This is a genomic window from Mycobacterium sp. HM-7, assembly GCF_053852335.1.
In genome coordinates, this window is record NZ_CM132657.1 from 2,206,118 (window position 1) to 2,432,714 (window position 226,597).

General features: G+C 66.9%; 216 protein-coding genes and 1 pseudogene (2 of these 217 cut by a window edge). 138 read left to right on the forward strand and 79 right to left on the reverse strand.

Annotated elements, in window-relative coordinates; all coding sequences use genetic code 11:
* Positions 1 to 793: the 3' portion of an SDR family NAD(P)-dependent oxidoreductase gene (locus ACWW1C_RS10600; RefSeq protein ID WP_455983387.1), read on the forward strand. It extends 8 nt beyond the left edge of the window; only the last 793 of its 801 coding nucleotides appear in the window; the start codon falls outside the window, past its left edge; the stop codon is at positions 791 to 793.
* A 69-nt stretch (positions 794 to 862) separates the two neighbouring features.
* On the opposite strand, the gene ACWW1C_RS10605 is transcribed toward ACWW1C_RS10600, so the two are convergent.
* The 3 genes from ACWW1C_RS10605 to ACWW1C_RS10615 all read right to left on the reverse strand — a co-directional run bounded on the left by ACWW1C_RS10605 (position 863) and on the right by ACWW1C_RS10615 (position 3,735).
* The gene (locus ACWW1C_RS10605; RefSeq protein WP_455983388.1) at positions 863 to 1,645 is read right to left on the reverse strand and encodes an SDR family NAD(P)-dependent oxidoreductase; all 783 of its coding nucleotides are present in this window, start codon (positions 1,643 to 1,645) and stop codon (positions 863 to 865) included.
* A gap of 83 nt (positions 1,646 to 1,728) precedes the next feature.
* Positions 1,729 to 3,153, reverse strand: a complete 1,425-nt coding sequence (locus ACWW1C_RS10610; protein WP_455983389.1) for an amino acid permease — start codon at positions 3,151 to 3,153, stop codon at positions 1,729 to 1,731.
* 69 nt (positions 3,154 to 3,222) lie between these two features.
* On the reverse strand, positions 3,223 to 3,735 hold the full coding sequence (locus ACWW1C_RS10615; protein ID WP_455983390.1) for an anthrone oxygenase family protein: 513 nt from the start codon (positions 3,733 to 3,735) through the stop codon (positions 3,223 to 3,225).
* 80 nt (positions 3,736 to 3,815) lie between these two features.
* Here ACWW1C_RS10615 and ACWW1C_RS10620 point away from each other — a divergent pair, with 80 nt between their 5' ends.
* Positions 3,816 to 4,745, forward strand: a complete 930-nt coding sequence (locus tag ACWW1C_RS10620) for a cupin domain-containing protein (protein WP_455983391.1) — start codon at positions 3,816 to 3,818, stop codon at positions 4,743 to 4,745.
* Here the strand turns inward: ACWW1C_RS10620 and ACWW1C_RS10625 are convergent.
* The 6 genes from ACWW1C_RS10625 to ACWW1C_RS10650 all read right to left on the reverse strand — a co-directional run bounded on the left by ACWW1C_RS10625 (position 4,742) and on the right by ACWW1C_RS10650 (position 11,183).
* Positions 4,742 to 5,596 (reverse strand): SDR family oxidoreductase, encoded by an 855-nt coding sequence (locus ACWW1C_RS10625; RefSeq protein WP_455984228.1) that lies wholly within the window; start codon positions 5,594 to 5,596, stop codon positions 4,742 to 4,744. The genes ACWW1C_RS10620 and ACWW1C_RS10625 overlap by 4 nt on opposite strands.
* Positions 5,597 to 5,629: 33 nt before the next feature.
* Complete coding sequence (locus tag ACWW1C_RS10630; protein ID WP_455983392.1) at positions 5,630 to 6,547, reverse strand: alpha/beta hydrolase; 918 nt, start codon at positions 6,545 to 6,547, stop codon at positions 5,630 to 5,632.
* 31 nt (positions 6,548 to 6,578) lie between these two features.
* Complete coding sequence (locus tag ACWW1C_RS10635) at positions 6,579 to 7,379, reverse strand: IclR family transcriptional regulator (protein WP_043393948.1); 801 nt, start codon at positions 7,377 to 7,379, stop codon at positions 6,579 to 6,581.
* A 252-nt stretch (positions 7,380 to 7,631) separates the two neighbouring features.
* Positions 7,632 to 9,095: an FAD-dependent oxidoreductase gene (locus ACWW1C_RS10640; protein WP_455983393.1), complete on the reverse strand. Its 1,464-nt coding sequence runs from the start codon at positions 9,093 to 9,095 to the stop codon at positions 7,632 to 7,634.
* The gene (gene bphC / locus ACWW1C_RS10645; RefSeq protein WP_455983394.1) at positions 9,092 to 10,000 is read right to left on the reverse strand and encodes a biphenyl-2,3-diol 1,2-dioxygenase; all 909 of its coding nucleotides are present in this window, start codon (positions 9,998 to 10,000) and stop codon (positions 9,092 to 9,094) included. Before bphC ends, ACWW1C_RS10640 begins: the two co-directional genes overlap by 4 nt.
* Position 10,001: 1 nt before the next feature.
* Positions 10,002 to 11,183 (reverse strand): acyl-CoA dehydrogenase family protein, encoded by a 1,182-nt coding sequence (locus tag ACWW1C_RS10650; protein WP_455983395.1) that lies wholly within the window; start codon positions 11,181 to 11,183, stop codon positions 10,002 to 10,004.
* A 769-nt stretch (positions 11,184 to 11,952) separates the two neighbouring features.
* Here ACWW1C_RS10650 and ACWW1C_RS10655 point away from each other — a divergent pair.
* Positions 11,953 to 13,560 carry a flavin-containing monooxygenase gene (locus ACWW1C_RS10655; protein WP_455983396.1) on the forward strand — a complete coding sequence of 536 codons (1,608 nt, stop codon included), beginning with the start codon at positions 11,953 to 11,955 and terminating at the stop codon, positions 13,558 to 13,560.
* Entirely contained in the window at positions 13,560 to 14,360 is an 801-nt protein-coding gene (locus ACWW1C_RS10660; RefSeq protein WP_455983397.1) for a mycofactocin-coupled SDR family oxidoreductase, read from the forward strand. Before ACWW1C_RS10655 ends, ACWW1C_RS10660 begins: the two co-directional genes overlap by 1 nt.
* Before the next feature lie 146 nt (positions 14,361 to 14,506).
* Here the strand turns inward: ACWW1C_RS10660 and ACWW1C_RS10665 are convergent, their stop codons facing one another.
* The gene (locus tag ACWW1C_RS10665; RefSeq protein WP_455983398.1) at positions 14,507 to 15,124 is read right to left on the reverse strand and encodes an MspA family porin; all 618 of its coding nucleotides are present in this window, start codon (positions 15,122 to 15,124) and stop codon (positions 14,507 to 14,509) included.
* A 569-nt stretch (positions 15,125 to 15,693) separates the two neighbouring features.
* Between ACWW1C_RS10665 and ACWW1C_RS10670 the strand changes: the two genes are divergently transcribed.
* Positions 15,694 to 16,197, forward strand: a complete 504-nt coding sequence (locus tag ACWW1C_RS10670) for a hypothetical protein (protein ID WP_455983399.1) — start codon at positions 15,694 to 15,696, stop codon at positions 16,195 to 16,197.
* Positions 16,198 to 16,243: 46 nt separating this feature from the next.
* On the opposite strand, the gene ACWW1C_RS10675 is transcribed toward ACWW1C_RS10670, so the two are convergent.
* From ACWW1C_RS10675 to ACWW1C_RS10695, 5 genes are all read right to left on the reverse strand, one after another.
* On the reverse strand, positions 16,244 to 17,353 hold the full coding sequence (locus ACWW1C_RS10675; RefSeq protein ID WP_455983400.1) for a sensor histidine kinase: 1,110 nt from the start codon (positions 17,351 to 17,353) through the stop codon (positions 16,244 to 16,246).
* Entirely contained in the window at positions 17,343 to 18,005 is a 663-nt protein-coding gene (locus ACWW1C_RS10680; RefSeq protein WP_455983401.1) for a response regulator, read from the reverse strand. Before ACWW1C_RS10680 ends, ACWW1C_RS10675 begins: the two co-directional genes overlap by 11 nt.
* A 134-nt stretch (positions 18,006 to 18,139) precedes the next feature.
* A complete protein-coding gene (locus tag ACWW1C_RS10685; RefSeq protein WP_455983402.1) occupies positions 18,140 to 19,903 on the reverse strand; it encodes an ABC transporter ATP-binding protein in 1,764 nt (587 codons plus the stop codon).
* A gap of 205 nt (positions 19,904 to 20,108) precedes the next feature.
* A complete protein-coding gene (locus tag ACWW1C_RS10690; protein ID WP_455983403.1) occupies positions 20,109 to 21,545 on the reverse strand; it encodes a WS/DGAT/MGAT family O-acyltransferase in 1,437 nt (478 codons plus the stop codon).
* Between the two features lie 270 nt (positions 21,546 to 21,815).
* Entirely contained in the window at positions 21,816 to 22,655 is an 840-nt protein-coding gene (locus tag ACWW1C_RS10695) for an alpha/beta fold hydrolase (protein ID WP_455983404.1), read from the reverse strand.
* A gap of 113 nt (positions 22,656 to 22,768) precedes the next feature.
* On the opposite strand from ACWW1C_RS10695, the gene ACWW1C_RS10700 reads away from it, so the two are divergent.
* The 3 genes from ACWW1C_RS10700 to ACWW1C_RS10710 are packed head-to-tail and all read left to right on the forward strand — an operon-like array spanning position 22,769 to position 26,374.
* Positions 22,769 to 23,971 (forward strand): CoA transferase, encoded by a 1,203-nt coding sequence (locus ACWW1C_RS10700; protein WP_455983405.1) that lies wholly within the window; start codon positions 22,769 to 22,771, stop codon positions 23,969 to 23,971.
* Positions 23,968 to 24,768, forward strand: coding sequence for an acyl-CoA thioesterase (locus ACWW1C_RS10705; RefSeq protein WP_455983406.1), 801 nt, complete (start codon positions 23,968 to 23,970; stop codon positions 24,766 to 24,768). Before ACWW1C_RS10700 ends, ACWW1C_RS10705 begins: the two co-directional genes overlap by 4 nt.
* A gap of 43 nt (positions 24,769 to 24,811) precedes the next feature.
* On the forward strand, positions 24,812 to 26,374 hold the full coding sequence (locus tag ACWW1C_RS10710; protein WP_455983407.1) for an acetolactate synthase large subunit: 1,563 nt from the start codon (positions 24,812 to 24,814) through the stop codon (positions 26,372 to 26,374).
* 1 nt (position 26,375) lies between these two features.
* On the opposite strand, the gene ACWW1C_RS10715 is transcribed toward ACWW1C_RS10710, so the two are convergent.
* The 3 genes from ACWW1C_RS10715 to ACWW1C_RS10725 form a co-directional block, all read right to left on the reverse strand.
* A complete protein-coding gene (locus ACWW1C_RS10715; RefSeq protein ID WP_455983408.1) occupies positions 26,376 to 27,143 on the reverse strand; it encodes a maleylpyruvate isomerase N-terminal domain-containing protein in 768 nt (255 codons plus the stop codon).
* Positions 27,144 to 27,247: 104 nt separating this feature from the next.
* On the reverse strand, positions 27,248 to 27,415 hold the full coding sequence (locus ACWW1C_RS10720; RefSeq protein ID WP_165605545.1) for a hypothetical protein: 168 nt from the start codon (positions 27,413 to 27,415) through the stop codon (positions 27,248 to 27,250).
* A gap of 162 nt (positions 27,416 to 27,577) precedes the next feature.
* The gene (locus ACWW1C_RS10725) at positions 27,578 to 28,534 is read right to left on the reverse strand and encodes an oxidoreductase (protein WP_455983409.1); all 957 of its coding nucleotides are present in this window, start codon (positions 28,532 to 28,534) and stop codon (positions 27,578 to 27,580) included.
* Between the two features lie 58 nt (positions 28,535 to 28,592).
* Between ACWW1C_RS10725 and ACWW1C_RS10730 the strand changes: the two genes are divergently transcribed.
* From ACWW1C_RS10730 to dprA, 4 genes are all read left to right on the forward strand, one after another.
* Positions 28,593 to 29,006 (forward strand): MerR family transcriptional regulator, encoded by a 414-nt coding sequence (locus ACWW1C_RS10730; protein WP_455983410.1) that lies wholly within the window; start codon positions 28,593 to 28,595, stop codon positions 29,004 to 29,006.
* Between the two features lie 140 nt (positions 29,007 to 29,146).
* A complete protein-coding gene (locus ACWW1C_RS10735) occupies positions 29,147 to 29,503 on the forward strand; it encodes a YraN family protein (RefSeq protein ID WP_455984229.1) in 357 nt (118 codons plus the stop codon).
* Positions 29,503 to 31,011, forward strand: coding sequence for a YifB family Mg chelatase-like AAA ATPase (locus ACWW1C_RS10740; RefSeq protein ID WP_455983411.1), 1,509 nt, complete (start codon positions 29,503 to 29,505; stop codon positions 31,009 to 31,011). The genes ACWW1C_RS10735 and ACWW1C_RS10740 overlap by 1 nt, the downstream gene beginning before the upstream one ends.
* On the forward strand, positions 31,008 to 32,144 hold the full coding sequence (dprA, locus tag ACWW1C_RS10745) for a DNA-processing protein DprA (RefSeq protein WP_455983412.1): 1,137 nt from the start codon (positions 31,008 to 31,010) through the stop codon (positions 32,142 to 32,144). Before ACWW1C_RS10740 ends, dprA begins: the two co-directional genes overlap by 4 nt.
* Positions 32,145 to 32,165: 21 nt before the next feature.
* Here the strand turns inward: dprA and ACWW1C_RS10750 are convergent, their stop codons facing one another.
* Complete coding sequence (locus ACWW1C_RS10750) at positions 32,166 to 32,747, reverse strand: TetR/AcrR family transcriptional regulator (protein ID WP_455983413.1); 582 nt, start codon at positions 32,745 to 32,747, stop codon at positions 32,166 to 32,168.
* Positions 32,748 to 32,844: 97 nt separating this feature from the next.
* On the opposite strand from ACWW1C_RS10750, the gene ACWW1C_RS10755 reads away from it, so the two are divergent.
* The 6 genes from ACWW1C_RS10755 to ACWW1C_RS10780 all read left to right on the forward strand — a co-directional run bounded on the left by ACWW1C_RS10755 (position 32,845) and on the right by ACWW1C_RS10780 (position 37,806).
* Positions 32,845 to 34,353, forward strand: coding sequence for a flavin-containing monooxygenase (locus ACWW1C_RS10755; protein WP_455984230.1), 1,509 nt, complete (start codon positions 32,845 to 32,847; stop codon positions 34,351 to 34,353).
* A complete protein-coding gene (locus ACWW1C_RS10760) occupies positions 34,344 to 34,775 on the forward strand; it encodes a tautomerase family protein (protein WP_455983414.1) in 432 nt (143 codons plus the stop codon). Before ACWW1C_RS10755 ends, ACWW1C_RS10760 begins: the two co-directional genes overlap by 10 nt.
* A gap of 89 nt (positions 34,776 to 34,864) precedes the next feature.
* Positions 34,865 to 35,884, forward strand: a complete 1,020-nt coding sequence (locus tag ACWW1C_RS10765) for a zinc-dependent alcohol dehydrogenase (RefSeq protein ID WP_455983415.1) — start codon at positions 34,865 to 34,867, stop codon at positions 35,882 to 35,884.
* Positions 35,885 to 35,913: 29 nt separating this feature from the next.
* Positions 35,914 to 36,417, forward strand: coding sequence for a DUF4383 domain-containing protein (locus tag ACWW1C_RS10770; protein WP_455983416.1), 504 nt, complete (start codon positions 35,914 to 35,916; stop codon positions 36,415 to 36,417).
* Positions 36,418 to 36,419: 2 nt separating this feature from the next.
* Positions 36,420 to 36,884 carry a hypothetical protein gene (locus tag ACWW1C_RS10775; RefSeq protein WP_455983417.1) on the forward strand — a complete coding sequence of 155 codons (465 nt, stop codon included), beginning with the start codon at positions 36,420 to 36,422 and terminating at the stop codon, positions 36,882 to 36,884.
* 79 nt (positions 36,885 to 36,963) lie between these two features.
* On the forward strand, positions 36,964 to 37,806 hold the full coding sequence (locus tag ACWW1C_RS10780; RefSeq protein WP_455984231.1) for a PhzF family phenazine biosynthesis protein: 843 nt from the start codon (positions 36,964 to 36,966) through the stop codon (positions 37,804 to 37,806).
* A 44-nt stretch (positions 37,807 to 37,850) separates the two neighbouring features.
* Here ACWW1C_RS10780 and ACWW1C_RS10785 read toward each other — a convergent pair whose 3' ends face one another.
* The 8 genes from ACWW1C_RS10785 to ACWW1C_RS10820 form a co-directional block, all read right to left on the reverse strand.
* On the reverse strand, positions 37,851 to 38,936 hold the full coding sequence (locus ACWW1C_RS10785) for an S-(hydroxymethyl)mycothiol dehydrogenase (RefSeq protein ID WP_455983418.1): 1,086 nt from the start codon (positions 38,934 to 38,936) through the stop codon (positions 37,851 to 37,853).
* A gap of 1 nt (position 38,937) precedes the next feature.
* Entirely contained in the window at positions 38,938 to 39,135 is a 198-nt protein-coding gene (locus ACWW1C_RS10790; protein WP_455983419.1) for a ferredoxin, read from the reverse strand.
* Positions 39,136 to 39,242: 107 nt separating this feature from the next.
* Positions 39,243 to 40,433: a cytochrome P450 gene (locus tag ACWW1C_RS10795; protein ID WP_455983420.1), complete on the reverse strand. Its 1,191-nt coding sequence runs from the start codon at positions 40,431 to 40,433 to the stop codon at positions 39,243 to 39,245.
* A 49-nt stretch (positions 40,434 to 40,482) separates the two neighbouring features.
* Positions 40,483 to 42,048, reverse strand: a complete 1,566-nt coding sequence (gene mhpA / locus ACWW1C_RS10800) for a bifunctional 3-(3-hydroxy-phenyl)propionate/3-hydroxycinnamic acid hydroxylase MhpA (protein WP_455983421.1) — start codon at positions 42,046 to 42,048, stop codon at positions 40,483 to 40,485.
* A 1-nt stretch (position 42,049) separates the two neighbouring features.
* Complete coding sequence (locus ACWW1C_RS10805) at positions 42,050 to 43,933, reverse strand: acyl-CoA synthetase (protein ID WP_455983422.1); 1,884 nt, start codon at positions 43,931 to 43,933, stop codon at positions 42,050 to 42,052.
* A complete protein-coding gene (locus tag ACWW1C_RS10810; protein WP_455983423.1) occupies positions 43,930 to 44,868 on the reverse strand; it encodes a fumarylacetoacetate hydrolase family protein in 939 nt (312 codons plus the stop codon). The genes ACWW1C_RS10805 and ACWW1C_RS10810 overlap by 4 nt, the downstream gene beginning before the upstream one ends.
* On the reverse strand, positions 44,865 to 45,998 hold the full coding sequence (locus ACWW1C_RS10815; RefSeq protein ID WP_455983424.1) for a VOC family protein: 1,134 nt from the start codon (positions 45,996 to 45,998) through the stop codon (positions 44,865 to 44,867). The genes ACWW1C_RS10810 and ACWW1C_RS10815 overlap by 4 nt, the downstream gene beginning before the upstream one ends.
* Positions 45,995 to 47,752 (reverse strand): FAD-dependent monooxygenase, encoded by a 1,758-nt coding sequence (locus ACWW1C_RS10820; protein WP_455983425.1) that lies wholly within the window; start codon positions 47,750 to 47,752, stop codon positions 45,995 to 45,997. The genes ACWW1C_RS10815 and ACWW1C_RS10820 overlap by 4 nt, the downstream gene beginning before the upstream one ends.
* A gap of 171 nt (positions 47,753 to 47,923) precedes the next feature.
* Between ACWW1C_RS10820 and ACWW1C_RS10825 the strand changes: the two genes are divergently transcribed.
* The 5 genes from ACWW1C_RS10825 to ACWW1C_RS10845 all read left to right on the forward strand — a co-directional run bounded on the left by ACWW1C_RS10825 (position 47,924) and on the right by ACWW1C_RS10845 (position 52,683).
* Positions 47,924 to 48,529 (forward strand): TetR/AcrR family transcriptional regulator, encoded by a 606-nt coding sequence (locus tag ACWW1C_RS10825; RefSeq protein ID WP_455983426.1) that lies wholly within the window; start codon positions 47,924 to 47,926, stop codon positions 48,527 to 48,529.
* Positions 48,530 to 49,600, forward strand: coding sequence for a hypothetical protein (locus ACWW1C_RS10830; RefSeq protein ID WP_455983427.1), 1,071 nt, complete (start codon positions 48,530 to 48,532; stop codon positions 49,598 to 49,600).
* A 37-nt stretch (positions 49,601 to 49,637) separates the two neighbouring features.
* Positions 49,638 to 50,483: a siderophore-interacting protein gene (locus tag ACWW1C_RS10835; protein WP_455983428.1), complete on the forward strand. Its 846-nt coding sequence runs from the start codon at positions 49,638 to 49,640 to the stop codon at positions 50,481 to 50,483.
* 71 nt (positions 50,484 to 50,554) lie between these two features.
* Entirely contained in the window at positions 50,555 to 51,718 is a 1,164-nt protein-coding gene (locus ACWW1C_RS10840; protein WP_455983429.1) for a lactate 2-monooxygenase, read from the forward strand.
* A gap of 68 nt (positions 51,719 to 51,786) precedes the next feature.
* A complete protein-coding gene (locus tag ACWW1C_RS10845) occupies positions 51,787 to 52,683 on the forward strand; it encodes a tyrosine recombinase XerC (RefSeq protein ID WP_455983430.1) in 897 nt (298 codons plus the stop codon).
* Positions 52,684 to 52,751: 68 nt separating this feature from the next.
* On the opposite strand, the gene ACWW1C_RS10850 is transcribed toward ACWW1C_RS10845, so the two are convergent.
* Positions 52,752 to 53,234 (reverse strand): M23 family metallopeptidase, encoded by a 483-nt coding sequence (locus ACWW1C_RS10850; RefSeq protein ID WP_455983431.1) that lies wholly within the window; start codon positions 53,232 to 53,234, stop codon positions 52,752 to 52,754.
* Between the two features lie 288 nt (positions 53,235 to 53,522).
* Between ACWW1C_RS10850 and rpsB the strand changes: the two genes are divergently transcribed.
* The 3 genes from rpsB to fmdA all read left to right on the forward strand — a co-directional run bounded on the left by rpsB (position 53,523) and on the right by fmdA (position 56,938).
* Entirely contained in the window at positions 53,523 to 54,341 is an 819-nt protein-coding gene (rpsB, locus tag ACWW1C_RS10855; RefSeq protein ID WP_455983432.1) for a 30S ribosomal protein S2, read from the forward strand.
* 1 nt (position 54,342) lies between these two features.
* The gene (gene tsf / locus ACWW1C_RS10860; protein ID WP_455983433.1) at positions 54,343 to 55,158 is read left to right on the forward strand and encodes a translation elongation factor Ts; all 816 of its coding nucleotides are present in this window, start codon (positions 54,343 to 54,345) and stop codon (positions 55,156 to 55,158) included.
* A 526-nt stretch (positions 55,159 to 55,684) separates the two neighbouring features.
* Complete coding sequence (gene fmdA, locus ACWW1C_RS10865; protein WP_455983434.1) at positions 55,685 to 56,938, forward strand: formamidase; 1,254 nt, start codon at positions 55,685 to 55,687, stop codon at positions 56,936 to 56,938.
* Positions 56,939 to 57,001: 63 nt separating this feature from the next.
* Here fmdA and ACWW1C_RS10870 read toward each other — a convergent pair whose 3' ends face one another.
* Positions 57,002 to 57,460 carry a MarR family winged helix-turn-helix transcriptional regulator gene (locus tag ACWW1C_RS10870; RefSeq protein ID WP_455983435.1) on the reverse strand — a complete coding sequence of 153 codons (459 nt, stop codon included), beginning with the start codon at positions 57,458 to 57,460 and terminating at the stop codon, positions 57,002 to 57,004.
* Positions 57,461 to 57,618: 158 nt separating this feature from the next.
* On the opposite strand from ACWW1C_RS10870, the gene ACWW1C_RS10875 reads away from it, so the two are divergent.
* On the forward strand, positions 57,619 to 58,713 hold the full coding sequence (locus ACWW1C_RS10875; RefSeq protein WP_455983436.1) for a substrate-binding domain-containing protein: 1,095 nt from the start codon (positions 57,619 to 57,621) through the stop codon (positions 58,711 to 58,713).
* A gap of 47 nt (positions 58,714 to 58,760) precedes the next feature.
* Here ACWW1C_RS10875 and ACWW1C_RS10880 read toward each other — a convergent pair whose 3' ends face one another.
* Entirely contained in the window at positions 58,761 to 60,494 is a 1,734-nt protein-coding gene (locus ACWW1C_RS10880) for a purine-cytosine permease family protein (protein ID WP_455983437.1), read from the reverse strand.
* Positions 60,495 to 60,788: 294 nt separating this feature from the next.
* On the opposite strand from ACWW1C_RS10880, the gene ACWW1C_RS10885 reads away from it, so the two are divergent.
* From ACWW1C_RS10885 to ACWW1C_RS10900, 4 genes are all read left to right on the forward strand, one after another.
* Positions 60,789 to 62,195, forward strand: coding sequence for an amidase (locus ACWW1C_RS10885; protein WP_455983438.1), 1,407 nt, complete (start codon positions 60,789 to 60,791; stop codon positions 62,193 to 62,195).
* Positions 62,196 to 62,399: 204 nt separating this feature from the next.
* Entirely contained in the window at positions 62,400 to 62,972 is a 573-nt protein-coding gene (locus ACWW1C_RS10890) for a hypothetical protein (protein WP_455983439.1), read from the forward strand.
* Positions 62,972 to 64,135 carry a glutathionylspermidine synthase family protein gene (locus ACWW1C_RS10895; RefSeq protein WP_455983440.1) on the forward strand — a complete coding sequence of 388 codons (1,164 nt, stop codon included), beginning with the start codon at positions 62,972 to 62,974 and terminating at the stop codon, positions 64,133 to 64,135. The genes ACWW1C_RS10890 and ACWW1C_RS10895 overlap by 1 nt, the downstream gene beginning before the upstream one ends.
* A 19-nt stretch (positions 64,136 to 64,154) precedes the next feature.
* Positions 64,155 to 64,604 (forward strand): DUF350 domain-containing protein, encoded by a 450-nt coding sequence (locus tag ACWW1C_RS10900; protein WP_455983441.1) that lies wholly within the window; start codon positions 64,155 to 64,157, stop codon positions 64,602 to 64,604.
* Between the two features lie 6 nt (positions 64,605 to 64,610).
* On the opposite strand, the gene ACWW1C_RS10905 is transcribed toward ACWW1C_RS10900, so the two are convergent.
* Positions 64,611 to 65,036, reverse strand: coding sequence for a MarR family winged helix-turn-helix transcriptional regulator (locus ACWW1C_RS10905; protein ID WP_455983442.1), 426 nt, complete (start codon positions 65,034 to 65,036; stop codon positions 64,611 to 64,613).
* Positions 65,037 to 65,081: 45 nt separating this feature from the next.
* On the opposite strand from ACWW1C_RS10905, the gene ACWW1C_RS10910 reads away from it, so the two are divergent.
* The 4 genes from ACWW1C_RS10910 to ACWW1C_RS10925 all read left to right on the forward strand — a co-directional run bounded on the left by ACWW1C_RS10910 (position 65,082) and on the right by ACWW1C_RS10925 (position 68,130).
* Positions 65,082 to 65,771 (forward strand): class I SAM-dependent methyltransferase, encoded by a 690-nt coding sequence (locus ACWW1C_RS10910; protein ID WP_455983443.1) that lies wholly within the window; start codon positions 65,082 to 65,084, stop codon positions 65,769 to 65,771.
* Positions 65,772 to 65,884: 113 nt separating this feature from the next.
* On the forward strand, positions 65,885 to 66,640 hold the full coding sequence (pyrH, locus tag ACWW1C_RS10915) for a UMP kinase (RefSeq protein WP_455983444.1): 756 nt from the start codon (positions 65,885 to 65,887) through the stop codon (positions 66,638 to 66,640).
* Positions 66,641 to 66,679: 39 nt separating this feature from the next.
* Positions 66,680 to 67,237 (forward strand): ribosome recycling factor, encoded by a 558-nt coding sequence (frr, locus tag ACWW1C_RS10920; RefSeq protein ID WP_455983445.1) that lies wholly within the window; start codon positions 66,680 to 66,682, stop codon positions 67,235 to 67,237.
* A 20-nt stretch (positions 67,238 to 67,257) separates the two neighbouring features.
* The gene (locus tag ACWW1C_RS10925) at positions 67,258 to 68,130 is read left to right on the forward strand and encodes a phosphatidate cytidylyltransferase (protein WP_455983446.1); all 873 of its coding nucleotides are present in this window, start codon (positions 67,258 to 67,260) and stop codon (positions 68,128 to 68,130) included.
* On the opposite strand, the gene ACWW1C_RS10930 is transcribed toward ACWW1C_RS10925, so the two are convergent.
* Entirely contained in the window at positions 68,021 to 68,986 is a 966-nt protein-coding gene (locus ACWW1C_RS10930; RefSeq protein WP_455983447.1) for a DMT family transporter, read from the reverse strand. The two genes, ACWW1C_RS10925 and ACWW1C_RS10930, sit on opposite strands and share 110 nt — an antisense overlap.
* 94 nt (positions 68,987 to 69,080) lie before the next feature.
* Here ACWW1C_RS10930 and rlmN point away from each other — a divergent pair, with 94 nt between their 5' ends.
* A complete protein-coding gene (rlmN, locus tag ACWW1C_RS10935; RefSeq protein ID WP_455983448.1) occupies positions 69,081 to 70,205 on the forward strand; it encodes a 23S rRNA (adenine(2503)-C(2))-methyltransferase RlmN in 1,125 nt (374 codons plus the stop codon).
* Between the two features lie 4 nt (positions 70,206 to 70,209).
* On the opposite strand, the gene ACWW1C_RS10940 is transcribed toward rlmN, so the two are convergent.
* Positions 70,210 to 70,749, reverse strand: a complete 540-nt coding sequence (locus ACWW1C_RS10940; protein WP_455983449.1) for a TetR/AcrR family transcriptional regulator — start codon at positions 70,747 to 70,749, stop codon at positions 70,210 to 70,212.
* 25 nt (positions 70,750 to 70,774) lie between these two features.
* Positions 70,775 to 72,115, reverse strand: a complete 1,341-nt coding sequence (locus ACWW1C_RS10945; protein WP_455983450.1) for a wax ester/triacylglycerol synthase domain-containing protein — start codon at positions 72,113 to 72,115, stop codon at positions 70,775 to 70,777.
* A gap of 148 nt (positions 72,116 to 72,263) precedes the next feature.
* On the opposite strand from ACWW1C_RS10945, the gene ACWW1C_RS10950 reads away from it, so the two are divergent.
* From ACWW1C_RS10950 to ACWW1C_RS10965, 4 genes are read left to right on the forward strand one after another with little or no spacing between them, the layout of a single operon-like run.
* Positions 72,264 to 72,641, forward strand: coding sequence for an ArsR/SmtB family transcription factor (locus tag ACWW1C_RS10950; RefSeq protein ID WP_455983451.1), 378 nt, complete (start codon positions 72,264 to 72,266; stop codon positions 72,639 to 72,641).
* Positions 72,638 to 74,275 (forward strand): SulP family inorganic anion transporter, encoded by a 1,638-nt coding sequence (locus tag ACWW1C_RS10955; RefSeq protein WP_455983452.1) that lies wholly within the window; start codon positions 72,638 to 72,640, stop codon positions 74,273 to 74,275. Before ACWW1C_RS10950 ends, ACWW1C_RS10955 begins: the two co-directional genes overlap by 4 nt.
* 37 nt (positions 74,276 to 74,312) lie before the next feature.
* On the forward strand, positions 74,313 to 74,741 hold the full coding sequence (locus tag ACWW1C_RS10960; protein WP_455983453.1) for an FHA domain-containing protein: 429 nt from the start codon (positions 74,313 to 74,315) through the stop codon (positions 74,739 to 74,741).
* Positions 74,742 to 74,795: 54 nt separating this feature from the next.
* Complete coding sequence (locus ACWW1C_RS10965) at positions 74,796 to 75,539, forward strand: YoaK family protein (protein ID WP_455983454.1); 744 nt, start codon at positions 74,796 to 74,798, stop codon at positions 75,537 to 75,539.
* A 64-nt stretch (positions 75,540 to 75,603) separates the two neighbouring features.
* Here the strand turns inward: ACWW1C_RS10965 and ACWW1C_RS10970 are convergent, their stop codons facing one another.
* Positions 75,604 to 75,858, reverse strand: coding sequence for a DUF2631 domain-containing protein (locus ACWW1C_RS10970; protein ID WP_455983455.1), 255 nt, complete (start codon positions 75,856 to 75,858; stop codon positions 75,604 to 75,606).
* 142 nt (positions 75,859 to 76,000) lie between these two features.
* On the opposite strand from ACWW1C_RS10970, the gene ACWW1C_RS10975 reads away from it, so the two are divergent.
* The 6 genes from ACWW1C_RS10975 to ACWW1C_RS11000 all read left to right on the forward strand — a co-directional run bounded on the left by ACWW1C_RS10975 (position 76,001) and on the right by ACWW1C_RS11000 (position 81,912).
* The gene (locus ACWW1C_RS10975) at positions 76,001 to 76,498 is read left to right on the forward strand and encodes a histidine kinase (RefSeq protein ID WP_455983456.1); all 498 of its coding nucleotides are present in this window, start codon (positions 76,001 to 76,003) and stop codon (positions 76,496 to 76,498) included.
* A gap of 40 nt (positions 76,499 to 76,538) precedes the next feature.
* Entirely contained in the window at positions 76,539 to 77,342 is an 804-nt protein-coding gene (locus ACWW1C_RS10980) for a DUF4097 family beta strand repeat-containing protein (RefSeq protein WP_455983457.1), read from the forward strand.
* A gap of 62 nt (positions 77,343 to 77,404) precedes the next feature.
* Positions 77,405 to 78,577 carry a 1-deoxy-D-xylulose-5-phosphate reductoisomerase gene (gene dxr, locus ACWW1C_RS10985; RefSeq protein ID WP_455984232.1) on the forward strand — a complete coding sequence of 391 codons (1,173 nt, stop codon included), beginning with the start codon at positions 77,405 to 77,407 and terminating at the stop codon, positions 78,575 to 78,577.
* Entirely contained in the window at positions 78,574 to 79,809 is a 1,236-nt protein-coding gene (locus tag ACWW1C_RS10990; RefSeq protein ID WP_455983458.1) for a M50 family metallopeptidase, read from the forward strand. The genes dxr and ACWW1C_RS10990 overlap by 4 nt, the downstream gene beginning before the upstream one ends.
* A gap of 9 nt (positions 79,810 to 79,818) precedes the next feature.
* A complete protein-coding gene (gene ispG / locus ACWW1C_RS10995) occupies positions 79,819 to 80,985 on the forward strand; it encodes a flavodoxin-dependent (E)-4-hydroxy-3-methylbut-2-enyl-diphosphate synthase (RefSeq protein ID WP_455983459.1) in 1,167 nt (388 codons plus the stop codon).
* 72 nt (positions 80,986 to 81,057) lie between these two features.
* On the forward strand, positions 81,058 to 81,912 hold the full coding sequence (locus ACWW1C_RS11000) for a GNAT family N-acetyltransferase (RefSeq protein ID WP_455983460.1): 855 nt from the start codon (positions 81,058 to 81,060) through the stop codon (positions 81,910 to 81,912).
* Here the strand turns inward: ACWW1C_RS11000 and ACWW1C_RS11005 are convergent.
* Both ACWW1C_RS11005 and ACWW1C_RS11010 read right to left on the reverse strand, forming a co-directional pair.
* Positions 81,888 to 82,874 (reverse strand): DMT family transporter, encoded by a 987-nt coding sequence (locus ACWW1C_RS11005; protein WP_455983461.1) that lies wholly within the window; start codon positions 82,872 to 82,874, stop codon positions 81,888 to 81,890. The two genes, ACWW1C_RS11000 and ACWW1C_RS11005, sit on opposite strands and share 25 nt — an antisense overlap.
* A 62-nt stretch (positions 82,875 to 82,936) precedes the next feature.
* Positions 82,937 to 84,349 (reverse strand): aminotransferase-like domain-containing protein, encoded by a 1,413-nt coding sequence (locus ACWW1C_RS11010; RefSeq protein WP_455983462.1) that lies wholly within the window; start codon positions 84,347 to 84,349, stop codon positions 82,937 to 82,939.
* Between the two features lie 170 nt (positions 84,350 to 84,519).
* Between ACWW1C_RS11010 and ACWW1C_RS11015 the strand changes: the two genes are divergently transcribed.
* From ACWW1C_RS11015 to ACWW1C_RS11030, 4 genes are all read left to right on the forward strand, one after another.
* On the forward strand, positions 84,520 to 86,334 hold the full coding sequence (locus ACWW1C_RS11015; RefSeq protein WP_455983463.1) for a penicillin-binding transpeptidase domain-containing protein: 1,815 nt from the start codon (positions 84,520 to 84,522) through the stop codon (positions 86,332 to 86,334).
* A 13-nt stretch (positions 86,335 to 86,347) separates the two neighbouring features.
* Positions 86,348 to 86,929 (forward strand): DUF1707 SHOCT-like domain-containing protein, encoded by a 582-nt coding sequence (locus tag ACWW1C_RS11020; RefSeq protein WP_455983464.1) that lies wholly within the window; start codon positions 86,348 to 86,350, stop codon positions 86,927 to 86,929.
* An 86-nt stretch (positions 86,930 to 87,015) separates the two neighbouring features.
* Positions 87,016 to 87,873 carry a type I methionyl aminopeptidase gene (gene map, locus ACWW1C_RS11025; RefSeq protein WP_455983465.1) on the forward strand — a complete coding sequence of 286 codons (858 nt, stop codon included), beginning with the start codon at positions 87,016 to 87,018 and terminating at the stop codon, positions 87,871 to 87,873.
* A gap of 1 nt (position 87,874) precedes the next feature.
* Positions 87,875 to 89,365: a cobyric acid synthase gene (locus ACWW1C_RS11030; RefSeq protein WP_455983466.1), complete on the forward strand. Its 1,491-nt coding sequence runs from the start codon at positions 87,875 to 87,877 to the stop codon at positions 89,363 to 89,365.
* Here ACWW1C_RS11030 and ACWW1C_RS11035 read toward each other — a convergent pair whose 3' ends face one another.
* From ACWW1C_RS11035 to ACWW1C_RS11050, 4 genes are all read right to left on the reverse strand, one after another.
* Positions 89,366 to 90,946 carry an amino acid permease gene (locus ACWW1C_RS11035; RefSeq protein ID WP_455983467.1) on the reverse strand — a complete coding sequence of 527 codons (1,581 nt, stop codon included), beginning with the start codon at positions 90,944 to 90,946 and terminating at the stop codon, positions 89,366 to 89,368.
* 103 nt (positions 90,947 to 91,049) lie between these two features.
* On the reverse strand, positions 91,050 to 91,979 hold the full coding sequence (locus ACWW1C_RS11040) for a TAXI family TRAP transporter solute-binding subunit (protein ID WP_455983468.1): 930 nt from the start codon (positions 91,977 to 91,979) through the stop codon (positions 91,050 to 91,052).
* The gene (locus ACWW1C_RS11045) at positions 91,976 to 93,349 is read right to left on the reverse strand and encodes a sensor histidine kinase (RefSeq protein WP_455983469.1); all 1,374 of its coding nucleotides are present in this window, start codon (positions 93,347 to 93,349) and stop codon (positions 91,976 to 91,978) included. Before ACWW1C_RS11045 ends, ACWW1C_RS11040 begins: the two co-directional genes overlap by 4 nt.
* Position 93,350: 1 nt before the next feature.
* Positions 93,351 to 94,010, reverse strand: coding sequence for a response regulator transcription factor (locus tag ACWW1C_RS11050; protein WP_455983470.1), 660 nt, complete (start codon positions 94,008 to 94,010; stop codon positions 93,351 to 93,353).
* Positions 94,011 to 94,164: 154 nt separating this feature from the next.
* Here ACWW1C_RS11050 and ACWW1C_RS11055 point away from each other — a divergent pair, with 154 nt between their 5' ends.
* From ACWW1C_RS11055 to nicT, 4 genes are all read left to right on the forward strand, one after another.
* On the forward strand, positions 94,165 to 94,539 hold the full coding sequence (locus ACWW1C_RS11055; RefSeq protein ID WP_455983471.1) for a hypothetical protein: 375 nt from the start codon (positions 94,165 to 94,167) through the stop codon (positions 94,537 to 94,539).
* A gap of 43 nt (positions 94,540 to 94,582) precedes the next feature.
* A complete protein-coding gene (locus ACWW1C_RS11060) occupies positions 94,583 to 95,119 on the forward strand; it encodes an alpha/beta hydrolase (protein ID WP_455983472.1) in 537 nt (178 codons plus the stop codon).
* Positions 95,120 to 95,186: 67 nt separating this feature from the next.
* Positions 95,187 to 98,423, forward strand: a complete 3,237-nt coding sequence (locus ACWW1C_RS11065; RefSeq protein WP_455983473.1) for a DEAD/DEAH box helicase — start codon at positions 95,187 to 95,189, stop codon at positions 98,421 to 98,423.
* Between the two features lie 15 nt (positions 98,424 to 98,438).
* On the forward strand, positions 98,439 to 99,533 hold the full coding sequence (gene nicT / locus ACWW1C_RS11070) for a Nickel transporter NicT (protein WP_455983474.1): 1,095 nt from the start codon (positions 98,439 to 98,441) through the stop codon (positions 99,531 to 99,533).
* Here nicT and mtr read toward each other — a convergent pair.
* A complete protein-coding gene (gene mtr, locus ACWW1C_RS11075; protein ID WP_455983475.1) occupies positions 99,530 to 100,903 on the reverse strand; it encodes a mycothione reductase in 1,374 nt (457 codons plus the stop codon). The two genes, nicT and mtr, sit on opposite strands and share 4 nt — an antisense overlap.
* A 4-nt stretch (positions 100,904 to 100,907) precedes the next feature.
* Positions 100,908 to 101,942 carry an alpha/beta hydrolase gene (locus ACWW1C_RS11080; RefSeq protein ID WP_455983476.1) on the reverse strand — a complete coding sequence of 345 codons (1,035 nt, stop codon included), beginning with the start codon at positions 101,940 to 101,942 and terminating at the stop codon, positions 100,908 to 100,910.
* Between the two features lie 143 nt (positions 101,943 to 102,085).
* On the opposite strand from ACWW1C_RS11080, the gene mqo reads away from it, so the two are divergent.
* From mqo to ACWW1C_RS11135, 11 genes are all read left to right on the forward strand, one after another.
* Complete coding sequence (gene mqo / locus ACWW1C_RS11085) at positions 102,086 to 103,582, forward strand: malate dehydrogenase (quinone) (RefSeq protein WP_455983477.1); 1,497 nt, start codon at positions 102,086 to 102,088, stop codon at positions 103,580 to 103,582.
* A 16-nt stretch (positions 103,583 to 103,598) separates the two neighbouring features.
* The gene (locus tag ACWW1C_RS11090; protein ID WP_455983478.1) at positions 103,599 to 104,066 is read left to right on the forward strand and encodes a GNAT family N-acetyltransferase; all 468 of its coding nucleotides are present in this window, start codon (positions 103,599 to 103,601) and stop codon (positions 104,064 to 104,066) included.
* Complete coding sequence (locus ACWW1C_RS11095; RefSeq protein ID WP_455983479.1) at positions 104,066 to 105,919, forward strand: magnesium chelatase subunit D family protein; 1,854 nt, start codon at positions 104,066 to 104,068, stop codon at positions 105,917 to 105,919. Before ACWW1C_RS11090 ends, ACWW1C_RS11095 begins: the two co-directional genes overlap by 1 nt.
* 21 nt (positions 105,920 to 105,940) lie before the next feature.
* A complete protein-coding gene (gene cobO, locus ACWW1C_RS11100; protein ID WP_455983480.1) occupies positions 105,941 to 106,555 on the forward strand; it encodes a cob(I)yrinic acid a,c-diamide adenosyltransferase in 615 nt (204 codons plus the stop codon).
* A gap of 25 nt (positions 106,556 to 106,580) precedes the next feature.
* Complete coding sequence (locus ACWW1C_RS11105) at positions 106,581 to 107,975, forward strand: cobyrinate a,c-diamide synthase (protein ID WP_455983481.1); 1,395 nt, start codon at positions 106,581 to 106,583, stop codon at positions 107,973 to 107,975.
* 22 nt (positions 107,976 to 107,997) lie between these two features.
* Positions 107,998 to 109,227: a uroporphyrinogen-III C-methyltransferase gene (gene cobA / locus ACWW1C_RS11110; protein WP_455983482.1), complete on the forward strand. Its 1,230-nt coding sequence runs from the start codon at positions 107,998 to 108,000 to the stop codon at positions 109,225 to 109,227.
* 55 nt (positions 109,228 to 109,282) lie between these two features.
* A complete protein-coding gene (locus ACWW1C_RS11115) occupies positions 109,283 to 110,818 on the forward strand; it encodes an MFS transporter (RefSeq protein ID WP_455984233.1) in 1,536 nt (511 codons plus the stop codon).
* Between the two features lie 33 nt (positions 110,819 to 110,851).
* Positions 110,852 to 112,267 (forward strand): alpha/beta hydrolase, encoded by a 1,416-nt coding sequence (locus tag ACWW1C_RS11120; protein ID WP_455983483.1) that lies wholly within the window; start codon positions 110,852 to 110,854, stop codon positions 112,265 to 112,267.
* Between the two features lie 58 nt (positions 112,268 to 112,325).
* Positions 112,326 to 112,742: a hypothetical protein gene (locus ACWW1C_RS11125; protein WP_455983484.1), complete on the forward strand. Its 417-nt coding sequence runs from the start codon at positions 112,326 to 112,328 to the stop codon at positions 112,740 to 112,742.
* Positions 112,743 to 112,822: 80 nt separating this feature from the next.
* Positions 112,823 to 113,479, forward strand: coding sequence for a VOC family protein (locus ACWW1C_RS11130; RefSeq protein ID WP_455984234.1), 657 nt, complete (start codon positions 112,823 to 112,825; stop codon positions 113,477 to 113,479).
* 11 nt (positions 113,480 to 113,490) lie between these two features.
* Positions 113,491 to 115,236: a proline--tRNA ligase gene (locus ACWW1C_RS11135; protein WP_455983485.1), complete on the forward strand. Its 1,746-nt coding sequence runs from the start codon at positions 113,491 to 113,493 to the stop codon at positions 115,234 to 115,236.
* 64 nt (positions 115,237 to 115,300) lie between these two features.
* Here ACWW1C_RS11135 and ACWW1C_RS11140 read toward each other — a convergent pair whose 3' ends face one another.
* Positions 115,301 to 115,768: a ferritin-like domain-containing protein gene (locus tag ACWW1C_RS11140; protein WP_455983486.1), complete on the reverse strand. Its 468-nt coding sequence runs from the start codon at positions 115,766 to 115,768 to the stop codon at positions 115,301 to 115,303.
* The gene (locus tag ACWW1C_RS11145; RefSeq protein ID WP_455983487.1) at positions 115,765 to 116,298 is read right to left on the reverse strand and encodes a hypothetical protein; all 534 of its coding nucleotides are present in this window, start codon (positions 116,296 to 116,298) and stop codon (positions 115,765 to 115,767) included. The genes ACWW1C_RS11140 and ACWW1C_RS11145 overlap by 4 nt, the downstream gene beginning before the upstream one ends.
* Positions 116,299 to 116,479: 181 nt before the next feature.
* Between ACWW1C_RS11145 and rimP the strand changes: the two genes are divergently transcribed.
* The 7 genes from rimP (at position 116,480) to ACWW1C_RS11180 (ending at position 124,321) form a co-directional block, all read left to right on the forward strand.
* Positions 116,480 to 117,034, forward strand: coding sequence for a ribosome maturation factor RimP (gene rimP / locus ACWW1C_RS11150; protein WP_455983488.1), 555 nt, complete (start codon positions 116,480 to 116,482; stop codon positions 117,032 to 117,034).
* A complete protein-coding gene (gene nusA, locus ACWW1C_RS11155) occupies positions 117,031 to 118,095 on the forward strand; it encodes a transcription termination factor NusA (RefSeq protein WP_455983489.1) in 1,065 nt (354 codons plus the stop codon). Before rimP ends, nusA begins: the two co-directional genes overlap by 4 nt.
* Entirely contained in the window at positions 118,073 to 118,468 is a 396-nt protein-coding gene (locus tag ACWW1C_RS11160) for a YlxR family protein (RefSeq protein WP_455983490.1), read from the forward strand. Before nusA ends, ACWW1C_RS11160 begins: the two co-directional genes overlap by 23 nt.
* A gap of 133 nt (positions 118,469 to 118,601) precedes the next feature.
* Entirely contained in the window at positions 118,602 to 121,469 is a 2,868-nt protein-coding gene (gene infB, locus ACWW1C_RS11165; protein WP_455983491.1) for a translation initiation factor IF-2, read from the forward strand.
* The gene (gene rbfA, locus ACWW1C_RS11170; RefSeq protein ID WP_455983492.1) at positions 121,470 to 121,946 is read left to right on the forward strand and encodes a 30S ribosome-binding factor RbfA; all 477 of its coding nucleotides are present in this window, start codon (positions 121,470 to 121,472) and stop codon (positions 121,944 to 121,946) included. It begins immediately after the preceding gene.
* Positions 121,915 to 122,922: a DHH family phosphoesterase gene (locus ACWW1C_RS11175; protein ID WP_455983493.1), complete on the forward strand. Its 1,008-nt coding sequence runs from the start codon at positions 121,915 to 121,917 to the stop codon at positions 122,920 to 122,922. The genes rbfA and ACWW1C_RS11175 overlap by 32 nt, the downstream gene beginning before the upstream one ends.
* Before the next feature lie 97 nt (positions 122,923 to 123,019).
* Positions 123,020 to 124,321: an MATE family efflux transporter gene (locus ACWW1C_RS11180; RefSeq protein WP_455983494.1), complete on the forward strand. Its 1,302-nt coding sequence runs from the start codon at positions 123,020 to 123,022 to the stop codon at positions 124,319 to 124,321.
* A gap of 134 nt (positions 124,322 to 124,455) precedes the next feature.
* On the opposite strand, the gene ACWW1C_RS11185 is transcribed toward ACWW1C_RS11180, so the two are convergent.
* Positions 124,456 to 125,205, reverse strand: a complete 750-nt coding sequence (locus ACWW1C_RS11185; RefSeq protein ID WP_455983495.1) for an enoyl-CoA hydratase — start codon at positions 125,203 to 125,205, stop codon at positions 124,456 to 124,458.
* Positions 125,206 to 125,276: 71 nt separating this feature from the next.
* Between ACWW1C_RS11185 and ACWW1C_RS11190 the strand changes: the two genes are divergently transcribed.
* Complete coding sequence (locus ACWW1C_RS11190) at positions 125,277 to 125,543, forward strand: DUF2277 domain-containing protein (protein ID WP_455983496.1); 267 nt, start codon at positions 125,277 to 125,279, stop codon at positions 125,541 to 125,543.
* On the forward strand, positions 125,540 to 126,088 hold the full coding sequence (locus ACWW1C_RS11195) for a DUF1802 family protein (RefSeq protein ID WP_455983497.1): 549 nt from the start codon (positions 125,540 to 125,542) through the stop codon (positions 126,086 to 126,088). The genes ACWW1C_RS11190 and ACWW1C_RS11195 overlap by 4 nt, the downstream gene beginning before the upstream one ends.
* Here the strand turns inward: ACWW1C_RS11195 and ACWW1C_RS11200 are convergent.
* A complete protein-coding gene (locus ACWW1C_RS11200) occupies positions 126,077 to 127,723 on the reverse strand; it encodes a CocE/NonD family hydrolase (protein WP_455983498.1) in 1,647 nt (548 codons plus the stop codon). The genes ACWW1C_RS11195 and ACWW1C_RS11200 overlap by 12 nt on opposite strands.
* A gap of 284 nt (positions 127,724 to 128,007) precedes the next feature.
* Here ACWW1C_RS11200 and ACWW1C_RS11205 point away from each other — a divergent pair, with 284 nt between their 5' ends.
* The 3 genes from ACWW1C_RS11205 to ACWW1C_RS11215 are packed head-to-tail and all read left to right on the forward strand — an operon-like array spanning position 128,008 to position 129,529.
* A complete protein-coding gene (locus tag ACWW1C_RS11205; protein ID WP_455983499.1) occupies positions 128,008 to 128,835 on the forward strand; it encodes a hypothetical protein in 828 nt (275 codons plus the stop codon).
* Positions 128,836 to 128,885: 50 nt separating this feature from the next.
* Complete coding sequence (locus tag ACWW1C_RS11210; protein ID WP_455983500.1) at positions 128,886 to 129,131, forward strand: type II toxin-antitoxin system VapB family antitoxin; 246 nt, start codon at positions 128,886 to 128,888, stop codon at positions 129,129 to 129,131.
* Complete coding sequence (locus tag ACWW1C_RS11215; RefSeq protein ID WP_455983501.1) at positions 129,128 to 129,529, forward strand: type II toxin-antitoxin system VapC family toxin; 402 nt, start codon at positions 129,128 to 129,130, stop codon at positions 129,527 to 129,529. Before ACWW1C_RS11210 ends, ACWW1C_RS11215 begins: the two co-directional genes overlap by 4 nt.
* A gap of 29 nt (positions 129,530 to 129,558) precedes the next feature.
* On the opposite strand, the gene ACWW1C_RS11220 is transcribed toward ACWW1C_RS11215, so the two are convergent.
* Positions 129,559 to 130,143, reverse strand: a complete 585-nt coding sequence (locus ACWW1C_RS11220) for a DUF3558 domain-containing protein (protein ID WP_455984235.1) — start codon at positions 130,141 to 130,143, stop codon at positions 129,559 to 129,561.
* Between the two features lie 111 nt (positions 130,144 to 130,254).
* Between ACWW1C_RS11220 and ACWW1C_RS11225 the strand changes: the two genes are divergently transcribed.
* The 13 genes from ACWW1C_RS11225 to ACWW1C_RS11285 all read left to right on the forward strand — a co-directional run bounded on the left by ACWW1C_RS11225 (position 130,255) and on the right by ACWW1C_RS11285 (position 143,363).
* Positions 130,255 to 131,247: a metallophosphoesterase family protein gene (locus ACWW1C_RS11225; protein WP_455983502.1), complete on the forward strand. Its 993-nt coding sequence runs from the start codon at positions 130,255 to 130,257 to the stop codon at positions 131,245 to 131,247.
* Entirely contained in the window at positions 131,247 to 131,912 is a 666-nt protein-coding gene (gene pptT / locus ACWW1C_RS11230) for a 4'-phosphopantetheinyl transferase PptT (RefSeq protein ID WP_455983503.1), read from the forward strand. Before ACWW1C_RS11225 ends, pptT begins: the two co-directional genes overlap by 1 nt.
* Before the next feature lie 59 nt (positions 131,913 to 131,971).
* Positions 131,972 to 132,811, forward strand: a complete 840-nt coding sequence (gene truB, locus ACWW1C_RS11235; RefSeq protein WP_455984236.1) for a tRNA pseudouridine(55) synthase TruB — start codon at positions 131,972 to 131,974, stop codon at positions 132,809 to 132,811.
* 168 nt (positions 132,812 to 132,979) lie between these two features.
* Positions 132,980 to 133,576 carry a TetR/AcrR family transcriptional regulator gene (locus ACWW1C_RS11240; RefSeq protein ID WP_455984237.1) on the forward strand — a complete coding sequence of 199 codons (597 nt, stop codon included), beginning with the start codon at positions 132,980 to 132,982 and terminating at the stop codon, positions 133,574 to 133,576.
* Between the two features lie 122 nt (positions 133,577 to 133,698).
* On the forward strand, positions 133,699 to 134,904 hold the full coding sequence (locus ACWW1C_RS11245; RefSeq protein ID WP_455983504.1) for a lipid-transfer protein: 1,206 nt from the start codon (positions 133,699 to 133,701) through the stop codon (positions 134,902 to 134,904).
* A gap of 50 nt (positions 134,905 to 134,954) precedes the next feature.
* On the forward strand, positions 134,955 to 135,395 hold the full coding sequence (locus tag ACWW1C_RS11250; protein WP_455983505.1) for a type II toxin-antitoxin system Rv0910 family toxin: 441 nt from the start codon (positions 134,955 to 134,957) through the stop codon (positions 135,393 to 135,395).
* A gap of 1 nt (position 135,396) precedes the next feature.
* Positions 135,397 to 136,272 carry a MaoC/PaaZ C-terminal domain-containing protein gene (locus ACWW1C_RS11255; RefSeq protein ID WP_455983506.1) on the forward strand — a complete coding sequence of 292 codons (876 nt, stop codon included), beginning with the start codon at positions 135,397 to 135,399 and terminating at the stop codon, positions 136,270 to 136,272.
* Positions 136,273 to 136,294: 22 nt separating this feature from the next.
* Positions 136,295 to 137,161, forward strand: coding sequence for an SDR family oxidoreductase (locus ACWW1C_RS11260; RefSeq protein ID WP_455983507.1), 867 nt, complete (start codon positions 136,295 to 136,297; stop codon positions 137,159 to 137,161).
* Positions 137,158 to 138,420 carry an acyl-CoA dehydrogenase family protein gene (locus tag ACWW1C_RS11265; protein ID WP_455983508.1) on the forward strand — a complete coding sequence of 421 codons (1,263 nt, stop codon included), beginning with the start codon at positions 137,158 to 137,160 and terminating at the stop codon, positions 138,418 to 138,420. Before ACWW1C_RS11260 ends, ACWW1C_RS11265 begins: the two co-directional genes overlap by 4 nt.
* Positions 138,417 to 139,376, forward strand: coding sequence for an alpha/beta hydrolase fold domain-containing protein (locus ACWW1C_RS11270; protein ID WP_455983509.1), 960 nt, complete (start codon positions 138,417 to 138,419; stop codon positions 139,374 to 139,376). The genes ACWW1C_RS11265 and ACWW1C_RS11270 overlap by 4 nt, the downstream gene beginning before the upstream one ends.
* Before the next feature lie 8 nt (positions 139,377 to 139,384).
* Positions 139,385 to 140,998 (forward strand): acyl-CoA synthetase, encoded by a 1,614-nt coding sequence (locus ACWW1C_RS11275; protein ID WP_455983510.1) that lies wholly within the window; start codon positions 139,385 to 139,387, stop codon positions 140,996 to 140,998.
* The gene (locus tag ACWW1C_RS11280; protein WP_455983511.1) at positions 140,995 to 141,843 is read left to right on the forward strand and encodes an SDR family oxidoreductase; all 849 of its coding nucleotides are present in this window, start codon (positions 140,995 to 140,997) and stop codon (positions 141,841 to 141,843) included. Before ACWW1C_RS11275 ends, ACWW1C_RS11280 begins: the two co-directional genes overlap by 4 nt.
* 17 nt (positions 141,844 to 141,860) lie before the next feature.
* A complete protein-coding gene (locus ACWW1C_RS11285) occupies positions 141,861 to 143,363 on the forward strand; it encodes an aldehyde dehydrogenase family protein (RefSeq protein WP_455983512.1) in 1,503 nt (500 codons plus the stop codon).
* A 76-nt stretch (positions 143,364 to 143,439) separates the two neighbouring features.
* Here the strand turns inward: ACWW1C_RS11285 and mntR are convergent, their stop codons facing one another.
* A complete protein-coding gene (mntR, locus tag ACWW1C_RS11290) occupies positions 143,440 to 144,150 on the reverse strand; it encodes a manganese-binding transcriptional regulator MntR (RefSeq protein ID WP_455983513.1) in 711 nt (236 codons plus the stop codon).
* A gap of 80 nt (positions 144,151 to 144,230) precedes the next feature.
* On the opposite strand from mntR, the gene ACWW1C_RS11295 reads away from it, so the two are divergent.
* The 5 genes from ACWW1C_RS11295 to ACWW1C_RS11315 all read left to right on the forward strand — a co-directional run bounded on the left by ACWW1C_RS11295 (position 144,231) and on the right by ACWW1C_RS11315 (position 150,823).
* Positions 144,231 to 145,205 (forward strand): bifunctional riboflavin kinase/FAD synthetase, encoded by a 975-nt coding sequence (locus ACWW1C_RS11295; protein ID WP_455983514.1) that lies wholly within the window; start codon positions 144,231 to 144,233, stop codon positions 145,203 to 145,205.
* A 90-nt stretch (positions 145,206 to 145,295) separates the two neighbouring features.
* Positions 145,296 to 145,565: a 30S ribosomal protein S15 gene (gene rpsO, locus ACWW1C_RS11300; protein ID WP_039319178.1), complete on the forward strand. Its 270-nt coding sequence runs from the start codon at positions 145,296 to 145,298 to the stop codon at positions 145,563 to 145,565.
* A gap of 331 nt (positions 145,566 to 145,896) precedes the next feature.
* Complete coding sequence (locus ACWW1C_RS11305) at positions 145,897 to 148,179, forward strand: polyribonucleotide nucleotidyltransferase (RefSeq protein WP_455983515.1); 2,283 nt, start codon at positions 145,897 to 145,899, stop codon at positions 148,177 to 148,179.
* Positions 148,157 to 149,506: a M16 family metallopeptidase gene (locus ACWW1C_RS11310; protein WP_455983516.1), complete on the forward strand. Its 1,350-nt coding sequence runs from the start codon at positions 148,157 to 148,159 to the stop codon at positions 149,504 to 149,506. The genes ACWW1C_RS11305 and ACWW1C_RS11310 overlap by 23 nt, the downstream gene beginning before the upstream one ends.
* Before the next feature lie 120 nt (positions 149,507 to 149,626).
* Complete coding sequence (locus ACWW1C_RS11315; protein ID WP_455984156.1) at positions 149,627 to 150,823, forward strand: integrase core domain-containing protein; 1,197 nt, start codon at positions 149,627 to 149,629, stop codon at positions 150,821 to 150,823.
* An 87-nt stretch (positions 150,824 to 150,910) separates the two neighbouring features.
* Here ACWW1C_RS11315 and ACWW1C_RS11320 read toward each other — a convergent pair whose 3' ends face one another.
* Positions 150,911 to 151,468 (reverse strand): DUF4334 domain-containing protein, encoded by a 558-nt coding sequence (locus ACWW1C_RS11320; RefSeq protein ID WP_455983517.1) that lies wholly within the window; start codon positions 151,466 to 151,468, stop codon positions 150,911 to 150,913.
* Between the two features lie 113 nt (positions 151,469 to 151,581).
* The gene (gene ald, locus ACWW1C_RS11325) at positions 151,582 to 152,688 is read right to left on the reverse strand and encodes an alanine dehydrogenase (protein ID WP_455983518.1); all 1,107 of its coding nucleotides are present in this window, start codon (positions 152,686 to 152,688) and stop codon (positions 151,582 to 151,584) included.
* Positions 152,689 to 152,777: 89 nt separating this feature from the next.
* On the opposite strand from ald, the gene ACWW1C_RS11330 reads away from it, so the two are divergent.
* A complete protein-coding gene (locus tag ACWW1C_RS11330; protein ID WP_455983519.1) occupies positions 152,778 to 153,302 on the forward strand; it encodes an Lrp/AsnC family transcriptional regulator in 525 nt (174 codons plus the stop codon).
* A gap of 14 nt (positions 153,303 to 153,316) precedes the next feature.
* Here ACWW1C_RS11330 and ACWW1C_RS11335 read toward each other — a convergent pair whose 3' ends face one another.
* Positions 153,317 to 153,877 (reverse strand): TetR family transcriptional regulator, encoded by a 561-nt coding sequence (locus ACWW1C_RS11335; protein WP_455983520.1) that lies wholly within the window; start codon positions 153,875 to 153,877, stop codon positions 153,317 to 153,319.
* A gap of 110 nt (positions 153,878 to 153,987) precedes the next feature.
* On the opposite strand from ACWW1C_RS11335, the gene ACWW1C_RS11340 reads away from it, so the two are divergent.
* Positions 153,988 to 154,914, forward strand: a complete 927-nt coding sequence (locus ACWW1C_RS11340) for an SDR family oxidoreductase (protein WP_455983521.1) — start codon at positions 153,988 to 153,990, stop codon at positions 154,912 to 154,914.
* On the opposite strand, the gene ACWW1C_RS11345 is transcribed toward ACWW1C_RS11340, so the two are convergent.
* Positions 154,911 to 155,813 (reverse strand): NAD-dependent epimerase/dehydratase family protein, encoded by a 903-nt coding sequence (locus ACWW1C_RS11345; RefSeq protein ID WP_455983522.1) that lies wholly within the window; start codon positions 155,811 to 155,813, stop codon positions 154,911 to 154,913. The two genes, ACWW1C_RS11340 and ACWW1C_RS11345, sit on opposite strands and share 4 nt — an antisense overlap.
* Before the next feature lie 35 nt (positions 155,814 to 155,848).
* Between ACWW1C_RS11345 and dapB the strand changes: the two genes are divergently transcribed.
* Genes dapB through ACWW1C_RS11360 form a run of 3 tightly spaced genes read left to right on the forward strand, consistent with a single transcriptional unit; the run spans position 155,849 to position 157,514 of the window.
* Complete coding sequence (gene dapB / locus ACWW1C_RS11350) at positions 155,849 to 156,583, forward strand: 4-hydroxy-tetrahydrodipicolinate reductase (RefSeq protein WP_455983523.1); 735 nt, start codon at positions 155,849 to 155,851, stop codon at positions 156,581 to 156,583.
* A gap of 11 nt (positions 156,584 to 156,594) precedes the next feature.
* The gene (locus tag ACWW1C_RS11355; RefSeq protein ID WP_455983524.1) at positions 156,595 to 157,068 is read left to right on the forward strand and encodes a hypothetical protein; all 474 of its coding nucleotides are present in this window, start codon (positions 156,595 to 156,597) and stop codon (positions 157,066 to 157,068) included.
* Positions 157,065 to 157,514 (forward strand): flavodoxin family protein, encoded by a 450-nt coding sequence (locus ACWW1C_RS11360; protein ID WP_455983525.1) that lies wholly within the window; start codon positions 157,065 to 157,067, stop codon positions 157,512 to 157,514. Before ACWW1C_RS11355 ends, ACWW1C_RS11360 begins: the two co-directional genes overlap by 4 nt.
* 12 nt (positions 157,515 to 157,526) lie before the next feature.
* On the opposite strand, the gene ACWW1C_RS11365 is transcribed toward ACWW1C_RS11360, so the two are convergent.
* Positions 157,527 to 158,318, reverse strand: coding sequence for a helix-turn-helix transcriptional regulator (locus tag ACWW1C_RS11365; RefSeq protein ID WP_455983526.1), 792 nt, complete (start codon positions 158,316 to 158,318; stop codon positions 157,527 to 157,529).
* 126 nt (positions 158,319 to 158,444) lie between these two features.
* On the opposite strand from ACWW1C_RS11365, the gene ACWW1C_RS11370 reads away from it, so the two are divergent.
* Genes ACWW1C_RS11370 through ACWW1C_RS11385 form a run of 4 tightly spaced genes read left to right on the forward strand, consistent with a single transcriptional unit; the run spans position 158,445 to position 162,686 of the window.
* The gene (locus ACWW1C_RS11370; RefSeq protein ID WP_455983527.1) at positions 158,445 to 159,212 is read left to right on the forward strand and encodes an SDR family NAD(P)-dependent oxidoreductase; all 768 of its coding nucleotides are present in this window, start codon (positions 158,445 to 158,447) and stop codon (positions 159,210 to 159,212) included.
* Positions 159,213 to 159,222: 10 nt separating this feature from the next.
* A complete protein-coding gene (locus ACWW1C_RS11375; protein ID WP_455983528.1) occupies positions 159,223 to 160,473 on the forward strand; it encodes a D-arabinono-1,4-lactone oxidase in 1,251 nt (416 codons plus the stop codon).
* Between the two features lie 34 nt (positions 160,474 to 160,507).
* The gene (locus ACWW1C_RS11380; RefSeq protein ID WP_455983529.1) at positions 160,508 to 162,169 is read left to right on the forward strand and encodes an amino acid permease; all 1,662 of its coding nucleotides are present in this window, start codon (positions 160,508 to 160,510) and stop codon (positions 162,167 to 162,169) included.
* Between the two features lie 37 nt (positions 162,170 to 162,206).
* Positions 162,207 to 162,686, forward strand: a complete 480-nt coding sequence (locus tag ACWW1C_RS11385) for a hypothetical protein (RefSeq protein ID WP_455983530.1) — start codon at positions 162,207 to 162,209, stop codon at positions 162,684 to 162,686.
* Here ACWW1C_RS11385 and ACWW1C_RS11390 read toward each other — a convergent pair.
* Together ACWW1C_RS11390 and ACWW1C_RS11395 are read right to left on the reverse strand one after the other, a co-directional pair.
* On the reverse strand, positions 162,680 to 163,597 hold the full coding sequence (locus ACWW1C_RS11390) for an HpcH/HpaI aldolase/citrate lyase family protein (RefSeq protein ID WP_455983531.1): 918 nt from the start codon (positions 163,595 to 163,597) through the stop codon (positions 162,680 to 162,682). The genes ACWW1C_RS11385 and ACWW1C_RS11390 overlap by 7 nt on opposite strands.
* 44 nt (positions 163,598 to 163,641) lie before the next feature.
* Positions 163,642 to 164,382 (reverse strand): dienelactone hydrolase family protein, encoded by a 741-nt coding sequence (locus tag ACWW1C_RS11395; RefSeq protein WP_455983532.1) that lies wholly within the window; start codon positions 164,380 to 164,382, stop codon positions 163,642 to 163,644.
* A 73-nt stretch (positions 164,383 to 164,455) separates the two neighbouring features.
* Between ACWW1C_RS11395 and ACWW1C_RS11400 the strand changes: the two genes are divergently transcribed.
* Positions 164,456 to 165,256 (forward strand): thymidylate synthase, encoded by an 801-nt coding sequence (locus ACWW1C_RS11400; protein WP_455983533.1) that lies wholly within the window; start codon positions 164,456 to 164,458, stop codon positions 165,254 to 165,256.
* A gap of 4 nt (positions 165,257 to 165,260) precedes the next feature.
* A complete protein-coding gene (locus ACWW1C_RS11405) occupies positions 165,261 to 165,725 on the forward strand; it encodes a dihydrofolate reductase (RefSeq protein WP_455983534.1) in 465 nt (154 codons plus the stop codon).
* Here ACWW1C_RS11405 and ACWW1C_RS11410 read toward each other — a convergent pair.
* Genes ACWW1C_RS11410 through ACWW1C_RS11420 form a run of 3 tightly spaced genes read right to left on the reverse strand, consistent with a single transcriptional unit; the run spans position 165,716 to position 171,145 of the window.
* On the reverse strand, positions 165,716 to 166,945 hold the full coding sequence (locus ACWW1C_RS11410; protein WP_455983535.1) for a DUF4303 domain-containing protein: 1,230 nt from the start codon (positions 166,943 to 166,945) through the stop codon (positions 165,716 to 165,718). The two genes, ACWW1C_RS11405 and ACWW1C_RS11410, sit on opposite strands and share 10 nt — an antisense overlap.
* A gap of 3 nt (positions 166,946 to 166,948) precedes the next feature.
* Positions 166,949 to 169,099 carry a DNA gyrase subunit A gene (locus ACWW1C_RS11415; protein WP_455983536.1) on the reverse strand — a complete coding sequence of 717 codons (2,151 nt, stop codon included), beginning with the start codon at positions 169,097 to 169,099 and terminating at the stop codon, positions 166,949 to 166,951.
* A gap of 12 nt (positions 169,100 to 169,111) precedes the next feature.
* The gene (locus ACWW1C_RS11420) at positions 169,112 to 171,145 is read right to left on the reverse strand and encodes a toprim domain-containing protein (RefSeq protein WP_455983537.1); all 2,034 of its coding nucleotides are present in this window, start codon (positions 171,143 to 171,145) and stop codon (positions 169,112 to 169,114) included.
* 140 nt (positions 171,146 to 171,285) lie between these two features.
* Between ACWW1C_RS11420 and ACWW1C_RS11425 the strand changes: the two genes are divergently transcribed.
* Entirely contained in the window at positions 171,286 to 172,482 is a 1,197-nt protein-coding gene (locus ACWW1C_RS11425) for a winged helix-turn-helix domain-containing protein (protein WP_455983538.1), read from the forward strand.
* Positions 172,483 to 172,558: 76 nt separating this feature from the next.
* Here the strand turns inward: ACWW1C_RS11425 and ACWW1C_RS11430 are convergent, their stop codons facing one another.
* Both ACWW1C_RS11430 and ACWW1C_RS11435 read right to left on the reverse strand, forming a co-directional pair.
* On the reverse strand, positions 172,559 to 172,813 hold the full coding sequence (locus tag ACWW1C_RS11430) for a hypothetical protein (RefSeq protein ID WP_455983539.1): 255 nt from the start codon (positions 172,811 to 172,813) through the stop codon (positions 172,559 to 172,561).
* A gap of 296 nt (positions 172,814 to 173,109) precedes the next feature.
* On the reverse strand, positions 173,110 to 174,501 hold the full coding sequence (locus tag ACWW1C_RS11435; RefSeq protein ID WP_455983540.1) for a Fis family transcriptional regulator: 1,392 nt from the start codon (positions 174,499 to 174,501) through the stop codon (positions 173,110 to 173,112).
* 171 nt (positions 174,502 to 174,672) lie between these two features.
* On the opposite strand from ACWW1C_RS11435, the gene ACWW1C_RS11440 reads away from it, so the two are divergent.
* The 7 genes from ACWW1C_RS11440 (at position 174,673) to ACWW1C_RS11470 (ending at position 185,598) form a co-directional block, all read left to right on the forward strand.
* Positions 174,673 to 176,541, forward strand: a complete 1,869-nt coding sequence (locus ACWW1C_RS11440; RefSeq protein WP_455983541.1) for a hypothetical protein — start codon at positions 174,673 to 174,675, stop codon at positions 176,539 to 176,541.
* Positions 176,542 to 176,555: 14 nt separating this feature from the next.
* Positions 176,556 to 178,181: a class I SAM-dependent DNA methyltransferase gene (locus ACWW1C_RS11445; protein ID WP_455983542.1), complete on the forward strand. Its 1,626-nt coding sequence runs from the start codon at positions 176,556 to 176,558 to the stop codon at positions 178,179 to 178,181.
* Complete coding sequence (locus tag ACWW1C_RS11450) at positions 178,174 to 179,406, forward strand: restriction endonuclease subunit S (protein ID WP_455983543.1); 1,233 nt, start codon at positions 178,174 to 178,176, stop codon at positions 179,404 to 179,406. The genes ACWW1C_RS11445 and ACWW1C_RS11450 overlap by 8 nt, the downstream gene beginning before the upstream one ends.
* Positions 179,406 to 180,458: a 5'-nucleotidase gene (locus tag ACWW1C_RS11455; RefSeq protein WP_455983544.1), complete on the forward strand. Its 1,053-nt coding sequence runs from the start codon at positions 179,406 to 179,408 to the stop codon at positions 180,456 to 180,458. Before ACWW1C_RS11450 ends, ACWW1C_RS11455 begins: the two co-directional genes overlap by 1 nt.
* A 75-nt stretch (positions 180,459 to 180,533) precedes the next feature.
* Positions 180,534 to 181,628 carry a PDDEXK nuclease domain-containing protein gene (locus ACWW1C_RS11460; protein ID WP_455983545.1) on the forward strand — a complete coding sequence of 365 codons (1,095 nt, stop codon included), beginning with the start codon at positions 180,534 to 180,536 and terminating at the stop codon, positions 181,626 to 181,628.
* A complete protein-coding gene (locus ACWW1C_RS11465; protein ID WP_455983546.1) occupies positions 181,625 to 184,822 on the forward strand; it encodes a type I restriction endonuclease subunit R in 3,198 nt (1,065 codons plus the stop codon). The genes ACWW1C_RS11460 and ACWW1C_RS11465 overlap by 4 nt, the downstream gene beginning before the upstream one ends.
* Complete coding sequence (locus ACWW1C_RS11470; RefSeq protein ID WP_455983547.1) at positions 184,819 to 185,598, forward strand: hypothetical protein; 780 nt, start codon at positions 184,819 to 184,821, stop codon at positions 185,596 to 185,598. Before ACWW1C_RS11465 ends, ACWW1C_RS11470 begins: the two co-directional genes overlap by 4 nt.
* Before the next feature lie 265 nt (positions 185,599 to 185,863).
* Here the strand turns inward: ACWW1C_RS11470 and ACWW1C_RS11475 are convergent, their stop codons facing one another.
* From ACWW1C_RS11475 to ACWW1C_RS11490, 4 genes are all read right to left on the reverse strand, one after another.
* The gene (locus tag ACWW1C_RS11475; RefSeq protein WP_455983548.1) at positions 185,864 to 186,256 is read right to left on the reverse strand and encodes a histone-like nucleoid-structuring protein Lsr2; all 393 of its coding nucleotides are present in this window, start codon (positions 186,254 to 186,256) and stop codon (positions 185,864 to 185,866) included.
* Between the two features lie 204 nt (positions 186,257 to 186,460).
* Positions 186,461 to 186,859, reverse strand: coding sequence for a VOC family protein (locus ACWW1C_RS11480; RefSeq protein ID WP_455983549.1), 399 nt, complete (start codon positions 186,857 to 186,859; stop codon positions 186,461 to 186,463).
* A 34-nt stretch (positions 186,860 to 186,893) separates the two neighbouring features.
* Positions 186,894 to 188,282, reverse strand: coding sequence for an APC family permease (locus ACWW1C_RS11485; protein ID WP_455983550.1), 1,389 nt, complete (start codon positions 188,280 to 188,282; stop codon positions 186,894 to 186,896).
* 29 nt (positions 188,283 to 188,311) lie between these two features.
* On the reverse strand, positions 188,312 to 189,229 hold the full coding sequence (locus tag ACWW1C_RS11490; RefSeq protein WP_455983551.1) for a proline iminopeptidase-family hydrolase: 918 nt from the start codon (positions 189,227 to 189,229) through the stop codon (positions 188,312 to 188,314).
* A gap of 100 nt (positions 189,230 to 189,329) precedes the next feature.
* Here ACWW1C_RS11490 and ACWW1C_RS11495 point away from each other — a divergent pair, with 100 nt between their 5' ends.
* From ACWW1C_RS11495 to ACWW1C_RS11505, 3 genes are all read left to right on the forward strand, one after another.
* Positions 189,330 to 190,097: a FadR/GntR family transcriptional regulator gene (locus ACWW1C_RS11495; protein ID WP_455983552.1), complete on the forward strand. Its 768-nt coding sequence runs from the start codon at positions 189,330 to 189,332 to the stop codon at positions 190,095 to 190,097.
* 78 nt (positions 190,098 to 190,175) lie between these two features.
* On the forward strand, positions 190,176 to 191,078 hold the full coding sequence (gene dapA, locus ACWW1C_RS11500) for a 4-hydroxy-tetrahydrodipicolinate synthase (protein ID WP_455983553.1): 903 nt from the start codon (positions 190,176 to 190,178) through the stop codon (positions 191,076 to 191,078).
* Positions 191,075 to 192,754, forward strand: coding sequence for a ribonuclease J (locus tag ACWW1C_RS11505; RefSeq protein ID WP_455983554.1), 1,680 nt, complete (start codon positions 191,075 to 191,077; stop codon positions 192,752 to 192,754). The genes dapA and ACWW1C_RS11505 overlap by 4 nt, the downstream gene beginning before the upstream one ends.
* Before the next feature lies 1 nt (position 192,755).
* Here ACWW1C_RS11505 and ACWW1C_RS11510 read toward each other — a convergent pair whose 3' ends face one another.
* Both ACWW1C_RS11510 and ACWW1C_RS11515 read right to left on the reverse strand, forming a co-directional pair.
* The gene (locus tag ACWW1C_RS11510) at positions 192,756 to 193,574 is read right to left on the reverse strand and encodes a mycofactocin-coupled SDR family oxidoreductase (protein WP_455983555.1); all 819 of its coding nucleotides are present in this window, start codon (positions 193,572 to 193,574) and stop codon (positions 192,756 to 192,758) included.
* Positions 193,567 to 193,884, reverse strand: a complete 318-nt coding sequence (locus ACWW1C_RS11515; protein WP_455983556.1) for a putative quinol monooxygenase — start codon at positions 193,882 to 193,884, stop codon at positions 193,567 to 193,569. Before ACWW1C_RS11515 ends, ACWW1C_RS11510 begins: the two co-directional genes overlap by 8 nt.
* A 181-nt stretch (positions 193,885 to 194,065) precedes the next feature.
* On the opposite strand from ACWW1C_RS11515, the gene ACWW1C_RS11520 reads away from it, so the two are divergent.
* Together ACWW1C_RS11520 and ACWW1C_RS11525 are read left to right on the forward strand one after the other, a co-directional pair.
* Positions 194,066 to 196,717, forward strand: coding sequence for a DNA translocase FtsK 4TM domain-containing protein (locus tag ACWW1C_RS11520; protein ID WP_455983557.1), 2,652 nt, complete (start codon positions 194,066 to 194,068; stop codon positions 196,715 to 196,717).
* Positions 196,718 to 196,826: 109 nt separating this feature from the next.
* Positions 196,827 to 197,333 carry a DUF4282 domain-containing protein gene (locus tag ACWW1C_RS11525; RefSeq protein ID WP_455983558.1) on the forward strand — a complete coding sequence of 169 codons (507 nt, stop codon included), beginning with the start codon at positions 196,827 to 196,829 and terminating at the stop codon, positions 197,331 to 197,333.
* Here ACWW1C_RS11525 and ACWW1C_RS11530 read toward each other — a convergent pair whose 3' ends face one another.
* The gene (locus ACWW1C_RS11530) at positions 197,334 to 197,855 is read right to left on the reverse strand and encodes an amino-acid N-acetyltransferase (protein WP_455983559.1); all 522 of its coding nucleotides are present in this window, start codon (positions 197,853 to 197,855) and stop codon (positions 197,334 to 197,336) included.
* A gap of 55 nt (positions 197,856 to 197,910) precedes the next feature.
* Between ACWW1C_RS11530 and pgsA the strand changes: the two genes are divergently transcribed.
* The 4 genes from pgsA to pspM all read left to right on the forward strand — a co-directional run bounded on the left by pgsA (position 197,911) and on the right by pspM (position 200,805).
* On the forward strand, positions 197,911 to 198,498 hold the full coding sequence (gene pgsA / locus ACWW1C_RS11535; protein WP_455983560.1) for a CDP-diacylglycerol--glycerol-3-phosphate 3-phosphatidyltransferase: 588 nt from the start codon (positions 197,911 to 197,913) through the stop codon (positions 198,496 to 198,498).
* A gap of 115 nt (positions 198,499 to 198,613) precedes the next feature.
* Complete coding sequence (gene clgR, locus ACWW1C_RS11540) at positions 198,614 to 198,967, forward strand: transcriptional regulator ClgR (protein ID WP_455983561.1); 354 nt, start codon at positions 198,614 to 198,616, stop codon at positions 198,965 to 198,967.
* A gap of 179 nt (positions 198,968 to 199,146) precedes the next feature.
* Positions 199,147 to 199,956 (forward strand): phage shock protein PspA, encoded by an 810-nt coding sequence (pspA, locus tag ACWW1C_RS11545; protein ID WP_455983562.1) that lies wholly within the window; start codon positions 199,147 to 199,149, stop codon positions 199,954 to 199,956.
* Between the two features lie 24 nt (positions 199,957 to 199,980).
* Positions 199,981 to 200,805 (forward strand): phage shock envelope stress response protein PspM, encoded by an 825-nt coding sequence (gene pspM, locus ACWW1C_RS11550; protein ID WP_455983563.1) that lies wholly within the window; start codon positions 199,981 to 199,983, stop codon positions 200,803 to 200,805.
* Positions 200,806 to 200,812: 7 nt separating this feature from the next.
* Here the strand turns inward: pspM and ACWW1C_RS11555 are convergent, their stop codons facing one another.
* Entirely contained in the window at positions 200,813 to 201,256 is a 444-nt protein-coding gene (locus tag ACWW1C_RS11555) for a DUF5313 domain-containing protein (protein ID WP_455983564.1), read from the reverse strand.
* Positions 201,257 to 201,277: 21 nt separating this feature from the next.
* Positions 201,278 to 201,715 (reverse strand): limonene-1,2-epoxide hydrolase family protein, encoded by a 438-nt coding sequence (locus ACWW1C_RS11560; RefSeq protein WP_455983565.1) that lies wholly within the window; start codon positions 201,713 to 201,715, stop codon positions 201,278 to 201,280.
* A gap of 61 nt (positions 201,716 to 201,776) precedes the next feature.
* Between ACWW1C_RS11560 and ACWW1C_RS11565 the strand changes: the two genes are divergently transcribed.
* The 5 genes from ACWW1C_RS11565 to recX all read left to right on the forward strand — a co-directional run bounded on the left by ACWW1C_RS11565 (position 201,777) and on the right by recX (position 205,782).
* Positions 201,777 to 202,952 carry a glycosyltransferase gene (locus tag ACWW1C_RS11565; protein ID WP_455983566.1) on the forward strand — a complete coding sequence of 392 codons (1,176 nt, stop codon included), beginning with the start codon at positions 201,777 to 201,779 and terminating at the stop codon, positions 202,950 to 202,952.
* A gap of 9 nt (positions 202,953 to 202,961) precedes the next feature.
* Complete coding sequence (locus ACWW1C_RS11570; RefSeq protein WP_455983567.1) at positions 202,962 to 203,156, forward strand: DUF3046 domain-containing protein; 195 nt, start codon at positions 202,962 to 202,964, stop codon at positions 203,154 to 203,156.
* Between the two features lie 93 nt (positions 203,157 to 203,249).
* Positions 203,250 to 204,077: an SDR family oxidoreductase gene (locus ACWW1C_RS11575; protein ID WP_455983568.1), complete on the forward strand. Its 828-nt coding sequence runs from the start codon at positions 203,250 to 203,252 to the stop codon at positions 204,075 to 204,077.
* A 150-nt stretch (positions 204,078 to 204,227) separates the two neighbouring features.
* Positions 204,228 to 205,280 carry a recombinase RecA gene (gene recA / locus ACWW1C_RS11580; protein ID WP_455983569.1) on the forward strand — a complete coding sequence of 351 codons (1,053 nt, stop codon included), beginning with the start codon at positions 204,228 to 204,230 and terminating at the stop codon, positions 205,278 to 205,280.
* Positions 205,249 to 205,782 carry a recombination regulator RecX gene (gene recX / locus ACWW1C_RS11585; RefSeq protein ID WP_455983570.1) on the forward strand — a complete coding sequence of 178 codons (534 nt, stop codon included), beginning with the start codon at positions 205,249 to 205,251 and terminating at the stop codon, positions 205,780 to 205,782. The genes recA and recX overlap by 32 nt, the downstream gene beginning before the upstream one ends.
* Positions 205,783 to 205,794: 12 nt before the next feature.
* On the opposite strand, the gene ACWW1C_RS11590 is transcribed toward recX, so the two are convergent.
* Together ACWW1C_RS11590 and ACWW1C_RS11595 are read right to left on the reverse strand one after the other, a co-directional pair.
* The gene (locus ACWW1C_RS11590) at positions 205,795 to 206,631 is read right to left on the reverse strand and encodes a hypothetical protein (RefSeq protein ID WP_455983571.1); all 837 of its coding nucleotides are present in this window, start codon (positions 206,629 to 206,631) and stop codon (positions 205,795 to 205,797) included.
* 190 nt (positions 206,632 to 206,821) lie between these two features.
* On the reverse strand, positions 206,822 to 207,577 hold the full coding sequence (locus tag ACWW1C_RS11595) for a 3-oxoacyl-ACP reductase family protein (protein ID WP_455983572.1): 756 nt from the start codon (positions 207,575 to 207,577) through the stop codon (positions 206,822 to 206,824).
* Between the two features lie 118 nt (positions 207,578 to 207,695).
* Here ACWW1C_RS11595 and ACWW1C_RS11600 point away from each other — a divergent pair, with 118 nt between their 5' ends.
* Positions 207,696 to 208,316: a TetR/AcrR family transcriptional regulator gene (locus ACWW1C_RS11600; RefSeq protein ID WP_455983573.1), complete on the forward strand. Its 621-nt coding sequence runs from the start codon at positions 207,696 to 207,698 to the stop codon at positions 208,314 to 208,316.
* On the opposite strand, the gene ACWW1C_RS11605 is transcribed toward ACWW1C_RS11600, so the two are convergent.
* From ACWW1C_RS11605 to ACWW1C_RS11620, 4 genes and pseudogenes are all read right to left on the reverse strand, one after another.
* Positions 208,283 to 209,164, reverse strand: coding sequence for an amino acid ABC transporter permease (locus ACWW1C_RS11605; protein ID WP_455983574.1), 882 nt, complete (start codon positions 209,162 to 209,164; stop codon positions 208,283 to 208,285). The genes ACWW1C_RS11600 and ACWW1C_RS11605 overlap by 34 nt on opposite strands.
* 31 nt (positions 209,165 to 209,195) lie before the next feature.
* Positions 209,196 to 209,870: an amino acid ABC transporter permease gene (locus tag ACWW1C_RS11610; RefSeq protein ID WP_455984238.1), complete on the reverse strand. Its 675-nt coding sequence runs from the start codon at positions 209,868 to 209,870 to the stop codon at positions 209,196 to 209,198.
* Between the two features lie 33 nt (positions 209,871 to 209,903).
* A pseudogene (locus ACWW1C_RS11615) lies at positions 209,904 to 210,704 on the reverse strand (glutamate ABC transporter substrate-binding protein); the annotation flags it as partial.
* 2 nt (positions 210,705 to 210,706) lie between these two features.
* A complete protein-coding gene (locus ACWW1C_RS11620; protein WP_455984239.1) occupies positions 210,707 to 211,435 on the reverse strand; it encodes an amino acid ABC transporter ATP-binding protein in 729 nt (242 codons plus the stop codon).
* Between the two features lie 163 nt (positions 211,436 to 211,598).
* Here ACWW1C_RS11620 and miaB point away from each other — a divergent pair, with 163 nt between their 5' ends.
* Positions 211,599 to 213,164, forward strand: coding sequence for a tRNA (N6-isopentenyl adenosine(37)-C2)-methylthiotransferase MiaB (gene miaB, locus ACWW1C_RS11625; protein ID WP_455984240.1), 1,566 nt, complete (start codon positions 211,599 to 211,601; stop codon positions 213,162 to 213,164).
* Entirely contained in the window at positions 213,152 to 213,760 is a 609-nt protein-coding gene (locus tag ACWW1C_RS11630) for an Rv2732c family membrane protein (RefSeq protein WP_455983575.1), read from the forward strand. Before miaB ends, ACWW1C_RS11630 begins: the two co-directional genes overlap by 13 nt.
* 111 nt (positions 213,761 to 213,871) lie before the next feature.
* On the opposite strand, the gene ACWW1C_RS11635 is transcribed toward ACWW1C_RS11630, so the two are convergent.
* Positions 213,872 to 215,200: a DUF349 domain-containing protein gene (locus tag ACWW1C_RS11635; RefSeq protein ID WP_455983576.1), complete on the reverse strand. Its 1,329-nt coding sequence runs from the start codon at positions 215,198 to 215,200 to the stop codon at positions 213,872 to 213,874.
* A 141-nt stretch (positions 215,201 to 215,341) separates the two neighbouring features.
* Between ACWW1C_RS11635 and ACWW1C_RS11640 the strand changes: the two genes are divergently transcribed.
* Genes ACWW1C_RS11640 through hflX form a run of 4 tightly spaced genes read left to right on the forward strand, consistent with a single transcriptional unit; the run spans position 215,342 to position 219,283 of the window.
* A complete protein-coding gene (locus ACWW1C_RS11640) occupies positions 215,342 to 216,037 on the forward strand; it encodes a hypothetical protein (RefSeq protein ID WP_455983577.1) in 696 nt (231 codons plus the stop codon).
* Entirely contained in the window at positions 216,034 to 216,948 is a 915-nt protein-coding gene (miaA, locus tag ACWW1C_RS11645) for a tRNA (adenosine(37)-N6)-dimethylallyltransferase MiaA (protein ID WP_455983578.1), read from the forward strand. The genes ACWW1C_RS11640 and miaA overlap by 4 nt, the downstream gene beginning before the upstream one ends.
* Before the next feature lie 4 nt (positions 216,949 to 216,952).
* On the forward strand, positions 216,953 to 217,843 hold the full coding sequence (dapF, locus tag ACWW1C_RS11650) for a diaminopimelate epimerase (protein ID WP_455983579.1): 891 nt from the start codon (positions 216,953 to 216,955) through the stop codon (positions 217,841 to 217,843).
* 27 nt (positions 217,844 to 217,870) lie between these two features.
* Complete coding sequence (hflX, locus tag ACWW1C_RS11655) at positions 217,871 to 219,283, forward strand: GTPase HflX (protein ID WP_455983580.1); 1,413 nt, start codon at positions 217,871 to 217,873, stop codon at positions 219,281 to 219,283.
* Position 219,284: 1 nt separating this feature from the next.
* On the opposite strand, the gene ACWW1C_RS11660 is transcribed toward hflX, so the two are convergent.
* Positions 219,285 to 220,865: a PE-PPE domain-containing protein gene (locus ACWW1C_RS11660; RefSeq protein ID WP_455983581.1), complete on the reverse strand. Its 1,581-nt coding sequence runs from the start codon at positions 220,863 to 220,865 to the stop codon at positions 219,285 to 219,287.
* Positions 220,866 to 221,276: 411 nt separating this feature from the next.
* Between ACWW1C_RS11660 and ACWW1C_RS11665 the strand changes: the two genes are divergently transcribed.
* From ACWW1C_RS11665 to ACWW1C_RS11675, 3 genes are all read left to right on the forward strand, one after another.
* On the forward strand, positions 221,277 to 222,620 hold the full coding sequence (locus ACWW1C_RS11665; RefSeq protein ID WP_455983582.1) for a DEAD/DEAH box helicase: 1,344 nt from the start codon (positions 221,277 to 221,279) through the stop codon (positions 222,618 to 222,620).
* A 97-nt stretch (positions 222,621 to 222,717) separates the two neighbouring features.
* Positions 222,718 to 223,875: an acyl-CoA dehydrogenase family protein gene (locus tag ACWW1C_RS11670; RefSeq protein WP_455983583.1), complete on the forward strand. Its 1,158-nt coding sequence runs from the start codon at positions 222,718 to 222,720 to the stop codon at positions 223,873 to 223,875.
* A gap of 174 nt (positions 223,876 to 224,049) precedes the next feature.
* On the forward strand, positions 224,050 to 226,254 hold the full coding sequence (locus ACWW1C_RS11675; RefSeq protein ID WP_455983584.1) for a sunset domain-containing protein: 2,205 nt from the start codon (positions 224,050 to 224,052) through the stop codon (positions 226,252 to 226,254).
* Between the two features lie 64 nt (positions 226,255 to 226,318).
* On the opposite strand, the gene lexA is transcribed toward ACWW1C_RS11675, so the two are convergent.
* On the reverse strand, positions 226,319 to 226,597 hold the 3' end of the coding sequence (gene lexA, locus ACWW1C_RS11680) for a transcriptional repressor LexA (protein WP_455983585.1). 411 nt of this gene lie beyond the right edge of the window; only the last 279 of its 690 coding nucleotides appear in the window; the start codon falls outside the window, past its right edge; the stop codon is at positions 226,319 to 226,321.

Genomic DNA, 226,597 nt, shown 5'->3' on the forward strand with positions numbered 1-226,597 from the left:
AGACAAACGGGTCGCGGTCGTCACCGGCGCCAGCAGGGGCGCCGGAAAGGGCATTGCCGCGGCGTTGGTGGCCGACGGGTGGACGGTGTACCTGACCGGACGTACCGTCACCGATCCCGGCGACGGCGGCATCGCCGTCCCGCTGGATCACCGCGACGACGATGCGGTGGCGGCGTTGTTCGCGCGGGTGGCCGACGAGGCCGGGCGTCTCGACCTGCTGGTGAACAACGCCGCGGTGGTACACGACAACCTCGTCGACCCGAAGCCGTTCTGGGAGAAGCCGATCGGTCTAGGTGACGTGCTCGACGTCGGCCTGCGGTCGGCCTACGTGGCGTCCTGGCATGCCGCACCGCTGCTGGTGGCCCAGGACCGCGGCCTGATCGCGTTCACCTCGTCGCCGGGAGCGGTGTGCTACATGCACGGCCCCGCCTACGGCGCGCAGAAGGCCGGCGTGGACAAGATGGCCGCCGACATGGCGGTCGACTTCCATGGCACTGGCGTGTCGACGTTGTCGATCTGGATGGGCATTCTGCTCACCGACAAGTTCAAGCAGGCGTTCGACGCCGAGACGCTGGCCAAGGCGGCGGGCAATTTCGAGACGCCGGAGTTCATCGGGCATGTCATCAATGCGCTGTACCGGGACCCGGATCTGGAGGGCATCAGTGGGCAGACCGTGATCGCCGCGGAAGAAGCCCAGCGTTACGGCATCACCGATGTCGGCGGCCGCACGCCGCCGTCGCATCGGGCGATGCTTGGTGATCCGCGGGTGCCCAGCGAGGTGGTCGTCCGCTGAGCGGACAAGTCGGACTCCGTCCGCTGAGCGGACAGCTCGGACTCTGGTCAGCTGGACACCCGCGGAGGTCTAGCAGTGCGCGCCGCCGTCGATCCGGATCTCGGTGCCGGTGAGGAACGCGCCGTCATCGGACGCTGCCATCGCGACCACCGCGGCGACGGCGCTGGGGTCACCCAGGTTGGCGTCGTTGCCGGTGTTGAGCATGGGCACCTGCTTGGTCCACAAGCCATAGTCGACGCCTTCGGGCATCTTGGCGAAGGTGCCGTTGGCCAGCGGGGTGGACACACCACCTGGCTGGATGTTCACGGCGCGCAGACCCTGCTTGGCGTATTCGAGGGCAAGGGAGTGTGTGAAGCTCAGGATGCCGCCCTTGCTGGCGGAGTAGGCCGCCATGTACGGGTGGGCGTAGCTCGCCGAGGTGGACGTGAAGTTGATGACCACACCGCGCCCCGAGGCGAGCAGTGCCGGCAGGGCCTGACGGGTCATCAGGAAGGTACCGGTCAGGTTGACCGCGATGATGCGGTTCCAGTCGGCCAGCGTGGTTTCGTGGGTGTGCGCGCAGGTCTCGATCGCCGCCACGTTGACCAGCACGTCCAGACCGCCCATGTCCGCGATGGCGGCGTCGACACCCTTGCTGACGTCATCCTCGGACGAGATGTCGAGCACCGTGGTGGTGAGACGCGCTGCGGTGCCTGCCTTTTCGGCGGCCTCCCGGGTCCGGGCCAGGCCATCGGCGGAGATGTCGCACGCGACGACGGTGCCGCCCTCGTCGAGCAGGCGGGCCACGGTGGCCTGGCCGATGCCCGATCCGGCGCCGGTCACGATCACCCGGCGGTCGCTGAATCTATCCATGCTGCAAGTCCTTTCGTTGCCGAAGGATTCTTGCCGCACCGCTGTCCGTGTGGGTGGTGGTGGTCCGGTCACCGGGACGTCGGTCAGGTGTCGACCGACACCCGATGTTCGTCGTGGATCGACGGGGCCGCGGGCTCGGTCCCAGCTGCGTCGCGTCGCCGGACCACCTCGAAGGCGCCGAGGATGACGAGCAAGGTGACACCGCTCATCAGGAACTGCGATCGGGTGCCGGGCAGGAACGCCATGGCGAGAATCACGGTCGCCATGAGCGCGATGGTGGCGTAACTCAGCCACGGGAACAGCCACATCTTCAGTTTCAACGCGCCCGGCGCGCCTCGCTCGATCCGGCGACGCAGGACGACCTGCGATATCGCGATGATCAGGTAGACGAACAGCGCGACGGCACCGTAGGAGTTGATCAGGAAGTTGAAGACCACGTCGCCCCAGACGTAGGTCGCGGCGACCGACGCGTACCCGACGGCGGTGCCCAGCAGAATCGCGCGGCGCGGGACGCCGCTGCCGGACAGCTTGGTGAAGAACCGTGGGGCGTCGCCAGAGGTGGTGAGCGCGAACAGCATTCGTGAAGTCGTGTAGAGCGCCGAGTTGAGGCAGGACAGCACCGCGGTCAGCACGATGAAATTCATGATCGTCGCCACGCCCGGAATGCCGAGCACCGTCAGCACCGACGCGTAGGGGCTGATGCCCACGCTCTCGGTGTTCCATGGCTGGATGGCCACCACCACGAGGATCGATCCGACGTAGAACCCGATGATGCGGAAGACGATCGACTTCATTGCCCGCGTCACCGCGCGCTCGGGCTCGTCGGATTCGGCGGCGGCGATGGTGACGATCTCGGCGCCTGTGTAGAACGCCACGCAGGGCACCACGGCCGCCAATACCGCGCCCCAGCCGAGCGGCGCGAAGCCCCCGTGATCGATCAGGTTGGACAGGCCCGGTGTGGAGTGCGGCCACAGTCCGGTGAGCCACAGCGCGCCCATGCCCAGGAACACCACGATGGCAATGACTTTCACCGACGAGAACCAGTACTCGAACTCGCCGAACGAGCGCGCCGAGACCAGGTTGCTCGCGGTGAGGGCCAGCATCAGGCCGAGGCTCAACGCCCACAGCGGTACCGAGGGCAGCCAGAGATGCAGGATGCGGCCGCCCGCAACGGCTTCGACGGCAACCACGATGACGAAGAAGTACCAGTACATCCAGCCCGTGACGAAACCACCACGGCGTCCGAGCGCCTGCCGGGCGTAGACGTAGAAGGAGCCGACCACGGGTTGTGCCACAGCCATCTCGGCGAGCATCCGCATGATCAGCAGGGTGATGATGCCGGCGATCAGGAACGACACGATGGCCGCGGGTCCCGCACTACCGATCACGACGCCGCTGCCGACGAACAGCCCGGCGCCGATCACCCCGCCGAGTGCGATCAGGTTCAGATGCCTGCGCCGGAGGCCTTTCGCCAGCTGCGCATCGCCGGCCTTGATGTCGGAACTCACCACTGACGCCACGATGCCGCAGGTCTGTGCGCCGGCCCATGGTTGTGGTCATCGTGCGTTAATCGCGCCTCAACCGCGGGCCGCGAGTACTCCGGTCCATCCGAGCACGCCGGTGGCCGCGGTGTTGGCCAGAGCCCGGATCACATTCCAGCGCACCCAGGTCGACTCGAATTGCGCTCGGAGCGCCGCGAGGTCGGCGGGCGTGGTCGAGGCCGCCGCGGTGGCGAGCTTGTTGTTCAGCGGCACGTTGACGGCCGACGTGATGACCAGGCTGGCGATGTTGAGCGCCAGGCCGATTCCGATCCAGATCAGGACAGGGCGGGCGTCGGGCTTGAGGTAGCACGCCGCAGCCAGCGCGGAGAAGACGACCGACCCGAGGAAGGTCAGCATGAACGATGGGTTGACGATCACCACGTTGATCTTGTTCATGACGTCGATGTAGGTGCGGTCGTCGAACGCACCGAGCGCGGGCATCACCGACACCGCGTACGAGTAGTACAGGCCGGCCAGGAGTCCGGACGTCACCACAGCGACGATGAGCACCGTCACGCCGATGGGCTGGGGGAGCTTGCTGAAGGTCATGGGCTGACCGTATTGACTCCAGGTTGGACGATCCATCGCCAAAAGACTCACTTCCATACGCGAGCGTCTACGCTCTCCATGTGGATGCCCTGGCGGGGTTGCTGGAGGGGCCGCGCGCCCGCGGCGCGTTTCTGATGCGGTCGCTGCTCGACGCGCCGTGGTCACTGCGGGTCGAAGATCGTGCACCGCTCACCATCGTCGTGGTGGCCCGCGGCTCGGCGACCGTCCTCCCGGATGGTGCCGCCGGCCGGCAACTCGAGGCGGGCGACATCGCGATCTTCCGTGGACCCGACGGTTACACCGTCGCCGATGACGCCGCCACCGCGCCCCAGGTCGTCGTGCACCCCGGGCAGGTCACCACGACCGTGGACGGTGAACCACTGTGTGAGGCACTGAGTCTCGGAGTCCGAAGCTGGGGCACCCGTCCGGACGCCGAGACCCTGCTGATCACGGGCGCCTATGAGGAAGTCGGCGCCGTGTGCCGTCGGCTCCTGTCGGCGCTACCGCCGCTGGTGGTGGTTCGGCGCGGCGAGATCAACGGCATGCTGGTGGACCTGCTGCTCGACGAGATGTCGCGCGACGAGCCGGCGCAGGGCGCCGTGCTCGACCGGATGCTGGACCTGCTCACCATCGCGGCGTTGCGTAGCTGGTTCTCCCATGAAGACGCGCCGGCCTGGTATCGCGCGTATCGAGATCCGCAGGTGGGCACGGCTCTTCGGCTCATCGAGAACAATCCGGCACATCCCTGGACCGTGGGCTCGCTGGCTGCCGAGGTCGGGCTGTCCCGGGCGGCACTCGCGCGGCGATTCACCCAACTCGTCGGCGAGCCGCCGATGGCACTGCTGACCGAGATTCGTCTGGCGCTGGCCGTCGACCTGCTGCGTGGATCGGATGCCACCATCGAGGCGGTTGCGGGCCGCGTCGGCTACAGCACCGCCTTTGCCCTGAGTACCGCGATCAAACGCCGTTACGGGATGAGCCCCAAGGCGATTCGCGCCGAGCAGTCCTAGCGGGTCTTGGCGAACCTGCGGTGCCGCAACACATACCGCGGAATGCCGCGCAGGGGAACGCCCTTCGGCCAACCGTCCGGCCGGAAGTACGCATCGGTGCCGCCGTCGACGAAAATGACGCTGCCGCAAAGGAAGTCGGCAGAGTCCGACAACATGAAGGTGATCCAGTTGGCGAGGTGCACGGGGTCGCCGAAGCCGCCGGTCGGGATCGGAAAAGCACGCACGGCCTTGCCTTCGCGCGGTGAGTCGAGCTGAGCCTGCAGCAGCGGGGTCATGATTGCGCCGGGCGCCAGCACGTTGAGTCGGATGCCGCGGCCGGCCCAGTCAGGTGTGACGGCCGTCTGCCGGACCCAGCGGGCCACGGCGATCTTCGACGCCGCGTACATGAGCGCCGAGGCGCCGCCGCCGAAGAACCGCACGGCCCGGGCCGCGCGGTCGGCGTCACCCTCCAACAGCGCCCGGATGGCACGCCGCGGGACCGCGGGCACCGTCGTGCTGGAGTTGCTGCCCAGCGCAACGACTTTCGCGTTGCCGGCCGCCGCGAGCGCAGGACGCCAGGCCGTCAGCAGGTCGACCGTGCCGAGGTAGTTGATCCGGGCGATCAGGCGGGCGCGGTCCTTGCCGGCGCCGGGGCCGATGCCGGCGGCCAGCACGGCACCGTCGAGCTTGCCCTCGGACAGTTCCAGCACCCGGGTGGCGGCGGTCCGCCGTCCATTGGCGGTGGAGAGATCGGCGATGACCTCGGCGTCCTTGAGGTCGACCCCGATCACCGTATGGCCCTGAGCACGTAACTGCTCCGCCGCTTGGTATCCCATGCCGGATGCCGAACCGGTCACAGCGTAGGTCCCGATGATGAACTCCTTGATTGGTGGGGGAATCGCCGTTCAGCCGGCGAGCAGCTTGGTCACCGCGTCGGCCACGTCACGACGGGCGCGATGTGCGATGTCGAGCACGGGCATGGTCAGGAAACCGTGGATGGCACCGTAATACAGTTCGGTGAGCGGAACGCCCGCCTCGCGTAATGCTTCGGCGTAGGCGAGTGCCTCGTCCCTCATCGGATCGTAGCCCGTGACCACGAGCACGGCCGGCGCAACGCCTTCGACGGACGCGGACAGCGGTGCCGCGTAAGGGTTTTCGCGATCGACAGTGTTGGGCACGTACTGGTCCCAGTACCACTGCATGGCGGCGGTGGTGTTGTAGTAGCCGGTGCGGAATTCGTGGTACGAGCCGTACGTGAAGTCTGCGGTCAGTACCGGGTAGAGCAGCACCTGCGCGGCCAGCGGCGCGCCGCCGCGGTCGCGGGTCATCAGCGCGGTGACCGCGGAGAGGTTGCCGCCGGCGCTGTCGCCACCGACCACGAGCTTCGCCGGGTCGCCGCCGAGTTCGGCGGCGTTGGCGGCGGCCCACTGGGTGACGGTGTAGACGTCTTCGGCGGCGGCAGGCCACGGATGTTCGGGCGCGAGCCGGTAGTCGACGGAAACCACCACGGCGGGAATGGAATTCGCGAAGCTGCGGCACAGCCCGTCGTGCGAATCCAGGTCGCAGAAGACGAATCCGCCGCCATGTGCGAACACGAAAACGGGGAGTCCGTCCTCCGTGGTGTTCCCGCTGGGCCGGTAGATCCGGACTCCGATGCCGTCGACCTCGGTGTTGGTGACGGAGTCGACCGCTTCGGGTTCAGCGGGCGCGACGTACCGCGCGCGGATCGCCGCACGCGCTTGTGCGCCGGTCATGTTCGGCAGATCGGGAAAGCCGCCGCCCAGTGCCTCGAGGAGACCGGCGATCTGCGGATCGAGGCTCATGCGCGATCCGCTCGCGCTACTCGCTGGTGACTCACGCGTACTGCAGCGCCGGACCCATGCGCAGCGGACGCATCGGCTGCAGCGTCGGCGCCACGCGGGAATCCTCGGCGTTGCGCCAGATGCCCATGGCGGTCATGCGCACCGGGGCGGTCAGCTGTTCGAAGGCCATGCGGTTCATTGGACCACACACCGAGACGGCGGCGACGGCCTCACCCTGGCGGCCGATCGGCGCTGCGACGCAACCGAATCCGGGCACCGACTCTTCGCGCTCGAAGGCGACGCCGTGCGCGCGGACCTTGGCCAGTTCGGTGGCGAGCTGGGCTCGGTTGGCTATCGAGTACTTGGTCTTGCGACTCATGAGGTCGACCTCGGCGTCCTGGTTGTAGGCCAGGATGGCCTTGCCGACGGCGGTACAGTGCGCCGGCTGGCGGCCACCCACCCGGGACGGCAACACGGTCATCATGCCGTTGCCGACCTTTTCCAGGTAGACGACGTCACCGCCGTCGAGCACCGCGAGGTGGACGACGAGTCCGGTGGCGCGGTGCAGTTCGTGCAGCAACGGGCCGGCGGCACGGTGCAGGCGGTCCTGGTGCACGGCCAGGGAGCCGAGTTCCACCAGGCGCATCCCGAGTTCGTAGTCGCGGCCGTTGCGGCGCAGCCAGCGCAGCTGCACCAGACGCTCCAGCATCCGGTGTGCGGAGGAGCGGGGCAGGCCGGTGCGGCGCACGATCTGCGCCAGGGTCAGCCGGCCGGGGCCGTCGAACGCGTCGAGGACCAGCGATACCCGGTCGATGACCGCGCTGGGGGTGGTGGATTCGACTGCTGCTGTCATGTCGGCCTCCAGGCTCCGTTGCTCTGTGTCATATTACTATTAGTAATATGACTGTTTGTATCACACGGCGGTGGGGCTTGTCACACATTTCGCAGGAACGCGGCAGAATATATGCACGACGAGGCGCCCCGAGCCGGGTCGGCAGGGGCGCCTCGTGTATCAATTCTGCAGCTCATGACCCAATTTTGGGACACTGCTCTGTGGTTACCGGGAGGGCGACGCGCGTGGTGACGACACGCCGGACCTGAGGTTTCAGCTCCGCGCCGCGGACCTCCCGGCCCGGCGCCCGTAGAAGCTGCCGTCGCCCAGGGACACGCCGCTGGCATAACCCCAGGCAGACAGACCCGCCGCGCTGCGCCCGGCGGCGAACAGGCCGGGAATCGGCTCGCCGCTGACGTGCAGTACGCGGCCGTCCAACGTGGTCAACAATCCGCCCAGGGTGAACCCGCCGGTGCTGTTACGCAGGTCGATCGCACCGACGGGCGACCCGATCGGGCGCAGCCACTGCGGCTTCTTGTGCAGCAGCGGGTCCTCGCCGTTCTCAGCGTGTTCGTTGTAGTAGGCGACGGTGTTCTGCAGGACGCCCGTGGGCAGGCCGATCTCGGCTTCGAGTTCGGCCACCGTTTCGCACACCCAGGTGGCCGGGCGGCGCAGGAACGGCGTCGCCGACGTCGCGGCCATCGCCTCTTCCATCGCATCGCCGTCGATGATCAGGTAGGCGATGTTGTCCTGGTAGTACAGCGTCTGCTGCCCGATGCGCCCCGGATAGGTGTCCTCGGCGATGTACCGCTGGCCGAACCCGTTGACCAGGATGCCGCGGACCAACTGCTGCGGGTCGCAGAAGAAGGCCACCTCGGTGGCATCCATGTGCGCCAGGTCCGCACCGAGGACCTGTGCCATCCGGATCGCCCGGCCGTCGTGCTGCTCGATGCTCGCAGCCGGACGCCCCGCGATGCGCGGTGCGTACTGCGCGACCATGGCATCGCTGTAGGCGAAGCTGCCCGAGGCCAGGACCACGCCGCGGCGGGCTCTGATCGCCACGGTCTCGCGGTACCGGCGCGCGGTGATCCCGGCCACCCGACCATCGGCCTCGACGATCAACGACTGCACCTCGGTGTCGTAGACCGACCGGACGCCCTGTGCGGTCGCGGTGTCCACCAGAGGCTTCATCAGCATGTAGCCGCCACTGCGCTCACCGGCCACCTTGTCGGCCATCTGCGGTACGTGCCCGCGCGGCGCCGGCGGGGCAATTGTGTTGTACGGGAAGGAATTCTCGCCGCCGGTGTACATCAGGCCTTCGTCGGCCGGCGGCTCCCAGCCCGGCTCGCCCCAGAACACCGGCTTGAACGGCACGCCGCAGTTCACCAGCCAGTCGTAGTGGGCGACACTGCCGGCGCAGTAGTCGTCGATCCGTTCAGCGTCGGCGCCCGGGCCCATCGCCACCTTCAGGAAGGCGGCCATGTTCGCCACCGAATCCTCGAAACCGCAAGCCTTTTGGAGTTCTGTGCCACCGCCGAGGTAGATGAACCCACCGGCCATGGCGGCGGCGCCGCCCCACCCTCCGGTGCGTTCGACCACCAGGACGTCGGCGCCTTCCGCTGAGGCCTCCACCGCGGCGGCCGCACCGGCGATGCCGTAGCCGACGATGACGACGTCGGCCTCGTCGTCCCATGCGGTGATCGACGACGCGGGAACGGGGTTCAGGTCAGCACTCATGGCAGCATCGCCCGCGGCGGAACGCCCATCCATTCATGGCCCCAGTAGCTGTCGGCCGTGATTTCCTCTGCGGTGTAATACCGCTCGTCGACCTTCATGCCCTCGGTGCCGAACTCGATGTCCCAATCGCCTGGTGACCGCACGTAGAACGAGACCATCTTGTCGTTGGTGTGCCGGCCGAGCGTCGAGGACAGCTGGAAGCCGTCCCGGTTCACCCGGTCGAGCGCCTGCCCGACGGCGTCCAGGGTGTCGACCTCGACCATGAGGTGGATCAGCTTCGGATCCCGCAGCGTCGCGGCCGGGCAGATCGCCAGGCTGTGGTGCCGCTCGTTGATACCCAGGAACTGCACGCGCAACGGGCCGAACTCCGGGGGAGCCGGCACCCGGAAGGCACCCCGGGGCAGGAAGCCGAGCACCTCGGTGTAGAACGTGAACAACCCCTTGGCATCCTGTGCGGGCAGCACCACGTGGCCGAGGCCGAGGCCCTCGGTGACGAAGCGGGCGCCGAACGGCGTGACGACGGGGCTGTGGTCGAGCACCGCGCCGTGGAATACCTCGATGTCATTGCCGGCCGGGTCGGCGAAGGCGATGACCTCGTCGACGCGGCGCGCGTCAGCCTCATCCAGGGACAACTGCTTCCACGGCACGCCTGCCCCGTCCAGGGTGGTCTGCACCCGGCGCAGCGCGGCGCCGTCGCGGACCTCCCAGCCCACGGTGACGATGCGATCGGCGTCGCCCGGTACCACGATGATGCGCGCGGTGCGCTCGTCCATCCGCAGGTACAGCGCGTCGGGATCGGGACCGCTGCCGGTCGCGAAACCCAGTACGTCGAAAGCGAATTGGCGCCAGCGTTCGATGTCGGCGGTCTGGACTTTCACGTAGCCCAGGCTCTTGAGGTCAGTCACGTCAGATCATGCCTCGCAGCGGACCCTGGGGATCCACGCCGAGGCTGCTCAGTGCCGACGCGTGGAAGGTGGTGCCGGGGACGTGGATGGCGTGGGCCTGGCCGACGTGTGCGTCGCGCCAGTAGCGCTGCAGCGGCTTGTCCATGCGGGTGGCGTTGCCGCCGCAGCGGGCGAAGATCTCGTCGACGGCGGACACTGCGCGCCACACCGACCGGATCTGGGTGCGCCGGCCGGCGGCGCGGTCCTCGAAGGACACTTCTTTACCGGCCTCGACCATGTCGTAGATGCGGTCGACGTTGGCCAGCAGTTCCTGGCGGGCGGCGTTGATGTCGGCGGCGGCCTCACCGATGGCGTACATGACGTACGGATCGTCCTTGATGGCCACGCCGCTGGAGTTGACGCGTTCGCGCTGGTAGTCGAGTGCGGCGCCCAAGGCACCCTCGGCGATGCCGATGACGGCGGACGAGATGCCCAGCGGGAACATGGTCGACCACGGCATCAGGTACAGCGGCGAGGTCATGCCGGCCTCGATCTGGGCCCGGCCGTCCATCACCTTGGTGGCGTCCATGGTGCGGTAGGTGGGCACGAAGGCGTCCTTGACGATGACGTCCTTGGAACCGGTGCCGCGCAGACCCACCACGTTCCAGGAGTCCTGGACGATCTCGTAGTCGCTGCGGGGCAGGATCATGTGCAGCATCTGCGGCGGCATGAGGGGCTTGCCCTCGGCGTCACCGAGCATGGCGCCCAGGAAGATCCACTCACAGTGGTCGGTGCCGGAGCTGAACTGCCAGCGGCCGTTGAAGATGTAGCCGCCGTCGACAGGCCGGGCCACGCCCTGCGGTGCGTACGGCGAGGCCACCCAGGTGTCGGTGTCGGATCCCCAGATTTCGGCGGCGACCTTCGGGTCGGCGTAGGCAAGCTGATACGGGTGCACGCCGACGACGCCGTTGATCCAGCCGGCGGCCGGATCCAGGGCAGCGGTCGCCATCACGGTCTCGGCGAATTCGCGCGGATGCACCTCCAGGCCGTCGTATTCCTTGGGCTGCAGCAGTTTGATGTTGCCGGCGGCCTTCATCAGTTTGACGGTCTCGTCGGGCAGTTGGCCCAACTTCTCTGCTTCCCAGGCTTGTTCGCGAAGCTGGTCGGCGATGTCACCGAGTTTGTCGATAACCCGCTGGGTCATGGTCGTTTTCCTAACTCCTGTGATGGGCTAATTAATGGTTTACCGCACCCGTCATGCACCGGGAGGCGGTTCCCGGTCAGCGGGCGAATTTCCGTTACCTGGAGCGAAACCGGGTGGTTGTCCACAGAGTTTCGGGGTGGCGGCCTGCCTTCGCCCCGCCGGTCCGATGGTCGGACCGGTGTGGACAGGCCATCCGGTGATCGGGACATCCGGGCGCCGGCTCATCCATCGACCGCCGGGCCTTCTGGCGGTCGACAGTGGACCGATGGCCCTAGAGCGCCCAGCGCGCACCGGCGCATCGTGGACCACGGTGGTTCACGATGACTGGTCGCGGGTGGCGAGCTCGGTGTCGCCTCAGCACCAAGGCAAGCCGAAGTGAAAGGCGGTGCGGTGATGGACATTCGACGCAGGACGGCCATTGTGGTGTCCGTGATCGTCGCGAGTGGTTCGGTGGCGGGCACAGCATCGAGCGTCGCGGCAGGCACGGGTCCGACTCAGTCGTCGGGCGCTGTCCAAGCGGCCATTGCGGCGGTGTCGTGGGCTGCGGAGCCACCCGGCTGCTGGGGCCCCAATGGGGTAGACCCAGACTGCCTCGGGCCAGGTCCATATGGGCACGGACAGTGGGGACCGCCTCCGGGACCGGGAACGCAGGGACCGGGGCCCGCGGTTGATCCTGGACACGCGGACCCGGGCTGAGGGGGTTCCGCGGTTCGCCCGTTCACCGGGACGCCTCGTACTCGGAGCTCCCGAGGGGAGCTAACTTCGCACTATGAGCAGCGCAGAACAGGTTGACATCGTAGTTGTAGGTGCCGGCTTCGCCGGGCTTTACGCACTGCACAAGCTGCGGTCGGAAGGCCACTCGGTCGTGGTGTTCGAGGCGGCCTCGGACGTCGGCGGCACCTGGTTCTACAACCGGTATCCGGGGGCCCGCTGCGACGTGGAGAGCATCGACTACTGCTACTCGTTCGACAAGGACCTCCAGCAGGAGTGGACCTGGACCGAGAAGTACGCCACGCAGGCCGAAATCCTCACGTACATCAACCATGTCGCCGACCGCTTCGACCTGCGCCGCGACATCCGGCTGAACACCCGTGTCAGCTCGGCGACCCTCGACGAGGAGACGCTGCGCTGGACGGTCACCACCGATGCCGGCGACGTCGTCGACGCGCAGTTCTGCGTCATGGCCACCGGTGCGCTGTCCGATCCGCTGCTGCCGAACATTCCGGGCGTCGAGACCTTCGCCGGCGAGACCTACCACACCGCGAACTGGCCGCACGAGGGCGTCGATTTCACCGGCAAACGGGTCGGCCTCATCGGGACCGGATCGTCAGGCATCCAGACCACCCCGATCGTTGCCGCGCAGGCCGCCGAACTCGTTGTCTTCCAACGTACTCCGAACTTCTCCGTGCCCGCGGGCAACGAACCGCTGACGGCCGAGCGGGAAGCCGAGGTCAAGGCCAACTACGACGAGCGGCGCGAACTGTCGTGGCGCAGTGGTGGTGGCTCGCCCCACCTGGCCCACCCCAAGCTGACCATGGAGCTGTCCGACGAGGAGCGTCGCGCCGAATTCGAAAAGCGTTGGCAGCTGGGCGGTGTGCTGTTCAGCAAGACCTTCCTCGACCAGATGGTCGACCCGGTGGCCAACGCCGAGGCCAAGAAGTTCTACGACGAGAAGGTACGCGCGGTCATCGACGATCCCGCGGTCGCGGACCTGCTGATCCCGAACGATCACCCGATCGGTGCCAAGCGAATCTGCACCGATACCAACTATTTCCAGACGTTCAACCAGCCGCACGTGAAGCTGGTCAGTGTGAAGCAGACCCCGATCGAGAAGATCGACGCGACGGGCATCACCACCACCGATGCCCGCTTCGACCTGGACGCCATCATCTTCGCCACCGGATTCGACGCGCTCACCGGCGCATTGGGTCGCATCGACATCACCGGCCGCGGTGGCCAGAAGCTCAAGGAGAACTGGGCCGATGGACCGCGCAGCTACCTGGGTCTGGGTGTCGACGGCTTCCCGAACATGTTCCTGGTCAATGGACCCGGCGCGCCGGCAGTGCTGGCCAACATGGTGTTGCACGCCGAAGCCCACGTGAACTGGATCGCCGACGCCATCGAGTACGTCGGCAAGCACGGCTACTCGGCCATCGAGGCCACCACCGAATCGGTAGACGACTGGAACGCCGAACTGGTCCGACGTGCCGACCAGACGCTGTTCCCGAAGGCGAACTCCTGGTACATGGGCGCGAATGTGCCGGGCAAACCGCGGGTCTTCATGTTGTTCATCGGCGGCTTCGCCGCCTACAACGACATCTGCGCCGAGGTTGCGGCCGCCGGGTACAAGGGATTTGAACTGACAAAGGCCGGCTGATGTCAGGGCTGCTGAACAAGGTCGCCCTCGTGACCGGAGCCGCGCGCGGCACCGGCCGAGCTCACTGCGAGCGGCTCGCCGACGAGGGCGCCGACATCATCGCACTCGACGTCGCCAGTGCCGCAGCCGATTTGGCTGACGTCGCCGACGCGGTCAAACAGCGCGGCCAGCGCTGCTACACCGGCGTCGCCGACGTGTCGTCGTTCGACGAGATGCAGGCCGCCGTCGACGAGGGGGTCTGGGAGTTCGGCCGGCTGGACGTGGTGGTTGCCAACGCCGGTATTCATTCGGCGTCGGCGCCCACCTGGGAGGTGACCGGCGAGGACTGGCAGCGCGTCATCGGGGTCAACCTCACCGGCGTGTGGCACACGGTCAAGGCCGGCGTTCCGCATTTCGGGCCGGCCGGCGGATCCGTGGTCATCATCAGTTCCACCAACGGACTTCGCGGCACCGCGAACACGTCGGCGTACACCGCGACCAAGCACGCCGTGGTCGGACTGGCGCGCACCTTGGCCAATGAGTTGGGGCCCAAGCGGATTCGGGTCAACACCGTGCATCCTGGCGCGGTGGGCACTCCGATGGTGCTGAACCCGGAGACCTTCAGACGCATCCGGCCCGATCTGGAGGACCCGACCGCCGAGGATGTTGCCGAAGTCCTTGCGGCTCGTAATCTCTTACCGGTGCCGTGGGTGGAGCCCGAGGACATCAGCAACGCGGTGGTGTTCCTGGCGTCCGACGAGGCCCGCTACATCACCGGCACCCAGTTGGTCGTCGACGCGGGGCTGACCCAGAAGGCGTAGGCGGGGTCGGCGGGGTTGCCGGGCGCCGGCGGTGGGCGGTTGGTCGCCAGTGGCGTGTCTTCTCCCTCGCCCTCGACACCGAATTAGCCTGGTTGGCAATATGTTTGAGTCTGACCGAGTAGACGCGGTTCAGGCAACCGGTTGTCCTAGCTCATGTTCCAGGAATCGCCGTAGGTGGTGACGCTGTCACCGGACTTGCTGATGAGACGCGCGAACGGGCGCAGAAGAACCCCGCCGGCGGCACCGGTCACCGTGCCGTGCGCGTTTGACACCGCCACCACTCCCGTCTGTCCGCTGACCGAAACAGCGAAGGTCGCAACCTCCTGGATGCCCGGTCCATTACCCAGATCGGCGCTGACGGACACCCCGGGAAACAGGTTCGGCGTGATGATCTGAGGGCGGTTGATAAGCGCCTTGTCGAACAAGATGTTTGGCGTGGTGTAGCTGAATTTGATACCCACGCCCAACGACCACGGGAAGCCTATCTGATAACCCAGTTCCACCTTGCCGGCGAAATCATCGGATCCGGGTCCGTCGACGACGTACTTTGCCCGGCCTGAGTGGAACCACTCACGTGTGAGTCTGTTGTGGTCCAACGGCGCAACCCCGTTGAGGAAGGTATCCCACTGCTGGATGGTCAAGGTGCGGTCTTTGCCATCAACCAGTGCAAGCTGATTGTCCAATGCCGCGTGCGAAGTTGAGGTGCCGACAAACAACAGCGCCGCCGTAGGGACAGCGACCGCCAGCGTGCGGTGCAGAATCATCATGTGCTCCCTCGACAAACTAGGCAACGGCTGATCACGGGCCGTGCCAGCATGTCGCGTGCGGCGCGCCTGGTGGAATCCCCCACGTGGCCACAACCGGCATCCACCCGGCGGGTACCAGACGTGCGGCCGGCAACCGGCCACCTGGATGGCGATGGCAGTCGGTCGGGGGATGGCGCGCGGCTGACGTGGGCGGCAGACTCGTGCAGTGGCGAGAGCGTCGAAGAACAACCAGCCCACGCGAGGTGATGAATTCGGCTGCGTACCAGACGATTCGCAGCAAGGTCTCAGCCCTGTGGAGATTCTGACGACCGTGCTGACAGTGCTGGCAATCGCGCTTGTTTTTGCGGCGGGCGTTGCAGCCGCAGCAGAATGGCTGCGCCCAGAACCATTGTTCCCCAGGCGCGCGGGGATACCGTACTGCGTCGGGTTGGCCGTCGGCCTAGCTGGGTGACGCGCGCCCCGCGCCAGCAGAGAGCGCCGGAGAGCGTTGCGCGGGAGAGGGTTTCGGCGAATCCGCGGTTCGCCACAATCTTCGTGCCGTTGCGAATATGGCTACCATTCACGGTGTGAAGCTGGATACGAACACGATATATGGCTGGGTCGTAGGGACCGTCCTCGCGAGTGTGGTTCTCGCAGCAATCCCACCGGGCCAGAGTCCGTCGTATGTGGGCAGCTGGGTGCTGATCTCGGTTGTCGCCGCGGCGGTTACCCGAAGCTACGGACAACACGTTTCGACCCATCACGTCGATTCACCGGCGACTTTCTGGCAGGACCTGAGGCGGTCCATGCTTACGGGAATCCCGATGGTGGTGGCGTGCATACCGACCCTGCTCGTCCTTGCCGCGGCGGCGGCCGCGCACTGGAGTGATGACACTTTCACCTCGGACGGCACACTGGTGTCGGTCGGCTACACGACGGGCGCCCTCGCGGTGAATGCCGCGGTGCTCTTTGTCCTCGGTGCGATCGCGGCCTATAAGAGCGGTTACCGCAAGTGGCGGCTCTGCGGTATCGGTTTGGCGAACACCACGATCGGCCTCGCTGTGGCGAGTCTGAACTTGCTGATCAAATAGCTTGAGCGAATGGGGTTACCGCCACTTTCACGCTCGTCAAGGCGGCTCAGGTTTGCAGGGGCAGGCGCATCGAGAGTCGGTAGCCGCCGTCGCTGAGGGCCCCGGATTGTAAAGAGCCGCCGAGAAGTTCGGCGCGTTCACGAAGCCCGAGTAGGCCGTTTCGGTCGCTGGGCAGTAGTTCGGCCGTGTGGGTCGGTTTGGAATTGGTGAGAGTGACGCGGACGTGGTGTTTGTCGATGATCAGTTCCAGCGACGCTCTCGCCCCGGGTGCGTGCTTGGCGACGTTCGTGAGACCTTCCTGGACCGCGCGGTAGATGGCACGCTGAACGGCCGCAGACGGTTTGACGGCGCCGTCGTAGTTGGTGGTGATGGTGGTGTCTATCCCTGAGTTGGCGACCAGGACCTGTACGTCGTCGATGCCCGGCTGTGGGGTGAGTGTCACTGCCTCACTCCCTGACGCCCGCAGCACGCCGACCATGTCGCGCAGTTCGTCGAGCGTTTGCACGCTCAGGGTTCTGATGGTTCGGGCAGTCGCTGCGGTGGCGTCGTCGGGCGCGGTTACCTGTAGTGCGCCCGCCTGTACTGCGATCAAGCTGACCTGATGCGACACGACATCGTGCATTTCGCGAGAGAGGTTTGCCCGTTCGCGCGCCAGCGCCTTGTCGATCAACAACTCTTGTTCGTGTTGCCTGGCACGGTCGATTTCGGCAAGTCTGGCTGATAGTTCCGCGCGAGCACGGGTCAGCAGGCCGAGTAGTAGCGGTGCGCCGGTGAACAGGATCGCGTAGACGATGTCGAGCAGTCGGCTGGCGTTGAAGTGCGGCGTGTCCCAAAAGCTGGTGAAGCATACGAATGTCGTTGCCGCGCAAAGCGCCAACCGGTAGCGAGCAGGTCGCAGCTCAGCGACTGTGTACAACGCGACGAGGGTGGCAATCACCGTTGAACCGACGACAAGCGCGGGGATCGTGGCGGCGAAGCTGAGGTAGGGGAAACGGCGCCGCACGAACAGTCCGGCGACGGCGATGACCACGAAGACCAGGTTGCGCGGGGACGGTGTGTCGTCGAGGCTGTTGAGAATGGCGTCGGCGGCGGCGAGTCCGATCAGCAGGGCGTCGCCGACCAATCGCCGGCCGACTTGCCGCCGGCTAGCGGTCATGCTGACTGCCGTCGTCCAGAACGCCGGCTCGTTGGGCGATGATGGCCGCCTCCACACGGCTCTTGACCGAGAGCTTCGACAGGATCGAGCTCACCTGGTCTTTGACGGTGCCGACACTGGTGTACAGCGTGGCCGCGATCTCACCGTTCGAATTCCCTTGCGCAAGCAGCCGTAGTACCTCTGTCTCGCGGTCGGTCAGTGCCCGCAGCTTGCTCTCGGCGTCACGGTCGACGCGGTCGTCGAGGTAGCCCGAGATCACCTTGGGACTGACACCTCCCGACAGCACCAACCCGCCGGCGGCGAGAGAGCGGACCATATGCGGAAGTTGTTCAGGATCAGTGTCTTTCAGCAGAAACCCGGATGCGCCTGCGCGCAATGCCGCCGCGACGTATTCGTCGGCGTCGAATGTCGTGAGCATCGCCACGACCGGCGGTGTGGGTAGTTGCTGCAGTTCGGCCAGCACAGTGAGGCCGTCCTTGCCCGGCATTCGGATGTCGAGCAGCACCACGTCAGGGCGCTGCTCGCGGATGACGTCCACAGCCTGTATGCCGTCGCACGTTTTGACCACATCGATGTCGGCTGCCGCTGACAGGATCAGCTCGAATCCTGATCGGATCAGTGCTTCGTCGTCGACGATGACAATGCTCGGCACGGCATCCTCCTCACTACTGCGGTCAGCTGCGGCCACGTCCGGCATATGACGGTAGCTCCGATTGCCCGGCCGGCCGAACCGACCTGCAGCATTGTGGCCGGTTGGACATACAGCTCAGCCGGGTGGATGGGTTGTCACCCGCCGACCGGGCAAGCCGTCGGATCGGCAACGTTCATGGCGTTGACGAGGCTGCGATACATCTCGTCGCCGGCAATCAGGTCTCGGTGCGTGCCGTGCGCGCGGATTCGGCCGCGTTCCATGACCATGATGTTGTCAGCGTCGATGACTGTGGAGAGTCGGTGGGCGACGGTGATGACGGCCTGTTTGCGTGCGCGCTGACGGATGCAGGCGGCTATTGCAGTCTCGGTCAAGCCGTCCAGGTGTGCCGTCGCCTCGTCGAGTAACAGAACATCTGACGGCTGCAACAGGGCTCGTGCCAGTGCGATGCGCTGTCGCTGGCCGGTCGAGACCGCTGACGAGTTGAGATCGGTGCCGAGACCGTGTTCGAGTTCGGCTATCTCCTCGGCCAATCGGACCTCCCGCAGCACGGCATGCAGTTCGGCCTCCGAAGCGTCGGGAAATGCGTAGAGCAGATTGTCGCGGATCGTTCCCGGAACGATGGGGGTGTCCTGCTCGACGAATGCCATTCGTGCCCGGAGGTCGGCGTGGGTGTACGCCTGGTAGGGACGGCCGTTGAGGAGCAGTTCGCCGTGCTCCGGCTCGAGGAACCGCATGATCAGCGCGAGCATTGTCGTCTTTCCCGCGCCGGAAGGTCCGACGATCGCGGTGTGCCCGCACCGCGCGACGATCAGGTTGACGTCGCGGACCGTCGGGGATGTGCTTGGGTAGCCGGCAGTCACCGAACGAAACTCCAGGACCGGTGCGTCACCGGTGGGTGTCTCGGACTCGAACGAGACTGCGGCCGTATCGGATTCGGTGGTGATGGTCTCGGCTTGACGGATACGCCCTGCTGCTGCGATGCCTGCCTGGAGCGTCGTGACGTTGTGGGACAACTCGGTGATGGGATCGATGAGCCCGAATGCGTAGAGCAGGAAGGCAATCAGGCTGGACAGCGCCATCGCGTTCTCGCTGACCCGCCATGCGCCCACCGCCAAGACGACCACGATCGCGAGGTTGGCCCCGGCCGTGGCGATCGTCCAGGCCAGGGACTCGCGGCGAGCGGCACGGATCGCGTGGTGGGTGGAGGCGTCGGCCTCGACGATTATTTGGTCCGCCTGGCGTTCTTCGGCCCGGCAGGCTTTCACGGTGCGGATGGCGCGCACGGTGCCCTCGAGAAGGCCGCCCACTTTTCCGAGGTGATGCTGCGCTTGTTGCTGGTCAGTGGCGATGCCGGGCATCAGGGCGGCGAAGAGCGCGGCTACGACGGCGACTGTGACCAGTGTGGTGGCAAGTAGCGGGATATCGAGCACTGCCATCAGCACGAACGTGCCCGTCAGCATCACGGTGCCGTTGATCAAACCGTTGATGCTCGCCGACGCCTCGTGCAGCAACACTGTGTCAGAGGTGACGCGGCTGACCAGCTCGCCGGGCCGATGGCTGCTGATGGCGGGTACGGTCGCTCGTAAGAACCTGTGTACCAAGCTCTTACGGGCGTCGAGCACTATCCGCTCACCGACGGTCGCGAGCAGAATCGATTCCACGTAGGCGATGACGGCGCTGAACATCAACAGGCCGACGAGGGCCACGACCGGGAGGATGAGAGGAGCTTTTGTGCCCAGCGAATCCAACACGACCTTGGTGATCATGGGGCTCGCCAAACCGGCGGCGGAGGCCATGAGGCCCAGTACGAGGCCGATTGCAAGCCTGGTGCGGTGCGGGGCGGCGAACGACCACAGTACGTGTAGGCGCTCGAAGCGAGGGGTGGCGAGGAAATGCATGTTGATCCAAATGAGATGGGCTGCAGACGGATAACTCCGGCAGAGGTCTTGCGCCCGTGACGGTCACCATCGTGCTCTCGACTATGAAGCTGCGGTGTACGCGTGCCGAGTTCGGGGGCACTCGGTGACCGAGTCTGCCGCGTCGGGGTCGCGGCCGCCATCCGCCACCCGGCCAGACTTTTGCAGCCAATCGGGGGGGGGGGGGCTAGCTGCGTCCCTTCGGGGCCTGCTTGCGGGCGGGTGCGGGCTCGCGCTCGACGAGGCCGGCCGCAATCTCAAGTTCGAGGAGTGCCGGTTCGATGGCGTCGGCCATGGCGTCGATGTCGTTCGCCATCTCGGGTGTAGTGACGAAGCCGAAGTCGATCCGGTCGCGGTAGCTGAAGCAGGTGACGTTGAGTCCGACGTCCATCAGCAAGGGGCCCATCGGCATCATCTGCTCGAGGACCGCGCCGTCCATGTAGAGCGGCACGGGCGGCCCGGGCACGTTGGACACGACGAGGTTCATCGGCTTCAGGGTGCCGCCGAGCTTGCTCGCGGTGTATGCCCGGGCAGCCAGGGCGACCAGACCGGGCGGCGTGGTGTCGGTCAACCCCATGATCTGGTGCGCCGTCAGGGCTTTGGCCATTTCCTTGGCGCTCTGGGAGCTGGCGTAGATGGCTTTGATCCGCTCGGCGGGGTCGACGACGTCGGACGCCAGCGAGACCGCCATGGCACTGACCTGGTTGCCCACCTGGTTGCTGGAGCTCTCGGTGCGGGTCGACACCGGAACCTGCGCGATGAGCGACTTCTCGGGCAGCTCGCCGCGGTCTTCCAGGTAGGTCCGCATGGCACTCGAGACCAGTGCCAGCACGACATCGTTGACCTTCACCCCGAATGCTTCCTTGACCGCTTTGACGCGTTCCAGGGAGACACCGGAATTGCTCACTCGGCGGTGCGGTGAGATCGGGCCGTTGAACCGCGTCGGCGGCGCGTCGAAGATGCCGGGCGGTTTGTTGGCGACGCCGAGCGCCGCGATCTGCTGTCGCACGGTCTGTTCCAGGAAGCGCGCGATCCGGTAGGGCGTCTTGATGCCGATGTTGATCAGTCCGCCCAAGGCCTGCAATTCCATCCCGGGTGCCTTGACACCGACCAGTGACCGGGTCGGTTCGGCGGCCGGCGGCCGCGGAGTGGGCGTGAGGTCCAGCAGAATCTCGCCGAGGCCCGCTCCCGAAACGCCGTCGATGATGGCGTGGTGCATCTTCATCAGCACCGCGACGCGGCCGCCTTCGACGCCTTCGATGAACCAGAGTTCCCACAGTGGTCTGGACCGGTCGAGTTTGTAGGACATCAAACGTCCCACCAGCTGGTCGAGTTCGCGGCGGCCGCCCGGGGCCGGTACTGCGATGTGGCGCACGTGGAAGTCGATATCGAGTTCCTCGTCCTCGACGAACCACGGTCGGTCGAGGCCGAGTGGCGCGCCGGTGACTCGCCAGCGCAATTGCGGCATCTCGGGCAGGCGGGCGGCGACAAGCGCTTTCATCGACTCGAAGCTGAAATCCGGTGCGTCCGTGGGGTCGTAGATCGAAGATGCCGCGACGTGCATATGCCAACTGTTGGTTTCCGCGAACCAGAAGGTTGCGTCAGCACCGGACAAGCGATTCATGGGCCTGATCCTAGGGCGCTCGCGGAGGAGTCGGCTCGAAATCGGCCGATTGGTACGAACTTCGGCGTGTGAGGGTTGGCTCCGTGCGTCGTGCATCGGCGATCACGTTGGTGCACAACGTCACCCGGCGTCTCGGCAGGTGGCCAAATGTTCCAGGACGGTCAATTGGTAAGCCGGACAATATATTCGGCAGATTCGCATGACCGACGACAGCGGCCGCGTACCGCACACCATCTATCGGCGTGCGGACGCGGCCGCTCGGGGAGAAGATCAGCGCTGCAGGAAGCCCAGCACGGTGCTCTCGAAAGCCTCCTTGGCCTCGATCATGGCCCAGTGCCCGCAGTTCGGGAACACGTGGAGCTCGGCGTTGGAGATGGTGCGCATGGGGATCAGCGCCATGTCGAGCGGGCTCACGCGGTCGTCGCGACCCCAGGTCAGCAGCGTCGGCGCCTTCACCTTGTGCATCTGCGCCCACGGCTGTGGCGGCGCGTCGGCCGACCGCATGAACTTCATCATCATCTTGAAGGCGGCCTTGCCGTACATCCGGCGAGCCGACTCCAGCGTCTCGGGATCGGAGGCCAGCTTCATGCGTTCTTCGATCAGCTCTTCGGTGACGATCTTCTCGTCGTAGACCATCGAGTTGAGCCAGTCGATCAGGCGCTGCCGGGTCGGATCCTCGGTGAACTCCTGCAGCAGCCGGATGCCCTCCGACGGGCCGGGGCTGAAGATGTTCGTACCGATGCCGCCGATGGTGACCAGCTTGCCGATGCGGTCGGGATTGTTGATCGCGAAGTTGATGCCGACGCCGCCGCCCATCGAGTTGCCGACGATGTCCACCTTCTCGATCCCGAGCGCGTCGAGGAAGGGCACGACGGCGGACTGGGCGTCGATCATCGGGTGGCCGCCGAAGTCGTCGCTGACGCCGAAGCCGGGGAACTCCAGGATCAGGCAGCGGAAGTGCGCCGCGAAGGTCGGCAGGATGCCGCGGAAGTTGCGCCACCCTGTGACGCCCGGGCCCGAACCGTGGAGAAACAGCACTACAGGGCCGCTACCCTCGTCGTAATAGCGCAGGGTGCCGCGCTCGGTCTGGACTTCCTTCAGCTCAGTCATACGTTCCAAATTACGGTGTGATTGTCACGCGGTGACCACCGCCTCCCGTCCGGCGGAACACGACGTGCCCGGGGGCGCCCGATTGTGCCGCGTACGGCCTTTATGGTGTCCAGATGACCGTCCCGGAGTCTGCGCGTCCGCTGGCGGGTGTGCGCATCGTCGAAATCTCCAGTTTCGTCGCAGTGCCCCTGGCGGGGATGACACTGACGCAGCTCGGGGCCGAGGTCATCAGGGTCGATCCGGTCGGCGGCGCCGCCGACTACCACCGCTGGCCGGTCACCGATGACGGCGAGAGCATTTACTGGGCCGGCCTCAACAAGGGCAAGCGGTCGGTCGCGGTCGACCTGAGGTCACCGGAGGGGCAGGATCTGGTCACCCGGCTGATCGTCGACGCCGGTGTCTTCATCACCAATGTTGCGGGCCGGCCATGGCACTCATACGAGAGCCTCTCCGCACTGCGGCCCGACCTGATCCACGCAGAAGTGTCCGGCCGGGCCGACGGCGGCACGGCCGTCGATTACACGGTCAACGCCGGGCTGGGCTTTCCACTGGTCACCGGTCCCTCCGAGCTGCAGACCCCGGTGAACCACGTGCTGGCGGCCTGGGACGTGTCTTGCGGCCTCTACCTGGCGCTGGCGGTGTCGGCGGCGCTGCGGCACCGCGACATCAGCGGCCAGGGGCAGCGGGTCAGCATTCCGTTGGAGAACGTCGCCCTGGCGACCGCAGGCAATCTGAGCTTCCTGACCGAGGTGATGGTCAACGGCGTGGGCCGCGAGCGCATCGGCAACTCGATCTTCGGGCAGTACGGCCAGCAGTTCGTCAGCTCCGACGGGGCCGCGTTCATGATCGTCGCGCTGACCGGTCGGCACTTCCGGGACCTCGTCGAGGTGACAGGTACGGCGAAAGCTGTTGCCGCGCTGTCAGAGTCACTCGGTGCGGACTTCGCCGACGAAGGACAGCGCTACCTCCACCGCGACGCGCTCACCGGCTTGTTCACCGTCTGGTTCTGCGCGCACACCGGCGAGCAGATCGCCGCGGCGCTGGGTGCGACGTCGATCCTGTGGGAGCGCTACCGCGACTTCAGCGAGGTGGCCGCGAGCCCCAAGGTGACCGACAACCCTCTGTTCACCGAACTCGACCAGCCCCGCATCGGTCGCTATCTGGCACCGGGACTGCCGCTGCGGATCGACGGTGAATACCCGCCCGCGCAGCCGGCGCCGGCGCTCGGCGACGACACCACCGCGGTGTTGACCGAACTGCTCGGACTCACCGAGGCCCACGTCGCCCGGCTGACAGAAGCGGGGACCGTGGCATGACCGTGCTGCCCGATCTGTTGAGGGTGTCGCCTGGAGACGGGGCCGACGCCTGGGTCGGCGAGGCCGGGGGACCGGACGGCAAGCGCGCCTTCGGTGGCCTGCTCATGGCGCAGAGCCTGTCCGCGGCGTGCCGGACCGTGACTGCGGCGATGCGCCCGACCGCCATGCACCTGCAATACCTGCGCGGCGGAGAGGCCGGCCAAGCCACCGACTACGCGGTGACGCGGGTGTACGACGGACGGACCGCGGCGGCGCGGCGGGTCGAAGCCTGCCAGGCCGGGCGGCTGCTGACTGTCGCGACGGTGTCCTTCTCGGTGGACCTGGCGGGTCCCGAGCACGATGAATCATGTTCGCTGCCAGAGGATCCCGAGCTGTTGCCGGTGACCGGCCCGCCGGGACCGGCACCCGCTGTGCCGCTCGACGAGATCGACATCCGGATCGTCGACGACCGGTCTTCGGGCGAATTCGTCCGACGGATGTGGTGGCGCGCCACGGTGCCCATGCCGGCAGAACAGTTGCCGCACATGATGATTGCCTGCTACGTGACGGATCTTTACGGTATCGACCCGGCACTCCAGGTGCACGGACATTCCATGCAGGCGCGCACCCACCGCAGTGGGACCACCGATTTCTCGATCTGGTTCCACCACCCGATCCGGGCAGATCGGTGGAACCTGCTGGAATCGCGTTCCCCGGCCGCGGGCCGGGGACGTGGCGTGATCACCGGCAGTCTGGTCGATGCGGCCGGGACCCGCGTCGCGACGCTGGTGCAGGAAGGCTTGATCGCGGACCGGTAGTACCGTCGTCGGCAGGCCGCTGAGGGCACCTCGAAGGAGAACGATGAACGGCGCACAGGCACTGATCCGCACACTGGTCGACGCCGGTGTCGACGTCTGCTTCGGTAATCCCGGCACCAGCGAGATGCATTTCGTCGCAGCACTCGATGCGGTGCCCGAGATGCGCGGCGTGCTCTGCCTTTTCGAGGGTGTGGTCACCGGGGCCGCCGATGGCTATGCCCGCATGGCCGAGAAGCCCGCGGCGACCCTGTTGCACCTGGGACCCGGCCTGGGCAACGGTATCGCCAATCTGCACAACGCCCGTCGGGCCTACTCGCCGATGGTCAACGTCGTCGGCGATCACGCGCTCAACCACAAGAAGTACGACGCACCACTGGAATCCGACATCGACGCGATGGCGGGCACCGTGTCCGGATGGGTACGCCGATGCGAGAAATTGGCCGACATCGCCGGCGACGCAGTGGCCGCGATCGAAGCCGCGCAGCAAGGACAGGTAGCCACCCTGATCCTGCCGGCCGACGTCTCGTGGACCGAAGGCGCCGAACCGGCGGCGGGGGAGCCGGTTGCGGGTGCGGCGCCGTTCGACTATCGCGCCGGTGTCGACCCGGATGAACACGAACTGCTCGACGCCGGTGTCGAGGCCTTCGGAGCCGGCACCGTGATGCTGCTGGGCAGCGCGGCATGCCGCGACCGCGGCCTTCGCGCGGCGAGTCGGATCGCCCAGGCCACCGGGACAAAGGTGTTGATCGAGACGTTCCCGGCCAGGCTCGAACGCGGCGCCGGCCGGCCCAACTTCGAACGACTGGCGTATCTCGCCGAAGCCGCCCAGTTTCAGCTGACCGGCGCCGAGCACCTGGTGCTGGCCGGTGCCCGGTCCCCGGTGTCGTTCTTCGCCTACCCCGGCAAGGCGAGTGACCTGGTGCCCGGTGGCTGTCAGGTGCACACCGTGAGTGGAGACGTCGTCGCGCGTCTGGAAGAACTCGCCGATGCGGTCGCAGCGGATACCGCGCCGCTGCTGACCGAGCTGAAAACTCCGGAGCTGCCGGCAGATTCGGCGCTGACGACGCAGAACTGGGTCGACGTGGTGGCTGCGACGCTGCCGACCGACGCGATCGTGGTGGACGAGTCCAACACCAGCGGATTCCTCCTGCCCCAGGCCACGATGAGCGCGCCGCGGCACGACCTGCTCACCCTGACCGGCGGGGCCATCGGCTTCGGATTGCCGAATGCGGTCGGCGCCGCGGTGGCCCGTCCGGATCGTCCGGTGCTGTGTCTGCAGGCCGATGGCAGTGCCATGTACACGATTTCGGCGTTGTGGACCATGGCGCACGAGCAGCTCGACGTGGTGACGGTGCTCCTCAACAATGCCGCCTACGCCATCCTGCGGATGGAGCTGCAGCGCGTCGGGGCGGAAGCGAGCGGGCCGAAAGCCGCGGCGATGCTGGACCTTTCGGGCCCGACGACGGATTTCGCGGCATTGGCGGCGGCCATGGGGGTGCCCTCGGCCAAGGCGACGACCACCGCGGAATTGGCTGAGCTACTGCGCGTCGGCTATGCCACCCCGGGGCCGTACCTCATCGACGCCGCGGTGCCGGCTCTGTTGTAGGTCAGTAGCCACTGAGCAGCGTGCGCAGCCGGCCCAGTTCGAGTGGGCCGACGGCACTGCGGATTCGTCCCGGGTCGGCGGGCCGACGTCCCCACAGGAGCAGCACCCGCGTCGCCGCATCGGTCTCGATGGTCGCCGCTCCCTCGGGCGGGGCCAGCGTGATCGCGGTGTTCTCGGCGTCGGCGGTAATCACGACGTCGTCGTCGCCGGACACTCGGACTCGTGCCTCGATCCGTTCCCCGTCGTGCAGCGCCAGGCTCTCGCGTCCGCGCCGCAACAAGGGCACGCCGACGGCGCGGACGCTGTGGTCTGTCATCCATTGCTCGGCCAGCCGGCTTCGCGCGGCTGCGTCGTCGCCCGTGATGTCCCAGCTGTGCAGGACCAGTTCTTCGCGCATGTGCTCGGCGAACCACGGTGCCTTCATGGTGCGGCCGGTCCAGGCAACATCGGTGTCAGCGGGCAGCTCGTCAGCGGCGGCAACGACTCTGCCGAGGTGCGCCACGCGTTCGTTGAACGCCGCCCATAGCTCGGCATCGTTCATCGCCCGGTACGGCCGCTCACGCTCCTCGAACCTGCGGGTGTCGACGGGTTCACCGGTGAGGTGCCCCTCAAGCACGCGGGCGAGTTCTTCGGCGTTGCCGGTCTGGTGGATGACGATGTCGCGCACGGTCCAGGCCTCGCACCAGGTGCCGGTCTGCGGGTTGCGTCGTTGTACGGCCTCGGCGAATGGTGCGAATTCGGGGAGGCGGTCGATGTCGACGGTGTCCATACGTCATCGGTACCCCGCAATCGGTTCGGTGAACGCCGAACTTGGGGCCGGTACGCAAAAAAATTCGGGGCCCCCTTGTGAGAGGCCCCGAATTTCTCTGATGGTCAGCGGCTTTGGTGCACGCTGTTGTCGACCTGCGGCGCTTCGGCGCGCGGGTGGATGTCGTTGACCCAGTCGTGGTGCGAGTAGTCCGCCGATGCCGGCGCGGCCAAACCCAAGACGGCTGCTGCCAATCCATTTGCCACCAGTGCGGCGATTCCGAGCTTCTTCATTGTCCCCAACTCCTTGTATCCGAAGCTTTGATGCTCGGTTCAACGGGACAGGCGCTCGGGGTATTTCTGCAGATGGGGCGTTGGCAGCAATTGATCGTCCTCCGGCAGTAATCAGTCTTTGCGGGCACGAAGCCGACTGGGGCAGAGCCGTTCGGGCAGAGGTCAGTTCAGGTCACGGCCCGTCAGCGCCACACTGAGGTCCCAGAGGTGGGCTGCGTTGTCGTGGTCCACCGCGTAGAACTTCACCCCGGTGCCATCCGCGCCGGCCGGGCCCGCGACGTCGCAATCCTCGAGGTACAGACCACCGCGGGTTGCCAGCTGCGGGCTGGTCGCCGCCCATAGACCTGTTGCGGCGCCCTGGGACACGGTCTTGAACGTCGGGTCTGCGGCTTTGCCCTGCTCGTCAATCCAGCCGCGATCGATCATTTCGGCTGACTCGAGGTGTCTTTGCAACGGAGTGAGGATGGAACCAGGATGCAGAGAAAATGCGCGCACGCCCGTGCCCGTCGCGAGCGAGTCCAGGTGCAAAGCGAACAAGATGTTGGCCGTTTTCGCCTGACCGTAGGCCTCCCACTTGTCATAGCCGGTGGTGAAATGCGGATCATCCCAACGGATGTCCGAAATATGGTGCCCAGCGGACGAATACGCGATCATCCGGGCGTTGCCACCTACCAAGGCGGGCCACAGGTCAGCGACGAACGTGAAGTGGCCGAGGTGGTTGACGGCGAATTGGCTCTCCCAACCCGGACCTACCCGCTGCAGCGGAGTGGCCATGATGCCGGCAGCGCCGATGAACAGGTCGATCTCGGGCCACGCGTCGCGGATGCGCTGCGCGCACGCGGACACCGAATCGAGGTCGGCAAGGTCGGCGTGGAGCACCGTGACGGAGTCGCCGAGATGGTCGAGAGCGCGGCCGGCGACATCGACACGGCGGGCGGGGACAATGACGTGCGCACCTGCGTGTGCCAGATGGTAGGTGGTCTCCAGGCCCAAGCCTGAATAGCCGCCCGTGACGACGGCCACAGTGTTGGCGAGGTCCACGCCGCCCATGACGTCCTGACTGCTCGAGTGAGGCCCGAACCCCGAGGCGATGGGGTGCTGTGTGGTGGTTTCGGTCATGCCGCCACGCTAGGATCTAGAGTGTCCTCTAGGTCAACCCGCGGGGATGAATGCTCTTATGACACAAACTTTTACGATCGGGCACGTAGCAAAATGCACGGGCCTGAGCGTCCACACCCTCAGGTTCTACGAACGCGAGAACCTACTGGTCAGTGAAGTCACAAGGAACAGCTCCGGCCGCCGCCGCTACACCCAGACCGACATCGAATGGCTGGCGATCTGCGTCCGACTGCGCGAGTCGGGAATGCCGTTGGCCCAACTTGCCGAATTCGCCGCCCTGGTACGGCAGGGGCCAGGTAACGAAGCCCAACGCCTGGAGCTCCTCCGTAAACACGAAGCGCATGTCCGAGCGCAACTGGCCAGCCTCCAGCACTGCCTTGACGTCATCGAAACGAAAGTGGCGATCTACCAGACGCAAGTCGAAGATTCCTCGGCACACGGGCTCTGGGACCCCACCGCTGCCCAGCGCTGACCCACCCCAGCGAATGGCCCGTCCTGTGGATGAATCGCGCACTGTGCATAACTGACTCCCTGGCGCCGGATCCGGTGGTCTTCGCCGCCTGATCTGTCGGTGGCACCGGCCACGGTGGCGGCATGAACACACCACCACGCATGACCCGGGCCGAGATCGGAGCGCTCGGCGAACAACTTGCGGTCGACCACCTGATCTCGCTGGGGATGACGGTCCTGGCCCGTAACTGGCGCTGCCGGTGGGGTGAACTCGACGTCATCGCCACCGAAAGGGACCACTGTGCCGTGGTTTTCGTCGAGGTGAAGACCCGCACCACCAACGAGTTCGGCGGTATCGAGGAAGCGGTGACGCCCGAGAAGGCCCGTCGGTTGCGGCGGCTGGCGAGTGTCTGGCTCGCCGAGCAGGACTCCCGCTGGTCCGCCGTTCGGATCGATGTGGTCGGCGTGCGCCTCGGTGGCCGACAGCCCGAACTGGTGCACCTCAAAGGTATCGGCTGATGGCGTTGGGACGGGCCTACTCGGTGGCCATCCGCGGCCTGGATGGGGTCATGGTCGAGATCGAGGCGGACATCACCTCGGGGCTGCCGGGAGTGCATCTGGTCGGCCTGCCCGACGCGGCACTGCAGGAATCGCGAGATCGGGTCCGGGCCGCGATCACCAACTGTGGCAACAGCTGGCCGATGTCACGGCTCACTCTCGGGCTGTCGCCGGCCACCCTGCCGAAAGGTGGATCGATGTACGACCTGGCCATCGCTTGTTCGGTTCTGTCGGCGCATCTGAAGACGCACTGGGGACGGCTGGAAAAGACGGTCCTGCTGGGCGAGCTGGCGCTCGACGGCCGGGTGCGCCCGGTCAAGGGCGTGCTGCCTGCCGTCATGGCCGCCAAGCGCGAGGGCTGGCCGTCGGTGGTGGTGCCTGCGGAGAATCTGGCCGAGGCCAGTCTGGTCGACGGCATCGAGGTGTGGGGCGTCCGCACGCTCGGTCAGCTGCAGGCGTGGCTCAACGGGAAGGCCGCTCTGGACGAGCGCGTTGACACTGCGGCGCCGGCCACCGCCGACAGCGTCGATCTCGCCGACGTGGTCGGTCAGACCCAAGCCCGATGGGCAGTGGAGATCGCTGCTGCGGGCGCCCATCATCTGATGCTCACCGGGCCGCCAGGCATCGGGAAGACGATGTTGGCGCAACGGCTGCCGGGATTGTTGCCCGACCTGACCGACGACGAGGCGCTGGAGGTCACCGCCATCCACTCGGTGGTGGGTCTGCTCACGGGCGACACGCCGCTGATCACCCGACCGCCGTTCGTGGCGCCACATCACACCTCGACTGTCTCGGCGTTGGTCGGCGGTGGCTCGGGGATGGCGCGGCCCGGTGCGATCAGCCGGTCACACCGCGGCGTGCTGTTCCTCGACGAGTGCGCCGAGATCGGGGTCAGTGTGCTCGAGGCATTACGAACCCCGTTGGAGGAAGGCCAGATTCGGTTGGCCCGTCGTGACGGCGTGGCGTGCTATCCGGCTCGGTTCCAGCTCGTTTTGGCCGCAAATCCCTGCCCGTGCGCCCCACCGAATCCGAGGGACTGCGTCTGTCCGTCGGCTGACCGTCGCCGGTATCTGGGCAAGTTGTCGGGCCCATTGATGGACCGGGTCGACCTGCGCGTCGATATGCATCCGGTACTCGCGGGGGCCTTCGGCGATCACGCCGCCGAATCCACCAGCGCTGTCCGCGCCAGAGTCGCCACCGCCCGGGCCGCCGCCGCCGAGCGGTGGCGGGAGGTCGGGGTCCGCACCAACGCAGAGGTGCCGGGGCCGGTGCTGCGCCGCAGATTTCGGCTGAGCCGGGATGCGATGGAGCCGCTGCGCAAGTCGCTCGATTCCGGGCGACTGAGTATCCGCGGCGTCGACCGCACGTTGCGCGTCGCGTGGTCTCTGGCCGACCTGAGGGGCCGAAATTCACCCAATCTCGAAGACGTCAGCACGGCGTTGAGTTTCCGTGAGGGAGATGTGCGATGAGTGACGACGATGTGGAACGACAGGCGTGGGCATACCTGTCGCGTGTGGTCGAGCCGCCGTGCCCGCGGCTGACCCAATTGGTGGCTGACCGGGGACCGGTCGAGGTGGCGGACATGATTCGCCGTGGTCAGGAGGACAAGGAACTGACCGGCAGTGTCGCCGCGCGCCGACAGGTCGACTGTGCGGCAAGGGATTTGGAGATTCTCGATCGCCGCGGTGGACGGCTGATCACTCCCGACGACGACGAGTGGCCGTACCTGTCATTCGTTGCGTTCGCGAACAAGGCGGTGAGGGAGCGATCGTCGGGTTATCCGCCGATGGTGCTGTGGGCACTCGGCCCGGCCCGGCTCGATGACATCGCCGAGCGCGCCGCCGCGGTCGTGGGCACCAGGGCCTGCACGTCGTACGGCGAACATGTCGCTGCCGAGATCACGGCGGGCCTCGTCGAACGTGATGCCGCAGTGGTGTCCGGCGGTGCTTATGGCATCGACGGGGCAGCCCACCGCGCGGCGCTGGCGTCGGATGGCGTCACCATGGCGGTGCTCGCCGGGGGTATCGACGTGCCGTACCCATCTGGGCATTCCGCGCTGCTGCACCGGGTGGCTACTTCAGGGTTGTTGCTCAGCGAATATCCGCCGGGGGAGCGGCCGACACGGTACCGGTTCTTGACCCGAAACCGCTTGGCGGCGGCGCTTTCCGGGGCCACCGTGGTTGTGGAGGCGGGTTTGCGCAGTGGGGCGGCCAACACTGCGGCGTGGGCAGATGCGATGGGGCGCTGGGTGTGCGCGGTACCGGGACCGGTGACGTCGGCCGCGTCGGCGGGATGTCACGTCCTGCTCCGGAACGGACGCACCGCGCTGGTCGACCGGGCCGAACAGGTCGTCGAATTGATCGGGCGGATCGGTGAACTCGCCGACGAACCCGACCATCCGGTGACGCCGCTGGATGACCTGACCGCTGAACAGCTTCAGGTGTACGAGGCGCTGCCGGCCCGGGGCTTCCGCAGCCTGGATCAGATCTCCGTCGGCGCCGCGCTGCCGCCCGAACGGGTTCTCGGGCCGCTGGCGCTGCTGGAGATCAGCGGTCTGGTGGAGAAGCAGGACGGGCAGTGGCGGATCAGGCGGGCCGGTTGAGAATGCGCCTTTTGGCCACGTTCACGAAGGCAATGACGCTCGGATCACCTGAACCAGCTGCGCGGCAACGTGATCCAAGGGGGCGATACTGCGCTGCGCGCGACAGATCGCAACTGTGCCTTCGACGGACGCGACGATCAGGGTCGCGATCTGTTCGGCGGCGGTCGAATCCGCACCGGCGTTGCGCAGTGAGTCGGCCAACAGGGCCGTCCACCTCGCGAATGCCGCTGCCGCAGCGTCGCGAGGAGCCGCGTGGCCCTCGTCGAGGACGTCTTCGATCGACACTGCCAGTACCGGACAACCGGCGTGGAAGTCGCTGTCGACGACCACCTTTCGCCACATCGACAGGAAAGCCTGCAGACCTGCTTCCGGGCCTGCGGCCAGTTCCTTGGTGAGCACTTTCACGGTGAGGTCATCGGCCCATTGCACGGCGGCCGTCGCCAAGTCGTACTTACCGCCAGGGAAGTAGTGGTAAGTGGACCCGAGCGGGGCGTCGGTGTGCTTGGCGAGTTCGCGCACGCTGGTCGCGTTGAGTCCGCGACGGCTGATCATGTCCGCCGCGCCGGCGACCATCCGTTGTCTTCCGCGACTGTCCTCCGCCATGGACCCTCCTTGCTATGACGATCGCCATAGTCTACCGTTGCACGAAGTTATAACGATCGTTATAAGGAGGTTGACGTTGAACGTCGCAAGCCCACCACTGCCGGCTCACGTGGGCGTTGTCGTCGTCGGCGCAGGGTTGTCCGGAATCGGTGCCGGCTATCGGCTGCAGACCGAGTGCCCGAATCGCGACTACTTGATTCTGGAAGCACGCGACAGTGTGGGCGGCACGTGGGACCTGTTCCGGTACCCCGGAATCCGTTCGGATTCCGACATGTTCACCCTTGGCTACGCCTTCAAACCATGGAAAGACGCGAAGTCGATCGCCGACGGCGAGTCGATTCTGCGTTACATCCGTGAGACGGCGGCCGAGTTCGGCATCGACGATCACATCCGCTACAACACACGCGTCGTAGGGGCCGATTGGTCCAGCGCCGAGCATGTGTGGACGCTGACCGTTGAGCAGGCAGGTGAGCAGAGTTCGCTCACGTGTGACTTCCTGTACGTCTGTGCTGGGTACTACGACTACGCCGCAGGCCACGCGCCGTCATTTCCGGGCCAGGACGACTTTGCGGGCCGTATCCTGCATCCGCAGTTCTGGCCACACGACTTGGACTACAGCGGCAAGCGGATCGTCGTCATCGGCAGCGGTGCCACCGCGGTGACCCTAGTGCCGTCGATGGCCTCGCCGACCACGCATGTCACGATGCTGCAGCGCAGCCCCACCTGGATCAGCGCAGTCCCCAGCCGTGACGCGCGGGCTGATTGGCTGCGCGCCCGCCTTCCGGAACGTCTCGCGCATCGCCTGATCCGCGCCAAGAACGTCGCGTTCAACATCGGCTTCTATCAGTTCTGCCAGCGGCTGCCAGGGCGGGCACGCCGCCTCCTCACCGCCCAGACGACGCGGATCCTCGGCGATGAGCGTGCGGTCGCCGAACACTTCACCCCAACGTACAAACCGTGGGATCAGCGTCTGTGCGCTGCGCCGAGTGCAGACTTCTTCAAAGCGCTCAAAGCCGGCCACGCCGAGGTCGTCACCGACACCATTGACTCCTTTGTCGCCGAAGGAATTCGGTTGAGTTCGGGACGGGTATTGCCGGCCGACCTTGTCGTCACCGCTACAGGGCTGCAGATGCAGACCTTCGGCGGGATCGAGCCCACCTTGGACGGCAAGATCATCGACGTCGCCGACGAATTCGTCTGGAACGGCGCCATGGTCTCGGGTATCCCGAACTTCGCCTTCTGCATCGGCTACACCAACGCGTCATGGACGTTGCGTGCGGATCTGTCGTCCCGGTTGGTGTGCAGCGTCCTCAACTGGATGCGGGCCCGACGTGCACAGGTTGTCGTACCTCAGCCGAGACAAGGCATGGACCGACGAGATCTGTTCGGCCTGACCTCGGGCTACGTGCAGCGGTCAGTCGCCGCTTTCCCCAAGCAGGGCGACCGGTCCCCATGGCGTATCCACCAGAACTATCTGGTCGACTCGTGGTCGCTGCGGCGCAGTGATTTCAACGCGGGTTTGGTGCCCATGCCCGGGCCCGGCGGCCAGGACCGCAACATCCCTCCATCGCCGATCGCATCCAAAGGAGAAATCGCATGCCCATGATCCAATTGACCCTTCCCGCTGAGCTTCTCGATGATGTCACCCGTCGCCGCTTGCAGAAGACGCTCGCTGCCACGCTGCTGAAATGGGAGGGTGCCCCCGATACCGCCTTCTTCCGTGCGCAGGCGTGGTGCCGGATCGACGAAGTGCCCGGTGACAGCTTCCTCGCACTGGAGGACGACCTGCCGCGCGTCCGCGTCGACGTCACTGTTCCCGCAGGCGCACTTTCTCAACGTCGCAAGGACGGCCTGGTCAAAGAAGTAACCGAGCAGGTGCTCGACGCCGCGGGTTTCCCCGCTACCGAGGCATTGAGGGTCTGGGTGCTGATCCACGACCAGCCCGAGGGCACGTGGGGTGCCGGCGGCACCGTCATCCGATTCCAGGAGCTCAAGGCGAAGGCTCAGTCCAGCGCCGCGCAAGCATAAGCGCTGCCATCTCGGAAACCGCTTCCCACCAACGTAATACGGCTCATCGGCACACGCGCCGCTGACCGTGACCATGGCAAGGAGACCTTATGAGAAGTCTGATGTTCATCGAGCCCGGACGACTACGCTTCGACGACGTCGACGCCCCGACCCTCGTCGATCCCACCGATGCGCTGGTACGCCCTTTGGCCGCAACCACCTGCGACCTCGATCACCACGTCATCGCCGACAAGACCCCGTTCTCGGGAGCCGGACCCTTTCCGCTGGGTCACGAATGTGTCGGCACCGTTGTCGAGGTCGGTCCGGAATGCACCACCGTGGCTGTCGGAGACGTGGTCGGAGTGGCCTGGCATATCGCCTGCGGTACCTGCGCCCAATGCCTGCTGGGGCATCCCGCACGTTGTCTGGCCCACGGCGATGCCCAATACGGCCTGCCCATCAACGGTAGGTGGGGCGGAACGTTTTCCGAACTGATCCGGGTGCCCTTCGCGGACTACAACCTCGCGCTGCTGCCTGCGGGTGTCGACCCCATCCACCTGGCGTCGATCGGCGACAACCTTGCGCTGGGCTGGGAGACAGTCATGCCGACGATCTCCGGCGTTGACGACCCCCAAGTGGCGGTCTTCGGCGGCACCGGATCGATCGGACTGTATTGCGTCGACGTCGCGGTGCACTGCGCCGGCGCACGCACCGTTTACTACGACGACGACCCCACTCGCATGGCGGTCGCAAAGCAGCTCGGTGCCGAGGTCGCGGAAATCAACGGCAAGCGGGAGAAGAACTTTCACCTCGCGGTCGACGCGTCCTGCGATCCCGACCGACTGCGGAAGGCGTTGGTCTCGGTAATGCCCGAAGGGCACGTCAACAGCGTCGGAATCTACTTCGGTGACGTCACGCTGCCGTTGCTGCAGCTGTATCTACGCGGCGTGCACTTCCACAATGGCAAGGGCCACGCCCGGCCCAACATGACTCCCACGCTGGATGCTGTCGCCGCCGGCGTGCTGCACCCAGAACTGGTCACCAGTGGCGTCTATCAGTGGGATGAAATCCCGGAGGTGCTCACCTCAGCCAATGCAGGACACAAGCCCATTTTCGTACTCGATCGCTGACTCGGTACGGAACGGTGAGGAAGGCAACCATGCTTTTGACTATTCGCGCCCGGATGTTGGCGTACACCATCGCCTTGACCGCATCACCGGTGCAGTTCGGCGTGTGGATCATGGCTTTCTGGTTCACCAGCAACGGACCTGCGGCTTACCTCACCTGCACGTCAATGCTGTCCGAACCCATGAATGCTTGTACCACAACGGTATTCGGCATCATTCCGGTGACGGTGAACCTGTGCCACGCGCTGTGTCATTTCGTCACCGGGATCATCGGCCTGGCTGCGGTTCTTCGGCGCTCGTGGTCGATCGCCTACGTAATCGGGGGATTCCTCTACTACGTGGCTTGGGGCTTGGCGGGCCTTCTCGGTGACGGCGATGTTCGCCACCATCTGGGTGTCGACGTCTTCGGGAGCTGGGTCCACGTGGTTGAGGGACTGATTCTGATTCTTGTCTGGTCTTACGACCGCTTTTCGCCGGCAGCGGCCGAATCCGCGGGAGCTGCTGACACATTCACCGAGAGCGCGAGTCCTCGCTAGTGATGCGCCGGCGTGCCGATCAACGGCTTACCTCTCTGCTCGATGCCGACCTGCACCGCTTGCATCGTGCTGGGTGGTGTCCGCTGCCGCAACAGCTCACCGGTGTCGCCGATGGATTGGTGTTGAGTCCGGCCACCGCCGTGGCCCGGCTATGGCGGGGCAAGGTTTTCGACCTCGGGCCGGGCAACACCGTTTCGGGATTGAATCGAATTGGGCTGGGGAGTATCGAGCTCCGCTGCTACCGGTTCACGGCACGCACGAGCAGATCCTTGTTCGCCGAGCGCGACGTGCTGTTCCTTGACCACGACCGGCCAAATAATCCTTCGTATATCAGGCGATTTCATGATGAACTTGTGCAAATCGATGCGGAGCGGTTCCTGGCCACCTCGCACTATCGCGTGCGGGGGAGATGGCGGTTCTTGTGCTTCTTCGCGCTGCTGATTCCGGAAGTCTCCGGAACAGCGTGATGATTGATTTGCTGCATGCGCCTGTGGTGCCGCAGCGGGTCCCGAACTTCGACAGCCTGAAAGGTAGTGACCGGTGACCATGGGCCGTGCGTTCGCTCAAGTGGACGTGTTCTCGTCGCACCCACTCAAGGGCAACCCCGTGGCGGTCATCCTGGACGGCGAGGGCCTCAGCACTAATCAGATGCAGCAGCTGGCGCGCTGGACCAATCTGTCCGAGACGACATTTGTCCTGCGGGCGACGGATCCAGACGCGGACTACCGGCTGCGCATCTTCACCCCCGGTGGTGAACTTCCGTTCGCTGGGCACCCGACACTCGGCTCTGCCCATGCCTGGCTGGAAAATGGCGGCACCCCTGGTCGCGGGGATCGCGTTGTGCAGCAATGCCAGGCTGGGCTCGTCACGGTGCTGCGCGGTGAACGGATGCTGTCGTTCGCTGCTCCGCCGACGCTACGCACGGGTCCTATCGACGACTCCGAAGTCGATCTGATCGCCGCAGCGTTCAAGATCGACCGCGAGCGCATCATCGATCATCAGTGGGTCGACAACGGCCCGGGCTGGGCGGTGGTGCGCCTGTCGACGGCCCGAGAAGTCCTTGATCTCGAACCGGATCTGACGGTGATTCCGCAGTCCATGGTGGGCGCGATCGGCGCCTATCCGGAGGGCTCTGAGTATCAGTTCGAGATGCGCACTTTCGCGCCGAAAATCGGTGTTGCGGAGGACCCCGTGTGCGGCAGCATGAACGCCGGCGTGGGGCAGTGGTTGACGGCTGGTGGCACTGTCCCCGGGAGCTATCGGGTCTCACAGGGCGCGGCCCTCGGACGCGAAGGGTCGATCGAGATCACCGCGGACATCGAGGGGACCGTCTGGGTGGGCGGTGCCACCAGGACCATCATCCGTGGGGTTATCGCGCTGGACCAATAGTTGTGGGGTTGTTACGCAGGTGACGACTCGCTGTATGGCGACCATTAGAGGATCACCACTGATCGCAGGACCTCGCCGGTGTGCATTTTGTGGAAGGCGTCTTCGATCTGGTCGAGGCTGATGCGTTCGGTGACGAATTTGTCGAGTGGGAGGCGGCCTTGCAGGTAGAGGTTGATGAGGGTGGGGAAGTCGCGTTCGGGTAGGCAGTCGCCGTACCAGGATGATTTGAGGGCGCCGCCGTGGGAGAAGAAGTCGACCAGGGGCATTTCGAGGGTCATGTCGGGGGTGGGAACGCCGACGAGGACGACGGTTCCGGCGAGGTCGCGGGCGTAGAACGCTTGTTTCCAGGTTTCGGGGCGGCCGACGGCGTCGATGACGACGTCGGCGCCGTTGCCGTCGGTGAGGTCGGCGATGGTTTCGACGGGGTCGAGGTCGCGGGCGTTGATGGTGTGGGTGGCGCCGAATTCGCGGGCCCAGTGCAGTTTCTTGTTGTCGGTGTCGACGGCGATGATGCGTTTGGCGCCGACGAGTGCGGCGCCGGCGATGGCGGCATCACCCACACCGCCGCAGCCGATGACCGCGACGGTGTCGTCGCGGGTGATGTTGCCGGTGTTGATGGCGGCGCCGATGCCGGCCATCACGCCGCAGCCGAGCAGGCCGGCGACGGCGGGGTCGGCTTCGGGGTCGACTTTGGTGCATTGGCGTTCGTGGACGAGGGTTTTGTCGGCGAAGGCGCCGATGCCCAGGGCGGGGGTGAGTTCGGTGCCGTCGGTGAGGGTCATTTTTTGGGTGGCGTTGGAGGTGTCGAAGCACAGGTGGGGGCGGCCGCGTTTGCAGGCGCGGCATTCGCCGCAGACGGCGCGCCAGTTGAGGATGACGAAGTCGCCGGGGGCGACGTGGGTGACGCCGGTGCCGATGGATTCGACGGTGCCGGCGGCTTCGTGGCCGAGCAGGAAGGGGTATTGGTCGTTGATGCCGCCCTCGCGGTAGGTGAGGTCGGTGTGGCATACGCCGCAGGCGATGATGTCGACGACGACTTCACCTGGGCCGGGGTCGGGGATGACGATGTCGACCAGCTCGATGGGCTGTTTCTTGGTCCGGGAGATCACACCACGCACTGTCCGACTCATCTCAGGGTGCCTCGCTGAGCGCAGCGACTGGGCACGCATCGACGGCCGCGCGAACCGCTGTTTCGATTCCGGTCGGAACCTCTCGCCCCTCGAAGTGGTACTGCAGATTTCCCTCGTCATCGAGTTCGAAGGCATCGGGTGCTTGGGCGACGCACACGGCGTGGCCCTCGCAGCGGTTGTAGTCGACGTTTGCTTTCATGGCTGTCCTAACTGGTGCTGGCGAGTTCGAGGGGGAGTCGCTCGAAGCGTCGAGTTGTGGTGATGGCGGCGCGGCGCCGAGGCAGTTCGCTGTCCCGGTAACGCGCGCTAAGCGGCAATCAGCTTGAGAGGCAGGCGTTCATGGCGGCGGATGATGTTGTTGACCGCCCAGACCGGCGTACCGGTCAGCTCGATCCGTTCCACGCGATCGAGCAGCGCCCGCAGCATCGCCGTTGTTTCCAAGCGCGCCAGCCCTTGCCCGGCGCAAGCATGGGCACCGTGTCCGAAACCGACGTGCCGGCCGGCGTCTCGTCGGATGTCGAACGCAGTGGGGTTTTCCCACTCGCGTTCGTCGCGGTTGGCGGAGGCATAGATCACCAGCACCCGTGCGCCCGAGGGGATTCGCACTCCTGCGATTTCGGCCTGCTGCGCCGTGCACCGCGCAAAGGCGCGCAGCGGGGGCTCGTAGCGGACGATCTCATTGACGGCGTTTGCCATGAGGCCGGGGTCGTTCTTGAGCAGTTGCCACTGGTCGGGGTGGCCGGCGAAGAGATGCAATGCGTTCGCGATAGCGCTCATCGTGGTATCGATCGACGGGGCGATGTAGTCGACGAGTAATGGCGCGCATTCGTGTTGCGCCAGTTGGCCTTCGTCTGCGGCGGCGAGTAGCTCAGCTGCCATGCTGCCCTCGAGGACGTTACGCTCGCGAACCACGCGCCGGGCGAAGCGCAGCATGAGCACAGTGTTGGGTACTGCTTTGATCGCCTGCCAGTTGAGTGGGCCGAGTACATCGAATGTTGCTCCAGCCCAAGCAACCAGGTGGTCGCGCTGATCGCGCGGCCAACCGATGAGGTCGGGCACGACGGCCAAAGGTAGCGCGGCCGCGAGGTCGCTGACACCGTCGATATCGCCCTTGCCGAGCGCGGCGTCGACGACGCTGCGCGCTGTGTGATCGACGGTGTCACTGATGGTGCGCAGGGCACGCGGCAGCATGCGGTGTGCGACGCGCTTGCGGCGTTGTTCGTGCTCGGCACCGTCGCTGTTGAGCGTGGTGCCGTGCGACATCCGGTTGGTGATCGGATTGAGTGACACACCATGACCCGACAGAAAAGTCTTGTCGTCGCGTAGCACCGATTTGCACTCGGCGTAACGCGGCAGCGCATATGTCCGTTGCTTCGCCAGCCAGACCACCGGACCGAGGTCACGCATTCTCTGGTAGTGGGGGTAGGGGTCGATGATGGCGTCGACAGAATAGATGTCGGGCTCGTATGTGGGCAGGCCGGCGGGTGGACGTCGCATTGATGTTCCTTTCGTGACTTTGGCGGCGGACGGTCGCGCGGAGCGCGTCCTAACTGGTCTGGAAGGGCGGCTGAACGCTGTGTGCCCGAGCGGACAACGTGACACCCGGTATGGCCGCGCACATTTGCCACGCGTCGCGGCCCGCGCACATCACCGTTCGATCTGGTCTGACGACGGCAGCGGTGGCGCGGCCGCGACGTAACCACCGCTCCAATTGGCTGCCGGGTTCGGCGACATGTACGACGACGCCGTGGTCTTGGAGCATGGCGAGTTGAAACGCCAGTGGACGCGTCGTGGTGACGAGCGCAAAGCTGTTGCCCAGCAACGAGTCCAGGCGCCGGCCGTCGGACAGGATCGGGTTGGGGCAGAGGGTTCCGGCAAGGTGTCGGGGTGACCGGCGTTTGATGACCAATGCCGACTCGTGCAGCCCGGGGGTGGTGCCGTTGGCGAGCTTGTCGCGAAGGCCGGGTATCCACCGCAGCCGAGGTGCGACAGTGCGCCGCACCGCGTTTCCGACGTGACCGCCGGCGGTCATCGCCCACCCCATCGCCAACGCCAGGCGGATCATGCTGCGCGCATGGGGTTTCCGTTCCTGTTCGTAGGTTTTCAGCAAGGCCTCGGGTAGTTCTCCGTTGATCACGCCGGCGACTTTCCACGCCAGGTTCATCGCGTCACGTAGGCCCGCGCCCATCCCTTGCCCGATGAACGGCGGCGTGAGGTGGGCGGCGTCGCCAAGGAGGAAGACGTGGCGGTCCTGCCATTTGTCGGCGAGTTGTGCCCGGAAGGTGTACTCGGTGACCCGTACCAGGTCGAGGTTGTCGTCGGCCACCTCGCCGATCCACGGGACAATCAGGGGCCGAAGCGTTTTCAGCGTGCCGAAGTCGGCTGCGGTTTCCGACGCCAGCAACCGGAATTCCCAGCGATATCGGTTGGGGCCGATGCGCATGTACGTCGCGGCCCGAACGGGGTCGCATACCTGGTGCACGCCATCCCACTGATCGAGCTGGGCCTCGGTGACCACGTCGGCCACCAGCCAGCGCTGCTCGAAGCGCAGGTCGTCCATGGCTGCACCGATGGCGGCCCGCACGATGCTGTTGGCTCCGTCGCAGCCCAACACGTAGCCGGTTTCGACAACGTGTTCCGTAGCGGTGGCTCGGTCGGAGTAGGTCACCCGGACCAGCCCGGGCTCGCGCTGAGTGACGGCGGTGACCTCCACGTTCCCGCGCAGTTGCACATTCGGGCGCTTGGCCAGGTTCGCGCGCAGCAGACCTTCCAATTCGGGTTGGTCGAACATGTTGGCCTGGGGGAAGCCGTGCCTGCTGCGGGCGGGGTCGCGGTCGAATTGGGCCAACGTGTGGTGGTGCTGGTCGAGCAACCGCAACCCGAGCGCCGGCCGGGAAATCGTGGCGAACTCTTCGGCCACGCCGATGCGGGCGAGGATGCGGTGGATCTCGTCATCCAGATGCACCGCGCGTGGCTGGGGATAGACCGATTCCCAGCGGTCGAGAACCAGCGTCGGCACGCCGTGGTCGGCGAGCAACGTCGCGGCGGTGACACCGGTCGGCCCCGCGCCGACGACGACGATGGGCGCGAATTTGACTACAGGGTCAGGCATCTCACTCCTCGTCCAGCAGCCGCCACGTGAGGGCGTAACGGCCCAGGATTGCCTCGACCGGGGCACGATCGGAACCAGCCGCGACACGTACCGTGACGACCGTCGCTGAGTCCTCGGTATCGGCGGTCACGTCGCGCACGCCGTCGACATCTGCGACGGCGTCGCTGATCGCGCGGCGGGCAGCATCGGCACGCAGCGGCAATTTGAACGGCTTGCCAACGGCGGTGACCGGGATGGTGTCGATCACGATCACCGCTCGCGGCGTGGCCGCGCTCTCGGCGACGTGCTCAACAGCCCACTGCCGCAATGTCTCCGGAGTCTCGACAGCGTCCGGTCGCAACGTCACATAGGCGACCGGTACCTCACCGGCGTGCACGTCGGGCCGACCCACGGCGGCGACACCGGTGACGTCCGGGTGGGCCAGCAGCGCGTCTTCGATCATCGCTGGATCGATGTTGTGTCCGCCGCGGATGATCAGGTCTTTGGCGCGTCCGCACAGGTGCACGAAGCCGTCGTCGTCGATCCAGGCGAGGTCGCCGGTGTCCAGCCAGCCGTCGACGAGTTTCCCGTTGCCGTTCAGGACGAAGCCGCGGGCGTCGCGGCCGGTGACGTAGCCAGGGAAGACGGTCGGGCCACCGACTGCCAAGGTGCCGATCTCGCCGGGCGGTAGCTCGTGCCAGTTGCCGTCATCGTCGATGCGGACCGTCTTGAGCTGCTGGTAGGGGAGTCTCTGTCCCGCGGACCCGGTTCGGGGGTGGTCGGGAAAGCCGCGCGCGCTCGCACAGGTCGCCTCGGTCAAGCCGTAGCCCTCCAGTAGGGGGACGGCGGTGTGCGATTCGAAACCACTGCGCACCGCGGCCGGCAGTGCGGAGGCGCCGACGATCGCCATCCGCATGCAGGAGATGTCGGCGTCGACAGGGATCTGGCTGAGCACGGCGTAGACAGTCGGTACCGCGCTCATGGCGGAAACTCGGTAGCGCTCAACGATTTTCCAGAAGTTGCCGTACAACGTCATATCGCGGTAGCCGAGCGGGCCGGCCCACAGCACCTGCTGTCCGCGCAGCAGCGGAGCCAGCAGAGTCACCATGAGCGCGTTCACATGGAAGAGCGGCAGGGCCGCGAACAACACCGACGTTTCATCGAGCAACGTGTTCGCCGCGATCATCCAGGCATCGGCCACTTCATTGGCGTGGGTGTGCGCCGCCAGTTTCGGCGCGCCGGTGGTACCGCCGGTGTGAAACAGCGCTGCCAGATCGGTGGATCGTGGAGTGGTGCCATGAAATCGACTGCCGTCGTGGGTGGCGGCACATCGGCTCAGGTACTCGACCCTCGCTCCCGCCACCGCGGGGACGTCGATCGGATCGGCGCCGGTCGGTCCGATCAGCAGGACAGCATCGATCAGGCCGTCGCCGATGAGACGCTCGGCGACCGCCCAGGCCCCGGGATCGAGTCGAGCGTCCGCGGTGATGAGGATCCGGGCGCCCGATCGCCGCACCAGTTCACTGACATGCCCCGGCGAGAGCGCACCATTGATGGGCGCGGCGATACCGGCGAGCTGCGCTGCCAGTGTCGCGGTGATCAGCTCGTCGCAGTTCGGCGCGATCAAGGCAACGGCGTCATTACGCTGAATACCCAAGTCGTGCAGCAGGTTGGCGGCTCGAGTCACGTCGCTCAGCAGCTGCCCGAACGTGCGGCTGACGGCGTCTTCCCACCCTTGGCCGTCGGGTAGCACCCGGATGGCGACCCGGTCCGGCCACATCTCTGCGGCGCGCGTCAGTGCCGCATAGGTCGAGGCCGGAAGCCCGCGATCGGACAGCGGGACAGCTTCGATCTCCGCCAGATCGCCGGGGCTGGAGTACCTGGGCCACAACGGATTCGCGCTCATGCGTACTTCACGATGTTGCGCTGCGCGCCGAGGTCGATTGCGCCGTCGTCGGTGGCGACGGTCGCCTCGACGACATCACCGTCGTGCAGATATTTCGGGTTGCGTGCCTGGCTCTTGAAGAATGCCTTCCATTTCACGGCGGGCGGCAGCAGCGACCCGATGAGTGCGACCGCCTTGGGAGGCGCGCTCAGGGCGGTGCCGACGGGCGTGCCGGTCAGGATGAGGTCGCCGGCGCGCAGATCCTGGAAGCGGGTCAGCGATTGAAGTGCCTGCAGTGGCGAGTAGATCATGTCGCCCGCGACGCGCATGTCTTGCCGCAGTTGGCCGTTCACGCGCAGCTGCAGACGCAGCTCGCCGAAGCGCTTGAGTTCGGCGGCGGTCAGCAGCACCAGGGCCGGACCGACGGGCGTGAAGGTGGGGTAGGACTTGGCTTCGTAGAACTGCGTCTGGGGCAATTGGATGTCGCGGGCGGACACGTCGTTGGTGACCACCAATCCGGCCACGTAGTCGGCGAGGTTGGCGTCGGTGACGGTGCTGCCCACCGGCATGTCCGTCCCGATGACCAAGCCGATCTCCACCTCGTAGTCCAGGAATCGCACATGGCTGGGTTTGACGATCGCATCGACCGGGCCGGTGATCGACGCGGACGACTTGCGGAAGAACGTCAGCGGGATGGCGGCCGGCTCCATGCCGGCGTCTCGGACGTGCGAGGCGTAGTTGGTCATCTGGGCCACGACCCGGCACGGCGCGGTCACCGGGGAGAGCAGATCGAGGCTGTCGACCGGCACGGTGATGGTGTCGCCCGCCGCGGCCTCGATGGCCGCGCGGTCCGCCAGGAGGTCGGCGGTGGTGGCGGCGTCGGTGGCGATCTTCGCCGCGCCGGTCGCGGTGTACACCCACCAGGCGTCGGCGGTGCGCAGAACGGAGATGGTCATGACTTGGCTGCTTTCAGTAGGCCGATGAGGCGGTGGACGTCGAATTCGTTGTTGCCGCGGAGCGCGGTGAGCAGTTCTCGTACCTCGCCGCGCGCGTGCCGCGGGCTGGTGCCCAGGAAGTCGGCGGTGGCGGGCGGTCCCCATTGCGCCAGACCGGATGCGGTGAACTCCGCCCATCCGGGTTCGAGCGTGCTGTCGAACATGTCACCGTCGGTGAAGTGTTCGACCATGAACCCGTCGGGGTCGCGCCAGTAGTCGAAGATCTGGCTGCCGAGGATATGCCGACCGATGCCCCAGGAACGTTGGTAGCCATGGTCTTTGAGATATTCACCGCCGGCGGCAAGGGCGTCGAGGTCGCTGACCTGATAGGCCGAGTGGACGTAGCGGTTCGCGGGACCGAGTGCGAGCGCCAGCGTGTGGTGGTCGGTCGGGATCGAGCCGCGGTCACAGCGAATGAAGCTCATGGTGGGGCCGCGTTCGCGCTGCCCCGGGAAGTACAGGAAGTCGCTGACGATCAGGCCGAGCGTATCGAGGTACCAGTCCAGTGCCGCACGGTATTTGGTCGTTTGCACGACGACGTGGCCGAGGCGCTGCACCGTCGTCGGGACCCGCGGCGGGCGCTGCGTCGTGTTGATCCGCTTGACCTGGTCGCCGACATTGAGGGGGTGGGGTGATTGCGACGGCAGCGGGCTCAGCGGATGGGTGCCGGACACCACGCGTACCGGGACACCGCCGGGGTCCGTCAACTGCACGCCCAGTCCGCCGATCGACTCTGGCAGCGGTGTGACCCGCGCGCCGGTCTTGTCGGCCAGCCGCACCAGATCTGCGTCGTCTCCGGCGGTGAACGCCATCCCGCGGAACCGGGTCTGCGGGCCCCGCCGGACGAGGACGCACGGCGCGTCGGGGTCGCTGCCGCGCAGGTGCAATTCGGTGGCGGTGCGTAGCGCGGTGCCGAAGCCGAATGCGTGGGCAAAGGCTTCGGCGCGCGACAGGTCGGGCTTGTCGAATTCCAGCCAGGCGACGTCGGTCACCTTGATCAGCGGATTGCGGGAGCGGCCCGGATGCTCGCCCGGGCGCGCGCCGTCGGCGCTGTGCAGGCCGTTGTGGGCGCCAATGGTGTTGCTGCTCATCGTGAATACTCCTTCTGCGACGATCGGATCGAGCTGCGGGCCACGCCCCGGACCCGGTCGATCACCTCGGATGCCTCGGCGGGCAGGCGGTTCCCGCGCCATGCCACGTGCTGATCGGGACGGATCAGCACCAGGTCGCGTTCGTAGAGGTTTCGGGCATGCGCGTCGCGGACGTCGACGACGGTCAGCGGGACGCCGCGATCGGCTGCCGCGGACGTCAGCTCTGTGACGTCGAGATCGGTGAAGCGCAGCAGCGTGAATCCCGGTCCGAACAGGTCGAAAAGGGCGGTTCCGTCCGGCAGGAAGACGCTGGGTGGCCGGGCTCCCGGCGCTGTGCTCGGGAGATACCGGTGCGCGGGGCCGGCCGGTTGAAGGACCGGTTCGGTACAGATGACCGGTGAGTTGTCGTAGCGGTAGCCGTATTCGATTCCGTCGGCCTCGTTTTCGAGATTGCCGAGATCGAGAATCTCGCGACCGAGGCGTGCGCGGTCGCGGTCGGACGCCCAACCTTGTCCGGAAAGCGATGCGCGGTTTGCCATTTGGATCGCCAGGCGCACCAGGGTGTGTCGTGCAGAGGCGTCTCGATTGGCGATTCCGACCGCGCGGCGTTCTGCCGCGTAGGCGCTGAGCAGACGCGGACCGCCCCAGCCATTGACGACCGCGGCCAACGTCCAGCCCAACCCGACGGCGTCACCGACGCCGGTGTTCATGCCATAGCCGCCGTTCGGCACCACCTGGTGGGCCGAGTCGCCGGCCAACCAAACCCGGCCGTGCCCGTACGAGTCGGCAAGCGAGAGCCGGGGCCGCCACTCATTGGCAACGACGATGTCGCAATCGAATTCGACTCCCAGCCGGGCGAACAGGAACTGCTTCGGATCGATCTCCCCGGTCTTGACGCCCATGCCGATCAGCGTGTGCAACGTCCAGGTGTCGCGATCGTTCTGTGAGATCAGGGTCCAGCCTTCGGGGGACTGGGTGTGCCACGTGGTGCCGAATCGTTCCAGGATCTCGCGGGCCGTGGACGTGAAATGCACCATGTACACCCGGCCGTCCATCGGGGTCTGTCGCTGTTCCGCGAATGCCCGCACCGTTCCTGCGACCATCTTGCCCAACCCGATCTCGCGCGCGGCCAGGCGACGGATATCGATGTCGTGCAACGTAATCCCGAGTTCGCGCCGCACGATGCTGCCGGCTCCGTCGCAACCGGCAAGGTAGTCGGCCCGCACGGTGCGGGTCTCGCCGGTCGCGCTGCAGTTGATGACCGCATCGACGCCGTCGGCGTCCTGGTGAAAGGACTGCAGCGCCCATCCGTATCGGACGTCGACGCCCGTGCGCGTTTCCAGGATCTCCTTGAGTGCGGGTTCGAGGATTGCCTGCGAAACCCGCATCGGCGGTTCCAGTGTCATCGTGCCGTCGGTGCATCCGCGGACGGCGTCGCGGCGCCCGGTCACGCCGGGGTAGCTGAACCGCGCCAACTCCCACCCGTTCAGTTTGGTGACCCAAGCGACGTCGAACGGATTGTCCTCGGGCACAGCCACTTTGCGAAGGTCATCGGCGATGCCGAGTTGCCGGTACAGCTCCATGCTGCGGCCGTTGGTGATGTCCATCTTGGGGTGCGTCGTCGTCGACGGGTTGCGTTCGATGAGCAGTGCCTGCACACCCTGCCGCGCCAAGGTCAACGCCAGGGTGAGGCCGACCGGCCCGCCTCCGGCGATCAGCACCGGCACGCGGTCAGCCGACGAGGATTCGATCATCATTGATCCCTTCTGCCGTCAACAACTATGTTGTGAATTGAACAGAAGTGTTCAACGCAAGTCAAGGGTAATTCTGAACGCATCTGTTTAAAAATGCGGAGATGTGTGCAATCGATGTTGCTATTGTTGTGGATTGAACAGGTGATGCAGAAGGTTCAGAGGGGCGGTGTCATGACCACGACTGACGAACGGATTTTGACCGCGGCAGTGCGGCTCTTCGTCGAGAAGGGCACCACGCAGGTCACGATCAGTGAGTTGGCGCAGGAGGCCAACGTGGCCCGCGGCACCCTGTACCGGAACGTCGGGTCGATGGACGATCTGTTCGATCGCGTCGTCGGCGAGCTCACCGCGGATCTGCATGAGCGGGTCTCGGCGTCTTTCGGGGCGATCGACGACTCTGCCGCGCGGCTGTCCACCGGGATCCGGATGTGGGTGCGCTACGCGCACGAGAACCCGCAGTTGGGCCGGTTCGCCGTCAAGTTCGGTCTGAGCGAGGAAACGCTGCGGACGTGGATGGCCGGCCCGCCGAGCAGTGACGTCGACGCCGGCGTCGCGGCCGGACGCTACCGGCTGGGCGATGTCGGCGTCGACAGCGTGGCCTCGCTGGTCCAGGGCGCCACGGTCAGTGCGATGTGGATGGTGCTCGAAGGCCACCAGACGTGGCGTGAGGCCGGGTCGTCCACAGCGGAACTTGTGTTGCGTGCCTTGGGTATTGACGCCAAGGAGGCGCACCGTATCGCGACCGAACCGCTGCCTGTACTGCAGCCGTCCGTCTGAATGAGCGCTGTCATCGCCCGCCGCGTACGTCGCAGCTTCGGGTGGCTCGCTGCCGTGATCGGGCTGATCGTCGCGCTCCTGATCGGTCAGTGCCTGTGGCTGCGTCCCTCGCGCGTCGCGATGCCGGTGGTGCCCGAGGGTGGCTACGGATTCAGCGTCGGCGCGCCGCAGTCCTGGATGAGCGATGCCGACGCCGACCGGGAACTCGATGCCGTCGCCCGCACCCGGGGCGAGTGGATGCGGGTGCTGATCGACTGGCACATCGTGGAACCCGTCAAGGGTCAATACAACTGGCATTACGTCGACCACTGGGTGAACGGCTCCAAGCAGCGGGGCCTGAAGGTACTCGGACTGATCGCGTACAGCCCCACCTGGGCTCGGGCGCCAGGCGCGTACTTCAGTGCGCCACCGGTGAATCCGGCGGACTATGCCGCGTTCGTCACCGCCGTCGTGCAGCGGTACGGCGACCGGATCGCCCACTGGGAGATCTGGAACGAGCCCAACCTGCCGCTGTTCTTCGGCTTCACCGATAACCGCGCCGCGGTCTACACCGAGCTGCTCAAGGCGGCGTATCCGGCGATCAAGGCCATTCAGCCCGACGCCACCGTCATCACGGCGGGGCTGAGCCGCGCGACCGGTCCGGACGCACCGACGAAGTTCCTCGCCGACATGTATGCGGGCGGCGCGCGAAAGTTCTTCGATGCCACCGCGATGCATCCGTACGTCTTTCCCGGTGGCATCGCCGAAGACGGCGACAACGGATGGTCGGACCTGGTCCGGATCCACGACCTGATGACCGTCAACGGAGATGGTGACAAGAAGGTCTGGATGACCGAGCTGGGCGCCTCGACCTGCGCACCGCAGGCCCGGGGCGTCAGCCAGGACGAACAAGCGCGGCAGATCCTGCAGGTGATGGCGGGTGTCGCGGGGACCGGATGGAGTGGTCCGGCGTTCATCTTCGCGGTGCGCGACACCGACACCGCCAAACGTGACGACCTCGAATCCAACTTCGGCGCGTTGCTGACTTCCGACTGGAAACCCAAGTTCACGGCGGCGGTGCTGGCTCGGTAGCCCACCATGGCAACCGCGCCGCTCGTATAGTCGAGGCGTGGCAGGTCGTCCGATTCATACATTCGAAGTACTCCGCACCCAGCGCCTGACCCCGCACATGATTCGTGTTGTGTTCGGCGGCAACGGGTTCGACACCTTCAGTCCGAAGGAATTCACCGATTCCTACGTCAAGTTCGCCATCGTGCCCGCCGGCGTCCAGGTGGCGGGTTTGGCGCAGCCGCTGACCCTGGACAGCTTCGAGGCGCTGCCGGCGGACCAGCGCCCGACGGTACGGACCTACACCGTGCGCAGCGTCGACGCCGAGCAGCGCGAGCTCACCGTCGACTTCGTCGTGCACGGCGACAGCGGGGTGGCCGGACCGTGGGCTGCGTCGTTGGCGCCCGGTGACCCCGCGTATCTCATGGGCCCCAATGGGGCCTACGCGCCGAACCCGGCCGCCGACTGGCATCTGCTGGCCGGCGACGAAGCCGGGCTGCCGGCGCTGAGTACCGCACTGGAAGCGTTGCCGTCCAACGCAATCGGGCAGGCCTTCATCGAGGTCGACGGTCCGGACGACGAGCTGGACCTGACCGCGCCCACAGGCGTGAAGATCCACTGGATACACCGCGGCGGACGGGCGGACCTGGTTCCCGACGACCGGGCCGGCGACAACGCGCCGCTCGTCGCCGCGGTCCGGGCGGCCGACTGGCTGCCCGGCCAGGTGCAGGTTTTCGTCCACGGCGAGGCCCAGACCGTCATGCACAATCTGCGGCCGTACCTGCGCAAGGAACGAGGCGTGGGCGCGGAATGGGCGTCCATCTCGGGATATTGGCGCCGCGGACGCACCGAGGAGACCTTCCGGCAGTGGAAGGCCGAACTGGCCAAGGTCGAAGCCGAGGCATAGCCCGAAACCGCGGCGCAGGCCGACGCTAAGGTTCGATTCTCAGCTGAAGGTGCAACAGAAGGGCGGGCCTGATGGCGTTCGGTGATTACCAGCTCGAGATCTACCTGCAGGGGCTGGGCGGTGTCGTCCCGACGCTGCCGATCTCGTTCGCCGAACTCGAGGAGCGCGCCCAGGCCGCGATGCCGCCGTCGATCTGGTCGTACGTCGCCGGGGGCGCCGGCGACGAGCGGACGCAGCGCGTCAACGTCAGTGCCTTCGACCGCTGGGGCCTGATGCCGCGGATGCTGGTCGGGGCCACCGAGCGAGACCTGACCGTCGACCTGTTCGGGCTGAAGCTGCCGTCGCCGCTGTTCCTCGCGCCGATCGGCGTCATGGGCATCTGTGCCCGCGATGGCCATGGCGATCTGCACGCCGCGCGGGCCGCGGCCCAGACCGGCGTACCGATGATGGTCTCGACGCTCACCAGTGATCCGCTGGAGGACGTCGCCGCCGAATTCGGTGACACCCCAGGCTTTTTCCAGCTGTATACCCCGAAAGACCGCGACTTGGCGGCCAGCCTGGTCAGCCGGGCCGAGGCGGCCGGGTACCGGGGCATCGTCGTCACCCTCGATACCTGGGTGCCGGGCTGGCGCCCCCGCGACCTGTCGACGGCCAACTTCCCGCAGCTGCGCGGCCACTGCCTGTCCAACTACACCAGCGACCCGGTGTTCCGGGCCAAGCTGCCCGCACCGCCCGAGCAGAACCCGCAGGGGGTCGTGATGCAGTGGGTGCAGGATTTCGGGAATCCGCTGAGCTGGGACGACCTGCCGTGGCTGCGCTCGCTGACCACGCTGCCGCTGCTGGTCAAGGGCATCTGTCATCCCGACGATGCCCGGCGCGTCCGCGACGCCGGGATCGACGGCATCTACTGCTCCAACCACGGCGGCCGGCAGGCCAACGGCGGAATCCCGGCCATCGACTGCCTGCCCGGCGTCGTCGAGGCGGCCGACGGCCTTCCGGTGCTGTTCGACTCCGGCGTCCGGACCGGTGCCGATGTGGTCAAGGCGCTGGCGCTCGGCGCGACGGCCGTCGGCATCGGCCGACCGTACGCGTACGGGATGGCGCTGGCCGGCACCGCCGGTGTCGTGCACGTGCTGCGGTCGCTGCTGGCCGAGACCGACCTGACCATGGCAATCGACGGATACCGCTCGCTCGCCGACCTCACCCCGGATGCCCTGCGCCGCGTCGACGTCTGAGGTCACAGCTCGGCCACCGACGGGTGGCGTGCCGGGCGATCGGGCGGCCGTGATGCGAACGTAGGGGAGTGCACCCGGCGGTTCTCGATGAGTTCGACCAGTACCTCGAACTCGAATGCGGCCGCTCCGAGCACACCCGGCGCGCCTACCGGGGCGACCTGCGGTCGCTGGCGGAATTCCTCGGCGACGACGTGGCCATCGCGGACCTCGACCTCATGACGCTGCGGTCCTGGCTCGCCGAACAGGCAAGCCGGGGCGCCGCCCGGACGACGCTGTCCCGCCGGACCTCGGCGGTCAAGACTTTCACCGCATGGGCGGTGCGGCGGGGGCTCCTCGAAACCGACCCGGCGACGCGGCTGCAGACCCCCAAGGCCCGTCGTGCACTGCCCGCGGTACTCCGTCAGGACCAGGCCGTCGACGCCATGTCCGCTGCGAATTCCGGTGCGGAACAAGGTGATCCGATGGCGCTGCGCGACCGGCTGATCGTAGAGATGCTGTACGCCACCGGCATCCGAGTCAGCGAGCTGTGCGGCCTGGACATCGACGACGTCGACCAGAGTCGGCGGGTGCTGCGGGTCCTGGGTAAAGGCGACAAGCAGCGCACCGTGCCGTTCGGTGAACCGGCTTTCAAGGCGCTACGGGCCTGGCTTTCGGACGGGCGCCCGGCGCTCGCGGTCGCGACATCCGGCCCGGCACTGCTGCTCGGTGCGCGAGGACGACGACTGGACCCCCGCCAGGCGCGGACCGTCGTGCACCAGACCGTCTCGGCGGTGGACGGCGCCCCCGACATCGGGCCGCACGGCCTGCGACACAGCGCGGCCACGCATCTCCTGGAAGGCGGCGCCGACCTGCGCGTGGTGCAGGAACTGCTGGGCCATTCGTCGCTCGCGACCACCCAGCTCTACACGCACGTGACCGTCGCCCGGTTGCGTGCTGTCCACGACCAGGCCCACCCCCGCGCCTGACTCCCGGCCGAGAATGAGCTTGTGTGCGAAGTTCTCGCGATTTGTGGCACACAAGCGCATGTTGGGCGTCAGAAAAGCGGCTTCAGCCGCACCGGGGTGGCGGCGAGCAGGCCCAGGGGATCGACGTAGTCGGCATTGGAGGACGCACCCCACATCGCGCCCCAGTGCAGGCAGCTGGCGCACCCGGGATGCCCGGCGACCAGCGTTCCGAGCGGAGTGCCGGCAGCGACGACGGCACCGGGCCGCACCGCCGCACGAACCGGCTCGTAGCTGGTCCGCAGGCCACCCGGATGCGCCACCGACACCAGCGGCCGGCCCGCGAGCTCTCCGGCGAACACCACGGTGCCCGGAGCCGCGGCGTAGACCGGCTGGCCGGCAGTACCCGCGAGGTCGACACCACGATGCCCGCGCTGCCAGTTGGGCTGTGGTGCGTCGAAGGGCCTTACGACCGCGGGGCGCGGTCGTAAGGGCCAGTCCAGCCGGCCGTCTGCGGCGTACGCCACGCCGGTCGAGCAGACGGTCATGAGCGTCATGAGCAGACTGATCCGCATCACCCCAGTTCAGCGCCTCGGCGGCGGCTTGGGCACCCCCGGCACCCCGATCTGTGGATAACCGGCGCACTGTGGACAAGAGCACCCCTGAAAAGCGTGTAAACTTCCCCCTGCAATCCGCATTCGTGGGTTGACTTCGCGCGCCTGCACAGCGGCTCGATCTCGGGTCGCCATCGCATGCCGGGCGGTCCCACCTCGGACAACCGAGTTGGGTCCGGCACGCAGCAGACGCCAGGGTCCGGAATCACCCGATTCCGGACGACAACCGAAAACAAGTGAGGCACAAACATGGCCGTAGTGACCATGCGGCAGCTGCTGGATAGCGGCGCGCACTTCGGGCACCAGACCCGTCGCTGGAACCCCAAGATGAAGCGGTTCATCTTCACCGACCGCAACGGCATCTACATCATCGACCTGCAGCAGACGCTGACCTACATCGACAAGGCGTACGAGTTCGTCAAGGAGACCGTTGCCCACGGCGGCACCGTGCTCTTCGTCGGTACCAAGAAGCAGGCCCAGGAGTCGATCGCTGCCGAGGCCACCCGTGTCGGCATGCCCTACGTGAACCAGCGCTGGCTGGGCGGCATGCTCACCAACTTCTCGACCGTCCACAAGCGCCTGCAGCGCCTGAAGGAACTCGAGTCGATGGAGCAGACCGGTGGCTTCGAGGGTCGCACCAAGAAGGAAATCCTCATGCTGACGCGTGAGAAGAACAAGCTCGAGCGCAGCCTCGGCGGTATCCGCGACATGCAGAAGGTGCCTTCGGCCATCTGGGTCGTCGACACCAACAAGGAGCACCTGGCTGTTTCCGAGGCCATCAAGCTGGGCATCCCGGTCCTCGCGATCCTGGACACCAACTGCGACCCGGATCAGGTCAACTACCCGATCCCGGGCAACGACGACGCCATCCGCAGCGCTGCGCTGCTGACCAAGGTGATCGCATCCGCAGTCGCCGAGGGCCTGCAGGCTCGCTCGGGTGCCAAGACCGAGGCCGAAGGCGCCGAGCCGCTCGCCGAGTGGGAGCAGGAACTGCTCGCCGGTGCGACGGCCGGAACCGAGACGGCGTCTGCCGAAGCCGCCACCGAAACCACCACCACAGAAAGCTGAGATGGCTAACTACACCGCTGCTGACGTAAAGCGACTGCGGGAGCTCACCGGCTCCGGCATGCTCGACTGCAAGAACGCACTGGTTGAGACCGAGGGTGACTTCGACAAGGCCGTCGAGGTGCTGCGCATCAAGGGCGCCAAGGACGTCGGCAAGCGCGCTGAGCGCGCCACCGCCGAGGGCCTGGTCGCCGCCAAGGACGGCGCCCTGATCGAGCTGAACTCCGAGACCGACTTCGTCGCCAAGAACGCCGAATTCCAGGCTCTCGCGGATCAGATCCTCACCGCTGCTGTCGAGGCCAAGGCCAACGACGTGGAGACCCTCAAGGCCGCCACGGTCGGCGGTACCACCGTCGAGCAGCTGGTCGCGGACCTGTCCGCGAAGATCGGTGAGAAGCTCGAACTGCGTCGGGCCGCCTACTTCGACGGCACCGTCGAGACCTACCTGCACAAGCGTGCCGCGGATCTGCCGCCGGCCGTGGGTGTGCTGGTCGAGTACAACGGTGCTTCGGAAGAGGCTGCGCACGCCGTCGCGCTGCAGATCGCCGCGCTGAAGGCCAAGTACCTCACCCGTGAGGACGTGCCTGCCGACCTGGTCGCCAACGAGCGTCGCATCGCCGAGGAGACCGCCAAGGAAGAGGGCAAGCCCGAGGCCGCGCTGTCGAAGATCGTCGAAGGCCGCGTCACCGGCTTCTACAAGGACGTCGTGCTGCTCGACCAGCCGTCGGTGTCCGACAACAAGAAGACCGTGAAGGCCCTGCTGGACGAGGCCGGCGTCACCGTGACCCGCTTCGTGCGGTTCGAGGTCGGCCAGCAGTAAAAAGACCTGGGCGGCACACTACATCCATGTGACGGCTCGCCGTCGCCGCTCATCGACAAAACCCCGCGCACAAACCCGGCGATCCCGGAGTGCGCGGGGTTTTGCATTCTCTGGCCTACGGTCGGGGGAGTTTGCGGTGCAACGGATTTGCGGTCACCTGCGCGCGGCGACGACTCGTAGGCAGGCTGCGGACGACATCTGGGCTGTCGGCCGTCGCGCGGGTCGCGTCCTGTACCCGCATCCCCGGCGAACTCCCGGCGCCGAGGGCGGGTGCGCCGATTCTGCGTTTGGCCTCGCCACTACAGCTCGGACACGGGGTGTCGGCGGGCGCGGTCGCCATCGGATGCTGTTCGGTGAAGTCCGGGCAACCCCGTCCACACCGGAATACGTAGGTAGGCACAACGACACCATAAGCCCTCTCCGGCAACGTCATCCGGATGTAACTTGCCCGATCCGCAGACGAGACACCTTCACTATTGAATACTTCCATACGGAAGTAAGTGTTGGTGTCGCTACGGAGGTCAATGTGCCGGAATTGCTGTTCCCCCTGGATTCGACGAAGAAGTTCACCGACCAACAGTTGGTCGGCCACAACCGCTGGCACCCGGATATCCCACCGGCCGTCACCGTCAAGCCCGGGGACAGCTTCCGGGCGCATTGCCGCGAGTGGTTCGACGGCGCCATCCACAACGACGACTCGGCCGAGGACATCCTCAACGCACCGCTCAAGGGCGTGCACTGCCTGTCCGGGCCGTTTGCGATCGAGGGCGCCGAACCGGGTGACCTGCTGATCGTCGACATCCTCGACGTCGGCCCGATCCCGCAGGAAGACTCGGGGCCGTTGGCAGGGCAGGGCTGGGGCTACACCGGCATCTTCGCCAAGCAGAACGGCGGCGGGTTCCTCACCGATCAGTTCCCCGACGCCTACAAGGCGATCTGGGACTTCTCCGGCCAGCAGGCCACCTCGCGGCACGTGCCCGGCGTGAAGTACACCGGCATCGTGCATCCGGGACTGATGGGCACCGCGCCGTCGGCGGCACTGCTGGCCAAGTGGAATGCGCGCGAGGGCGCGCTGATCGCCACCGATCCGGACCGCGTGCCCCCACTGGCGTTGCCGCCAGAACCACAGGACGCCATCCTCGGTTCATTGCGGGGCGACGCATTCACCAAGGCGGCCGCCGAGGCGGCCCGTACCGCGCCGCCCCGGGAGAACGGCGGTAACCAGGACATCAAGAACCTCACCAAGGGCAGCCGGGTGTTCTATCCGGTGTTCGTCCCCGGTGCGAACCTGTCGTTCGGCGACCTGCACTTCTCGCAGGGCGACGGCGAGATCACGTTCTGCGGCGCGATCGAGATGGGTGGATTCATGGACCTGCATGTCGACCTGATCAAGGGCGGCATGGACACCTATGGGGTGCACGAGAATGCGATATTCATGCCGGGCAACACCGACCCGCAGTACTCGGAATGGCTGGCCTTCTCCGGCACGTCGGTGACACTCGAAGGCGAGCAGAAGTACCTCGACTCGGACCTGGCCTACCAGCGGGCCTGTCTGCACGCGATCGACTACCTCACGAAATTCGGGTACAGCCCGGAGCAGGCCTATCTGCTGCTCGGGTCCGCGCCGATCGAGGGGCGGCTCTCCGGAGTCGTGGACATCCCGAATTCCTGTGCGACGGTGTACATCCCGACGGCCATCTTCGACTTCCCGGTGGCGCCGTCCGCCGCCGGGCCCTACCAGGTCGATCCGGGAATGGGCGCGCCCCACGCCAGCTTCTGACCCCGCAGCCGACAGCCGGTTCCCCGATTTCCTTGGGGGACTGGCTGTTTGGCGGGTATGGGGTCAGCCGCGGAGAACTGCCGGGGCACCCGGCCGTTGTAGCGTGCTCAGCAGTTCGGTCAGCGCCTCCGGCTGCAGTGACGTCGACGCGCACAGCGCGGCCAGCTGTTCGGATTTGTTGAGCCGCTCGCGGATCTGGCGGTACAGTGCGCCGCCTCGTCGGGTCTGGTGGACCAACACCCGTCGGCGATCGACCACATCGGCCTTGCGCAGCACGAGGTTGTCGTCGACCATTCCGTCAACGAGCCGGGTCAGGCTCGGACCGGGCAGCAGCGTCACCTCGGCGAGCGCCGTCATCGGCTTTCCGACGCCGCCTTCGAGCGCGGCCAGCACATGCCACTGGCGCACCGTCAACCCGGCCAGGTGGTCGGTCACGACGCGGTCGAGTTCGAAGGCGACCGACTTCACCAATCGAGCGAGCTCCTCGATGGTGTCGGCACGGGCGCCGGGCTTCATTTCCATGGTGGCGCCCAGCCTACCGTGGTGGGAGCTTTCGTCTCGCCGAGAAACAGCGCTGATCGGCAGGTATCTTCAGAATGAACTCTGGTCGCCCGGGTGATCGACGTCGTGGTCGTCGCGATCGGTGTGGCATGGCTGGGCCGGTGTCTCGAGGTGAGGTGATGGTGAACCCGAACTCTGTGACGGTTCCCGCGCGTGCCGACCCGGATGTTGTCGATATCGCGCTCGTGGTGCCGTTGAGCGGGCCGGCCGGAATGTTCGGACCTTCGTGCGAGGCGAGTGCCGAACTCGCTGCCGAGGACATCAATGCCGCCGGCGGCATCCTGGACCGGCCGGTGCGGATTCACCCGGTCGACGCCGGGGCACCGTTGGCCGATCTCGCGGACGAGCTGGGCCGCCTGGTCGCCCAGCAGCGCATCGACGCCGTGGTGGGATGGCACCTGTCGAACGCGCGCCGGGTCATCACCCCGCAGACCGCCGGCCGGGTGCCGTACGTGTACACCACGTTCTACGAGGGCGGGGAGAGCGCCGACGGGGTGTACATGGTTGGGGAAACCCCGGAGCAGCAACTGTTTCCGGCGTTGTCGTGGCTGCGGGAGAACCTCGGGCTGAAACGCTGGTGCATCGTCGGTAACGACTACATCTGGCCGCGGCAGACCGCTCGAGTGACCCAGGAGTACATGTGGCGATCGGGCTTCGAATTCGTCGGTGAAACATTCGTTCCGCTGGGCGGACGGGATTTCCGGCCCGTGCTCGACGTCATCAGCCGCTCGGCGGCCGACGGAGTGCTGGTGTTGATGGTGGGTGCGGACAACGCCGCGTTCAATCGCGCGTTCGCGCGAGCCGGCCTGGACCAGCGTATGGTGCGACTGTCGTTGATGATCGGCGAGGATGTGTTGTGCGCCAGCGGAAGTGGGGCGACCGCCGGTCTGTACACCGCATGCGGCTATTTCGAGAGCCTGCCCACCGAGGTGAACATGGGATTCGGCTCGCACTATGTGCAACGGTTCGGTAGCGCGGCCCCGGCGCTCAACAACATCGGTGAATCCTGTTACGAGGGACTGCTGTTGCTGACGGCGCTGGCGCAGACCGCCCGCAGTCTGGACGTGACGGCGATCGACCGGGCGCGCTCCTCGGTCGCCTATCAAGGCCCGCGCGGCGAGGTCGTCATGCATGGAGCTCATACTCGTCAACCCGTGTACCTCGCCAGCGCGGACCAACTCGAATTCAATGTGATCGCCGAGCTCACACCCTGACCGACTGTCATGGCCCCCTTCAATCCGAACGGGGCCATGACGGTTCGTCAGCTCGATTGCGGCGTCGCCGCGGTCTTCAGCAGGTCGGTGGTCACCGAATCGGTGTAACCCTCCTTCTTACACATGTCATGACAGTCTTTCGTCAGCGTGCAGGTCAGTGAGGACACGGTGCCGTGATGAAAAGGGCAGTCGTGCACCATGTCCGGCAGTTCGTACCGCTTCTGGTCGACGACGTCCAGCAGCGTCTGACCCGCCCACAGGGGCTCCTTCTCGATCTCCTCGCGAAGCGGATTACGGCGGGCCAGGTAGTACTTGCCCTTGGTCGCGATGCAGATCACCGGCGACAGCACGAATGCCAACGTCAGTGCCAGGTACGGAGACCAGGCCGCCAGGAAATCACCGAAAGCGTGGTAGAAGGCCATGATCGAGAACACCGAACCCACCAGCATCGAGACGAATCCGACCGGATTGATGGCGTAGAGATAAGCCCGCTTGAATTCGACGTAGGAGGGACTGAGCTTGAGCAGTGGCTTGTTGATCACCAGATCGGCGACGATCGCGCCGACCCAGGCGATCGCGACGTTGGAGTAGAACCCCAGGATCGTGTTGAGCACGGCGAACATGTCGCTGAGCATCAACGCCAGCGCGATGGCGATGTGCAGACCGAGGTACACCACCCGTCCCGGGTGCACGTGCAGTATGCGGCTGAAGAAATTCGACCAGGACAACGAGCCCGAATATGCGTTGGTCACATTGATTTTCACCTGCGACAGCAAGACCATCAGCGTGGCCAGAGCGAGCGCGGCGACGTCGTTGTGGATGACCGAACCGAAGCCGCCGAGGAACTGCTCGATGGGTTCGGTGGCGGCTGTGAAACCGACCTTCCCCGCGACATAGAACGCCAGGAAGGCGCCGCAAATCTGTTTGGCCGCACCGAGAATCACCCAGCCCGGTCCGGCGGCGAGTACCGCACCCCACCACCGCAGGGGCGGTGTTTCCGACTTCTCGGGCATGAAGCGCAGATAGTCGACCTGTTCACCGATCTGGGCGATGAGCGACAGTGCCACGCCGGCGCCCGCCCCGACTCCGATGGCCGTCACCTGCTCGCTGCCGCCGTTGCCGGCCCAGCTCAAGAACCCGTGGAAGCCCGCCGGATCCGCGGTGGCGATGAAGGCGATGGGAGCGACGAACAGGATCAGCCACAAGGGCTGCGTCCACACCTGAAACTTGGCCAGGGCCGTCATGCCGTAGAGCACGAGCGGAATGATGATCAGCGAGCCGATGATGTAGCCCAGTGCCAGCGGGAGGCCGAATGCCAATTTCATCGCCTGCGCCATGATGGCGCCTTCGAGCGCGAAGAAGATGAAGCAGAAGCTGGCGTAGATCAGGCTGGTCAGGGTGGAACCGAAGTATCCGAAACCCGCTCCGCGAGTGAGCAGATCCATGTCGATGTTGTATTTCGCGGCGTAGTAGGCAATCGGGATGCCGGTCAGAAAGATGGTGACCGCCGCGACCAGGATGGCGACGACCGCGCTGGCTGAGCCGTGGGTGACGGCGATCGAGGCGCCGATCGAGTAGTCGGCGAGGTAGGCGATGCCGCCCAACGCGGCCACGGCACACGCCATCGGCGACCATTTGCGAAAAGACTTGGGCGCGTAGCGAAGCGAGAAGTCCTCGATGGTGTCCTGGTTGGCCCAGGTGACAAAGCGGGACCACGGGCCGACGCGTGCCGCGGCCAGCGGCTGGCCGTGCACTTCCTCTAGTGATTGCTCGGTAGTCATGAACGCGTTTCCTGTCGAATCCGTCGTAATCGCCAGTGATGCAAGGCATCAGGAAGGCAGGCAGGTCGGATGCGGGCGCCGATGACCGGACCGGTCTGCGACCTGCAGCAGCCGGGTCGAACGGAAATTAGCACCAGTTACTTCCATATGGCAGTACTTCAAATGGAACGTTACGGCCGGGAAACTACGTGTTTACACTGCGCATCGGCGCGTGCCTGAAGTCGGTGTCCCGGCTCACAACGCGAAATCTGGGAGTAAGGCAGCCTGGTGGTACTGCTTGGTACCGTGGGTGCCATGACACGCATCAGCACATTCGGTGACGACGCCCTCGGCGATCTCGACGCGGTCGGCGTCGCCGACGCGATCCGCGGCGGTGCGGTGTCGGCCGCCGAGGTGGTGCAGGCAGCGATCGCCCGGACCGAGAAGGCGCAGCCAGAGCTGGGTGGCCTGGCCTACGAAGCCTTCGAGCAGGCTGCCGAAAAGGCGCGCGCACCAAGGCCGTTCGGAGGCTATTTCGATGGGGTTCCGACGTTCATCAAGGACAACGTCGCGGTTGCGGGCTGGCCGACCATGCAGGGCGCGGACGCGTGGGCGCCCCGGCCGATGCCGTCGGACGGGGAGTGGGCGCGCCTGTATCTGTCGACGGGACTGGTCGCACTCGGCAAGACCCAGCTGTCGGAGTTCGGTTTCAGCGCCTCGGCCGAGCATCCCCGGCTCGGGCCGGTCCGCAATCCGTGGGACACCACGGTGACCGCGGGTGCGTCGTCGTCCGGGTCGGGCGCGTTCGTCGCGGCCGGCGTGGTGCCCATCGCCCACGCGAATGATGGTGGTGGTTCCATCCGAATCCCGGCTTCCTGCAACGGTTTGGTCGGGCTCAAGCCCACGCGTGGCCGGCTGCCCCTGGACCGGGAGACCCGGATGCCGCTGCAGATCGTCGCCAACGGCGTCCTCACTCGCAGCGTCCGGGACACCGCGGCGTTCTACCGCGAGGCCGAGCGCGTCTACCGGAACCCGAAACTCCCGGCGATCGGCGATGTCACCGCGCCAGGGCAGCAGCGGCTGAGCATCGCGGTGTGTACCAGCTCGATCGGCCGAGACGCCAGCCCGGAGATCCGGGCGCTGACCATGCAGACGGCGGCCCGGCTGGAGGAGCTCGGCCACCGCGTCACCGAGATCGGCAATCCGGCGCCGGAGCGGTTCCGCGATGACTTCCTGCTCTACTGGGCCTTCCTGGCTTTCGCTCTGGTCCGCGGCGGGAAACGCACATTCGGCCCGAGCTTCGACCGCAGCAAGTTGGACAACCTGACCCTGGGTCTGGAGGCCAAAGCCGCGCGCAATCTGCACCGCGTGCCGGCCGCTATCGCCCGGCTGGCCGCGTCCCGGCGCATCCCGGCGCGACTGGCCCGCGACTACGACGTGGTGCTGACCCCGACGCTGAGCGAGGTAACCCCGCCGATCGGGCACCTGGATCCGACCGCCGACTTCGACCAGGTCATGTCGCGGCTGATCGACTGGGTCGGTTTCACGCCCCTGCAGAACGCCAGTGGCGCACCGGCGGTTTCACTGCCGCTCGCGCAGTCCGCATCGGGACTGCCGGTCGGCATGATGTTCGGAGCGGCGGCGGGGCAGGAGGCCACGCTGCTCGCACTGGCCTTCGAGCTCGAGCTGGAGATTGGCTGGCCGTCGCTCGCGGAACGTTGACGCTGCCCAGGCTGCCCGAACTCAGTGGCATGGAACCAGCGCCAACGGCCGCTTTGTCGGGCAGCCACCCTTATGCTGTCTCACAGGTTGCGTCAATTGGGGGTGTGCATGACCGTCGGGCCCGAGAACGGGGCTGAGAGGCAGCCGTGGAAGTCGTCGGCTCAAGGTAGCGGGCCCGATCCTGTCGCAGGGTCTGAACCGGCCGTGCCGCCGGTGCCCCCGCCGCCGCAGGGGGACCCGCAGGGTTCGGTTCGGTGGCAGGACCCGGCCACGGCCAAACCGCGCCCGCCGACCGTCGGTGAGGCGCGGGCCCGGGAAAAGGCGCAGAAGGCGCGCGAAGCCGAAGAAGAGATCGAGCGGGTGAAGGCCGAGAAGGCCCGCAAGCGCGCCGCGACCGGCAAGAAGGTGCTCATCGGCTCGGCGGTCGGCGTCGGTGTGGTCGCGGTCGTCGCCGCCGGCTATGCGATCTTCCACCGCGACGATCAGATCAGCGCGTCGTGCGTCAAGGACGGCAGCAACGAAGTGGTGCCGGACAGTTACTGCAGCAGCGGCACGAACTACGGCGGCGGCAGCACGTTCTTGTATATGGGATCGCCGTACCGCTACTACTACGGCGGCTCCAACAGTGGCGTCGGCAGCATCGCGCGCGGGGGCACCCTGACTTTGCCGAAAGGCACGACGGCCACCACGAAATCCGGCACCTCCATCTCGAAGTCCGGCTCATCGGTGTCGCGCGGCGGCTTCGGTTCGTCGAGCCACGGAAGCTCCGGAAGCTGATGCGGCGCGAACGTCACGCCCCGCGGCCGGGGTGGCAGCAGATCATTGCCGGTCAGGGCATGTGCTTCGACACCCCTGCCGCCGATGCGCACGGCAATGCCCGCCCATATTGGGACGAGTCGGTGCATTACGTGTTCGACATGGACGAGGTGCTCTCGATCGAGGCCTCGGTCGAGGTGCTGCACTCGATGTGCCTGGAAGCCGTCGAGAACATCGTGCTGACCGAGCGCTACCGCGACTTCGGGTTGCCGGAGTGGAGCTGGCCGCACATCGAAAAGTCCTGGCGCCGTAGCGATCCGCACCTGTACGGCCGCTTCGATCTGCGGTACGACGGCCGCCGGCCGCCGGTGCTGCTGGAGTACAACGCCGACACCCCGACGTCGCTGCTGGAGGCCGCGATCCTGCAGTGGTACTGGAAGACCGACGTCTTTCCGGCCGACGACCAGTGGAACTCGCTGCACGAGAAGCTGGTGGAGCGTTGGAAGGAAATCCAGGATCGGTTGCCCGGCACCGAAGCCCACTTCACGTGGTCGTCGGCGGACACCAGCGGCGAGGACAACGTCACGCTGGCCTACCTGCAGGAGTGCGCCGCCGAGGCGGGACTGCACACCGTGGGTCTGGCCATCGAGCAACTGGGCTGGGACCGGGATCTGAATCGGTTCGTCGATCTGGAAGACGCCCCGATCTCGACACTGTTCAAGCTGTATCCGTGGGAATGGGTGCTGGACGACGAATTCGGCCGCTACGCGGCCGAATCCCTGCCGGAGACCATGTGGATCGAGCCACTGTGGAAGTCGCTGCTGAGCAACAAGGCCATCCTGGCGGTGCTCTGGGAGATGTATCCGGGACACCCGAATCTGCTGCCGGCGTACATCGATGATCCGCACGAGCTGACCGAATACGTCCGCAAGCCCAAACTCGGACGCGAAGGGGCGAACGTCACGATCGTCGGCGCGGGATACGAAACGCAGACCGGTGGCGTGTACGGCGAAGAGGGCTACGTCTACCAGTTGCTCGATCCGCTACCGCAGTTCGACGACATGCGTCCCGCGCTGGGCGCCTGGATCGTCGGCGACGAATCGGCCGGACTCGGTATCCGAGAGACCTCGGGTCTGGTCACCGACAACGGCGCAGCCTTTGTGCCCCACCGCATCCCGCAGTGACCGGAAGGAAACGAACTTCATGACCCTCACCGCTCTTGGCAACGACTACTGGTCGATCGTCGGGCACGGCGCATCGGCCATCGCGCTGTATGCGATCGTCGGCGGCGCGCTGATGATCCTCGGCTTCTTCGTCATCGACTGGACCACGCCGGGACCGCTGCGCGACCTCGTCCGCTCGGGCCGGCCGAACGCCGCGGCCGTGGCAGCCTCGGGTGTGCTGTCGATGGCCTTCATCGTGGTGCTCGCCATCTACAGCTCGTCGGGTGACCTACTGGGCGGGCTGATCAAGACGGTGGTCTTCGGATTGGTCGGCATTGCGGTCCAAGCACTTTCGGTGCGCCTCATCGGCGCCGTCAAGGGTCTCGACATCGGCGAGATGCTCCACCAGGAGAAGTTCTCGCCCGTCGTGCTCGACGTGGCGGCCTCGTATCTGGCATTCGGCCTGATCGTCGCCGCCGCGATTCTCTGATCGCCGCTACTCGGGCGGCACCAGGCTCGTCAGCGTCTCGCGGAACTGCCGGCGCTGGGTCGGGCTCAGGTCAGCCAGCAAGGCGTCCTCGGCGTCGTGGATTCCGGCGACGGTCTTGCCCAGCAGGGTGCGGCCGGACCGGGTCAGTTCGGTGGGCCGGGACCGCCCGGCCGCGACCGTCGACGGCCGGGTGATCAGCTCGCGGTCCTGCAGCGCACGCACCACGATGTTCATCGCCTGTGGCGATACCCCGACGAACCGTGCCATCTCGGCGTTGGACATGCCGGGGCGGTTGTCCACCATTCGCAGGCAGACGAACTGCGGGAACGTCAGGCCAAGCGGGTCAAGCACATTGGTGGTGATCTCGGCGCGCAGCGCAGTGGCGACTCGGTTGAGCAGATAGCCCAGGGGAGCGTCTTCACCTTCGAACATGTCAATTATATTGACATATATCAACTGCATTGATAAACCGGAGGGATGACCAGACCCTCAGATGCCATGTTCGAAAGCGCGTACCGCGGCGATGCTCCCGAGATGGGTGCCCGGCCGCCGTGGAGCATCGGTAGGCCGCAGCCCGAGATCGCCGCGCTGATCGAGGCCGGCAAGGTGCACGGCGACGTGCTCGACGCCGGCTGCGGCGAGGCCGCCACCGCGATCTACCTGGCCGAGCACGGCTTCACCACAGTGGGTCTGGATCAGTCGGCCACCGCCATCGAACTCGCCCGGGCCGAAGCCGCCCGCCGTGGAGCGCACAACGCCAGCTTCGAGGTCGCCGACATCAGCGACTTCACCGGATACGACGGCCGCTTCGGCACCATCATCGACAGCACGCTGTTCCACTCCATGCCCGTCGAGCTCAGGGACGGCTACCAGCGCTCGATCGTGCGGGCCGCCGCTCCCGGTGCCACGTACATCGTCCTCGTCTTCGACCGCGGCGGCATGCCCGCCGGCCCGGCCAACCCGGTGACCGAGGACGAGCTGCGCGAGGTCGTCGGCAAGTACTGGGTGATCGACGACATCTCTCCCGCCCGGATCCATGGCAACATGCCGGAGAACTTCGGGGCGCCCGGAGCACCCGGCGCCGGTTTCGCCGCCATCGACGTCAAGGACGAACCGAACGGACTCAAGTCGGTTCGCGCGTGGTTGTTGCAGGCGCACCTGGGGTAGTCCGCGCCCATCGGGTTCCACCCTCCTTGCCTCCGGCCCGATCGCCATGAGGCAGGATGGAGCCGCTGCCGATCGCCGGGGCAGCTGTGACGTGTGGGGACCGAAGGAGTCTGATGGCCAGCCCAGACAACGAGGCAGACAACGGTCGACAAGGTTTGATCCGGCCGGCGTACAAGCGGGTGCTGCTCAAGCTCGGCGGTGAGATGTTCGGCGGCGGCGCGGTGGGTCTGGACCCCGACGTCGTCGCTCTGGTCGCCCGGCAGATCGCCGAGGTGGTGCGCGCCGGCGCTCAGGTGGCGGTCGTCATCGGTGGCGGCAACTTCTTCCGTGGTGCGCAGTTGCAGCAGCGCGGCATGGAGCGGACTCGCAGCGACTACATGGGCATGCTCGGTACCGTGATGAACAGCCTTGCGCTGCAGGACTTCCTGCAGAAGGAAGGCATCGACACCCGCGTGCAGACCGCCATCACCATGGGGCAGGTCGCCGAGCCGTACATCCCGCTGCGGGCGCGCCGGCACCTCGAGAAGGGCCGCGTGGTCATCTTCGGCGCCGGCATGGGCCTGCCGTACTTCTCCACCGACACCACCGCCGCGCAGCGCGCGCTGGAGATCGGTGCCGAGGTGGTCCTCATGGCCAAGGCCGTCGACGGTGTGTTCACCGCGGACCCGCGCGAGGTACCCGACGCCGAGATGATCGCCACCATCACCCACCGTGAGGTGTTGGAGCGCGACCTGAAGGTCGCCGATGCCACCGCGTTCAGCCTGTGCATGGACAATGGCATGCCGATGCTGGTCTTCAATCTGCTGACCGAAGGCAATATCGCGCGCGCGGTCGCGGGTGAGAAGATCGGAACGCTGGTCTCCAGCTAGAGCTGGGGCGGGGCGAGCGGGACTGACGGGAGAAAACAAGTGATCGAGGAAACCCTCTTCGATGCCGAAGAGAAGATGGACAAGGCTGTCTCGGTGGCCCGGGACGACCTCGGAGGGATCCGCACCGGGCGAGCCAACCCGGGCATGTTCAACCGGATCAACATCGAGTACTACGGCTCGATGACGCCCATCACCCAGCTGGCGAGCATCAACGTGCCCGAGGCGCGCTTGGTCGTCATCAAGCCCTACGAGGCCAACCAGCTCAAGGCCATCGAGGACTCCATCCGGAACTCGGACCTCGGCGTCAACCCGAGCAACGACGGCAGCGTCATCCGCATCTCCATCCCGCAGCTGACCGAGGAACGCCGCAAGGAACTGGTCAAGCAGGCCAAGGGCAAGGGCGAGGACGCCAAGGTGTCGGTGCGCAACATCCGTCGCAAGGCGATGGACGAGCTGTCCCGGATCAAGAAGGACGGCGAGGCCGGCGAGGACGAGGTCGCGCGCGCCGAAAAGGACCTGGACAAGACCACCGCCACCTACACCGCTCAGATCGACGATCTGGTCAAGCACAAGGAAGGCGAGCTGCTGGAGGTCTAGCACCTCCCAGCCGTGACTTCGTGACCACCGACACCGCTCCGACCGGGGAGCCCAAGAAGACATCGCGCGCCGGGCGCAACCTGCCCGCGGCCATCTCCGTCGGCGTTCTCCTCGGCGGCACCGTCATCGCGACCCTGCTGTTCCTCCCGCAGTTCTGGGTGGCGCTGGTGGCCCTGGCCGTCGCCCTGGCCACCCACGAGGTGGTGCGGCGACTGCGCGAGGGCGGCTATGCCGTCCCGGTCATCCCGCTGCTGATCGGCGGTCAGGCGATGATCTGGCTGACCGTGCCGTACCGGGAAGCCGGGGCGCTGGGTGCGTTCGGCGCGACGGTCGCGTTGTGCATGATCTGGCGGCTGCTGTCCGGCGGGCTGAAGGCCGCGCCGGTGAACTACACGCGCGACGTCTCGGTGACGATCTTCCTGGCCGCCTGGGTGCCACTGTTCGGTGCCTTCACGGCGCTGCTGATCTATCCGCACCAGGGTGGCTACCACGAAGGCGCCATGCAGGTGTTCTGCATGATGCTGGGCGTCGTGGCCTCCGATATCGGCGGTTACACCGCGGGCGTGCTGTTCGGTAAGCACCCGATGGTGCCGGCGATCAGCCCGAAGAAGTCCTGGGAGGGCTTCAGCGGGTCGCTGCTGTTCAGCATCATCGTCTCGGTGTTGTCGGTGCACTACCTGGCCGACCGGCCGCTGTGGGTCGGCGTGCCGCTCGGCATCATGCTCGTCATCACCGGAACCCTCGGCGACCTGGTGGAGTCGCAGGTCAAACGCGACCTGGGGATCAAGGACATGGGCACTCTGCTGCCTGGTCACGGCGGTCTGATGGACCGGATCGATTCGATTCTGCCGTCTGCAGTGGCGGCGTGGCTGGTGCTGGAGCTGCTGGCCTGACGGTCCGCGCCACGGCCCGCGAATTGAGCCAACAGGCCAGCGCGCCGAGCGCCAGACCGACCACCACGCCGAGGTCGGGCCGTTGGCCCAGCAGCAGCCACGACAGCACGCCGGCGATCGCCGGGATCACCGCGAACAGCATGGCCACCGCGGCGGCGCCGTAACGGTCGATCGCGCGGACGTACATCGTCATGCACAACGTCGCGTTGAGCAGCACCACGGCTCCCACTGCCAGGACGGCGGTATGCAGGTTGGTCACCGTACACGGCATGAAGGCGGCGAGGATCGCCACCGGAACCAATGACGCCGCGTTCTGCACCGCGGCGGTGGCGCGGAAGTCCACGCCGCGGCAGAACCGCTGTTGGTAGACGCCGCCCGAGGCCAGGGCCAGCAGCGAGACGACCAGCAACACGATCACCATGTCGACGCCGCCGACCATGAGCAACCGCTGGGCGCACGCGGCCAGCACCGCCAGCGCGCCCAGGACCAGGGCGACGATGCGCATGGCGGTCAGTCGTTCGCCCAGGAACACCGCGGCGAGCAGCGCGGTGGCGACGGGGTTCATCGAGATGACGACGGCGCCCAGTACCGCGGGGGCACCGTGCATCAGCGCCAGGTACAGGCAGATGAACTGCACGGCCTGGGTGAGCAGGCCGCTGATCACGACGTGCACCAGCCGGGTCCCAGTGGGCCATTTCACACGCGCGGCCAGTGCCCAGGTGGTCAGAATCGCGGCCGCGAGGCCGAATCGGAACACCAGCGTCGCCATGGGTGTCAGGGCCGAAACAGCAAGGGCCCCAATGGGATAACCCAACGCGTAGACAAAGGCCAGGAGTGACGCGGGACGGGGTGGCATGGGCCCATGGTGAGTGTTCGTCGGCCCGGGGTCCAATGATTTTCGTCTGTGATTTCTTCTGGGGGGTCCGGTCGATGCGATACTGGAGCCCGTTATGGCCGTTTCCCTTCCTCTGGTTTTCGATGCACCGCGGCGCGGTATGCCCCCGCGGCACTTGGCCGACCTCGACGCCGACGGCCGGGTCGAGGCCGTCGCCGAGCTGGGATTGCCCAAATTCCGGGCCAAGCAGCTGGCCAACCAGTACTACGGCCGGCTGATCGCCGATCCGCGTGAGATGACCGATCTGCCCGCCGCGGTGCGCGATCAGGTGGCGTCGGCGCTGTTCCCCGACCTGATCTCGCCGGCGAAACAGATTCAGTGCGACGCAGGGGAGACCCGCAAGACGCTGTGGCGCGCGGTGGACGGCACAACGTTCGAGTCGGTGCTGATGCGCTACCCGCAGCGCAACACCGTCTGCATCTCGTCGCAGGCCGGCTGTGGCATGGCCTGCCCGTTCTGCGCGACCGGTCAGGGTGGTCTGAAGCGGAATCTCTCGACTGCGGAAATCCTGGAGCAGGTGCGGTCGGCGTCGGCGGCATTACGAAACGAACACTTCGGTGGAATTGCCGGCACCGCCGGCGGTGGCCGGCTGTCCAACATCGTCTTCATGGGCATGGGCGAGCCGCTGGCCAACTACAACCGCGTGGTGGCGGCCGTCCGAAGAATTACTGCATCACCTCCTGACGGTTTCGGGATCAGCGCCCGGTCGGTGACGGTCTCGACCGTCGGCTTGGCACCGGCGATCCGCAAGCTCGCCGACGAAAAGCTGGGCGTCACACTGGCCGTGTCGCTGCACACCCCGGACGACGAACTGCGCGACACCCTGGTTCCGGTCAACAACCGGTGGAAGGTCTCGGAAGTCCTTGACGCCGCACGGTATTACGCCGACGTGACCGGTCGTCGAGTATCGGTGGAGTACGCACTGATTCGCGACGTCAACGATCAGCCTTGGCGGGCAGACCTTTTGGGCAAGAAGCTGCACCGGGCGCTCGGTCCGCTGGTGCACGTGAACCTGATTCCGTTGAACCCGACTCCCGGCAGCGAATGGGACGCCAGCCCGAAGCCCGTCGAGCGCGAGTTCGTGCGCCGCGTGCAGGCCGCCGGCGTGTCATGCACGGTGCGTGACACGCGCGGGCGTGAAATCGCCGCTGCGTGTGGGCAATTGGCGGCGGAGAGCTAGCCGGTCAGCGCAAACCGACGGCATGACGCAATTGCGCCAGCAGTTGGTCGGTGTCGTCGCTGCGGACCAGGTAGTGCGATATCGCGATCCGGATCGCGGTGGCCGCCTTCAACTCGGCGTTCGGCCCGGAGAGTAGTTGTTGCAATCGGTTCCGCATGGTCGGCAGAACATTCGGCAGCTGGGCGAGCACCGCTTCGGGCTCGATGTCGATGACGCGCACGCCGGAATAGGTCTTCTGATACTGCACGATGAATTGCAGTGCGGCATCGAGCTTTTCGTTGCCCCGCAGTCCTTCGGTGGCCGCGCTCATGCCGTCGACGAACAATTCGCGTTCGTACCGCCCGAACGACTCGAGCAGCGCCTCCTTGGAGGCGAACCAGCGGTACAGGGTCGGGCGCGAGACACCGGCCTGCGTCGCGACCTCGGACAGGCTGAGCTTCGTCTGTCCCTGACGGGCAAGCACTTCCGCGGTTGCCACCAGGATCCGGCTCGGGGTCGAGGCGTCCTCGACGGAGCCGTTCTGGGCGCTCGCGGTACTGTCCACGAAACCGATGGTACTACTCGGTAACTTAGTCGACGGTTCCGGTGAGTCCGAGATCGGCCAGCGCCTTGCGCGTGGAATCTGCCAGTGCTGCTTTGGTGTTCGGGTCGCCCGGTTCCCAGGCGGTGACCGTCACGCTGATCGACGTCGAGGTCTGGCTGAACACCAGGAACAGGTGACCGTTCAAGCGTTCGAGGTCCACCGGCGTCAGTCCCGGCTCGACCAGGCGGGCCTGGAACCTGTCGGCGTCGGTGCCGTCGGGCCGGTTGAACGCGGCGGAGAACAGGCCCAGGTTGGAGCAGCCGATGGGCTTGCCGACCTTGAGCACCATCTTTTCCAGCCGTCGCACCGCGAACTTCGGGACCAGAGGGGTGAGGGGCAGCGGCGTGAGCATCATGCGGGTCCACTCGTCGACACCGGCGAGCTCGCGCTTGATCTCTCCCCGCAGCTCGCTGAGGTCGGTGCTGACTTTCTCGGGGTCCGCCATCACGGTGATGGTGCTGAGCGCGTTGCCCCGGGTGTCGCCCTCGGTGCGGATATTGACCGGGAACGAGAGCATGGCCCGGCCGTCCTCGCCCAACCGTCCCACGACCTGTCCGATCCGGGCGCCGAGCGCGGCGAACAGCACATTGCTGGTGCCGCCAAGGGCTTTCGCGCGCTGGTGCCACTCATCGAGGTCGAGATAGATGGTGACGAAAGGCGGCGTCACGGGCGTCGTGATCCCACTGGACACCGGCGCCGTCACCGATTTGGCCGATGCGGCGAGATCGCCCTTCTGGTCGCGGGCGATCTTCACGGCCCCGACGACGGCCTTGAACCAACCGGGCACCGAGCGCAGCGTCTGGCCGAGATCTTCGCGCAGCGCTTCGCGCCGGGTCCGGGACGCGGGGATCGGGTAGCCGAGTTCGCGGGGTTCGCCGTTGACGGCGTCGGCGACGGCTTCGGCGACGGCCAGGCCGTCACCGACGGTGTGCGACACCACGAGCGACACGGCCGCGCCGCCACCTTCGAGTTGCTGCACGCCGAGGTGCCACGGCGGCCCGTGTTCCGGGTCGACCGGGATGTAACCACGTTCGTTGACCCAGTCGTCGAGCTCGGCGACCGGCCGGGGCTCGGTGGCGATGTCGAGGTCGAGTGGTCCTGTCGAACGCACCCACCGGTGGCGGCCGAACGGCAGCGGCGACCGTTCGATCCGGCGGCCCAGCAGACCGCCGCTACCGAGATTGCGGTGCAGGCGGCGCAGTCCATCGAGGTCGACCGGGCGCTCGTAGATCCAGGTGTATTGGATGAGCGGGCCACGGCCCAGCGCCCGTAAGCCGGTGAAGGAGGCTTGATCTCCCAGGTCGATCGTGTTGTCGGCTACGGTCATGTCGCGAATGTTACCCAGCCCACAATATTTCGCTGCGCGAGCCTGTGTGTTGTCTGGGGAGGCGCTGACGTTGCGAATTCTCTCGGGTGGTTCGGCGCGCTATGATGGATTGACAATTTCTTCAATCCATCAATTAGGGGTGCGGCACATGGTCGACAGCGTGCTCGATGGTCCCGAACGGCCGCTGTATGAGATCAAGGCGAACCTCTTCAAGGCGCTGGCTCATCCGGCCCGCATCAGGGTCCTGGAGATTTTGTCGACCTCAGACGGCCCGACACCCGTGAGCGACATCCTCGCGGCCAGCGACATCGAACCGACACTGCTCTCACAGCATCTGGCCGTGCTCAAACGTCACCACGTGGTCAGCGGGTATCGGACCGGCAACGCGGTGTACTACACGCTGGCGCACCCCAAGATCGCCGAACTGCTGCTCATCGCGCGGACGTTCCTCGCCGATACCCTTGCCGCGCAACGGGATCAGCTCGACGCCGTCGGCTCGCTGCCGCCGATCGGCACCAGCAGATGACCATTGTCGCCGGCGGGCGCATCGCCCGGTTGCTGCCGTCGCGCGCCGACTATGCCGGTCTGCGCGGCTCGTGGCGCCGTGATGTCGCCGCCGGGGTGACGGTCGGGGTGGTCGCGTTGCCGCTCGCGCTGGCGTTCGGTATCAGCTCGGGTGTCGGTGCGGCGGCCGGTTTGGTCACCGCAATCGTGGCGGGGCTGGTGGCCGCGGTGTTCGGCGGATCGCACGTTCAGGTGTCGGGTCCGACCGGGGCGATGACGGTGGTCCTGGCGCCGATCGTGGCCCAGTACGGACTGGGCAGCGTGGCCGCGGTGACCATCCTGGCCGGGGTGATCGTCGTGGTGGCCGGCATCACCGGCGTGGGGCGCGCGGTGACCTTCATTCCGTGGCCGGTGATCGAAGGATTCACCCTCGGCATCGCCGTGATCATTTTCCTGCAGCAGGTCCCGGCCGCATTCGGGCAGGCGGCACCCGCTGGACGATCCCCTCTGGTGGCCGCGGGCGTCGTCCTCTCGCACATCGACATGGGTGTGGCGCGGCCGGCCCTTCTCGTCACCGCGCTGGTGGCGGTGCTGATGATCGTGCTGCCCAGGATTCATCCAGCGGTGCCGGCGTCGCTGGTGGCCGTTGTCGCGGCGACCGCGCTGGTGGCGGGCAGCGGATTGTCCGCGCTCCGGATCGGGGAGCTGCCGTCGCGGCTGCCCGCACCCGTCTGGCCACACGCCGACCTCGCGGTGCTGCACGCGCTGTTCGGCGCGGCACTGGCGATCGCCGCACTGGCCGCCATCGAGTCGCTGCTGTCGGCGCGGGTCGCGGCGACGATGTCCCCGACCGGGCCCTATGACCCGAACCGCGAACTGGTCGGACAGGGACTGGCGTCGGTAGCCTCCGGGGTCTTCGGCGGCATGCCGGCCACCGGCGCCATCGCTCGCACCGCAGTCAACGTGCGGTCCGGCGCGCGGACCCGGGTCGCGGCGATCGTGCACTCGGTGGTGCTGCTTGCGGTGGTGTACCTGGTCAGCGGACTGGTCGGGACCATCCCGCTGGCGGCGCTCTCGGCGGTGTTGATGGTGACGGCGTTTCGGATGATCTCGCCGCACACGGTCACGCGGATTCTGCGGTCCACGCGTTCGGATGCGGTGACGTTTCTGCTGACCGCAACTGTCACAGTCTGTTTCGACCTCATCCAGGCCGTCGAGATCGGTATCGCGGCCACGGCGCTGTTCGCGCTGCGCGCGCTGGCCGGGCGCAGCAGTGTCACGCGCGAGGACTTGCCGGGACCCCAGGTGGCCGGCGACGAGCGCATCGCCCTACTGCGGCTCGACGGGGCGATGTTCTTCGGTGCGGCCGAACGGATTTCAACCGCGATCACCGATGGCAACCATCCCGAGACAGCGGTCGTCATCATCAGGCTGTCGCAGCTCGGCATGCTCGACGCCACCGGCGCGCACACTCTGACGCAGATCATCGAAGACCTTGAGGCGCGGGGGATTACCGTGATCATCAAAGGCGTCCGGCCCGAGCACCGCGACCTCCTGGCAGGTGTCGGCATCATCGACGCCCTGCGCCATGAGAACCATCTCATCGAGAACCTGGACGATGCCGTCGCCCACGCCCGCAGCCACACCTCCCGGTAGCGCTTCGAAAACCCATCTAAGTAAGAGGAAACCCGATATGAGCCTGACCGACCACGCGCGCCCCGACGACGACGTCGCTGTCGATGCCACCGCCGCACACCGCGTCATCGGCGCACCTGCCGGCGGACACGCCGTGCGAAAGTCGGCGTCCGAGGTGCGCCCGGGCTCGGGTGTCCTGGTGATCACCCGCGGCCCCGGCGCGGCCGGGCGGTTCCTGCTTGCCGACGACGTCGTCGCAGCCGGCCGGCATCCCGACAGTGCCGTGTTTCTCGACGACATCACCGTCAGCCGCAATCACGCCGAAATCCGTTGGCTGGACGACGAATACTGGATCATCGACGCCGGCAGCCTGAACGGCACCTACGTCAACGGAATCCAGGTCCAGTCGCTCCCGCTCACCAGTGGTGACGAAATCCAGATCGGTAAGTTCCGGCTGACCTTCACCTGTCAACAGCACGACCGGTGACCGGGCCGGACCGATCGGAGCGGTTCGCCGATCGGTGGCGTACATAATGTGCCAGTGGATGAGCAGTCGCCCGACAGGGTTGTGAGCAAGGAAGCCGCCATCGGACCGGAGGCCCGGTTGTCGTGGCTGCTGTCGTGGTTGGCGGGCATGATCGGCGCGGTTGCGTTCCTGCACAGCGCCGGATACTTCGTCACCTTCATGACGGGCAACACCGAACGGGCCGTGCTCGGCTGGTTCGACGTCGCCGAACGGCAGAAGGTGTCCGGGGCCGGTCCGCAGGCGGCGTTGTGGTTGATGGCCTGCTTCGTGGCGGGGGTGTTCGTCGCGTCGTTCCTGCGGCGCCGGTACTGGCAGAACCATCCGCACGGTGCCACCGCCTTGGTCACCATCGGCCTGTTGGTCGCTTCCGTGGTCGAGTTGTACGAGGACGGCTGGTACTACGAGGACGTCAACTTCACCGGCATCCTGATCATCTGTTTCTCGGTCGGCGCGCTGAACACCAGTTTCGTCAAGAACGGCGAGGTGGCCGTGCCACTGAGTTACGTCACCGGCACGGTCGTCAAGCTGGGGCAGGGGCTGGAACGCCACATCTGCGGCAAGGGCACCGTCTATGACTGGCTCGGCTACTTCGCCCTGCTGTCGTCGTTCATGATCGGGGCGGCCGTGGGTGGTGGGCTGGCGGACCGCATCACCGGCCCCCAGCTCATCGGTACGGTCGGATTGATCTGCGGCGCAACGACACTCGTCACGTTCTTCCATTCGGACAAGAGGCACCGGGAGCCCGAGGCCGCGGCCTAGGGCCAGTCAACGACAAAGGCCACGAACTCCGAAGCGTTCGTGGCCTTTGTTCGTGAAGAACTACTCAGCGGATCCAGCCGCGACGACGCAGCCACCAGCCGCGGATCACGATGACGAACAGCAGGAGCGAGAACCCGATCAGCCAGGCGTCCTCGACGTGGCCGACGTGGTTGCCGCGCAGCATCACCAGCAGGAAGATGGCGGACAGGATGCCGCCGGCCTGAATGACGCCGCGGTTCATCTTCGACCAGCCCCACTCGGCGGAGGGGACGTCTTCGACATCGACGCCGGTGCTTCGTTCGACCTCGGTGGTGGCCACGGCTACTCCTTAACGATCCGATGGATTGCCGACATTCTTACATACGACGCTCGGTCGTATTTGTCGGCGGCCGCGTCGAACGTCAAACGGCGGCGTCAAGGTGGTGCTTGCGATGACACCATGATGGTGTCAATATGGTGTCATGGATCTGCAACCGTATGTCGACGGGGTTCGGCTGGAGTTGGAAATCGCTGCTGCGGCCGGCGGCGAAGCGGCAGCCGAACTTGCCGAACGGCTCAGCGCCCCGCTCGATTCCGCGCTACGCCTGGCGTTGCTCGAGGCGCTCTCCGAAGCGGCCGAGCACATCACCCGTGAATTGGCGCCGGCGTCGGTCGACGTGCGATTACGCGGCCGCGACCCGGAATTCGTCGTGACCGCGCCGGCCGACACAGAACCCGGCCCGCCGGCCGTGGCGGATGCGGACCAATCCGAGGACACCTTCGCCGCGCCCGACGACGGCGGGACGTGGCGGGTCACCCTCCGGCTGCCCGAAGGACTCCGTGGCGGCGTCGACGCCGCGGCCCGCCGCGACGGGCTGTCGGTCAACGCCTGGATCGTGCGTGCCGTCGGTGCCGCGTTGGGCAGCCCGTCGCCACGCGGCCGCAAGCACGGCAACACCGTCACCGGCTGGGTCCGCTGACTACGTCGCACCAGAACACAACCACCGATAGGAGAGAACAATGCCAACTTTTCCGACGCCCGATCCCATCGCCGCCTCGGTCCAACTCGTAGCCGGCGCGGTGCGCATCGCGGCCGCCGAGCGGGATGACACGGAGGTGCAGGTCTCGCCTCGTGACCCGATGCGGGCGGCCGACGTCCGCGCCGCCGAGCAGGCGCACGTCGACTTTTCCCACGGCGCGCTGACCGTCCTCGTCGGCCGGAAGCTGCTGTCGCTGGGCCGCGGCGGCGCCGTCAACGTGGACATCGCGTTGCCGGCGGGATCGCGGCTCTCGGTCGCGGTGGCGTCGGCTGATCTGCACGTCGCCGGAACCGTGGCGGACTGCCGGTTCGACGCGGCAAGCGGCAACGCTGCCTTCGACTCGGTGGAGGGAAACATCAAGGCCGCCACCGCCTCCGGTGACATCTCGGCGCACCGGCTGGTCGGCAATGCCAACGTCTCCACCGCGTCGGGAGACCTGACGATCGACGCTCTGGACGGCAACCTGAAGTTCCAGGCCGCCAGTGGTTCGGCGACTGTCGGAACGTTGCGGGGCGGCGTCAACAGCCGGACGGCGTCCGGATCCCTGACGGTGACCGGCGCAGAGTCCGGATCGGTGTCCGTCGCGACGGCCAGTGGCCAGGTCGAGGTCGGCATCGCACAGGGCACCGCCGCGAACCTCGACCTCGACAGCCGCTCCGGGGACGTGCGCAGCGATCTGGCTCCCACCGCAGGCCCCGAGCACGATGACCGGCGGCTGACGGTGCACGCGCGGACCGCTTCCGGTGACATCGCCATCCGGCGCGCCACGGCCGTACCGGCCTGAGCGCTGTGCCGAATGTGGCGCTCCGGTGAACCCGATGTGCCACCGCTGACGCCGAAGCCCCGATCGGGCGGCACAATAGAGAAGTGAGTGAGCGGCTACGAGTCCTGGTGCTCGGCAGTACCGGGTCGATCGGTACCCAGGCCCTGGAGGTGATCGCCGCCAACCCCGACCGGTTCGAGATCGTCGGTCTGGCGGCCGGCGGCGGCAACGCGGAGCTGCTGGCCCGGCAGGCGGCCGAGACGGGCGTCACCAACATCGCGGTGGCCGACCCGGACGCGCCTGTCGAGGCCACCTACCGCGGCCCCGACGCCGCCACCCGGCTGGTCGAGGACACCGAGGCGGACGTCGTCCTGAACTCACTGGTCGGCGCCCTCGGTTTGAAGCCGACGCTGGCCGCGTTGAATTCGGGCGCCCGGCTCGCGCTGGCGAACAAGGAGTCGCTGGTCGCCGGTGGACCGCTGGTGCTCAAGGCGGCGCAGCCCGGGCAGATCGTGCCCGTCGACTCCGAGCACTCGGCGCTGGCGCAGTGCCTGCGGGGCGGCACGGGTGACGAAGTGGCCCGGCTGGTGCTCACGGCATCGGGCGGGCCGTTCCGTGGCTGGTCGGCGGCGGCGCTCGAAGACGTCACACCCGAGCAGGCCGGCGCCCATCCGACCTGGTCGATGGGGCCCATGAACACTCTGAACTCGGCGTCACTGGTCAACAAGGGCTTGGAGCTCATCGAGACCCACCTGCTGTTCGGCATCGACTATGACCGCATCGACGTCGTGGTGCACCCGCAGTCCATCGTGCACTCGATGGTCACGTTCACCGACGGCTCGACGCTGGCGCAGGCCAGCCCGCCCGATATGAAGCTGCCCATCGCGCTGGCGCTGGGCTGGCCGGCCCGCGTCCCGGGCGCCGCCCTGGCGTGTGACTGGACCACGGCCTCGACCTGGGAATTCGAGCCGCTCGACGACGATGTCTTCCCGGCGGTCCGGCTGGCCCGCGAGGCCGGCACCCGCGGTGGTTGCCTGACCGCGGTCTACAACGCCGCCAACGAGGAAGCAGCAGAGGCCTTCCTCCAGCGCCGTATCGGTTTCCCGGCGATCGTGCGGACCGTTGCCGACGTGCTGGGCGCTGCGGATCAATGGGCCGCCGAACCCGCTACCGTGGAAGACGTACTTGATGCGCAGGATTGGGCCCGGGACCGGGCGCGGCGCACCATCGCACAGGAGGTTGTGCCCGCCCGATGATGTTCGTGATCGGTATTGCGCTCTTCGCGCTGGCCATTCTGGTGTCGGTGGCCCTGCACGAGTGCGGCCACATGTGGGTGGCCCGGGCCACCGGAATGAAGGTGCGGCGGTACTTCGTCGGTTTCGGACCGACACTGTGGTCCACGCACCGGCCCAACCGGCTCGGCACCACTGAATACGGCCTCAAGGCCGTGCCGCTGGGCGGCTTCTGCGACATCGCGGGCATGACGTCCGTCGACGAGATCGCGCCGCAGGACGAGCCGTACGCGATGTACAAGCAGAAGGTATGGAAGCGCGTCGCCGTGCTGTTCGCCGGACCCGCGATGAACTTCGTCATCGGACTGGTGCTGATCTACGGCATCGCGGTCACGTGGGGCCTGCCGAACCTGCACCCCACGACCACCGCGGTGATCGGCGAGACCGCTTGTGTGGCGCCGCAAATCGCGAAGACGGGCGACAACCCGTTCGGTCCGTGCCCGCATCCGGGTGCTGGCCCCGCCGCGGCGGCGGGCCTGAAGGCCGGAGACACCGTGGTCAAGGTGGGCGACAAGCCGGTGAGCACGTTCGAGGAGATGGCGAAGGTCATCCGCGGCCTCAGCGGCACTGTGCCGGTCGTCTACGAACGCGGCGGCCAGACGTTCACCACCACCGTCAACGTCGAGCAGACCCAGCGCTACACGGTGAAGGACTCCGACACCGCCGCGACGGTCGGGGCCATCGGCGTCACCGCGGCGCCGCTGCCCGGGCCGACGCAGTACAACGTGCTGACCGCCGTGCCCGCGACCTTCACCTTCACCGGTGACCTGGCCGTCGAACTCGGCAAGTCGCTGGCGAAGATCCCGACCAAGGTCGGTGCGCTGATCCACTCGATCGGCGGTGGCGAGCGCGACAAGGAAACCCCCATCAGCGTGGTCGGGGCCAGCATCATCGGCGGCGATACCGTCGACCACGGGCTGTGGGTGATGTTCTGGTTCTTCCTGGCGCAGCTGAACTTCGTGCTGGGCGCGGTGAACCTGCTGCCACTGCTGCCGTTCGACGGTGGGCACATCGCGGTCGCAGTGTTCGAGAAGCTGCGCAATATGATTCGCGCGTCCCGCGGCAAAGTCGCCGCGGCGCCGGTGAACTACCTCAAGCTGATGCCGGCCACGTATGTGGTGCTGGTCGTGATCGGCGGCTACATGCTGCTGACCGTGACGGCGGACCTTGTGAACCCCATTCGAATCTTCCAGTAGGAGACCGTGATGACCTCCATCGGTTTGGGTATGCCGGGCGTCGGCGAAACGCCGCCGCCACCACCGACTCTGGCCCCGCGCCGGCAGACCCGTCAGCTCATGGTGCGTGACGTCGGCGTCGGCAGCGACTACCCGATCGCCGTGCAGTCGATGTGCACCACCAAGACCCACGACGTGAACTCGACGCTGCAGCAGATCGCCGAGCTGACGGCGTCGGGCTGTGACATCGTGCGCGTGGCCTGTCCCCGGCAGGAAGACGCCGACGCGCTCGCCGAGATCGCCCGGCACAGCCAGATTCCGGTGATCGCCGACATCCATTTCCAGCCGAAGTACATCTTCGCGGCCATCGATGCCGGATGCGCCGCGGTGCGCGTGAACCCGGGCAACATCAAGGAGTTCGACGGCCGCGTCAAGGAGGTCGCCAAGGCCGCCGGCGCCGCGGGCATCCCGATCCGCATCGGTGTCAACGCCGGTTCCCTGGACCCGCGGCTGCTGGAGAAGTACGGCAAGGCCACCCCGGAGGCACTCGTCGAGTCGGCGCTGTGGGAGGCCTCGCTGTTCGAGGAGCACGGCTTCGGCGACATCAAGATCAGCGTCAAGCACAACGACCCGGTGATCATGGTGGAGGCCTACCGCCAGCTCGCCGCCAAATGCGACTACCCGCTGCACCTCGGCGTGACCGAGGCCGGCCCGGCGTTCCAGGGCACCATCAAGAGCGCCGTCGCGTTCGGCGCGCTGCTCAGTGAGGGCATCGGCGACACCATCCGCGTATCGCTGTCCGCGCCGCCGGTCGAAGAGGTCAAGGTCGGCAACCAGATTCTGGAGTCGCTGAACCTGCGGCCGCGCGGCCTGGAGATCGTGTCGTGCCCGTCGTGCGGCCGTGCCCAGGTGGATGTCTACAAACTGGCCAACGCGGTATCGGCCGGCCTCGACGGGCTCGACGTGCCGCTGCGCGTCGCCGTCATGGGCTGCGTGGTGAACGGCCCGGGGGAGGCTCGTGAGGCCGATCTCGGGGTGGCGTCCGGCAACGGCAAGGGTCAGATCTTCGTGCGTGGACAGGTGATCAAGACCGTGCCCGAGTCGCAGATCGTCGAGACCCTGATCGAAGAGGCCATGCGGATCGCGGCCGAGTCGGGCACTGATGCGAGCGGTTCGCCGGTCGTAACCGTAAGCTGAGCACAGTCTTGTGATCGCAGTCACGGACTGGCTCCAATAGCAAACCAGGTCACACTCGCAGAAGGTCGGTGAATGTCGGCACCTCCACTATTCCGGATCGCAGATGCGCGCCGGATATCTGTGGTGCGCGAAGTGGCCCAGGTGCAGCAGGTCTTCGATGAGGATCCCGTGGGCACCTGCATGGTGGCCGCCCGGGTGGCAGACCACGGCCTCGATCCGGTGGCGATCGGCGGCGAGCTGTGGACCCGCAGCCAGCCCACCGAGTCGCTGTGCTTCGCCGGGGTGAACCTGATCCCGATGCGGGGGACCGCGGCCGACATGATGGTGTTCGCCGACAAGGTGATGAGTGCGCCGCGGCGGTGTTCGTCGCTGGTGGGCCGCGCCGAGCTGGTGCTGCCGATGTGGCAGCAGTTGGCTCAGGTGTGGGGCCCGGCCCGCGAGGTCCGGGACTGCCAGCCGCTGCTGACCCTGTCCGGCACCCCGCAATGCGCGGTCGATCCGGCGGTACGTCCGGTGCGAATGGACGAGTTGGACGCGTATGTCGTTGCGGCAGTGGACATGTTCATCGGCGAGGTAGGGGTTGACCCGCGCATGGGCGACGGCGGCCGCGGCTACCGCCGCCGGCTGGCGGGGCTGATCGCGGCCGGCCGGGCCTGGGCGCGGTTCGAGGACGGCCAGGTCGTGTTCAAGGCCGAGATCGGCGCCCAGACGTCGCGGGTCGGTCAAATCCAGGGCGTGTGGGTACACCCGGACTGGCGCGGGCGCGGCCTCGGTGCGGCGGGCACCGCAACGCTGGCGGCCGCGGTGCTGCGCAGCGGGCGGACGGCCAGCCTCTACGTCAACGACTTCAACGCCCCCGCCCGGGCGATCTACCGGCGCATCGGGTTCAACCAGTTGGGCACCTACGCCACGGTGTTGCTGGACTGACGCTGATCTGCGGCCCTCGGCGCCGAGGGTTCAGGCGTACCGGGCCGGCCGGCCCTGGAGCGAATCGCGGCCAGCGCGCAGAGGATGACGGCGATGCCGCCGACCACGGTCGGCCAGGTGAGTCGTTCGTGGAGCAACAGCGTGGCCCAGAGAATGCTCATGACCGGCTGCGTCAGTTGGGTTTGGCTGACTTGTGCCATCGGCCCGATCGCCAGCCCGCGGTACCACGCGAAGAATCCGAGGAACATGCTGACCGCCGCGAGATAGGCGAAGGCCGCCCATTCGGTGGCACCTGCGACCGGCGGTCTACCCGCCACGGATACGCAGGTCAGGGCCACCATTAGTGGCGACGAGACCACCAGCGCCCACGAAACCGTCTGCCATGCACCGAGTTCACGGGCCAGCAGGCCGCCTTCGGCGTAACCTACCGCCGCGGCAACCACGGCGCCGAGCAGTAGGAGGTCCGAGGTCTGGAGCACGCCTATGCCGCCGCCTTGCAGCCCGGCGAAGACCACAGCCGCGACCGCGCCGAGGGTGGCGGCGATCCAGAAGGGAGTCGCCGGCCGTTCCCCGGTCCGCAGCACTGTCGCAACGGCTGTCGCTGCGGGCAGGACGGCGATGACCACGGCGCCGTGGGACGCCGGAACCGTGGTCAATGCATACGACGTCAGCAGCGGAAAGCCGATGACGACGCCACCGGCCACGATCATCAGACGGCCCCACACGATGCCGCGCGGCAGTGGTTGCCGGGTCAGTGCCAGCGCGCCGGTGGCCAGCAGCGTTGCGACGACTGCGCGACCGGACCCGACGAACAGTGGAGACATCGCCCCGTGCTGGACGACGATGCGGGTCAGCGGGACGGTGAACGAGAACGCGAGGACGCCGAGCACACCCCAGGCGAACCCGGAACGTGGCGATAGCGGGTCCGAATGATTAGCGATAGCGCTACTCTGGTTCTTCATGTTTGACGATAGCAGTAATGCGGGTGCGTCCGGCGTGGGGTTTTTGTCGTCGGACCCGGGCGTCAGGCCAGTTGCGCTGCCAATGCCTGCCCGAGCACCCGCACGCCATCGGTGAAGCGGGCTGGGTCGGTGCCGGTGTAGCTCAGCCGGGTATAGGTGCCGACCGGTTCGGCGGGAAACCATTCCGTGCCCGCGGGAATGAGTACGTCGGCGTTGGCGCAATCGCGCACCAATCGATCCAGGTCGACTTCGTCGGGCAAGCGGGCCCAGAGGTACAGGCCGCCCTGGGGCAGGTGATCCACCACGGCGTGCGGCGCGTGTTCGGCCAGGCAGCTTGCCAGCAGGTCGCGACGCTCGCGCAACTGCCGCCGCAGGGTGCGGAGGTGCGTTCGCCACGCGGGCTGCAGCACGACTTCCAAAGCGGCAGACTGTAATACGCCGCTGACGTACATGGACTCGGCGGCACGGTCGGCGAGGATGCGGTCACGTACCGGACCGCGGGCGATGATCGCGCCGATCCGTACCGCGGGCGACATGCTCTTGGTGAGCGATCGCAGGTACACCACGTGCCCGACATCGTCGTACGCGGCCAGGGGCACGGGGGTGCTGTCGATGCCGAAGTCGTGGGCCCAGTCATCCTCGATCAGGAAGGCACCTTTGTCGCGCACCACTGCCATGACTTGTTCGCGGCGGGCCGGCGACCATTGTGCGCCAGTCGGATTCGCGAAGTTCGGTTGCGCGTAGAACACTCGCGCTCCCGTCTCGGTGAAAGCGCGGGCGAGATCGTCGGGATCCGGGCCGTCGGCGTCGCCGGCGACCGGGGCTATTCGTACATCGGCGTGTGTCGCCGCGAGGATCGCGCCCCAATACGTCGGGGATTCCATCAGTACCGGGTGTCCGGGCCCGACCAGTGCGCGAAATATCGAGCTGAGGCCACTCTGGGTACCGGGGACGACGATGACGTCGCGAGGCGCCGGCGCGGCGATTCCGGCCGGGGTCACCGCCGCCAATTCACCGGCGAACCAGGTCTGCAACTCCGGTAGGCCCGTCACGGGTGGTCGGCTCATGGCTGCGCCCGCCCGTGCGGCCCGGCTCAGCGCGCTCCGGACGGTGCGTTCGGGCAACAGATCGACCGCCGGGAAACCGGAGTGCAACCCGATCGCGTCGTGGGTGGTGTCGCGCAATGCGGCGGGCAGACTCGGCGTCCGGGTGTTGGCGGCGCGCAGCGCGCCGGCTTGCCAATTGAAGCTCAACGGACGCGCGGCGCGGGCGCCCCTGACGAAGCTGCCGGCGCCGGGCCGGCTCTCGACGAGGCCCAGGCCGATCAAGGTCTGCATGGCGCGCTGCACGGTTACCGGGCTGGCCTCGTAACGTGCCACGAGAGCGCGGCTGGACGGCAGCTGTGCACCTGGCGCAGCGTCGCGTATCCACGCGCGCAGGTCGGCGACGATCCGGTCGGCGCTACTGGGCCCCATCGAAAGGATGGTAGCGCTTTCCGTATGCGGTACCTGCTGGAGCCGTTCGGGTGCTCATGTGCGATCGACGGCGGAATCCGGCCCCGAGGATGGATCTCACAAAACTGTCACGGTTCTGTCTCGGTGTGCCTCCGCGCCGCCCGCTTGTCACACTTCTAACATCAGCCCCAATGGCAACGCACACATCATCCGTTTCACGCTCGGCCGCGTTGTTGTCGGTCGTCGCGGTCGCAGGAGCGATGACGGCCTGCACCCCGAAGCCCAACGGCCCAGAGCCGACCGCGCAGGCGTTCTTCGCCGCCCTCGGCCGTGGGGATACGGCCGCCGCCGCCGAACTGGCCGACAAACCCAATGACGCACGCACCGCGATCAACCAGGCCTGGTCGGGCCTGCAGGCGACCAAGCTCGACGCGCAGGTCCTCGGCTCCAAGTACACCCAGGACACCGGCAAGATCACCTACCGGTACACCTGGCACCTGCCCAAGGACCGCACCTGGGCCTACACCGGACAGCTCAACATGATCCGGCAGGACGGCCGGTGGCAGGTCCGTTGGGGCAGCACGGATCTCCATCCCAACCTGGGGGAGCACCAGAGCTTCCAGTTGCGCGCCGATCAGCCGATCCGGGCCTCGGTCAATGAACTCGGTGGCACGAACGTTCTGGTACCCGGGTACCACTACAACTACGCGCTGAACGCGCGCTCCGCCGCCGGTGACCTGATGCGGACATCCCGCGTGGTCGCCGACGTGCTGCGGCAGTTCGACAACACCATGGACGCCCAGCGGCTGGCCGAGCAGGCCAGCTCGTCCACCGGCCCGCTGAACCTGATCACCCTGCGCCGCGAGGACAACGACAAGGTGTCGGGCGCCCTCGCACATCTGCCTGGCGTGGTGATCACGCCACAGCCGGAGATGGTGCCCACCGATCCCCGGTTCGCGCCGGCCATCGTCACCGAGGTCAAGAAGCAGGTCGCCGATCAGCTGGTCGGACAGGCCGGCTGGCGCGTCGTCAGCGTCAACCAGAACGGCGCCGACATCGACGTCCTCAACGAGGTTCCCGGCAAGCCGGCCCCGTCGATCACCATCAGCCTGGACCGCAACGTCCAGAACGCAGCCCAGGACGCGGTGAACATGGTGGGCCGCAAGGCGATGATCGTCGCCATCAAGCCGTCGACCGGCGAAATCCTGGCTGTTGCCCAGAACGCGGCGGCCGACGTCGACGGCCCGACCGCCACCATGGGCCTGTACCCGCCCGGCTCGACGTTCAAGATGGTCACCGCCGGCGCCGCCATCGAAACCGACATGGCCGGCCCCAACACGCTGCTCGGCTGCCCCGGCACCATCGACATCGGACAGCGCACCATCCCGAACTACGACCGGTTCGACCTCGGCGTCGTCCCGATGTCCCGGGCCTTCGCGAACTCCTGCAACACGACGTTCGCCGAGCTGGCGAGCCGGATGCCGCCGCGTGCCCTGACGAATGCGGCGGCCCAGTACGGCATCGGTGCCGACTACCAGGTCGCCGGCATCGACACCGTCACCGGGAAGGTGCCCCCCACGGTGAACCTGGCCGAGCGCACCGAGGACGGTTTCGGCCAGGGCAAGGTCGTGGTCAGTCCGTTCGGCATGGCGCTGGCGGCGGCCACCGTCGCGGCCGGCAAGACCCCGCTCCCGCAGCTGATCGAGGGCCGCCCGACCACGGTGACCGGCAGCACCGCACCCATCACACCGAAGATGCTGGACGGTCTGCGGCCCATGATGCAGCTGGTGGTGACCAACGGCACCGCCAAGGATCTGCGGGGCAGCGGCGACGTCCGGGGGAAGACCGGTGAAGCCGAATTCTCGGGCGGCTCGCATGCCTGGTTCGCCGGCTACCGGGGCGACATGGCCTTCGCGGCGCTGATCGTCGGCGGCGGCGGGTCCGAAACCGCGGTCCGCATGTGCCGGGACATGTTCAAGGGCCTGCCGCCGGATTACCTGGTCTGAGTAGCCTGTTTGGATGACCAACAGCGACGAGATCGCGGTCCTGCGCGTCTCCGACGCGGACCGCAACGGCACGCTCCGGCGGCTGCACAACGCGGTCGCGCTGGGGCTCATCGACATGAACGAGTTCTCCGAACGATCCGCGCTGGTCGCCCTCGCCCGTCAGCAGGCCGAGCTGGCGGTGCTGGTCGGTGACCTGCCGGCGCCCAACGCCATCGTGACGGGCTCGGCCGACCGGGTCGAGCTGCGCGGTGTCATGGGCTCTTTGAAGCGGCAGGGCGAATGGGTCGTGCCGACCCGGCTCGCGCTGGTCCGCCGTATCGGCTCGATCGACCTGGACCTCACCCGCGCCCGCTTTGGCGGCCCCATCGTCGTCATCGAACTCGATCTCAAGTTCAGCTCTCTGGACCTCCGGCTGCCCGATGGCGCCAGCGCATCCATCGACGACGTCGAGGTGGCCGTCGGCAGTGCCACCGACCATCGCAAGGACGCACCCGCCGATGGCACCCCGCACGTGATCCTGACCGGGCGGGTGGTCTTCGGGTCGGTCGACATCCGCGGGCCGCGCCGGGGCCTGTTCGGCCGCGGCGACCGGTAGCCGCGCGACGATCAAGCGGCGAGGCACGAGCCGCGTTGAGGAGTGCGGCAAATACGTCCAGCTGCGGCGCTCGCTAAGCTGGGACGATGTCTGTTCGTACCGCGCTTCGCCCCGGCGAGGTGTCTGCCACCCTTCCGGTGCCCAAGTCGATCCCGCGTCCGGAGTACGCGTGGAAGCCGACGGTGCGCGAAGGTAGCGAGCCCTGGGTGCAGACGCCCGAGGTGATCGAGAAGATGCGCGTCGCCGGCCGTATCGCGGCCCAGGCCCTCGCCGAGGCCGGCAAGGCCGTCGCACCCGGCGTCACCACCGACCACCTGGACCGGGTGGCGCACGAGTACATGCTCGACCACGGCGCCTACCCGTCGACACTGGGCTACAAGGGCTTTCCCAAGTCCTGCTGCACCTCGCTGAACGAGGTCATCTGCCACGGCATCCCGGACTCGACGGTGATCGAGGACGGTGACATCGTCAACATCGACGTCACCGCCTACATCGACGGCGTGCACGGCGACACCAACGCCACCTTCCTGGCCGGTGACGTCTCGGAGGAGCACCGGCTGCTGGTCGAGCGCACCCACGAGGCCACCATGCGGGCCATCAAGGCCGTGAAGCCGGGACGGCAGCTGTCGATCGTCGGCCGGGTCATCGAGTCCTACGCAAACCGGTTCGGCTACAACGTGGTTCGCGACTTCACCGGACACGGCATCGGGGAGACCTTCCACAACGGACTGATCGTGTTGCATTACGACAAGCCCGAGGTCGACACCGTGCTGGAACCGGGCATGACCTTCACCATCGAGCCGATGATCAACCTCGGCTCGCTGGACTACGAGATCTGGGACGACGACTGGACCGTCGCCACCAAGGACAAGAAGTGGACGGCGCAGTTCGAACACACCCTCGTGGTGACCGACGACGGCGCCGACATCCTGACCCTGCCCTGATGTGACAGGCGGCGCTCTGCTGGTCGCCGGCACCACGTCGGACGCCGGTAAGTCCATGGTGGTGGCCGGGCTCTGCCGACTGCTGGCGCGCAAGGGCATGCGCGTGGCGCCGTTCAAGGCGCAGAACATGTCGAACAACTCGGCCGTGACGGTCGAGGGCGGCGAAATCGGCCGGGCCCAGGCGATGCAGGCCCGGGCGGCCGGGCTGGCGCCGAGCGTGCGGTTCAACCCGATCCTGCTCAAACCCGGCGGGGACCGGACCTCACAGCTGGTGGTGCGCGGCGTGGTCGCCGGCACCGTGGCCGCGGGCGATTACTTCACCCGAAGGACCCAGCTGGCTGGCGTCGTCGCCGACGAATTGGCCGCGCTCCGAAGCGAATTCGATGTGGTCATCTGTGAGGGCGCCGGCTCGCCGGCCGAGATCAACCTGCGGGCCACCGATGTCGCGAACATGGGACTGGCACGCGCCGCGAATCTGCCGGTGGTCGTCGTCGGCGACATCGACCGCGGCGGGCTCCTGGCACACCTGTACGGCACGGTGGCAGTACTCGAGCCTGAGGATCAGAAACTGATCGCCGGCTTCCTGGTCAACAAGTTCCGCGGTGACCCGGCGCTACTGGAACCCGGTCTTCGGCAACTGGAATCGCTCACCGGCCGCCCGACCTACGGGGTGATCCCGTACAGCGACGATCTGTGGCTCGATGCCGAGGACTCGCTGTCGGTCACGCCGCGCGGGCAGCTGGGGCGGCCGACGGCGCCGCGGGGTGCCGAGGCACTGACCGTCGCCGCGGTGCGGCTGCCCCGGATTTCGAACTCCACCGATGTCGAGGCCCTGGCATGTGAGCCCGGTGTACACGTCCACTGGGTCGACACCGCGGCCGAGTTGGCCGGCGCCGACGTGGTGGTATTGCCCGGCAGCAAGGCGACGGTCTCTGACTTGAGCTGGCTCCGCGGACGCGGACTCGCGGAAGCCGTTGTGGCACATGCTCGGTCGGGTCGCGCGGTGCTGGGCGTCTGTGGTGGATTCCAGATGCTGTGCGCGACGATCGACGACACGGTCGAATCCGGCGCGGGCCGGGTGTCTGGCTTGGGTCTGCTCGATGTGGACATCGAGTTCGATGCCGACAAGACCCTGAGGCACTGGGATGCCCCGTTGTACGGGTACGAGATTCACCACGGCCAGGTCGCGCGCAGCACCGAGTCCGATTGGCTGGGCGTCGGCATTCGCCGGGACCAGGTGTACGGCACGCACTGGCACGGGCTGCTGGACAACGACGCTGTGCGCCGGACCTGGCTCACCGAGGTCGCGGCGGCCTGTGGCAAGGACGGATTCACGGTGGCCGACGACGTGAACGTCGCGGCCCGGCGCGACGCCCAACTCGACGTGATGGCCGATCTGCTTGCCGCGCACGTGGATATCGACGCGGTGCTGAAGCTGGTGGAATCCGGAGCGCCGGCGCGGCCGGTCATCGCCACCGGTCTCCGGCAGTGATCAGGTCGGTTCGGCGACCGGTTCTGCCGGCTCTACTGGTTCCTCGACCTGCTTGATGGGGCCGGTGAACCAGTTCTTCACCGACACGTGCCAGTAGATGTACAGCAGCAGTAGGACGCCACCGACCAGCAGCGGCGTGTAGTTGACGAATTTCCATTCGAAGGTCGGATCCCACGGCACCCCGCCCAGCGACGTAGGGAACATCGCGATGACCGAGGTGACCGTGATCTCGGCCAGCGCGACCGGTGCCATCCACCGGTGGTGGCCGCGCAGATTCCAACTGCCCGTTTCGAATTCATCGCCGGCGCGCCAGCGGTAGTAGATCGGTACGGCGAAGCACAGATAGACCCCGACGACCCCGATGGAGACCACGGCGTAGAACGCCACGGGGGTCGGAGTGCCGTTGATGTCGACCTTGACCAGGGCCGGCAGGGTCAGTGCGGCGGCCGCGACCGCGGTGACAGTGACACTGTGTGTCGGCACCCGGTGCTTGTTGACCTCCGACCACCAGCGGTGGCCCGGCACCGCGCGGTCCCGGCTGAACGCGAACAGCATGCGGGATGCGCTGGTCTGGCAGGCGACGGCGCAGAAGAACTGGCCCGCGGTCGAGATGAACAGCACCGCCGTCGCCCACTTCGAACTCATCGCCTGGTTGAAGATCGCGGCCACCGCGCCACCGCCCTTGGACACCGCGTCGGCATCCTGGACTGCAAACAGGAAGGCCAACAAGAGAATCCAGCCGCCGACGGCCGAGTAGAAGATGGATCGCCAGATGCCTTTGGCGGCCGCGCCCGCCGCGCTCTTGGTCTCCTCCGACAGGTGGGCCGATGCGTCGTAGCCGGTGATCGTGTACTGCGTGAGGATCACCGAGATCGGCAGCACCACGAGCAGCCAACCGGCGCCCGAGGTGGCACCCCCGAACATGCCGCTGTTGTTGATCGTCTTGGCGAAGACATCCGAGAAGCTCGCGTGGTGGCTCGGGACGAAGATCAGGATGCCGATCACCGCGGCCGCGCCGAAGACGTGCCACCAGACCGAGACGTTGTTGATGATCGCCAGCAGATGGCTGGAGAAGATGTTGATGAGCGCCGAGATGCCCAGGATGCCCACGAAGATGAGGAACGTCCTGGTGAGGCTGTATCCCGCCAGCCAGTCGGCGCTGAGGGTGCCCAGCGTGAGGTCGATGAACGTCGCGCAGCCGTAGGCCACGGACGCCAGGATGGCCACCAGGCCGATGAGATTGAGCCAACCGGCATAGAAGCCGGCCTTGGCTCCGCCGAGTTTGGCTGCCCACCAATAGATTCCGCCAGAAGTTGGAAAGGCCGACACCAGTTCGGACATACATAGCCCGATGACGAGGATGAACGCAGCGACGATCGGCCAGCCCCAGGCGATGGCGGCCGGCCCGCCGTTGTTCCAGCCCAGTCCGAACGAGGTGAAGCACCCCGAGAGGATCGAGATGATCGAGAACGAAATGGCGAAATTGCTGAAACCGGACCACGAGCGCTGCAGCTCCTGGCTGTATCCGAGCTTGGCCAGTAGCAGCTCGTCTTCGGTAAGTGCTTCGTGTCCTTCTGGCACTGTGGCCTCCTTAGGCGCCCCGGATGTTGAAGAACAATAGGGTGCGTCCGGGTTTCGCGCTGGCCAACTGATGTCACCGTTTCGGCGATGTTTCGGATTGCTCTCAGCCGTGGAGGTTGCGGTACTCCTCGATGGCGCCGGGGTGCAACAGGATTCGGCCCGTCTGGATCATGGATGGCGGTTGCAGGTATTGCAGGCCGCGGACTTCAGGCGGCATGAGCTGTGTTGCGTCCGTTGCCAATACGTCGACCGCGGCGGCGGCCAGCGGGTTCGGCAGGCCCGGCCGGCACAGCAGCAGATCCGGCGAGCCGATGGTGTACACGCTGGTCGGCACGTAGGCGCCGACCGGTGCGCGCAGGAGGAGGTACGGGTAGGACGTCAGTTCGGCCATCGGTGCGACCCATGGCGTCAGGTCCAGGATGCGCAGTGGCAGCGTCTTGTCGAGCTCGGCGATGGCCGGTGTCGGGATACCGCCGGACCAGACAAGGGCGTCGATGGTGCGGTTGCCGAGCGCGGCCACCGCCTCGTTCAGCCACAGGTGGACCCGCTGGATCCGGTCGGTCAGTTTCGCTGCACGAAAGAGCGCCGTGGTGACGGCTGCGACGCCGGAACCAGGTGGTCCAGTGGAAACCCTCAGTCCGGCAAGATCATTCACCTGACGGATGGCCGAGTGGTCGGGCACGACAAGCTGCACATAGTTCTCGTAAACTCGGGCGACTGCCAGCGGCGAGTCGGCCACCGGTGCGGACCGCAGTTGTTGTTCGACCACGTCTGCCTGCGCGAGTGCCATGTCAGCCTGGCCGGACTGCAACAGATTGAGATTGTCGACGCTGCCGGCGGTGGGCAGCACGGTCACCGTGATGCCGGGATACCGGACCCGCAGGCGTTGGGCGAAGATCTCGCAGACCGCCAGATACAAACCGCCGCGATCACCCGCGGCCAGTCGGACGGTGCCGTGCGTATTGTTCGGCAGACAGCCTGCGACGACTGCCGCGGTCGTGGATGCGAGGAATGCACGTCGGGTCAGCGTCATGGTGCACTCGCCGGCAGGTGATAGCGGACCGCGAGACCGCCGTCCGGGGACTGGACGACCGAGGCCAATCCTCCGTGCGCGGCAGCGATTTCGGTGGCGATGGCCAGGCCGAGGCCGGTGCCCTGGCTGTCGCTGTGTCCGCGCCAGAACCGGGTGGCGGCCCGACCGATGGTGTCGGCCGGCAGGCCGGGGCCATCGTCACTGACGGTGAGATCGATGCCGGCGTCGGTGGGAACGGTCGACACCGTGACGGTGGTACCTGTCCCGGAGTAGCGCAGTGCGTTGTCGAGCGCGATGTCCAGGAGCTGCTCGACATCGTGGCGTGGCATCTGCACCGCCAGATGCGGGTGTGCCGTCGCGAACCGCAGTCGTTGATCATTGCGGTCGGCCGTGGTCTGCCAGAAGGTCAGGCGCTGTTCGGCGACACTGTCCAGATCCGTCGAATCCTGAACTGCCGCAGCCAGACCGGAGCGGTGACTGTGGCTGGCCTCCTCGGCGCGTGCCAGCCGAAGCAATTGCGCCAGTAGGTTCTCCAGCCGGTCCAGCTCGGCAGACATCGAATCGTAAGTCGGGCGCCCCGATTCGGCGACGTGGTCTTCGAGGGTGTCGGCGCGCAGCCGGACGGCGGCGAGTGGGTTGCGCAACTGGTGGGAGGCATCGGCGATGAGCCGGCGTTGGTGATCGAGGGAGGCGTGCACCGCCTGCGCCATCGCGTTGAACGCGGACGTGAAACGTCGCAGTTCAGGCGGTCCCGAAACGTGAGCCGGCTGGCCGGCGATGCCGCCGGCCATGTCCTCGACCGCGCGCTCGAGCCCGACCAGCGGACGGAGCACCCACCGCGTCACGCTCTGGGCGGCGACTGCCGCCACCCCGAGCAACACGATGCATGCCGCTGCGATCCATAACCAGTCCACGCTGATGTCGTGCGCCGCCCGGGACGGGTCGACGCCAAGGACCACCGCGCCGACCAGCTCGCCGCCCCGCCGAATTCCCTTGGCGGCCAACATCGGTCGTCGGTCCCAGGGCATGATCCGGACCCGGGGCGCGGCGGGCGCGTCGGACAACGCGCGCTCCGCGGCGGTCGTCACGCCCGGATCGGTGACGGAGAGGCCGCCTGCCGCGAGCGTCCGGCCATCCGCATCGACGATCAGTGCGCCCTCGCCGTACACCCGGTGGTAGCGCTCGACCAGTTCCGCGTCGGGTGCGCCGGCGGTGGCGGCGATGTCGGCAAGCGTCGCCAGTTGCCGGTCACGCTCGGTGTGCAGGACGTTGGTGCGGTGATCGGCCAGGCTCAGCGCCAGCGGGATCGCCAACGCCATTGTCGCGATGAGCAGGAGCGTCATCAGTAGTGCGCGAACCCGCAGACCCACGTCAGTGGTCCAACCGGTACCCGAAACCGCGCACGGTGTGCAGCGGTACTCCGGTCAACTTGGCCCGAATCTGGCCGACGAAGAAATCCAGGGATCGGGACCGCCCGACGACGGCGGTGCCCCAGCATTCGAGCATGACCTCTTCACGGCTGACGGCCTCACCCTGACGGGCAGCCAGGGTGGCCAGAATCTGATACTCGGTCTTGGTCAGGGGCTGCCTCTGGCCCGCCATGGTGACCTCGTGGCGGTCTCGGTCGATGGTGACCGGGCCGGCGACGACAGGCGGGTGTGTGACCGGACCGGCGCCGCGTTGCACCCGCCGCATGACGGCCTCGATCCGCGCCAGCAACACCGCCTTTCGCACCGGCTTGACCAGGTAGTCGTCGGCCCCCGCGCGGAGCCCCAGAACCACCGCACCGTCGCTGTCGCGCGCGGTCATGATGATCACCGGCGCGCTCGATGCCCGGCGTAGCGTGCGCAGCACGTCCAGCCCGTCCATGTCGGGCAGGCCCAAATCCAGGAGCACCAGGTCACAGCCCTTGACGCGGTTCAGCGCGTCGTCTCCACGGGTGGTGTGGATGACGGTGAGGCCGTTCTGTTCCAGGAGCTCGGCCAGTGCAGCCGCGACACCCTGATCGTCCTCGACGAGCAGCACGCGCATGGCCCTGATGGTAGGTGGCCGGTTACCCAGGCCAGCTGATTTCCCTCTGAATCTGAGGATCGCGCAAGGAAAGGCCCTGTTTGGGCGGCCAGGTATTCCGGCGGACCGCGCACCCCTAAAACATGTGCTCATCAACAGGATTGAGGAGGTCACGATGTACCCGAACACTCACTTCCCCGGGGCGACGGTCTCCGTCGTGGCAGGCGCCGCCGGCACGGAATCGTCGTGGATCCCGATACTGGTGTGCTTCGCGATCGTCGGGATCACCGTCGGGACGGCCATTCTGCTGGGCAGGCGACAGCCTCGCCGTCGCGCGGGCACAGGCCGTCGTGCTGGCGCAGGCCGTCGTGCGGGCGCGGCCGGTGGTTACGGGTACGGCTACACCAGCTCCGGTGGTGGCTGGGACGCAGGCGGCGTCTCCGGATGCCCGGACGGTGGCGGCTCGGTTGGCTGCGGCGGTGGTGGGGGCTGCGGCGGCGGAGGTTGCGGTGGTGGCGGCGGTGGTGGCTGCGGTGGGGGCGGTTGCTGAATATCGGTACCTGCGGTCCCGCGTCGTTCGCTACGGTGGCGTCATGCCAATCATCCCGACCGTCGACGGTTTCGGCGCCACCGTCGACGTGTCTGGCCCCGACGACGCCACGACTGTCGTCATGCTCACGACGAAACAGGCGACGAGCGCCTTGTGCGAGCTGCTCCACACCGCATCGCTACGCACAGTGGTGATCGAGGCCGACGACCGGCTGACCGTGAATTCGGTTGTCGGCATTCTGGATACGCTCGGGGTGAAGTGGGCACTGCTGTTCGCCGACGGCGGTGGGGGTGAGCTGGCCTGGCGGCTGGCCGCCACTCGACTGGACCGGTTCACCGCCCTGGTGGCCATCGACGGCAGCCATCCGCGAGCCGGCGCGGAGTCGGACGACGCGTGCCCACCGGTGGAGATCAACACCACCGTCGTCGTAACCACCGCCGACGCCCGTGCGCGGGCGCAAGCCGGGCAGCGCTTCATCTACGGCGAATTCCGGCTGTCCGAGTTGGTGGGACGGCGCAGCGCCGAGGAGTTCACCGCCCAGGTGGCCAACGAGATCGTGCTGCGCAGCAGCACCTGGTAGGCCGGCCGGTCTCGGGAGCGAAGCGACGAGAGAGGTGCCTGTCGGTCCAGGCCGTTATCGTGACGACATGGACGGCACGGACTCGACGGCCGGGCTAGCGCTCGCGCCACACGAGTTGCTTCGTGCGTTCAACGCGAAGACGCTGGCCCGCGGCGAGACCTATGCGAACCAAGGGCGGGTCGTCGCGGCGAGGTACGACCCGGTCGACGGGACGCTGATCGGCTCGTGCCTGGGTTCGAACTCCCAGTACTACGACGTCGAAGTCGCGTTGTCGGGTCCTCGCGGCGGCCTGGAGATCGAGTACTCGGTCTGCACCTGCCCGGTGGGGCACTACTGCAAACATGCCGTCGCCCTGCTGCTGGCGGCGATTCCGCGCGCACCCGACAGGGCGGCCCCGCAACGCTGGCAAGTGGTGCTGGGTTCGCTGCTGGACGAGATGACCGGCCTCGATACCGACCCCGGCGGCAAGCCACTGGCCCTGGAGTTCGGGATGCTGCCGGCGGGCCGCTATCACACGACACCGATCGCGACGCTGCGGACGCTGACTGTCGGCAAACGCGGAAATTGGATCAAGAGCGGCATCAACTGGCGGCGCCTGTTCGACACCGCCGACCCGGGTGAGTTCGACCGAGGCCAGTACGGGGCGCTGCGGGCGCTCGTGCTCGCGGTGCCCGGCTACTACCCGTACAGCAGCGATCAGTTGGTGCTTTCGGCTGTGGCGCAGAGCTTTTGGACCGACCTGGCCCTGGCCGTCGAAGTCGGCGTCACCCTCATTCCCGGAGCCGGAATCCGGGCCGTGGAGCTCGCCAAGGAGGTCCAGTTGCGGCTGGATTTCACCGCCTCCGACACCGGCGGCGCGCAGATGTCGACGGTGCTCGTCGTCGACGGTGAACCGCGGGCACCCGAAGGCGTCGGGCTGGTGGGCTCACCCACACCACATGGCATCCATCAACTGGTGGACGGCATCCTGCATCTCGGGGCCTTCGCGCCGGTACCCGGTCCCACGCTGCTCAAGTTGATCGCCAATGACGAGAAGGTGCAGATTCCACCCGAGGCGCTCTCCGAGTTCGCGGTGGACGTGCTGCCGCGGCTGCGCCGAACGGTCGCAGTCGACATGGTGGAGGGGTTGTTCGCCGAACCCGACGTCGTCGGGCCGCTGCCGGTGCTGCAGATCACGGCCAATGACGTTGACGGGCAAGTGAAGTGGCGTACCCGGTACGAGGTGAATGGTCAGCGTCAGGAGTTCGACGCGGTGGGCGTCACCCGTACCAGCGGTATCCGGGACACTGCCGCCGAGGATGTGATGTGGCGGGCGGTCGCGCCCGCGCTGGAGGCGGTTTCGGGGCTGTCCGCGGCGGATGACCCGCTGGCCTCACTGCTGTTGTCGCGCCGGCTGTCCCTGATCCAGATCGCGGTGTTGTGCGACGAAGTGCTGCCGCAACTCGCCGGGTACGAACAGCTGATCATCGAAATCGACGAACGGGCCGCGGCTTTCCGGCGGTCGGTCGCCGGTGCGCAACTCGGGTTCGGTACCGCCTCCTCCGACGACCTGCCCGAGCAGGACTGGTTCGACCTGCACATCACCATCGATGTCGACGGCCATCCGGTGGCGCTGTCCGCGGTCATCGCCGAATTGGCTTTGGGCGCAACACACATGCTGCTGTCGAACGGGGTGTACTTCCGGCTCGACACCCCCGAGCTGCTGAAGCTGCGGGCGCTGATCGAAGAAGCCCAGGCGCTGGGGGAGCTCGACGACGACCGGGTGAATGCGTCGTCGCTGAACGCGACGTTGTGGGACGAGCTGCTCGGACTCGGCGTCGTCGACCGTGAACTGGCGCAGTGGCGGGACAACATGGCGCGGCTCGCGGCCGCGCAGCCGCCCGTCGCGGTGCCCGTTCCGGTCGGGTTGCGGGCCGAGCTGCGCGACTATCAGCGCGACGGACTCAATTGGCTGGCGTTCCTGTGGGACAACGGGATCGGCGGTGTGCTGGGCGACGACATGGGCCTGGGCAAGACCGTCCAGACCCTGGCCCTGATCAGCCGTGCTGTCGAGCAGGGTGCGGGCAAGTTCCTTGTCGTGGCGCCCACCAGTGTGGCGTCCAACTGGGCCGCGGAGTGCGCGAAGTTCGCGCCAGGGCTCACCACCGTCGTCGTGTCCAGTACGGAGGCGCGCGGCGCGGTCCCCATCGCCGAGCAGGTCGCCGCGGCCGACATCGTCGTCACCACCTACACGCTGCTCCGCATCGACAACGACAGGTACCGGGAAATCGCCTGGGCCGGAATGATTCTCGACGAGGCGCAATTCGTCAAGAATCACCACAGCAAGACCCACCAGTGCGCCCGCCGCCTCGACGCGCCGTTCAAGCTGGCCATCACCGGTACTCCGATGGAGAACAACTTGATGGAGCTGTGGTCGCTGCTGTCGATCACGGTGCCGGGGTTGTTCCCCAGCCCCAAGATCTTCGAGCGCTACTTCCGCAGGCCCATCGAGTCCGATGGCGAGCCCGGCCGCCTGGCCCTGCTGCGGCGGCGGATCAAGCCGGTGTTGTTGCGTCGCACCAAAGATCAGGTGGTCAAGGAACTGCCGCCCAAGCAGGAGCAGGTGCTGGCCATCGAACTGTCGGTCAAGCACCGGAAGATCTACGACACCCGCCTGGCGCGGGAACGGCAGAAAGTGCTCGGCCTGTTGGGCGAGTGGGAGAAGAACCGCTTCCAGATCTTCCGGTCCCTCACGCTGTTGCGGCAGCTCAGCCTGCACCCCGGGCTGGTCGATGCCGAGGAGATGGAGGCCGGGTCCACCAAGGTGGACTTCCTCATCGAACAATTGGATCAGCTGGTCGCCGAGGACCACAGCGCGCTCGTGTTCAGTCAGTTCACCGGATTCCTGGCGATCCTGCGGGACCGTCTGGACGCCGCCGGGATCGAGTACAGCTACCTGGACGGGTCGGTGGAAGCACGGCGCCGGGCGGACGCCATCGACGACTTCGGTGCCGGCCGGACCAAGGTGTTCCTGATCAGTCTGAAAGCCGGCGGCTTCGGGCTGAATCTCACCGCCGCCGACTACTGCTTCCTGTGCGACCCGTGGTGGAGCCCGGCCGCCGAAGCGCAGGCCGTCGACCGGGCGCATCGCATCGGCCAGCAGCGCCCGGTGAACGTCTATCGGCTGGTGTCCGAGAACACCATCGAGGAGAAGGTGATCGCGCTGCAGGAGCGAAAGCGCGCGCTGTTCGCCGCGGTGATCGACGACGGCGACATGTTCGGCACCGCAATAACCGCCTCCGACATACGCGAACTGCTGAGCTGAGGGAGACTGGACCGCATGCGTTTTTCGTTGTCCGGTCAGGATTGGGGGCGGCTGGCGGCGATGTTCGGCGTCATTGTCGCACTGCACGTCGTCGGCTGGGGGACCCTGATCCTCGTCGTCGTACCCGAGCACCACACCGTCGGCGGGACGGCGCTCGGCATCGGGATCGGCCTCACCGCGTACACCCTGGGATTGCGGCACGCGTTCGACGCCGACCACATCGCCGCCATCGACAACACCACCCGCAAGCTCATGGCCGACAACTCAAGCGGGCGCGGCGGTGACCGGCCGCTCAGCGTGGGATTCTTCTTCTCCCTTGGGCATTCGACCATCGTGTTCGGCCTGGCCCTGCTGCTGTCACTGGGCATCACGTCGATCGTCGGTCCGCTGCAGGACGATTCGTCGATGCTGCACCGGTACACGGGACTCATCGGCGCCGGTGTCTCGGGGTTCTTCCTGTATCTGATCGCCGCCATCAATGTCGTTGTGCTGGTCGGCATCCTGCAGGTGTTCCGGCGGATGCGCCGCGGTGAGTACGACGAGGCCGCGCTCGAACATCAGCTCAACAATCGCGGGTTCATGAACCGCATCCTGCGCCGGTTCACCCGCACCATCAGCAAGCCGTGGCAGATGTATCCGCTCGGCGCGCTGTTCGGCCTGGGTTTCGACACCGCGACCGAGGTGGCGCTGCTGGTGCTGGCCGGGACCGGCGCTTCGGCCGGATTGCCGTGGTACGCAATCCTTTGTCTGCCGGTGCTCTTCGCGGCCGGGATGAGCCTGCTGGACACCATCGACGGTGCCTTCATGAATGTCGCGTACGGCTGGGCGCTGGCCCGGCCGGTGCGCAAGGTCTATTACAACCTCACCATCACCGGGCTGTCGGTCCTGGTGGCCCTGGTGATCGGCACCATCGAACTGCTCGGGTTGCTGGCCGAGGAGTTGGGCTGGTCCGGTGGCATCTGGGCCTGGATCGGCGGAATCGACCTGAACGTCCTCGGATTCGGCATCGTCGGACTGTTCGTCGTCACCTGGGTGGTGGCGCTGCTGGTTTGGCGGTGGGGCCGCATCGAAGAGAAGTGGACGGCCCGGCTCAGCCCCGCCGACGGCTAGCTCAAGCCCAGCAGCGCGTTTTCGATCACCTCGGACAGCGCCGGGTGAATCCAGTACTGACCGCGGGCCACGTCCTGCGCCGTCTGCCCGAACGACATCGCCTGGATCAGGGGCTGGATCAGGGACGACGCCTGATAACCCATCAGGTGCGCGCCCAGGATCCGGCCGGTGCCGCGCTCGCCGATGAGTTTGACGACGCCCGTGGTGTCTTCCATGGCCCAGCCGTAGGCGGTGTCGCCGTAGTCCTGCACCTTGATCACGACGTCGAAACCGGCTGCCCGCGCCTCGGCTTCGTTCATGCCGACCATCGCGACCTGGGGGTCGGTGAACACCGCGGCGGGAATGAACCGGTGATCGCTGGCCACCAGCTCGCCGTCCCAGTCGCGCAGCAGGTTCTCCTTCACCGTCCGCGCCTCGTGGTTGGCCACGTGCTTGAGCTGGTGATGTGACGACACGTCGCCAAGCGCGAAAATCCCACGCGCCGTGGTGCGTTGGAACTCATCGACGATGACGTAGCCGTCGTCGTCGAGTTCCACCCCGGCCAGCTGCACATCGAGCCGGTCGCCGTTGGGCACCCGGCCCGTGGCGACCAACAGCGCGTCGGCGGTCAGCGTTTCGCCGTCGTCGAACTCGAGCACGACGCCGTCACCGTCGCGCTGTGCGCCGACGACGTTCTCCTGGGTGCGCAGATCCCATTTCTTGCCGACCACCGCGCTGAACCGTCGGCAGATTTCCTCGTCGCAGCGCCGGAGCAATCGATCGCCGCGCAGCACGATGGTCACCTTTGATCCGAGCGACGAGAACACATGCGCGAACTCGACGGAGATGAAGCCGCCGCCGATGATCACCAGATGTTCGGGCAGCGACGGGATTCGCATGATGTCGTCGCTCGTGTAGAAGCGCACGCCGGATTCGGCGATGGTCGGCGGAATATAGCTGCGCGAGCCCGCGGCGATGACCACCCGGTCGGAGGTGAACTCGTCGCCGTCAGCCGTCCGCAACGTGTAAGTACCGTCCGGCCGCCTCGGCCCGAAACGGGTGTGGCCGTACACCGTGACGTTCGGCAGGCTGCGGCGGTACTCCTCGCCACCGGCCGCGATCGGGTCGATGCGGCCGAAGACGCGTTCGACGATGTCCGGCCAGCGCACACCGTCGATGTGGGAGTCGACGCCGAACGTCGCGCTGTGCCGGATGGTCTGGGCGACGTCGGCGGCGTAGACGAACATCTTGGTCGGGATGCAGCCGACGTTCAGGCAGGTGCCGCCGAACGTGCCCTGCTCGCAGATCGCGACCTCGAGGCCGTCGTACCGCTCGTCGAGCACGCTGTTGCCCGAGCCGGTTCCGATGATGGTCAGATCGTAGTGCTTCATGAGGTCAGGCCTGTTCGTGTCGCGTTGTGGGGGAAACCGATTGGGGGAGATACCAATCCAGCCAGTGGTTCAGCTCGTCGAAGGCGACGGCGCGCGGCGCCGGCAGCGACAGGAACACGTCATGTTTGGCGTCGGTGACCGGGACGATCGTGCTGCGGTTGCCGACACACCCCGCCCACCGGGCGATCTGGCCGACGTCGAGCACCGCGTCGCCGCGCTCCATCCCGACCGCGGTGGTGGTCTCGGCCACCGTGTGGTCCGATCGCAGGATCAGGTTCGGCACCCCGACGTCCAGCCCGCGCTGCAGTTGCCGCTGTCCGTGCCGGATGGCGTTGATCCAGCCGATGGTGACCGGGAAGCCGCCCAGCGGTTTCCAGTCCAGGTTGTAGTCGAACTCTCCGCCGTGATCGCGGTGCAGGCTGGTGCCGTAGCCACCCTCGGTCGGCCGGCGGACGACCGTGAGTTTGCGGAACCGGGCCATCGTTTTCAGGGCGCCTGACACCGCAGCCGAGCGCAGCACCGCCGGGCCGTGCAGATCGAAGAACGGGCTGTTGAGGATCAGGCCGGTGACGCGGTGGCTCGCCAGGGCGCCGTCGCGGCGCAACCGGTCGGCGAACAGTGTCGCGATCAATCCGCCGGCGGAGTGGCCGTACAGGCATATCCGGGCAGCCGCCGTGTCGGCGGCGATGAGCTGCAGGGCCCGGCGGAGTTCGCCGTAATAGGACGCCAGGTCGGTGGTGAAATGCGGGGTCTGGCCGGGCCGCCGCGAGCGCCCGCATTTGTGCAGGTCTATCGCGTAGAACGCGATGCCGCGCGCAGCGAAATGGTCGGCGAGTTCGGTCTGGAAGAAGTAGTCGGTATAGCCGTGGACGACCAGTACGGCATGTGCGGCCGGTCCGGGTTGTCCGCGCCGCACGACGGTGGCCACCAGGTCGCCCTCGCCGTCGGGGTCGGCGCCCAGTGCGATGGTCTGCTGCCAGTACCCGGGCAGCACATCCGGCTGCCACTCGGATGGTCCCTGCGCCTCCCGCGAAGTCACGGGTTCAACCCTAACTGCGACAGACGTCACGGGTGATTGCAGTGACATAGTGCGCAAGCGCAAAACCGCGTCGCGATAACCTTGAGCACCGAGCATCCCGTCAATACCGGCGGGTAACCCGAGTACGAAGGACGAGCGATCACGTGTCGAATGCAAACGTAGCTGAGAGCGCACAGACCGACGTCGTCCTCGTGGGCGCGGGAATCATGAGCGCCACCCTCGGTGCGCTGATCCGGCTGCTGGAGCCGGAGTGGTCCATCACCATGATCGAGCGCCTCGACGGCGCCGCCGCCGAGAGCAGCGATCCCTGGAACAACGCGGGCACCGGTCACTCGGCGCTGTGCGAGCTCAACTACACGCCGCAGAACTCCGACGGCACCATCGACATCAAGAAGGCCGTCCACGTCAACGAGCAGTTCCAGGTGACCCGGCAGTTCTGGGCCTACGCCGTGGAGAACGGGGTGCTGCCGGACGTCAAGAGCTTCCTGAACCCCATCCCGCACGTCAGCTTCGTGCACGGAGCCGAGCACCTCGACTACCTGCGCCGGCGTCGCGAGGCGTTGGTCAGCAATCCGTTGTTCTCGACCATGGAGTACATCGACGACAAGGACGAGTTCGCCCGCCGTCTGCCGTTCATGGCCGCACAGCGCGACTTCGCCGAGCCGGTGGCCCTGAACTGGACCACCGACGGAACCGACGTCGACTTCGGTTCGCTGTCCAAGCAGCTCATCGGGTTCGCCGCGCAGCGGGGCATGACCACGATGTTCGGGCACGAGGTGACCAACCTCAGCAAGCAGTCCGACGGCAGTTGGAAACTCAACGTCGTCAACCGGCGCAGCGGCGACCGGCAGAAGATCAACGCCAAGTTCGTGTTCCTGGGCGCCGGTGGCGGCGCGCTGCATCTGCTGCAGAAGGCCGGCATCCCGGAGGCCAAGGGCTTCGGTGGGTTCCCGGTTGGCGGTGCCTTCCTGCGCACCGACAACCAGGATCTGACACTCGCACACCAGGCCAAGGTGTACGGCCAGGCGTCGGTCGGTGCCCCGCCGATGTCGGTGCCGCACTTGGACACCCGCATCATCAACGGCCAGTCCTGGCTGCTGTTCGGGCCATTCGCCGGCTGGTCGCCGAAGTTCCTCAAGCAGGGCTCGGTCACCGATCTGCCGTTGTCGGTCAAGCCCAACAACCTGGCGTCGATGCTCGGCGTCGGCGTCACGGAACTGGGTCTGGTGAAGTACCTGCTCGAGCAGCTGGCCCTCAGTGAGGGCGAGCGCGTCGATTCGCTGCGCGAATTCGCTCCCAGCGCAGTCGATTCCGACTGGGAGCTGGATGTCGCGGGTCAGCGCGTCCAGGTGATCCGCCGCAAGGGCATCGGTGGCGTGCTGGAATTCGGCACCACGGTCCTGACTGCCGAGGACGGCCGGATCGCCGGTCTGCTCGGGGCGTCGCCGGGCGCCTCCACCGCGGTGCCGGCCATGATCGAGGTGCTGGAGCGCTGCTTCGGCGACCGCTACCAGAGCTGGGTGCCCAAGCTCAAGGAGATGGTGCCCTCGTTGGGCGTCGACCTGTCCGGTGAACCCAAGCTCTACCGTGAGGTGTGGGACTGGGGGACCAAGGTGCTCAAACTCGACCAGCCGGCCTGATCCGGGCGGATCGCGCATGACCGTCGCTCCGAGGCGCAGTTGGGCCAAAGATCTTGATGCCGCAACGCTTTACGAGCTGCTGAAGCTGCGGGTCGAGGTCTTCGTGGTGGAGCAGGCGTGCCCGTACCCCGAACTCGACGGCCGTGACCTGCTGGCCGAGACTCGGCATTTCTGGCTGGAAAGCCCTGACGGACAAGTCATTTCGACGCTGCGGCTGATGGAAGAGCATCCCGGGGGCGAGAAGGTGTTCCGGATCGGCCGGGTATGCACCAAACGCAGCGACCGCGGTCAGGGGCACACCACCCGGCTGATGCAGGCGGCGCTGGCCGAGGTGAGTAGCTACCCGTGTCGGATCGACGCCCAGACGTATCTCGAAGAGATGTACGCGCGCCACGGATTCGTCCGCGACGGTGAGGAATTCCTGGAGGACGGCATCCCTCATGTGCCGATGATCAGGCCGGGTCTGGGAGCGGGGCAGCAGTAGTGATTTATCCGTTCAGCGCATTGGTGGGCCAGGACCGGCTCCGGCTGGCGCTCATCCTCTGCGCGGTGCGCCCCGACATCGGCGGCGTGCTGATCCGCGGCGAGAAGGGCACCGCGAAATCGACTGCGGTGCGTGGTCTTGCCGAGGTATTGGCGGCCGTCGACGCCGATGCCCGCCTGGTGGAGCTGCCCATCGGCGCGACCGAGGACCGGGTCGTCGGCTCGATCGATCTGCAGAAGGTGCTGCGGGACGGCGAACACGCCTTCTCACCGGGTCTGCTGGCCCGCGCGCATGGCGGCGTCCTCTACGTCGACGAGGTGAATCTGCTGCACGACCACCTCGTCGACGTACTGCTGGATGCCGCCGCCATGGGCCGGGTGCACATCGAGCGCGACGGCGTCTCGCATTCGCACGAGGCCCGATTCATGTTGGTGGGCACCATGAATCCGGAAGAAGGCGAGCTACGTCCGCAGCTGCTCGACCGGTTCGGACTGACGGTCGACGTCTACGCCTCCCGCGACGTCGACGTCCGCGTCGAGGTGATCCGGCGCCGGATGTCGTACGAGGCGGACCCCGCCGGTTTCGGCGAGCAGTACGCCGCCGCCGACGCGGACCTGGCCGGCCGGATCGCCAAGGCTCGCGGGGCCGTGGCATCGGTGTCGTTGCCCGACAACGAGTTGCGCCGCATCGCGGCGCTGTGCGCCGCGTTCGACGTCGACGGGATGCGCGCCGACCTGGTGGTGGCCCGCACGGCCGTGGCGCACGCCGCGTGGCGTGGTGCGTCTTCGGTGGATGCGGAAGACATCCGGATCGCCGCGGAATTGGCATTACCGCACCGGCGCCGTCGTGATCCGTTCGACGACCCCGGCCTGGATCCGCAGCAGCTCGACGACGCGATGGCGCAAGCTGACGTGGAATCCCGGTCCGAGCTCGAACCCGAACCCGAGCCCGACCCCGATCCACCTGGCGGCGGGGTCTCCGCGGACAGCGCGGAAGAGGGTGCGCCGCAAGGAAACTCGGCCGGTCCCAGTAGCGCGACGCGGCCCAGCGCGCCGCCGTCGGCGACGTTCCGAACGCGGGCGCTGGTGGTGCCCGGCGTCGGGGAGGGCGCTCCGGGCCGGCGGTCGCGGGCCCGCAACCGCACCGGCACCCCGATCTCGGCGACCGACGATGCCCAGACTGGGCACGGGGTGCACGTCTTCGGCACGCTGCTCGCCGCGGCCGACCGCCGTCCGCAGGCGGGTCGCCTGCAGGTGGCACCGACCGATGTCCGGCACGCGATCCGCGAAGGGCGCGAAGGCAATCTGGTGATCTTCGTGGTCGACGCCTCGGGCTCCATGGCCGCACGGGACCGCATGTCCGCGGTCAGTGGCGCGACGCTGTCGCTGCTGCGGGACGCGTACCAGCGCCGCGACAAGGTCGCCGTGGTCACCTTCCGTGGCGCCGAGGCCACGCTGCAGTTGCCGCCGACCTCGTCGGTGCACATCGCCGGGCGGCGCCTGGCGCGCTTCGACACCGGCGGGAAAACCCCGCTGGCCCAAGGGCTCCTGGCCGCGCGTGACGTGGTGCTGCGGGAGAAGACCCGGGACCGCGGCCGCCGTCCGCTGGTGGTCGTGCTGACCGACGGCCGCGCGACGGGCGGCCCGGATCCGCTGGGCCGCACCCGGACCGCCGCCGGACTCCTCGTCGCCGAAGGCGCTGCCGCCGTGGTCGTCGATTGTGAAACCTCTTATATTCGACTGGGATTGGCGCAACAGCTGGCCGGTCAACTCGGTGCGCCCACTGTGCAACTGGCGCAGTTGCGCGCCGACAACCTGGCCCGTGTGGTCCGGGCCGGGCAAGCCGCGGCGTAAGAACACGGCAGGAAGAACGTTATGCCACAAGGACAACCGCTGACCGTCCCGAACGACGGGCTGACCACCAGAGCGCGCCGGAACGCGCCGATCCTGGCCGTACATACCGGTCCGGGCAAGGGCAAGTCCACCGCCGCCTTCGGCATGGCGTTGCGCGCCTGGAACCAGGGCTTCGACGTCGCGGTGTTCCAGTTCGTCAAGAGTGCCAAGTGGAAGGTCGGGGAGGAAGCGGCGTTCCAGGCGCTCGGCCGGCTGCACGACGAGCAGGGCATCGGGGGACCGGTGCAGTGGCACAAAATGGGCTCGGGTTGGTCGTGGACCCGGAGGCAGGGCTCCGATGACGACCACGCCGCCGCCGCCGTCGAAGGCTGGGCCGAGATCTCACGTCGGCTTGCCGCGGAGCAGCACGACTTCTACGTTCTCGACGAGTTCACCTACCCGCTCAAGTGGGGCTGGATCGATGTGGACGACGTGGTGGCGACGCTGACACAACGCCCCGGCACTCAACACTTGGTGATCACGGGCCGCGACGCCCCGCCGAAACTCCTCGACGCCGCCGACCTGGTGACCGAGATGACCAAGGTCAAGCACCCGATGGATGCCGGCCGCAAGGGCCAGCGCGGCATCGAGTGGTGAAGATTTCACCGCTCGTGGGGAAGAAGTGACCACCAAACCGGTCCCGGCCGTCGTCATCGCGGCGCCGTCGTCGGGCAGCGGCAAGACCACCGTGGCCACCGGCCTGATGGGTGCCCTGCGTCGCGCGGGGCACCAGGTGAGTGCCGCGAAGGTCGGACCTGACTTCATCGACCCCGGCTACCACGCACTGGCCACCGGCCGGCCCGGCCGAAACCTGGACCCGGTCCTCGTCGGCGACGACCTGATCGGCCCGCTCTACCGGCACGGCAGCGCGGGCGCCGACATCACCGTCATCGAGGGCGTCATGGGCCTGTTCGACGGACGTATCACCGATCAGCCCGTGTCCCCGGCGCCCGGGTCGACCGCACACGTCGCCGGGCTGCTCGGTGCACCGGTGGTGCTGGTCGTCGATGCCCGCGGGCAGAGCCAGAGCATTGCCGCTCTGCTGCATGGTTTTTCGACCTTTGATCAGGCCGGAGCGAGCGCAGCGACGGGAAGAGCACCGGCGCGGATCGCCGGGGTGATTCTCAACAAGGTGGGATCGCCGCGGCACGAGCAGGTCCTGAGGCAGGCGTGCGAGCAGGTGGGCATCCCGGTGTTCGGGGCGATCCCGCGGGACAGTGGACTCGAGGTTCCGTCCCGCCACCTCGGCCTGGTCACCGCCGTCGAGCATGGCCGCCGGGCCCACGAGGCCGTCGACGTCATGACCGAGCTCGTCGCGCGCCACGTCGACATCGAAGCCGTCGCCCGGTGTGCCGGGATCGGGGCACGCGCACCACAGTGGGCTCCTGAACTGGAGCCGGGGCCGCCGGTGACGGTCGCGCTCGCCGCCGGCAAGGCCTTCAGTTTCGGTTACGCCGAGCACGCCGAACTGCTCGCGATGGCCGGGGCCCGGGTCGCGGCTTTCGACCCGCTCACCGACCCGCTGCCGGACGGCACCCGGGCGCTCGTCATTCCCGGCGGTTTCCCTGAACAGTTCACCGCCGAATTGTCGGCCAATAACGTTGTCCGGGAACAGATTGCCGCGCTCGCGGCGGCGGGCGCGCCGGTCCACGCCGAGTGCGCCGGGCTCACCTACCTGGTCGACGACCTCGACGGGCACCCCATGTGCGGGGTGCTGCCCGGCTCGGCACGCTTCACGGAGCGGTTGACCCTGGGGTACCGGAACGCCGTCGCGACAGTCGACTCCAGCATGCACGCCGCGGGGGAGCGCGCCACCGGGCACGAATTTCACCGCACCACAGTCGAATTCACCGAGCAACACCCGCCGGCCTGGGTGTTCCGGGGCGCCGGGCAGGCGACTGTGCACGATGGGGCCGTCCGCGGGGGTGTGCACGCCGGCTACCTGCACACCCATCCAGCCGCGCACCCGCACTCGGTGCGCCGCTTCGTATCGGCGGCAACTAAACTCGCCCGGTGACACTGCGCACGCGAGGAGCAAAATGAGATCCGAGCACGCCTACCTCGTGGGGCTGCATCTATTCGGCAAGAAGGTCGTGGTCGTGGGCGCCGGCAGCGTCGCGCAGCGCCGGCTGCCGCTGCTGATCGCCAGTGGCGCCGACGTCCACGTCGTCGCGCCCGCCGCCACCCCGGTCGTCGAGGCGCTGGTCGACAACCCCGACGGCACCGGCATCACCCTGACGTCGCGGGAATTCCAGAACGACGATCTCGACGGCGCCTGGTACGTGCTCGCCGCGACCGACGACGAGGCCGTCAACGCGGCGGTGGCCGACGAGGCCGACCGTCGCCGCATCTTCTGCGTCCGCGCCGACGCCGGCCTGGAAGGTTCGGCGGTGACGCCCGCATCCTTCGAATACGACGGCCTGACCGTCGGCGTGCTGGCCGGCGGCGAGCACCGTCGCTCCGCGGCACTGCGCACCGCCATCCATGAGGCTCTGCAGCGCGGCGCGATCGGCGGCGTCGCCGAACCCGACAGCTACAGCGGGGTGGCGCTGGTCGGCGGTGGGCCGGGGGACCCCGAGCTGATCACCGTCCGCGGCCGCCGACTGCTGGCACATGCCGACGTGGTGGTGGCCGACCGGCTGGCGCCGCAGGACCTGCTCGCCGAACTCGGCCCGCACGTCGAGGTGATCGACGCCGCCAAGATTCCGTACGGCCGGGCGATGGCGCAGGACGCCATCAACGCCGTCCTGGTCGACCGGGCCAAGGAAGGCAAGTTCGTGGTCCGGCTCAAGGGCGGCGACCCGTTCGTCTTCGCGCGTGGTTATGAAGAGGTGCTGGCATGCGCCGAGGCGGGTATTCCGGTGACCGTCGTACCCGGTGTGACCAGCGCCATAGCGGTTCCGGCCCTGGCCGGCGTTCCCGTCACCCACCGCGCCGTGACGCACGAGTTCGTCGTGGTCAGCGGCCATGTCGCGCCGGGACACCCGGAATCGTTAGTGAATTGGGACGCACTGGCCGCGATGCGCGGCACGATTGTGCTGCTGATGGCCGTCGAGCGGATCGAGCTTTTCGCCAAGGTTCTGCTGCAAGGCGGCCGACCTGCGGAAACGCCGGTTCTGGTGGTCCAGCATGGGACGACGGCGGCGCAGCAGACGCTGCAGACCACGCTTGCCGACGCGCCGGAGGACATCCGTTCGGAGGGCATCCGACCGCCCGCGATCATCGTGATCGGGGACGTCGCGGCGTTCGCGGGGTTAAAGAAATCTTAAGATTACTGTAAGGTAGCTTTCCATGACGGCTCTCAACGACGCTGAGCGCACCGCCATGGCGAACAGCCGCCGCGAACCGCTCACGATGCACGTCGGCCAAACCTCGGACGAGCGAAAGAGCTGGTATCCAGCTTGGCTGCCGTCCCCCCGCTTCCTCTCCGCGGTCATCGCCATCGGTGGCATGCAGCTGCTGGCCACGATGGACAGCACGGTGGCGATCGTTGCCCTTCCTAAGATTCAGGACGAGCTCGGTCTTTCCGACGCCGGCCGCAGCTGGGTGATCACTGCTTATGTGCTGACCTTCGGTGGTCTGATGCTGCTCGGTGGCCGCCTCGGCGACACCATCGGCCGCAAGCGCACCTTCATCGTCGGTGTCGCACTCTTCACCATCGCTTCCATCCTGTGCGGTGTCGCCTGGGACGAGACGACCCTGGTCATCGCCCGACTGCTGCAGGGTGTCGGTTCGGCCATCGCCTCGCCGACCGGCCTGGCGCTCGTCGCCACCACCTTCCCGAAGGGACCGGCCCGTAACGCCGCGACCGCGATCTTCGCGGCCATGACCGGTGTCGGCTCGGTGATGGGCCTCGTGGTCGGTGGCGCGCTGACCGTCTTCTCGTGGCGCTACGCGTTCCTGGTGAACGTGCCGATCGGCCTCGTCATGATCTACCTGGCCCGCACCACCCTGACGGAGACCTCCCGCGAGCGCATGAAGCTCGACGCCGCCGGCGCGATTCTGGCGACCCTGGCCTGCACCGCCGCGGTGTTCGGCTTCTCGATGGGCCCGGAGAAGGGCTGGGCGTCCCCGCTGACGCTGGGCTCCGGTGCCGCGGCGGCCGTGCTGTTCCTGGCGTTCCTGTTTGTCGAGCGCAGCGCCGAGCACCCCGTCGTTCCGTTCAACCTGTTCCGCGACCGCAACCGCGTGGCCACCTTCGCCGCGGTCTTCCTGGCAGGCGGCGTGATGTTCACGCTGACCGTCCTGATCGGCCTGTACGTGCAGGACATCATGGGTTACAGCGCGCTGAAGGCCGGCATCGGCTTCATCCCGTTCGTCATCGCGCTCGGTATCGGGCTGGGCCTGTCGTCGCAGCTGGTGGCGATGTTCGCGCCGCGGGTGCTGGTGATCGCGGGTGGCATCCTGGTGCTCGCCGCGATGATCTACGGCTCGACGCTCAACGGTGGCATCCCGTACTTCCCGAACCTGGTCATCCCCATCACCGTCGGTGGTTTCGGTATCGGCATGATCGTGGTGCCGCTGACCGTCTCGGCCATCGCCGGCGTCGCGCTGAGCGACATCGGTCCGCTCTCGGCCATCGCGCTGATGCTGCAGAACCTCGGTGGCCCCGTGGTGCTGGCCGTCATCCAGGCCGTCATCACCTCGCGCACGCTGTACCTCGGCGGGACCACCGGCCCGGTCGCCAAGATGAACGCCGCGCAGCACACGGCCCTCGACCACGGGTACACCTACGGCCTGCTGTGGGTCGCCGCGGTGGCCGTCATCGTCGGTGTGGTGGCGCTGTTCATCACCTACACCGCCGACGAAGTCGCGGCGGCGCAGGACACCAAGGAAGCACTGGACGCCGGAGAACTGTAGCTCCAGCTCGACACTGTTTCCTGGAGGATCCGCGTGCCTTCGTTCGTCACCCATGCGTCGTTGACGCATGGGTGGCTGCCATTTCTGGTCCAGCTGCTGGCTTTCGTGACGCTGTGCTTCGCGATCGGACGACGGTCGCGGCAGTGGGGCTTCAGCCGGTTGCCGTGGGCGCTGGCGGTCGGCGTCGCGTGCGCCGCCGGCCTGTACTGGTACATCACCTCGCTCGGTATCGCCGGCGACCCCGCCCCGGTGCGGCTGTGGCTCTGGACGGCACTGGGCGGGTTCTCGGTTTCGGTCCTGGTCCTCGGCTGGCGTGGATCTCCTTGGCGGCGCCGGGGAATGGCCGTGCTGGCCGTGCCCCTGTGCGCGCTCTGCGCGCTGCTGATGATGAATCAGTGGGTCGGTTACTTCCCGACCGCGTACGTGGCGTGGCACAAGTTCACGGTCGGCAAGGTGCCGGACGAGGTCGACCGCTGGTCCGTCACGGCCATGCAGCTCAAAGGAGTTCGGCCGCCGCGTGGCGTGGTCGTGCCGGTTTCGACGGGTTCGAAGGAATCGGGCTTCGCGCACCGCGCCGAACTCGTCTATCTGCCACCGGCCTGGTTCGCCAGTAATCCGCCGCCGCAGCTGCCCACGATCATGATGATCGGCTCCCAGCTGAACACCCCGGCGGACTGGATCTGGGCCGGCAACGCCAAGGCCACCATCGACAAGTACGCCGCCGCGCACGACGGCAACGCCCCGGTGTTCGTGTTCGCCGACGCCACCGGCTCGTTCAACAACGACACCGAATGCGTCAACGGCAGCCATGGCAACGCGTCGACCCACCTGACCAAAGACGTGGTGCCGTACGTCGTCTCCAACTTCGGCGTCAGTCCCAAGCCGCAGAACTGGGGCATCGTCGGCTGGTCCATGGGCGGCACCTGCGCGGTGCAGCTCGCCACGCGCCACCCCAACCTGTTCAGTGCGTTCGTCGACATCGCCGGTGACCTGAGTCCGAACATCGGGAGCAAGGAGCAGACCATCGCCAAGCTCTACGGTGGGGACGAGAGCAAGTGGGCCGAGTTCGATCCGGGCACGGTGATGCGGCAGTACGGTCGCTACCACGGTCTCTCCGGTCTGTTCGAGATTCCGGGCACTGCCGCGGCCTGCAACGCGCCCGGCCCGGGCGTGCCGCGCGATGCGCGGGCCAACCCGGAGGGGCAGGACATCGCCGCGGGCACCTTGTGCGAGACAGCGCGGCAGCACGGCATCGACGCCGAGGTTCGGGCCCTGCTGGGCCTGCATGACTGGGGTTTCGCCAACGAGTCGTTCGCCGATTCACTGCCGTGGATCGCAGGCAAGCTGGCGACGCCAGGGGCCGAGACCGCGTCGAACCCATCTGGGACGGGCAGCCCCCGGAATCCGGGGAGCGCGGCGGCCAGTCCGCACGCCGCACCGAAGCTCTAGGCGGCCGTCAGCTTCGCCCGGTGGTCCGCACTCCAGGTTGCGCTGCTATTCATGGTGCATGACTGCATCCCGTGTCCGGACCATGAGTGTGGCGGTTGTGCTCGCCGCCACGGCGATCACGGGATGCCAACGTCCACCTGCACCGGGGCCCCAGGCCGGTGCGGTGACCGGCGCCCCGATACTCAACACCGTCACTGCTCGGCAACTTGTGAAAGACATGGGCGCCGCCGGCCTTGCCGTGGCGAACCCGCGGGACGTGGCCGAGCAGAAATGCCCTGACATCAGATGCATCGAGGCTGTCGAGACGGACACCGTGACCGTGCTGGTGTTCTCGACCACCGGTGCCGCCGAAGGCTACGCGGGGGCGACCCCGAGCACTTTCGAGGCCATGAACATCGTGCTGCAGTTCGGTCCGACGGTCACAGTGGCCGAGAAGGGCGCGTATGAGCAGGTGGTGAGCAAGGCGCTGCTCTGAGGGTGGCCGTCGGCGCCGCAGTGCTATGCATGAGGCATGACTCGTAGGGGGTGCGACGTGGTCGCGTGGGCCGAATCATGATGCTGCGCCAGGAGATTTCCGATGCGGTCAATCCGTTGGGGTGGCGCCTGGTACTCGGTGCGGTGTACGCCGAGGTGCCGACCTCCGGGCTGGGAAGTGCGGTGGCACTGGCTGCCGCGGTGGTCGAGGAGACCGGCCCGGAATCGCAGGGCCCGTTGACCATCGACGTGCGCGCCGACCGCCTCGTGCTGCGGCTGCGCTCGGCCGGCGGCGTCACCGAGCACGACATCGCGCTCGCTCGGCGCATCTCGGAATTGCTGGCCGCGCGCGGCGAAGCGACCAGACCCGGCCGGGTATCGGTGCAGGCCCTCGAGATCGCGATCGACGCCCTCGACATCCCCGCGGTGCGCCCGTTCTGGAAGGCCGTCACCGGCTACGTCGACGAGGCCGGGCCGTCGGACCTGAGCGGGGGACTGGTCGATCCGACCGGCCGCGGCCCGGCCGTCTGGTTCCAGCAGATGGATGCCCCACGGCCGCAACGCAATCGCATTCACCTCGACGTCGACGTGCCGCACGACGCGGCGCCCGCACGCATCGAGGCGGCGCTGGCCGCGGGCGGCGTGCTGCTCAGCGATCGGTCGGCACCCGCGTTCTGGGTGCTCGCGGACGTCGAAGGCAACGAGGTGTGTGTCTGCACCTGGCAGGGGCGCGATTAAGCTGGCCCCCCGTGATCACCCGCATGTCCGAGCTGTTCCTGCGCACCCTGCGCGACGACCCCGCCGATGCCGAAGTGCCGAGCCACAAGCTGCTGATCCGGGCCGGCTACGTTCGCCCGATCGCGCCCGGTCTGTACAGCTGGCTGCCGCTGGGCCTGAAGGTGCTGCGCAAGATCGAGGGCGTCGTCCGCAGCGAGATGAACGCCATCGGCGCCCAGGAGATTCTGTTCCCCGCGCTGCTGCCGCGCGCCCCCTATGAGACCACCGACCGTTGGACCGAGTACGGCGACAACCTGTTCCGGCTCCAGGACCGCCGCAAGAACGATTACCTACTCGGGCCGACCCACGAGGAGATGTTCACCCTGACGGTCAAGGGGGAGTACTCGTCGTACAAGGACTTCCCGCTGCGGCTGTACCAAATCCAGACCAAGTACCGCGACGAGGCGCGTCCCCGCGCCGGCATCCTGCGCGGCCGCGAGTTCATCATGAAGGACTCGTACTCGTTCGACATCGACGACAGTGGTCTCAAGGACGCCTACCACGCACACCGCGAGGCCTACCAGCGCATCTTCGACCAGCTGGCGGTCAAGTACGTCATCGTGTCCGCGGTGTCGGGCGCCATGGGCGGCAGTGCCTCCGAGGAGTTCCTGGCCGAGAGCGAGGTCGGCGAGGACACCTTCGTCCGCTGTCTGCAGTCCGGTTACGCGGCGAACGTCGAAGCCGTCGTCACCGCGGTGCCCGACTCCTTGCCGATCGAAGGCCAGCCCGAGGCCGTCGTCTACGACACCCCGGACGCGCCGACCATCGCGACCCTGGTGGACTGGGCGAACACGGCCGGTCTGGGCCGGGAGATCACCGCGGCCGACACGTTGAAGAACGTGCTGCTGAAGGTGCGCCAACCGGGCGGCGAGTGGGAGCTGCTGGGTATCGGGGTGCCGGGCGACCGCGAGATCGATGAGAAGCGCCTGGGCGCGGCCCTCGAGCCGGCGGAGTACGCACTGCTCGACGACGCCGACTTCGCCGCCAACCCGTTCCTCGTGAAGGGGTATGTGGGTCCGAAAGCATTGCTGGCCAACGGCATTCGATTCCTGGTCGACCCGAGGATCGTGGACGGTTCGTCGTGGATCACCGGCGCCGACGAACCCAACAAGCACATCGTCGGGATGGTGGCCGGCCGTGACTTCGTCGCCGACGGCACCATCGAGGCCGCTGACGTCCGCGACGGTGACCTGTCGCCCGACGGCGCCGGCCCGCTGGTGTCGGCGCGCGGCATCGAGATCGGGCACGTCTTCCAGCTGGGCCGCAAGTACACCGACGCCTTCAGTGCCGACGTGCTCGGCGAGAACGGCAAGCCGGTGCGGCTGACCATGGGCTCCTACGGCATCGGGGTGTCGCGCATGGTCGCGGTGATCGCCGAGCAGCACCACGACGAGTTCGGCCTGCGCTGGCCGAGTTCGGTCGCGCCGTTCGATGTGCACGTCGTCATCGCCAACAAGGACGCGGAAGCGCGCGCCGGCGCGACCGAGCTGGCCGGTGAGCTCGACCGGCTCGGCCTGGACGTGCTGCTCGATGACCGCACCTCGTCGCCGGGTGTGAAATTCAAAGACGCCGAATTGCTGGGCATGCCGTGGATCGTCGTGGTCGGTCGCGGCTGGGCCGACGGCACCGTCGAGCTGCGCAACCGGTTCACCGGCGAGAAGACCGAGGTACCGGTCGACGGCGCCGCGGCGGCGATCACGGCAGCGCTGGCGGGATAGCCCGCGCTACGCCGCGGGTTGCGGCCACCGGGTGGCTGCGATCCGCGGCGCTGATGCTGATGCGCTAGTCGGCGCCGCCGGGGAAAGCCACGACGGCCGGCGTCACGCCGAGGACGGTGCGCCACCGCGCGGCGAGTACCGCGCACTCGGTCAGCGCTTTGACGGCCAGAGCCCGGTCTTCCGTGGTGGTGGCCTGCTCGGCCACCGCGCGCCACGCGACGGCGGTGTCCTCTTCGGTTTGCAGCGCGAGCTTGGCCGCGTCGCCGGGATTGTTCGCGTCGATCGGGAGTTGGTAGCCCGCGGCGGGCAGCGGAGCCGGCACCGATCGTCCCGCCAGCGCGGTGATGCCGGCTTCGCGGTTCGCGCGGTGCTTGGCCATGGCCTCGGCCACCAGGTCGTTGACGTCGGGTGTGGTGTGCGCCGACACCAGGCCGTAGCTGTAGATGGTGCCGTGCTCGGCGGCGATCGCGTCGTACAGGGCAGCGTCGGCGGCGCTGCCCGGCCGTGTCGGGGTGGGTTGCGGGCTGGTCATGGCGCCTGCCCGGCGAGCGTGACGGTGTGTGCCGCGGTGCAGGCGGCGGCGATGGAGGCCAGCAGGCCGGCGCGATAACCGGACTGCCCGGCGGCGGCGCGGCCCGCGCTGTCGGCGGCCTGTTCGAGCGCCGCGACGACTTCCTGCGGTGTCGGGGGCGCGGGCGCCGGGGCGGCGCCAGGGGTGGCCGACGGGGTCGCGGTGGCCGACGTCTCGGTGGTGGACGACGGCGCCGCCGGCGGCGGGTTGCCCATCCGGGTCAGTTCGTCGGACAGCGCGCGGGCGTGCGCGTCCCGGAGTGCCGCGACGGACGTGAGCGCCGGTGCCAGCTGTGGCGGGACGCCGGTGGCGGCGGAAGTGGCCAGCTGACTGTCGCGGCGAGCGCGGTCGAGTTCGGCCGTCAGGATGTCCAGGGCGGGATCGCGCTCAGGTGCCGACCCGCAGGCCGATACCGCGCCGCCGAGCAACGCCAGTGCCGCCGTGCCCAGCAGGACACGCCGTCGGCTGACGGTGGTTTCGGTGTGCGGCACAGGCACATCCTGCCAGCCGCATCCGGCCCTGCCGACAGTGCCTTCCTGGCACCGCGGCGCCGGATGTTCTCCGGTGCCGCGATCGGGATTGCCATTCGGCCATGCGCTGCTGGCGTATCGTTGTTTCCGGGTTCACCCTTCTGGGGGCCCTGTCCGCACAACTCAAGATGAGGAGCTCGCCGTGGCCCGGGACACTCCGGAACGACCGCTGCCACCCAGTCGGTTACCGACCACAGGCCAGGTGCTTGAGCTGCTCAGCAGTGCTTTTGCGGATGCCGGATACGACATCGAGGATGTGCGGGTGGACGCCGCCGCGCGCCCGCCACGGATCGTCGTGGTGGCCGACGGCGACTCGGGTCTGGACCTGGATGCGGTCGCCGATCTGTCGCGCGTCGCAGCCGAGCTGCTGGACCAGGTGACCGCCGATTCCGAGCCGTATGTGCTGGAGGTCACCTCGCCCGGTGTCGAGCGGCCGTTGACCGCGGAGCGGCACTTCCGCCGCGCCCGTGGTCGCAAGGTCGCGCTCACCCTGGCCGACGGCACGTCGCTGACGGGCCGGTTGGGCGAGCACGACGGCAGCGCGATCCAGTTGGTCGTCGCCAACCGTGGGGTGCTGTCGGTGCGCACCGTCGCGCTCACGGATATTACGAAAGCTGTTGTACAGGTTGAATTTTCACCACCCAATCGCCGGGAACTAGAGCTGGCGGGTATGACCGGAGAGGGGGCCGACGGATGAACATCGACATGGCGGCACTACATGCCATCGAGGCAGACAAGGGAATCACCGTCGACGTCGTCGTCGACACCATCAAGACGGCGCTGCTGACGGCGTACCGCCACACCGAAGGGCACGAGCCCGACGCGTACATCGACATCGACCGCAAGTCGGGCATCGTGCGGGTGATCGCCCGCCAGACCGACACCGACGGGACCGTCATCCACGAGTGGGACGACACCCCCGAGGGTTTCGGCCGCATCGCCGCGACCACCGCGCGTCAGGTGATCCTGCAGCGGCTGCGCGACGCGGAGAACGAGAAGAACTACGGCGAGTTCGCGGCGCGCGAGGGTGACATCGTCGCCGGCGTGATCCAGCGCGACGCCCGGGCCAACGCCCGCGGTCTCGTGGTGGTGCGGGTCGGTACGGAGGCCAAGGGCTCCGAGGGTGTGATCCCGGCCGCCGAGCAGGTGCCGGGGGAGAGCTACGTGCACGGCGACCGCGTGCGCTGCTACGTCGTCGGGGTGACCCGTGGTGCCCGCGAGCCCGTCATCACGCTGTCGCGGACCCACCCGAACCTGGTGCGCAAGCTCTTCTCGCTGGAGGTCCCCGAGATCGCCGACGAGTCGGTCGAGATCGTCGCCGTGGCGCGTGAGGCCGGGCACCGATCCAAGATCGCCGTCGCGTCGCGGGTGCCGGGGCTGAACGCCAAGGGCGCCTGCATCGGACCGATGGGTCAGCGCGTGCGCAACGTGATGAGCGAGCTCTCGGGCGAGAAGATCGACATCATCGACTACGACGAGGACCCGGCGAAGTTCGTCGCCAACGCCCTGTCGCCGGCCAAGGTCGTATCAGTGACGGTGATCGACGAGGCGCAGCGCGCGGCGCGCGTCGTGGTGCCTGATTTTCAGCTGTCGCTGGCGATCGGGAAGGAGGGCCAGAACGCCCGCCTGGCGGCGCGGCTCACCGGTTGGCGCATCGACATCCGCAGCGATGCCGACGGTCAGGGCGCGTCGGCGGGCGGCCGGGAGGCCGAGGCCGGCGGCCGGTCGGCGGGCCATGGCGGCGCCCGCGACCGCTGACAGAAAACCCGCAGTTACCGGCGGCGTGTCGGGGCCGCGACCGCGATTGAAGTTCAAGGGCCCCGAGACGGTAGACTGCACTGTGATCCAGCACGAGACTCCGACAGCTCCGGTGCGTACCTGCATCGGCTGCCGGAAACGAGAGCTGGCCGTCGACTTGCTTCGAGTGGCAGCTGTACGCGACGGGGATGGTAAATGCGCCGTCTCGGTCGATTCAGCGGGTAACCTGCCGGGTCGGGGTGCGTGGTTGCACCCGGTTCAGCAGTGCCTCGACGCGGCAGTTCGGCGGCGCGCATTCGCCCGAGCGTTGCGCATCACCGGTTCGCCGGACACCTCTGAGGTGGAAGAGTTCTTCAGTGCCTTATCCGCCTGAGGGACCCCGAACACCACAGCAACAGAACAGGTAGCGAAGAACATGAGCACACCGTGAAGTCCCGATGACCATGCGTCATAGCTAAACCGAGGCGCGGCCTACCCACCGCTGACGCCTCACGATGAGGAGAGAAGTGGCAGCAGGTAAGGCACGCGTACACGAGTTGGCCAAAGAACTCGGTGTGACCAGCAAGGAAGTACTCGCCCGGCTGAGTGAACAGGGCGAATTCGTCAAATCTGCGTCTTCGACTGTGGAGGCGCCCGTCGCACGCCGTTTGCGTGAGGCGTTCGGCGGCGGCAAGCCCGCCAAGTCCGAAGCACCGGCCGCCCCCGCGGCGGCCAGGCCGTCCGGTGGCCCGAAGCCCGGTGCCCCGAAGCCGGCACCCGTGGCAGCGGCACCCGCCGCGCCCGCCGCACCGGCGGCTCCCGCCGCGGCTGCGGCCCCGGCACCCGCACCGGCAGGCCCGGCCGCGGACGGACCCAAGCCGGGCGCACCCCGGCCCCAGGTTCCGAGTGCGCCCGCAGCTCCGGCTGCTCCCGCGGCGCCCGCCGCTTCGGCAGCTCCCGCCGCATCGGCGGCTCCGGCCCAGCCGCGTCCGGCCACCCCGGGTGCGACCCCGGGTCCGCGACCTGGCGCACCCAAGCCGGCTCCGCGGGCTCCCCGCGTCGGCAACAACCCCTTCTCGTCTCAGCAGCCGGTCGAGCGCCCAGCCCCGCGTCCGGCTCCCGGTCCCGGCGGCCCGCGTCCGGGTCCCGGCGCCGGTGGGCCCCGTCCAGGCGGTGGCCCGCGTCCCGGTGTCACGCCGGGCAACATGCCCCCGCGTCCGCCGGGTGCCCGTCCGGGTGCCGTCGGTCGTCCGGGTGGTCCGCGTCCCGGTGGTGGTCCGCGTCCCGGTGGTGCCGGTGGCGGCGCTCGTCCCGGTGGTGCCGGTGGCGGCGGTAACTACCGCGGCGGTGGCGCCGGCGGTGGCGCAGGTGCCGGTGCCGGTGCCGGCGGTGGCTTCCGGGGTCGCCCCGGTGGCGGTGGCGCTCCCGGTGGCGGTGGCCCCGGTGGCGGCGGCGGTCGTCCCGGTCAGCGCGGCGGTGCCGCGGGTGCCTTCGGGCGTCCCGGTGGCGCGCCCCGTCGTGGCCGTAAGTCGAAGCGCGCGAAACGCGCCGAATACGAGAACATGCAGGCCCCGATCGTCGGTGGCGTGCGGTTGCCGCACGGCAACGGCGAGGTCATCCGCCTCGCCCGTGGCGCGTCGCTGAGCGACTTCGCCGAGAAGATCAACGCCAACCCGGCTTCGCTGGTGCAGGCGCTGTTCAACCTGGGCGAGATGGTCACCGCCACCCAGTCGGTGGGCGATGAGACCCTCGAGCTGCTGGGCGGCGAGATGAACTACGTCGTGCAGGTTGTGTCCCCGGAGGACGAGGACCGCGAGCTGCTCGAGTCGTTCGACCTCACCTACGGCGAGGACGCCGGCGACGAGGACGACCTGGCCAGCCGGCCGCCGGTGGTCACCGTCATGGGCCACGTCGACCACGGTAAGACCCGACTGCTCGACACGATCCGCAAGGCGAACGTCCGCGAGGGCGAAGCCGGTGGCATCACCCAGCACATCGGCGCCTACCAGGTGCTGACCGAGCTGGACGGCAACGAGCGTCTGGTGACGTTCATCGACACCCCGGGTCACGAGGCGTTCACCGCCATGCGTGCCCGTGGTGCCAAGGCCACCGACATCGCGATCCTGGTGGTCGCCGCCGACGACGGCGTCATGCCGCAGACGGTGGAAGCCATCAACCACGCTCAGGCTGCTGACGTGCCGATCGTGGTGGCGGTCAACAAGATCGACAAGGAAGGCGCGGATCCGCAGAAGATCCGGGCGCAGCTGACCGAGTACAACCTGGTGGCCGAGGAGTACGGCGGCGACACCATGTTCGTGGACATCTCGGCCAAGCAGGGCACCAACATCGACGCGCTGCTCGAAGCAGTGCTGTTGACGGCGGATGCCTCGCTCGACCTGCGGGCCAACCCCGACATGGAGGCCCAGGGTGTGGCCATCGAGGCACACCTGGACCGCGGTCGCGGCCCCGTGGCCACCGTGCTCATCCAGCGCGGCACGCTCCGGGTCGGCGACTCGATCGTGGCGGGCGACGCCTACGGCCGCGTCCGTCGCATGGTCGACGAGCACGGCGAGGACGTCCACGACGCTCTGCCGTCGCGGCCGGTTCAGGTCATCGGCTTCACGTCGGTGCCGGGTGCCGGTGACAACCTGCTGGTCGTCGACGAGGACCGCATCGCCCGGCAGATCGCCGACCGGCGCAGCGCGCGCAAGCGCAACGCGCTGGCCGCACGCTCGCGCAAGCGCATCAGCCTGGAAGACCTGGATTCGGCGCTGAAGGAAACCAGCCAGCTGAACCTGATCCTCAAGGGCGACAACTCGGGCACCGTCGAGGCGCTCGAGGAGGCCTTGATGGGCATCCAGATCGACGACGAGGTGGAACTGCGCGTCATCGACCGCGGTGTCGGTGGTGTCACCGAGACCAACGTCAACCTGGCTTCGGCCTCGGACGCCATCATCATCGGCTTCAACGTCCGTGCCGAGGGCAAGGCGACCGAGCTGGCGAACCGCGAGGGTGTCGAGATTCGGTACTACTCGGTGATCTACCAGGCCATCGACGAGATCGAGAGCGCGCTCAAGGGCATGCTCAAGCCGGTCTACGAGGAGAAGGAACTCGGCCGCGCCGAGATCCGCGCCATCTTCCGGTCGTCGAAGATCGGCAACATCGCTGGTTGCCTCGTGCAGTCGGGCCTCATGCGGCGTAATGCCAAGGCCCGCCTGCTGCGAGACAACGTCGTGGTCGCCGAGAGCGTCACCATCTCATCGCTGAAGCGCGAGAAGGACGATGCCACCGAGGTGCGCGAAGGTTACGAGTGCGGTCTGACGCTCACGTACAACGACATCAAGGAAGGCGACGTCATCGAGGCGTACGAACTCGTCGAGAAGGCTCGTACGTAGGTGGCAGATCCAGCACGGGCCAAGCGATTGGCCAAGCGAATCTCGACGATCGTCGCTTCGGCGATCGAGTACGAGATCAAGGATCCGCGGCTCGACGGCGTGACGATCACCGATGCCAAGATGACCGGTGATCTGCACGACGCCACGCTGTACTACACGGTCATCGGGACCAGCCTCGACGAGGAGCCGGACTATGCCGGCGTCGCGGCTGCCCTCGACAAGGCCAAGGGTGCGTTGCGCACGAGAGTCGGTGCGGGAACCGGGGTCCGGTTCACCCCGACGCTGACTTTCGTGCGTGACACCGTGCCCGACGCAGCTCTGAAAATGGAGGAGCTGCTGGCCCGGGCTCGTGCCGCTGACGAGGATGTGGCCCGGATCCGCGAGGGCGCCACGCACGCAGGTGACGCCGATCCGTACCGTGTGGTGGGGGACAGCGATTCCGAGGATGCAGGTGACCGCGATCGAACCGACGACTGAGATCCGGCCGCAGGGCGCGCGGGTTGATGCGCGCGGTGCGGCTGATCTGCTCGGTGCGGTCGACAGCGTCAGCGTGGTTGCCCACGTATACCCCGACGCCGACACCATCGGAGCGGGCCTGGCGCTCGCGTTGGTCCTCAGCGAATCCGGCAAGGATGTGCAGGTCGGCTTTGCCGCGCCCGCGACCGTGCCGGACTCGCTGCAGACCCTGCCCGGCGGGCATCTGCTGGTGCCCCCGGACCAGATGCGTCCCGACGCGGATCTCGTCGTCACCGTCGACATCCCGAGTGTGAACCGGCTGGGGTCGCTGGCGAAGCTGGCCGACCCCGGGCGCCAGGTGCTGGTGATCGATCACCACGCGTCGAACCGGCTGTTCGGCACCGCGAATTACGTTGACCCGTCCGCGGATTCGACGACCATGCTGGTGGCCGAGCTGCTCGACGCCTGGGGCAAGCCCATCGAGTTGCCGGTGGCGCACTGCCTGTACGCCGGGCTGACCACCGATACGGGGTCGTTCCGGTGGGCGAGCTCGCGGGCGTACCGGCTGGCTGCTCGGCTGCTGGACATCGGCGTCGACAACGGCGCGGTGAGCCGTGCGCTGTTCGACACCCATCCGTACTCGTGGCTGCCCATGCTGTCCCGGGTGCTGTCGACGGCGTCGCTCGTGCCCGACGCTGCCGGCGGCAAGGGACTGGTGTATGCCATTGTGCCGCACCAGGAATACGCGGTCGCGCGGCCCGAAGAGGTCGAGAGCATCGTCGACATCGTCCGGACCACGTCCGAGGCCGAGGTGGCCGCGGTGTTCAAAGAGATCGAGCCCGGCGGCTGGTCGGTGTCCCTGCGTGCCAAGACCGAGGTCGACGTCTCGGTGCTGGCCAGTACGTTCGGCGGCGGCGGTCACCGGTTCGCGGCGGGCTACTCACCGACCGGAACCGCCGACGACGTCGTCACGGCCCTCATCGCCGCGCTGAGTTAGTGCTGTCCCCTTTCCCGCGAGCGGCCGTGTTTGTACATCGACACGCCGTATTCAGCGTGCAGTTCGGGGCCGTTCGTCGCCGACGAGAGTGCGCATCATGACCACCGCGGTCACCGGTCGCCGCATCGCGGGATTGGCGTTCCCGGCGCTCGGCGTGCTCGCGGCCGAACCCATCTACCTCCTATTGGACACCGCGGTCGTCGGCCGGTTGGGGGCGTTGCCGTTGGCCGGTCTGGCCGTCGGCGGATTGATCCTGAGCCTGGTCGGCTCGCAGTTGACGTTCCTGTCCTACGGCACCACGTCGCGGTCGGCCCGGAGCTTCGGCGCGGGCGACCGGGCCGGTGCGGTCGGAGAAGGGGTGCAGGCCACCTGGCTGGCGCTGGCCCTCGGTCTGCTGATCGTATTCGTGGTGCAGGCGTGCGCGCCGATCTTGTTGAACGCCATCGCCGGCTCCGGCGGCGGTATCGCCGAGACGGCATTGCCCTGGCTGCGTGTCGCGGTCCTGGCGGTACCGGCGATCCTGATGTCGATGGCCGGTAACGGCTGGCTGCGCGGCGTGCAGGACACGGCGCGGCCGTTGCGGTATGTGCTTGTCGGCGTTGGTATTTCGGCGGTACTGTGCCCGCTGTTGGTATTCGGCTGGCTCGGATTGCCACGGCTGGGCCTCACGGGCTCGGCGGTGGCGAACCTCGTGGGGCAGTGGATTGCCGCGGCGCTGTTCGGGTATGCGCTGCTCTCCGAACGGGTTTCGCTGCGGCTCCGGCCCGACGTGCTGCGTGCGCAACTGGCCATGGGGCGCGATCTGGTACTGCGCTCCCTGGCCTTCCAGGTGTGTTTCCTGTCCGCCGGCGCGGTCGCAGCCCGGTTCGGTGCGGCCGCCGTCGCCGCGCACCAGGTGGTGCTGCAGCTGTGGAACTTCCTTGCGCTGGTGCTGGATTCGCTGGCCATCGCGGCGCAGTCGCTGGTCGGCGCGGCTCTCGGAGCGGGGGAGCCGGCGCATGCCAAGACGGTGGCGCGGCGGGTGACGGTCTATTCGGCCGCCGCGGCGATGGTGCTGGCCGCCGTGTTCGCGCTGGGCTCCGGCGTGCTGCCGGCAGTGTTCACCGCCGACCATGTGGTGCGGGGGCAGATCGGCATCCCGTGGTGGTTCATGGTGGCCCAACTGCCCATCGCCGGAATCGTTTTCGCGCTCGACGGGGTGCTGTTGGGCGCCGGCGACGCGAAGTTCATGCGCAACGCCACGCTCATCAGCGGGCTCGTCGGTTTCCTGCCGCTGATCTGGTTGTCGCTTGCGTTCGGCTGGGGCCTCGCCGGAATCTGGTCCGGGCTGAGCACATTCTTGGTGCTGCGCCTCGTCTTCGTCGGCTGGCGTGCGCTGTCCGGCCGCTGGCTCAACTAGGCGATGCAGGTGTGGCATGTCCGCGTCTCTGTGCAAGAACGTCCCGCTCGCGGCTGGCGAGCGGGACGTTTTTGCACGCCATTAGCGGCGTGTCGGTGTACAAACACGGCCGCTCGCGGCAGGGGAGCTAGTGGTCAGACCTGGGTGCGGCCGCGCTGCATGACGGCGTCCCGGTTGGCGGCGATGTCGTTGCCGCTCGAGGCATCCATCCACTGCCGGGCCGACGCCGCTTCGATCCACAGGCCGGCGTCAGTCTGAGAGCCGTCGATCTTGTGGTACGAGTCCAGCAGCGCTCGCACGGCGTTCTGGTTGTTGCCGACGATCGAGGCCGCGACGCGGCGCGCGGCCGGGAGCAGTTCGTCGTGCGGCACCACCTCGGTGACCAGTCCGGCGCGCAGCGCCTCGGCCGCGGACAGGTAATCGCCGGTCAGGCTCATGCGGCGGGCCAGCCCGATACCGGCCTTCTGCGGCAGCCGCACACTCAGGCCCCAGGTCGGCAGTAGTCCGACCCGCGCGTGGGTGTCGGCGAACTTCGCATTCTCCGAGGCGATCAGGATGTCGCAGTACAGCGCCAGCTCCAGGCCGCCGGTGACGGCCGCGCCGTTGATGGCGCCGATGACGGGTTTGGTCATGTTCGGCCACTTCGGCGAGATGTCCGGCAGATCAGCGCCCTCGCCGAGCTCTTTGAGGTCGAGGCCGGCGCAGAACACCGGGTCGGCGCCCGTCAGGATCACCACGTCGACATCCGGATCGGCCTCGGCCTGGCGCAGCGCGCCGTAGAACGCATCACGGAGCTCGTAGGACAGCGCGTTCCGGGACTTGGGCCGGTTCAGCGTCAGGGTGCGTACCCGGTCGGTGGTGTCGATCAGTAGAACGTCGGTCACGTTGGCTCCTTGCTTGGCGGTCACCCACCGACACCGTAACTTGCGGCCCGGGGGCGCCTATCGTGGAGGCCATGTGCCGCAACATCACCGAACTGCGTGGCCTGGAACCGGCCGCCACGGCCGAGGAGATCGAGGCCGCCGCGCGTCAGTACATCCGTAAGGTCAGCGGGCTCACCCGTCCCACCGCCGCCAGCGTCGACGCCTTCGAAGCCGCGGTCGCCGAGGTCACTGCCGTCACCGAAAGACTGCTGGACCAGCTGCCGGCCCGTCGGCAACCACCGAAGACGGTGCCGCCGCTGCGCCGGCCCGAGGTGCAGGCGCGGTTGGCCGCCAAGTGAATTTGCCCGCGCTCAAGGAGTGGGGCGCGGCGGTACAGGCCCTGCTCGACGGCCGCCAGACGGTGCTGCTGCGTAAGGGCGGCATCGGGGAGAAGCGGTTCGAACTTTCGGCGCCGGAGTTCGTGTTCTTCCCGACGGTCGAGCACAGCCACGCGCCACGGGTCCGGCCCGAATTCGGCGATCTGTTGGAGAAGGCCGCGGGGGACAGCACCGACACCGAGGTGGTTCTGCGTGGCGGCGCGAAAGTCGTTGCCGCCGTGGCAGTTGAGCGCCCGGAAGAGCTGGATGCCATCGCCGATCTGCACATCTGGACCGCCGAATCCGTGCAGAGCGACCGGCTGGACTTCCGACCCCGGCATCGGCTGACGGTTCTGGTGGTGCAGGCGAAACCACTCGTGGCACCGGTGCGGTTGCCACGCACTCCGGCCTACGCAGGCTGCCGCAGTTGGGTGGACCTGCCGGTCACGCCCGAGTGGCGCCCGCCGGTGTACGACGACGCAGCGCTGGCCGCCATCGCCCAGCGCGTGCGCGACTCAGTCGGCTGACGGCGTCACCGCCGGCAGCAGCAGCCGGGACACCCCGCCCGTGCCGTGATGGATCGTGTGCGTGGCCGGCACCATCCGCTCGCCCGAGACGACGGGCTCGCCGGTGCCGAGATTGCGGTCATACCTCGGGTGGCAGCCGCCCGCGACGATCACCCGCAGCCGGGACCTGGCCGCGATCCGGTGCGCGACGGCGTCGAGTTCCAGGCGCACGGTCTCGGGTCCGTCGGAAGGCGTTGTGAGCCTGCGGAATCCGTCGCTGATGTTGCGGGACTTGCCCTTTGCATCGACGACGCTGAGCCGCACGAAGATGTCCCGGTATCGGTTGTCGCAGGACTGAGCCAGCTCGATCACCGGGTTGCCGACGAGGTACAGGTCGTCGACGAGCGGCTCTCCGGTGAAGTCGACGACGTCGGGCCGCCGGCTGAGCGCGGAGTCCTCCTGGTAGCCCGCAGCCGACGACAGCAGCCGACCGCCCAACGTGGGCGTCGGCGTGGCCGGATCGAAGGTGAACCGCGACGGCGGTGCCGTGTCGGCGGGCGCGGTGGCGCCGAGCCGGTGTGCGGGCTGCAGGTACAGCTCGAGTTCGGTGGCGGCCGGTGGCCAGTCCGGCATCGCCAGCCAGCCCTGCCCGTTGACCTCGACGCGCACCGCGGGCCGCTCGGGTGCTGGCGTGTTCTCGACGAGATGCGTGTCGAGCCAGGCCAGTGATTCACGCAGCACTGTGGCGCCGCCGCGGGTCATCACCTGAGTGTGGGTCCACGAGCCGATGGTTACCGCTGTCGGCACGCCGCGTGACTTCAGGCGCTGAAACTGCGTCAGGGTTTGTTCCAGGAACAGGTCCTGCCACCCGCCGACGAGCAGTACCGGCACGTCGACCTTGTCGAGCATGTCGCTGAACGCCATCTTCTCCCAGAACGGGTCGGTGCCCTCGGGATGGCTCAGCCACGATTCGTACCAGGGCGCCCCGGATCCGAGCAGCCGACGTGCGGCGGTCCCCGCGGGCGCCTGCGCGTGGGTACGGGCGACCAGGCGCGGTGCCAGGAACCGCCGGGCCAGCACGGCCAGCGGCGGATCTTCCTGGTGTGCCATCATGTCGCTCCAGCCCAGGAAGTTGTCGAGCGTGAATGCGCCGGTACCCCATGTTGATTCGGCGAAGTCGTGCGGGCCGACCATGATGATCGCGGCCTTCAGCTCGGGCGGGGGATCGGTGAGCAGCGCCCACTGGGTGAAGCCCAGGTACGACAACCCGATCGTCGCGAACGATCCGGTGAACCACGGCTGGTCGCGTAGCCAGGCGACGGTGTCCGCGGCGTCGGCGATCTCGTTGACCATGGGTTCGAAGTCGCCGCCGGAGCCGAACGTGCCGCGCACGCTCTGCAGCAGTACGTGATAGCCGCGGCGCGCGTACACCGCGCCGAATACGGGGCCGAACGGGAAGCCGCGACCGTAGGGGCAGCGGACGAGCAGCGTGCCCTTGGCGGCTCCGGTGGGAGCGTAGTGGCTGCCGACCAGTTCGACGCCGTCGCGCATCGGGGTGGTGACGCGGCTGACGGTGTAGTCCGTCGTGGGAGGCGGGACGTCGAGGATGCGGCTGGCGAGTTGAGCGCCGTAACGGGTGATTCGGGAACTCACCATTCGAACCGTACCGATTTGTCCGGGCTGCCGCCTGCGCAAGTGGCCGCCCTCGGTGTGAACAAACGCGGACCTATCTCGAATCATGGCGGCTGTCAGGAAGTTTCATTGGCTTGGCGAGCGTACTGCCAAAATCTGTCGGACCCACGGAGTACACCAGATTCAACCGGTGCGGCACGTGTCCGCACCCAAATTGGCGGGGGTATGAGATGGGTAATCGAGCGAACATTGTTGTGGTGAAAGACCAACGGTGGCAGTACGTGTACTCGCACTGTGAAGGCTGCCGCATGGTCGACCTTCTGATAGGCGGGCCGGATCTGGCGCTGCAATTCCTGGAATCGCTGCGGCTGCGGCAATCGCATGACTGGTGGACCGACCCGTCGGGGTGCGACGGTGGTGCGGTCTTCGACTTCGACCGACGGCGGGTCGTGTTCTTCGGCGACAGTCTCATGGTGGAGATGCCGCTGCGGCGAACCATCCTTGCGGCGCTCGCCGAGGTGTGGACGGGCTATGAGGTCATCTACGCATACGACGGCACCGCCCAGATCGGCGAATACGTCGGGAAGGAATTTGCCCTGCCATCACTGAACGGCCTGTCTGCGCCGAAACTTGCCCGATCGCGAAACTCGTTGTGTCACTTGGTTTCCGTCATCGATGTGGCGGGGGAGTTACGAATGTGGCCCTTGTGGTGGGGTGTCAGCAGTGCGTGGCACGGGTCGTCGTTGCTCGACAAGTTGCCGGGCGATGGGTTTCAGCGACTGCGGCTCGGCACGATCCCCGAAGGCGGGCTGCACATCGATGTCCCCCGAAATGCGGTCGGAATATGGAATACCGCCGATGGCATGGGCGTGTTCCGGGCGCTGCCGGAGTTGTGGCCCGGCTGGTGGACCGAATGCTGGGAGGATCGCTACGAAGAGCAGCTCGCCGCATGTGGGAGTGCGCTGCGACTGCCCGCGGTCGGGGCCGCGGATTTCGACGAGGCACTGAACTGGTTGCGCGAGAGGGCGTGTGGCATGGACCGCAGTTACGCTGCTGTCCCGCCGAGTCCGGAGGAATGGGCCCGATTCGCGGCAGCTTACGACCGAGCGCGGCTTCGTCAGGCGAAAACTGCATGACCGCCACGACGTGGCATTGGTACCATCGAAGGGGTAGAAAGGTACCAATCATGGCGCTGAACATCAAGGATCCCGCTGTCCATGAGGCGGTCAAGGAGATCGCGAAGATCACCGGCGAGTCCCAAGCGCAGGCTGTCGCGACAGCTGTGAACGAGCGGCTCCAACGACTTCAAGCCGACGATCTGGCCGAACGGTTACTGGCGATCGGCCGGGAGGCAGCTGGTCGTATGAGTCAGGAGACAAGGCTCATCGACCACGGCGAGTTGTTGTATGACGACCTGGGACTTCCCAGATGATCGTCGATACGTCATCAATCGTCGCCATCCTGCGGGACGAGGACGACGCGGCCGTGTACTCCCGTGCGATCGCGGCGAGTACGCCCCGAAGACTCTCGGCAGGAAATTACGTTGAATGCGGAATCATCGTCGACCGGGACCGAGACCCAGCTCTGAGCTCCAAGCTGGACGAGCTGCTCGGCACCGCAGGGATCGTTATCGAGCCGATCACCGAGCGTCAGGCGCATTTGGCTCGCCAGGCCTATCGAGACTTCGGGAAAGGCAGTGGCCACCCCGCAGGCCTCAACTTCGGTGACTGCTTCGCGTACGCGCTGGCGATCGACCGCCGCGAGCCATTGCTATGGAAGGGCAACGACTTCGGGCACACGGGCGTCCGATCCGCACTCGAGACCCGCTAGTCGTGCGCGAGCGACCCATCGCCTCGCGATCAGAACTTGTAGAACGGCACCAGCTGGTTGGCGCGCTGCAGGTTGGTCTGCAGGCAGTCGGGCCGGTCGGGCGACTCGATCGGGGAGTAGAACAGCGACTGGTTGATCAGGCCGTAGCTCGTCTTGAAGGTGATCATGCAGGTCACCCACCACCGGTCGTTCCAGTCAGTCGGCTTCATGATCCAGTACTGCGCGGCACGGTGTCCGGCGATGTTCAGCTCGACGGCGTCGGCAGGCAGCGTCTGCTCGTAGGTCCGCCAGACGATCGGCTCGACGGCCATCTGGTAGTTACCGGCGTCGTAGTGGCAGCGCAGGCCGTCTTCGTGGTCGGGCGGGGTGAAGCCCAGGCCCATGGCGTTGATCGCGTCGAGCGGAATCTGGTCGCACGGGTCGAACGGGCTCGGGTTCGTGGTGGAGATGATCGGCGACTTGATCGTGCTGCTGATCGGGGCCATGGGGGCCGAGGTGGAGCGCAGCTCCACGTTGTCGCCGCCGCTGGGCGTCACTGGGTTGGTCTGTGTGACCACCACGCCTGCCGTCACGAGCGCACACAGCGCCGACATGAGCCGCAGTTTCCCGGCCATCGCTGCCATGACACCCCTTTGATCCGAGCAATACTGCGGGGAGTCTACAAGTCGCCTGGGTCACACCGGACAGGATGGGAGAACCTGTTCTAGTTTCTCCCGCTGCGCGGGATGGTCGGCACGACGGCGGAGGTTGCTGCCACCCAAGTACCCTGGGTTTTTGTGTCGACTCAGCCGACCCTTTGGGCGATCAGTGACCTGCACATCGGGCATACCGGAAACAAGCCGGTCACCGAGTCGCTGCACCCGGCCTCGCCGGACGATTGGCTGATCGTCGCCGGCGACGTCGCCGAGCGCACCGACGACATCCGGTGGTCGCTGGACCTGCTGCGCAAGCGGTTCGCCAAGGTCATCTGGGTGCCGGGAAACCACGAACTGTGGACCACCAACAAAGACCCGATGCAGATCTTCGGGAAGGCCCGTTACGACTACCTGGTCGACATGTGCGACCAGATGGGCATCGTGACCCCCGAGCACCCGTTCCCGGTGTGGACGGGTCCGGGCGGCGCGGCGACGATCGTGCCGATGTTCCTGCTGTACGACTACAGCTTCCTGCCGGCGGGCACCGCGACCAAGGCCGAGGGGCTGGCGTTGGCCAAGGAGCGCAACGTCGTCGGCACCGACGAGTTCCTGTTGTCGAGCGAGCCGTACGCGACCCGGGACGCGTGGTGCCGGGACCGGCTGAACATCACCCGCAAGAAGCTCGACGACCTGGACTGGATGGAGTCGACCATCCTGGTCAACCACTTCCCGTTGGTGCGCGAACCCTGCGACGCGATGTTCTATCCGGAGTTCTCGCTGTGGTGCGGCACCACAGCGACCAAGGATTGGCACACCCGGTACAACGCCATCTGCTCGGTGTACGGCCACCTGCACATCCCGCGCACCACCTGGTACGACGGCGTGCGGTTCGAGGAAGTCTCCGTCGGCTACCCGCGAGAGTGGCGGCGCCGCAAGCCGTATCGGTGGATGCGCCAGATCCTCCCGGACCCCCAGTACCCACCCGGCTACCTCAACGACTTCGGTGGCCACTTCGAGATCACCCAGGAAATGCGGGAGCACGCGCAGAAGATGCAGGACCGGATCAATTCGAGGCGGTTGTGATGGGCGATGCCCTGTTGTCGCAGGTGCTGCCCGACGTCGTGGCCACCGCTGAAAGATATTCCGACGCGGTCGATCTCGTGCCGCTGCCCGAGGAAGAGCCGCTGATCGCCCGGTCGGTGGCCAAACGCCGCAACGAGTTCATCACCGTCCGGCAGTGTGCCCGTGAGGCACTGGGCAAGCTGGATGTGGGCCCGGTCCCGATCCTCAAGGGGGAGAAGGGTGAACCGTGCTGGCCTGACGGCATCGTCGGCAGCCTGACGCATTGCGAGGGTTTCCGTGGCGCGGTGGTGGCCAGGTCTACGCAGGTGCGGTCCGTCGGCATCGACGCCGAACCGCACGGGGTGTTGCCCAAGGGGGTGCTCGGCGCCGTTGCCCTGCCTGCCGAGCAGGACGCCGTGGCGACGCTGGAAGGCGACCTGCACTGGGACCGAATCCTGTTCTGCGCCAAGGAAGCGACGTACAAGGCCTGGTTTCCGCTCACGCACCGCTGGCTGGGCTTCGAGGACGCGCACATCACCTTCGAGCTGGATTCCACGGGCAGTTCGGGCACATTCCTGTCCCGCATCCTCATCGACCCGGCCGCCGAGTTCGGCCCACCGCTGACCGAACTGCCCGGACGCTTCACCGTCTCCAATGGCCTTGTCCTGACGGCGATCTCGCTGTGAAGGCAGCAGCGAGGCCGGCGCCGCCACCCGGCTTGGTGATCGTCGACAAGCCCGCCGGGATGACGAGCCACGACGTCGTCGGCCGGTGCCGGCGGCTGTTCGGCACCCGCAAGGTCGGCCACGCCGGGACGCTGGACCCAATGGCGACCGGTGTGCTGGTGGTCGGCATCGAGCGGGCGACCAAGATTCTGGGCCTGCTGACCGCCACCGACAAGAGGTACGTCGCGACGATCCGTCTCGGCCAGACCACGTCGACCGAGGACGCCGAAGGCGAAGTGCTGGAGACGGTTTCGGCTGCGCACGTGACTGACGACCAGATCGAGGCGGCGGTGGCCACTTTACGTGGAGAGATCGATCAGGTGCCGTCGGCGGTCAGCGCCATCAAGGTCGACGGCGAGCGCGCGTACAAACTGGTGCGTGAAGGCAAGGCGCCGGAACTGGCGGCCCGGCGGGTGCGGATCTCCCGGTTCTCGGTGGATGCTGTGCGACGCATCGAGGACTTCGTCGACGTGGATGTCACGGTGGACTGTTCGTCGGGCACCTACATCCGGGCGCTGGCCCGTGACGTCGGCGCCGCACTCGGTGTGGGTGGACATCTGACGGCGTTGCGGCGCACCAAGGTCGGCCGTTATGGCCTGGACGAGGCGCGCACCCTGGAACAGCTGACGGATGCCGCGGAATTGAGCTACACGCTGGACGCGGCCTGCCTGCTGGGCTTTCCGCGCCGCGACCTGACTGATGCCGAGACCGAGGACACCCGGCACGGCCGGGCCCTGGAACCGGCCGGTATCGGTGGCACCTACGCCGCGACCGCCCCCGACGGGCGGGTCATCGCGTTGCTGGAGGACGGACCGAAGCGCACCAGCAGTGTCGTGGTCCTGCGTCCCGCGACGTTGTAGAGATCGGCCGAAAACACAATTTGTGCCGGCGACGATCCGCCGCATATTTACATACCAATTGGAATGGTTGTGACGCGTTTTCATTGTCGCGCCACGTACGATGCAACGGTGACTGCAGGAGTGGAGGGGCGCGCGAAGCGGCGCACGCAGGCCGAGCGGAGCGCGGCCATGCGCACGCGCCTGCTGGACGCCACTGTGGAATGCCTGGTCACTTACGGTTACTCGGGCACCACCACGCAACGGGTCGCCGAAATCGCCGGCGTCACGCGCGGTGCGCAGGTGCACCATTTTCGGTCCAAGGAAGACTTGGTGGCGGCCGCGGTCGAGCATCTGGCCGAACAGCGCGTGCAGGCCGCGATCCGTGATCTCGGACGGGTGGGCAGTAACCCCGATCCGGTCACGACGATGCTGGACTATCTGTGGGAGTCGCATCAGGGGCCGATTTTCGTTGCGACGCTGGAGCTCTGGGTGGCTGCGCGTACTGATCCGGTGTTGGCCGAGCATATCGAGCGCGTTGAGCCCATCGTCATCGGCGCGCTGATCAGCGCGTTGGCGCAGCTGATTCCGAATCGCGCTGCACAGAAGGAGCTGCGGGACCTGGCGTTCACCGCGATGGATGCGCTGCGGGGGATTCTCTTGTCGAGCTTTGTAGATCGTGACACCGAGCGGGCCAAAAAGCGCTGGAATCGGGTGTGTGGCCAGCTGCACGGCATGTTTGTGGACGCTCTCGACGGTAAGACCGTCAACGCCGACATCTCCTCTTAAGTAACGCTTTTCGCCTGGGGTCGGCAAACTTCTCCGCTGATCAGGGACTGCCTTTGGCCACCCTCTTGTAAAGATACAAACAGGTTGGTATGTTTCTGACATCGCACAGAAAGAGAGGGTTCATGCCCAACAAGGTGTATGTGATCGGCGTCGGGATGACGAAGTTCGAGAAGCCGGGCGCTCGGCTCAATCCGGATGGGTCGCCGTGGGACTACCCGGATATGGCTCGTGAGTCGGGCTCGAAAGCATTGCTGGATGCCGGGATCGACTACCGCGAGATCCAGGAGGCCTACGTCGGTTACGTCTACGGTGAGTCGACGTCGGGGCAGCGGGCCGTCTACGAGCTCGGCATGACGGGCATCCCGGTGGTCAACGTCAACAACAACTGTTCGACCGGATCGACGGCGTTGTATCTCGCGGCGCGTGCCGTACGTAGCGGCCTGGCCGACTGTGCGCTTGCGCTCGGATTCGAGAAGATGCAGCCCGGTTCACTCGGTTCGACATATGACGACCGCGAGCAGCCCATGGCCAAGCACTTCCTGGCGCTGGCCGAGATCAGCGAGGTACTGTTCCCGCCGGCGCCGTGGATGTTCGGCGCTGCCGGCCGAGAGCACATGAAGCAATTCGGCTCCACTGCCGAGCATTTCGCGAAGATCGGCCACAAGAACCACAAGCACTCGGTCAACAATCCGTACGCGCAGTTCCAGGAGGAGTACAGCCTCGACGACATCTTGGGCGCACGGATGATCTACGACCCGCTGACAAAGCTGCAGTGCTCACCGACGTCGGACGGCTCCGGTGCGGCGATTCTGGCCAGCGAGGCGTTCGTCGACAAGCACGGGCTGGCCGGACAGGCTGTCGAGATCGTCGGGCAGGCCCTGACGACCGATTTCGAGAACAGCTTCGACGGCACGTGCAAGGCACTGATCGGTTACCACATGAATGTCGCTGCCGCGCAGAAGGTTTACGAGCAGTCCGGCCTCGGCGCCGACGACTTCCAGGTCATCGAGCTGCATGACTGCTTCAGCGCCAACGAACTGCTGCTGTACGAAGCCCTGGGTCTGTGTGGCGAAGGTGAAGCCGCGAAGTTGATCGACAACGGCGACACGACCTATGGCGGACGGTGGGTCGTCAACCCGTCCGGCGGACTGATCTCCAAAGGGCATCCACTGGGCGCGACCGGTTTGGCCCAGTGCGCCGAACTCACCTGGCAGCTGCGTGGCACCGCCGACAAGCGCCAGGTCTCCGGCGTCACCGCCGCCCTGCAACACAACATCGGTCTGGGCGGGGCTGCCGTGGTCACCGCCTACCAGCGTGCTGAGCGCTGAACCGAAACAGCAACCGACACAACACAACCAACAAACCAAGGAGTATGGCAATGGGACACATCGAAGCCACCAAGAAGCTCTCCGCCTCGCCGGAAGCGCTGTGGGCGATCGTCTCGGACCTTTCCAGCTGGGACAAGTGGTTCACCGTCCACGAGAAGTGGCTGTCCGACGTGCCGGCGACGGTTACTCCCGGCACCACGCTGACCGCGAAGATCGTCATGCTCGGCATGGCCAACAAGATCGAATGGAAGATCGAACGGATGGACGCGCCGACCACGTTCGCGTTGTCCGGCACTGGCATGGCCGGAGTGAAGGCGCTGTTCGAGTTCACCGTGACACCGTCGGGCGACGGTTCGGAGTTCAAGGTCGCCGGCGACTTCGAAGGCGCGCTGGTCAAGGGCGCGCTGGCCAAGGCTGTCGAGAAGGACGGCGCCAAGCAGCTCGACAAGACCCTCGAACTGCTCGACGGCCTGGCGACGGCGGCAGTCTGAAATGGCAGACGAGGAACTGATTTTCGACGACACCGGGCTGAACAAGTGGACCGACGACGACCACTTCGAAGTGACCCGTGAGCACCTCATCGACTATGCGAAGGCCACCAACGACCCCATCCCGGCCCATCTGGCCGGTGACGTCGCGCCGCCGGTGTTCGCGATTGTCCCGGTGTTCGAATCACTGCTCACACCGACAGTCGACGTGGCGCCGGTGGAGTTGATTCCCCGGGTCGTGCACGGAGAGCAGGACTTTCACTTCCACCGCCCCATCTATCCCGGCGACCGGCTGGTGTCCCGCGGCATGATGCTCGGCTACGAAGGGCTCGAGAACGGCACCCGCGCATCCGTCTACCTCGAATGTCGCACGGACGACGGTGATCTGGTCAACGAGCAGTACGTGACGTGCTTCTTCCGCGGCTTCAACGCCGGCAAGAAAGTCGGTGAGCTTGGCCCTGAGCACAAGTTCGACGCCGCACTGCGCGATCGTGCGCCGTTGGCCAAGGTCGTCCAGCATGTCGATGCCGACCAGACGTTCCGGTATTCGCCGGCATCGGGCGACCCGATGCCGATCCACCTCGATGAAGAGGTGGCCAAGGATGCGGGATTGCCGGGCATCATCGCCCACGGTCTGTGCACCATGGCCTTCACGTCGTGGGCGCTGTTGACCGAGGTCGGCGGCGGAGACGTCAACAGGCTGCAGCGATTTGCGGTGCGGTTCTCGAAGATGGTTCTTCCAGGGGACGACCTGGAGACCCGTATCTGGCAGGCCGGCCGCGGAACCAACACGACGAAGTATGCCTTCGAGACGGTGCGAAACGGCACCGCGGGCGAGGAATTCGCCATCACCGACGGCCTGGCCGTTTTCGCCGACTAGACGAGTTGAAAGGACTTCAGACATGGGAGCTTTGGAAGGACGGATCGCCGTCATCACCGGCGCGGGCCGCGGCATCGGCCGCGAGCACGCGTTGCTGTTCGCCCGTGAGGGCGCACGCGTCGTCGTCAATGACCTAGGTGGCAGTAACACCGGCGAGGGCGCCGACGCCGGTCCGGCGCAAGAAGTCGTCGATGAGATCGTCGCCGCCGGCGGCACGGCCGTCGCCAATACCGACAACATCGCGACCTGGGATGGCGCCGCCGGCCTCATCGAGCAGGCCGTCAGTGAGTTCGGTGGCCTCGACGTGGTAGTCAACAACGCCGGGATTCTGCGCGACGGCTTCATCCCGACCATGGAAGAATCCCAATGGGACGCTGTGGTTTCGGTGCACCTCAAGGGTCACTTCTCGGTGCTGCGGCACGCCGCGGCCTACTGGAAGGCGCAGAGCAAGGCAGGCAATCAGCCGAACGCCGCCGTCATCAACACCGCGTCGGGATCGGGCCTGACCGTGCCCAACGCCGGACAGGTGAACTACGGCGCGGCCAAGGCGGGCATCGCGGCGATGACCTTGGTGGCCGCCGAAGAGCTCGAACGGTATGGCGTACGGGCCAACGCCATTGCCCCGATCGCCCGCACCAGGCTCACCCTGGCCACGCCGGGCATGGGCGCCCTGATGGCTGAGCCCGACGACGGCGAAGTCGACCTGTTCAGCCCCGCGAACATCTCTCCGTTGGTGGCGTACCTGGCAACCGAGAAGTGCCCGCTGACCGGCAAGGTCTTCGCGGTACAGGGCGGCGCGATCTCCGAGCTCGGCGGCTGGCACGACGTGACGACGATCGAGACCGACGGGCTGTGGGAGATCGACGACATCTCGGCGAGGTTGGCATGATCGAGTGGTCTGAGTCCGACGAACTCATCCGGGACAGCGTCCGTCAGTTCGTCGACAAGGAGATCGAGCCGCACCGCGACGGACTCGAGCGCGGCGAACTGTCGCCATATCCGATCGCGCGAAAGCTGTTCAGCGAGTTCGGTCTCGACGTATTGGCCGGTGAGGCGATCAAGACCATGCTCGAAAAAGAACGGGCCAAAGCAGAAGCGATCGCGGCCGGGCAGCCCAAGCCGGAGAAGCGGTCGTCGGGCGGTATGGGCGACCTCGGCGGCCAGGTGTCGATGGCCGCGGTGCTGGTCTCGGAGATCGCCGGCGTCAGCATCGGGTTGCTCAGCACCATCGGGGTCAGCCTCGGCCTCGGCGCTGCCACCATCGCGAGCCGCGGCACCCTGGCGCAGAAGGAACGGTGGCTGCCCGAGCTGGTGACGCTCGAGAAGATCGCGTGCTGGGCCATCACCGAACCCGACGCGGGGTCAGATGCCTTCGGCGGCATGAAGACCTACGTCAAGCGCGACGGCGAGGACTACATCCTCAACGGCCAGAAGACATTCATCACCAATGGACCCGACGCCGACGTGCTGATCGTCTACGCCAAGCTGGACGACGGCGATCCGAGTGCGGACCGCCGGAACCGCAAGGTCCTGACCTTCGTCCTCGAAGCCGGGATGCCGGGCCTCACGCAGGGCAAGGCATTCAAGAAGATGGGCATGATGTCCTCGCCTACGGGCGAGTTGTTCTTCGACAACGTGCGCATCACGCCGGACCGGCTGTTGGGGGAGACCGAGCAGCACGACGGCGGCGATGGGCGGGAGAGCGCCCGTGCGAACTTCGCGGCCGAGCGACTCGGTGTCGCGCTGATGGCATTGGGAATCATCAACGAATGTCACCGGCGCTGCCTGGATTACGCCAAGACCCGCACTCTGTGGGGCCAGAACATCGGTCAGTTCCAGCTGATCCAGCTCAAGCTGGCCAAGATGGAAGTCGCGCGGATCAACGTGCAGAACATGGTGTTCCAGACCTTGGAGAAGGTCCAGGCCGGCAAGATTCCGTCGCTGTCGGAGGCGTCGGCGGTCAAGCTGTACTCGTCGGAGGCGGCCACCGAGGTGGCGATGGATGCCGTTCAGCTGTTCGGCGGCAACGGCTACATGGCCGAGTACCGCGTCGAGCAGCTGGCGCGGGATGCCAAGTCGCTGATGATCTACGCCGGCAGCAATGAGGTTCAGGTAACGCACATCGCGAAGGGGCTGCTCGCCGGATGAGAGCGGCGGACCCACTCATGATGGCGTTCGACCGGTTGACGGCGAATTCGGCCGCGCGGCTGACCATCGGCGCCGCCTTGCGGTTCCTGATGGCCAATCCGCGGTTGATCACGCTGATCCGGCCGGTCGCCAACTCGGCGATCGTCGGGGTCAGCCCCGTCGTCGCCGGCACGGCGGTGGCACCGGTGGTGGCACCGCTGTGCGGTGAGTGGGTCCGTGCGCCCGGTGCTCGTGATGGCGCTGGTGTCGTGCTGGTGCTGCACGGCAGTGGTTACCTGATCTGCTCGCCGCGCACGCACCGGGGCTTCGCATCGCATCTGTCGCGCTCCTCGGGTCTGCCCGCGCTGGTGGTCGGCTATCCGCTGGCCCCGGAGCGCACGTTCCCCGCAGCGGAGGACGCGGCCATGACGGCGTATCGCTGGCTACTGACCCAGGGCTATGACTCGAGCAAAGTGGTGATCGCCGGTGATTCGGCGGGTGGGCATCTCGCGGTTGCAGTGGCCTTGCGTGCCAGAGCCGAGGGATTGCCCACGCCGGCCGCGCTCGCCTTGTGGGGTCCGCTGATCGATCCGTCGTACCGCGCTTCGATCACCGATCCCCGGGTGCGCCGGCAGCCGTTCGATCCGTCGGCGGCCGCCCGGGCCCTGGCGCTGTATGTCGGTGATGCGGACCCGGCGGATCCGCGGCTGTGTCTGCTGAACGCCGACCTGTCGGCTCTACCGCCCATCCAATTGCATTACGGAACAAGGGAAGTCATGCGAGCCGACGCCGAGGCGTTCGCCGCTCGGGTGACGGCGTCGGGCGGTCACTGTGAGCAGCGGGTGTGGGCGGGCCTGTCACACGCCTACTGGATGTTTCCGCGCGGCAAGGACGGAAGTTTGGACAGCATGATGACCGGTGGGGAGTTTCTGCGAGCCGCCGTGGCTCAGCCCGACCGACCGATGGCGAAGGAGTAGGACGGGTGATGACGCAGCTGCTGCGCCAGGTTCGGGACGCGCGTGGCATGGTCGAGGCGGCAATGGTGCTGCAGCGCCGGGGGTTGGTGGATGTCTGCCGGCCGCTCGACGCGGTGTCCGCGTCGCGCGGCTTGCGCCGTTACGGGTCGTTCGGTGGCCTGGTCGGGCACGTCGCGGCCCGCTACGGCGATGCGCCCGCGCTCACCGATGAGCTCGGCACGCTGAGCTTCACCGAACTCGAGGCCGTGTCCAACTCGTTGGCGCGGGGACTCGCGGATCGCGGGATCGGCGCGGGCACCGTGGTCGGCCTGCTCGTGCGGAACCACCGAGCACTTCCTCTGGCGCTGTTCGCCGCTGGAAAGGTCGGCGCGAGAGTGGTTTTGCTCAATACGGGTTTTGCGGCACCGCAACTCGCCGACGTGTGCAAGCGCGAGAACGTCACCGCGGTGATCGCCGATGACGAATTCGGCGAGCTGCTCGAAGTCCTGCCCTTCGGCGTCGACCGCATCGTCGGCTGGTCCGGGGTGCGCGGGCTGGCGGCGGTCGCCGCCGGCCGGTCCGCCACCGCGGTGCCCGCGCCGGCGTCGGTCGGCGGCATGGTACTGCTCACCAGCGGCACGACCGGGACGCCGAAAGGTGCACCGCGAAACAAGGTCAGTCCACTGCAGTCCGCGCAGCTGCTGGACCGGATACCGTGGCCCTCTGGCGGTGCCTATTATGTTGCGGCACCGATGTTTCACGCCACGGGACTCGCCACCTGCTCCTTGGGGCTGGCCCTCGGCAACCGGGTGGTACTGGCGCGCCGATTCGACCCGGAGGCGACCCTCGCGGCGATCGAACGCCATCGGGTGGGTGCACTCATCGCGGTGCCGACGATGCTGAGCCGCATCCTGGATCTGGGTCCTGAAGTACTGGCACGCTACGACACCTCATCGTTGCAGGTGGTGTTCGCCGCCGGCTCCGCGCTGTCACCTGATCTGTGCCGCCGCACCATGGACGCTTTCGGGGAGGTGCTGTACAACCTCTACGGCTCGACAGAGGTCGCCGTCGCCGCGGTGGCGACTCCGAGCGAATTACGCACCGCGCCGGGCACGGTGGGTCGGCCGCCGGTCGGATGCACGCTCGCCGTATATGACGAGAACCGGCGGCGGATCACCGAACCGGGCCGTACCGGAACGCTTTTCGTCTCGAGCAACTTCAGCTTCGCGGGCTACACCGACGGTGGGCACAAAGAATCGGTCGACGGCTTGTTGTCGTCGGGGGACACCGGCCACTTCGATGATAACGGTTTGTGGTTCGTCGACGGCCGTGACGACGACATGATCGTCTCCGGCGGGGAGAATGTCTTCCCACTGGAGGTCGAGAACCTCCTCGCCGGCCATCCCGCGGTCGTCGAAACCTCGGTGGTCGGGGTGGACGACCTGGAATTCGGAAAGCGCTTGTGCGCCTTCGTGGTACTGCGGCCGGGCGCCGATCTCGACGCCGACGGTGTCAAGAGCTACGTACGGGCGGAACTGGCCCGCCACAAGGTACCGCGCGACGTCGTGTTCCTCGACGTCCTGCCTCGCAACGAGACCGGCAAGGTGCTCAAATCGCAACTGCACAAGATGGTGGAGCAATGACCAAGAAGATCAACGACATTCGCGGTCGGGTCGTGGCGATCACGGGCGGCGCCCGGGGCATCGGGCGGGCGACCGGTTTGGCCTTCCTGCGGGCCGGCGCGCGGGTTGCCTTGGGCGACATCGACGTCGAACTCGCCGAGAAGACCGCCGCCGAATTCGCCGCCACCGGCGAGCAGGTCTGCGGTCTGCAGCTGGACGTCACCAGCCGGGCGTCCTTTTCGGCCTTCCTCGACGACGTGGAAAGCCAACTCGGTCCCGTCGACGTCCTGATCAACAACGCGGGCATCATGCCGACGGGACTGTTCGCCGAAGAGACCGACGAGATGACCGACCGCATGGTCGCCATCAATGTGGGCGGCGTCTTGACCGGGTCGAAGCTGGCCGCCAATCGGATGCGCGGACGCGGGGGCCACATCGTCAACGTGGCCTCGCTGGCCGGAGTCAGTGCATTTCCCGGTCTGGCCACGTACTGCGCCACCAAGCATGCGGTGGTCGAATTCACCGAGGCCCTGCAGCTCGAACTCGCTGACGACGGCATAGTGGTCACCGCGGTGCTGCCGGGCGTCGTGCACACCGAACTGTCTGCGGGCCACAGCGCGCCGCGGTGGATTCAGCCCGTCAGCGAGGTGGAGCCCGATGACGTCGCCGCGGCGATTGTCGATGCCGTCGTCCGCGGCAAGTCGAAAGTCGCAGTGCCACAAGCCCTTGGCGCGATGATCAAGGTCATGGGCGCGCTCCCGGACGGTGCCCGGCATTGGATTTCCCACGCCGCGCACTTCGACACCACTTTCACCCACACCGACGCCGCAGTGCGGGCGGCGTACCACAGCAGGCTGCAGCAGTAAGCGAGAGGTGGAAATCCTTGTCAACAGATTCGGCCATCACTGTCTGTTCTCCGGCCGATGGCCGTGTGGTCGACTCGGTACCTGTCGCCGGCGGCGAGGCGGTGGCCGCGGTTGTCGGTGAGCTGCGCGCCGAACAGGCCGGCTGGGCTGAACTTTCGGCGCGGGCACGCGCAGCGCATCTGCTGCGATACCGGGACTGGCTGCTGGACAACGAGTCTCGCTTGGCTGTGATGTTGCAGCAGGAGACCGGCAAGCCATGGGCGGAGGCCAATCTCGAGATCCCGTACATCGTGGATGCGATCAACTATTTCGCACGGACCGCGCCCGGGTTGCTTGCGGACGGCAGCCCACCGCGGCATGGGACGATCGCGGTTACCAAGCGGCAGCTGCTGGTGCAGCGGCCCTACCCGGTGGTTGGGGTCATCACGCCATGGAATTTCCCGCTCGGGCTCTCGCTGCTCGATGCGGTACCGGCGTTGCTTGCCGGGGCTGCAGTGGTGGTCAAACCCTCGGAGTTCACCCCGGTGACGGTGGCCGCGGCCATCGAAGGCTGGAAAGCGGTTGGGGCGCCGCGCGTTCTGGAGTGCGTGACGGGTGGGAGCGAAACCGGCGTGGCCGTTGTGGCCAATGTCGACTACGTCCAGTTCACGGGGTCGACGCGAACCGGTAAGGCCATCGCGCATGCGGCGGCCGAGCGGTTGATCCCGTGTGGCCTCGAGCTTGGTGGCAAGGACGCAATGATCGTGCTCGACGACGCCGACATCGGCCGGGCAGCCAACGCGGCGGTGTGGGGCGGCATGGCCAATGCGGGCCAGATGTGCACTTCGGTCGAACGTGTCTACGTCGAAGCCGCCGTCTACGACGAGTTCATCGGCCTGGTCGCCGAGAAGCTCAGCGTGCTGCGGGTCGGCGAGGACGATCAGCAATTCCGTTACGACGTCGGCCCGTTGGCCACCGATGCGCAACTCGCGATCGTGTGCGACCACGTCGAAGATGCGGTGGCCCGCGGAGCCAGGGTCCTCGTCGGTGGCGCGCGGATTGACGGCTCGGGGTTCTTCGAGCCCACGCTCCTGGTCGACGTGGACCACTCCATGCTGTGTATGCAGCGGGAGACGTTCGGTCCGACGCTGCCGGTGATGAAGGTGCGCGACGAAGACGAGGCGGTCCGGCTGGCCAACGACTCGGACTACGGACTGTCGGCAACCGTGTTCTCCGGCAACAGAGCTCGGGCGGGGCGGGTTGCACGCCGGCTCGATGCCGGCGCCGTCAACATCAACGATGTGTTCGGGAACCTGTTCACCTTGTCGCTGCCGCAGGGCGGTTGGAAGCAGTCCGGGCTGGGTCGCCGCAACGGTGCCGATGCGGTACTCAAATACACGCGGCCGCAGGCGATCGTGTCGGCCCGGGTCCAGCTGAACAGCGAGATCATCTGGTACCCCTACACCGCTATCCGCGGCAGCATCGTGCACCGCCTGGGACGTATCCTCGGAGCTCGCGATCTGCTCCGCCGGCTCGGCTGACCCCTGCAGTGGCATGGCTGGGTACCCAGATCGCGCCAAAGATGAAAGGCGTGTGAATGTTGGCCGCCAGGCGGATTCAGGCGACGACCCAGATCGCTTCGGCGGCAGGGTTACCCAGATCGACGGTCGTCGCGTCATCACCGGCTGCGTCCGCAGCCGTGACAGCCACCGAGATCATCCCGGCGAAGTCGCGCCGCGCCACCACGCGCAGATGTGAATCGAGCGTGATGCCGACGCTGTCGAAGTACCGCAGCATCTCGGGGTCGTGATCGGAAATCCGGGCCACTGTGCCGGCGTCGCCGTCCGAACACGCGGACAGTTGCCGCGCCGGGGGAGTCGGCACCTGACCGTCGGCCGCCGGGATCGGATCGCCGTGCGGGTCCCGCGTCGGGAAACCGAGCTTGGCGTCGATGCGGTCGAGCATCCGGTCCGACACGGCGTGCTCGAGCACCTCGGCTTCGTCGTGCACCTCGTCCCAGCCGTAACCGAGCTCGCGCACGAGGAACGTCTCCATCAACCGATGGCGGCGGACCATGGCCAGCGCCGCGCTGCGCCCGGTATCGGTCAGCGTCACCGCGCCGTACTTCTCGTGGTGCACCAGACCCTGATCGGCAAGCTTGCGGATCGACTCGGAGGCGGTCGACGCCGATACCCCGATGCGCTCAGCCAGCCTTTTCGTGCTGACTTTCTCGCGTGACCACTCCTGCGCGGTCCAGATGACTTTGAGGTAGTCCTGGGCAACCGGGGATAGATCTGGCGGATTGCCAGCGTCGTCTGCAGGACTCACAGCACAAAGTTTAGGCAATCGTCACCTGATCCGGGGATCTCACGGTGCCTGCCGTAGCGGCGCGCCGTAGGCTTGCGGTCGTGCAACGCTGGCGTGGGCAGGACGAGATCCCCACGGATTGGGGCCGATGTGTGCTCACCATCGGGGTGTTCGATGGTGTACATCGTGGACACGCGGAGTTGATCAGTCACGCGGTGAAGGCGGGCCGGTCGCGCGGGGTTCCCACGGTGCTGATGACGTTCGACCCGCATCCGATGGAAGTGGTTCTGCCGGGCAGCCATCCCGCGCAGCTGACGACGCTGACCCGCCGGGCCGAGCTGGTCGAGGAACTCGGCGTCGACGTGTTCCTGGTGATGCCCTTCACCACCGATTTCATGAAGCTGACCCCCGAGCGGTACGTGCATGAGCTGCTCGTCGAGCGCCTGCACGTCCTCGAAGTCGTGGTCGGCGAGAACTTCACCTTCGGCAAGAAGGCCGGCGGCAACGTGCCGCTGCTGCGCAAGGCCGGGGAACGATTCGGGTTCGCCGTCGAGGGCATCTCCCTGGTGGCCGAGCATCACCGGGCCGAGACCGTCACGTTCTCGTCCACCTACATCCGCTCCTGCGTCGACGCCGGCGACATGGTGGCGGCGACCGAGGCCCTGGGCCGCCCACATCGCGTCGAAGGCGTCGTCGTCCGCGGCGACGGCCGTGGCCGCGGACTGGGCTTCCCGACCGCCAACGTCGCGCCGCCGATGCACTCGGCGATCCCCGCCGACGGTGTCTACGCCGCCTGGTTCACCGTCCTGGGGCACGGCCCGTCGGTCGGCACCGTGACGCCGGGGGAGCGCTACCAGGCCGCGGTGTCGGTGGGTACCAATCCGACGTTCTCCGGGCGCACCCGCACCGTCGAGGCGTTCGTCCTCGATACCGACGCTGACCTCTACGGGCAGCATGTGGCGGTCGACTTCGTCTCGCGGATCCGCGGCCAGGAGAGGTTCGACTCGGTGGACGACCTGATCGTGGCCATGGACCGCGATACCGGCCGGGCTCGCACGATTCTGGCTGCGCAGTAACTTCCTGATAAACTGCCCGACGCGCGTGCTGCAGTTCGCGGTGGCCGCGCCCTCGTTGTTCTTCGCGGACCGAATTGATGGAGTTGTTTCGTGGCACTCACTGCCGAGCAGAAAAAAGAAATCCTGGGCTCGTACGGCCTGCATGAGACCGACACCGGCTCGCCGGAGGCTCAGGTCGCCCTGCTGACCAAGCGCATCTCGGATCTGACCGAGCACCTCAAGCAGCACAAGCACGACCACCACAGCCGTCGTGGTCTGCTGCTGCTCGTCGGCCGTCGCCGCCGGTTGCTCAAGTACGTCGCCCAGGTCGACGTCGCGCGGTACCGCTCGCTGATCGAGCGTCTGGGTCTGCGTCGCTGACGCACCACTGATTCATCACCATCGCCAGGTCTGCTCCGGCAGGCCTGGCGATGGGCATTGGTACGGGTAGTAACATGAATTTGTTTTGGGCCAAGCGCCCGAGACGTCGGAACGTCACAGCGGCATCCGCCTGAACCTCGTGGGGCGGTCTTCGGTAGTGGCTGTCGGGGCAATGACTCCGGCCGCTTCGATCGACGGCCGCCAGCAACTAGCGGGATGGTTTTCGGGTTTTCTGGGTGCTCCCGTGTGACGATGCGACAGCTGTAACAAAGAGGAACCAGAAAATACGGAATCCGCATAGGGCGGGCCGAGAGAGGTAATTGCGACATCCATGTCTGCAGTTGAAATTGAAGAGGGCGTGTTCGAAGCAACCGCCGTCATCGACAACGGGAGCTTCGGCACCCGCACCATCCGTTTCGAGACCGGCCGGCTCGCTCGCCAGGCCGCCGGCTCGGTCGTCGCCTACCTGGACGACGAGACCATGCTCCTGTCGGCCACCACGGCCAGCAAGAGCCCCAAGGATCACTTCGACTTCTTCCCGTTGACCATCGACGTCGAAGAGCGCATGTACGCAGCGGGCCGCATCCCCGGCTCGTTCTTCCGCCGCGAGGGCCGGCCCTCCACCGATGCGATCCTGACCTGCCGCCTGATCGACCGGCCGCTGCGCCCGTCGTTCGTCTCGGGTCTGCGCAACGAGATCCAGGTCGTCGTCACCGTGCTGAGCCTGGACCCCAAGGATCTGTACGACGTGCTGGCGATCAATGCCGCGTCCGCGTCGACCCAGATCTCGGGTCTGCCGTTCTCCGGCCCGGTGGGTGGCGTCCGCGTCGCCCTCATCGACGGCCAGTGGGTCGCGTTCCCGACGGTCGAGCAGCTGGAAACCGCTGTGTTCGACATGGTCGTCGCGGGTCGCGTGGTTGAGGGCGATGTCGCGATCATGATGGTCGAGGCCGAGGCCACCGACAACGTGATCGACCTGATCGCCGGTGGCGCGGGTGCGCCGACCGAGGCCGTGGTGGCCGAGGGTCTGGAGGCCGCCAAGCCGTTCATCGCCGCGCTGTGCAAGGCGCAGCAGGAGCTGCACGACGCCGCCGGCAAGGAGACCGCCGAGTACCCGGTGTTCCCCGACTACGCCGACGACGCCTTCCAGGCCGTCGCCGCGGTGGCCACCGACGCGCTGTCGCAGGCGCTGACCATCGCCGGCAAGCAGGAGCGCGACGATCGCACCGACGAGATCAAGGTCGAGGTGCTCGGCCGGTTGGCCGAAACCTACGCCGGCCGCGAGAAGGAGATCGGCGCGGCGTTCCGCTCGCTGACCAAGAAGCTGGTTCGCCAGCGCATCCTGACCGACCACTTCCGCATCGACGGCCGTGGCATCACCGACATCCGCGCGCTGTCGGCCGAGGTCGCCGTGATCCCGCGGGCGCACGGCAGCGCGCTGTTCGAGCGCGGCGAGACCCAGATCATGGGTGTCACCACGCTGGACATGATCAAGATGGCTCAGCAGATCGACTCGCTCGGTCCCGAGACCACCAAGCGCTACATGCACCACTACAACTTCCCGCCGTACTCGACCGGTGAGACCGGCCGCGTGGGTTCGCCCAAGCGCCGCGAAATCGGCCACGGCGCGCTGGCCGAGCGGGCCCTGATGCCGGTGCTGCCGAGCATCGAGGAATTCCCGTACGCCATCCGCCAGGTGTCGGAAGCGTTGGGCTCCAACGGTTCCACCTCGATGGGTTCGGTCTGTGCCTCGACCCTGGCCCTGCTGAACGCCGGTGTGCCGCTGAAGGCCCCGGTTGCCGGTATCGCCATGGGCCTGGTGTCTGACGACGTCAACGGTGAGACCCGCTACGTCGCGCTGACCGACATCCTGGGCGCCGAGGATGCCTTCGGCGACATGGACTTCAAGGTCGCCGGTACCAAGGACTTCGTCACCGCCCTGCAGCTGGACACCAAGCTGGACGGCATCCCGTCCAAGGTGCTGGCCGGTGCCCTGGCCCAGGCCAAGGACGCGCGCCTGACCATCCTCGACGTCATGGCCGAGGCCATCGACGAGCCGGACGAGATGAGCCCGTACGCGCCGCGCATCACCACCATCAAGGTGCCGATCGACAAGATCGGTGAGGTGATCGGGCCCAAGGGCAAGGTGATCAACCAGATCACCGAGGAGACCGGTGCGAACATCTCCATCGAGGACGACGGCACCGTGTTCGTCGGCGCCTCGAACGGCGAGGCGGCCCAGGCGGCGATCGACAAGATCAACGCCATCGCCAACCCGCAGCTGCCCAAGATCGGTGAGCGGTTCCTCGGCACCGTGGTGAAGACGACCGACTTCGGTGCGTTCGTCTCGCTGCTGCCGGGCCGTGACGGTCTGGTGCACATCTCCAAGCTCGGCAAGGGCAAGCGCGTCGCGAAGGTCGAGGACGTCGTGAACGTCGGCGACAAGCTGCGCGTGGAGATCGCGGACATCTCCGCGGACAACCGTGGCAAGGGTCAGAAGATTTCTCTGATCCTGGTGGATGAGGACGGCGCAGCGGCTGCGGATTCGAACGCCGCCGACGCTGGGTCCGAATCGGAGACTGCACCGGCAGATGCCGCGCCTGCAAACTCCTAGTAAGAATCTGCGCAACGGCCGGGGTCCTGCAGCAACATCGCTGCAGGCCCCGGCTGCTGTGCGCAAGACCAATCTCCCGGGCGGGCTGCGGGTCGTCACCGAACACCTGCCGCACGTGCATTCAGCGTCCATCGGTGTGTGGGTCGGCGTCGGTTCGCGCGACGAGGGCCCGAGCGTCGCCGGTGCCGCGCACTTCCTGGAACACCTGCTGTTCAAGTCGACCCCGACGCGAACGGCCGTCGAGATCGCCCAGTCCATGGATGCCGTCGGCGGTGAGTTGAACGCCTTCACCGCGCGTGAGCACACCTGCTACTACGCGCATGTGCTGGACAGCGACCTCGAGTTGGCCATCGACCTGGTGTCCGACGTCGTGCTCAACGGCCGTTGTGCCGCAGCGGATGTCGAGCTGGAACGCGACGTGGTGCTCGAAGAGATCGCCATGCGCGACGACGATCCCGAGGACACTCTCGCGGACGTCTTCCTCGGGTCCATGTTCGGATCGCATCCGGTGGGCCGGCCGGTCATCGGCAGCGTCGAATCGATCGCGTCGATGACCCGCAACCAGCTGCACTCGTTCCATGTCCGCCGGTACACCCCGGACCGGATGGTGGTCGCGGTCGCCGGAAACATCGATCACGACGAAGTTGTTTCGTTGGTGCGCAGGCACTTTCGGCCGCACCTCGTGCGTGGCCGTAAGCCCGTGCCGCCGCGTAAGGGCGCCGGCCGCGTGCCGGGGACCCCGACGCTGCAGTTCGTCAAGCGGGACTCGGAGCAGTCCCACATGTATCTCGGCGTGCGCACTCCGGGGCGCAACTGGGAGCACCGGTGGGCGTTGGCGGTACTCAATACCGCGCTCGGCGGCGGTTTGAGTTCGCGGCTGTTCCAGCAGATCCGGGAGAACCGCGGGCTGGCCTATTCGGTGTATTCCACGATCGACACCTTCTCCGACGCCGGTGCGCTGTCGGTGTACTCGGCGTGCCTGCCCGATCGGTTCGACGAGGTGGTCCGCGTGACCACCGATGTGCTGGAAGACGTTGCGCGCGAAGGTATCACCGCCGATGAGTTGCGCATCGCCAAGGGCTCGATGCGCGGTGGTCTGGTGCTGGGCCTGGAGGATTCCGGTTCCCGCATGCACCGCATCGGGCGCGCCGAGCTCAACTACGGCAACCACAAGACGATCTCCGACACCCTCGCCTCGATCGATGCGGTGACGCTCGAAGAGGTCAATGCCGTCGCGCGCGATCTGCTGACGCGGCCCTTCGGTGCCGCGGTGCTCGGGCCGCAGTCCAAACGCGCACTGCCCAAGCAGCTGCGCTCCATCGGTTAGCCGGCGATTTGTGCACGATAATCCGCGGTCAGCGCGGTGTCTTGTTTCGGGACATCGCTGACACATGTATGTCTCGGGACATCGCTGACACCTGAGTGAGGTGTGGACCCATCGTGGTTCATGGCCCAGAAGGTGACGGCGATGGATATTCGTGCTGCGACGGCGTTGGCCGGGCAGGTCGAGAATGTGGCGGCGTTCTGCCGGGATCAGCAGATCAGTCGACAGACGTTCTATAAGTGGCGCAAGCGGTTCGGGCAGCTAGGGCTGACCGGACTCGAAGAGCTATCACGACGGCCGGTGTCGTGTCCCGGGCAGACCGCGGCCGCGGTCGAGGAGCTGGTGCTGCGCCGCCGCAAGGAGCTATTGGAAGCCGGCCGCGACCACGGCGCACACTCGATCCACTGGGCGCTACGGCGTGAGGGCCATGTTGGTGTGCCCGCACCGGCCACGATCTGGCGGATCTTGACGCGCCACGGTGCGATCACCCCGCAGCCGCGTAAACGGCCCAAGTCAGCGACCAAACGGTTTGTCTTCGATCGCCCGAACGGTTGCTGGCAATCAGACTGGACCGAATGGGCACTGGCGGACGGCACGGCGGTGGCCATTGCGGGCTGTCTGGATGATCATTCCCGCTACCTGGTCGGGTTGGCCGCCGCAGCCGGGCCGGGCACCGGCGAGTTGGTGTGGTCGGTGATGCTGGCCGGTATCAGCGAGTGCGGGATTCCGTCAATATCGTTGTCGGACAACGGCCTGATGTACACCGGGCGGCGGCTCGGGTTTGAAACGACGTTCGAGGCGAACCTGCGGGCCCTGGGAGTGAAAACGATCAACTCGACCCCCTATCACCCGCAGACGTGCGGCAAGATCGAGCGGTTCTGGCAGACCCTCAAAAAGTGGCTCCACGCGCACCCCACCCCGGACACTGTCGCTGACCTCGACGATCTGCTCGCGGTGTTCCGACACTGCTACAACCACCAACGACCACATCGAGCGCTCGGCGGAGCCACTCCGGCAGAGGTTTTCGCGGCCACCGAACGCGCCCGCCCCGCAGACCGGCCCTTGCCGGCCCCGGTGTTTGTCACCACCGGCACCGTTAACGACACGACCGGTCGGGTGTTCGTGCCGCCCTACGTCATCAACGTCGGCCGGTATTGGGCTGGGCACCAATGCGACTGCATCCGCGACGGCGACCACATCGCCATCTTCAGCGGCACCACCTTGATCCGCGAACTCACCGCCGACCCAACCCGCCGCTATCAGCCCGGCGACAAAACCACGCGAACATACCGCACCCGCGCACCCAAACCCGCACACTGACTGTCAGCGATGTCCCGAGACATAAGTGTCAGCGATGTCCCGAGACACCACACCGCGGCAGCCGCGGAAAATCGTGCACAAATCACGTCAGCGGCTGACCCGCAGCGAGTTGTCCCGACGCAGCACGAAGAAGTACGGCTGCGTCTCGCCGCGCAGGTCCATGGCTCCCAGGACCGCGTCGTCGGACAGCTTGCGGAATACATCGTTGATCGGCAGCTGGTCGTAAACCATTGTCGCGGTGTCGACTCCGCGGTAGCGCGTGGTGCGCAGCCGGGCCTTCGCCGAACGGGCCCGCAGTAGCGGCCGCAAGGCGGCGATGGGCTTGGCAACCGAGATTCGGTGCAGAAGCGGCAGTTTTGTCGCCAGTCCGGCCCCGGAGAACGCCAGCACCGGGTTGAGTGGCCACAGTGATTCGCCGGATACGTCGGGGAACAGCAGCGGATGCACCGTCTCGGCGTCGACGAACTGCTTGCCCCACCAGCCGCTGGCTGCCAGCAGCCCATCCATGGGGTGTCCGGTGGGTACTTCCGCGCCGTGCCAGGTGCCGATCATGAAACCGGGCTCGACGGCGGGTGCGGCGTCGAAGATTTCGAGAGCGGCGGCCGCAGTGGTCGGCGGAGCGGGGAGCAATTCCTGCAAGAGCATGGTCACGACGATACTTGACACCTGTCAAGAAGGGGAGTGCCGACCCTGGTGAAAGTCATCGCCCGGCCGGCGCGACGCTGCGCTGACCGGGCGATGGGTATCAGGTTCGTGAGTTACCAGGCAACGCGGCCGAGCGGAATGTCGAGGTCCGCGGCGACCTGGCTGCACAGCAGTTCGCCGTCGTGCGTCGACAAGCCCTTGGCGAGTGCGGCGTCATTGCGGCACGCCGTCTGCCAACCCTGGTCGGCCAGCTTGAGGACGTACGGCAGCGTCGCGTTGGTCAGTGCGTAGGTCGACGTCCGCGGCACGGCACCGGGCATATTCGCCACGCAGTAGAAGACCGAGTCGTGCACGGCGAAGGTCGGGTCGTCGTGCGTGGTGGCCTTCGAGTCCTCGAAGCAGCCGCCCTGGTCGATCGCGATGTCGACCAACACCGAGCCCGACTTCATGTGGGCCACAGTCGAATTCGTGACGAGTTTCGGCGCCTTGGCGCCGGGGACCAGCACGGCGCCGATCACGAGGTCGGCCTGCTTGACGGCGTCCTCCAAGTCCAGGCTCGAGGAGTACCGGGTGTGGATGCGGCCGCCCCACTCGGCATCGATCCGGCGCAGGGTGTCCAGGTTGAGGTCGAAGACCGTCACTTGTGCGCCCATGCCGCTGGCGATCTGCGCCGCGTGGAAGCCCGCGGTGCCACCGCCGATGACGACGACGTTGGCGGGGGCGACGCCGGGCACGCCACCCATCAGGACGCCGCGACCGCCGTGGCTGCGCATGAGGTGGTACGCGCCGACCTGCGCCGACAACCTGCCTGCCACCTCGCTCATCGGGGCGAGCAGGGGCAGGCGGCCGTCGGCAGTCTGGACGGTTTCGTAGGCGATCGAGGTGGTGCCCGACGCCAGCAGTGCATCGGTGCATTCGCGTGAGGCGGCCAGATGCAGGTAGGTGAACAGGGTTTGGCCTTTGCGCATCCGGTGGTATTCGGCCGCGATCGGCTCCTTGACCTTGAGTAGCAGATCGGCCTCGGTCCAGACCTGGTCCGCGGTGGTGACGATCTGTGCGCCGGCGGCCTTGAAATCGTTGTCCGCGATCGCAGACCCTTCGCCGGCTCCGGCCTGGATCAGCACCTGATGGCCGTGCTTGATCAGTTCGGCGACGCCCGCCGGGGTGATGGCCACCCGGTACTCGTTGTTCTTGATTTCGGTCGGGATACCGACGTGCATCTGGGGTTCTCCTCAGGGCGGATCAGGTGATGCCCTAAGTGTGAATAAACGTCGACTGGCCTGCAATATCTGTGACTATAATTCTCGATATGGCGCCGTCTGTTGAACGATCTTCGAAAAGTGCGGTGAACACGGGCTCCCAGCCGAAGGATGTTCAGCCCGTCGAACTCGATGACGTCGACCGCCGCATCGTCACCGCCCTTCATGCCGACGCCCGGATGCCCAACAGTGCGTTGGCGGAGCTGGTCGGGATCGCCGCGTCGACGTGTCACGGCAGGGTCCGGCGGTTGCAGGAGCTCGGTGTGATCCGCGGCTTTCACGCCGACATCGACCCCGCGGCGGTCGGATTGGGCCTGCAGGCGATGATCTCGGTGAGCCTGCAATCCGGCGCCCGCGCACGAATTCGCGACTTCATCGCCCACATGCGGCGGCTACCGCAGGTGATGGACGTCTACTTCCTGGCCGGCGCCGACGACTTCATCCTGCACGTGGCCGCACGCGACACCCCGCACCTGCGGGCGTTCGTCGTGGAGCACCTCAACGCCGACGCCGACGTGGCGGGCACTCAGACGTCACTGATCTTCGAGCACCTGCGCGGCGCCTCGCCGCTGTAACCGGTTGCCGTGGATCAGGATTGGGTCGCGGCCTTGAGTTCGGCGAGTGTCTCGCGAATGTGCTCGGCGAGGCTGCGCTCGGCCGGATCGGTGAGCCAGTGTTCGAACGCCACCTTGAACACCGCAATACCGGCCTCGGCCACCAGGCTGGCCGCGGGGTCGGCGACGCCGCGCCGGCGCAAGGCGTCGCAAATGGTCGTCGCCAGTGATGCGAGCTTGATGAGTTCGCGTTCTTGCAGGCTGGGGTTGGCGCTGATCACAGTCTGGCGCTGGCGCGCATGCGGGCGACGGTCGGCGAAGAAGTCGGACAGTGATTCCAGCGCTGCTGCGACGGCGTCGAGTGGCGGTGCTGCTGCCGGAGCGTCGTCGATCGCGGCGTCGAGTGCCTCGGCGAGTTCGCGGCCCCGAAACAGCACCTCCCGTTTGTCGGCGAAGTGCCGGAAGAAGGTGCGTTCCGTGAGGCCTGCTCGGGCGGCGATCTCGGCCACTGTCGTCTCGTCGAAGCCCTGCTGCAGGTAGAGCTCCAGAGCCGCCTGCTCCAGGCGGCCCTGCGCGTTCGGTTCCCAACGGCCCACGGGGCGGATTGTAGGCGATGACAGTGACTGACACTATGGCGATGACAGCAACTGACATCACGCGTACATTGGTGATGTCATGAGCTGACATCACTTGAGGAGCTGAAACCATGCGCATCTTCGTCACCGGCGCCAGCGGGCACATCGGGTCCGTTGTCGTCCGCGAGCTGCTACAAGCCGGCCATCCGGTCACCGGACTGGCCCGATCCGACGCCTCGGCCGAGGCCTTGGCTGCCGTGGGCGCCGAGGTGCACCGGGGCAATCTCGACGATCCCGACGGGCTCGCTGCCGCGGCCGCCGCCTCTGACGGCGTCATCCATCTCGCGTTCAAGCACGACTTCTCCAACTACGCCGACTCGCTTCAGTTGGAACTGCGGGCAGTCGAGGCCATGGGGGAGGCCCTGGCGGGCACCGGCAAGCCGTTCGTGAACACTTCGGGCACGCTCATGCTCGCGTTCGGAGAGTCGGGCCGGCTCGGTACCGAGGACGCCGAAGTCGACCGGTCGGGCCCGCGGGTGGCATCCGAACTCGCCACTCTGGCGCTGGCCGAACGAGGTGTGCGGTCATCGGTGATCAGGCTCGCGCCGACAGTGCACGGTGATACCGATTATCACGGCTTCATCCCGAGCCTCATCCAATTCGCCCGGGCGGCAGGACGATCCGGATATCAGGGTGACGGCTCGAACCGATGGCCCGCGGTGCACACCGTCGACGCCGCACGGCTTTACCGACTGGCGGTGGAGTCGGCGCCGGCCGGCTCGGTGTTGCACGGGGCGGCCGAGGAGGGCATCGCGTTTCGCGACATCGCCCAGGCCATCGGCGACGGGCTGGGCGTGCCGGTGCAACAGATTCCGGCCGACGAAGCTCCGGCGCAGTTCGGTTTTCTCGCCGGCTTCGCTGCGCTGGACAACCCGACATCCAGTGCGCGGACGCGTTCCATGCTCGGTTGGGACCCGGTGCAGCCGACCCTGCTCGAGGACCTCAAGGCCGGTCACTACTTCGAGAACCTGCGAGAAGCACCGCCGCTCTGGTCTTAGCGGCTGACGAGCTCCGGGTGGAATTTGTTCACCAATCGGCGGATGCCGTCGCGCCAGTCGACCGACGTGCCGCCGATCAGCTGGTGCATCAGGGTCGTGTCGGTCGGGCCGCCGCGCAGCGCATCGGGGTCCTCGGCGAAAACGGGCTCCCGGTCGACGAGTTCGCCGAGGTAGGCGCACCAGTCCTGCAGGCTGACGGTTTGATCTCCGCACCAGTTCACCGTGGTGGCCGGCACCGTCGCGGCGTCCAGAAGCTTGGGCAGGGTGGCGAGGATGTCGTCTTCGTGGATCGGGTTGTAGCGGGCCGGGCCGCCCGGCGGCACCGGGATCGGGATGCCCGCCAGGATCATCTCCATGTGGTAGAACGGCCAGCCGCCGTTGTCGCCGTAGGGGACATTGAACCTGGCGATGGTCGTCGGCAGCTCCAGCGCACGGGACATGGTGCGCACGACCGTCTCGCCCGCGATCTTGGAGATCGAGTAAGTGGGGAAGAGGTGCTTGTGGTTGTCGCCCAGTGCGGCTGATTCGGACCGCGGCTCATCGCCCGGCGGGTCGTACACCGCGGCCGACGAGGTGTGCAGAAACGCCTTGGCCTCGCGGCAGTGCGCCATCAGCAGGCCCACCGACTCGGCGTTGGCGGCGAGGTCCTTGTCCCACCGGCCGGTCTTGGCCACCGCCACGTTGACCACGTAGTCGAAATCGGTTGGCAGCGCACCGAAGTCGCCCACCGCGAGGTTGATTGCCGCGCAGCGGACGCCGGCCTGCTCGAGGCTGTGCCGGGCCTGCGGGTTGTTGAAGCGGGCGACGCCCCACACCTCGTTGTCGACGGCCAGGGTCGTGGCGATCGGGGTGGCCACCTGGCCGGTGACTCCGGTGATGAGAATCTTGGCGCCGCGCATAGGGCTGATAGTAGGGGGCCGCTAGGGTTGACCTCATGCGAGTTGGAGTTCTGGGTGCCAAAGGCAAAGTCGGCGCGACCATCGTCGACGGTGTGGAATCCGCCGACGATCTGACGTTCACCGTCGGCGTCGACGCCGGTGACGACCTGAGCCTGTTCACCGACAGCGGCACCGAGGTCGTCGTCGACTTCACGCACCCCGACGTCGTGATGAACAACCTGAAGTTCCTCGTCGACAACGGCATTCACGCCGTCGTTGGGACCACCGGCTTCACCGCGGAGCGACTCGCGCAAGTTCGCGAGTGGGTTGCCGCCAAGCCCGGCGTCGCGGTGCTGATCGCCCCGAACTTCGCCATCGGCGCGGTGCTGTCCATGCACTTCGCCAAGCTCGCCGCCCCCTTCTTCGAGTCGGCCGAGGTTGTCGAGCTGCACCACCCCCAGAAGGCCGATGCTCCGTCGGGCACCGCCACCCGTACCGCACAGCTGATCGCCGAGGCGCGAAAAGACTTGCCGCCCAACCCCGATGCCACCAGCACCGGATTGGAGGGCGCGCGCGGCGCGGACGTCGACGGCATCCCCGTGCACTCGGTGCGGCTGCGTGGCCTGGTGGCGCACCAGGAGGTGCTGTTCGGCACCCAGGGCGAGACGTTGACCATCCGGCACGACAGCATCGACCGCACGTCGTTCGTGCCCGGCGTGCTGCTCGGTGTCCGCGAGGTCGCCAAGTACCCCGGGCTGACGATCGGCATCGAGACCCTGATGGGGCTGTGACGAGTCCCGTCATGACCAAACCGAGCTCGCAGGTGCTGCGCATCCAATTGGTCGTGGCTTTTTTGTGCGTGGCGCTGGTGGTCTATTTCTGGATCATGGGCCGCTCCGGCGTCATCCTGATGAAGTCCGGCGACGCGGCCGCGATCGGGCTCGGCATCGGTATCTTCGTGCTGCCGTTGATCGGGCTGTGGGCCATGGTGGCCACGCTGCGGGCCGGGTTCGCGCACCAGCGGCTGGCCCGCCTCGCGCACGACGAGGGCGTCGAACTCGATATCAGCGAGCTGCCCAAGCGCCCGTCGGGCCGCATCGAACGCGACGCCGCCGACGCCCTGTTCGAGTCCGTGCGCGACGAGGTCGAGGCCGCACCTGATGACTGGCGCGGCTGGTACCGGCTGGCCCGGGCGTACGACTACGCGGGGGACCGGACCCGGGCCCGCGAGACCATCCGCAAGGCCGTCGCGCTGGAAAAGTCCTCGCGAGTATGAAACTCCTTGTCGTGCACCACACTCCCTCTCCGAACTGCCAGGAGATGTTCGAGGCGGTGCTCGCCGGAGCGACCGATCCCGAGATCGAGGGCGTCGACGTGGTGCGCCGTCCGGCGCTGACGCTGTCGGCGGCCGACGTGCTGGAGGCCGACGGCTACCTCTTGGGCTCGCCGGCGAATCTGGGGTACATGTCCGGTGCGCTGAAGCACGCGTTCGACCAGATCTACTACCCGTGTCTCGACGCGACGCGCGGCCGACCGTTCGGCCTGTGGCTGCACGGCAACGAGGGCACCGAAGGCGCCGAAAAGGCCGTCACGTCGATCACCACCGGGCTGGGCTGGGTGAAAGCGACTGACTACGTGGTGGTTTCGGGCAAGCCGAGCAAGGCCGACCTGGAGGCGTGCTGGAACCTCGGCGCGACGGTCGCGGCAACGTTGATGGGCTGACCGGCAACCCGGTCAATTCTTCTCGAGCACATCGATGAACATTCGAAAAAGGTCCGACTGACTCGTCACTCCGAGGCGCTGATACGCGTTATGGCGATGTAGCTTGGCCGTGCCTTCCGTAATATGCAGTTCCTCGGCTACCGATTGATTGCTGTGGCCGCGGAGAATCAAATTCACGACGCGAAATTGTGCGGGTGTGAGGACGTCGGAAAAAGCCTTTTCCAGCACCGAGTCGATTTCTCCCACACGAGTCGGTGCGGTGGTGATCGACGTCAAATCTGCGTGACGCCGAACCAGCGTGCCCAGCAGGGGCGCGAGGTCCGACAGTGCCTCGAACTCCTGCGCGGAGAACCGCTCGGCGGTGCGGTTGCGCATCAGCGAATACGTTGCGCGCCAGCCGTCGGCGAGGGTGACGATGTAGCCGATCTCCTCGATCAGCGTGCCGGATTCGTCGGATATGCACGGATGTACCTCATCGGACGCCGCAAAATCGGAAGAGAAGAACTCGTCGGGCGCGATCTCGGACATGCGCCGGAGGCCGTCGGGAATCTCGGCGGTGCAGGCGACGTAGAACGGGTCGAGGAGATAGCCGCCCTTCAAATACGAACTCAATGCGTCGCGCGAAACGCTGGAGCTGTATCCGTCATACATCAGCAGCGGTGGTGACCTCGGATGAAATACGAATACGCAGGTCATGTCGAAGGGTGCAATGGTGCGGAGGAAAGTGTCTACGGCGGGCCCGAATTCCGGCTTGTCGAGGCAGGAAATGATTCGTGAAATCCCCTCGATTTCCGGTTTGTTCACCGGCGCCGCCTCCTGCGTGAAAGTTATGCACTTCGGTATATGGACCGCCGCAGAGTATCAAGCCTAGTGTCCTGGATCACACCTCATCGGCGAACGGTCGGTGGGCTCAGGACTGCAGGAGGCAGCGTGCCAGGCAGACTCGCAGGACGAACCGCACTCGTGACCGGCGGTGCCGGAGGTTGCGGGCTGGCGGCCAGCCGGCTGTTCGCCCGGGAGGGGGCGAAGGTCGGCATCCTCGATGTCCCGTCCAGTGCTGGTGCTGCGGTCGCCGACCAGCTCCGCGCCGAAGGGTTCGAGGCCTTGTTCTGCCCGGCGGATGTCTCGCAGCAGGATCAGGTGGCCGCAGCCGTCAGCGCGGTCGAGGAGCAGTTCGGGCCTATCACCGCCTTGATGAACCACGCCGGCATTCTCGCCGCCGCGCCGTTCCTGGAGACCTCGGTCGAGGAGTGGGACCGCATCATGGCGGTCAACGTTCGTGGCATGTTCTTGGTCACGAAAGCGGTGCTGCCGGGGATGATCGCGGCCGGTGGCGGCAGCATCGTCAGCACCTCGTCGATCTCGGGTGTCGTGGGCACGCCGATGGAGGTGCTCTACTGCACCAGCAAGGGCGCCTGCCACATGTTCGCCCGGGCTCTCGCCGTCGAGTTCAGGGATCGGAACATCCGCTCGAACGCGGTCTGTCCGGGATTCATCGCCACCGACCACGGCCGGCGTGAGCTGAATCTGCTCGCCCAGCACGGGGTGGATGTTTCCGACGAGGCGATCGCGGCGGATCAGGGCCGCATGTGCGAGCCGGAGGAGGTCGCCTCAGCGGCGTTGTTCCTGCTCAGCGATGACGCCAGTTTTGTCAACGGCGCCCACCTGTTCGTCGACAACGGCTACACGGCAATTTAGGCGAATCAGTATGGAGATCAATGACTTTCACCCCGACCGGCGGCACTGGCGCAACTGGGTGGGCAACCAATCCTGCATCCGGCAGGAGACCGGTGCCCCGACCAGTGAGGATGAGCTGTGCTCGCTGGTCGCCGATGCGACATCGCGCGGTCTGGACGTGCGGGCAGCCGGTTCGGGTCACTCATTCACCCCGGTCGCGCTGACCAACGGTCTGCATCTGACGCTGTCGCAACTACGCGGCGTCCGGAATCTGGATCCGGACCGCCGCCAGGTCACCGTCGGAGCCGGGACCACCATCAATGAGCTGGTCGCGGAGCTGAAGCGAAACGGCCTGTCGATGGTCAACCAGGGCGACATCGACTCGCAGGCCGTCGCTGGTGCACTCACTACGGGGACGCACGGAACCGGCGCGAAGCTCGGCAACATGGCGTCGTCGATCGTCGGGATGAAGCTGGTGCAAACCGACGGCAGCATCCTGACCGTGGACGGCTCGGACGCCGATCTGCTGGAGGCGTCGCGGGTGTCGCTCGGCACGCTCGGGGTCATCTCGGAGATGACGCTTCAGGTGATGGACGCCTACAACCTGCGCGAGCGGATCTGGCGCGAGGATTTCGAGTCGGCCATGGACCGGCACGACGAACTAGCCGAGCAGCACCGGCATTTCGGCTTCTTCTGGTGCCCGACCGAGCAGAGCCGCCACCTCTACTGCCTGCCCGACACCGCGGCGACGTCGACCACCGGCCGCACCACGGACGTGTGCGAGATGAAGGTCATGGACATCACTGACGAGGCGCCGTTCGAGAGGGGGTTCGAGAAGGTCGCCTACAGCTCGGACGTCTACCCGATCACGTACGTACCGAACTTCCACGAGCTGGAGTACGCGGTGCCGGTCGCCCACGGCAAGGACGCCGTGCGGGCGGTTCGGGACCTGATGCTCACCGACTTCCCGGAGGCGCTCTATCCGATCGAGTACCGGTTCACCGCCGGCGACAGTGGCTGGATGAGCCCGTTCTACGAGCAGGACAGCGTCACGGTGTCGGTCTCGGGGCAGCCCGGACTCGACTACTGGGACTACCTGCGTGCTGTCGACGAGATTCTGCGCTCCTACGGGTCGCGACCGCACTGGGGCAAGATGCATTTCCTCACCGGCGACGACGTCACCAGGCTGTACCCCAGAGCCGAGGACTTCCGCCGGCTGCGCCGCTCGCTGGACCCGCAGGGCCGTTTCCTCAACGAACATCTGACGCCGCTGTTCGGCTGACCTTCATCCCTCGAAATCCATTGGTAGGAAAGACATGTCGACAACCGAACGCATGCTGTCCGACGACGAGAAGCTGGCCGAACTCGGCTACAAGAGCGAACTCAAACGTTCGTTCTCGGGATTCTCGAACTTCGCGATCTCGTTCTCCGTCATCTCGATTCTCAGCGGCCCGTTCATCAGCTTCTTCATCGGCTGGAACAACGGCGGGCCGATGGCGATCTCCTGGGGCTGGCCACTGGTCAGCGTGCTGATCATCGTCGTCGGCCTCTGTATGGGCGAGCTGGTCTCCGCGATGCCGACCTCGGGCGGGATGTATTACTGGTCGGCGAAACTGGGATCCGTCCGGTCCAGTTACTTCACCGGGTGGCTCGACTTTCTCGGCTTGCTGGGCATCGTCGCCGCGGTCGCGTACGGCGCGGCGAGCTTCGTGGACGTGACGATCTCGGCGTACAGCGACAGTTGGGCGCAGGGCTATTCGCTGACGCGGGTATTCCTCATTTTCATCGCCCTGCTCGTGGTCGTCACCATCGTGTCGATCTTCTCCAGCCATCTGCTGTCCATCATGAACAGCATCTCGGTGTGGTGGCACGTCGTCGGCGTCGCCGCGATCATCGCGATCCTGATTTTCGTGCCCGGCCACCACGGCACCGTGTCCGAGGTGTTCCTCCAGCGCATCAACAACACCGGTTTCTTCGGCGGAAGCACCTCGGGCATGGGCTTCATCTTCATGGTGCTGCCCCTGTCGATGATCCTGCCGCAGTTCACGATCACCGGATACGACGCGTCGTGCCACATGTCCGAGGAGACGGTCGGGGCGTCCGATGCGGCCGCCAAGGGCATCTGGCGAGCCATCGCATACTCGGCGATCGCCGGCTGGATTCTGCTGCTGGCAATGCTTTTCGCGGTGCAGGATGCCGGCGCCGTCACCAAGAGCGGCGGTAATTCGGTCACCGTGCTGCAACAGGCGCTGGGGCAGCCGTGGTTCGGGCTGGTGCTGATCATCTCGACCGTGGGCCAGTTGTTCTGTGCCCTGGCGTGCATGACCTCGACGACGCGAATGCTGTTCGCGTTCAGCCGGGATGGTGCCGTCCCGCTGGCCCGCTATTGGACCCGGCTGACCAGCAAGGGCGTTCCGGTCTACAGCGTCTTGCTCGTGGCCGCACTCGCGGTACTGATCACCCTCCCCGCGCTGGTCCGGGTCGACATCAACGGTGCTCCCGTCCCGGTTGCCTTCAACGCCGTCGTCACCATCGGTGTGGTCGGTCTGTACCTGGCCTTCGCCATCCCGATCTACCAGCGGTGGCGCAAGGGTGACGAGTTCAAGGTCGGTACTTGGAGCATCGGCCGCCACTACCGGTGGCTCTGTCCGCTGGCCGTCGTCGAGATCGGCCTCACCACCGTCATCGCGCTGATGCCGAGTTCAACAGGTGGAGTCCCGTGGCTGGCCGGGTTCTCGTGGAAATACGTGAACTACACCCCGCTCGTCGTCGGCGGAACCCTGGTCGCGCTGTGGCTGATCTGGGAGCTGTGGGTCAAGAAGATCTACACCGGCCCGCGGGAGACGGTGAACCTGCCCGCCGGAGTGTCCTCGGCCCGTGAGTTGAGCGCCGAGTGGGATGACCGCCACCCCGACCATCACCACCTGGGGCATGCCGACGCCGAGGCTTCGGAGCAGAGGGAGGTCAGCGCGGGCTAGGGTGATTGACGTTTGTGTCGACCAGTAAGGAGCGACCATGGGAATCGCGGATCTGGCGTTGGGAGCCGCGCCGTTGGCCGGAGGCGCGCTGCTCGGCGCACTCGCGGGCAACCTGAAGCCACCGGACGTGCGTGCCGCGATCAAGGCCGACCAGGAGATGCTGACGCGGATTCCCGAAGAGCAGACCGAGCGCCGCGCCGAGTTGCAGCGGGTGATCGACGAGCGGATCGACGACGTCATCTCGGCCATCGACCGCAGCCGCCAACTCAAGTCGATGGCGACCGGCTACGCCTTCAACCGCGAGGGCAGCCTTCGCGACATCCTGGTTTTCATCATGGCCGTGCTGTTCGCCATCATCTGGTGGAACCTCAAGCACTCCCGCACCGGCTGGCTGCCGATGTTCATCGCGCTGATCGTGTTCGCGGCGCTGTCCGGCTGGTACGCGCTGCGCGGCATCATCCGGGCATTCGCGTCGGTGCTGCACCGCAACAAGAAGGCCGAGGACGCCGCTCAGTAGTGGTAGGTGTCCGACGGTGCCGACACATGGTCGGGGTCGTCGCCGAACATCGACGGGTGAATGCCGTAGGCCTTCGCCAGATCCAGGATCTTGTTGGCGCGGGCGATACGCGGCAGGTCCGAGCCGTTGCGGATTTCGCCGCCGTCGCGCTCGAACTCCGCGAAAAACTCCTGTGCCCAGGCGATTTCGTCCAGTGACGGCGACAGCCCCTCGTTGACCGTCGCACACTGCTCCGGGGTCAGGCAGATCTTCCCGGTCATGCCGAACTCGATGGACACCGCGGTGGCCTCACTGAGCTTGCGGGAACTGGACCCGATGGTGGGGCCGTCGATCGCGCCGGGCAGATGCGCGGCCTTGGCGGCGATGGTGAACCGCGAGCGGGCGTACGCCAGCGTCGCCGGGTTGTCGCCGAAGCCCGTGTCCCGCCGGAAGTCACCGATGCCGAACGCCAGCCGGAAAGTGCCCTTGGCCGACGCGATCTCGGTGATGCGCTCGAGTCCACGGGCGGTCTCGACGAGCGCGACGATCGGCACGTTGGGCAGCCGCTTGGCCGTCTCGGTGACGTGGTCGACGGACTCGACCATCGCCAGCATGATGCCGCCGACAGAGGACTTCGCCAGCATCTCCAGATCGTCGGCCCACCACGGGGTGCCGAAGCCGTTGACGCGCACCCAGTCGGTGTTGCCGTCGGCGAGCCAGCGGGCCGCGTTGTCCCGTGCCGAATCCTTGTCCTTGGGCGCTACCGCGTCCTCGATGTCGATGATGACGATGTCGGCGCTGGAGCGAGTCGCCGGCGAGAAGCGGTCGAACTGCGATCCGTTGACCAGCAGCCAGCTGCGCGCGAGTACCGGGTCCAGGCGGGATCCGTGCTCGTTGGCGTCAGGTTCGTAGGTGCTGGGCTGGTCATACACCCGTCAATCGTCCCGCACAGCGGGAGTGGGGCCGGCCCCGGGGGTTACTTCAGTGCCGCACCGAACACCCGCTCCATCGCCTCCCAGTGCCGCTGCGCCGCGGCCTCGTCGTAGGCGCCGACGTTGTCGGGCACTGCGAAACCATGCGCGGCCGGGTAGAACTCGACGGTGTGCTCGACGCCGGCGTCACTGAGGGCGCGATCCAGAACCTCGCCCTGTTCGGTGGTGAAGGACCCGTCGTTCTCGGCGGCGCCCACGTAGACAACGGCGCTGATCTGGTCGGCGCGCAGGTGCGGGCTGTCGTCCGTGTCGGTGACCAGGCCGCCGCCGTGGAACGACATCGCGGCGGCGACGCGATCGGGCAGCGTGCCGGCGATGACGAACGACGTGCGGCCGCCCATGCAGTAGCCGGTGGTGCCGAACTTGTCTCCCGTCACATCGGACCGGGCCGCCAGATAGTCGAAGAAGACGCCCGCGTCGGCGGTCATGATGTCCGGTGTGACCTTGCGCATCATCCCGAACAGGCGTGTCCGCTCGGTCGCGTCGGAGAACGCCGTGGCCATGTCGAAGGGTGCCCACCCGGCGTCGCGGTAGTAGATGTCCGGCACCAGGACCACGTGGCCCAGCGCGGCGAGCTGTGCGGCCATGTCGTCGAAGGTCTGCCGCGGGCCGCCGGCGTCGGGGTACATGACCACCGCGGGCCATGGGCCGGTGCCCTCCGGGGTGGCGACAGTGACGGCACAGCTGCCGTCGGCGGTGGTGATGGTGTCTTTTGTGGTTGGCACGGCTTGGTCCTCTTCCCGTCGCGTCGCTCGCCCTTAACGTTCTACTCCTCGCTTCGGAACGTAAGCTGGCAGCGTGGCTGTGCCGACTCCTTACGAAGACCTGCTGCGCCTCGTGCTCGAGCAGGGCACACCCAAATCTGATCGCACCGGGACCGGCACGCGGAGTCTGTTCGGCCACCAGCTGCGCTACGACCTGGCCGCCGGGTTCCCGTTGCTGACCACCAAGAAGGTGCACACCAAGTCGGTGATCTACGAGCTGCTGTGGTTCCTGCGCGGCGACTCGAACGTGCGCTGGCTGCAGGAGCACGGCGTCACCATCTGGGACGAATGGGCTTCGGAGACAGGCGAACTGGGGCCGGTGTACGGCGTTCAGTGGCGCTCGTGGCCCACGCCGTCGGGCGAGCACGTCGACCAGATCAGCGCGGCGCTCGAGATGCTGAAGACCAACCCGGACAGCCGGCGCAACATCGTCTCGGCGTGGAACGTCGGCGAGATCGCGCAGATGGCGCTGCCGCCGTGCCACGCGCTGTTCCAGTTCTACGTCGCCGACGGCAAGCTGAGCTGCCAGCTGTATCAGCGCAGCGCCGACCTGTTCCTCGGCGTGCCGTTCAACATCGCCTCCTACGCACTGCTGACGCACATGATGGCCGCCCAGGCGGGCCTTGAGGTCGGCGAGTTCGTGTGGACCGGTGGCGACTGCCACATCTACGACAACCACGTCGAGCAGGTGCAGCTGCAGCTGTCCCGTGAGCCCCGGCCCTACCCGGAACTCGTGCTGGCGCCGCGTGATTCGATCTTCGACTACCAGTACGAGGACGTTGCGATCGTCAACTATGACCCGCACCCGGCGATCAAGGCTCCCGTTGCGGTCTGACGGCGTGAAGCTGATCTGGGCACAGGGCAACGGCGGTGTCATCGGCTGCGACAACGACATTCCCTGGCAGCTGCCCGAGGACATGGCGCACTTCAAAGAGCTGACGCTCGGCTCCACGGTGGTGATGGGACGGCTCACGTGGGAGTCGCTGCCGCCGCGATTCCGGCCGTTGCCGGGCCGCCGCAACGTCGTGGTCAGCCGCGACGCGGGTTACGCCGCCGAGGGCGCCGAGGTCGTGACGTCGCTACCCGCCGAGATCGATGGCTGGGTGATGGGCGGGGCACAGTTGTACGCGCTGGCGCTGCCGGCGGCGACGCTGTGCGAGGTCACCGAAATCGACGTCGATGTGCCCGACGGTGACGCATTCGCGCCGGCGTTGGACGACACATGGGTTGCCGCACAAGGGGAGTGGCAGACCAGCAGGACCGGCCTGCGCTACCGGTTCTGCACCTACCGGCGTCAGGAGTAGCCGGCGAGCCGGCGTACTTCGGCGTCGGGGTCATTCGCCGCCGCATCGGTGATTCGGGCGCGCAGCGCCGCGACCTCGTCGGGATCGAGACCCTCCGGCCCCAGCGGGCCGATCAACTCGCCGAGGACGACGACGGCGTGCCGGCGGATCAGCGGCTCGGCGTGGTCCAGGCCCAATCGGGCGCCAGGCAGGTCGGCGGCATCGAGCGTGCAGTAACCGCGGCCGGGGGCCAGCTCTTCGGCAACCAGCGCCGCGACCGCCGGGTCGGCCAGCCCGGCAGCCAGCAGCGCATAGTCCAGCGGCCGATGGCTGCGGCCGTGATCGCGGAACGACCGATACGGGGCCGTGACGGCCGCGGCGCGGCTCTCAGCGGGCAGATCGCCGGCCAACACTTCCAAACCAAAGCCCAGTCGCCCCAGGGCGGTGGCCGCCCAGTCGTGGCCGGGTCCAGGCAGGGGCGCCGCCGCCCACAGTGCGTCGATGACGTCGGCTGAGGGGATGTCGAGGTCGGCCAGCAGCTTGGCGCCCAGCCAGGCCGTGTCCCGGCGCTTCAGCGCCGCGACGGCGACCGGCACCGCGGCCTCGCCCAGCTCCAACAGCAGCGCTCGGGCGCGTTCCTGTCCCAGGTCTCCCGGCGGTCCGGGAACCAGCCCGGAAGCCACGGCGAGTGCCGCGACGCGCTGGTCGACCGGCAGCGCCAGCACCGCCTGCTCGGCATCGATCGCGTCCAGGTACTCCGGAAAATGCCGGCGAAGCTCGTCGGGCGTCAGGGACCGCACCAGCAGGTCGCCGTCCTCGTCGTCGAGATACACGACGACCTCGGCCGGCACGGTGCCCTCGGTCACCAGTGCGGTCCGCACGTCCGCCGCAATGGTCAGCATCGCCTGCGCGAACCGCTCCCAGGCCTGTTCCCACTGCGCCCGCGGAAGACCGGATACCGCGTCGACCAGCCGATGACTCCAGCCTGCGTCGGTGTCGCTCCACTCGTAGTCCTGGAACTCCCAGTCCGGCGGGCTGAACCGGCACGACGGCTCCGGCACCGATTCCTCGGTGGCCAGGGCCAGGTTCGGCAGGTAGATGACACCGGTCGTCTCGGCGTAGAACTCGCTGAACGCCACCGCGTACGGCTGCTGCCCGGCTGCCGAGGCGACCAGTGCGCGTACCGCCGTTACCGCGGCCGCGGTCAGGTCGGCTTCGAAGCCGGGCCAGTCGAACGGCACGGGCTACTGCGCCTCGGCGGGTGTCACGTCCGCACCCGTGCCCTTCACCGATGCCTTCGCGCGCTTCTCGGCCCGCACCGATCGCCCGTTGCGCACGAACCCGGTGGGGGAGACCGACACCGACACCAGGGCGTTCTCGCCGCCGACGAACGGGTGGAACCCGACGCCGGCGCCACCGCGCCCCTTGACCGGTATGTCGGCGACTTCGGTTACCTTCCAACCCTTTTCGGACGTCGACAGGATCGCTTCACCGTTGCCACACGTGATCGGCAGGGCGGCAATCACGGCGTCGTCTGGGTCGCCCGCCACCAACTTCACACCCGCCACACCGTTTCCGGCCGCGCCTTGCGGATTCACCGAAGCGGGGTCGATGCGCAGCACCTTGCCCCGCCGCGTCACCAGCGCCAGGTGGTAGCCCGGCGTCAGCACACCCGACTGCAGCAGCCCGGTGATATCCGGGGCGACCGGAATGTCGCGGGTCTTGGACGGCAGGCCGTTGCCGTTGGTGAACTTGACGCGCCCGTCGGTCCACACCGCCCAGCCCAGTCCTGAGCTGAGCAGGTCGCCGTGGGTGTCGGAGAACACGCCCCGATCGTCAAGACGCCAGTTGGCGTTGACTTTTCGTTCGCGTGGGCCGTCGTCATCGGAGCCCGAGGCTGTCGGGGTGCCCTCGAAGTCGAGGACGGTCCGGCGGTCGAATTCGGGCCCGGCGAACAGCTTCGCCGTCTCCTTCAACTCGTTGTCGATCACGACCCGTCGGGCGTCCGGGTTCGACACCAGCTCGGTCAGCTCGGCGAACTCGGCGTCGAGCTTGTCGGCCTCGGCCTGCAGCTCGATGACGTCGAGCTTGGTGAGCCTACGAAGCTGCAGGGCCAGAACGTAATTGGCCTGCTCCTCGTCGATGCTGAACCGTTTCTGCAGCCCACGCCGGGCGTCGTCGACGGTGTCGGACCCGCGGATCACCGCGACTGCCGCGTCGATGTCGAGGTGGATTTTCATCAACCCGGCCACCAGATGCCTACGGGCGGTGACCTTCTCCAGTCGGTACTGGCTGCGGTGCAACACAACGGAATCGCGCAGGTGCAGGAATGCGCCGATCAACTCACGCACCGTCCACCAGCGCGGCACCCGGTCCTCGTCGAGCGCGACGAGGCTGGCGGCGAACGTCGACTCCAGCGGAGTCAGGGCGAGCAGCTGGTCGCGGATTGTTTCGGCAGCATGACCCCGTTTGGCGGTGACGACGATGCGCAGCCCGTTACGGCGGTCCGTCAGGTCGGACATGTCGGCCACGCCGGCGAGCTCGCCGGACTCGACCAGCGCCCGAATCCGGTCCTGCACAGTGTTGCTCGCAACACCGGGCGGCAGTTCGGTGATGACGACGTTCTTGCCGTCGACCGATACGCTGCCGCGAACGGTGAGCGCACCGCGGCCGGTGGTGAGGTACTCGCGCAGCCCCGCGGTGCCGACCACCGTCGACCCGCAGCCCCAGTCCGGGCCGGGAATGAGTTTGGCCAGTCGGTCATCGGTCATGTTCGGGGTCTTCAGCAGGGCCCGGCAAGCCGCCATGACCTCACGCGGATTGTGCGCGGGCACCTTGGTGGCCCAGCCCTCGGCGATGCCGACGGCGCCGTTGCAGAGCAGCACCGGCCACTGGGCCGGAAGCATCGTCGGCTCGATCCATTCCCCGTCGAACGTCGGCACCATCGGTACCGCGTGGTCGTCGAGTTCGGCGGTCAGCGCCGCGCCGGCTGCCGAAAGCCGCATCTCGGTGTAGCGGTCGGCGGCGGGGATGTCGCCCTGGATGCGCGGGAAAGCGCCTTGTCCGTCAATGACTTTCACGCGCTGGAACTCGGCGGCCATCAGCGCCGCGGCGCCGTACATCGACGCGCCGCCGTGCGGGTGCAGGTTGCCGGTGACGGCAGAGCAGACCTTCGAGGACTTCTGCGGTTTGTTGCCAGGCAGGAGTTTCGAGTCGTGCATCTGGTAGAGCAGTCGGCGCTGGCCGGGCTTGAGGCCGTCGAACGCCGACGGGATGGCGCGGTCGCTGACGCTGTAGAGCGCGAACGTCAGCTGGTAGTGGTTCCAGTAGTCGTCGGCGCTCTGGTCGAGGACCAGGTCCGGATTCTGTTCGGGAAGGTCGAGGGGGGAGGTCACGGTCGAGTCCTTCTAGTCCAGGTCCAGCGCGAGGGTGTCGACGGTGGAGGCCACATCGGCCATCCACGTGCGCCGGCCCTCGGGCGGGCCGCCGAACAGGGTGTGGTGCAACTTCTTCTCGCTGTCGTCGAGGTGCACGCGGATCACGGTGCGCCGCTGCGGATCCAGCACGGTGTTCCAGAAATCGTCGGCATCCATCTCGCCGAGACCCTTGTTGCGCTGCACTTCCACCCGGCGCTTGGACCTGGCCTTCAGCTCCGCGACGGCGGTGTCGCGCTCGGACTCGTCCTGGCAGTAGATGCGCTCCTGACCGTCCTTGACGACGAACAGCGGCGGCAGCGTCACGTAGACCATGCCGGCCGCGACGAGCGGGCGGTAGAAGTCCAGGAACATCGAGATCAGGCTCGAGTTGATGTTGCCGCCGTCGGGGTCGGCGTCAGAGGCGAACAGGATCCGGTCGTAGCGACACTGCTCCGGGTCGCAGTTGTCGCGCACGCCGCAACCCAGGATGCGTTCGATGGAATCGAACTCGTCCTTGACCCGCGCCTTGTTCACGGTGAACCCGTAGACGTTGGGAGGTTTACCTTTCAGCGGGAAGGCGGCCTGGAAGGTGGCGTCGCGAGCGGCCTTGATGGTGCCCAGCGCCGAGTCGCCCTCGCACAGGAAAAGTTCGGCGCCCGACCCGCGACCGGTCTCCCGGCTGGGCAGGAGCTTCGGCGGCAGCGACAGGTTCGTGCCCAGCCCCTTGGCTTTCGACGCCGCGCGGGACCGCGCCTTGGCGCCCTCGGCGCTGCGCCGCGCCCGGGCCGACTCCAGCGCCAGCTGCGTCCACAGCGTCACCGTGTCGGCGTTGGCGGGGTTCGCGGCCCAGACGTTGACGCTGCGCGTCACATCCGGGGCCATCGCGAGGTTCAGCGAGCGCGACGAGACCGCGGTCTTGGCCTGCGAGTCCCACCCGACGTCGGGTGCGCGGGTGTCGACGGCCAGCGCGGTGACGGCGGCGAAGTCCTGCGGTTCGGGTCCGTCTTCGCCCTTGGCCAGGCCCAGGTCCCGGATGCGGGACGCCCGGTCGGCCAGGGCTTCCGACAGGCCCTTGATGGCGGCGGTCAGGTGCGACCCGCCGCCGGGGGTGCGCACGGTGTTGCAGAACGCGGCCACCGTGGTCGGTTCGGCCGGTCCGGCCGTCAGCGACCACCGGAACGGCGTGGGGCCGCGGCCGGTGGTGTATTCACCGCGGCCCTCGACCACCGCGCGGACCGCGGGCAGGGGAGTGCCCGCCGACGTGCACATGAGGTCCAGCAGCGCCTCGGTGCCCCACGGGCCGTCGAACGGCTCCAGCAGGGCCGCCGGGACTTCCTCGCCGGGCCAGCCCTCGTCGACGACGGTCAGGTGCACGCCGGGGCACATCCGGGCGGCGGCGTGGGCGCGCAGCAGCACCTCGGCGATGTCGACGCTGGCATCCGGCACGACGGCCGGGTCGAACAGGATTCGGACCGTGGTGCCGTGGGCGTCGGGCTTGCGGTTGCCCGCGCCGCGCAGTTTCTGGTTGTCGGCGCGGGTGAACTCGGCGTTCGGGTCGAACTCTTTCCCGTCGAACGTGCCGGGGTAGCCGTGGCCGAAGCTCTGCAGGTAGGTCTTGCCGGCACGGCGCACCGTGACGTCGGTGCGGGCCGAGATGAACACCGCGGCAGCCGCGCCGATGCCGTTCAGGCCGGCGCCGGTGCTGGTGGCGTCGCTGTGGGCGGAGAACTTGCCGCCGGCGCGGGCGGTCCCGAGGGTCTTTACGATGCCGTTCTTGCCGGTCACCGGGTCGGAGTCGATGGGCAGGCCGCGGCCGTCGTCGGCGACGCTGACCGAGCCGTCGGCGTGCAGCGTGATGGTGACCGTGGAGCCGCCGTGGCTCGGATCGGCGACCTCTTCGACGGCGTTGTCCACCAGCTCGCGCAGGGCGGTGTTGAGCACGTCCAGGCCCAGGTTGACCGCCGGTCGCAGGCGGGTGTGCTGAACATCGTCGAGTTCGGTGATGTCCGCAGCGTTGTAGCTCACTGCTGGTCCTTTCCGTCAGGGCCGGCCGGGAACGGCCGAAGCCCCAATACAGGGTGTGCCGCAGGAATGGTAGGCGGTTCGGCCGACAACGTCGCAGATCCATGCGCGAGTTTGTCGGTGGCCTGCGCCACGATGTGACAGTGGCAGCACTCACGACCGTCCAGGCCCGTCGCATCGCCGTCGCCGCCCAGGGCTTTCACGAACCCAGGCCATCCGGAGCGGTAACCCGGGCGCACCTGAAACGCTTGATGTCCAGAATACAAGTGCTGCAATTGGATTCGGTATCGGTATGCGTTCGCGCGCACTACGCCCCGGTGTTCAGTCGTCTCGGGGCGTACGACCGGGACGCCCTCGACGCACTGGCCTGGAGCCACAGTGCGCGGTCGCCGCGGCAATTCATTGAATATTGGGCGCACGAGGCGGCGTTGCTGCCGGTCGACGACTGGCCGCTGCTGCGCTGGCGCATGCGCGAGTACACGCACGGTCGCTGGGGCACCGAGATCGTCAAACGCAACTCTGGGCTGGCCGAGAAGATCGTCGCCGCCGTCGCCGAGCTGGGGCCGTCGACCGCAGGTCAGATCGAGGCCCACCTCGAGGCCGAACCCCGCGGCGCCAGAGGGCCGTGGTGGGGCCGCAGTGACACCAAGTGGGTGGCCGAGGCCCTGTGGTCGTCGGGTGTGCTCACCACGGCCACCCGGGCCGGCTTCGCGCGGCACTATGACCTGGTCGAACGGGTGCTGCCGGCCGACGTCCTGGCCCGGGAGGTCTCCGACGACGACGCCGTCCGGCAGTTGGTGCTCAAGGCCGCCGGAGCGCTGGGCGTAGGGACCGAGGCCGACATCCGCGACTACTTCCGGCTGGGCGCGCGTCAGGTGAAACCGGCACTGGCGGCGCTGGTCGCGGCCGGGGAGCTGGAACCCGTCACGATCGACGGGGTTCCGGCCTACCTGCGCGCGGGGCAGAAAGTGCCGCGGACCGATCGTGGGACGGCACTGTTGTGCCCGTTCGACCCGCTGATCTTCTTCCGGCCGCGGGTCGAGCGGCTGTTCGGGTTCCACTACCGGATCGAGATCTACACCCCGGCGGCCAAACGCCAATTCGGTTACTACGTTTGGCCGTTCCTGCTCGACGGCCAATTGGTGGGACGCGTCGACCTGAAACGAACGGCCGACGCACTGCACGTCGTCGGTGCATTCGCCGAAGACGGCCAGGACCGTGCGCGGGTAGCCGCGGCCCTGGTTCCGGAGCTGCAGTCGATGGCGACATGGCTCGGGGTCGACGGCGTGACCGTCGGGGAACGCGGCGACTTGGCCGGGCTTCTACGGGCAGTCCTCTAGCTGCCTGCTCGGATGGATGTCGTGCTCTGGCAAGGTGGCCAGGGTGTATGCGATGCCGTCGTCACGAACTCGACCATCACCGGCCTCCGATGATCTGGGTCACTACAGCCTGTAGATCGGCGCCTTCGGGACCCGAGATTCCCGTTTCCCGATCGAAGGTGGCGGTACCGGAGGAGTCGATAGTGAAGTTGCCGATTTGGGACTGGTCGCCGCCGGTCACCTTGAAGACAACCGTGGTCTTGGTCGGCAGCGGTACGGTGCCGGTGTAGTGCGGATCGATGGTGTACCGGTAGTTGCATCCAGCGGAGCCGAAGCACTTCTGGTCAGTCACGACCACGGCAACCCGGAAGTCGGTTGGTCGCGGTGCGTCGACTTCCACAATCGGCGTGGCACTACCTGCGCGTGGCCGGGAGCTGCTGGCGGTCGATGCGCCGCGGGAGTCCGTCGACACTTGTGATGTGCATCCAGAGCACAGGGCTGAGGCGACGGCGAGGGGGACGACGAGGTGGCGAATCATGGGTTTTCCTTAGTGAGTAGGGCAACTGAGGTGCGGTCCGGCGGCGGGCTTGTCATTCCGCCGCCGGTGCAGAATGTGACGGTTAAGCGCAGGCGTCCGACAAGGTCCGCTCAGGCAACGGCGCTGGGGTCATGAGCCTGGTCGCCGGGGACTTCCGTGAGTGCTGCCAAGGCATCGGTCAGCAGCCGCTGAATGCCGGCGTTGATGCCGGTGCAGTCGTTTTCGATCTTGGTGGCGTTCTTCTGAATAGAACTGGCGAGCGTCTTGACCTTGTCGATCTTCGCCAGCTGCGCGATGGCCTCGGTGATCTTCTCCTCGGCGGTGGCAATTTCTTGCGCGCCACGGCGGCTGGCGGCGGTCAGGGCTGCGGCCCGCAGCAGCATGACCGCGGTGCGTAGCAGCGCCGGGTCATCGATCTCAGGATCGAATGCCAACACGATTCGGCGGTTGCCCAGCATCCGAATCGATTGACCACCGTTCTGCTCGGCTGTCGGGACGATACCCAGTGATGCGCCGGCTTCCCGGTTACGTTCGGCTTCATCGAAATACGGGGCCCATCTGCGGTTGGCTGAGTCGGTCATCTCGACGACCACCTGGGCGTTGCCCCCATCAACGGAGAGCACACCGTCGCCCTTGAGGCACCGCGAGATGACGCCCGCGGTGTTCCGGGTGTCGGTGTACTCGTCGCCCAACCCCGCGGCGATCTCGAACAGCAGCGTGCCCATCGCGTCTTCGTAGGCGACACCCTTTCCAGGAGTTCGGGAGGTGACGGACTTCTTTGCCTCCTGAAGCTTCAGTGCGACGACGACCTGTTCGACCTTGTTGGTGAGGTCCGTGTGGTTGTCGGCGATCAGCGTCGTGAGCTTCTGCTGCTGAACATCCAGCGCCGCAGTGTGTTTAGCGATCGGCGAGGTCGGGTCACTCGGGTCGAACTGCTTGACGGCTTTGTCGTGGAGTGCGCTGAATGTGGTCTTGGCCTTTGCGTCCAGGTCGGCGCCGAACTTGGCCAGGACCGGGAGCAAGCGTTCCACGACTTCGGGGTGCTCGCCGCCGAAGAGTCGTTGGATCTCGGTGACGACCGTTTTGGTCGAGTTCTGGAGTTCCTGGCGGGTGGCCTTGTCGGCGTCTGTAATGGCCTTCTTCGCGTCCGACGACGCCTTGGTCATCACCTCCGACGCAGTCTTGACCGCGAGCCCAGTCGCTTCCGCAGCTTTGATACTGGTGTCGGCGGCCTTCTCGCCGAGGTCTTTGACCATTCGTTCTAGCGCCCGAGCGTCCTGAGCTTGCCCGGTTGCGGACAGCGCGTGGGCTCCGATCTTGATCGCTTCGGCCACGAACGTGCCGAGATCAGCTGTGCTGAGCGCGTCGGGGTCGTCGACGAGCAGGCCGCGTTCGCCCGTCGTCCAGCGTTGCGCCTCCCGCGCAACGTCCTTGTCCTGCACTGTGAATCGTTCGATATCGACTGCTGTGAAGTCGTCGTTGAAGTGGGCGTTGTTTGGCATGTCTGTCTCCTTGGGTCGGCCTCTGAGTTGGTGCAGAAGCTGGTGGACACAGAATCGGTCGGCGATGAGGCAATGGCAACGATGATTACTGATAAGTGGGCTTATCAGTACATCTAATTGTCCATTACTGATGATGGGTATACGTTGGGAATGAGCCCGGAAGGAGGCCTCGTGAACACGCTGACGCTGCAGGACGTTGCGGACCTTGCAAAGGTACGCCGACCCGTCGTCAGCATGTGGCGAAAGAGGCCGATGGTGCGCGGCGTGTCGATGCCCTTCCCTGAGCCGGTCAGTTCCAGTGGCGGCGTGGCGCGGTTTGACCGCGACGAGATTGTCGACTGGCTCACTCGGACTGGCCGAGGGAACAACGCGGAGCAGACCTACGACGCCCCAGCCCTCGCCGTTCCCGATGACGCGGCACTGGAGGATGTGGTGACGCTGCTGTGCTGGCACGCGCTTACCGGGCAGGACCTCGCAGACACGTCAGCCGCCCGTCGCGTGCAGTTGGCTGACGAGTTCGACCCCGATGACGAGCTGCTGGTCGACGAGATCCGGCAGCTGACAGTCACCGATGCGGTGCTCGACTACGTCGACGACCTTATCTCAGCGACACGCGGTGCAGCAGATGCGCTGACCTACCTCGAAAGCGGTCGGCTCAAGCGACAACTGGGCATGCGCGATCTGTCTGCTGCCGGTATCGATCTGACGCGCGCCATCATCGAGGCAGTGGCGGTGTTCCTCGAACAGGACGACGTGCTTCTTGATGTCGATTCAGTAGTGGCGTTGGACGTCGCCGAGTCTTGCGGGGTGGGTATCGCGACCGCTGACCGTGCCTTGCGACGGCGCGCGGTTATCCGTGACATCCAGCGCCAGGAACGCGGTGTTCAGACACGTGTATCGACGGTCTCCCTGATCGGGCTTGGTTTGGCCGAGTCTCTCGAGCGCGTCGACCAGGTTGTGCTCGGACTCGGTGCAGGCGACGTTGCCGTGTTGGTGGGGTCAGCGGCGGCTCTGGCCGATCAGCTTTCTGGACCGTTGCAGAGCCGTCGGGCTCAAACGTTGCGTGTCAAGAATCTTGTTGCGGCGCTGAGGCTTCCGCGCGGCTTGTGGCGGGAGGCTCACCGGCAGAGCCTGGCTGTGTGGGTGTGTGTCGGCAATGCTGGTGTCGAACAACCTTGCGTGGCCGACCTCGCCGCAGTCGACCAGATCGAGCTGACCGACCTGGCGGCGGATGTTGCCGGGGCACTGGCCCAGAGTGCTCGCCGAGCCTTTCTCTACATGCGGCGAATCGGATTGTCGGCGGTGCTTGCGAGTGGCCCTGTAGTCCCACAGGGTGTTCGGGCTGTACGGCTGGGCGGTATCGATGCGGCCACCCATATGGACAATGTGCACCGGTCGACTCTGGTCACTACGGCTGCGCTGAGCCCGTTGGATGTGCTTGTGGCGCCCTCACCGGGCAATATCCGGCTGCAGCGCCGTTCGCTGGGGGAGCTGCATTCGCATGGGCACCTGGAGATCAAGCGTGGCCGCCGCATAAACCCAGCCGACGCCTCCATCGAAGGCACTGTGCGAGTGCTGCCCACTGAGATTGCCGGGCCGATTGCACTGGACCCGTTCGACGCTGAACAGAAATATCAGCGGGCTGTGCGCACCGAGCCGGGAGACGTCATCTTCGTCGAGAAGCCGCACCCGCGGGCGTGGGTCGATGCCGTCGGTGGCGCGATGGTGGCCTCGCCGGCACGGGTCATCCGGTTGCGGGAATCAGCCGAAGTCGGACCGATGGTGCTGGCCACCTCGATCATCGAAACCGCAACGGCGGGAACCGAATGGCCGACGTGGAGCGTGCCAGTGCTGAGCCGAGACGAAACCGAGCGTCTGGAGGCCGCGCTGATTCAGGTCGACGATTACGAACGTGAAGCGCGCCGCCGTGTCGATGCGGCGCGCGAATTGAAAACCGCATTGATCGACGGGGTCGCCGCCGGTGCCCTCACCCTCGATGCCCAACCCACCACGCCCGGCGTCGCCGGTGCACGGAGATAGAGAGGGACGCAGAGATGCCTCCGAGGAAAAAGCAGCTGCCGCAGGCCCCGTCGAGCATGAAGGAGCTCAAGGACACGCTCTGGAAGGCCGCAGACAAGCTGCGTGGCTCGCTGTCGGCCAACCAGTACAAGGACGTGATCCTGGGGTTGGTGTTCCTCAAGTACGTCTCCGATGCCTACGACGAGCGGCGTGAGGACATCCATGCGGAGCTCTCCGCCGAGGGTATGGACGAGTCCCAGATCGAGGACTTGATAGACGATCCCGAGGAATACCACGGCTACAACGTGTTCGTGGTTCCGCCGGTCGCACAGTGGAAATTCCTGGCGGAGAGCGCAAAAGGGAGACCTGCCGCCGACGGCGAGGTGGCCAAGAATATCGGCCAGCTGATCGACGAGGCCATGGACGCGGTGATGAAGTCCAATCCCACGCTGGTGGGTACGCTGCCGCGGCTGTACAACCGCGACAACATTGATCAGCGCCGGCTCGGCGAACTGATCGACCTGTTCAACAGTGCGCGATTCAGCCGCCAGGGTGAACACCAGGCACGCGACCTGATGGGCGAGGTCTACGAGTACTTTCTGGGAAATTTCGCTCGGGCAGAAGGGAAACGGGGCGGCGAGTTCTTCACCCCGCCCAGCGTGGTCAAGGTGATCGTTGAGGTGCTCGAGCCCACCAAGGGCCGGGTATATGACCCGTGCTGCGGATCGGGCGGCATGTTCGTGCAGACCGAGAAGTTCATCGCCGACCATCACGGCGACGCGAAAAACGTTGCGATCTATGGCCAGGAGAGCATCGAGGAAACCTGGCGAATGGCCAAGATGAACCTGGCCATACACGGCATCGACAACAAGGGCCTGGGGGCGCGGTGGGGCGACACCTTCGCGCGGGACCAGCATGCCGATACCCAAATGGACTACGTGATGGCCAACCCGCCGTTCAACATCAAGGATTGGTCGCGGAACGAAGAAGACTCGCGCTGGCGTTTCGGTGTGCCGCCAGCCAACAACGCGAACTACGCCTGGATTCAACATATCCTGTCCAAACTGGCGCCTGGTGGTAAGGCCGGTGTGGTAATGGCCAATGGGTCGATGTCGTCGAACTCCAGCGGGGAAGGCGATATTCGTGCGCAGATCGTGGAGGCCGACTTGGTGTCCTGCATGATTGCGCTGCCGACTCAGCTTTTCCGTAGTACCGGTATTCCGGTATGCCTGTGGTTTTTCGCCAAGGACAAGACGGCCGGCAAGCAAGGGTCTGAGGATCGGTCGGGGCAGGTGTTGTTCATCGACGCCCGCGAACTGGGTTACATGGTGGACCGGGCCGAGCGAGCGTTATCGAACGAAGACATTGTGCGGATTGGGGACACGTATCACGCCTGGCGTGGGTCCGCTTCTGCTGTGGCGAAAAAGATTAACTACGAGGATGTTCTGGGCTTCTGCAAGTCTGCAACGTTGGCGGAGATCAAGGCGGCCGACTATGCGTTGACCCCGGGAAGGTATGTCGGGGCGGCAGAGGTCGAGGACGACGGTGAACCGATCGATGAGAAGGTCGCGCGGCTGAAGACGGAATTGCTTGCGGCGTTTGATGAATCAGCACGGCTAGAAAAGGTTGTGCGGGAACAGTTGGAGCGGATCGATGGGTGAGACTGAACTGCTCGCGAACCTGTTGGTCGATACGAAGGACGGCGACTGGGGGCTGGAATCCTCGGAAGCGGACCACACTCGTCACTACGTGATTCGTGGTGCTGACTTCCCCGCGGTGCGGTTGCGAAAGATTGGCTCCGTCCCATCGCGCTTCTTGCCGGACAAAACGGTATGGCGAAGGACGTTGCAGTCCAACGATATTCTGCTCGAAACTGCAGGTGGCACCCGAGACAGACCCACGGGACGTTCTCTACTGATCACTCCTGATGTGTTGCAGGCGTTCGATGAGCCGGTGATTAGTGCAAGTTTTACTCGATTTCTTCGAGTGGACCGTACACGTATCGATCCGCGTTATCTGTACTGGTATCTCCAGTTCCTATATTCAGCGGGGCGGATGTATGAGTATCAAGTTCAGCACACCGGCATTGCGCGATTTCAGTACACAGTATTCGCCAATACGGAACGGATTCCGTTGCCGCCGATGAAGTTGCAGGAAGCGATCGCCGAACTGCTCGGCGCCCTCGATGACAAGATCGCCGCGAACGAGCGGGTTGTTAAGGCTTCGGAAGCGCTGGCTGAGGTCTACTTTGCGCGTGCAATCAGTGGAATGACATTTGGTGAAATCACTTTTGACGATGTCGCCAGCATTGGCGGGGGTGGTACGCCGAAGACCACCGTTGAACACTACTGGCACGGCGACGTCCAATGGGCGACGCCGACTGACGTGACTGCGTTGAGCGGTCCGTACTTACGGAGTACGACACGGACGATAACTGAAGATGGGCTTGCCGCTTGTTCATCGTCGCTGTACCCGACCGGTTCCATCCTGATGACATCGCGTGCCACGATCGGGGCTTTCGCGGTGGCGCAGGTTCCAATGGCGGTGAATCAGGGCTTCATTGTGGTTAACGCCAAGCAGCCATTGTTGCAGTGGTGGTTGTTCCACGAGATGCGTTCACGAGTCGACGAGTTCATCAGCTACGCCAACGGTGCAACCTTCCTTGAACTAAGCCGAGGTCGCTTCAAGAACCTGCCAGTGAGACTGCCTGACACTGCACAGTCGGAGGAGTTCGCCGAATTGGTTGGTCCGTTGCATCGACTGGCCGCGGAGACTCTAGAAGAATCACGTCTATTGGTCAGGACCCGCGACGAACTCGTCCCGCTCTTGATTTCCGGCAAACTCCGCGTCAAGGACGCCGAGACGATTGCAGCGGAGGTGTTGTAATGGCCTATCAGCTCGACGACCGGCTGGTAGTTGGCGTCGCTTCGAGTGCGCTTTTCGATCTCGCCAAGTCCGACGCCTACTTCCGCAAGCACGGCGAAGCGAAGTACCGCATCTACCAGGACAAACGAATCGACAAGACGCTGAAACCGGGTGTTGCGTTCCCATTCATTCAGCGACTGCTAGGCCTAAACGACCTGCGGCCTGATGATCCGCTTGTGGAGGTCATCGTCTTGTCGCGCAACGACCCAATGACGGGCTTGAGAGTGATGAGGTCTGTACACGCTCAGGGACTTCCGGTGAGCCGCGCCGTCTTCACTCAAGGACAGTCCCCGTACGCCTACATCGAGGCGCTCAGCATGTCGTTGTTCTTGTCGGCGAACCGTCAAGATGTGGATGCGGCCATCGCTCTCGGATTGCCTGCCGGCCAAGTGCTTCCGTCCTCCGCGACGTACGATCCGAACGACGCGTCGCTTCGCGTCGCATTCGACTTCGACGGAGTTCTCGCCAGCGACGAATCCGAGCAGTTCTACAAAGCAGCGGATGGGCTTGAAAGCTACCTAGAACACGAGTCGGTTAAACGGGACATTCCACTGGCATCCGGGCTCCTGAAGCCACTTCTGGAGGACCTCAACAGGATTCAGACGATTGAAGACGAACGTCGGTTGAAAGATCTGTCGTACCAACCGAGATTGCGGGTTTCGTTGGTTACCGCTCGGAACGCGCCCGCTCACGAACGTGCGGTGAATTCGCTGCGGGCTTGGGGCGTCAACGTGAACGATGCATTCTTCCTCGGTGGAATCGAGAAGTCGTCGGTGCTTCAAGTCCTTCGGCCCCACATCTTCTTCGACGATCAGCAAGGCCATCTCGATACAGCTGCCGAACACATCGCTGGTGTTCATATTCCATATGGAGTCGCAAACGAGGTGCGGTCGTCGACTGAAAGAGCGGTCGATGTGGGATTGCCTCCTGATGCCGCGGCCAAAGGGAAGCTGGCGGTAGTCGGTACATCCGAGGAGGTGGCGGATGATCTGGCGCGGTCAGAAACTGCTTAGACGCCAGTCTGCCGATGCGTCTTGGCATTTCCGTCACGGCCGGATTTGTCGGCCCTCGGGCGGAGAGTGGGCGCCATGACCAATCAGAAGTCCAGTGAGCCGGGCGCCCGATTTCCGATGACTACCACTGCGGCGGGAGTGCCCGTTTGGTATCCCGAGTTGTTTGACGCTGTCGCCGACCATGTCCAGGCAGGACGCCAACGCGCCGTTGCGGCAGCCAACCAAGAATTGGTCGTGACGTATTGGCAAGTTGGGAGAGAGATCGTAGCCCGCATGGAGTTCGAGGGCTGGGGTGCTCGCGTCGTTGATCGCTTGGCTGACGACCTACGCGAGCGCTTCCCAGACGCCAAGGGATTCTCGCCTCGGAACCTCCGGTACATGCGAACATTCGCAGAGGCATGGCCGGACTGGCCAATGTTGCAACGCAGCGTTGCAACATTGCCGTGGCGACATCAGATCGCGTTGCTGGAGAAGTTGGATAGCCCTGAACTGCGGTTATGGTACGCGGAAGCTGCTGTCGAACAGGGTTGGAGTCGAGATGTGCTCGTCCATCAAATCGACGGACAGCTCCATCTACGGACGGGACGGGCGGTCACCAACTTCGCCAGTACGCTCTCGCCGGCCGACTCCGACTTGGCGCAACAGGCCACCCGCGACCCATACCTGTTCGATTTCGTCGGCATCGCAGATGTCCGTCGCGAGTATGACCTGGAGCGAGCGCTCACCGACCACGTCGAGACGTTCCTGCTCGAACTCGGTCAGGGCTTCGCGTTCGTCGGACGCCAGGTCCACTTGGAAATCGGCGACACCGACTTCTACGCCGATCTGCTCTTCTACCACCTGCGCCTCCGGTGCTTCGTCGTGATCGAGCTCAAGGTGGGCGACTTCGATCCCAGCTACCTCGGACAGCTCGGCATGTATATGGCTGCTGTTGATGACCTGCTGAGTCATCCTGACGACAAGCCCACTATCGGCCTGATCCTGTGCAAGACCAAGAACAACGTCGTCGCCGAGTATGCACTGCGCGGATACACCGCACCTATCGGCGTCGCCGAGTGGAAGACCGCGATCACTGCGGGCTTGCCCGACGAACTCGAAGCCAGCTTGCCCACAGTCGAAGAACTCGAAGCCGGACTCGAAGACGAAACGCGTCAAGGAGATACGTCATGACCGGATTCAGTGAAGCTGATTGGGAGTTGATCGCACTCGACACCCTCGGTGAACATGAGTGGAGCACATCGACCGGCACCCAGATCGCACCGGGTACCGATGACGGCCGCGAGTCCTGGGCCGACATCGTGCTACCCGCCCGCATGCTCGCCAAGATGCGTCAACTCAACCCCGGCGTGCCCGCCGAGTACCTGGATCAGGCGCGGGCCGCGATCATCCAACCGCAATCGCAGGACGCCGTCGCCGAGAACTACCGGCTGCACGCCTATCTCGTAGAGGGCTACCGCGGCATCAGCTACATCGACTCCGATGGGATCGAGCAGAACCCGACCATCCGGCTGGTCAGCCATAAACCCGACGAGAACGAATTCCTTGCGGTACAACAGGTTACGATCCGAACCGCGGAGAAGCACCGCCGCTTCGACATCGTGCTGTACCTCAATGGCATGCCGGTCGCCATCGTCGAACTGAAGCAAGCCGGCGCCAAGCACGCCGACATTGCCGCGGCGCACGCCCAGTTGCAGACCTATCTGCACGAATTCCCGATGGCATTCCGGTTCGTCGTACTCACCGTCGTCAGCGACGGCATCACCGCCCGCTACGGCACCCCGTTCACCCCGCTGGAGCACTTCGCACCGTGGAATGTTGATGACGATGGTCGGCTCGTCACCCCGGGAGACGTTGCTGTCGGCGATGACGTACCGATAGAGCTGGAAACCCTCATCGACGGCCTGTTCAACACTGAGCGGTTTCTCCAACTGCTGCGCAACTTCACCGCGTTCGACCAGGACGGCGATGGACTGACCAAGCGAATTGCCAAGCCGCATCAATATTTTGCGGTGACCAAAGCCGTCGGATCGACCGTGCAGGCCGCTGAGACCAACGGCAAAGCCGGCGTTGTCTGGCACACGCAGGGCTCGGGAAAATCGATGGAAATGGAGCTCTACGCACATCTGGTCGCGCAGCAGCCCAAGCTGAAGAATCCGACCATCGTCGTGGTGACTGACCGCAAGGAACTCGACTCGCAGCTGTTCGAGACGTTCAACCGGTCGCGACTTCTTGCCGAGTCGCCGGTGAAGGTAACCAAGCGGTCCGAGTTGCGCACGGAACTGTCCAACCGCACGACCGGTGGCATCTACTTCACCACGCTGCAGAAGTTCGGACTCACCAAAGCAGAGAGGGACTCTGGGGCCGATCACCCGCTGCTCACCGACCGTCGCAACGTCATCGTCGTCGTCGATGAAGCCCACCGCAGCCACTATGACGACCTCGACGGTTACGCCCGGCACATCCGCGACGCGCTGCCCAACGCTGTGTTCATTGCCTTCACCGGCACACCTATCTCGGAGGTCGATCGCAATACCCGCGACGTATTCGGCCCGAACATTGACGTCTACGACCTGACCCGCGCTGTCAAGGACAACGCCACTGTCCCCGTGTATTTCGAGCCGCGTCTGGCCAAGGTCGGCTGGTCGGAAGACTTCAGCGAGGATGACCTCGACCACGCTGTCGATGAGGCCACTCTGGGCCTTGATGATGTGGAACGCGCGCAGATCGAGAAATCGGTGGCCGTGATCAACGCCATCTACGGTGCGCCGGAGCGTCTCGCCAAGCTCGCCAATGACATTGTCACGCATTGGGAATCACGTTCAGAAGCCATGCGCCCGTTCATCGAGTCGCCCGGGAAAGCCTTCATCGTCGGCGCGACACGTGAGATTTGCGCCCGCCTCTATGAGGAGATCATCAAACTGCGTTCCGGGTGGCACAACGATTCGGAGCTGGAGGGTGCAATCAAGGTCGTCTACTCCGGTTCGCCTCAGGATCAGGGTCTGATCGCCAAACACGTTCGCCGCGAAGCTCAGAACAAGACGATCCAGAAGCGGCTTCGCGACCCTGATGACGAATTGCAGATCGTCATCGTCAAAGACATGATGCTGACCGGCTTCGACGCCCCGCCGTTGCACACCTTGTATTTGGACCGCCCGTTGCGGGGTGCCTTGCTTATGCAGACGCTGGCTCGCGTCAACCGCACCTTCCGAGGCAAGCCCTCGGGGCTGCTGGTGGCATATGCGCCGCTGGTGGACAATCTCGCCACGGCGCTCGCCGAGTACACCGACACAGACCGCGCTGAACAGCCTGTCGGCAAGGACATCGACTCGGCGGTAAGAGTGACCGAGGACCTTGTTGCGCAACTCGATGAGCTGTGCGTCGGCTTTGACTGGCGTGCGAAGGCGCCGACGATCGGGTGGATCAAGACCGCGGCTGGGCTCACCGAGTATCTGCGCTCGCCGGCGACACTCGGCAATCAGGTCGCCGAAGGTGAAGCGACTCTGGGGGATCGGTTCCGCATGCTGGTCAGTCAGTTGGCGCGGGCGTGGTCTCTGTGCTCCGGCAACGAGACTCTGGATCGGCTGAGGGACACCGTCAAGTTCTACGAGCAGGTCCGGGTCTGGATGGGCAAATACGACGCCCAGCAGCGCCAGGCCGAGGGTAAGCCCATCCCCGATGACATCAAGCGACTGTTGGCCGTTCTGGTCGATGAGTCGACGGCGTCCGGCGGCATACTCGACATCTATGAGGCTGCCGGCCTGCCGAAACCGTCGTTGTCGGACCTGACGCCCGAGTTCGAGGTGAAGGCGAAGAACGCCGCCAACCCGCACCTGGCGATCGAAGCGTTGCGGGCACTGCTGACCAAAGAGATGGGCGTGGTGACTCGCAACAATCTGGTTCGGCAGCGCGCGTTCTCGGACCGCGTCGCCGAGCTGATGCGCAAATACACCAACCAACAGCTGACTGCAGCAGAAGTGATCGCCGAGATGATCGCGCTGGCCAAAGAGGTCGCTACCGAGGGTGACCGGGGTAAGCGCTTCACACCGCCGCTATCCCATGACGAGCTGGCCTTCTATGACGCGGTGGCCGCGAACGAGTCCGCGGTCGAGTTGCAGGGCGAGGATGTACTCGCGCAGATCGCCCGTGAACTGGTTGCGGTGATGCAGCGCGACACCAAGACCGACTGGACTGTGCGTGACGACGTGCGCGCCAAGCTGCGGTCGTCCATCAAGCGGTTGCTGGTCAAGTACAAGTACCCGCCGGACAAGCAGCCCGCGGCCATCAAGCAGGTGATCGAGCAGATGGAAGAGCTCGCGCCGCAGTATGCCGAGCGAGCTCGAAATACGAAGGGGGAGTACCTATGAGGGATCGGTTGGGCGCCATGGTTGCGCTCGCGCGAGATCGGTACGGGGTCCAAGTGAACCTTCAGCGGTTGCGGGATCAAGTTGCCCTGATGGACGAGATGCCGGCGGAGGGGGCCGAAGACGAGGTGATCCACCAAGAGGTCATCAGCAAGCTCCCGCCACGGTTGGTGAATGAGAAGCGGAACACGTGGGCGTACCTGGAAGCTGAGGTGACGGAGCCCATCGATCCCGCATCGGTCCGACACGACGAGCTGAGCACGATTCATTGGTACGACCGTGCCGATCGGGCCACGGTGGATTCACCCGAACCAGTGGGCATTCCCGGCGACTACCGGGGCGTCGATCCGATCGAGGATGTCGCGCTGCCGCCACAAATGGCCTGGTCCGAGTCGGACAAGAAGGCGGCACTGGAAGAGGCGATTCGGGTCTACGGTATCGAGCCGGGGCAGTGGTTCGACCTCGAATGGCCCCCCGTAGCGCACCTGTGGGATCCCGGCATCGTCTATCAGACCGACTTCCTGCCATGTGACGACCATGCCGAACTCGGCGGCGACGATGAGTGCCCTGAATGCCAGGCCTCCGTCGAGGATGCGGTCGAGCGGATGGCGCAATGGAAGTGGACGACGACGCTGCGGATCAACGCAATCGCATTCGACGACGATGGCCGCGAGCGCAGTACCGAAGTGCACGTCGAGCAGGGGTACGAGGTCGCGACAACCGACCAGGATCCGCGGGACGTATTGATTGGTCCACCGGGCCGTGATCGGCACTGGTAACGGCAGCGCCATTTCACCGCTGTAGCGCAGATAACCCCTGTCGAGGCTGACGCCGGCAGGCAGGCGGGTGCTGCTGCGGTCAGTCATCGCTATGCCCACGTCGGACCGGCGGCCGCCCCGGCATGGGCATAGCGGCGCAACCTGCGCTACCACCTATACGTCGAGCTGGTTGGTGCGCTCGGGGTGCCACTGCTCACTGCCGACCGCCCGCTGGCGAAAGCGCCCGGTTGCCGTGCGCAGTTGATGTCATCTAGGTACCGCGCGGCTAGTTCGCCGCGTGATACGCCTCGACGATGTCGGCCTTGATGCGTCCACGGGCCGCGACGTCGTAGCCGTTGTCCTGCGCCCATTCGCGGACGGCGGCGAGCTGTTCCTTCGAAGACGCGGCCTTCTTGCCGCGGCCGCGCGATGCGCCGCTCTTGGTGGACCGGCTGCTCGGCTCGGCGACCTTCTGGGCCCGGGCACGGCGGCCGCCGACCCTGGTGGCAGCGTCCAGGTAGGGCGCCAACGCCTTTTCGAATTTCGCCACGTTCGCAGCGGAAAGATCGATCTGGTAATCAACCCCACGGACCGAGAAGTTAATCCGTTCACCGGTGTCGTCGGTGATTTCTGTGCCGTTAATATCGTCAACAAGCTGGACGACAATGCGTTCGGCCACGAATGATCTCCTTTATCGGGGGTGTTCGGCCGAGAGTGTATCTACTAAAAATAAGGACAGCACCCCGGCCTCTTGATCACCGGCAGTCCGGCGCCGTTCCAGTTCTTCTCTGCGCGCTAATCCGGCTAAATTCCGGAATTCCCGGTAAGTGGTAATTACCACGGCCCCAAGCTGATTCGTCCGCTCGTGCGCGTGCGGAGGTAATCAGTCCACGTCGTGGTGGCACACCGCTTCCAGCATGATGCCGAACGGGTCCAGCCAGAACGTGGCGAAGTACGGCGGTGGATATTGGGGGAACGACTGCGGTGTATGCAGGACCTCGCCGCCGGTCCGCTGGACGAACTGATGGACGCGCTCAACCGCGGATCGGGTCTTGACCATAAAAGCGAGGTGTTGCAGCCCGGCGCGGTGTCGCGAGTGCTCGCCGGGCTCGGCGGCCGGATAGAAGAACAGGAAGGTGCCAGGTTTGCCGCCGGCCGGGCGAAAGGCGAACTCTTGGGTGGAGGCAATGAATGGTTCAAAACCTACCAATGGCATGAATTCGTCGTAGTAATTCTTCGCCGCACTGAGGTCGGGCACGTTGACGCCGAGATGGCCGAGCACGATCCGACTCTAATCCCGGCCGCTACCGGTCGGCTCACGCGACGCCGAGCTCAGGCACGCCGCGACCGCGCCGCTTGTTGACGACGAACACCACCGCGCCGATGCCCAGCCATACGATGCCGCCGATCTTGGCCAGGGAATCGGCGTTGATCAGCACGTAGCCGATGATGAGGAAACCCAGGGTCGGCACCACCAGGTGCAGTAGATAGTTCCGCGACTTCTTTCGGCCCAGGTAGTACCAAACCACCGATACGTGCAGCAGGCAGAAGGCAAACAGTGCACCGAAGTTCACCAGTGACGAGATGAGCGCGATCTGGCCGACGAAGAACAGCACCAGCACCACGCTGATCGCACTGACCAACAGGATCGCGGCGAACGGCACCTTGCGGGAGCTGACGCTGGACAGGAAAGCGGGCAGTTGGCGGTCGCGGCTCATCGAGAACAGCAGTCGGCTGGTCGCCGCCTGCGCGGCCATCGCGTTGGCGAATCCCACGGCGAGCACGTTGACGACGAAGAACGCGTTCATCCACCCCGTGCTCGACGCCGCCTCGACCAGTTTGAAGAATGCGTTGCCTGCTTCGTCGTCGCTGAACGATGCCCGGCCGCCGGCCAACAGGCTGGCCAACCAGGTCTGGCCGATGAAGAGAAATGCGACGATGAACAACGCCCCGACCATTGCTTTACCGGCCGGATTGCGCGTGCCCGTGGATTCCTCGGCGAGTGTCGAAATGCCGTCGAAACCAAGGAAACTCAGGACAGCAATCGACAGTGCGGCGGCGATCAGCGGCGCGCTGACGGTTTCCGGGTTCCAGAGCGGCGTGGTGCTCCAGTGCACATCGGGTAGCGAATCACCATTGATGGCCCGCACCGCGATGACCACGAAGATCGCGAGGAAGACCAGTTCGAGAACCAGGAACAACCTGTTGGCCACCTTCAGGGAGTCGACGCCGAGCAGGTTGATCACGGTGTTGACGAGGACGAACACCAGTGCCCACAGCCACCGTGGTGTGCCGGGGAACAAGCCGATCATCGACTCGGCGGCCAGTACGTACAGCAGCGTCGGAATCAGCAGGTAATCCAGCAGAATCGCCCAGCCGGCGAAAAAGCCTGCGGCGGGGCGGATTCCGCGGCCGACATACGAGAACACCGATCCCGCAAGCGGAAACGACTTGGCCATCTGTGCGTAGGCCGTCGCGGTGAACACCATCGCGACCAAGCCGATGAGATAGACCAGGGGCACCATGCCGCCGGCGCTGTTGTACACGACGCCGAAGATGGTCCACGGCGCGATCGGCACCATGAACACCAGGCCGTAGACGACGAGGTCGGCGGTGGACACGGAACGATTGAGTTCCTGTTTGTAGCCGAATGATTCGAGGGCACGTTGGCCTTCGCCGGTGGCGAGGCGAGCGGTGGTTGCCATGGCAGTCCTATCGGGTCGAGCGGATGGGTTCAGACCAGGGCGTCGGTGGCCAGATCGTGGTTGGCGAGGAATGCGGCGACGACGGCGCGAAATTCTGCGGGCTTCTCCAGGTGCGAGCAGTGACTGGTGTCGGGAAACACATGGCTGATCGCGCCGGCGACGTTGTCGACATACGGCTGCCAGGACGCGGGCGTGGCCTCGTCGAACTCGCCGGCGAGCACCAGTGTCGGCGCGGCGATTTCGGGCAGGCGGTCGATGACGCTCCACCCGTTCAAGGTGCCGACGACGTGAAATTCGTTGGGCCCGTTCATCGTGTGATAGACGGTGGGCTCCGCCTCCATCTGTGCGATGGTGTCGATCAGGTCTTGTGGGGTGGGTACGACGCGGCACAGGTGCCGCGCGTAGAACTCGTTCGTCGCCGCCACGTATTCGGGATCGGTAACCGTGCCCGCTTCCTCGTGCCGGGTCAGCGCGGCGCTGATGTCGGGCGGCAATTGGGTGCGCAGCTCGGCGCAGCCGGCCATCCAGAGTTCCATCGATGCGGGGGAGTTGCAGATGACGAGCGACGTCAGCCCCGAGGGGCGGCGCACGGCGATCTCCGCGCCCAGCATGCCGCCCCAGGACTGACCCAGTAGGTGGTACTCGTCGATGCCGAGCGCGGCACGAACGGTGTGAAACTCCTCGACGAACAGCTCGGGTGTCCAGAACCCGGCAGGGGCATCGGGAAGGTGGGTGCTGTTGCCGCAGCCGAGTTGGTCGTAGTGGATGACGGTGCGCCCGGTTTCGTCGGCCAACTCGGCGATGTTGCGCACGTAGTTGTGCGCCATGCCCGGCCCGCCGTGCAGGACGAACAGCGGAAGCGCCGCCGGATCGGGTGATTCAGGGGTGGTGATCTGGACCCAGGTCTCGTGTTCGCGAAACGGCACCCGGTGGCTCGTGGTCGGCATGACGGCCAGCATGTGGCATTAATGGTCTCGTGACAAGACCATTAATCGAGATTTAACAATCCGTGTCGATACTCTGTGTGGCGACGGAAGGGAGCCGGCGATGACACATCTCCAGGGTGTGGACACCCCCGGCCTACTGGACCGTGAGCTCGAATCGTCCTCCCGGGTCGACGAGATCACCGACCGGCTGGTGACCGCCATCGCCATCGGCGAATACCTGCCCCAGGCCCGGCTACCCGCCGAGCGAGAATTGGCCGCGTCACTACGTGTCGGCCGGATGACGGTGCGCGCGGCGCTCGCGCGGTTGGTGGACCGCGGCCTGGTGGAGACTCGGCGGGGCCGGGGTGGCGGGTCGTATGTGCTGCAGCAATGGCCGGATTCGTCCACGGAAGCCGTGGTCCGAACCCTGCGGATGCGGGTCGACGAGATTCGCGACCGGTGCGACGCGATCTGCCGTATGCACGGCGCGATAAGCCGTGCCGCCGCCGAATCTCGCACCGACGCCGACATCGGCGTCCTGCGGCAGCGCCTCGAGGACTACCGCCGGGCCGATAGCGGACTGGCTGCCCAGCAGGCGGACAGCGCTCTGCACCTGGCGATCATGGATGCCGCCCACAACTCCGTCCTCAAGCAGGTGCTGCTCGAACTGGAAGCGTCGGTCAGCATCGGCGCACCCGCCCACGTCTGGGGTGAGCCGGCGACGATGCGGGCGATGGAACAGCGGGCGCTGGGCGAGCACACGACGCTCGTCGACGCCATCGCCGAAGGCCACGGGGACGACGCCGAAGCGCTGGCGCGCGCGCACGTCGCCATCGATTTCGAGAACATCTCGGCGGCCATGCGGCGTGCCGGGATGCTCATCGACTGAGCGTGCCGCCTGCCGCCACCCGTCGGGGGTGGGCGGCGGTGCAAATCCGAGTGGAACCAGCGGGTAATCTTGTTGCCCGTGAGCACCAGCGGAATTGATGTCAGCGCACGTGTGGGCACCGTGCTGACTGCCATGGTGACGCCGTTCGGCCCGGACGGCTCGCTTGATCTGGCTGGTGCGAAGAAGGTAGCCAAGTATCTGGTCGACAAGGGGTGCGACGGCCTCGTCGTCTCCGGCACCACCGGCGAATCGCCGACCACGACCGACGACGAGAAGATCGCCCTGCTCGAGGCGGTTCTCGAAGAGGTCGGCGACCGCGCCCGAATCATCGCCGGCGCCGGCAGCTACGACACCGCGCACAGCGTCCACCTGGCCAAGGCCAGCGCCGCTGCCGGCGCGCACGGCCTGCTCGTGGTGACGCCGTACTACTCGAAGCCGCCGCAGGCCGGCCTCGTCGCGCACTTCACGGCGGTCGCCGATGCCACCGACTTGCCGGTGATCCTCTACGACATCCCGCCGCGCTCGGCGGTCCCGATCGAGTGGGACACCATCCGGACGCTGTCGGCGCACCCGAATATCGTCGCGGTCAAGGACGCCAAGGGCGATCTCAACGGTGGTGGGCAGGTGATGGCCGAGACCGGATTGGCCTATTACTCCGGCGACGACACTCTCAACTTGCCGTGGCTCGCCATGGGCGCCACCGGATTCATCAGCGTCTGGGGCCACGTGGCTGCCGCGGAGTTGCGCGCGCTGCTGTCGGCATTCAATTCTGGCGACATCGCGACCGCGCGCAAGATTCATGTGGGCTTGCACTCGCTCGGCGAGGCGCAGAACCGACTGGGCGGCGTCACCATGAGCAAGGAGGGTCTGCGGTTGTTGGGCATCGAGGTCGGCAACCCGCGGTTGCCGCAGGTGCCCGCGACCGCCGACCAGCTGACGGCACTCGCCGCCGACCTCCGTGCAGCATCGGTGCTTGCGTGACCAGACCTGACTTCGCACCGCCCGGCCCTTTGGAGCCGGGCGGTCTGCGTGTGACGGCGCTGGGCGGCATCAGCGAAATCGGCCGCAACATGACCGTTTTCGAGCACCTCGGCCGACTGCTGATCATCGACTGCGGCGTGCTGTTCCCGACCCACGACGAGCCCGCCGTCGACCTGATCCTGCCCGACATCCGGCACATCGAAGGCCGGCTGGCCGACATCGAGGCGCTGGTGATCACCCACGCCCACGAGGACCACATCGGCGCGATCCCGTATCTGTTGAAGATGCGGCCGGACATCCCAGTGGTGGGCTCGCGGTTCACCCTGGCGCTGTTGGCGGCCAAATGCCGTGAGCACCGGATCAAGCCGAACATGCAGATCGTCGCAGAGGGGCAGCGCAGCACCCACGGCGTGTTCGAGTGCGAGTACTTCGCGGTCAACCACTCGATCCCCGACGCCCTGGCCATCGCTGTGCACACCGGTGCCGGCACGGTGCTGCACACCGGCGACATCAAGCTGGACCAGTTGCCGCCGGACGGCCGCCCCACGGACCTGCCCGGTATGTCGCGCCTCGGCGAGCAGGGCGTCGACCTGCTGCTGTGCGACTCGACCAACGCCGAGATTCCCGGGGTCAGCCCATCGGAGAGCGAAGTCGGCCCGAACCTGCACCGGCTGATCCGCGGCGCCGACGGCCGCGTCATCGTGGCGTGCTTTGCCTCGAACGTCGACCGCGTGCAGCAGATCATCGACGCCGCCGTGGCGCTGGGCCGCAAGGTGTCGTTCGTCGGCCGCTCGATGGTCCGCAACATGGGCATCGCCAAGGAACTCGGTTTCCTCACCGTCGACGATGACGACGTCATCGATATCGGCGCGGCCGAACTGCTGCCGGCCGACCGGGTCGTGCTGATCACCACCGGCACCCAGGGTGAGCCGATGGCGGCGCTGTCCCGGATGTCCCGCGGTGAGCATCGCAGCATCACCCTGACCGCGGGTGACCTGATCATCCTGTCCAGCTCGCTGATCCCCGGCAACGAGGAAGCCGTCTACGGCGTGATCGACTCGCTGGCCAAGATCGGTGCCCGCGTCGTCACCAATCAGCAAGTGCGCGTGCATGTTTCCGGTCACGCCTACGCCGGCGAGCTGCTGTTCCTCTACCGCGGGGTGCGGCCGCGCAACGTGATGCCGGTGCACGGCACCTGGCGACACCTGCGGGCCAACGCCAAACTCGCGGTGCGCACCGGAGTGCCGGAGGAGAACGTCGTGCTCGCCGAGAACGGCGTCAGCGTCGACCTGGTGGGCGGGCAGGCGCGGATCGCCGGCGCGGTGCCCGTCGGCAAGGTGTTCGTCGACGGTCTCGTGCTCGGCGACGTCGGTGACGCCACGCTGGGCGAAAGGCTCACGCTGACTTCAGGTTTCATCGCCGTCACCGTGGTGCTGAGCCGCGAGTCCGGCAAGCCGGTGGCTCCGGTGTACCTGCACTCGCGCGGCTTCTCGGAGGACCCCAAAGCCCTCGAGCCGGGCACCGAGAAGGCGCAGGCGGCACTGGATGCCCTTGTCTCCGAACAGGTTACCGATCCCGCGCGCATCGCCCAGGCGGTGCGGCGGGCCGTCGGCAAGTGGGTCGGCGAGGCTTACCGGCGGCAGCCGATGATCGTGCCGACCGTCCTCGAGGTCTGACTCAGCGCTTGTTGACGAAGCCCGCGTCCACGGGCAGCGTCACGCCGGTGATGTACCGGCCGGCATCGGAAACCAGCCACGCCACCGTATTGGCGATGTCCTCGGCCTCGAGGACCTGCACCGGTAGCGCATTCGTCATGTCCGGGCCCGCCTTGGTTTCCTCGGTCAACTGGCTCAACCACTTCCGGGTGAACTCGTTGTCGATCATCGGGGTGTCCACCCCGGCCGGATGGATCGAGTTGACCCGGATGTTCTGCGACGCAAGCAGGTTCGCGTACACCCGCATCAGACCGACCATGCCGTGTTTGGCGGCGGCGTAGCCCACCGACCCGGCCATCGGGGAGGCCAGCCCGACCAGTCCGGCCACCGAGCTGATCAGCACGATCGACCCGCCGTTGCCGGCCTGGACCATCGGCCGCATCGCCACGTCTATCGTGTTGTAGACGCCCGTGAGGTTGACGTCGATGACGTCCTGCCAGGCATCTTCACCAGCCATGGGGGCGATTCCGGCGTTGGCGATGACGATGTCCAGCCGCCCGCCGAGTTCGTCGACGCCGGCCTTGAGCGCGGTCTTGAGGGCGCCCCGGTCGCGGACGTCGGCCTGTTGCGCGACTATCCGTGCTCCGTTGTCCTCGACCAGCTTGACCGTCGCGGCCAGATCGTCGGCCGTGGCCATGGGGTAGGGGACCGATGCGATCTGGTCGCACAGGTCGACGGCGATGATGTCGGCGCCCATCGACGACAGCTTCACCGCGTGCGCGCGGCCCTGGCCCCGCGCCGCGCCGGTGATGAAGGCGACCTTGCCGCTGAGCTCACCCACGGAGTTGTCCCTTCGCCGGATCGCCGGCGACCACAGGCGCGAGCATCTTGATGTCGGGCGCGCCGTCGAGGTGCTCGCCGATGGCGCCGAACAGCTTGCCGATGGCCGGGGCGGTGCTGTGGGTCTTGATGGCTTCGGCGTCGGCCCACTGCTCGACGAAGACGAAGGTGCCGCCGTCGGCTTCGTGGAGCGAATAGAGCTCACAGCCGGGTTCCCCGTGGACGGCGTCGACGGCCTCGACGCACGCGGTGCGGACCAGGTCGACGGACTCGGGCTTGGCCTTCATGGTGGCGACGACAACGACGGGCATGGGCGAACTCCTCGATAGATAGCTGGACTAGACAGGTGTCCACGTTAGCTCGGGCCTCCGATCGGGTGTGACGTGGCTCCCACCGGCCGGTGACCAGCGGGTATGCGGACCAGGTCGTGACCTAAGCGTTACGTGTGTGGCAGATGGTGCAGATGGGATAAAAGCGACTAGGCTGGCAGCCATGGCGAGTAAGACCGCAACGAGCTCAGCTAACCGGGCCAAGGCCGGGTCGGCGAATCGTGGCGCAGCCGGTTCGGGGGCGCGTTCATCGAAGTCAGGCAGTGCAAAATCGGGCCGGCCGGCACGGCCGCCGGCGCCGAAATCGCCCGCTCGTAAGCCGGCCCGCAAACCCGCGCCCCATCCATCTCCGGTTGCAACCGCCGGTGCGGCGGTAGGTCGTGGCGCCCGTGCCGGCTGGCTGATGCTCGCCAAAGGCGCCGGAACCACCGCCCGCAGTGTCGGCCGCGCCAGGGAACTCGAGCCCGGGCACCGCCGTGACGGCATCGCGCTGGGGCTGCTCGGCATCGCCTTCCTGATCGCGGCGAGCTCGTGGTTCGACGCGGCCCGGCCCGTCGGCGCGTGGATCGACTACGGCGTCCGCACCGTCATCGGGTCGGCGGTCGTCGTGCTGCCGGTGCTACTGCTGGCGCTGGCCGTCACGCTGATGCGGACCCATCCGAACCCCGACGCGCGGCCGCGGCTGATCCTCGGCGCCACCATGATCGGGCTGCCGGTACTGGGGCTGTGGCACGTCTGGGCCGGTGCGCCCGCCGAGCCAGGGGAGCGCCGCGGCGCAGCCGGGTTCGTCGGCTTCGTCATCGGCGGCCCGCTGTCCGACGGGCTGACCGTCTGGATCGCCACCCCGCTGCTCATCATGGGCGTGCTGTTCGGCCTGCTGCTGATCACCGGCACGACGATCCGAGAACTGCCCGACACCCTGCGCTACATGGTCTCCGGTCGCCTGCGCGGCGACCACGGCGACGACTACGAGGCCGCGGACGGCTACGACGATGGCTTCGGCGGAGACTTCGCCGATGATTTCTCTGACGGCTACTACGACGACCCGAGCTACTCGCGCGACGAACCCGAGGCCTGGCCCGGTTCGGACCAGACCACCGCCGCCATGACGCGGCCGCTGGGCCGCACGCCGATGGACAACTACCCGGTCGAACCCGCCGCGGACGAGGCGCCGACCACGCCCGAGCCGGCGGCCAAGCCGTCGCGCCGTCGCAAGGCCCAGAACGTCGCGGACCCGGTGCCCACCAAGGCCAAGGCCCTCGAGAAGGCGCCGGCCAACGACGACGGCCTGACGCTGGACCGCGTCATCGAGGGCGATTACACGCTGCCGCCGCTGGACCTGCTGGCCGACGGCGACCCGCCCAAGCGGGTCGGCCGTGACAACGACCGCATCATGTCGGCCATCTCCGAGGTCATGGAGCAGTTCAAGGTCGACGCCACGGTCGTCGGCTTCCAGCGTGGCCCGACCGTCACGCGCTACGAGATCGAGCTGGGACCCGGCGTCCGCGTCGAGCGCTTCACCCAGTTGCAGCGCAACCTCGCCTACGCGGTGGCCAACGAGCACATCCGCCTGCTCGCCCCGATCCCCGGCAAGTCGCTGGTCGGCGTGGAAGTGCCGAACAGCGACCGCGAGATGGTGCGGCTCAAGGACGTGCTGAACGCGCCGAGCACCCGCAAGGACCACCACCCGATGGTGTTCGGCATCGGCAAGGACGTCGAAGGCCACTTCATCAGCTACAACCTGGCCAAGATGCCGCACCTCCTGGTCGCCGGCTCCACCGGCTCGGGTAAGTCGAGCTTCATCAACTCGATGCTGGTGTCGCTGCTGCAGCGCGCGACCCCGGACGAGGTCCGGATGATCCTGGTCGACCCGAAGATGGTGGAATTCCCGCCGTACCAAGGCATTCCGCACCTCATCACGCCAGTGATCATCGACCCCAAGAAGGCCGCCGCCGCGCTGGCCTGGCTGGTCGAGGAAATGGAGCAGCGCTACCAGGACATGAGCGCCAGTGGCGTCCGGCACATCGACGACTTCAACAAGAAGGTGCGCTCCGGAGAAATCACCGCGCCGCTGGGCAGCGAGCGGGTCTACAAGACCTACCCGTACATCTTGTGCGTTGTCGACGAGCTGGCCGACCTGATGATGCAGGCGCCCCGCGACGTCGAGGACGCCATCGTCCGCATCACCCAGAAGGCCCGCGCGGCGGGCATCCACCTCGTGCTGGCCACGCAGCAGCCGGTGGTGTCGGTGGTGACGGGTCTGATCAAGGCAAATGTGCCGTCCCGCATGGCCTTCGGTGTCACCAACGCGACCAACTCGCGCGTCATCCTCGACCAGGTCGGCGCCGAGAAGCTCACCGGTAAAGGTGACGCGCTGTTCCAGCCGTCGGAAGCACCCAAGCCGATCCGTGTGCAGGGCGCCTACGTCAGCGACGACGAAATCCAAGCCGTCGTCGCCTACACCAAGCAGCAGGCCCAGCCCGAATTCATCGACGGCGTCACGGTCAAGACCGTCGAGAAGCGCGACATCGACAGCGACATCGGCGACGACATGGACGTCTTCCTGCAGGCGGTGGAACTGGTGGTGTCGAGCCAGTTCGGGTCCACCTCGATGCTGCAGCGCAAGCTGCGGGTCGGATTCGCCAAGGCCGGCCGCCTCATGGACCTGATGGAGACGCGCGGCATCGTCGGGCCGTCAGAGGGCTCCAAGGCCCGTGAGGTCCTGGTCAAGCCCGACGAACTGGCCGGCACCCTGATGCTGATCCAGGGCGGCTCGGACGCCAACGGCTCGATGGGCGACGACCCCGGATTCTGACCGGTGTTACGGGCATCACACCAGCGCTGATCGGCCGCGCGGATAACAACGACGAGTGATGGCTGACGGCGTCGGTTGTGGGAGGCTGGACTCCTAAGGAGGCTTTGCCGTGGTTGACATTTCGCGCACCGAGGAGCTCGAAGCAGAGTTGGAATCCGGTGGTCGCAGCTGGCCCGCGCTGACGGCGTTCACCGACCTCGGATTCCGCAAGTCGACGGCGCAGCACGTGGTTCCGCTGTTGTACGGGCTTGTCATCGCCGGTGCCGTGGTGCTGTATCTGGCGGGTGCGGTGGTGGCGTTCGAGCTGTCGGCGCTGCTCGGCGTGTTCTGGTTGGTGCTCGCCGGCCCGGTCACCTGCGTGGCGATCGTGCTGGTGGCGCGGGTGGTCCTGGAGTCGCTGAGCGCGTTCATGGCGATGGGTCAGCAGGTCGACGAGCTGAATGAGCTGGTGCTGGAGATCGCCGAGCTGATGATCGGGGTGTCGGACAAGATCGACGTGATTCCGACGCTGCCGTCGTTCGGCCGTGGCGGGCGGTCCCGCCGGCGGGCCGCGATCATGGACATGCGGGACCGGATCGTCGCGCGCCGGGCCGCCTCGACCGACAGCGCCGATTAGCTACAGCGTGACGATCATCCGGGTGTTGCCCAGGGTGTTCGGCTTGACGTAGGAGAGGTCGAGGAACTCCGCCACGCCGGTGTCGTACGACCGGCACATCTCCTCGTACACCTCGGCGGTGACGGGCGTGCCCTCGATCTCCTTGAAGCCGTGCCGGCCGAAGAAGTCGGTCTCGAACGTCAGCACGAAGACGCGCTGCAGCTCCAGTTCCCGGGCCACGCCGAGCAGTTGTGCCACCACCGCGTGTCCGACGCCCATGCCGCGCACCTTGGGGTGGGCCGCGACGGTACGCACCTCGCCCAGGTCGGCCCACAGCACGTGCAGGGCACCGCAACCGACGATCTCGCCGGCGAGCTCGGCCACCCAGAATTCCTGGACCGCCTCGTAGAGGTTCACCAGGTTCTTCTCCAGCAGGATCTTTCCCGCGTAGATGTCGACGATTGCCTTGATTCCCGGGACGTCGGAAGTCCGGGCGCGGCGAACCACCAGCCCTGTGTTGTCGGGTTTCGGTGCGTCGCTCACATGTGGAGGGTATCGGCTGCGTATCGCCCGGTAGGTGACCGGATATCCTGTGTCGATGACAGGCCAGTCAGACACCGATCCGCGCGCCTCACGCGCCGGCGTGGCGAACATCGCCAACCTGCTGACGGGCTTGCGCATCGTGCTGGTCCCGGTGTTCCTGGCCGCCCTGTTCGCCGGTGACGGCCACGAAACGCGCTGGCGCATCGTAGCTTTCGTCGTGTTCGCGGTCGCCGTCATCACCGACCGGTTCGACGGCGAGATCGCCCGCACCTTCGACATGGTCACCGAGTTCGGCAAGCTGGCCGATCCCATCGCGGACAAGGCGCTGATCGGGGCCGCGCTCATCGGGCTGTCGATGCTCGGCGACCTGCCGTGGTGGATCACCGTCGTGATCCTGGTCCGCGAGCTCGCGGTGACGCTGCTGCGGTTCGCGGTGATCCGGCGCGGCGTCATCCCCGCCAGCCGTGGTGGCAAGCTCAAGACGCTGGTGCAGGCCGTGGCGATCGGCCTGTTCGTCCTGCCGCTGCACGAGTGGCAGATTCCGTGGCTGACGACGACCGCGTGGATTTTCATGTGGAGCGCCGTCGTGCTGACCGTCCTGACCGGCATCGATTACGCCGTCTCCGCAGTTCGCCGCCCCTGATTCCGCCCACCCGGGAACCAAAGCGGTGCGTCGCCGCGTTGGTGCCTACAAGACCGTGTAGAACAGGTGGTCCGGCCGGGCTGCGCGGCTGTTACTCAGGGCGAAGGGAAACGCGATGACGACATCTGGGCAAGCGACCCGCCGGGAACCGGTGCTGTTGCGTGAGGTCATCGGTGACGTGCTGCGCCAGGCCCGCACCGGGCAGGGACGCACACTGCGTGAGGTGTCCGACGGTGCGCGGGTGAGCCTGGGCTACCTGTCCGAGGTCGAGCGGGGCCGCAAGGAACCGTCGAGCGAACTGCTGGGTGCCATCTGCGGCGCCCTGGAGGTGCCGCTGTCGCAGGTGCTGGCGGATGCCGCCGAGCAGATGCTGCATACCGAGCGCGCCGCGGCCGACCGCACGGTGGCCAACATCGACGTCGCGACCAAGGTGGTCATCCCGCAGCATCTCGCCATGGCCGTGGCCTGACCCACCACAGGCTGAACCGCAGCAAGACGCATGGCACTCGCCGCGCCGGAATAGCGCATGCGGGCTGCATTCGGCTGTCCATACCCACTAGGTTGGCTGTAGACGCGCTGGCTCCGATGCGGCCGGCAAGCTGACAACCGATCCCGAATCAACGAACGACACGAAGGCGGACCGATCTCATGGCCAATCCCTTTGTCAAAGCCTGGAAGTACCTCATGGCGCTGTTCAGCTCCAAGGTTGACGAGTACGCCGACCCGAAGGTGCAGATTCAGCAGGCGATCGAGGAGGCACAGCGCCAGCACCAGGGCCTGACCCAGCAGGCCGCGTCGGTCATCGGCAACCAGCGTCAGCTGGAGATGCGTCTGAGCCGTCAGCTGGCCGACATCGAGAAGTTGCAGGCCAACGTCCGCCAGGCCCTGACTTTGGCGGACCAGGCCACGGCCGCCGGTGACGTCGCCAAGGCCACCGAATACAACAACGCCGCCGAGGCTTTCGCCGCCCAGCTGGTGACGGCCGAGCAGAGCGTCGAGGACCTCAAGAGTCTGCACGACCAGTCGCTGCAGGCCGCGACCCAGGCGAAAAAGGCCGTCGAGCAGAACGCCATGGTGCTGCAGCAGAAGATCGCCGAACGCACCAAGCTGCTGTCGCAGCTGGAGCAGGCCAAGATGCAGGAGCAGGTGAGCGCCTCGCTGCGCTCCATGACCGAGATCGCGGCGCCGGGCAACACGCCCAGCCTGGACGAGGTGCGCGACAAGATCGAGCGTCGCTACGCCAACGCCATGGGGTCGGCCGAGCTGGCGCAGAACTCGGTCCAGGGCCGCATGATGGAGGTCCAGCAGGCCAGCGTGCAGATGGCCGGGCATTCACGCCTCGAGCAGATCCGTGCGTCGATGCAGGGCAACTCCCTGCCGTCCGGTGGTGCCGCTGCGCCCGCCACTCCCGCGGCTCCGGCAGCCAACCCGGCTCCGGAAAATCCGCTGTCGCAGTAAGTTTCGAGATGTGAGGGGGCAGCGGTGAACGTCCAGTCGGCCGGCCGGCCCGGGGAGACCCGGGGCTGGCAGGCGGTCCTGCAACGCGGCGTCGACACCGCTGCCGAATTGTCCGGCCTGGTGGCCCAGCGCCTCGGCGCGGCCGCCGACCCGCGGGCCCGGCTGCTGCGCAAACGGCGCTGGGCGCTGCGGCTGGGCTGGCTGTTCGCCGGCGCCAGCGCCTTCTGGATCGGGTTGACGGCGCTGTTGGCCGCGTGGAGCACGCCGTTCTGGGTGCTCATCATCACCGGCCCCATCGCCGGCGGGTCCGCGTTCCTGGCCACCCTGTGCTTCCTGCGCTACCGGTGGCTGCGCGGCGAGCCACTGCCACCGGCACGCACATCGCGGCGGCTGCCGCCCAGAGGTTCGGCGGCGCGGCGTCCGATGGAGACGCTGGCATCGGCCGAACGCGGCCTGTACTCGCTGCTCAGCGTCATCCAGCGGGGCCAGCTGCTGCCCGCTGCCGAGATCGCCGAAGTGACCGCCGCGGCCAACGTATCGGCTGCCGCGCTGGCCGGTACGGCCGAGGAAGTGGTCGCGATGGAACGCGCGGCCGGCTCGGTGCCGCAGTCCCGCGGGCATCTCGCCCCGACCATCAAGGCCTATACGGCGCAGCTCGATGCCGGCGTGCGCCAATACGCCGACATCGCGACGGCGGCAGCGCAATTGGTGTCAGCGGCGAACAGTGGCGCGGGCTCGGCACGGTCCATGTCCGAGCAGCGCTACCGCAGTGAACTGGTCGCCGCCACGGACCGGCTCAGTGCCTGGGCGCAGGCTTTCGACGAACTCGGGCGGCTGCGCCAGGCCTGACCGCCGGCTAGATAGTGGTGGAACTGCCGGTGCCGTCATCGGACCGGCGACCGTACCGCTCTTCGTAGGCCGCGTGAATGTGGGCGTTCTTCTGGCGCAGCGACTGGTCGAGGAGTTTCGGGTCGATGCCGTGCTTGACCAGCATGTGGCGGCGCCAGATCTTGTTCAGCGCGTGCGAGAAGTAGATCACCGGAATCAGGATCGGCACCGTCGCGCTGAGGCGGATGACCAGGTCCGAGCCTCCGGTGATGCCGAGCAGCTCGGGCAGAAACCAGATCGGGATCAGGATCAGGAATGCCGGGACGAACATGCGGATGACGATCCGCAGCGTCGCGCCCTCGCCGATGAGGTCCTCGGTCACCCAGGCCCGCATCGAGTCGGGCAGCCGACCGCCGTAGCTGTACTTGATGTACTGCCAGGCGTTGGGCTTCGGGCGGTTCTCATTGGCCATGGTGGCCAATTTTACTGCCGGCTACATGGCCGGACGCAGGGCCGGGACGGCCGCGCCGATCAGACCGCGCACAGTGGCCTTGACCATGTCGAACATGTCGAAGTAATCCCGCCACAGGGTGATCCGGCCGTCCTGCACCTCGAACACGCCGCACACCCAGAACTGCAGGCGTACCGGTCCGATGACCAGCGCGTCGGTGCGCTCGTTGAGCACGGTGGAGCCGTCACCGACGATGCGGTGGAATTTCACCTCGAAACTGACGGGGCTCTTCTTCATGGGGCGGAACAGTTTCATCGCGCGGGCCCGGCCGCGGATGGTCGGCAGCCCGACGTTCTCGTAGACGAGGTTGTCGTCGAGCAGGCTGTCCGCGGTCTCCATGTCCTCGGCCTGCAGGGCGTAGAGGAAGGATTCGACGATCTCGGCGTTGGTCTGAGTCACTGCCGGTGTGCTCTGTGTCATGGACCCCACCGTAATGCGACTGCCCGACGGCGCACAGGGGTCGGTGTGACAGGGTGACCCGATGCGTGTCGCAGTGGTTGCCGGGCCGGATCCCGGCCACGCCTTTCCGGCCATTGCGCTCTGCCTCCGGTTTCAGGCCGCCGGCGACCAGCCGGTGCTCCTGACGGGCCGGCAATGGCTCGACACCGCGCGGGACGCCGGCATCGACGCGCGGGAGCTGCTCGGGCTCGATCCCGAGGACGGCGACGACGACGCCGATTCCGGCGCCAAGATTCACGAGCGGGCCGCGCGGATGACGGTGCTCAACCTGCCGGTGCTGCGGGAGCTGACACCCGACCTCGTGGTGTCCGACGTCATCACGGCCTGCGGCGGCATGGCCGCCGAGTTGATGGGTCTGCCGTGGGTCGAGCTGACCCCGCACCCGCTGTATCGGCCGTCGAAGGGCCTGCCGCCGCTGGGCAGCGGTCTGGCGCCCGGGGTCGGCCTGCGCGGTCGCCTGCGGGATGCGATGTTGCGATTCTTCACGGCCCGCTCGATCCGCGAGGGGGGCCGGCAGCGGTCCGCGGCGCGGCTCGGAATCGGCTTGCCTGCAACCGATCCCGGGCCGGCTCGGCGGTTGATCGCGACCCTGCCCGGGCTGGAGGTGCCGCGGCCCGATTGGCCGGCCGAAGCCGTTGTCGTGGGGCCGCTGCATTTCGAACCGACGGCGACGGTGCTCGACGTGCCGCCCGGCTCGGGGCCGGTCGTGGTCGTCGCGCCGTCGACGGCGACAACCGGGATGCAAGGCCTGGACGAGTTGGCCCTGCAGGCGCTGGTCCCCGGGCGGACGCTGCCCGACGGTGCCCGCGTCGTCGTCTCGCGACTGCGCGGCGCCGACGGTCCCGTGCCGCCCTGGGCGGCGGTCGGGCTCGGCCGCCAGGACGAACTGCTCAAGCAGGCCGACGTGATGATCTGCGGCAGTGGCCACGGGATCGTGTCCAAGACACTGCTCGCCGGCGTGCCGCTGGTGGTGGTGCCGGGCGGCGGCGACCAGTGGGAGATCGCGAATCGGATTGTGCGGCAAGGCAGTGGTGAACTGATCCGGCCGTTGACCGCGGAAGCGTTGACCGCGACCGTCGCCCGCGTGCTGTCGACACCGTCCTACCGGCAGGCGGCCCGGCGCGTCGGCGACAGCGGAGCGGACGTCGCCGATCCGGTGGCCGTGTGCCGTGCGGCGCTCGGCGGCGGCGCTGAGTAGGTTGGTGCCGTGCGACTGACCGAATTCACCCTGCTGATCGAAGACCAGTTCGGTGCGGCGCGTGGTGCTGCCTTGGTGAAGGACCACGTGCTGGCGGTTCTCGGTAACCGCACTCCGGCTCAGGCGATCGAAGCCGGTGTCGATCCCCGCGACGTCTGGCGGGCCCTGTGCGCGGACTTCGACGTCCCGCGCGATCAATGGTGAGCGGCGCTTTTTAGTCCTTCGGCACTGCTCGCGCCTCGGTGTTTGTCGGCCCACGACATGGTGTCCACCGAACCTGGCCCGTTAGCGTCGTCCGTGAACTCACGATGGAAGGACGACATGACGCCGATGAGCACCCGCATTGCCGTAGTCACCGGAGCTGGGCGGGGAATCGGCCTCGCCGTCGCGAAAGCCCTTGCCGCGGCGGGACACCGCGTGCTGATCACCGACGTTGACGGGGACGCCGCCCAGCGCGCGGCGGAGACCGTCGGACGCGGCGCGTGGGGCGTGGCCCAGGATGTCCGCGACGTCGCGAGCCACCGCGCCGTCGCCGCGCTCGCCTCGGAGCAGGGCCGACTTGCGGTGTGGGTCAACAATGCCGGCGTTCTGCACGCGGGTAACTCCTGGGAGCAGCCTGCCGAGCACGTCGTCCAGACCCTCGACGTCAACGTCCGCGGCATGATGGCGGGCTGCATGGCGGCCGTCAACGCCATGGGTGCGGGCGGTGGCGTCATCCTCAACATCGCGTCGATCTCGGCGCTGACACCGGTGCCGGGGCTGGCCGTGTACGCGGCGAGCAAGGCTGCGGTGCTGTCCTACACCACCTCGTTGCAGGGTGAACTGCGCGGCGCCGGCCTGCCGATCCGGGCCCGGGCGCTGTGCCCCGACGTGGTGAACACCGAGATGGTCAACTCGCGGACCCACGACCCCGGTGCGGCCCTGCTGTTTTCAGGCCCCAAGCCGCTGGCCGCCGACGACATCGCGCGGGCTGCCATGGAGCTGATGGATTCCGCTCAGATCTTCCGGGTGGTGCCGCGCTGGCGCGGCGTGATCGCGCGGAGTACCGATGTGGCGCCGGCCGCCGGTCTGCGCGCGCTGTCCCTGATGAGGGCACTGGGTCTGCGGCGCCAGCGCTCGCTGTGACCTCGAAGTGATCGGCGTGTCTCCTTGAAATCGAACATCTGTTCGCTACTGTGGTGTCAGTTCGAAAAACTTGTCGGTGGCCTCATCTAGCGTCACGGCCAACCGATCGGAAACCCGATCAACGGATATCCACGAGGACGGAGACCACCCATGGCAGCACAGGCCCCGGATCGCGAGAAGGCACTCGAACTCGCGCTGGCACAGATCGACAAGAGCTTCGGCAAGGGCTCGGTGATGAGGCTGGGAGAAGAGACCCGCCAACCGATTTCGGTCATCCCGACCGGATCCATCGCACTGGATGTCGCCCTCGGTATCGGCGGTCTGCCGCGTGGCCGCGTCGTCGAGATCTACGGCCCGGAATCCTCGGGTAAGACCACGGTGGCCCTGCACGCGGTGGCCAACGCCCAGGCGGCCGGCGGCATCGCGGCGTTCATCGACGCCGAGCACGCGCTGGACCCCGAGTACGCCAAGAAGCTCGGTGTGGACACCGACGCGCTGCTGGTGTCCCAGCCGGACACCGGTGAGCAGGCCCTGGAGATCGCCGACATGCTGGTGCGCTCGGGTGCCATCGACATCCTGGTCATCGACTCGGTCGCCGCGCTGGTGCCCCGCGCCGAGATCGAGGGCGAGATGGGTGACAGCCACGTCGGTCTGCAGGCTCGGCTGATGAGCCAGGCACTGCGCAAGATGACCGGTGCGCTGAACAACTCCGGCACCACCGCCATCTTCATCAACCAGCTGCGCGAGAAGATCGGCGTGATGTTCGGTTCGCCCGAAACCACCACGGGTGGTAAGGCTTTGAAGTTCTACGCCTCGGTGCGTATGGACGTGCGTCGCATCGAGACGCTCAAGGACGGCACTGACGCGGTCGGTAACCGTACCCGTGTCAAGATCGTCAAGAACAAGGTGGCGCCGCCGTTCAAGCAGGCCGAATTCGACATCCTCTACGGCCGCGGTATCTCGCGCGAGGGCTCGCTCATCGACATGGGTGTCGAGCACGGCTTCATCCGCAAGTCGGGTTCGTGGTTCACCTACGACGGTGAGCAGCTGGGTCAGGGCAAGGAGAACGCCCGCAACTACCTGCTGCAGAACGCCGACGCCGCCAATGAGATCGAGAAGAAGATCAAAGAGAAGCTCGGTATCGGCGCGGTGGTGACCGATGGTGCGGTCGATGACGTCCTTCCCGCCCCGGTCGACTTCTGAGGCGGAGCCGGCTGAGCCGGAGCGGCGTGAAGAGCAGGCGCGGGACGTGTGCCTGCGTCTGCTCACCACGCGGGCGCGTAGCCGGGCTGAACTCGAAGCCCAGCTGACCAAACGCGGCTTCCCGGAGGACATCAGCGCCCGGGTGCTCGACCGGCTCACCGAAGTCGGCCTGGTGAACGACGTGGCATTCGCCGAGCAGTGGGTGCGCGAACGTCGCACCAACGCCGGAAAAGGCAAGCGTGCCTTGGCCTCTGAGTTGCGGACCAAAGGCGTCGACGCCGACGTGATCGCCGAGACACTGGACAGCGTCGACGCGGGCGAGTGGCGGGTGCGCGCCGAGGAACTGGTCGCCACCAAGCTACGGCGGGAAAACCTCGACGACGAGGTGAAGGTAACCCGGCGGTTGGTCGCGATGCTGGCACGTCGCGGCTACAGCCAGGGTATGGCCTTTGATGTGGTCAACACCCAGCTCACGCAGGAGCGTCAGCGCCGCGCGGTGTAGTGGTGATGTCGACTAGTCCTTGGACGGCCCTTTGATCTTGGGTGGCGACAACTTCGGCAGCGAGAACTTCGGCAGCGAGAACTTGGGTGCCGAGAACTTCGGGACTGAGGCCTTGGGCGGCGAGAACTGGCCGACCGGCGGGTGATCGATGTCGGTGGCTGCCGCATCGAGAACTTGCTCAGGCTGCTTCGGGAGCTTGGGTCGCTTCGGGGTGAACGTCGAGACGATCGAATCCTGTTGCGCTGCTGGTTTTTTCGGGGCGACAGGAGTCTTCGGGACGACTGGAATGTCCGGGATGTCGGCGGCGGCCATCGGCTTCGCTGTGGTCATCGTGACGGGCAGCGGGGTATGCAGTGCGTTGTGGGTGAACTGCTCCACCGACGTGATCACCGCCCGGGCGAAGTTCGCCATCTGCTGCGTCACGTTGAGGCCGAATGCGGTCGTGTCGACCACGAATTGTTGGCCGGGCCCCGTGTTGAACGGCGGGAATGCCGACAATGTGGTCGCCCTGAACTGGAGCTGGAAGACCGCGATGTCTTGGGCGAACCCGATGAGGTCGCGTCCGGCTTCGAACTCGATGTCGGCGAACGCGCTCAGGGCTTGTGCGGCGGCGGTGGGTGGTGGCGTGCCAGTACCGATGGCCGCCACGAAACTCCCCGGTATCTGCGTCTGGCGTTGGAACAGAGCCGCACCGGTGGTGACCCAATCGATGAACAGCCCAACGTTGAACACCACCTGCTGGTTGAGCAGATCGAGTGGCAACGGCAGCGGCTGCGCCGTCAGTGAGATGCCCGGTTCGGTGAGGACCGGCACCGACTGCGCGGTGACGTGACCCGGTGCCGGCGCCATCGTGAGCACCAGACACGCGGTGCACAGTGCCGCGACGGATTGGGTTGGAGCTGGAACTGCTGTAAACGCACGAACCGCGACACTCATGACGCCTCCCGGGATCGAGTGAACCTCCACCAGGGACACGAGGTGCAGGCCCGCGGGGTTCACCTTCTGGTGAACCCCGCGGGCGGGTCGGTGACCGGCGACGTCAGATCACGAAGCCGCCGTCGATGTTCCAGGTGACTCCCGTGACGAACCACGACTCAGGATGGGCCAGATAGGCGACGGCGCTGGCGATGTCGCGCGGCTGTCCGTACTGGCCGACCGCGATGAGCGGGCGGAGCTCGTCGGCGAAGTCACCCTCGTCGGGGTTCATGTCCGTGGCGACCGGCCCCGGCTGGATGGTGTTGACGGTGATGCCGCGCGGGCCGAGCTCGCGCACCAGGCCTCGCGTCAGTCCGGCAACCGCGGCCTTGGTCAGGGCATACACAGAGAAGCCGGCCGTCGGGACCCGGTCGGCGTTCACGCTGCCGATGGTGATGATCCGGCCACCGGCGCCCAGGTGGGGTACCGCACGCTGAATGGCGGCGAACACGGCCTTCACATTGATCGCCAGCATGCGGTCGAAGTCCTCCAGCGGGAACGATTCGATCGGTGCTCCTTGCGCGACGCCGGCATTGTTCACCAGGATGTCCAAACCGCCGAGCCGCTCGACGGCTTCGTCCACCGCGGCGGCGACGGCCAGCGCGTCGGCGCTGTCGGCCTTGATGGCCGCCACCTTCGCGCCGGTCGCCTCGAGTTCGTCGACCAGGTCCTGCGCGGCATCGGGGGACGACTGGTAGGTGAACGCGACCGCTGCGCCGTCGGCGGCGAGTCGGCGGACGGTCGCGGCGCCGATGCCACGAGAGCCGCCGGTGACCAGTGCGCGTCGGCCGGCCAGTGCTGCTTCCGAAGTGGTGCTCATGAGCTCTCCAAGTCGTGGATGATTCTTTCGAACCGATCGGTTACTAAGTACGTTCAGGACAAGTCGCTGCGGCCGGGCTTCATTCCAGGCTGTGGCCCGCATCACATTCGGAGGGTTGATGGCGATCGGCAGACCCCGCATGTTCGACCCGGAATGTGTCCTCGACATCGCGATGCGGTTGTTCTGGGCGCATGGCTATGACGGGGTGTCCATCAGTGATCTGACGGCCGCCACCGGCGTCAACCGCCGCGGGCTCTACGCCGAATACGGTTCCAAGGCAGACCTTTTCCGAGCTGCCGTGCGGCGCTACCAAGCCGGGCCCGGTGGCTACGCTGCGCTCGCTCTGACGCTGCCCACCGCGTGGGATACCGCGTACGCCATGGTGCATGGTGCCGTCGACGCGTCATCCGGAACGGCCGGCCCGCGCGGCTGTCTACTCGTGCAGAGCGCGCTGGCCACCGGCGACGAGGCGACGGCGTTGCATGCCGAACTGGCCGAGGCCCGCGAAGACGCCGTCGGCGAGCTCGCCGAACGATTCTCCGCCGCCCAGCGCACAGGCGAACTGCCCGGCGCGAACCCGCACGTCCTGGCGCGCTGGATCGCCGGGGTCTGTCAGGGCCTGGCAGTCCAGGCCAACAGCGGTGCCGACCGCGACGAATTGCACGCGGTAGCCGATCAGGCTCTGCGCGCCTGGCCCGAAAAGCGTCAGGCCGCCGGGGTACCCGGCGTGTCCTCCTGAACGCCGGTGTTCACCGGCAGTGGATCGGGAGCGCGTCGGGACTGCCGCAGCCGGGCTTCGAGCCGGGTCGCCAGTGCCGACAGCGCGAAGTTGAGGCTGATCATCAACGCCGCGATCACCAGCAGTGCGGGGATGTAATTGCTGTACGCCGAGCCGATGTTCGTGCCCTGACGGACCATCTCGACAAACGTGATCTGGTAGCCGATGGCGGTGTCCTTGAGCACCACCACCATCTGGGACACCAGCACCGGCAGCATCGATGTCACAGCCTGGGGGAGCAGGATCAGGCGCAGCGTCTGACCGGGCCGCAGGCCCAACGCCACGGCGGCCTCACGTTGCCCCCGTGGCAGCGCGTACACCCCCGCGCGCACGATCTCCGCGATCACCGCGCCGTTGTACAGCGTCAGTCCCGTGATCACGCCGGCGAGCGCGAGCTGGCGTGACGGGAAGACGTCGTACAGCGCGAACAGGAAATACGCGAACAACATCATGATCAGCACCGGGACGGCGCGGAAGAACTCGACGAACACCGAGCACGCCCACCGCACCGGACCGGCATCCGACAATCGGCCCATGCCCAACGCCAGACCCAGCACCAGGGCCAGCACGATGGAGACCGCGGCCGCCGTCAACGTGCCGACGGCGCCGGGCAGCACGTACGTCGTCCACAGGTTCGCGGTCAGGAACGGGTGCCACTTCGCTTCGGTCAGTTGGCCTTTGGACTCGAACTGCCACAGCACCCAACCGGCCATCGCGATGATGACCGCGATGATGATTCCCGCGAACAGCATGTTGCGCCGCCGCGCCCGCGGCCCCGGGGCGTCGTAGAGGACGGAAGCTTCACTCATCAGTGCCCTCTGTTCTTCGCGCAAGCGCTCATCACCGCACCACCGCGTATCGCTTACCCAACCAACCGAACAACAGCCCCAATGGCAACGTCAGGACCACGAAACCAGCGGCGAAGATCGAACCGACCGCCAGCAGCGCCGCGGTGTTCTCGATCATCTCCTTCATCAGCAGCGCAGCCTCGGCAACGCCGATGGCCGAGGCGATCGTGGTGTTCTTCACCAACGCGATCAACACCGAACCCAGCGGGTTGATGACCGCGCGAAAAGCCTGCGGCAGCAAGATCATCCGCAGGTTCTGCCCGAAGCTCAGCCCCAGCGAGCGGGCGGCTTCGGCCTGACCCAGCGGCACGGTGTTGATGCCCGATCGCAACGTCTCGCATACGAACGACGCGGTGTAGACCGTCAACCCGAGCGCGGCGAGCCGAAAGTTGCTGTCCACCACCGCAGTCGGTGAATGCGGGTCGACCAGCGTGATCCGCAGCGTGTTCCCGATACCGAATGAGCAGAACAGGATGATCAGCGTCAGCGGCGTATTGCGGACGACGTTGACGTACGCCGTGCCGAGCCAGCGCAGCACCGGCACCGGGGACAGCCGCATCGCGGCCAGCGCGGTGCCCAGGATCAGCGCCCCGACGGCGGCCAGCAGCGTCAGCTGGATCGTCGTCCAGAACGCCTTCACGATCTTGCCGCCGTAGGTGCCCCACAGGTCGACGCGCTTCGCCCCGCCGGCACCGTTGATGTTGGTGTCCAGCGGGGGAGGCGGCGGCGCCGACAAGCCGGCCGGGCCCAGATTGCGGTCGAACGCGGCCTGCCACTCACCGGTCTTCTGCATCTTCTCGATGGCGTCGTTGATCTTCTGGCGTAATTCCTTGTCGCCCTTGAGCAATCCGATGCCGTACTTCTCCACCGAGAACGGCTTGCCGATCAGTTTGAACGCGCCCGGAGCCTGGGCGGCGTAACCGGCCAGGATCACCTCGTCGGTGCTGAGCGCGTCGATGGCGCCGGTCTTCACGGCCTCCAGGCACGCCGAGTAGGTGTCGTACTGCTGAAGCTGCACGCCCGGGTACTTGTCCTTGATGCGTTGCGCCGGTGTCGAACCCGACACCGAGCACAGCTTCTTGTGGTTCTGCAGCGACTCGACGCTGGTGATCTCGTCGTTGTCGGCGCGTACCAGCAGGCTCTGGCCGGTGACCAGATACGGACCGGCGAACGACACCTTCTGCTTGCGGGCGTCGGTGATCGAGTAGGTCGCGACGATGAAGTCGACCTGGTGGTTCTGGATCAGATTCTCGCGCTGACCCGACGGGGCTTCTTTCCACTCGATGTCGTCGGGCTTGTAACCCAGTTCTCTGGCCACATACCTCGCGACGTCGATGTCGAAGCCGGCCAGCGTGCCGTCGGGCTTCTTCGCGGCCAGACCCGGCTGGTCGAACTTGGTGCCGATGGTGATCTTCTTGCTGTTCGCGCCGCAGGCACTCAGGGACAGCAGGGCGATTATCAGCACGGCGACGGCGGCCAGGCTGCGGAGTATGCGCTTCACGACTAGTGGTCCAGGATCTTGCCCAGGAAGTCCCGGGCCCGGTTGGACTTCGGCGCGGTGAAGAACTCGTCGGGCTTGGCATCCTCGACGATGGTGCCGTCGGCCATGAAAACCACCCGGTGCGACGCCCGGCGGGCGAAGCCCATCTCGTGCGTCACCACGATCATGGTCATGCCCTCGGTCGCCAGCGACGTCATCACCGACAGCACCTCGTTGACCATCTCGGGGTCCAGCGCGCTGGTGGGCTCGTCGAACAGCATGACCTTGGGGCCCATCGCCAGGGATCGGGCGATCGCGACGCGCTGCTGCTGACCGCCGGACAGCTGCGCCGGGTACTTGTCGGCCTGGTTGGCGACCCCGACCCGCTCCAGCAGTTCGAGCCCCTTCTTACGGGCCTCGTCCTTGTTCTTCCCGCGCACCTTCATCGGGGCGAGGGTGACGTTCTCGAGAATTGTCTTGTGCGCGAACAGATTGAACGACTGGAAGACCATGCCCACCTCGGACCGCAGCGTGGCGAGCTTGCGGCCTTCTTCGGGCAGCAGGTCACCGTCGATGTGGATCGATCCGGAGTCGATGGTCTCCAGCCGATTGATGGTGCGACACAACGTCGATTTGCCCGAACCTGACGGTCCGAGCAACACGACCACCTGGCCGCGCGGGACTTCGAGATTGATGTCCTTCAGCACATGCAGTGCGCCGAAGTGCTTGTTGACCCCCTTGACCGAGATCATCGGGGTTGCAGGTGACGGCTCTCCGGTGACCATGCTCACAGACCCTACCCAGGTAAGCCACGACGCGCGGATCTCTCACAGAAACCCGGACTCGTCTCGGCAAATTTGGTATAAATCGCGCCGCCCGTACGATTGTCAGGTGATTTCGACAGCGACTCCGGACGTGGAAGCTGACGCCACGGAGTCCGCGACGGGTTCCGGGGCGGGGCGCACCTATCAGGTCCGCACCTACGGGTGTCAGATGAACGTCCACGATTCCGAACGACTTGCCGGCCTGCTCGAAGACGCCGGATACCGGCGCGCCGCCGACGGCGACGACGCCGACGTCGTGGTCTTCAACACCTGCGCGGTCCGGGAGAACGCCGACAACAAGCTGTACGGCAACATCAGCCACCTGGCGCCGCGCAAGCAGGCCGACCCGAACATGCAGATCGCCGTCGGTGGCTGCCTGGCACAGAAGGACCGCGACACGGTGCTGAGCAAGGCGCCGTGGGTCGACGTGGTGTTCGGCACGCACAACATCGGTTCGCTGCCGGTGTTGCTCGAACGGGCCCGGCACAACCGCGAAGCTCAGGTCGAGATCGTCGAAGCCCTGCAGGAATTCCCGTCGTCGCTGCCGGCGACACGCGAATCGTCTTACGCCGCTTGGGTTTCCATCTCCGTGGGCTGCAACAACACCTGCACGTTCTGCATCGTGCCGTCGCTGCGCGGCAAGGAGGTCGACCGGCGTCCGGGCGACATCCTCGCCGAGGTGCAGTCCCTCGTAGACCAGGGCGTCCTGGAGATCACACTGTTGGGCCAGAACGTCAACGCCTACGGCGTCTCCTTCGCGGCGGACGAACGCCTCCGGGAAAACCCGGACGCCTGGGCCGACGTCGAGCGTGATCGCGGCGCATTCGCCAAACTGTTGCGCGCCTGCGGCGACATCGAGGGTCTGGAGCGGGTCCGCTTCACCTCGCCGCACCCCGCCGAGTTCACCGACGACGTCATCGACGCGATGGCGGCCACCCCGAACATCTGCCCGACGCTGCACATGCCGCTGCAGTCCGGATCGGACCGCATCCTCAAGGCGATGCGCCGCTCCTACCGCGCCGAGAAGTACCTCGGCATCATCGAGCGGGTGCGCGCCGCGATCCCGCACGCGGCCATCACCACCGACATCATCGTCGGGTTCCCGGGGGAGACCGAAGAGGACTTCCAGGCCACCCTCGACGTCGTCGAACGCGCCCGCTTCTCCAGCGCCTTCACGTTCCAGTACTCCAAGCGGCCGGGTACCCCGGCCGCCGAGCTGCCCGACCAGCTCCCCAAAGAGGTTGTGTCCGAACGCTATATGCGGCTCATCGCGCTCCAGGAGCGCATCTCCTGGGAGGAAAACCTGGCGCAGGTCGGCCGGGAGGTCGAACTGCTGGTGGCGACCGGCGAAGGCCGCAAGGATTCGGCCACCGAGCGAATGTCGGGCCGCGCGCGTGACGGCCGGCTGGTGCACTTCACCCCGGGCTTCGGCGACAATCGGGCTGTCGACATCCGCCCCGGCGACATCGTCACCACCACCGTCACCGGCGCCGCACCACACCACCTGATCGCCGACGCGCCGATCGCCGGCCACCGCCGCACCCGGGCGGGCGACGCACACGCCGCCGGCCGCAAACCCACCACCGGCGTCGGGCTGGGCATGCCGCAGATCGGCGTGCCCCCCGTCACCCCCGTAGAGCAGGGATGTTCACGATGAACGACACCAAGCCCGGTCAGTCGAACGGCGGCTCGAACGGCGAATTCGACGAGTTCAAACACGACATCGACGCCGCCGAGCAGCGCATCGCCCGGGAGATCGATCCCGGCGGCCGCGCCATGGTCGTGGCGATCTGCGTCTTCGTGATCCTGCTGTCGTTCGTGCTGCCGCACACCGGCGGCGTCAAGGGATTCGACGTGCTGCTCGGCGATCAGGTCGCCCTCGACGCGAAGATTCTGCTGCCGTCGCGGGTGTTCGTCTGGCTGATCCTGGTGTTCAGCGTCGGCTTCTCGATGCTGGCGCTGCTGACGCGGCGCTGGGGCCTCGCCTGGATCGCTCTCGCGGGGTCCGCGGTGTCGTGCTTCCTCGGCATGCTCGCCATCTGGTCACGCAACACCGTCGTGCACCCGTACCCGGGACCCGGCTTCGGGCTGTACCTCGCGTGGATCGCCGTCATCCTGCTGACGTTCCACTGGGCACGCGTGGTGTGGTCACGGACCGCGGTGCAACTGGCTGCCGAGGCGCAGCGCCGCGAATCCACCGCCGAGCAGCAGAAGCGCGGGCTGCTCGACGGCCCGGACAGCCCTAGCGCGTAAACGCGCGACGCCACTACTTCTTAAACGCGCGACGCCACTACTTCTTAAACGCGCGACGCCACTACTTCTTAAACGCGCGACGCCACTACTTCTTGATCGCGGCTGACGCCGCTACTTCTTGATCGCGGCTTCCGCCGCCGAAGCCCACTCGCGCCACTGCGCCGCACTGGCCCGCGCCTTCTCGGCATCCTTGGCCTTGCCCGCCGCCTCGGCCTTCTCGGCCTGACGTTCGAACTGCTCGGCCCGCTCGCGGAACTGGTCGGCCCGGGCCTGCGCCTCGGGGTCGCTCCAGCCGCTCTGCGCGGCGTCGCGGATCTTCTTCTCGACCACGCGCAGGCGGCGCTCCAGCTCGGCGGTGCGGTCGCGCGACGCCTTGCCGATGGCGTCCCACTTGTCGCCGATGGCCCGGAATGCCGCACGTGCCGCGTCGACGTCGCTGATGTCGATCTTCTCGGCCTCGGCCAGCAGCTCGGCTTTCGCGTCGGCGTTGGCGTTGAACTCCGCGTCCTTTTCGGCGTTGACGGCGTTGCGGGCGCTGAAGAACGTGTCCTGGGCGGCCTTGAACCGCTTCCACAGGGCGTCGTCGACGTCCTTGGCGGCGCGGCCCGCGGCCTTCCATTCCGTCAGCAGGTCGCGGAACGTCGCGGCGGTGCCGCCCCAGTCGGTGGAGCCGGACAGCGCCTCGGCGCGTTCACACAGCGCCTCCTTCGCCTGCCGCACGCCGACCCGCTCGCGATCGAGCTCGGCGAAGTGCGAGCCCCGGCGGCGGTTGAACGCCTCACGGGCCGCCGAGTAGCGCTTCCACAACGCGTCGTCGACCTTGCGGTCCAGGCCCGTGATGGTGCGCCACTCATCGAGGATCGCGCGCAGCCGGTCTCCGCTGGCCTTCCACTGCGTCGAGTTGGCGCCGATCTCCTCGGCCTCAGCGGCCAGGGCCTCCTTGCGCGCGGTCTGGGCGGCCCGCTGCTCGTCGCGCTTGGCGCGCTCCTCCTGCGCGAGGGTGCCGGCCTGCTCGACGATGGTGGTCAGCCGGGTGGTCAGGGCGTCGACGTCGCCCAGGACCGAGGCCTCGGGCAGCGATTCCAGCAGCGTCGCGGCGGCCGACTTGATCTTGCGGGCGTCGCCACTGCCGCTGCCGAGCCGGTGCTCCAGCAGCGCCACCTCGGTGCTCAGATCGTCGTAGCGGCGGCCGAAGTGGGCGTACGCGGCCTCGGCGTCGCCCGCCTGCCACGAGGCGATCTTGCGCTCGCCGGCGCCGGTGATCAGCCACACCGTGCCGTCGGCGTCGACGCGGCCGAACCGGTGCGGATCGCACGTCGGCGGCGCAGCCGCGACCGGGGCCGGGGGATGGTGCGGGATGGCGCTCGGCTTCGGACCGGGGCGCGGCGGGCCGGGCCGAGGAGTCGGTTTCGGGGTGTTGCCGGGTTCGGTGGTGGTCATCTCGTGCTCCTCATGCCCGCGCGTGGGATGACCCACGCTTCTGCCGCGCGACGCGGCGCCGTCATCTGTTACTCGCACGCTATTCAAACAGGTCGACGCGCCGTCTGCGCAGGCGTTTGCCGGACTCGTTAGCGTGGACGCGTGCATAGCGCCGGCCTGACACATATCGCGATCGTCCCGTCGGCCCCCGTTCTGGTGCCTGAACTGGCCTCCGGCGCCGCTGCCGAGCTGGCCGATCTGACGGCCGCGGTGCGGTGTGCGGCACAGGACCTGCCGTCGCGTTGGCTGGCGGTCGGCGCCGGTCCGCAGGATGCCCGCGTGTCCGCTGACGCGGTCGGCACGTTCGCCGGTTACGGCGCCGACGTGCGGGTGACGCTCGCGCCCGACGTGACCGGTGCGGTGCGGCCGTTACCGCTGTGCGCGCTGATCGCCGGCTGGCTGCGGGGGAGTGTGAACGCGGAAGCGACGGTCGACGTGCGGGTTTTCTCCGACGACCTGGCGCCGGAGGCGGCGCTGGCGCACGGGCGTGCGCTGCGCGAGGAATTGGATACGGCCGTCGACCGCGTCGGCGTACTCGTGGTCGCCGACGGTGCGAACACCCTGACCGCCGGGGCACCCGGCGGCTTCGACCCCGATTCGGTGGCGCGACAAGCGCAGTGGGACGACGCGCTGGCCACCGGCGACGTGCCCGCGATCGCCGGGCTGTCCGGCGTCCTCGGCCGGGTCGCCTACCAAGTGCTGGCCGGCCTGGCCGGACCCGACCCGAAAGCGACCGAGCTGTACCGCGGCGCGCCGTACGGCGTCGGCTACTTCGTCGGCACCTGGATCCCGCAGTGAGGCCCATCGCCGTTGTCGGTCCCACCGGGACCGGGAAGTCGGCCCTGGCGCTGGACCTGGCCGAACAGCTGGGCGGCGAGATCGTGAACGCCGATGCCATGCAGCTGTACCGCGGCATGGATATCGGCACCGCCAAGCTGACGGTGCCCGAGCGGCGCGGCATCGTCCACCACCAGCTCGACGTCCTCGAGGTCACCGACAACGCGACCGTCGCGAAGTACCAGGCGGCCGCGGCGGCCGACATCGAGGCCATCGCCACGCGCGGCGCCGTCCCGGTGATTGTCGGCGGCTCGATGATGTACATCCAGTCGCTGCTCGACGAGTGGTCGTTCCCGGCAACCGATCCGGCGGTGCGATCCCGGTGGGAGGAGCGGCTGGCCGAGGTCGGCGTCACGGCCCTGCACGGCGAGCTGGCGCGGGTCGATCCCGACGCCGCCGCGTCGATCCTCGACACCGACGGCCGGCGCATCGTGCGGGCGCTGGAGGTCGTCGAACTCACCGGCGAGCCGTTCGCGGCGTCGGCACCGCAGATCGGCGCCCCGCGCTGGGACACCCTCATCGTCGGATTGGATTGGGACACAGAGATTCTCGACGACCGGCTGCAGCGTCGCACCGACCTGATGTTCGCCTCCGGGCTGGTCGACGAGGTGGTGGCACTGCAGGCCCGCGGTCTGCGGGATGGGGTGACGGCGGCCCGGGCCCTGGGCTATGCGCAGGTCCTGACGGCGCTGGACGCCGGCGGAGACGACGCCGCGATGGCCGAGGCGAAGGAGCGCACGTTCATCGGCACGCGCCGCTACGTCCGCCGTCAGCGGTCGTGGTTCCGCCGCGATCACCGGATCACCTGGCTGGCCGGTGACGCGGAGGGTAACGCGGCCGCCGTCGCGCGAATCTGGCGCCACGTATCCTGACGGTGTGCGGTTTTCGAAAGGGCACGGCACCCAGAACGACTTCGTGGTGCTGCCCGATGTCGACGCCGAACTGAAACTGACCCCCGCTGTCATCGCCGCGCTGTGCGACCGGCGCCGCGGGCTGGGGGCCGACGGCCTGCTGCGGGTGACCAAGGCCGGGGCCGCCCAGGACGCCGGTGTGTTCGACCAACTTCCCGACGGCGTCGCCGCCGACGACTGGTACATGGACTACCGCAACGCCGACGGCTCGATCGCCCAGATGTGCGGCAACGGCGTCCGCGTCTTCGCGCACTACCTGCGCGCCTCCGGCCTCGAGCACCGCGACGAATTCGTGGTCGGCTCGCTCGCCGGACCGCGGCCCGTGGTGCTGCACGGCGCCGACGGCGTCAACGCCGAGGTCACCGTGGAGATGGGCAAGGCCCGGTCGTACGGGCACGGCAAGGCCGTCGTGGCCGGGCGCACCTTCGAGGGCCTGGCCGTCGACGTCGGCAACCCGCACCTGGCCTGCGTCGACGCCTCGCTGAACATGGCCGGGCTCACCGCGCTGGACGTCGCAGCGCCGGTGTCCTTCGACGCCGACCAGTTTCCCGAGGGCGTCAACGTCGAGGTGCTGACCGCGCCCGCCAACGGGGTGGTGGCGATGCGGGTGCACGAGCGCGGTGTGGGCGAAACCCGCTCCTGCGGAACCGGGACCGTCGCTGCCACGTTGGCAGCACTGAACCACACCGGCGTGGACACCGGCAGCCTGCGGGTGGTGATCCCCGGCGGCGAGGTCAGCGTGACCATCACCGAGAGCACCAGCTTCCTGCGCGGGCCGTCGGTGCTGCTGGCGCACGGTGAACTGGCCGCCGAATGGTGGCATGAGAACGAAGGAAATTCAGATGCGTCCCGCTGACTTTGCGGGCACCATCGATAACTACTCATGACCTCTCCTTTCAATCCCGACAACATCCCCAGCGCCGGTGAACTGGCGCTCGAAGACCGCGCGGCCCTGCGCCGCGTCGCCGGGCTGTCGACCGAACTGGCCGACATCTCCGAAGTCGAATACCGCCAGCTGCGCCTCGAACGCGTGGTGCTGGTCGGGGTCTGGACCGACGGGACCTCCGCCGACGCCGACAACAGCCTTGCCGAGCTCGCCGCGCTTGCCGAGACCGCGGGCTCCGAGGTGCTCGAAGGCCTGATCCAGCGCCGCGACAAGCCGGACGCCTCGACCTACATCGGTTCCGGTAAGGCCTTGGAGTTGCGCGAGACCGTGCTCGCGACCGGCGCCGACACCGTCATCTGCGACGGTGAACTGAGTCCCGCGCAGCTGAACTCGCTGGAAAAAGTGGTGAAGGTCAAGGTCATCGACCGCACCGCGCTGATCCTCGACATCTTCGCCCAGCACGCCACCAGCCGCGAAGGCAAGGCTCAGGTGTCGCTGGCCCAGATGGAATACATGCTGCCGCGACTGCGCGGCTGGGGTGAGTCGATGTCCCGGCAGGCCGGTGGTCGCGCCGGTGGTGCCGGCGGCGGGGTGGGTACCCGTGGTCCGGGTGAGACCAAGATCGAGACCGACCGGCGACGGATCCGCGAGCGGATGGCCAAGCTGCGCCGCGAGATCAAGGACATGAAGAAGATCCGCGACACCCAGCGGCACAGCCGCCGGGCCAGCGACACGCCGTCGGTCGCGATCGTCGGCTACACCAACGCCGGCAAGTCCAGCCTGCTCAACGCGCTCACCGGCGCCGGCGTACTGGTGCAGAACGCTCTGTTCGCCACCCTCGAACCCACCACCCGCCGTGGCCAGTTGGACGACGGCCGGCCCTTCACACTGACCGACACCGTCGGGTTCGTGCGGCACCTGCCGACCCAGCTGGTCGAAGCGTTCCGTTCCACGCTGGAGGAGGTCGTCGACGCCGACCTGTTGGTCCACGTCGTCGACGGCTCCGATGCTGATCCGCTGGCGCAGATCAACGCGGTGCGCAAGGTCGTCGGTGAGGTCGTGGCCGAGTACGACGTCGCCGCACCGCGAGAGTTGTTGGTGGTCAACAAGATCGACGCCGCCGGTGATCTGGCGCTGGCCCACCTGCGGCGCGCCTTGCCGGACGCGGTGTTCGTCTCGGCGCATACCGGTGAGGGTCTGGACCGGCTGCGGCTGCGCATGTGTGAGCTGGTCGAACCGACCGATGCCGCCGTCGACGTGACCATTCCCTATGAGCGCGGCGACCTGGTGGCACGCGTGCACGCGGAAGGCCGCGTCGAGGCCACCGAGCACACCGCCGACGGCACCCGGATCAAGGGTTGGGTGCCGATGGCGCTGGCCGCCAGCCTCGGCGAGTTCGTCACCGCCTAGTTCAGGCGGCAGCCTTGGCCGGCTTGTCGGCCTTCTCGGCCTTCTCGGTGGCCGGCTTCACCGGCTTGACGGTCTTGGTGGCCTTGGGGGTCTTGTCCTTCTTCGGCTTCTTGGTCTTGTCGTTGGTCTTGTTATCGGCGCCGGTCTGACCGTCCTTGGCCGGGCCCTGCTTGGGGTCGGACGTGTCCTTGGCGTCGGTTGTCTTGGTGCCCGTCGTCGTGTCTGTGGTCTTGGTGTCGGTTGTCTTGGTGTCGGTGGCCGTGACCTCCGGGGTCTTGGTATCGACGTCCTTGGGATCGGGGGTCGGCGACGGTTTCGGTGTCGTGGCGGGAGCCAGCTTGGTGTCTCCGGTCGGGGTGGCAGACACCGCCTTCGGCGTGCTCGACCTCGTCAGGGCTGCGACCGTCGTCGGTGCCGGGGCCGGTGTGGTCGCGGCGATCGGCAGCTGCACCTTGCCACCGGTGATGTCACTGATCGCGGCCTTGACGCCCTCGCCGGCTGCGTTGATCAGGTCCTGCGTCAAGGTGATCGGATTGATCAGCGGGATCAGCCGGAACGGCGCCGGGACACCCGGGCTCAGGCTGCGGTCGTAGCCGGTGTCAATGAGGACACGCAGCACCGGGGCGACGAGGTCGACCAGCGGCTTGATGATGAAGCTGGTGTGGGTGAAGCCGCCGAACTCCAGGAACGGCCGCACCAGGGGCAGCGTCTTCGTCGGGATCGTGATGTAGGTGGTGTCGCCGTAGACGGTCTGGTTCGCCGGGTCCTTCAACGCGGCGTCCAACTCTGCGGGGGTGTACTCGAGGTCGGGAATCTCGCCCGCGTCGCTGTTGGCGTTCGGCGCCAGGTAGGTGCCGTGGGTGTACCAGAAACCGGCGATGGCGTTGAGGTCGGCGAGCAGGTTGATCGGGTACAGCGGGAAGTCGGCGACGCCGTCGTACTCGAATGCGATGTCCGTGGTCTTGATGCCCGTGTTGGTGGGTGCCGGCAGGCCGAATGTGGCATCCAGGATCGGCACCGTGCCCAGGAAGGCGAGGCGTTCGAACAGGCCGCCGTTGGGCCGGTTGGTGTTACCGATCATCACGAAGGACAAGGCGGCCTTCTGGGTGTCGGTCAAGGTGGCGAGGGTCGACTTGTACCGGCTGACGATGTTGCCGCCTTGTGAGTAGCCGAAGATGATGACGGGGTTGGTTGGCGACGCCGTCGGCAGCGCGTCCATCAGCGCGGTGTTGAGGTGCGCGATGCCTTCACCCGTCGACACGTTCCACTTGGCGCCGGACAGGCCACCCCAGCCGGGCAGAGGAATGGGCCAGAACTGGGCGGGGTAGTTGATGCCCGTCAGCGTGCAGCTGTTTGCCTGCGTGCACAGCGGATTGAACGGGGCGATGTAGTAGGTGTCCGCGTTCTCCTTGTAGCCCGCCACGATGTTGGCGTTCGGCGTGCCGGTGCCCGGGACGATCAGCGCGGTCGCGGCGAGCGTGAACGCGGCCGTGACCATCGACACCACGCCAAGCAGAACAGTGCTCAGCACCGTCAGCATCACGGCCACGGCTGCCGGGATGGTGCGTCCGAAAGCGCGCATCGCTTCGCCCCTTTTCGACATCGCCAATCCGGTGATCGGCACCTGTTTCGCATCGTCGCACTGCGGCCGGATCGGTACCCGGTGTTTGCCGAAAATTTGTCGGGTGTGTCGATTTTCCGATACGGCGGGTACCGGGCACGGTGGGTGAAATCACACCACCGCGATACCGCTTGTGGGTCAAGGTCTTTCGCTGATCCGGTCGCCGGATCCGTGGTGGTGGTCAGCAACCGGCATGGTTCGGCACTAAGCTTCGGATCAACATCGGTTGCGCACTATTGTCACAACGCGTCCGCCGATCACGTCGTGGAACGGCTGACAGCCTTCAGTTCCCTCTGCACCAGCATTTCTCGCGGCGACCGATACTGCCGCCGGCATTGTCGACCCACCGTGCCGGAAAGGCTGTATTTATCCATGTCTGCAGAACAATCGTCGTCGTTCGCTGAGCTCGGCGTCCCCGAAGCGCTCATCGCCTCGCTCGCCGGCCGCGGCATCGCCGCGCCGTTCCCCATCCAGATCAGCACCCTGCCCGACACCCTGGCCGGCCGGGACGTCCTCGGCCGCGGCCGCACGGGCAGCGGCAAGACCCTGGCGTTCTCCATTCCGCTGGTGGCCCGGCTGACCGGCGTCTCGCGGCGCCCGTCGCGACCCAGCGGCCTGGTCCTGGCTCCCACCCGTGAGCTGGCCACCCAGATCGCCGCCACTGTTGCACCTCTCGCCACCGCCATGGGGCTGAAGGTGACCACCATCTTCGGTGGCGTATCGCAGAACCGCCAGGTCGACGCGCTGCGCGGCGGTGTGGACATCGTCATCGCGTGCCCGGGCCGCCTCGAAGACCTGATGAAGCAGAAGCTCGTCAGCCTGGACGCCGTTCAGGTCACCGTTCTGGACGAGGCCGACCACATGGCCGACCTCGGCTTCCTGCCGGGCGTCACCCGGATTCTGGCGGCCACGCCCGCCGACGGGCAGCGCATGCTCTTCTCGGCGACGCTGGACAACGGCGTCGACAAGCTGGTGCGGCGCTTCCTGTCCAACCCGATCACGCACTCGGTCGACGAGATCGACGCGCCGCCGCCCGCCATGACCCACCACGTCTTCCACGTCTCGAACACGGCGGCGAAGCAGGAACTCGTGCACCGGCTGGCGTCCGGCACGGGCCGGCGCATCCTGTTCATGCGGACCAAGCACCAGGCCCGCAAGCTGGCCCGCCAGCTCACCGAGGCCGGCGTGCCGTCGGTGGACCTGCACGGCAACCTGTCCCAGCCGGCGCGTGACCGCAACCTCGCGGCCTTCAGCGCGGGGGATGCGCGGGTGCTCGTTGCCACCGACATCGCGGCGCGCGGTGTCCACGTCGACGAGGTTGAACTCGTCGTGCACGTCGATCCGCCGGCCGAGCACAAGGCTTACCTGCACCGCTCGGGCCGCACGGCCCGCGCCGGCAGCGCCGGTGACGTCGTCACCGTCGTGCTGCCCGAGCAGCGCAAAGACGCCCAGCAGTTGCTGCGCAAGGCGGGCATCACCGCCCGGCCGCAGGAAGTCGTCGCCGACTCGGCGCCGGTGCAGGCGCTGGTCGGCGAGATCGCGCCGTACCGGGCTCCCGCGCCCAAGGAGGCTCCCGCGCCTCGCGGCGGTAACCGTCCGGCCAAGACGGCGACCGCCGGCCAGGGCCAGCGCCGTCGTCGGCGTTCGGGTGGCCAGCAGGCGCCGGGTCGCGCACAGTCGGGTCGTTCGCAGTCGGGACGTACCCAGGCCCGGTAGTCCGCGCCCGGCGGCGCGTCGCATGTGGGCCCGCTCACAACCAACCGCCCGGTTGGGATAAGTTGTTGTCAAACTTATCCAGTACCGGAGGTCTCGCATGGGTGTCATCAAGTACGACCGCACGTTGTTCGAACCCGAGCACGAGCTGTTCCGCGAGTCGTACCGGGCGTTCCTGGAACGGCACGCCGAGCCCTACCGCGAGGAATGGGAGAAGGCCAAGATCGTCGACCGCGAGGTCTGGCGCGAGGCCGGTAAGCAGGGATTTCTCGGCATGGCCGTGCCCGAGGAGTACGGCGGCGGCGGGAACCCGGACTTCCGCTACAACGTCATCGTCAGCGAGGAGACCGCGGCCGGACGGCACAGCGGCCTGGGCTTCACACTGCAGAACGACGTCATCGCGCCGTACCTGCTGGAACTGACCAACGAGGAGCAGAAGAAGCGCTGGCTGCCCGGCTTCTGCAACGGTGAACTGATCGCCGCGATCGCGATGACCGAGCCCGGCACCGGCAGTGATCTGCAGGGCATCAAGACCCGCGCGGTCAAAGACGGCGATCACTACGTCCTCAACGGCTCGAAGACGTTCATCACCAACGGCATTCACGCCGACCTCGTGATCGTGGTGGCCTGCACCGACCCGGACAAGGGCGCGCAGGGCTTCAGCCTGTTCGTCGTCGAGCGCGGCATGGCGGGCTTCGAGCGCGGCCGTCATCTCGACAAGATCGGGCTCGACGCCCAGGACACCGCCGAATTGTCGTTCACGGACGTCAGAGTTCCGGCCGAGAACCTGCTCGGGGTCGAGGGCATGGGATTCGTATATCTGATGCAGAATCTGCCCCAGGAGCGCATTTCCATCGCCGTGATGGCTGCGGCCGCGATGGAGGCCGTACTCGAATCGACATTGCAATACGCCAAGGAGCGTAAAGCGTTCGGCAAGCCGATCGGCAGCTTCCAGAACAGTCGATTCGTGTTGGCCGAACTGGCGACAGAGGCCACTGCGGTGCGAATCATGGTCGACGAGTTCATTCGTCTGCATCTCGATCGAAAGCTGACAATCGACCAGGCGGCGATGGCCAAATGGTATTCGACGGAGGCGCAGGTCCGGCTGGTCGACCGGTGTCTGCAGCTGCACGGCGGCTACGGATATATGCGCGAATATCCCATTGCGCGGGCATTCCTGGACTCCAGGATCCAGACGATCTACGGCGGTACCACCGAGATCATGAAGGAGATCATCGGCCGCGGATTGGGCGTTTAGCTAATTGCCGACGCGAATTTATTCGCATATCGAAGCGCGACACACTGGCGCGTCACCGCCCGATATCCCGCACGATGGGCATGAACTGAAGCAAAGTTGACAGAATCTCTCAATCAAGAGAGTTTGTCTGACGGAATTTGTATCCGGAGTTTTGCCAACCGCGGGAGGAATTCGATGACCGGGCTGCGAACCCGTGGCGGATGGGCTGGTGTCGGGGCCCTTTCTGTCGCGGTGGCATTGCTCATGGCTCCGACGGCATTGGCGACACCGGAAGGCGACGCCGACGCGGCGATATCCCACACCTGGGATGCCGCGGGCGGTGACACGGGTGAGCTGGGCGCCAAGGACGGTGACGTCTACCAAGTCGGCGCGGGATACGCGCAGAACTTCGCGGGCGGCAAGATCTATTTCACCGAGAGCACCGGTGCCCATCTCATTTACGGCGCAATTCTCGACAAGTACCAGGCGCTGGGCGGCGCCGCGGACAGCGATCTCGGCTTCCCGACCATCGACGAGGGGGCGGGCAGGGCCACCGACAGCCGCAACAGCACGTTCAGCGCGGCCGACAAGCCGGTCATCTTCTGGACGCCCGACAACGGCGCCTGGGTCGTCCGCGGCGCGATCAACGCGGCCTGGGACAAGCTCGGCGGTTCGGCCGGCACTCTCGGCGTGCCCACCTCCGACGAATCCTGGAAGGGTGACGTCGTCTCCCAGCCTTTCACCGGCGGTGAGGTGAGCTGGAACGCCAAGACCAAGGCATTCACGACCTCGCCCGCCGATCTGGCAGGCCAACTGACCGGGCTGGACGTGCCGGGCGACGCGACGACGGCCATCGCCGCGGCCCGGCGGGCCGCCGGGGGGCCGCAGGGCACCCTCGGTGACGAGCAGGGCGCCCAGTACAAGGTCGGTGACGGCGTGGCGCAGAACTTCGCCGGCGGCACCATCTTCTATTCGCCGGCGACCGGCGCCCACGCGGTCACCGGCGACGTGCTGGCCAAGTACCGCGCGGCCGGTGGGCCGCAGGGCGATCTCGGATTCCCGGCGAGCAACGAGACCGACGGCGGCATTTCGCCGACGAGTCGGATCGCCACCTTCGCCGCGGCCGACAACCCGGCGATATTCTGGACACCCGAGCACGGCGCGTTCGTCGTCCGCGGCGCGATGAACGCGGCGTGGGACAAGCTCGGCGGCGCCACCGGGAAGCTCGGCGCGCCGACCGCTGACCAGACGGTGAACGGCGACGTCGTCAGCCAGAAGTTCACCGGCGGCTCGGTCTCGTGGAACAAGTCCAGCCGTGCGTTCAGCACCGAGCCGGCGGAGCTTGCGTCGCAGTTGAGCGGTCTGCAGGTGCCCAGCGTCGACCTGCCGGGCGGCGTGACCTCCCAGTCCGACGAGGCCGGCAAGTGGTACGAGTTCCACTGGTGGTGGCTGCTGGCGATCATCCCGCTGTTGCTGGTGGTGGTCGGCATCGTGATCGCGGCCCTGCTGCGGCGCCGGCGGGGTGCCGGTCAGGAAGTCCCCGATGACCAGGATGCGTACGACTACGACGACCACGAGTTCGGCGACGGAGAGTACGGCGACCCGCAGTACGCGGACGGCGGCGTCGACAGCGAGTACAGCGACGAATTCCCGGCGGAGGACCAGCAATTCGACGGCCCGCACGGTGGCCCCGCGTTCCAGAGCAACCCGGACGTCATCGACACCGCGCCGACGGTGTACCCCGATTTCACGGCCGAGCAGCCCGCGGACGAGCCGGTCGCCGGTGAGCCGGACGCCGATGCTGAGACGCAAGCCGAAGTTGACGCCGAGCCCGTCGACGCGGCCGAGCCCTACGAGCCAGAGCCGCAGGCGAGCGACGCCGATGGCGCTGACGAACCAGCCGATGAGCCGACGGCATCGGTGCAACTGCCGGACGCGCTGCGTCGCGGTGGCGCGGCGGCGGGTCTGACCGCTGCCGGGTTGGCGGGCTTCGCGGGCCTTCGGCCGCGGAATCCGGGCGACCGAGCCTGGGCTGCGCCGGCTGCTGCCGACGCCGGGGACCAGGACGCTGATGAACGTGCGCCCCAGCCCGAGGAGCAGGTCGCCGAGGCCGAGCCGCACGTCGACGAGCCGCCTGCGATCGCGACGCCCGCGGAGGACACCGCGGCCGGCCCGGCCAGCGGCAGGCATCACGCGCTCGGCGCGGAGGAGCCCGAGACCGCGCAGATGTCGTTCCGCGTCGCGACCGGTGCCGAGCCGCCCGAAGGTTACGTCATCAAGGCCAACACCAAATCAGGCCTGTACTGGGTGCCGGGGGCTCCCGGATACGACGACGCCGACGTTGAAATCTGGTTCGCCAGTGAGGAATTCGCGGTCACCAACGGATTCGTTCGAGGCTGACCGTAGACGGTTGAGCCCCGCTGCGAGCGACTGCAGCGGGGCTCACCTGTAGGTCCGGCGGGCGTCAGATCTTGCGGATGACGGTCACGACCTTGCCGAGGACGACGGCGTCGTTGCCCGGGATCGGATCGAATGCCGGGTTGTGCGGCATCAGCCACACCTGGCCCTTGGCGCGCTTGAAGGTCTTCACCGTGGCTTCGCCGTCGATCATCGCCGCGACGATGTCACCGTTGTCGGCCACATTCTGCTGCCGCACGACGACCCAGTCGCCGTCGCAGATCGCGGCGTCGATCATGGACTCGCCGACCACCTTCAGAAGGAACAACGAGCCCTCGCCCACGAG

Excerpts from the sequence above, each read along its gene's own strand:
- ACWW1C_RS10825 (WP_455983426.1), top strand. The coding sequence starts at position 47,924 with ATGACCACGACTGACGAACGGATTTTGACCGCGGCAGTGCGGCTCTTC.
- ACWW1C_RS11260 (WP_455983507.1), top strand. The coding sequence starts at position 136,295 with ATGGGAGCTTTGGAAGGACGGATCGCCGTCATCACCGGCGCGGGCCGC.
- ACWW1C_RS11200 (WP_455983498.1), bottom strand. The coding sequence starts at position 127,723 with ATGGTGAGTTCCCGAATCACCCGTTACGGCGCTCAACTCGCCAGCCGC.
- dprA (WP_455983412.1), top strand. The coding sequence starts at position 31,008 with ATGAGTGACGACGATGTGGAACGACAGGCGTGGGCATACCTGTCGCGT.
- ACWW1C_RS11560 (WP_455983565.1), bottom strand. The coding sequence starts at position 201,715 with ATGACACAGAGCACACCGGCAGTGACTCAGACCAACGCCGAGATCGTC.
- ACWW1C_RS10750 (WP_455983413.1), bottom strand. The coding sequence starts at position 32,747 with ATGGCGGAGGACAGTCGCGGAAGACAACGGATGGTCGCCGGCGCGGCG.
- hflX (WP_455983580.1), top strand. The coding sequence starts at position 217,871 with ATGACCTCTCCTTTCAATCCCGACAACATCCCCAGCGCCGGTGAACTG.
- cobO (WP_455983480.1), top strand. The coding sequence starts at position 105,941 with ATGCCACAAGGACAACCGCTGACCGTCCCGAACGACGGGCTGACCACC.
- ACWW1C_RS10905 (WP_455983442.1), bottom strand. The coding sequence starts at position 65,036 with ATGTTCGAAGGTGAAGACGCTCCCCTGGGCTATCTGCTCAACCGAGTC.
- ACWW1C_RS10655 (WP_455983396.1), top strand. The coding sequence starts at position 11,953 with ATGAGCAGCGCAGAACAGGTTGACATCGTAGTTGTAGGTGCCGGCTTC.
- ACWW1C_RS11355 (WP_455983524.1), top strand. The coding sequence starts at position 156,595 with ATGACCAAACCGAGCTCGCAGGTGCTGCGCATCCAATTGGTCGTGGCT.
- ACWW1C_RS11630 (WP_455983575.1), top strand. The coding sequence starts at position 213,152 with ATGTTCACGATGAACGACACCAAGCCCGGTCAGTCGAACGGCGGCTCG.
- ACWW1C_RS11060 (WP_455983472.1), top strand. The coding sequence starts at position 94,583 with ATGCCAATCATCCCGACCGTCGACGGTTTCGGCGCCACCGTCGACGTG.
- ACWW1C_RS11600 (WP_455983573.1), top strand. The coding sequence starts at position 207,696 with ATGGCGATCGGCAGACCCCGCATGTTCGACCCGGAATGTGTCCTCGAC.
- ACWW1C_RS11660 (WP_455983581.1), bottom strand. The coding sequence starts at position 220,865 with ATGCGCGCTTTCGGACGCACCATCCCGGCAGCCGTGGCCGTGATGCTG.
- ACWW1C_RS10790 (WP_455983419.1), bottom strand. The coding sequence starts at position 39,135 with ATGAAAGCAAACGTCGACTACAACCGCTGCGAGGGCCACGCCGTGTGC.
- ACWW1C_RS11175 (WP_455983493.1), top strand. The coding sequence starts at position 121,915 with ATGCAGGTGACCGCGATCGAACCGACGACTGAGATCCGGCCGCAGGGC.
- ACWW1C_RS10730 (WP_455983410.1), top strand. The coding sequence starts at position 28,593 with ATGACACAAACTTTTACGATCGGGCACGTAGCAAAATGCACGGGCCTG.
- ACWW1C_RS10765 (WP_455983415.1), top strand. The coding sequence starts at position 34,865 with ATGAGAAGTCTGATGTTCATCGAGCCCGGACGACTACGCTTCGACGAC.
- ACWW1C_RS11020 (WP_455983464.1), top strand. The coding sequence starts at position 86,348 with ATGACCAACAGCGACGAGATCGCGGTCCTGCGCGTCTCCGACGCGGAC.
- ACWW1C_RS11015 (WP_455983463.1), top strand. The coding sequence starts at position 84,520 with ATGGCAACGCACACATCATCCGTTTCACGCTCGGCCGCGTTGTTGTCG.
- ACWW1C_RS11565 (WP_455983566.1), top strand. The coding sequence starts at position 201,777 with ATGCGTGTCGCAGTGGTTGCCGGGCCGGATCCCGGCCACGCCTTTCCG.
- ACWW1C_RS10770 (WP_455983416.1), top strand. The coding sequence starts at position 35,914 with ATGCTTTTGACTATTCGCGCCCGGATGTTGGCGTACACCATCGCCTTG.
- ACWW1C_RS10650 (WP_455983395.1), bottom strand. The coding sequence starts at position 11,183 with ATGACCCAGCGGGTTATCGACAAACTCGGTGACATCGCCGACCAGCTT.
- ACWW1C_RS10720 (WP_165605545.1), bottom strand. The coding sequence starts at position 27,415 with ATGAAGAAGCTCGGAATCGCCGCACTGGTGGCAAATGGATTGGCAGCA.
- ACWW1C_RS10875 (WP_455983436.1), top strand. The coding sequence starts at position 57,619 with ATGGTGAACCCGAACTCTGTGACGGTTCCCGCGCGTGCCGACCCGGAT.
- ACWW1C_RS11595 (WP_455983572.1), bottom strand. The coding sequence starts at position 207,577 with ATGAGCACCACTTCGGAAGCAGCACTGGCCGGCCGACGCGCACTGGTC.
- ispG (WP_455983459.1), top strand. The coding sequence starts at position 79,819 with ATGACCTCCATCGGTTTGGGTATGCCGGGCGTCGGCGAAACGCCGCCG.
- nusA (WP_455983489.1), top strand. The coding sequence starts at position 117,031 with ATGAACATCGACATGGCGGCACTACATGCCATCGAGGCAGACAAGGGA.
- ACWW1C_RS10630 (WP_455983392.1), bottom strand. The coding sequence starts at position 6,547 with ATGAGCCTCGATCCGCAGATCGCCGGTCTCCTCGAGGCACTGGGCGGC.
- ACWW1C_RS11460 (WP_455983545.1), top strand. The coding sequence starts at position 180,534 with ATGACCAATCAGAAGTCCAGTGAGCCGGGCGCCCGATTTCCGATGACT.
- ACWW1C_RS10840 (WP_455983429.1), top strand. The coding sequence starts at position 50,555 with ATGGCGTTCGGTGATTACCAGCTCGAGATCTACCTGCAGGGGCTGGGC.
- ACWW1C_RS11490 (WP_455983551.1), bottom strand. The coding sequence starts at position 189,229 with ATGCCGACCACGAGCCACCGGGTGCCGTTTCGCGAACACGAGACCTGG.
- ACWW1C_RS11210 (WP_455983500.1), top strand. The coding sequence starts at position 128,886 with ATGGCGCTGAACATCAAGGATCCCGCTGTCCATGAGGCGGTCAAGGAG.
- ACWW1C_RS10760 (WP_455983414.1), top strand. The coding sequence starts at position 34,344 with ATGCCCATGATCCAATTGACCCTTCCCGCTGAGCTTCTCGATGATGTC.
- pptT (WP_455983503.1), top strand. The coding sequence starts at position 131,247 with ATGGGCGATGCCCTGTTGTCGCAGGTGCTGCCCGACGTCGTGGCCACC.
- ACWW1C_RS11305 (WP_455983515.1), top strand. The coding sequence starts at position 145,897 with ATGTCTGCAGTTGAAATTGAAGAGGGCGTGTTCGAAGCAACCGCCGTC.
- ACWW1C_RS10895 (WP_455983440.1), top strand. The coding sequence starts at position 62,972 with ATGCGGCGCGAACGTCACGCCCCGCGGCCGGGGTGGCAGCAGATCATT.
- ACWW1C_RS10685 (WP_455983402.1), bottom strand. The coding sequence starts at position 19,903 with ATGCATTTCCTCGCCACCCCTCGCTTCGAGCGCCTACACGTACTGTGG.
- ACWW1C_RS10735 (WP_455984229.1), top strand. The coding sequence starts at position 29,147 with ATGACCCGGGCCGAGATCGGAGCGCTCGGCGAACAACTTGCGGTCGAC.
- ACWW1C_RS11220 (WP_455984235.1), bottom strand. The coding sequence starts at position 130,143 with ATGGCCGGGAAACTGCGGCTCATGTCGGCGCTGTGTGCGCTCGTGACG.
- ACWW1C_RS11270 (WP_455983509.1), top strand. The coding sequence starts at position 138,417 with ATGAGAGCGGCGGACCCACTCATGATGGCGTTCGACCGGTTGACGGCG.
- ACWW1C_RS11115 (WP_455984233.1), top strand. The coding sequence starts at position 109,283 with ATGGCGAACAGCCGCCGCGAACCGCTCACGATGCACGTCGGCCAAACC.
- recX (WP_455983570.1), top strand. The coding sequence starts at position 205,249 with ATGACGTCCTTCCCGCCCCGGTCGACTTCTGAGGCGGAGCCGGCTGAG.
- mhpA (WP_455983421.1), bottom strand. The coding sequence starts at position 42,048 with ATGCCTGACCCTGTAGTCAAATTCGCGCCCATCGTCGTCGTCGGCGCG.
- clgR (WP_455983561.1), top strand. The coding sequence starts at position 198,614 with ATGACGACATCTGGGCAAGCGACCCGCCGGGAACCGGTGCTGTTGCGT.
- ACWW1C_RS11010 (WP_455983462.1), bottom strand. The coding sequence starts at position 84,349 with ATGGGGCCCAGTAGCGCCGACCGGATCGTCGCCGACCTGCGCGCGTGG.
- ACWW1C_RS10900 (WP_455983441.1), top strand. The coding sequence starts at position 64,155 with ATGACCCTCACCGCTCTTGGCAACGACTACTGGTCGATCGTCGGGCAC.
- ACWW1C_RS10960 (WP_455983453.1), top strand. The coding sequence starts at position 74,313 with ATGAGCCTGACCGACCACGCGCGCCCCGACGACGACGTCGCTGTCGAT.
- ACWW1C_RS11670 (WP_455983583.1), top strand. The coding sequence starts at position 222,718 with ATGGGTGTCATCAAGTACGACCGCACGTTGTTCGAACCCGAGCACGAG.
- rlmN (WP_455983448.1), top strand. The coding sequence starts at position 69,081 with ATGGCCGTTTCCCTTCCTCTGGTTTTCGATGCACCGCGGCGCGGTATG.
- ald (WP_455983518.1), bottom strand. The coding sequence starts at position 152,688 with ATGCACGTCGGTATCCCGACCGAAATCAAGAACAACGAGTACCGGGTG.
- ACWW1C_RS10910 (WP_455983443.1), top strand. The coding sequence starts at position 65,082 with ATGACCAGACCCTCAGATGCCATGTTCGAAAGCGCGTACCGCGGCGAT.
- ACWW1C_RS10870 (WP_455983435.1), bottom strand. The coding sequence starts at position 57,460 with ATGGAAATGAAGCCCGGCGCCCGTGCCGACACCATCGAGGAGCTCGCT.
- ACWW1C_RS11140 (WP_455983486.1), bottom strand. The coding sequence starts at position 115,768 with ATGACCAGCCCGCAACCCACCCCGACACGGCCGGGCAGCGCCGCCGAC.
- ACWW1C_RS11340 (WP_455983521.1), top strand. The coding sequence starts at position 153,988 with ATGCGCATCTTCGTCACCGGCGCCAGCGGGCACATCGGGTCCGTTGTC.
- ACWW1C_RS11470 (WP_455983547.1), top strand. The coding sequence starts at position 184,819 with ATGAGGGATCGGTTGGGCGCCATGGTTGCGCTCGCGCGAGATCGGTAC.
- ACWW1C_RS11320 (WP_455983517.1), bottom strand. The coding sequence starts at position 151,468 with ATGCTCTTGCAGGAATTGCTCCCCGCTCCGCCGACCACTGCGGCCGCC.
- ACWW1C_RS10775 (WP_455983417.1), top strand. The coding sequence starts at position 36,420 with ATGCGCCGGCGTGCCGATCAACGGCTTACCTCTCTGCTCGATGCCGAC.
- ACWW1C_RS11245 (WP_455983504.1), top strand. The coding sequence starts at position 133,699 with ATGCCCAACAAGGTGTATGTGATCGGCGTCGGGATGACGAAGTTCGAG.
- ACWW1C_RS10635 (WP_043393948.1), bottom strand. The coding sequence starts at position 7,379 with ATGACAGCAGCAGTCGAATCCACCACCCCCAGCGCGGTCATCGACCGG.
- ACWW1C_RS11205 (WP_455983499.1), top strand. The coding sequence starts at position 128,008 with ATGGTCGACCTTCTGATAGGCGGGCCGGATCTGGCGCTGCAATTCCTG.
- ACWW1C_RS11380 (WP_455983529.1), top strand. The coding sequence starts at position 160,508 with ATGTCGACAACCGAACGCATGCTGTCCGACGACGAGAAGCTGGCCGAA.
- ACWW1C_RS11315 (WP_455984156.1), top strand. The coding sequence starts at position 149,627 with ATGGCCCAGAAGGTGACGGCGATGGATATTCGTGCTGCGACGGCGTTG.
- ACWW1C_RS10830 (WP_455983427.1), top strand. The coding sequence starts at position 48,530 with ATGAGCGCTGTCATCGCCCGCCGCGTACGTCGCAGCTTCGGGTGGCTC.
- ACWW1C_RS11635 (WP_455983576.1), bottom strand. The coding sequence starts at position 215,200 with ATGACCACCACCGAACCCGGCAACACCCCGAAACCGACTCCTCGGCCC.
- ACWW1C_RS11375 (WP_455983528.1), top strand. The coding sequence starts at position 159,223 with ATGGAGATCAATGACTTTCACCCCGACCGGCGGCACTGGCGCAACTGG.
- map (WP_455983465.1), top strand. The coding sequence starts at position 87,016 with ATGTCTGTTCGTACCGCGCTTCGCCCCGGCGAGGTGTCTGCCACCCTT.
- pgsA (WP_455983560.1), top strand. The coding sequence starts at position 197,911 with ATGACAGGCCAGTCAGACACCGATCCGCGCGCCTCACGCGCCGGCGTG.
- ACWW1C_RS11605 (WP_455983574.1), bottom strand. The coding sequence starts at position 209,164 with ATGAGTGAAGCTTCCGTCCTCTACGACGCCCCGGGGCCGCGGGCGCGG.
- ACWW1C_RS11310 (WP_455983516.1), top strand. The coding sequence starts at position 148,157 with ATGCCGCGCCTGCAAACTCCTAGTAAGAATCTGCGCAACGGCCGGGGT.
- ACWW1C_RS11385 (WP_455983530.1), top strand. The coding sequence starts at position 162,207 with ATGGGAATCGCGGATCTGGCGTTGGGAGCCGCGCCGTTGGCCGGAGGC.
- cobA (WP_455983482.1), top strand. The coding sequence starts at position 107,998 with ATGAGATCCGAGCACGCCTACCTCGTGGGGCTGCATCTATTCGGCAAG.
- ACWW1C_RS10945 (WP_455983450.1), bottom strand. The coding sequence starts at position 72,115 with ATGACCGTAGCCGACAACACGATCGACCTGGGAGATCAAGCCTCCTTC.
- ACWW1C_RS10880 (WP_455983437.1), bottom strand. The coding sequence starts at position 60,494 with ATGACTACCGAGCAATCACTAGAGGAAGTGCACGGCCAGCCGCTGGCC.
- ACWW1C_RS10615 (WP_455983390.1), bottom strand. The coding sequence starts at position 3,735 with ATGACCTTCAGCAAGCTCCCCCAGCCCATCGGCGTGACGGTGCTCATC.
- ACWW1C_RS11435 (WP_455983540.1), bottom strand. The coding sequence starts at position 174,501 with ATGCCAAACAACGCCCACTTCAACGACGACTTCACAGCAGTCGATATC.
- ACWW1C_RS10815 (WP_455983424.1), bottom strand. The coding sequence starts at position 45,998 with ATGAGCAGCAACACCATTGGCGCCCACAACGGCCTGCACAGCGCCGAC.
- ACWW1C_RS11005 (WP_455983461.1), bottom strand. The coding sequence starts at position 82,874 with ATGAAGAACCAGAGTAGCGCTATCGCTAATCATTCGGACCCGCTATCG.
- ACWW1C_RS10695 (WP_455983404.1), bottom strand. The coding sequence starts at position 22,655 with ATGACTGAGCTGAAGGAAGTCCAGACCGAGCGCGGCACCCTGCGCTAT.
- ACWW1C_RS10710 (WP_455983407.1), top strand. The coding sequence starts at position 24,812 with ATGAACGGCGCACAGGCACTGATCCGCACACTGGTCGACGCCGGTGTC.
- ACWW1C_RS10705 (WP_455983406.1), top strand. The coding sequence starts at position 23,968 with ATGACCGTGCTGCCCGATCTGTTGAGGGTGTCGCCTGGAGACGGGGCC.
- ACWW1C_RS11160 (WP_455983490.1), top strand. The coding sequence starts at position 118,073 with ATGGCGGCGCCCGCGACCGCTGACAGAAAACCCGCAGTTACCGGCGGC.
- rpsB (WP_455983432.1), top strand. The coding sequence starts at position 53,523 with ATGGCCGTAGTGACCATGCGGCAGCTGCTGGATAGCGGCGCGCACTTC.
- ACWW1C_RS10605 (WP_455983388.1), bottom strand. The coding sequence starts at position 1,645 with ATGGATAGATTCAGCGACCGCCGGGTGATCGTGACCGGCGCCGGATCG.
- ACWW1C_RS10665 (WP_455983398.1), bottom strand. The coding sequence starts at position 15,124 with ATGATTCTGCACCGCACGCTGGCGGTCGCTGTCCCTACGGCGGCGCTG.
- ACWW1C_RS10990 (WP_455983458.1), top strand. The coding sequence starts at position 78,574 with ATGATGTTCGTGATCGGTATTGCGCTCTTCGCGCTGGCCATTCTGGTG.
- ACWW1C_RS11455 (WP_455983544.1), top strand. The coding sequence starts at position 179,406 with ATGGCCTATCAGCTCGACGACCGGCTGGTAGTTGGCGTCGCTTCGAGT.
- ACWW1C_RS10675 (WP_455983400.1), bottom strand. The coding sequence starts at position 17,353 with ATGACCGCTAGCCGGCGGCAAGTCGGCCGGCGATTGGTCGGCGACGCC.
- ACWW1C_RS11555 (WP_455983564.1), bottom strand. The coding sequence starts at position 201,256 with ATGGCCAATGAGAACCGCCCGAAGCCCAACGCCTGGCAGTACATCAAG.
- ACWW1C_RS10950 (WP_455983451.1), top strand. The coding sequence starts at position 72,264 with ATGGTCGACAGCGTGCTCGATGGTCCCGAACGGCCGCTGTATGAGATC.
- ACWW1C_RS11665 (WP_455983582.1), top strand. The coding sequence starts at position 221,277 with ATGTCTGCAGAACAATCGTCGTCGTTCGCTGAGCTCGGCGTCCCCGAA.
- ACWW1C_RS11040 (WP_455983468.1), bottom strand. The coding sequence starts at position 91,979 with ATGACGCTGACCCGACGTGCATTCCTCGCATCCACGACCGCGGCAGTC.
- ACWW1C_RS11000 (WP_455983460.1), top strand. The coding sequence starts at position 81,058 with ATGTCGGCACCTCCACTATTCCGGATCGCAGATGCGCGCCGGATATCT.
- ACWW1C_RS11225 (WP_455983502.1), top strand. The coding sequence starts at position 130,255 with ATGGTCGGCACGACGGCGGAGGTTGCTGCCACCCAAGTACCCTGGGTT.
- ACWW1C_RS11240 (WP_455984237.1), top strand. The coding sequence starts at position 132,980 with ATGCGCACGCGCCTGCTGGACGCCACTGTGGAATGCCTGGTCACTTAC.
- ACWW1C_RS11275 (WP_455983510.1), top strand. The coding sequence starts at position 139,385 with ATGACGCAGCTGCTGCGCCAGGTTCGGGACGCGCGTGGCATGGTCGAG.
- ACWW1C_RS11130 (WP_455984234.1), top strand. The coding sequence starts at position 112,823 with ATGCTGCGCCAGGAGATTTCCGATGCGGTCAATCCGTTGGGGTGGCGC.
- ACWW1C_RS10820 (WP_455983425.1), bottom strand. The coding sequence starts at position 47,752 with ATGATCGAATCCTCGTCGGCTGACCGCGTGCCGGTGCTGATCGCCGGA.
- ACWW1C_RS10785 (WP_455983418.1), bottom strand. The coding sequence starts at position 38,936 with ATGAGTCGGACAGTGCGTGGTGTGATCTCCCGGACCAAGAAACAGCCC.
- ACWW1C_RS11255 (WP_455983506.1), top strand. The coding sequence starts at position 135,397 with ATGGCAGACGAGGAACTGATTTTCGACGACACCGGGCTGAACAAGTGG.
- ACWW1C_RS11330 (WP_455983519.1), top strand. The coding sequence starts at position 152,778 with ATGGCGCCGTCTGTTGAACGATCTTCGAAAAGTGCGGTGAACACGGGC.
- ACWW1C_RS11050 (WP_455983470.1), bottom strand. The coding sequence starts at position 94,010 with ATGCGCGTGCTGCTCGTCGAGGACGATCAGGGTGTCGCGGCTGCACTG.
- ACWW1C_RS11180 (WP_455983494.1), top strand. The coding sequence starts at position 123,020 with ATGACCACCGCGGTCACCGGTCGCCGCATCGCGGGATTGGCGTTCCCG.
- ACWW1C_RS10975 (WP_455983456.1), top strand. The coding sequence starts at position 76,001 with ATGGATCTGCAACCGTATGTCGACGGGGTTCGGCTGGAGTTGGAAATC.
- pspA (WP_455983562.1), top strand. The coding sequence starts at position 199,147 with ATGGCCAATCCCTTTGTCAAAGCCTGGAAGTACCTCATGGCGCTGTTC.
- ACWW1C_RS11065 (WP_455983473.1), top strand. The coding sequence starts at position 95,187 with ATGGACGGCACGGACTCGACGGCCGGGCTAGCGCTCGCGCCACACGAG.
- ACWW1C_RS10810 (WP_455983423.1), bottom strand. The coding sequence starts at position 44,868 with ATGACCATCTCCGTTCTGCGCACCGCCGACGCCTGGTGGGTGTACACC.
- ACWW1C_RS10700 (WP_455983405.1), top strand. The coding sequence starts at position 22,769 with ATGACCGTCCCGGAGTCTGCGCGTCCGCTGGCGGGTGTGCGCATCGTC.
- ACWW1C_RS10930 (WP_455983447.1), bottom strand. The coding sequence starts at position 68,986 with ATGCCACCCCGTCCCGCGTCACTCCTGGCCTTTGTCTACGCGTTGGGT.
- ACWW1C_RS11465 (WP_455983546.1), top strand. The coding sequence starts at position 181,625 with ATGACCGGATTCAGTGAAGCTGATTGGGAGTTGATCGCACTCGACACC.
- pyrH (WP_455983444.1), top strand. The coding sequence starts at position 65,885 with ATGGCCAGCCCAGACAACGAGGCAGACAACGGTCGACAAGGTTTGATC.
- ACWW1C_RS10725 (WP_455983409.1), bottom strand. The coding sequence starts at position 28,534 with ATGACCGAAACCACCACACAGCACCCCATCGCCTCGGGGTTCGGGCCT.
- ACWW1C_RS11090 (WP_455983478.1), top strand. The coding sequence starts at position 103,599 with ATGACCGTCGCTCCGAGGCGCAGTTGGGCCAAAGATCTTGATGCCGCA.
- ACWW1C_RS11190 (WP_455983496.1), top strand. The coding sequence starts at position 125,277 with ATGTGCCGCAACATCACCGAACTGCGTGGCCTGGAACCGGCCGCCACG.
- ACWW1C_RS11515 (WP_455983556.1), bottom strand. The coding sequence starts at position 193,884 with ATGCCCGTCGTTGTCGTCGCCACCATGAAGGCCAAGCCCGAGTCCGTC.
- ACWW1C_RS10795 (WP_455983420.1), bottom strand. The coding sequence starts at position 40,433 with ATGCGACGTCCACCCGCCGGCCTGCCCACATACGAGCCCGACATCTAT.
- tsf (WP_455983433.1), top strand. The coding sequence starts at position 54,343 with ATGGCTAACTACACCGCTGCTGACGTAAAGCGACTGCGGGAGCTCACC.
- nicT (WP_455983474.1), top strand. The coding sequence starts at position 98,439 with ATGCGTTTTTCGTTGTCCGGTCAGGATTGGGGGCGGCTGGCGGCGATG.
- ACWW1C_RS11215 (WP_455983501.1), top strand. The coding sequence starts at position 129,128 with ATGATCGTCGATACGTCATCAATCGTCGCCATCCTGCGGGACGAGGAC.
- ACWW1C_RS10885 (WP_455983438.1), top strand. The coding sequence starts at position 60,789 with ATGACACGCATCAGCACATTCGGTGACGACGCCCTCGGCGATCTCGAC.
- ACWW1C_RS11445 (WP_455983542.1), top strand. The coding sequence starts at position 176,556 with ATGCCTCCGAGGAAAAAGCAGCTGCCGCAGGCCCCGTCGAGCATGAAG.
- ACWW1C_RS11360 (WP_455983525.1), top strand. The coding sequence starts at position 157,065 with ATGAAACTCCTTGTCGTGCACCACACTCCCTCTCCGAACTGCCAGGAG.
- ACWW1C_RS10850 (WP_455983431.1), bottom strand. The coding sequence starts at position 53,234 with ATGCGGATCAGTCTGCTCATGACGCTCATGACCGTCTGCTCGACCGGC.
- recA (WP_455983569.1), top strand. The coding sequence starts at position 204,228 with ATGGCAGCACAGGCCCCGGATCGCGAGAAGGCACTCGAACTCGCGCTG.
- mtr (WP_455983475.1), bottom strand. The coding sequence starts at position 100,903 with ATGAAGCACTACGATCTGACCATCATCGGAACCGGCTCGGGCAACAGC.
- ACWW1C_RS11620 (WP_455984239.1), bottom strand. The coding sequence starts at position 211,435 with ATGATCTCGGTCAAGGGGGTCAACAAGCACTTCGGCGCACTGCATGTG.
- dapB (WP_455983523.1), top strand. The coding sequence starts at position 155,849 with ATGCGAGTTGGAGTTCTGGGTGCCAAAGGCAAAGTCGGCGCGACCATC.
- ACWW1C_RS10955 (WP_455983452.1), top strand. The coding sequence starts at position 72,638 with ATGACCATTGTCGCCGGCGGGCGCATCGCCCGGTTGCTGCCGTCGCGC.
- ACWW1C_RS11495 (WP_455983552.1), top strand. The coding sequence starts at position 189,330 with ATGACACATCTCCAGGGTGTGGACACCCCCGGCCTACTGGACCGTGAG.
- ACWW1C_RS11280 (WP_455983511.1), top strand. The coding sequence starts at position 140,995 with ATGACCAAGAAGATCAACGACATTCGCGGTCGGGTCGTGGCGATCACG.
- ACWW1C_RS10660 (WP_455983397.1), top strand. The coding sequence starts at position 13,560 with ATGTCAGGGCTGCTGAACAAGGTCGCCCTCGTGACCGGAGCCGCGCGC.
- ACWW1C_RS10715 (WP_455983408.1), bottom strand. The coding sequence starts at position 27,143 with ATGGACACCGTCGACATCGACCGCCTCCCCGAATTCGCACCATTCGCC.
- ACWW1C_RS11125 (WP_455983484.1), top strand. The coding sequence starts at position 112,326 with ATGACTGCATCCCGTGTCCGGACCATGAGTGTGGCGGTTGTGCTCGCC.
- ACWW1C_RS10740 (WP_455983411.1), top strand. The coding sequence starts at position 29,503 with ATGGCGTTGGGACGGGCCTACTCGGTGGCCATCCGCGGCCTGGATGGG.
- ACWW1C_RS11675 (WP_455983584.1), top strand. The coding sequence starts at position 224,050 with ATGACCGGGCTGCGAACCCGTGGCGGATGGGCTGGTGTCGGGGCCCTT.
- ACWW1C_RS11485 (WP_455983550.1), bottom strand. The coding sequence starts at position 188,282 with ATGGCAACCACCGCTCGCCTCGCCACCGGCGAAGGCCAACGTGCCCTC.
- truB (WP_455984236.1), top strand. The coding sequence starts at position 131,972 with ATGACGAGCCACGACGTCGTCGGCCGGTGCCGGCGGCTGTTCGGCACC.
- ACWW1C_RS11450 (WP_455983543.1), top strand. The coding sequence starts at position 178,174 with ATGGGTGAGACTGAACTGCTCGCGAACCTGTTGGTCGATACGAAGGAC.
- ACWW1C_RS11250 (WP_455983505.1), top strand. The coding sequence starts at position 134,955 with ATGGGACACATCGAAGCCACCAAGAAGCTCTCCGCCTCGCCGGAAGCG.
- ACWW1C_RS10640 (WP_455983393.1), bottom strand. The coding sequence starts at position 9,095 with ATGAGTGCTGACCTGAACCCCGTTCCCGCGTCGTCGATCACCGCATGG.
- ACWW1C_RS10780 (WP_455984231.1), top strand. The coding sequence starts at position 36,964 with ATGGGCCGTGCGTTCGCTCAAGTGGACGTGTTCTCGTCGCACCCACTC.
- ACWW1C_RS11345 (WP_455983522.1), bottom strand. The coding sequence starts at position 155,813 with ATGCGCGGCGCCAAGATTCTCATCACCGGAGTCACCGGCCAGGTGGCC.
- ACWW1C_RS10980 (WP_455983457.1), top strand. The coding sequence starts at position 76,539 with ATGCCAACTTTTCCGACGCCCGATCCCATCGCCGCCTCGGTCCAACTC.
- ACWW1C_RS10690 (WP_455983403.1), bottom strand. The coding sequence starts at position 21,545 with ATGAATCGCTTGTCCGGTGCTGACGCAACCTTCTGGTTCGCGGAAACC.
- ACWW1C_RS11590 (WP_455983571.1), bottom strand. The coding sequence starts at position 206,631 with ATGGCGCCGGCACCGGGTCACGTCACCGCGCAGTCGGTGCCGGTCCTC.
- ACWW1C_RS11520 (WP_455983557.1), top strand. The coding sequence starts at position 194,066 with ATGGCGAGTAAGACCGCAACGAGCTCAGCTAACCGGGCCAAGGCCGGG.
- ACWW1C_RS10805 (WP_455983422.1), bottom strand. The coding sequence starts at position 43,933 with ATGAGCGCGAATCCGTTGTGGCCCAGGTACTCCAGCCCCGGCGATCTG.
- ACWW1C_RS11265 (WP_455983508.1), top strand. The coding sequence starts at position 137,158 with ATGATCGAGTGGTCTGAGTCCGACGAACTCATCCGGGACAGCGTCCGT.
- ACWW1C_RS11055 (WP_455983471.1), top strand. The coding sequence starts at position 94,165 with ATGTACCCGAACACTCACTTCCCCGGGGCGACGGTCTCCGTCGTGGCA.